Raw genomic sequence first — 224,400 nt, forward strand, 5'->3', positions numbered from 1 at the left:
AGGCTTGATGCCTGCACGGGGCGCGGCTAATCCCCGCGCTCCCGACCCAGTGCCCCTGTGGCGGAATTGGTAGACGCGCTCGACTCAAAATCGAGTTTCTTTGAAGTGCCGGTTCGAGTCCGGCCAGGGGTACCAAACTAAATCCTTGCGTATCGCAGGATAAACTGGGATTTCGGCGGTCGGATGATCGGGGTTCCTTCCTACCATGCAATCGCCGCAATGGGCATTACCATCGCGATGTTTATTGCCTTCGCCCGTGGGCGCATGTCGGTCGAGATCATCTCGCTGATGACGATTGCCGTGATTGCGGTTGGACTGTATTTCTTCCCGCTCCCGGACACCCAGCCGACCGACGGGCTGAGCCTCGCCTTCTCAGGTTTCGGTCATTACGCGCTGATCACCATCTGCGCGCTCATGATCATGGGGCGGGGGCTGGTGGTTACCGGCGCGCTCGATCCCGCAGCGCGGTTCCTGGAGCGCTTGTTCAAGATCAACCTCCAGCTCGGGCTGCTGTTCTCGCTGGTGGTTACCTTCCTCCTGTCGATGGGGGTCAACAACACGCCGGTGCTGGTGCTGCTGATGCCGATTTTCGTGCATCTCGCGATGCGCGGCGCAATGGCGGCCTCCAAAACGCTGATCCCGCTCAACGCCGCTTCGCTGATGGGCGGCATGGCGACCACCATAGGCACCTCGACCAATATCCTCGTGGTTTCGATCGCGGTGGACTTGGGGATGCCCGAGATGGGCGTCTTCCACTTCACCCCAATCGTGCTGGTCGCATCGCTGGTCGCGCTGCCGTTTGTCTGGATCGTCATGCCACGTCTGCTCGGCGACAACCGCATTGAGGCGGTCCACGCCCAGCGGCTGTTCGAGACGCGGCTGCGCGTCACCGAAAATTCGATCCTTAACGGGCGCGAGCTGTCGGACCTGGGATCGCGCCTGCCGTCGGGGATCGAGTTCCACGAGGTGCCCGTGGGCCTGCTGCGCCCGCAGCACCGCCTGCGCATGACCGGCACGCATGAAGCGATCGAGGAAGCCATGGCGACCTTGCGCGGCGATGCGGCGCCCAGCTGGGTGATCGACCGAATCCGTCGCCGCTCGGGTGAGACCGGCACCGACATCGCGGTCGGCGAGATGATCGTGACGGCGGATTCGCGCCTGATCGGGCGGACGCTGCCCAGTTCGGGCATTGCCGATCTCTATGGCGTCGCGGTGATCGGGACGCATCGCCCCGAACGGCTCGTGGGCGAGAAGGAACAGTTTTCCGAAGGCGGCGACCTGCGCTTCGCCGAAGGCGATGTGCTGCTGGTGATGGGCCTGCCCGACGACATGCAGCATTTCGCCCGCGCCGACAGCCTGTTGCAGCTCGAAGGCATGCGCGAACTGCCGCGCCGGTCGAAGGCCACGCTGTCCGCTGTGATCATGGGTGGCTCGATTGCGCTCGCTTCGGTCGGGCTGATTCCGATCGCGATTGCCTCGCTCGCGGGCGCCATCCTGATGTTCGTGACCGGCTGCGTGAAGTTCGACCGGGTCGGCCGCGGGCTCTCGGGCAGCGTCATCGTGCTGGTCGCAGCCAGCATCGCGCTTGGCCGGATCATCCTCGACAGCGGCGCGGCCGACTGGATCGGGACGGTGATGGCAGTGGGGCTGGACTATCTCTCCCCCGCTGCCGCGCTGGCGGCGATCATGCTGGCGATGACCTTCCTCACCAATTTCGCGTCCAATGCCACCGCCGCCACCGTCGGCACACCGATTGCCTTCGCCATCGCCAGCAAGCTGGACCTGCCGCCCGAACCGCTGGTGCTCGCCGTGCTGTTCGGCTGCAACCTGTGTTACGCGACCCCCATCGCCTACCAGACCAACATGCTGATCATGGCCGAGGGGTCGTACGAGTTCAAAGACTACGTCCGGACCGGGGTCCCGCTGGTGCTGATCATGGTCACCATGCTCTCGCTCGCGCTGGTGGTAACCTACGGGCTGTAGGCTTTCCTACGGCAGCCGGGTCTGCAAGACAGGCATTCCGGAAAACCGCGGCGATACAGCGGCGGCGAATTCTGCCCATGGACCCCGTTCCATGTGTTCCATCGTGTAGGGAGACCAGAACCCATGTCCAAATTCGTTCCAACCAGCCTTGCCGCACTCGCAATGGTGCTGGCTGCGCCTGCTCAGGCCAATGATCTGCGCAGCGATCTGGCCGAAGACATGCCAGGCCTCATGGAGCTCTACCGCGATCTCCATGCGAACCCCGAACTGAGTTTCGAAGAGCATGAGACCGCAGCCAAGCTGGCCAAGCGAATGCGCGATCTGGGCTTTGAAGTGACCGAAGGGGTCGGCCGGACCGGGGTTGTTTCGGTGATGGCCAATGGCGAAGGACCAACCGTTCTGCTGCGCGCGGACATGGACGGGCTGCCGGTGGTCGAACAGACCGGCCTGCCTTACGCGTCGAAAGTGACTGCTACCCCCGCCAGCGGGGTCACCACCGGGGTCATGCATGCCTGCGGGCACGATACGCACATGGCGGGCTTCATCGGTGCGGCGCAGCTGCTGGTCGAGCACAAAGACACATGGCAGGGCACGCTGGTCATGGTGCTGCAGCCGGCCGAAGAAATCGGCCTGGGTGCGCTCGCGATGATCGAGGACGGGCTCTACACCCGCTTCCCCAAGCCCGATTACGCGTTGGCGTTCCATGATGCCGCAGCGCCTGCGCCCGCAGGCACCATCGGCTATACGCCGGGCTATGCGCTGGCCAATGTCGACAGCGTCGATATCACGGTGAAAGGCGTCGGCGGCCATGGCGCCTATCCGCACACCACGCGCGATCCCATCGTCCTGGCGAGCGCGATCGTAATGAAGCTGCAGACCGTGGTCAGCCGCAATTCCTCACCGCTCGATCCGGCGGTGATCACCGTGGGCAGCTTCCATTCGGGCGCCAAGCACAACATCATCAGCGATGAAGCCAAACTGCAGCTCACTGTGCGCAGCTATTCGGACGAAAGCCGCCAGTTGCTGCTCGACGGGATCCGGCGCGTGGCGCGCGGCGAGGCGATCACCGCGGGCCTGTCCGAAGAACTGATGCCGACTGTGACGGTCGAGGATCCCTATACCCCCTCGACCTTCAACGATCCCGACTTCAGCGAGAGCATCGCTACCGGGTTCAAGCAGCGCTTCGGCGAGAACCGGGTGATGCAATGGCCAGCGGTTATGGGGGGCGAGGATTTCAGCCAGTTTCGCCGCGCTGCGCCCGAGGATATCAAGTCGATGATCTTCTGGATCAGCGGCACCCCGCAGCCGATGCTCGACGCGCTGAAGAACGACGGCACGTCGCTGCCTTCGCTTCATTCGCCCTTCTGGGCTCCCGATGCGGAAAAGGTGATTGCAACGGGGGCCGAGGCATTGGCCAGCAGTGCGATCGACCTGATGCCGCGCACCGGCAGCTAGGACAGCAGACAAAAATGTGGCCGCCGGAGCGTTGGGGACGCTCCGACGGCCTATTCTCCTCCCCAGGAGAACTTGGTGTGGGGTTTAACCGTCCGCCGGGACGTAAGTGCCGAGGCGGTGGTGCAGCGCGTTGATCTTCGCCAGTTCCTCGCGATCCTCGGTGGCCCGCGCATAATGCGTCAGCGCGGTGCGCAGCAGGCGGAAATCGGCGGTCGAGAACAGCGCCCTAGCGCGGCCCGGTTCGGTCTTCGGAGTGTCGTCTGTCATGGTCGTCATCCTTCCTCTCCTTAGGCGGCAGCGAACTGGTTCATGGTATTGTCCTTGCCGCCGGCCTTGAGAGCCGCTTCTCCGGCAAAGTAATCCTTGTGGTCGTCGCCCATGTCCGAGCCAGCCATGTTCTGGTGCTTCACGCAAGCGATACCCTGACGGATTTCTTCGCGCTGCACGTTCTTGACATAACCGAGCATCGCCTGCTCGCCGAAATATTCCTTGGCGAGGTTATCGGTGCTGAGCGCAGCCGTGTGATAGGTTGGCAGCGTGATCAGGTGATGGAAGATACCGGCGCGCTTTGCGGCATCGGCCTGGAAGGTGCGGATCTTCTCATCGGCTTCGGCGGCCAGTTCGGTGCCGTCGTAATCGATGCTCATCAGCCTGTCGCGATCGAAGGCGGAGACATCCTTGCCCGCTTCGGCCCAGGCGTCATAGACCTGCTGGCGGAAGTTGAGCGTCCAGTTGAAGCTGGGCGAGTTGTTGTAGACCAGCTTGGCATTGGGGATCACTTCGCGCACCTGATCGACCATGCCGGCAATCTGCTCGACGTGCGGCTTCTCGGTCTCGATCCACAAGAGGTCGGCACCCGCTTCCAGCGCGGTGATGCAGTCGAGCACGCAGCGGTCTTCGCCGGTTCCCGGACGGAACTGGTAAAGGTTGCTGGGCAGGCGCTTGGGCGCCAGCAGCTTGCCGTCGCGGCTGATGAAGACCTGGCCGTTCTTGATGTCGGCTGCATCGACTTCGTCGCAGTCGAGGAAGCTGTTGTATCGGTCGCCCAGATCGCCGGGTTCCGTCGAATAGGCGATCGACTTGGTCAGGCCGGCGCCGAGGCTATCGGTGCGGGCCACGATGATGCCTTCGGGAACGCCGAGTTCAAGGAAGGCATAGCGGATCGCGCGGATCTTCTGGTGGAACTCCTCATGCGGCACGGTGACCTTGCCATCCTGGTGGCCGCACTGCTTTTCGTCCGACACCTGGTTTTCGATCTGCAGCGCGCAGGCGCCGGCTTCGATCATCTTCTTGGCCAGCAGGTAGGTCGCTTCGGCATTGCCGAAGCCGGCATCGATGTCGGCAATGATCGGAACGACATGCGTTTCGTGCTCGTCGATTTCCTTTATCAGGCGCTGCGTATTGACCGCGTCATTGGCTTCCTTCGCCGCGTCCAGTTCGCGGAACAGGCCGCCCAGTTCGCGGGCATCCGCCTGGTTGAGGAAGGTGTAGAGTTCCTCGATCAGGTTGGCGACGCTGGTCTTCTCGTGCATCGACTGATCGGGCAGCGGACCGAATTCGCTGCGCAGCGCGGCGACCATCCAGCCCGAGAGGTAGAGGTAACGGCGCTTGGTATTGCCGAAATGCTTCTTGATCGAGATCATCTTCTGCTGCGCGATGAAGCCGTGCCACGTGCCCAGCGATTGCGTGTAGTTCGCTGGGTCACTGTCGTAGGCGTCCATGTCCTCGCGCATGATCTTCGCGGTGTAGCGTGCGATATCAAGACCGGTGCGAAACCGGTTCTGGACGACCATGCGCGCAGCGCTTTCGGCATCGATGGCACCCCAGGGTGCGCCGTTGGCGGCGATGGTTTCGTTCAGTTCACTGATCCGGTCCGAATAGGCCATGCGGAATAATCCTTGTCGTATAAGAGGGTAATCGTTGGACCCTTGATGGCGGAGCGAGCCGCCGGACGACAGGATAATTGACAAGAAATCTTGTCTATCGCGGCTATTTTGCGCTATTGAGCGTGTAAAGTAGTCAAGAAAGTTACAAATGACTGACGAGGCACTCTTTGCCGGACCGGCCATCCGCCGCTTGCGCAAGCGGGAGGGGCTGACCCAGGCGGCCACCGCCGCGCGGCTCGATATTTCGCCGAGCTATCTCAATCTGATCGAGCGCAACCAGCGGCCGGTCAGTGCGCGGGTGATGATGCAGTTGGTCGAACAGTTCGACTTCGATCCGCGTTCGCTGCGCGAAGACGAGGCGATCGGCGGGATCGACGGGCTGGCGAGGCGCTTTGCCGACGAACGCTTTGCCGACCTCGGGATCGATCGCGAGGAAATGCAGGAATTCCTCGCGCTGGCCCCGCAAGCAGCAGCGGCCTTTGCACGGCTCTACGACAAGGTGGCCCCGGCGGGTGGCGCGAGCGATGACCCACTCTCCGCCTCGCGGCGCGAAATCGAGCGATGGCGCAACCATTTTGCCGATCTCGACATTGCCGCGGAAGAACTGGCCGACGACATGCGCCTTTCGCGCGGCGACATCGGCCTCGCGCTGACCGAGCGCTTACGCGAGCGGCACCAGCTGTCGGTGCGGATCCTCCCACGCGATGTGCTGCCCGACAGCCTGCGCCGGCTCGACCTCCATGCGCGGCAGGTCCAGCTCTCAGAGATGCTCAGCATTCCTTCGCGCAACTTCCAGCTCGCGCTCCAACTTGCCCAGCTCGAATTCGCCGACGGGATCGGCGCGGTCGCCAAAGGGGCGCGGTTCGATGACGAGGTTGCGCGCGCATTGTTCGCCCGCCATCTGAATGGCTATGTCGCTGCGGCGCTACTGATGCCCTACGGCCGGTTCCTGCGCGCCTGCGAGGCCACCGGGTACGACCTTCCCGTGCTCGAACGCCGTTTCGGGGTCAGCTTCGAACAGCTCGCGCATCGGCTCACCACCCTCCAGCGTGTCGGTCAGCGCGGCCTGCCGTTCTTCATGGTCCGGCTCGACCGGGCGGGGCAGTTCTCGAAGACCTTTACCGGGGCGAGCACGGCACTGTTCGTCGAATCCGGTGCCAGTTGCCCGCTGTGGCACGCCCATCGCGCCTTCGACCGCGCAGGCGACCTGCAAGTGCAGTTCGTCGCGCTCGACAATTCGGGCGACCGTGACGGCGGGTGGCTGACCATGGCGCGAACGGTCGAAGGCAGTGGGGCCCCCGGAGAAGCCCAGTTCGTGGTGGCGGTGGGTATCGAAGCGGTCCTGGCTGCCGATCTCGCGCAATCGCGGGGCATATCGCTGCGGCCGGACGATGCCCAGCCGATCGGTCCCGGGTGTGCCAGGTGCCACCGTGCCGGGTGTAGCCAGCGTTCACTGCCCCCGGCAGGTCGCAAGCTTGCCTTCGATACGGTTCGCCGCGGCGTAACGCCGTTCGAATTCGCGCCCGATTAGCCGCCATCCGCCTACCCCCGGGGAACCGCGGGCGGATTTGCAGCGTTTTCGGCTCATTACAGTCGCAGGGGCACACTATCATGACCGAAGAACGAATTACCGAAACCACCGATGCAGCGGGCAATACCCATACGACGCATACGGTCGTTTCGGACGGGGAAGGCCGCCGGGGCGGTACCAATTGGGTGCTGGTCCTCCTGGTGCTTGGCGTCGCCATCGTGGGCTTCCTCTTCATCAGCCAGATGAACAGCGCCGAAGTGGCCAAGGACGATGCCATTGCGGGCGCTGCCAATGAAGTCGGCCAGGCCGCCAGTCAGGTGGGCGAAGCCGCCCAGAATACAGGCGAGGCGGTCGAGGAAGCCGTCACCAACTAGATTGTATTGACGATAACGAAAGGGCGGGGAGCTTGCGGGTTCCTCGCCCTTTTGCGTGAGAGTGTAAAATTTACCGACGGTTCATCCCTGTCTGCTAGTCAAGGTTTCCGACACCAGCAATTCGCGAGCCGGACCGAATGATCCGCCTGTTCAAGCACTACATCTCCTACAATGTCGTGCTGCTCTCCCTGATCGATCTCATGCTGCTTTCGCTCGCGGGCGAGGCGGCGTGGCGACTGCGCGTTTGGCAGATCGGGATCAGTGATGGCCAGTTCTCGGATCGCGTATTGGAGATCGGCGGCTTTGCCGGGGTGATCTGGCTGGCGATGATCGCGGTCGGGGCCTATGGCCCCGAGGCCTTGCGCTCGATGCGCTTCGCTACCGCGCGGCTGCTGGTCGCGGTCAGCCTCGGCGTACTGGCGATATCGCTCATGAATTTCTTCCTGCCCGGATCGGCGTTGTGGCGTTCGGTCCTGCTCTACGCGATGGGCATTGCGATTGTCGTGCTCATCGCCAACCGGATCCTCGGCAGCAGGATGCTGGGCGTGGAGACATTCCGCCGGACCGTCCTGGTGCTTGGCGCGGGCGCGCGGGCGGAGCGGCTTGAACGGCTTTCGCGCCGCCCCGAGAGCGGCTTCGCCGTCGGTGCTTTCGTGGCGATGGGGGAATCGGAGCCGACTCTTGAGACCGCCGTACCGCGCGAATCGATTGCCGACCTTGGTCGCTTCGTCGAGCGGGTTGGGGCTACCGAAGTGGTCCTCGCGCTGCAGGAGCGGCGCAATTCGCTGCCGCTCAAGGACCTCCTGAGAGTCAAGACCAAGGGCGTTATGGTCAGCGATTTCTCGAGCTTTCTCGAGCGCGAATTGGGCCGTGTCGATCTCGACACGCTCAACCCCAGCTGGCTGATTTTCTCCGACGGTTTCTCCTCCGGTCGCCGGCTGTCGAGCATCGGCAAACGCCTGTTCGACATCCTCGTCAGTCTGGTGATCCTCATCGTTGGAATACCGCTGGTGGCGATCTTCGCCATATTGGTGAAATTGGAAAGCAAGGGACCCGCCTTCTTCCGGCAGACCCGGGTCGGGCTTTACGGTCAGGAGTTCACGCTGGTCAAACTGCGCTCGATGCGCACCGATGCCGAGGCTAACGGAGCGAAGTGGGCGGACAAGGACGATCCGCGCATCACCCGTGTGGGCCGCCTGATCCGCACCGTGCGCATCGACGAATTGCCGCAGGTGTGGAGCGTACTGAAGGGGGAGATGAGCTTCGTTGGCCCACGGCCCGAAGTGCCCGCTTTCGTGGTCGAGCTCGAGAAGGAACTGCCCTTCTATGCCGAGCGCCACATGGTCAAACCCGGGATCACCGGTTGGGCACAGATCAATTATCCCTATGGCGCCAGCGTCGAGGATTCACGTCAGAAACTCGAATACGACCTGTATTATGCCAAGAACTACACACCCTTCCTCGACATCATCATCCTGCTGCAGACCGCACGGGTGATCATCTGGTCTGAGGGAGCGCGCTGATGGGCTGGATCGCAAGCTTTTCCTATATCGGCTATTCGCTGGGCGCGGTGATCTGCGCGCTGGCGGCGATCTGGATCGGACGCAAGGGCGACGCGCTGCGTGCCGACCGTACGCCTGCGGTCGTCGCGCTGGCGCTGACTGCGAACTGGTGCTTCGCCGCTGCCAGTTTCGAGCCTGGTCGACCGATTGTTGAACTGACCGAGATCGCGCGCAATCTCGCGTGGCTGTTCATGCTGTTCCGCCTGTTCGGTAATGACGGACGCGACGAGACGCTTCGGCTGGTCCGCCCGGCGGTTTTTGCACTCGGCTTTGTCGAAGTCCTTCAATTCGTCCTGTTGCTGATCGCGAGGCGTTATGCGGTAACGCCCGAACTGAGCGCGCTGACTTTCGAAACCGCGGCGCTGTTCCGCATAATGGTCTCGGTGGGCGCGCTGGTGCTGTTGCACAATCTCTATGCCGGCGCTGCCGCTTCATCGCGCCAGATCCTGCGCTGGAACGCGGCTGCACTGGCCGGGATGTGGGCGTTCGATCTCAATTACTTTACGATCGGCTACATCACCGGCGCGTTGCCGGGTGAACTCGCCGCGCTGCGCGGGGTGGCTGCCGCCTTGGTGGCCGTGCCGTTCGCGCTGGGCTTCAATAGCCGGTCGCCCGATCTGGAGTTCCGTCCGTCGCGAGCGGTGACCTTCCGCTTCCTCTCGTTGCTGGTGATCGGGATCTATTTCGGCCTGATGCTGGGGCTCGCCCGCTGGCTCGATATGCTCACAGGCGATCTCGCGCGGATGACGCAGGTCGGCCTGATCATCACCGCCAGCGCTTTGGCGCTCATCTGGCTTCCTTCGGATCGGCTGCGCGGATGGCTGCGGGTCACTGCGATCAAGCACCTGTTCAAGCACCGCTACGACTATCGCAATGAGTGGATCCGTTTCACCGATACGATCGGCACCACCGGCTTTGACAACATCAGCCTGCAGGAACGCACCGTGAAGGCGCTGGCCGATATCACCGATAGTCCCTCGGGCGTCCTGCTCGTACCCGACGAAGATGGCTCTTTCGAACTCGCCGCGAACTGGCGTTGGTCGAATGTCGAGATTCCGGCCCGCGCAGCCCCGGCCTCGCTTGGCGTTATTCTCGAAAGCAGCGAGTTGATCATCGCGTTTGACGAAGTGCGCGACGGTGTGGACCATCGCGGAGAGCAGGCCGCGGTTCCCGACTGGATGCGTAACGACCAGCGTGCCTGGGCGGCGGTTCCGCTGCTACACTTTGATCGCCTCGTCGGCTTGGTTATCCTGTCGCGCCCACTGATCGAGCGCCGGCTCGACTGGGAGGATTTCGATCTGCTGTCGGTCGTCGGTCGCCAGCTTGCCAGCTACCTCGCGGAACAGGCTGGACAGGCTGCGCTGCTCGAAGCGGGGCGCTTCGACGAATTCAATCGCCGCATGGCCTTCGTGATGCACGACATCAAGAACCTGTCGAGCCAGATGTCGCTGCTGCTGCGCAATGCGGAGAAGCATGCCGACAAGCCCGAATTCCGCAAGGACATGCTCGTGACGCTGCGCAGCAGTGCAGACAAGCTCAACACGCTGCTCGCGCGCCTCGGACGCTATGGTCCGCCGGGAACCGAGAAGCCGCGCCAGTTCGATCTTGCCGACACGGCGCGGCAGGCGGTCGAACGGCTGGGCAAGGTCCACCCGGTAGCGGTGCTCCGCACCGAGCCGGTCGCGGTCGAGGGCAATCCCGACGCGCTCGATCAGGCGCTGGTGCATCTCATCCAGAACGCGATCGATGCGAGCGATGCGAACAGTTCGGTCATGCTTGAGGTCTATAGCGATGGGGTTTCGGGCAAGGCGACGGTGATCGACAATGGGCGTGGCATGTCGCCGCAGTTCCTGCGCAACGGCCTGTTCAAACCGTTCGTCTCCTCGAAGCCCGGAGGCTTCGGCATCGGTGCGTTCGAGGCACGTGAATTGATCCGTTCGATGGGCGGGCGGCTGGATGTCGAATCGCGCGAAGGGCTGGGAACGCGGTTTACCATCAGCCTGCCGCTCAAATCGGCGGCATCCATTATTGGTCGAAGCCAGTCGGCAGAGGGGAATGAGGTCGCATAATGGGGGAAACCAAACCCAAACTGCTCATCGTCGAGGATGACGAAGGTCTGCAGGCGCAGCTCAAATGGGCCTATGACGACTTCGATGTCGTGATCGCCGGGACGCGCGCGGAGGCGCTGACTGCCTTGCGTGCGGAGGAACCCGCGGTGGTCACGCTCGACCTTGGCCTGCCGCCCGATCCCGACGGCACCAGCGAGGGTTTTGCCGTGCTCGAAGCGATCATGGCGATGAAGCCCGACACGAAGGTAATCGTCGCGTCAGGCCACGGTGCCCGCGCGAGTGCGCTGCGCGCGGTGGAGCAGGGCGCCTATGATTTCTACCAGAAGCCGCTCGACATCGACACGCTTGGACTGATCGTCCAGCGCGCATACCGGCTGCATCAGATCGAGAATGAGAACCGCCGTCTCGCCGAAAAGGTCGGCGAAGACCGGACTGTGCTCGGCTCGATGGTCACCGCTGCCCCGGAAATGGCCAAGGTCGCGCGGACGATAGAACGGGTCGCGCCGACCAATGTTTCGGTCATGCTGCTCGGGGCAAGCGGGACGGGCAAGGAATTGCTGGCCCGCGGCGTCCACGAATCGAGCAACCGCCGCGAGGGTGCCTTCGTCGCAATCAATTGCGCGGCGATTCCCGAAAACCTGCTCGAGAGCGAATTGTTCGGGCATGAACGCGGCGCCTTCACCGGCGCGGTCAAGATGACCGAGGGCAAGATCGAACTGGCCGACGGGGGCACGCTGTTCCTCGACGAGGTCGGCGACATTCCGCTGCCCTTGCAGGTGAAGCTGCTACGGTTCCTGCAGGAACGCACGATCGAGCGGATCGGCGGGCGCAAGCAGATCCCCGTCGACACGCGGATTGTCTGCGCCACGCACCAGGATCTCGAATCGATGATCGGCGCGGGCACGTTCCGCGAAGACCTGTTCTACCGGCTTGCGGAAATTGTCGTGAAGGTGCCGACGCTGGCGGAACGCCCGGGCGATGCAGTGCTGCTTGCGAAGCATTTCGTCACGCGTTTTGCCAAGGAGATGAACCCGCAGGTGAAGGGCTTTGCGCCCGATGCGCTGGCGGCGATCGATGGCTGGAGCTGGCCGGGCAATGTGCGCGAGCTCGAAAACCGTATCAAACGCGCGGTTATCATGGCTGACGGCAAGCTGGTGTCTGCCGAAGACCTGGACCTGACGCAGGATGCTGAGGGCGGCGGCGATATCGCCCTCAACCTCAAGGCGGCGCGCGAACAGGCGGATCGGCGGATGATCCGACAGGCGCTCGCCCGCAGCGAAGGCAATATCTCGAATACCGCCAAGCTTCTCGGGATCAGTCGACCGACCTTGTACGATCTACTCAAGCAATATGATCTTCAGGCGTGATCTCGGACTGATCGTAGCACTCGCATTTGCCCTTGCGACGCTGGGGGGATGTGATGAGGCAGCGTCGGACCGACCCCCCTTGGAGGAGGCGCGGTTCCAGCTGGCGCGGGGTGATGCCCTCGCGGCGCAGGTCCAGCTCGAACAGGCGCTCGCGACAGGCACTCCGCGCGCGGAGCTTGCCGCGCTGTTCGGCGAAAGCGCGCTTCTGACGGGTGACCTGGGCGTTGCGCGTGAGTGGCTCGGCCCGGGCGAATTTTCGGAAGACAGCAGCGCCGCTGGCTTCCAATTGCTGGGCCGTCTCGAAATGGCGGAAGGCAATCTACCCGCCGCCGGCGCCGCTTTCGACCGATCCTATCGGGTCGAACCGGACAATGCCGGGCTGTGGGTCGACATCGGGCGTCTGCGGTATCGCGGGGGCGAGCAATTCGAGGCCATCGCCGCAGCCGAACGGGCATTGCGGATTGATCCGAATGATGCCGAAGCGCTGCGCTTTCGCGGGCAACTCGCGCGCGATGCGCAGGGGCTTGAGGCGGGTGCCGAATTGCTCGGCAGGGCACTCGAACGCCAGCCGCAGAATACTGAATTGAGGGTCGAATACGCGGCCACGCTCGGCGATGCCGGCCGTGCGCGCGACGCGTTAAGGGTCCTGCGTGCCGAGGGTGGGCGCGCGGCCTCCACTCCGCGCGGCATGTTCGTCCAGGCGGTGATCGCTGCGCGGGGTGGAGATTTTCGATCGGCTCGCGACTTGCTCGCGCGATCGGGACTGGCGAGCGACAATGTCGCCTCTGCCCGTCTGCTGTCGGGGCTTATCGCGCTCAACGATGGGAATTACGCGAGCGCGGCGCTCACGTTCGCTCGCCTTCACCGGCGCCAGCCCGACAATCGCCGGGTCGGGGATTTGCTCGCCTATGCACTCTCCCGCAGCGGCGGTGAACGCGAGTTGGTGCATCGCTTCGCTGCGCCCGCGTCGAGTGGCGCGGGGTCGATCTACCTGCGCATGCTGGTAGGCAGGGCATACGAGGCGCTTGGCGAGCGGGAACGTGCAGCAAAATTTCTCGATCTGGCGGCATTTGGTCCGTCCGAGCTTGCGGTCCTGCCCGGCCTCACGCCGCGCGCGTCGCTTGCCGTCTCCCCTGACATGGGCGGGTTGGAGATACGCGATTACGTTCGCCATGCGATTGCTAGCGAAGACGCCGTGGCGGCCGTCGGCAGGGCCCGCAGTTTCGCGCAACGCTTTCCCGGCTCGGGCGATGCGCAGGCCATTCTCGGCGATGCAGAATTCGCTAGCGGCGACAAAGCTGCTGCGCGCGCGGCCTATGCACGATCGGCGCTGGTGCGGCGGTCATGGCCGCTGACATTGCGGCTCGCAGCGGCGCAGGAGGACGCCGCCGAGACCCGCCGTCTGCTCGAGAGCTATGTGCGCGACAATCCCATGAATGCAGAGGCCGCGGCGCTTCTCGCGGATGCTTTCGCGGCCGCAGGGGATTGGGAGCGCGCTGCGCAATTGCTCGATCATGCCATGGCTCTCGGAATGGCGCGCGTTCCGTGGGTTCTCGCTGCGCGCAGCATCGCTGCTGGGGAGCTCGATGATAGCGACGGGGCGCTCGATTACGCGCTCGCGGCGCATGAACTGCAGCCGATGAACCCGCTGGCGATTGCCGCCTTGATCGATGCGCTGCCCGAAAGCGAGGAGGCGGCAAGAAGCGAGCTTGAAACGAAACTGCGTTCCGTGTCGGCGAGCACGCGCTGAGGAACTCGACAAGCTTGCACGGTAGAGGCAAGGGCCGCGCATGACGCTCCGAACCGTTTTTGCCGATCCCATGGTGCGGATGCTGGTCGCCGCCATCCTGCTTGCCGCCCTCCTGCCCGCCACCGGTAGCGCGCGAGGCGTGGCGCAGGCAGTGGCCAATGCAGCGATTTTCATCCTGTTCCTGCTCAACGGCATGCGCATCGCGCGGCGCGATATCGCTGCTGGCATTGCTAATTGGCGGTTCCTGCTGCCGCTGGTGCTGTGGGTGTTCGGCGCGATGGCGCTGATCGGTGCCGCGCTGGCCGCATTGGGTCAGGGCTGGCTCGCCCCCTCGGTGGCGCTCGGTTTCCTCTACCTAGGGACGCTGCCTTCGACCGTGCAATCGGCCACGTCCTATACCTCGCTGGCGAAAGGCAATGTGGCGCTATCCGTAGTCGGGGCAGCGCTGCTCAATATCCTTGGCGTCTTCGTCACGGTGCCGATCTTCCTCGCGCTGGGCGGCAGCGGCAGCGGTGCCGTGGGCATGGACGTGATCGGCAAGATCATGTTGCTGTTGATCCTGCCCTTCGCAATCGGCCAGGCGCTGCAGGGGTTCACGGGCGCCTTCATCGCGGCGCATAAGCCCAAGATCGCTTGGGTCGACCGGATTGCTATTGCAGCGGCAATCTATGTCGCTTTCTCGGGCGCGGTCGAGCAGGGCATCTGGACCCGGGTCGATGGGCTGGACTGGCTAGTGATCGCGGCGCTGGTGGCGGCGTTCCTTGTCGCGGGAAATCTGGGCGCGTGGCTGGCGGGCGGCGCGCTGCGCCTCAAACGCCCCGATCGCATTGCCTTCCTTTTCGCTGGCGCGCAAAAGAGCGCGGCGGTCGGCGCCCCCTTGGCCACGATCCTGTTTTCGTCCGAAGAGGCCGGGTTCATTGTTATCGCGCTATTGCTCTACCACTTCTTCCAATTGGTAGTGGCAGCGCCGATTGCTAATCGGCTGGCGCAGCATCCCCCTGCGGATGACGCCGGTTGTAGCGCACCGACCACCAGAGGCTGAGCCCGATCAGGATCGCGCCGATCAGGCCGGTGATCGTTTCAGGGATATGCACCTTGGCCGAGCCTAGCATGATCCCGCCGAGCACGATGATCGCCCAGAAAGCCCCGTGTTCGAGGAAGCGATAGGCCGCCAGCGTGCCCTTGCGGACGAGGTGGATCGTCATCGAGCGGACGAACATCGCACCGATCGACAGGCCCAGCGCGATTACGATCATGTTGTTGGATAGCGCGAAAGCCCCGATGACCCCGTCGAAGCTGAAGCTGGCATCGAGCACGTTGAGATAGAGAAAGCCGCCCAGTCCGCTGCGCACGACCGCGCCCTGGAGCTTGGCTGCCTCTTCCTTCAGCTCGAGGATGGCATTGATGCCCTCCACGGCAATGAAGGTGACTAGCCCGAGGATGCCGGCAACAAGGAATGTCAGCGCCTCGTCGGGCGCGAGCGTGGTCGAGATGCCCCACAGCACCAGCAGCAGGAGCGCGATCTCGGCCGCGGGCAGCGCGGCGAACTTGGCGAGCTTGCGTTCGACAACCGAAATCCAGTGAACCTCCTTGTCGAGATCGAAAAAGAATTTCAGCCCGACCATCGCGAGGAAGGCGCCGCCGAAGCCGGCAATGCCGACATGGGCGGAGGACACGATCCGCTCATATTCGCGCGGATCGTTGAGCGAGAGATTGATCGTCTCGACCGGGCCGAGCCCCGCCGCGATGGCGACGATCGCCAGTGGGAATACGATCCGCATGCCAAACACGGCAAAGGCGATGCCCCAGGTCAGGAAGCGGCGCTGCCAGACCTCGTCCATTTCCTTGAGCACCGAGGCATTGACCACCGCATTGTCGAAGCTGAGCGATATCTCCAGCACCGACAGGACCGCGACGATCCACAGCAGCGATAGCGTTCCGGTAACCGAAGCCGTGCTGACCCAGCCGTACCAGACGGCGAGGCCAAGACAGAAAAGCGTGAAAACGAACGAGAATCCGTAGAAGCGCCAAAGCGTTGCCATGTGTAGAAAGGTCCTGGGTTCAGCGCTTGGGCTGGTAGGTCTGGTCTTCGGTGGGGAAGCTGCGCGCGCGCACTTCCTCGGCATATTGCACCACGGTCTGTTCGATGACCCCGGCGATATCGGCATATTTCTTCACGAAGCGCGGGACGCGATCGAACATGCCGAGCATGTCCTCGGTCACCAGCACCTGTCCGTCGCATTGCGCCGAAGCGCCGATCCCGATGGTCGGGCAGGCGACCGCCTGCGTCGCTTCGATCGCGATCGGTTCGAGCACGCCTTCGAGTACGATGGCGAAGGCCCCGGCCTCGTCCAATGCCTTGGCATCGCCGACGATCTTCTCCGCTTCGGCATCGCTGCGTCCGCGCGCGGCATAGCCGCCCAGCACATTGACCGCCTGCGGGGTCAACCCGACATGGCCCATCACGGGGATGCCGCGCTGGTTGAGGAAGGATACCGTCTCGGCCATCGGCTCACCGCCTTCGAGCTTCACCGCGGCGGCGCCCGATTGCTTGAGCAGGAAGGTCGCGCTCTCGAACGCCTGCTGCGGCGATTGTTCGTAGGAGCCGAAGGGCATATCGACCACGACCACCGAGTGGTAGCTGCCGCGCACCACGGCGGCGGCATGGTTGGCCATCATGTCGAGCGTTACGGGAATCGTCGTGGGCAGACCATAAATTACCTGCGCCAGCGAATCTCCCACTAGCAGGATGTCGCAATGCGCGTCGAGCAACTGCGCCTGCCGCGCAGTATAGGCGGTCAGCATCACCAGCGGTTCGCGCGTCTCGCCCGCGGTCTTGTGCGCGCGGATTTTGGGCACGGTCAGCCGTTTCATCGGCTGCGGTGTGGGGTTGGCGCGGCTGGTGCTCGTATCAAGCTGGAAAGTCGTCGACATGAGCGCCTCACTAGCAAGCGCGTGGACGATGGCAAAGCGAAGCTTGGCATCCCGCAGGATTGCGTGTTTAAGGACGCGCTTGTGACGCGCGTGCAGGGATCGCCGCGGTTGGAGAGGAACAATCTGAACATGGTCGCTACCACGACTTCGACGGGCGAGGGCTGGTCCTCGCGCAAGGCGTTTATCCTCGCGGCGGTCGGGGCCGCCGTGGGGCTTGGCAATATCTGGCGTTTCCCGACGCTGGCGGGTGAGAGCGGGGGCGGGGCCTTCGTGATCGTCTATATCGCCTGCGTATTCCTGCTCGGCCTGCCGCTGGTGCTGTCGGAAATCTTCATCGGCCGCGTGGGGCAGACCGATGCGGTCGGTTCGATCCGCCGCGTGGCAACGCAATCGCATGCCGCGCCGGGGTGGTCGATCGTCGGTGCGATCGGGGCGCTGGCGGCTTTCCTCATCGTAGCGTTCTATTCGGTCGTCGCTGGCTGGGTGCTCTATTACGCAGGCGTGATGGGGGCCGATCTCGGACAGGCGATCATGGCGGGCGACCCGTTCCGCGGCGCGCTGGCAGGCGAAAGCCGGGAGCAGATCCAGCAACGGCTGGGCGATATGTTCGCCAGCCCGGGTCTGCTGCTCGGCATGCACTTGCTCTTCATGGGACTAACGCTCTTCATCGTCGCGCGCGGAGTCAGCTCGGGGATCGAGAAGGCCGCGACCTATCTCATGCCGGTGTTCTTCGTGCTGCTGTTCGGCCTCGTCGTCTATGGCGCGATCGAAGGCGATATCGGCGATGCGGCGGCGTTCCTGTTTACCCCCGACTGGTCGAAGCTCACCCCGCAGGTGATCAACTCGGCACTGGGCCAAGCGCTGTTTTCGCTGTCGCTCGGGGTGGCGGGGCTGATCACCTATGGCTCCTACATCAAGGAAGGCAGCGGGCTCGGCCCCACCGCCGCAGTGATTGCAGTGGCGGATACCTGTGTCGCTTTGCTTGCCGGCCTGATGATCTTCCCGATCGTCTTTGCGGTCGGGCTCGATCCGGCGGCCGGGCCGACGCTGGTGTTCCAGACGCTGCCCTTCGCATTCCAGACCATGCCGGGCGGGGCGCTGTTCGGCTTCCTGTTCTTCGTGCTGATCCTGGTTGCGGCGGTCACCAGCTCGATCTCGCTGCTCGAAGTGCCGACCGCCTACGGAATTGGCGAGCGCGGCTGGAGCCGGCCCAAATCCGCGCTGATCTTCGGTGCGGGGTCGTTCCTGATCGGGATTGCCTGCCTGCTCGGCTACAATGTCTGGTCCGATGTCCGGCCGCTGGGTTTCTGGAGCCTGTTCGCGGAAACCGATATCCTGGACACGGTCGACGGGTTCACCGGCAAGGTCATGCTGCCCGTCGGCGCGCTGCTGACCTCGATCTTCATCGGGTGGAAAGCGGACGAAACGCTGCTGCGCACCACCACCGGCCTGTCGCCCTGGGCCTTCGGACTGTGGCGCTTCCTGATCGCCTGGCTGTGTCCGATTGCGGTTGCGGTTATCCTGGTGACCGGCTTGTTCCCGAGCGTGCTCGGCAATTGATACGACAAGGGCCGCTCCGGTGAGGAACGGCCCTTGGTATTCGCTTGGGGGTTGGGGTCGGCCTAGATGTCGACCTTGTCCGCATGCTGTTTCTCGGCTTCTTCATGCACGGTCATGCCGAGCGCCATCTTGGCGGTGTTGAGCAGGCCGAGGTCGCCATTCCAGATTTCGGCATCGCCGAGGTCCATGCGCAGGAAGGCGATGTCGGGATCGTTCTTGCCGCCATCGTACCAGGCCTCGACGAAATTGTTCCAGAACTGGTCGAAGCGTTCCTGGCTGGTTTCGCGCGTCAGCGTACCGTCGAAGCGGGCGAACAGTTCGTGGCCCTTGCTTTCGAAGGTTGCGGTGGCGCGACCGAGCTTGACGAAATCGCTCTTGGTATGGGTGAAGAACCAGATCGAGCTGTTGGCATCCTTATCGAGCTGCGGGCTCATCGGCACCGCGGTCGCGCTTTGTCCGTCGAGCTGAAGGAACAGGAAGGGCGAGTCGGCCAATGCCTTCCAGAATTTGGTCTTGAGTTCGTCGGGGTTTCCTGCGGCGTGTTTCATGGTGTCTCCTTCAAAGGGTGTTGCCTGACCAATGGATGAGGCGGCGGTTCGGTCCCGTTCTGCGACGACGGGAGAACCCGCTGCGCCGAATTGCGAATCGATCCGATATGGAACATAGTAGGAACACACGAGTCGTTCCCCTATGTCCCAGCCCGATCTTGCCTCCCTGCCGCTCATGGCCTTCGAAGACGTCGCCGCGCTATCCGCGCGGCGCAGTGCGCGCTGGCGTCTGGGCCTGGCGGCAAGCCGGGGGCTGGCACTACACAATGAAGTGTTTGCTTCCTCGCGCGAGGGGGCAGGGGCGGGTGCCGCGCTGGCGCTGGCGCTCGACGACTGGCGCACTTTGCCGCGCGGCGATGGCTGCGAGGCGCAGGACCGGCGCAGCGTGCTGTGGGTTCAGACGCGCGAAGCGGCGCGGCGTGCAGGGCGGCCCTATCGCGCCGGACTGCCAGAAATGTTGCAGGGACGGGTGATCCATGTGCTCGCCGAAAAATGCGAGGACGCGCTCTTCGCACTTGAGGAGGGGCTGCGCTGCCGCGACCTCGCCTTCGTGGTGGGCGAGATCGCGGGCAATCCCAAGGCGCTCGACTTTACGGCCTCGCGCCGCCTGACGCTGGCGGGGGAAAAGCATGGCGTACCGCTGTTCCTCGTCCGGATCGATGCGGCGCGCGACCTGTCCTCGGCAAGGATGCGGTGGGAGGTCACCTCTGCTCCTTCCGCCGCGCCGCACTGGAATGCGCAGGCTCCCGGCCCGCCGCGCTGGCAGGCCGAACTGTTCCGCGCCCGCGCGCATGCACCGGGCGAATGGTTGTTGGCCGAAGAGCAGGGCGATCTTACCGCGAGCACGGCCCGCAGTGCAGATGACGCAATGCTTGGCAATTGGACGGCGGGATTGCGCCAGCGGCATCCGCTGCTCAGGGCGTGAGTACGCCGCAGAAGGGTGGCTCCTGCACCCGCCGCATCCTGTCGATCTGGCTCCCTGCGCTGGCGATGGATCGCTGGCGGATGGTGACGGGCGAGCAGGCTGAGGCGTTCGCCGCCCGGCCACTGGTGCTGGTCGCCGATACCGCGCATGGACCACGGATCGAAGCGGTCAATCGCGCCGCTGCCGAGGCTGGGGCGCGAGCGGAAATGATGCTCGCCGATGCGCGCACGCTGTGCCCTGAAATCGCCACCGCGCCGAGCGATCCGGCGGGCGATCTCGCCTTTCTCGAGACCTTGGCGATCTGGGCGCAGCGCTGGGGGCCATGGTCAGCGCTCGACCCGCCCGACGGGCTGCTGGTCGATGTGACTGCGGTGGCGCATCTCTTCGGCGGGGAAAGCCTGTTGCTCGCCGATGTGCAGCAGGCCTTTGCCCAGCGGCAGCTGACGGTTCGCACGGCGATTGCGCCAACTGCCGGGGCCGCCTGGGCGCTGGCGCATCATGGCCGTGACGGCGCTATCGTCGAGGGAGACGAAGCGATCGAACGCGCTTTGTCCGATCTGCCCGTGGCTGCCCTGCGGCTCGACCAGGATGTGGTGACCGTGTTGCGCCGGCTGGGGCTCAAGCGGCTAGGCGAGATCGCGACTTTGGGACGCGATGCGATCCAGCGACGTTTCCGCAACCGCAAGTCGCCTGCCGCCAATCCGCTGGTTCGGCTCGACCAGCTCCTCGGCCGCGTCCCCGAACCGCTGCTGCCCGTGGTTCCGCAACAGGTGCCGCTGGTCCAGCGCCGCTTGCTCGAACCGATCCGCCATCGCCAGTTGCTCGACCAGGTGGTGCAGGATCTGGCGCAGGACATGGCGCGCGTGTTGGAGGGGCAGGGGCAGGGTGCCCGGCGTCTGGAGCTCGGTCTGTGGCGAGTCGATGGCGAAGTGGTCGTCCGCCGTCTGGAAATGGCTGCCGCCACCCGCGATCCGGCGCATATCGTGCGGCTGTTTGCCGCCCGCCTCGACGATGTGGACGCGGGTTTCGGGATCGAGATGCTGCGCCTGCGCGCCAGCTGGGCCGAACCGCTCGCGCTCGAACAGGGCGATATCGAAAGTGCGGCGGAAACCCAGGGTACCAGCCTTGCCGCCTGTATCGACCGGCTGACCGTAAGACTCGGAGCCAAGGCCGTCAGCCGTCCGGTGCCTTTTGCCAGCCATATCCCCGAGCGTGCCCAGCGCTGGCAGCCGCCGCTCGAACCCGAAGCCGCCGCGCAGGGGCAGCTCGCCTTTCACACGCGGCCGCTCAAACTGCTCGACAACCCCGAAAAGATCGCGGTGCTCTACGCCACGCCCGACGGCTATCCGCAGCGCTTCCGCTGGCGCGGGCAGGTGCACGAGGTCGCGCGGGTCGAGGGGCCCGAACGCATCGCGCCCGAATGGTGGCGTGAACGCGGGGCTGCGCGGCTGCGCGACTACTACCGCATCGAGGATGGGCAGGGGCGCCGCTACTGGATCTACCGCATGGGGATTATCGGTGACGGGCGCGGGGGGCCGCCCGACTGGTACCTGCAGGGATTATGCGCCTGAATCTGCGGCGATACATCATTCGACATTGCAGGATGGTGTATGGAACATATAATGAACATATGGCCATGCAATCGATCCTCCAGAAGCTGGAAATCCTCGCCGATGCGGCGAAATACGATGCCTCCTGCGCATCCTCGGGCACGGCCAAACGCACCAGCATGGGCGGCAAGGGAATCGGTTCGACCGAGGGGATGGGCATCTGTCACGCCTATGCACCCGATGGCCGCTGTATCTCGCTGCTCAAGATCCTGCTGACCAATCACTGCGTGTTCGACTGCCATTACTGCGTCAACCGGAAGAGCTCGAATGTGGCACGCGCACGGTTCACACCGCAGGAAGTGGTCGATCTCACGCTGTCCTTCTACCGGCGCAATTATATCGAGGGGCTGTTCCTGTCCTCGGGCATCGTGAAGAACTCGAACCACACGATGGAACAGCTGGTAGAAGTCGCCCGTATCCTGCGGGAAAAACACGATTTTTGCGGGTATATCCATCTCAAGACCATTCCCGAGGCAGATGCCGAGATCGTCCACCAGGCGGGGCTCTATGCGGACCGTGTATCGATCAATGTCGAACTGCCGACCGACAGCGGCCTCACCCGGCTCGCCCCCGACAAGGATGCGCGGCAGATCGAAGGCGCGATGGGCAAGGTCAAGAGCGACATAAGCGAACTGAAAGACGCCAGAAAGCGCTTCAAGCATGCGCCCCGGTTCGCTCCCGCGGGTCAGTCGACGCAGATGATCGTCGGCGCCGATGCCGCGACCGATGCTGACATCGTCGGCAAGGCCAGCCGGCTGTATGACAATTTCCGCCTGCGCCGCGTTTATTACAGCGCCTTCTCGCCAATCCCCGATGCCAGTGCGGTGTTGCCGCTGAAGCGCCCGCCGCTGATCCGCGAGCACCGGCTCTACCAGTCCGACTGGCTGATGCGGTTCTACGGCTACAAGCCGGCCGAGGTGATGCAGGCGACCGAGGCGGACGGGAACCTGCCGCTCGATATCGATCCCAAGCTCGCCTGGGCATTGAAGTTCCGCGAGCAGTTCCCGGTCGACGTCAACCGCGCCACCAAGGAACAATTGCTGCGTGTACCCGGGCTTGGCGTGAAGGCGGTGGGCAAGATTCTCGCCAGTCGCCGCCATCGCAATCTGCGGCTCGACGATGTGGCGCGGCTGACGCTGTCGGTCAGCAAGGTGCGGCCCTTTATCTGCACCGTCGACTGGCGCCCCATCATGCTGACTGATCGCGCCGACCTGCGCAGCCTGCTGGCGCCCAAGACCGAGCAGCTCGAGCTGTTCACCGCATGACCGCGCTCCAGCACGTCAAGCTTGGTACCTATCATGTGGTCCATTTGCCCGAACCGGACGATTTCGAGTTCTGGCGCGAGCGGGCGCGTACACTGGTGCAGTGCGATGTCCCGCCCGACCGCATCGCCTGGGTCGAGCCGGGCGGCAATGGCGATCTGTTCGCCGCCGCTTCGTTTCCCGGGGGTGACCGGCGCATGCCGGTTCCGTCCGGCGATGCCGCTCCGGTGCGCGCGAGCAAGCGTTTCGTGACGCTGGCGCGCAATGCCATCCTCCATTCCGACCCCGAACGGTTCGCGCTGCTCTATCGGCTGCTGTGGCGGTTGCAGGCGAACGGGCGGATCATGGAGGACAAGGCCGATCCCGATGTCCGCCGGGTGGAGGAACTGGCCAAGAACGTCCGCCGCGACAGCCACAAGATGCACGCCTTCGTCCGTTTCCGCCTGGTGGAGGACGAGAACGAGGACGAGGAAGCGGGCGAGCATTACGTCGCCTGGTTCGAACCCGATCACCATATCCTGCGCGCCAATGCGGGTTTCTTCATGCGGCGCTTTGCGAATATGCGCTGGTCTATCCTGACTCCGCGCGGCTCGCTCCACTGGGACGGGACGACCATGTCCGAAGGCCCGCCCGCCGAGCGGTCCGATGCGCCGCAGGGCGATCCGACGGAGGATCTGTGGCGCAGCTATTACGCCTCGATCTTTAATCCCGCGCGGCTGAAGATCGGCGCGATGCTCAAGGAAATGCCCAAGAAATACTGGAAAAACATGCCAGAGGCCGCGCTCATCCCCGAGCTGGTGGCGGGCGCGCAGAACCGCGAGGCGCAGATGGTCGACAAGGGCAAGTCGCTGTTCGCGGACGGGCTGGAGGACCGGCCCGATACGCTGGCGGCGATCGACAAGGCGATCCATGCCTGCCGCAAATGCCCGATCGGCCAACTCGACAACCATGCGGTGATGGGCGAAGGGCCGGACGATGCTGCGCTCATGATCGTCGGCGAACAGCCGGGCGACCAGGAGGATCTGGCGGGCCGTCCTTTCGTCGGTCCCGCCGGGCAATTGCTCGACGTGCATCTCGAGAAGGCCGGGATCGAGCGCAAGCGCGCCTATGTCACCAATACGGTGAAGCACTTCAAATATGTCCAGCGCGGCAAGCGGCGGTTGCACCAGAACCCCGGCGCGAAAGAGATCGACACCTGCCGCTGGTGGATCGAGAGCGAGCGCGCGATCGTGCAGCCCAAGCTGGTGCTGGCCATGGGTGCCAGCGCGGCGCGTGGGATGCTGGGCAAGACGGTCAGCATCACGAAGGTGCGGGGCAGCCCGATCATGCTCGAGGATGGCAGCGAGCTGTGGGTCACCGCGCATCCTTCCTACCTGCTGCGGCTCGATGGGCCGGCGCGAGAGGAACAGGCGCGCCTGTTCGATGCCGACCTTGCCGCGGTGCGCACACGGTTGGCGCAGCTTACGGCCCCATGAAACACGCAATTTCCCTCGTCACCCCCGCGAAGGCGGGGGTCCAGCCAAGCTTTCGCCAAGTGGCGAGGGTGGATGGATCCCTGCCTTCGCAGGAATGACGGCAGCCCGAGGCTCGCCGGCCATGCCCGAAAACGATCTCCAGATTCCCAAGCGAACGATCGAGCTTGATCCGGCGAGCATCGAGGCGCCGCCGCGCTCTCCCTTTGTCGAGCTCGGTCTTGTCTCCTGCTTCAGTTTCCTGCGCGGCGCGTCGGATGCGGTCGATCTGGTGCTGCAGGCGCGCGCGCTGGGGTATGATGCGCTCGGGATTGCCGATGCCAATACGATGGCGGGTGTGGTGCGTATCCATATCGAGGCAAAAACGCTTAAGTTGAAGCCGCTTATCGGCTGCAGGATAGAATCGGTCGAAGGTCTCACCTTCCTTGCCTATCCCCGCAATCGCGGCGCCTATGGGCGGTTGTGCCGCTTGGTTTCGGCGGGGCGAATGCAGACGCTCGACGGCGAATGGCAGGCCAAGGGGGCGTGCGACATCAGCCTCGCGATGCTGGCCGAGCATGCCGAGGATGTGCAGCTGATCCTGCTTCCGCCGCGCGATCTCGACGCCGAGTTCACGATCGCGGTCGAAAACAATGTTCTCCCCTTCCGTCATCCGGAAGCCCGGGGTGACGGGGAAAGCGTGGCGGTGGCGGGAACGCTGGCGGACATCCTCCCCCATCTCGCGGGCCAGCTTCCCACGCTTCGCCATCTCGCTGCCAGCTTCCTCTATACCGACAGCGATATCGCGCGGATCGAGCGGCTCGATGCGCTGGCGAAGGCGCACGGTCTCTCCATCCTCGCCACCAATGACGTGCATTACGCGACGCCCGACAAGCGCCCGCTGCAGGATGTGATGACTGCGATCCGGCACAAGACCACCGTCGCTGCGGCGGGCCACCTGCTGCATGGCAATGGCGAACGTTACCTCAAGCCGCCCGCCACCATGTGCAAGCTGTTCGAACGCTGGCCGCATGCCATCGCCGCAACGCGCGAAGTGGCCGATGCCTGCACTTTCAGCCTCGACGAGCTGGCGTATGAATATCCCGAGGAGATTTACCCCGACGGGCAGGCGCCGCAGCAATTCCTCGTTGGCGAGACGTGGAAAGGGGCCAGCTGGCGTTATCCCAGCGGTGTCCCCGATAGCGTGCGCCAGACGCTGGAGCGTGAGCTGGCGCTGATCGGCAAGCTCGACCTCGCGCGCTACTTTCTCACCATCAAGGATATCGTCGATTATGCGCGCGGGGTCGATCCGCCGATCTTGTGCCAGGGGCGCGGCAGCGCGGCCAATTCGGCGGTCTGCTATTGTCTCGGCATCACCAGCGTCGATCCGGCCAAGCACGCGCTGTTGTTCGACCGCTTCATTTCCGAAGAGCGCAAGGAGCCGCCCGATATCGACGTCGATTTCGAGCATGAGCGGCGCGAGGAGGTGATCCAGTATATCTATCGCAAATACGGCCGCCACCGCGCGGGCCTGTGCGCTACGGTGATCCACTATCGCCCGCGCATGGCGATCCGCGAGGTGGGCAAGGCGATGGGCCTGACCGAGGATGTCACCGCCGCGCTCGCCAAGACCGTATGGGGTGGATGGGGCCGCGAGATCAGCGAGAAACATGCTGCCGAAACGGGCATGGATGTGCGCGATCCGCACTTGCGCCGGGTTCTCAAGCTGACCGAGCAAATGATTGGTATGCCGCGCCATTTGTCGCAGCATGTCGGCGGGTTCATCCTCACTGAAAGTGCGCTGACCGAAACCGTGCCGATCGGCAATGGCGCGATGCCCGAACGCAGTTTCATCGAATGGGACAAGGACGATATCGAGGCGCTCGGCATCCTCAAGGTCGATGTCCTCGCGCTGGGCATGCTGACTTGCATCCGCAAATGCCTCGACCTGCTCGACGACCATCACAACCGCCCGCTGAACCTCGCCAGCATTCCGCGCGAGGATCCGGAAACCTACGCCATGCTGCGCAAGGGGGATTCGCTCGGCGTGTTCCAGGTCGAAAGCCGCGCGCAGATGAACATGCTGCCGCGGCTGCGCCCGCGCGAATTCTATGATCTGGTCATCCAGGTTGCCATCGTGCGCCCGGGGCCGATCCAGGGCGACATGGTCCACCCCTATCTCAAGCGCCGCCGCGGGGCGGAACAGGTGATCATCCCCGCGCCGGCGCCCGAACATGGCCCGCCTGACGAATTGTCGAGCATCCTCGAACGCACGCTGGGGGTGCCGATCTTCCAGGAACAGGCGATGAAGATCGCGCTCGATGCGGCGCAGTTTTCCTCCAAGGAAGCCAACCGGCTGCGCAAGGCGATGGCGACCTTCCGCAGCCGCGGGATGGTCGATGAATTGCAGGACATGATGGTCGAGCGCATGGTCGAGCGCGGCTATGATCGCGACTTCGCGCAGCGCTGCTTCAACCAGATCCGCGGCTTTGGCGAATACGGCTTTCCCGAAAGCCATGCGGCCAGCTTCGCGCATCTCGTCTATGTCTCGAGCTGGCTCAAATGCCACTTCCCCGCCGCCTTTGGCTGCGCGCTGCTCAATTCTCAGCCAATGGGCTTCTATGCTCCCGCGCAGATTGTACGCGACGCGCGCGAGCATGGCGTCACCGTGCTGCCTGCCGACGTCAATCTGTCGCAATGGGACTGCACGCTGGAAGACATTGGCGGCGAGGCACCCGCGACCGACCGAGAACGGGGGCGGGGCAGGCAGGACAAGACCATCGCGCTCCGCCTCGGCCTGCGGCAGGTGGATGGCTTGCCCGAAGCCGTGGCGGCGCGGCTGATTGCCGAGCGCGAGGAGGGTGGCCACTATGCCGATGTCGCCGCGCTCAAGGACCGCGCGCGGATCGGCCCGGCCCATATCGAGCGATTGGCAAGCGGGGACTGCTTCGGTTCGATGCAGCTTTCGCGCAGGCAGGCGTTGTGGGATGCGCGCAGCATCGTCGGCGGGCCGGACCTGCCGCTGTTTGCCGCTGCTGCGGCGCGCGAGGAGGGGGCCGAGGCCGTGCGTACGCAGCTTCCCGCAATGCCGCTGAGCGAGGAAGTGGTGGCCGATTACCAGACCACGCGGCTCAGCCTGAAGGCGCATCCGATGGCATTCCTGCGCGCCAGCCTCGCCGAGCGCGGTTTCGTACGCGCCAGCGACCTGCGTAACCGCAAGTTCCGCAGCATGGTCCATGTCGCGGGCGTGGTGCTGATCCGCCAGCGACCGGGCAGCGCCAAGGGCGTATGCTTCATCACGCTGGAGGACGAGACCGGGGTCGTTAATCTGGTCGTCTGGCCCGATCTCAAGGAAAAACAACGCCGCGTGGTGATGGGCAGCCGCCTGATGGAGGTGCGCGGCCGCGTCGAATATGACGACGAGGTGATCCATGTGATCGCGCATCACATGGAAGATGCAACGCACCAGCTCTACCGGCTTTCCGACGACATGCTCAATGCCCCGGTCGCCCGTGCCGATCATGTCACCACGCCGCTGCCTGCCAAGTTCAACCCGCGCGACAATCTCAAAGAAGGCGGGGACGATCCCTACCAACCCGTCGAACCATGGGAGGAACCCCCGCCGGGCAATCGCGAATGCGGATGGTTCGGGCCGAATTCGGGCGGGCATCCCCGCAATGCGCGGATCATTCCCCCAAGCCGCGACTTCCACTAGGCGCGCTGCATGATTGATGCCGAAAAGCTCGCCGCCTTCGCGCTGGTGACCGCGACCACCAGCCTGGTGCCAGGGCAATCGATGCTGTTCGTCATGGGACAGGCGGTCTGGCGCGGTGCGCGGTCGGGTTGGGCGGCGCTGCTGGGCATGCAGATCGGCTATCTGATGTGGTGGGTGCTGGTCGCGTTCGGGCTCGGCACGCTGGCGGCAGCCTATCCGCTTGCCTTCCGGGCACTGGCCTTTGCGGGAATTGCCTATCTCGCCTGGCTCGGCATTACGGCGATCCGGCACTCCTTCCACGCGGGGGAGGGACCGGCGCCGACTGCCCGGCCACCCTCGCGTCACGCCTTTCGCGACGGCATCCTCATCGCCATCGGCAATCCAAAGTCGCTGATCTACATGCTCGCGATTATCCCGCCCTTCGTCGATGCCGCATCGCCGATCGGGCCGCAGATCATCCTTCTCGCCATTCTCGCCCTCGTGATCGACCTGCCGGTCGGGGCACTCTACATCGGCGCCGGGCAACGGCTCGCCCTCCTGATGGCACGCGCTGCGACGCGCCGCTGGATCGATCGCGGCATTGGAACGGTTTTCCTCCTGATAGCGGCCATCGTGCTGGCCGAACTGCTGGGGACGAATTTGTGACACGGATGATTTCACGAAAGATCGGACGCTTTGCCGGCGACCGCCGCGTGGCGCTGCTGCTGATCGCGGTGGGACTACTGCTGAGCGGGCGGGTCTGGCTCGCCGAACATCCCGAGCACGATCCCTGGGCGCCGCTCGACCTGCGCGATCCGGTGGGCTGGGCGACCGAGAGCAAGCTGCTCGCGCTGCGAGAGGATGCGTCCGCATGCCGTGCGGTTCTCGAACGCAGCGCCATTGCGCATGACGTGCTTGAACCCGCAGGCGAAGGCGCGTGTCGGCGCGAAGACCGTACGCGGCTCACCGACTATCCGCTCAGTCCCAATACGCCGCCGGTCACCTGTCCTGCGTCGATCGCGCTGCTGTTATGGGAGCGTGACGTCCTCGAGCCCGCTGCGCAGGACATATTTGGTTCGGGAATCGCGCGGATAGAGCATCTTGGCGCCTATTCCTGCCGCCGTCTCTACGGCCGCGATTCGGGGGCGTGGAGCGAGCACGCGACTGCCAACGCCATCGATATCGCGGGCTTCGTCCTCGTCGATGGGACGCGGATCAGCGTGCTGCGGGACTGGGCAGGCGAGGGCGACAAGGCGCGGTTCCTGCGCGCAGTTCGCGATGGCGCCTGCGACGGTTTCGCGACAGTGCTGTCTCCCGATTACAATGCCGCGCATGCGGACCATTTCCATCTCGACATGAGCCCGCGCTGGCGCGGGGTCTGCCGCTAGGTCAGGCTTCGAGCGAATAGCCCGCGCTGCGCACCGTGCGCACGGGGTCCTTGGCCCCTTCGATCTCGATCGCCTTGCGCAGGCGACGGATATGGACATCGACCGTGCGCAGCTCGATCTCGCTCTCCGTGCCCCAGACCCCGTCGAGCAACTGCCCGCGGCTGAACACGCGGCCCGGGCTCTCCATGAAGAATTTGAGCAGGCGGTATTCGGTGGGACCAAGTTGCAGAGTGCGACCGCGGCGCGTCACCTTATGCGCCACCGGGTCGAGCATGATGTCGCCCACCTCGATGCTCTCGCCCGCTAGTGCAGGACGAATCCGGCGCATGACCGCGGCCACGCGCGCGAGCAATTCGCGCGGGGAGAAGGGCTTGGTGAGGTAATCGTCGGCGCCCGTATCGAGGCCGCGCACACGGTCGTCTTCCGCCTCGCGCGCGGTCAGCATTATGATCGGAACGTGAGCGGTTTCCTTGTCGCGGCGCAAGCGGCGACAGACCTCGATCCCGCTGGTCCCCTCGATCATCCAGTCGAGAATGACGAGATCGGGGACATCTTCGGTGGCGAGCAGTAGCGCTTCATCGCCATCGGCGGTCGTGCGGACCTGATAGCCCTCGTTGGAGAAACGGTACTCAAGCAGTTCTGAGAGGGCGGGATCGTCCTCTACCAGGAGCAGTTTGGCGGCGTGCAAATTCTTGCCTTTCCGGGAAAACTCAATCTCGGACACCGCTTTATGACCTTCGCACTACGGTTTTGTGTCAACCGTCCTCGTCGAGAGGATAGTTTCCGGTAGCCGCAAAGTGAACCATTTCGGCCACATTGGTTGCGTGGTCGCCGATACGTTCGAGATTGCGCGCCACGAACAGCATTTGCGCCGCGCTCGAAATGGTCGAGGGGTTCTCGACCATGTGGCTGACGAGGTTGCGGAAGATCGAATTGTAGAAGGCATCGACCTTCTCGTCGGCGGCGATCACTTCGCGCGCCAGTTCGGCATCGCGCGCGGCATAGGCAGTCAGCACATCGTGGACCATTTCGGCGGCCACTTCGGCCATGGCGGGGAGCAGCGTCAGCGGTTCGAACTGCTTGCGATTGCCGCCGATTTCCTTGCTCGCCTTGGCGATGTTCTTCGAATAGTCGCCGATCCGCTCGACCACGCCGGCGATCTTGAGTGCGGCGATCACTTCGCGCAGATCGTCGGCCATTGGCGCGCGCAAGGCGATGATGCGCACGGAGAGCTTGTCGATCTCGCTCTCGAGCGCGTCGATCTTCTTGTCGCCCTTGACGACCTTGTCGGCCAATTCGTCGTCGCCCTTGACGAGCGCCTCGAGCGACTGGGCGATCGCGGCTTCTGCCAGCCCGCCCATTTCGGCGATCAGCCCGCGCAGACGGGTAATGTCCTCGTCGAAGGCCTTAACGGTATGTTCTTGCATCGGATTCATGGTTTTATCCGTAACGCCCCGTGATGTAATCCTGGGTCCGCTGCTCATGCGGGTTGGTGAAAATGTCTGAAGTGCGGCCATACTCTACCATTTTCCCGAGATGGAAAAAGGCGGTACGTTGGCTGACCCGGGCAGCCTGCTGCATGGAGTGCGTGACGATTACGATGGCGTAACGACCGTTGAGCTCGGCAATCAGTTCCTCGATCTTCGCGGTGGCGATCGGATCGAGTGCGGAGCAGGGTTCGTCCATCAGGATGACCTCAGGGTCGACCGCGATGGCGCGCGCGATGCACAGGCGTTGCTGCTGGCCGCCCGACAGCGCGGTGCCGCTATCCAGCAACCGGTCCTTGACCTCTTCCCACAGCCCGGCGCGCTTGAGCGATTTCTCGACGATCGCGTCCAATTCGTCCTTGCCCTCGGCAAGACCGTGGATCTTCGGGCCGTAAGCGATGTTGTCATAGATCGACTTGGGGAAGGGGTTGGGTTTCTGGAACACCATCCCGACGCGGGCGCGCAACTGGACGACATCCATGCCCGAGGAATAGATGTCTTCGCCGTCGAGCTCGATGCACCCTTCGACACGCGCCGAAGGAATGGTGTCGTTCATACGGTTGAGCGTGCGCAGGAAGGTGGATTTGCCACACCCGGACGGACCGATGAAGGCGGTCACATATTCGGTCGGGATGTCGATCGAGACTTCGTCGATCGCCTTTTTGTCGCCGTAGAATACGGAGACGGCGTCGGCGCTCATCTTGGCTTCGGTCTTCTCGAGGTTGTCGTGGACTACGGTCACCAGGTTTTCTCGAATTTGTTACGCAGGTAAATGGCGAGCCCGTTCATCACGAGCAGGAACAGCAATAGCACGATGATCGCCGCGCTGGTGCGTTCCACGAAGCCGCGGTCGATTTCGTCCGACCACAGGAAGATCTGCATCGGCAGCACGGTGGCGGGCGACGTAAACCCATCGGGCGGAGTGGCGACGAAGGCGCGCATGCCGATCATCAGCAGCGGCGCGGTTTCGCCCAGCGCGCGCGCCATGCCGATAATCGTCCCGGTCAGGATGCCGGGCAGGGCGAGCGGCAGGACGTGGTGGAACACGACCTGTACGGGCGATGCGCCGATGGCGAGCGCGCCATCGCGAATGCTCGGCGGGACCGCCTTGATCGCATTGCGCCCTGCGATAACGATGACGGGCATGGTCATCAGCGCGAGCGTCATACCGCCGATCAACGGGGCGGAGCGCAGATTGGGGAACAGGGTCAGGAACACCGCGAGCCCAAGCAGGCCGAAAATGATCGACGGAACCGCCGCAAGATTGTTGATCGACAGTTCGATCAGGTCGGTCCAGCGGTTCTTGGGGGCGTATTCTTCGAGATACAGCGCCGCGAGCACACCGATGGGGAAAGCGAGCAGCAGGGTGACGACCATCGTCAGCAGCGAGCCCTTGAGCGCGCCCCAGATGCCCGCCTGCTGTGGATTGGTGGCATCCGACCGGCCAAGGAAACCCGGATCGAAATTCTTCGCCAGTCGCCCGTCTTCATAGAGACCGGCGGCAAGCGCCTGCATCTCTTGAGAGCCTTCGCCTTCATAACCCGATGCGAGATCGGCCGAGGCGGGCAGCCAGAAGCTTTCGCTGCGCTGGAGCAGCGCGGGGTCGGCAATCACGGCCGCGGCAACATCGCGCCATGCCTGCGCGCCAAGCTCGCTCGCAGCGTCCTCGCCCAGTTGCTCCGCGGCGAAATATTGCACGACATCGCGCAAACCCTGCGCCTCGAGCGAAGCCAGCGCCCCCGACTGCGCCATCGTGTCGGGATTGGCGGCGATGCCGGCCTGGGTGAAGTCGATCGGAACTTCCATCTCGACCCGCTGGAAGCCGCCGATACCGTTGAAGGTCATGGTGCCAAGCAGGAAGACCAGCACTGCAATCGAGAACACGATCGCTCCGAGGCCGAGCGCGCGGAAGCGCTTCTCGGAGGCGTAGCGTTTTTTCAGCCGCGCTTCGAATGCGGGCGTGCGCGTGGGGGCGATGCGCTCACTCATAAGCTTCGCGATACCTTTTGACGACGCGCAGGGCGACGAAGTTCAGACCCAGCGTCACCATGAACAGGACGAAGCCGAGGGCGAAAGCGCTGAGTGTGGCCGGATGGTCGAAACTGCCTTCGCCGGTCAGCATGGCGACGATCTGGACGGTCACCGTAGTCATCGATTCAAGCGGATTGGCGGACAGGTTGGCGGCGGTCGATGCCGCCATTACCACGATCATCGTTTCGCCGATGGCGCGGCTGATCGCCAGCATGACCCCGGCAACGATACCGGGCAGCGCGGCGGGAATCATCACCCGCTTGATGGTTTCGGATCGGGTCGCGCCCATGGCGAGGCTGCCATCGCGCATCGCGCCGGGCACGGCGGCGATTGAATCGTCGGCCATCGAGGACACGAAGGGAATGATCATCACGCCCATGACGAGGCCCGCGGCCAGCGCGCTTTCGCTTGAGGGGTTCGATACCCCCAGGCTCATTGCGAGGTCGCGGATCGCGGGGGCAATCGTTAGCGCCGCGAAATAGCCATAGACCACCGTCGGCACACCCGCGAGGATCTCCAGCGCCGGCTTTACCCAGCGGCGCAGCGACGGGTTGGCATATTGCGTGAGGTAGATCGCGCTCATCAGCCCCAGCGGAATGGCGACGATCATGGCGATGATCGCGCCGATGAACAGCGTGCCCCAGAACAGCGGGACCGCGCCGTAACGGCTGCCATCCGGATTGTCCGGATTGGCCATCGGGTCGGGGCCCCAATGCGTGCCGAAGAGGAAATCGATGGGGGAGACCATGCCGAAGAAACGCACCGTCTCGAACACGAGGCTGGCGAGGATGCCGATGGTCGTCAGGATCGCAACCAGCGAGGCGCCCAGCAGGATCGCCATGACGATGCGTTCGACCTTGCTGCGCGCCGCGAAATCGGGCCGCAGCCGGAGGAAGGCGTACGTGCCGGCAACGAAGGCGATCAGCAGCGCCACGACGATGCCGATCGTGTTGTAGTAGAACAGCGCTTCGCGATAGGGTTCGACGAGGCCGGAAGCCTGCGGATTGAACACTGCCGAGGCAGCCCCGCTTGCGACCGCACGCGCTTCGTTGAGCATGGTCTGGCGCTGGAACCCGAAGACGGGCAGTTCGGCCGCCGCCGGGCTGGCCAGCACCTGCTGGGTTACGAGACCCGGAGCGATTGCGCTCCACAGCGCGATGAATGCAACCATGGGCAGGATGACCCACAGCGCGACATACCACGCGTGATAGATCGGCAGGCTGGGCAAGCGTCCATCCGCACTGTCGCGCCGGAACGCCCACGCGCGGGCACGGGCCGCCAGCCATCCGGCGAGCCCGAGCCCGAGGGCCAGGAGGAGCAAGATAGCTGGCGACATGGGTTGCTTTCAGACCTTACTTGAGCTGCGCGCCGTCGAGCGTGGTGTACTCGGTGGCTGCCTTCAGGTTGGTCGCCATAACGTCCTCAGGCGACGCGACAAGGCCGATCTTGGCCAGTTCCCCGTCCTTGGACCACATCTTGGTCCACTCGAGCAGGTATTCCCGCAGGCCCGGGATCGCATCGAGATGCGCCTTCTTCGCGTAGACATAGAGCGGACGCGCACCGGGGTAGTCGAAATTGGCGATGTTCTCGTAGGTCGGCGCGACGCCGTTCATGTCGAGCCCCTGCACCTTGTCGGCATTTTCCTCGAGATAGCTGTAGCCGAAGATGCCGACGGCGTTGGGATTGCCCTCGATCTTCTGGACGATGAGATTGTCCTGCTCGCCCTGATCGACATAGGCGCCGTCGGAGCGCACTTCGGTACACAGCTGCGCATGGCGATCCTTGTCGCTGTCCTTCAGCGCTTTCATTTCGGCATTGGTGTCGCAGCCAGCTTCGAGCACCAGTTCCTTGAGCGCATCGCGCGTGCCCGACGTGCTCGGCGGGCCGTAAACGAGAATGGGCTGGTCGGGGAGCGAGGGATCGACATCCGACCAGGTCTGGTTGGTCTGTTCGCCGCCATAGGGCGAAGCGGCGATCGCTTCATAGACCTGCTTGGGGGTCAGGCTCATGGTGATCCCGCCCTTGGCCGACGCGAAGGCAATCCCGTCGAGCCCGACCTGGATTTCGATGATGTCGGTCACGCCATTGGCCTGGCAGTCGGCGAATTCGCCAGCCTTCATGCGGCGCGAAGCATGCGTCATGTCGGGGGTGTCCGCTCCGAGGCCCGCGCAAAACAGCTTCATCCCGCCGCCAGTTCCGGTCGATTCGATGATCGGCGAGCGGAAATCGGGCTGCGCGCGCACGAAGGCTTCGGATACGGCCTTGGCGAAGGGGAACACCGTCGAGGAGCCAACCGCGCGGATCGAATCGCGCGATCCGCCGTCGCCTCCATTGGCGCCGCAAGCGGTGAGTGCGACAGCCGATGCTGCGGCGAAGATGATGGATTTGGTCTTGCTCATGGATAGCCCCTTGTATGTCTAGCTAGCGGCGCAAAAGCGCCCCAATGTTACATGGTTGCGACAATATTTTGACCAGTGGTCCGCAGAGCGGAAATAAACCCGTTTCCCGCCCGGTCAGAAATCGATTTGCGCACGTACTCCGAAAGCATCGACGCCATAGGAAGTGTCACCATTTGCAGCGGGCAGGGTGGCGTCTTCGTACTGCAGGCGGCCGTAATTGACCAATAGCGCGGTATAGTCGGTCGGTTTCCAGATCAGCGAGGCGAGATAGCCCGCCTGGCGTCCACCAAGGATCCCGGCGTCATTGAGGTCGAGATGATCGTAGCGAAGCGTAAACTGGAGCGATCCGAAGCCGCCTTCGCCAACCGCGCGCTGCGGTTTGGTGCGATCGAACTTGCCGTTTTTATATCCGCGCGAATCGTCGGTCAGGAACACACCCGCCTCGGCATAGCCGCCAAAGAAGGTCGGATCGCTTGCCAGTGCGGGCATATCGACCGTCTGCCAGTATCCTTCGGCTGCCACGTGGAAGCGCCCGGCGATCGCGGCAGCTTCGAGCCCGAGGCCGGTTTCGCTGGTGGCCGCCATGCTGCCGGTGTCGATGAAGCGCTGCGAAGTGAAGTGAACCAGCGGGCGCTGGCGGTAGCGCAGCTGCGCAGCGGGATCATCGAGGTCGTTGTAATGCACCGACCCGGCGAAATGCAGCTGCGCATCACCGGTCTTCGGCATGAAGACGAGCCGCGCGTCGGCCCCGCGGTTCTTGCTGTCGGTATCCTCGATATTGTCGGTAAAGACGCCCGCCTGGGCGAGGAAATCGCCGCGCGCGTAAGTGATCGAGGCACCGAGGCGGCGCTCGAAACCGAATGCATCGGTAAAGGCAGCGCGTTCGATGAAGGTCGTGTGGAGGCTGCTGGTCAGCTCCTCGAGCGACTGGAAGGTGTTGTGCTGGCCAATGCTTACTTCGAGCGGGCCATCTTCGTAGGAAAGGATGGCGTCGGCGACGGATATTTCATTGCCCGCAAAATCGACTTCGAACTTGTAGCCGAAACCGCCCGGCATATCGCCCGAAGCGCCCAGCCGCGCGCGGCGCACTTCATTGCCGAAACCGTCGGCAGCGCCGGTCGAAGCAGGGGCCGAGGTAAAGCCGGCATCGAACATCAGCCGACCGCGGGGCTTGAAGCTCCAGCCGTCCGACTTGCCCAGTGCGGCCACCGGAGCGTCTGCTGCCGCTTGAGCGGGCGCTGCGACTGCCGGGGCAGCGCGGGTCGCTTCCAGTTCGTTTTCGAGCTGGTCGATGCGGGCATTCATCGCTGCAAGCTGCAAGCGCAACGCCGCCAGTTCTTCGGCAGCGTTCTGCGCAAGCAGCGGGGTTGGCATGGCGCAGCCCAGCGCAAGGGTAACCAGACAAAGGCGTGTGCGGGTGGGCATCAATCGATTCTCTTGTAAAGAGGATTACGGATCGACGACGCCACTATGACCACGATGTTTCAGATATATGACATCCGGCGTGCGCCGCCCATCCACCGTACAGCTGCCGAGCCGGCCACCACGTCCCGCGATCAGCTTTCCTTGTCCTCTTTCTCCAGCGGCAGGATGACTGTCACGCGGGTGCCTTCGCCCAGCGTGCTTTCGATATCGAGTCGCCCGCGATGGCGTTCGACGATATGTTTGACGATCGCCAGGCCGAGACCTGTCCCGCCCGAGGCGCGGCTGCGTCCGGGATCGGTGCGGTAGAACCGCCGGGTCAGATGCGGGATGTGTTCGGGCGCGATCCCGTCGCCACGATCGGTTACGGTCAGCCGCAGCCGGTTCTGGCCCTTGGGATGCAGCCGGACGGTAACGGGCTGGCCCGGCTTCCCGTATTTGAACGCATTGTCGACCAGATTGCGGACCAGCTGTTCGAGCTGCTGCTGGTCGCCCCGGATAATGAATTCGCCCGCCGATTCGAAATCGAGCAAATCGCTGCGATCGCCGCTGGCCGCGTCATGCGCGGCGCGTTCGGCAAGCTTGGAGAATTCCAGAGTGCGATCGGGCAGATCGTGCTTTTCCGCCTCGATCCGCGAGAGCGACATGAGGTCGCTGACGAGGTCCTGCAGCCGCTTCCCCTCGCGCTGGATGATAGCGAGGAACTTGTCGGCCATTTTCGGATCGAGATTGTCGACATCCTCGCGCAGCGTTTCGACATAACCGATGATCGCGGCCAGCGGCGTGCGCAGCTCATGGCTGGCATTGGCAACGAAATCGGTGTGCGCGCGGGCGATGTCGGCTTCGGCGGTCTTGTTGACGAATTCGATCACCGCCAGCTCGCCCGGCAGCGTCTTGCGGTTGATCCGCCAGATATCGGTCCGTCGGTTGAGGCCGCGCACCACCGCGCCGCCTTCGGCATTGCGCGCCAACAGGCGGATCGCTTCGGGCTGGCGCAGCGCCATGCGGACATCCTGCCCGACGATATGCCCGCCCAGCAGTTTGCGCGCGGATAGATTGGCAATGATCACCCGGTCGCGTTCGGTGATGACCACGGGAGTTTCCGAATGCTCGAACAGATCGGCCATGTTGTCGCGGGTGAAGGATGGTCCAGCGGGGGCCAGCTTGACCTCGGGCGGGCGCGCAGCGACGAGATAGAGCGAGCCGATCCACACGATGAAGATCAGACCGGCATAGACAAGACTGGTACCGAGCGTTGCGAGGATGATGCAGGCGAGCAGCGCCAGCACGAATCCGGACCAGGGAAAACTACGCTCGCTCATTGCTTCGCGGCTTAGCGGGGCGCGGTTCGCCGCGCCACCTGCTTTTCCCGATGATGTGGTGAGATGGTGACCCGTACGGGAATCGAACCCGTGTTTCAGCCGTGAAAGGGCCGCGTCCTAACCGCTAGACGAACGGGCCACAGATGTGGCGCTTGCAAGGAATTGCAGATGCAACACCCCACCGTGGTGACCCGTACGGGAATCGAACCCGTGTTTCAGCCGTGAAAGGGCCGCGTCCTAACCGCTAGACGAACGGGCCACGCCCGCATGGCGGGTCGGTGGCGTGGCGGGCCAATTAGGCGTGGGGGTGCGGGTCGTCAACCCTCCAATGCACGCATTTCGGTCAATCGGCCCAGGCGGCGTCCTCGAGGTGCAGTTCGGCCTGCGGACGGCTACCCCAATCGTCGATCTTCACCCGGCCTGCCAGCCACAGCCGGCGCCCGCGCGAACCGTGCAGCAACGCCTGGCCCATGTCGCTGTCGGCAGCGCGGAAAGCGATGCCCTTGAAGCTCTTGCCGTCGTCACCTGCGGCGATCAGACGCACGTGATCGGTGCCCACGATATCGCATTTGACGAGACGCACCGGTCCCACCGCCACGCGCGGTCCGGGCCAGCCCACGCCGTAGGGGCCGGCCTCGTCGAGCGAATTGACCAGTTCGGAGGTCAGCCCGCCCGGCGACACTGCAAGGTCGAGCGCCATCTCGCGACTGGCGGAGGCGCGTGCAACCTGACCTTCCAGCGTGCGATCAAGCCATTCGGCAAGCGCATCGACCTTGTCGGCGCTCACCGTCAGACCGGCAGCCATCGCATGGCCCCCACCGGCCACCAGCAGCCCTTCGTCACGCGCGCGGATGATCGCCGCACCCAGGTCGACGCCGGAAATCGAGCGGCCCGAGCCCTTGCCGGTCTCGCCATCGAGCGCGATGACCAGCGCGGGCTTGCCGGTCTTTTCCTTGATCCGCCCGGCAACGATCCCGATCACACCCGGGTGCCAGCCTTCGCCCGCAACCAGATGGACCGCGCGGTTATGCTGGGCAGCCAGCTGCTGTTCGGCCGCTTCCTGGACCTCGGCCTCGATCAGACGGCGTTCTTCGTTGAGCGCGGAAAGCTGCGCGGCGATGGTCCGCGCCTCTTCGGGGTCTCGGGTGGTCAGCAGGCGGACGCCAAGCGTCGATTCACCGACGCGTCCGCCGGCATTGATCCGCGGCCCCAGCGCGAAGCCCAGGTCCGAACAAGCGGGCGAGCGTTTCAATCGACTCGCATCGATCAGCGCCGCCATGCCGATATTGTCGCGCCGCGCCATGACCTTGAGCCCTTGCGCAACGAAAGCGCGGTTGAGCCCGTGCAGCGCCGCGACATCGGCAACCGTTCCCAGCGCGACCACATCGAGCAGCGCGAGCAGGTCGGGTTCCTTGCGATCGGCGAAGAAACCGCGCTGGCGCAGCGTACGGACCAGCGCGATCGCCAGCAGGAACGCGACGCCGACTGCGGCGAGATGGCCATGCGAAGCGGCCTCGTCCTCCTCGTCGAGCCGGTTGGGATTGACCAGCGCGACCGTCTGCGGAAGATCGGGGCTGCATTTGTGGTGGTCGACCACGATCACGTCGATCCCCGCTGCATGCGCCATACCCAGCGCTTCATGCGCCATCGCGCCGCAATCGACCGTGACGATTAGGCTGGAGCCCGCCTGGCCCAGCTTGACCAGCGCTTCGCCCGAGGGGCCATAGCCTTCGAGCAGGCGGTCGGGGATGTAATAGCCCGCCTCGACGCCCAATTCGCGCAAGAGGCGGATCAGCAGCGCGGAACTGGTCGCGCCATCGACGTCGTAATCGCCATAGATGGTGATCGTCTCACCCGCGATGACCGCTTGCGCAATCCGGTCGGCAGCAACGTCCATATCGCGAAACAGCGACGGATCGGGCAGGAAATTGCGCAGGGTGGGTTGGCGGTGCCGTTCGATATCTGCGGCTTCCACGCCGCGCGACAGCAGCAGCTGGCGGACGATATCGTCGCCCAGTGTCGGCTTGGCGCCAAGCTCCATATTGCCGCCGCGCCAGCGCCATGCGCGGCCGGTGAGCGACGACGATACGCCGAAAACGTGTGAAAGGGCCTGTGATGCCATAGCCCGGCAATAGCCCCTGCTTGTGGGCAGCGGAAGTTCCGGTGATTGACAATCGACAGGCGCGGGTGATGCTCCGGTTATGACCACCGGCCCCCTCCTCATCATCTGGCACAGCCGCACCGGCACCAGCGAGCAATTGGCCGCAGCTGCATTCAAAGGGGCGGGCGAGGAGGCGGGCGAGGGCAGCCGGCTGCTGCGGGCCTGCGACACCACGCCGGACGATCTGCTCGCCGCGGGGGGCTATCTGTTCTGTTGCCCGGAGAATCTCGCCAGCATGAGCGGCGAGATGAAGGAGATGTTCGACCGCTGCTATTATCCCGTCCTTGGGCGCATCGAGGGGCGCCCTTATGCCACGGTGATCGCGGCGGGGTCGGATGGAGAGGGCGCGCAGCGGCAGCTCGACCGGATCGCAAAAGGCTGGCGGCTGAAGCGCGTTACCGATCCGTGGATCGTCATGACCGACGCGCAGGAGCCCGAGGAGATCCTCGCTCCGAAAACCGTGAGCGACAGCGAGCGTGCGCGCGCGGCCGAACTCGGCGCGGCCCTGGCGGAGGGTATCGCGCAGGGCATCTTCTAGAACTCGCACCACATCCGAGCAGTCGGGCTGCGAAGACTCGACGGAGTATCCGATAGCCGCCAAGACCACCCTGCGGGCAGAAGGGCGGCGATTTCAGTGACAGTGGATGCGCAAAGCGGCGAACAGGGCGGGGGCACCCGGCCCGGCCTGCTGCTGATGTTCGACCGTGGCCAGCGGCCCGACCGCGCGGCTGTGGCCGCAGCGCTGGCGACGATTCCGCGCGCCGTGGTCAGCCATGATCCCGCACAGACCGATACGGCCCATCATGTCGCCGATCCGCAGCAGCGGGCCACGGCGGGGGAGCACTGGCTCGAGCTTCTCGCGGACGGGCTGACATTCGACCTGTTGGGACTCTCCCCCGGTCCAGCATTGGCTGCACCCGAGGTCGCCTACCGGTACAATTGCGAGATCGACTGCCTGCTCGACAGCGAGGCGATTGCGCTCTTTCCCGGTCCGCATATCGCGCAAGGCGCGCATACCTTGCCGATCATCCGCACGCTGCTCGGCCTTGGAGCAGCGCTGACCGACGCGCTCGAGGGCGTACAAACGGTTTGCTGGCCGGTGGCGCGCACCGCCATTGCACCGCGGTTCTTCGCGCGAACGGTCGATGCTTGGCGCGCCGGGGGACCGTTTCCCGCGCTCGGAATGCTCGGGTTCGACTTCGACGAACTGGGTGGGTTGCACAGCGAAGGCCTGCGGTTCTTCATCGGCTGTGAACTCGCGATCGATCCTGCGGTATGTCGTGATCGGCTCGCCGCCACGCGTCTGGCAGTCCGCATCGTCCAGGAATTGGTTGGCTACCAGCTACCCGACGGGCCTCAGGAGTTTCCAGCCGAGGGCGGGGAAATATTCACGCTTGAACCCGATCTGCCGGTGGGGCTCGTCAGGGTCCGGCCAGCCTAGGCGCGATGTGGGCGAGGGCGCGCGATACACTTCCTCGCATACGCGCCATCGCCTGCCGTTCTGCGCGGTCAACCGGCGGGGGTCGCCGCAGCACGATCCGGCGCTCCAACGGCATCACCTGCTGCCCTGCCAGTTGCTCGGGAAAGAGTGCTTCGCTCCGCTGATCGAGACGCTGGGCAAGGACCGGATCGGGTTCGACGGCTTCCGCCGCAACGGCCTGCTACTGCCTGCGCGCGAGGAGGCGGTGCGGCGACTTGCGCTGCCGCTGCATCGCGGGCCGCATCGCGATTACAACGCGATGGTCATTGAGCGTGTCGGGCGGATCGAGCGGCGCTGGTCGCGTCAGGCACTGGCCGATCCGCGGGGCGCAGCGGATACCGCACTGATGCGATTCTCGTTGCTCCAGCGCGCACTGCGTCGGCGCCTGCTCGATGAACGCCAGCCGCTGCGGCTCAACCGCAGGGACCCGATAGGCAAGGGATTGGATTTCGCCGACCTCGACGCGATGGCCGAGACCCTGTGGGGCGCGACCGCGCCCTAGGCAGTCGCGCGCGCCAGAGCTTCTTTCGCTGCGGTATATTCGCGTTCGAGCCGCGCCACGGTGTCCTCGACCGGTGCGCTGGCGGTGACCGTACCGATGCCCTGGCCCGAGCCCCACACATCCTTCCACGCCTTGGCCTTGGTGTTGCCGCCGCTGCCGAAGTTCATCTTGGTCGGGTCGCTCACCGGTAGATCGTCGGGGTCGAGCCCGGCGCTCTCGATGCTCGAGCGCAGGTAATTGCCATGCACCCCGGTGAACAGGTTGGTGTAGACGATGCCATCGGCGCCGCCTTCGACAATGGCTTCCTTATAGCCTTCGTCGGCATTGGCCTCGGTGGTCGCGATCCATGGCGAGCCGATATAGGCGAAGTCGGCCCCCAGAGCCTGTGCGGCGAGGATCGAGCGGCCATGCGCGATCGAACCCGAAAGCGCGACGAGCCCGTCGAACCATTCGCGGATCTCCTGCATCAGCGCGAAGGGGCTGAGCACGCCGGCATGTCCGCCGGCACCCGCCGCCACGGGGATCAGGCCCGTCGCGCCCTTTTCGATCGCCTTGTGCGCGAAGCGGTTGTTGATCACGTCATGCATGGTGATTCCGCCCCAGCCGCTGACCGCGTTGAACACTTCCTCGCGCGCACCGAGCGAGGTGATGACCATCGGCACCTGCCATTTGGCGCAGGTCTGCATGTCGGCATCCAGCCGGTCGTTGGATTTGTGGACGATCTGGTTGACCGCATAGGGCGCAGCCGGGCGATCGGGATTGTCGCGATTATGCGCCGCCAGCTCCTCGGTGATCTGGTGCAGCCATTCGTCGACCTGGCTTTGCGGGCGCGCATTCAGCGCGGGGAAGCTGCCGACAATGCCCGCCTTGCATTGCGCGATGACCAGTTCCGGCCCGGAGACGATGAACAGCGGCGATCCGATAACGGGGATGCGCAGTTTGTCGAAGGGGGCAGGCAGGGTCATGGCAGGCGGGCTCCTCGCTGGTGTCGTGAGACGTGGGCGTATGGCGCGTTCCCGCGCTTGTCGAGGGTGACGTTACGTCAACGTCAAGTGGTCGGAAGGACGTGCTCGATATCGTAGATGCGCGCTGCAGTGCCGGCGAACAGCGCGTGCTTCTCTGCCGCGCTATGCCCCGTGGCCAACCGCTTGAACGTGTTCCACAGCACCGGATAGCTCGCGCCCCAGCGGTCGACAGGATAGTTCGATTCGAACATCGCCCGGTCCGCGCCGAAGGCTTCGATGCAGGTCTCGATATAGGGCCGCCACAGTCCCGCGAGATGCTCCGAACCGTGCCCCTTGTCCGGGCCGGTATCGGGGAGGCCGCAGAACGCCATCGCCAGTCCCCCCAGCTTGACTGCTACATTGGGGCATTCGGCAATCGCCTGGATCGACCGGCGCCAGCCGTCGAACCGCTCGTGCAAGGTGCCGTGATAGCAGGCGATATTGAGCGGCGTGCCGCAATGGTCGAGCACGATCTGTTGGTCGGGAAAGGCCTTGGCGAGCGCGAGGACATCGCCGAGCTGCGGTTCCAGCAGCCAGGCATCGAAGGTCAGCCCGTATTCGGAATAGGCCGCCATCCCGGCGCGAAAGGCATCCGAGGCGTAGAGCCCCTCGGGGGCATGGAACGGCGGACCGAGCACAGCGGGATCGGCGTCCCACGCGGCGCTGTGACGGATCCCTTTGAAGCGGCCGTTGCCCGCTGGAACCAGAGCCTCGACCACTGGTTTGACCGCATCGCCCAATGTAAGATCGGCATGACCGACAATCGCCGCGCAGGGGCGGTAATCGCCATAAAGACCGCTTGCCCCCTGCGCCGCCACGCCATTGACGAACTCGACCTCGCCAACGGGTTTCATCGCCTCGTCGCGCCCGGCATCGTAGAAGGCGCCGCATTCCATGAACACGGTGCCCACGACATTGTGGCCCGAATGCGTGTCTGCGTGCAACGCGTCGAAGGTGTAATAGGCCGCCCCCGCGATCGCCTCGATGAAATCGTGCCGCGGTTCGGGAAAGGCGGGCACCAGCGCGCGCAGGTCCCACAGATGGTGGTGCGGATCGATGATCGGCAGCTCGGGTTCGAGGATCTCTTCGGTCATCGGCGGCTCTCTCCCCTTCGCTGCCGTTTAGGTATCGTTCGGCACCCGTTCCGAGGCCTGCGACGATGGAACACACGGACCGCGGTCATGACAAGCAAAATTGCCGTGCGCCGCACCAGTTGCAGCGCGCGGATGGCCGCGGCAGGATGGTACGGGCGTTTCCGGACGCAATCCTTTCCAACCGTTAACCTTACCGGGCTATCGCTGCCGTATGGGACGAGCAGTATCTCCGACGCACCCGGTGTGGCAGATCGCTCTTTACGGCGCGATTTTCTTCGTCGTGACCTCTTCCACGATCTTCTGGACGCGGTTTGCCGGCGGGCTGGCGCTGGTCTGGCCCGGCACTGCGATTGCAGCAGTGCTGTTCCTCTCTCTTCCAAATTCACGCCACCTCTTGGCGGCAACGGTGCTGGTCGTGCTGAGCACGCTGGCGACAAGCCTGTTCGGCTTCGGGCAGAAATGGGCTTTCCCGCTCGGGCTGATCAATATTTTCGAGGCCTGGTTCATCGCACGGCTGCTGCTGCACTTCCGGCCACAGCGCGATTATCTGGACCGGGAAAGCGGTATCGTCTGGCTGGGCCTGCTTGCGGGACTGGTCGGGCCACTCCCGTCATCGGTGGTGGGCGGAATCGTCGTATCGCAGATTGTCGGCGGCGAATGGCAGGACCATGCGTTCTCGTGGGCGGTTTCGCACGGCCTTGGGACCCTGCTGGTCATGCCGCTAGTGTTGTTGTTGGGGTCCGCGAGCCGCTCCGGACCGCGGGTGTTGGTGGAGAGGCGGGCGCGGACGGCGTCATTCGTCGGAATGGTGGTGCTGACGATCGCCATTTCGCTGGTCGCCTTCCTCCAATCGACATTGCCTTTGCTATTCCTGCCGATCGTCCCGCTGGTGCTCGCCAGCTTCCGGTTCGGGCGGCTCGGAGCATCCGTCGCGGTGCTGATCATCTCGATGACCGCCGCCGGATCGCTCGGGATGGACGCGGGCATCCTTGCCGAATTGGCCATGCCATTGTGGCAGAAGGCACTGTTCCTGCAATTCTACCTCGCAGGGTTGCTGCTGATCTCTTTCCCGCTTGCGGTGGCACTCAACCAGCGTGAACGGGTCATGCAGGAACTGGTCGATCGCGAAGCGATGCTGCGGCTCATCGCGGACCATTCGGACGATGCGCTGCTGCAACTCGACCGGCATGGGACGATCCGCTTCGCATCGCCGTCGTCGCAGCGCCTGAGCGGTCTCAATGAGGTTATGGATCTGCATCTGGCGGTGTTTTTCAGCGATACCGATCAAGAGATCGTGTCCGCTGCGCTTGCCGCTGCCGCTCGGCATCCGGGCCGGACGGAGATTTTCGAGCGGTCCGTCGTGCGCGGCGGCCAGACCTTCTGGCTTGAAGCGAAGCTGCGTGCGGTCGAATCTTCCACGCAACAACCCTCGGCATTCGTCGTCACCATTCGCGACGTAACAGAGCGTAAGCTGGAGGAGCTTCAGGCCTCGCTGGAAGCCCGAACCGATGCGCTGACCGGATTGCCCAATCGCAGGGCCTTCCTCGATGTCCTCGACGGCCATCTCGAGAGCGCCCACGAACATCCCTTCGCGCTCGCCCTGATCGATCTCGACCACTTCAAGCGCGTCAATGACACCTATGGCCATACAGTGGGCGATGCGGCGCTGAAGCAGGTCGCGGAGATCATGCGCGATGCTGCCACCGGAGACTGCTTCTTCGCCCGGGTGGGCGGGGAAGAGTTCGGGATGATTGCGACCGGCCCGGCATTGGAGACCGTATCAGAGGTCTGCGAACGCCTGCGGCTCGCGATCCAGCGTCATGTCATGACCGATGGCGACGGCGGCACCTTCTCGATCACCGCCAGCGTCGGCATCGCCCGGATCACGGAGCGATGCAGTTCGACCATAGCCCTCCAGGCAGCCGACGGGCCGCTTTATTCGGCCAAGGCCTCGGGACGCAATTGCCTCCGCCACGCGCAGGACATTGACCGTTTCGGATCCCGCAAAGAGCCGGTCAGGAAATTACCGCTGACCGTGGTCAGCTAGGCGTCTTCGACCGCTGAATTCGCGGCACTCAGGACTGCCCTGACGCTGGCGGTCGCCACGTCTTCGTCGATCCCGCAACCCCAAACCGTCAGACCCGAGGCATCGCGGCATTCGAGATAGGCGGCAGCGCGGCTGTCGCGTCCGGTGGTCAGCGCGTGCTCGGTATAGTCGACCACTTCCAGTTGCAGACCGAAGGCATCCTCGATCGTCGTCAGTACCGAGGAAATCAGGCCGTTGCCCCGGCCGGAGACCGTCTGTTCCTGCCCCGCAACCGCGATCGTCCCCGTGAACAGCCGCGTACCGTCGGTCCCGCGGCGTTCCTCGTAATCGACCAACTGGAAGTGCTTGTCACTTGTCTGGACGTGATAGGCGGCCTTGAACGCGTCCCAGATGTCGGCAGCATTGAGTTCGCGACCCACCCGATCGGCCATGCGCTGGACGTGGGGGCCGAAATCGGCCTGCATCTTCTTGGGCAGCTTGAGACCCTGGTCCTGTTCGAGCACCCAGGCGAAGCCGCCCTTGCCGGACTGCGAATTGACCCGGATCACCGCTTCGTAGCTGCGTCCGAGATCGGCGGGATCGATCGGCAAGTAGGGCACGCGCCAATGCGGGTCGTTCTGCGTTTCAAGCGCGCCGAACCCCTTGCGGATCGCGTCTTGGTGGCTGCCCGAAAAGGCCGTGTAGACCAGTTCGCCGCCGTAGGGATGGCGCTGGTGGACGGGCAGTTCGTTGCAATATTCGACTGTCTCGATCACGCGGTCGATATCGGAGAAGTCGAGCCCCGGATCGACGCCCTGTGTGTACATGTTGAGCGCCATCGTCACGAGGCAGCAATTGCCCGTGCGCTCGCCATTGCCGAACAGGCAGCCTTCGACGCGGTCGGCGCCTGCCATCAGCGCCAGTTCGGCCGCCGCCACGCCCGTACCGCGATCGTTATGCGTGTGCAGGCTGATCACCGCGCTGTCGCGATTGGGCAGGTTGCGGATGAAATACTCGACCTGGTCGGCGTAGATGTTGGGCGTCGCTGCCTCGACCGTAGCGGGCAGGTTGAGGATGATCGGATGGTCTGGCGTCGGAGCGAGCACATCCATCACCGCGGTGCAGACCTCGAGACTGAAATCGAGTTCGGCGGTGGAGAAGGTTTCCGGGCTGTACTGGAAATGCCAGTCGGTATCGGGCTGCTTGCCCGCTTCGTCGCGCATGATCTTGGCGCCAAGGACCGCGATGTCGCGGACCTGGTCCTTGGTCATGCCGAAGACCACTTCACGCCACGCCGGGCTGACTGCATTGTAGAGATGGACGATTGCCTGCTTCGCGCCGGTCAGGCTGGCGAAGCTGGTGCGGATCAAATCCTCGCGGCTTTGTGTCAGGACCTGCACGAACACATCGTCGGGAATACGGTCCGATTGCACGAGGCCGGAGATAAAATCGAATTCGGTCGCGCCCGCGCTGGGGAAACCGACCTCGATCTCGCGCACCCCGATCTCGACCAGCAGGTCGAAGAAGCGGTTCTTCTTATGCGCATCCATCGGATCGACGATCGCCTGGTTGCCATCGCGCAGATCGGTGCTGAGCCAGCGCGGCGGCGCGGTGACGGTGCGCGTCGGCCACTGCCGGTCGGCGAGCGGGACCTGCGGAAAGGGCGAATATTTGCTGCTCGGGTCGCGGAGCATGGGCATGGGATTTACTCGGCTGTAGCGTAACTGTCTGGGTGAAATTCGGTCCCTTGGGCGCTCAGCGTACCCGGGGAAGCACGCCAGCTATCACGCCCAAGGGCGGGTAAGTCGCAGGGTCAGGCCGAGTGCAATGCGCATGGCGATTGCTATGCGAAAGCCAGACAGGGTTGTAAAGCAAAACAGTCTTGGGCATCGCAAGAAATTATATTTCACGCTGCGCAGGAGAGAGCATGGCCGAGGGGCATTCGCTGAACGAAACTTTGGGGCTGATACGGGTCGTATCGACCGACGCGGAGGGCCACGCGAGCCTGGAGTACGAGGCGAAGCGCGAGCAATGCCATTCGGGCGGCGTGGTACAGGGCGGCTTCATCAGTGGATGGATCGATGCGGCGATGGCGCATGCGGCCATGGCGAAGAACGGGCCGGGCATCGTACCGATGACACTGGAGCTCAAGGTCAGCTATTTCGCCCCGACGAGGCCCGGGCTGGTCGTGGCCGAAGCGTGGGTCGAGCGGCATGGCAAGCGCACGAGCTTCTACGAAGGGCATCTCAAGGATGCGGAAGGAACCGTGCTGGCCAAAGCGACGAGCACGATCCTGCTGGCGGATATGAGCCGGGTGGTGGCCGCTTCGAAGAAAGCGACGGGCGAGCAGGCATGACCGCGATCCGCCCGTTCGAACTTGCCATTCCCGAAGACCAGCTGGTGGCGCTTGCTGACCGGCTCGACCGCACCCGCTGGCCCGAAGAAGAACCGGTTGACGGCTGGTCGCAGGGCACACGGCTTGCAGCGCTCAAGGAACTGGTGGCTCATTGGCGGATCGAATACGACTGGCGGCGCTGCGAGGCGCGTCTCAACTCGCTTGGCCAGTTTGTCACCGAGATCGACGGGCTCGATATCCACTTCCTCCACAAGCGCTCGTCGCGCGAGGATGCGCTGCCGCTGATCATCACGCATGGCTGGCCGGGTTCGGTGGTCGAATTCCTCGGCGTGATCGACGAATTGGTCGAGCCTTCGGATCCGGCGGTGCCCGCCTTCCACGTCGTTGCGCCATCGCTGCCGGGTTACGGTTTTTCCGGCAAGCCGGGGCAGACGGGCTGGGGGGTCGAGCGTATCGCGCGCGCCTGGACGGAGCTGATGCAACGGCTCGGTTACGGGCACTGGGTGGCGCAAGGGGGCGATTGGGGTGCTGCGGTGACCACCGCCATCGGCCAGCTTGCGCCCGACGGGTGCCGCGGCATCCATCTCAACATGCCCATCGGTCGTCCCGGATCCGACGATATGCAGAGCAAGGACCCAAAGGTGCTCAAGGCGCTGCAGCGCCTGGGGTTCTACCAGCAATGGGATTCGGGTTATTCGAAGCAGCAGAGCACGCGTCCGCAAACGATCGGCTATTCGCTGGTCGATTCCCCGGTCGGCCTCGCTGCGTGGATCCTCGAGAAAATCTATTTCTGGACCGACAATGACGGTTCGCCGTGGGATGTCCTGTCGATGGACCAGGTGATCGACGACATCATGCTCTATTGGCTACCCGCGACCGGCGCGTCGGCGGCGCGGCTGTATTGGGAGAGCTTCGGTAGTTTCGGTGAAGGTATCGTCGCGATCCCGGCAGGTGCCAGCGCGTTTCCCGGAGAGATACTCCCCGCACCGCGGGAATGGACGGAGCGCACGCTGACCAAGCTGGTCTATTGGAACGAGGTCGAGCGCGGCGGGCACTTCGCCGCATGGGAGCAGCCCGAGCTGTTCGTGCAGGAATTGCGCGCCTGCTTCGCGAAAATGACCTAGGTTCTGAACTCTGTCATTGCGAGGAGCCGAAGGCGACGCGGCAATCCAGCCATCTCGTCACTGGATTGCTTCGCTGCGCTCGCAATGACTGGGTGAGTGCTTACCGCCAGCGCAGCCGATCGACGGTCAGCTGGTCGATCAATGTCACGCCCATCAGCCGCATGCCGCGTTCGATTTCTTCCTTGAGGATACCGATCGCGCGTTCGACGCCCTGCTGTCCTGCGGCGGCAAGCGCATAGAGATAGAGCCGTCCACCCGAGGCCGCAGTGGCGCCCGCTGCGAGGCCCTTAAGTGCATGCGTCCCACGCCGGACGCCGCCATCGAGAACGATCTCGATCTCGCCGCCCACCGCATCGACGATCTCGCGCAGTTGGTCGAAGGGTGCGCGGCTGCCATCGAGCTGGCGGCCGCCATGGTTGGAAATCCAGATCGCATCGGCGCCGATCGCGACTGCGCGGCGCGCGTCGGCGGCGCTCATCACGCCCTTCAGCGCGAAAGTCCCGCCCCAGTCCTGCCGGATACGCGCGGCGGTGTCCCAATCCATGTTCGTATCGAGCATGGTGTTGAAATAGTCCTGGATGCTGACCGATTTCCCGCTGCCTTCCTGCACATGCCCATCGAGATTGGGCAGGCGGAACTTCGGCCCGAACACATAATCGAGCGTCCAGCGCGGGCGCGTGGCGTAACTCCACAGCGAAGAAGCGCTGAAGCGGGGCGGGGTGGTGAAGCCCGACCGCAGGCACCGCTCGCGCTTGCCCGAAACGATCGTGTCGACTGTCAGCGCCAGCGCATCGAATTGTGCTTCGCGGCAGCGCTCGATCATCGAGGCGTTCAGCCCCTTGTCCTTGTGGACATAGAGCTGGAACAGCTTCGGGCCGCTGGTGAGCGCGGCAATTTCCTCGATCGAATGGGTCGCGAGGCTGGAGATGCCGAACCAGATGCCAAACTTCTCCGCGGCCCGCGCAACCGCTCGCTCGCCATCCCTGTGAAAGGCTCGCTGCAGCGCAGTCGGGCTGAGCATCAGTGGTAACGCGCTGCGGCGCCCCATGATCGTGCAACTGCTGTCGATTTCGCCGACTCCCCCCAGCACATCGGGGACGAGGTCGACCTCGTCGAAGGCGCTCGTGTTGCGCGTCTTTGTGATCTCGTCATCGGCAGCACCGTCGATATAGTCGAACACCGGCCACGGCAGCCGTTGCCGCGCCAGGCGGCGGAAATCATCGATATTATGGCAGTCTGACAAGCGCATGCGGCGGACCGTGGCCGCTCGTCATGCGCTTGTCGAGAGCACTTTATTCGCGTTCGAAAGCCGCGCTGATCTCGAGGTCGACCATCGAGTCGACCAGCGGCGCGGCATAGCTGATGCCCCATGCCGTGCGGTCGATCTGCGCGCGGGCGTGGAAGCCGACGGTCTGCGCCTTGTTCATCGGGTTTTCGCCAGCCCCGGCAAATTCGACCAGCATGGTGACCGGACCGGTCTCGCCGTTCATCGTCAGCTGGCCGGTCGCGATGGCGGTGGTGTCGCTCGCGCGGCGGACCGAGGTGGAAACGAAGCGCGCCGCGTCGGGTTCGGGGCCGAAGAAGTCGGGTGCGCTGCCCTCCTTGCCCGGACGCAGCAGATGGTCGCGCAGCCCTTCGCTAGGCACCGAGACGCTGGTGATGGGTACGGTGATGTCGAACTCGGTCGCCTCGATATTGGCGGGGTCGAGCGTCATCGTACCTTCGATCTGGCCGAACAGCCCGAAGTAATCGTTGAAGCCGAAATGGCCGACCTGCCAGCTGACCAGCGTATGCGAGGCGTCGAGCGTATAGCTGCCGGCCTGGACCCGGCTGACATCGGGTGCGCCGGGAACCTGCGGCTGCTCCTGCGCAGAAATGGCGGTGACGGCGAGCGTTCCGCTGGCGGCGAGCGCGATGGTAAGGATCGATTTCGTCATGGTCGGCCTCCTGTTGATACTCAGTCCAGAATGATCGTCGGCAAACGCCCGTTCCCGCGCGCGCGGCGCCCGAGCTTGCGCTACGAGAGTGCGAGGCGCTGTTCGGCTGTGAGCCGCCGCGGCTTGGCGACCGGTTGCAAGGTCTTGGGGTCGAACAGCGGAGTGCGGCGGCGATCCCCCGATACGTAATCCTTTACCATGCGCACCAGAAAACGCCGCATCAGCGTGGCCATCGACAGTGGCTTCAGCCCCTCTGTCGAACCCGTGACATCCTCGAGAAACAGATGTCCAAGTGGTGGGCCAAGACGTTCACAGCCCGCTGCGTCGCAATTGGCGAGAACGGTCGTGAGGTAAGGTATCCGCCCGGTGGCATAGGTGTTGAACATCGGCGTGTCGCAACAGATCGCATACCAGCGCAGCGTCGGCTTGTCGGTCAGGTGCACACAGGCCAGACGCTCGCTACCCCGCTCGAATTCGAGCCGTGCGCAGCGCGACTGATAAAGCGCCGTGCCCCCGGCATCGTCGAGAATGCAGTCGGCGACGCCGAGAAAGACGGTGAGGGCCTGGCAATCCTTGCAATGGCAGACGACATGGTCGCCCTGATCGGGTGTCGCGCGGTGGATCGCTCCCGCGATCGTCCCGCAGGCGCATGCAAAGCTCAGTCGGTTGTCAGCATCCATCGGCGAGTCCCCTCGACGGATGCCGACACTAACGGTCAGTTCCGGTCTTTGTCGACCAGCTTGTTGGCACCGATCCAGGGCATCATCGCGCGCAGCTGGGCACCGGTCTGTTCGATCGGGTGCGCGGCGGCGGCCTTGCGACTGGCCTTGAGCTCGGGCTGGCCGGCCTGGTTGTCGAGCACGAAATCCTTCACGAACCGACCCGACTGGATGTCCTTCAGCACGCGCTTCATCTCGGCCTTGGTCTCGTCGGTGATGATCCGCGGACCGGTCTTGATGTCGCCATATTCGGCGGTGTTGGAGATCGAATAGCGCATATTGGCGATGCCGCCTTCATACAGCAGGTCGACGATAAGCTTGGTTTCGTGGAGGCATTCGAAATAGGCCATTTCGGGCGCATATCCGGCCTCGACCAGCGTTTCGAACCCGGCCTGGATCAGATGGGTGATCCCGCCGCACAGCACCGCCTGCTCGCCGAACAGATCGGTTTCGCATTCTTCCTTGAAGTCAGTTTCGATGATGCCCGACCGGCCACCGCCAACCGCGCTGGCATAGGACAGCGCGAGCTGCTTGGCGAAGCCATTGCCGCCCGACTGACTGCTTTCCTGGTGGATGGCGATGAGACAGGGAACGCCGCCGCCCTTGATGTATTCGCCGCGGACGGTGTGGCCTGGGCCCTTGGGCGCAATCATGATCACGTCGACATCGGCAGGCGCGTCGATCAGACCGAAATGGATGTTGAGGCCATGCGCGAAGGCGAGCGCCGAGCCGGGCTTCATCTGGCCTGCGACTTCATTAGCATAGATCGCCGCCTGGTGCTCGTCGGGCGCGAGGATCATTAGCACATCGGCCCATCCGGCGGCCTCAGCAACGGTCTTCACGGTGAAGCCTGCATCGGCGGCTTTCTTGGCGCTGGCCGAGCCTTCGCGCAGCGCCACGGCGATCTCGCCGACCCCGCTGTCGCGCAGGTTCTGGGCATGGGCATGGCCCTGGCTGCCATAGCCGACGATCGCGACCTTCTTGTCCTTGATCAGCTGCTGGTCGCAATCGGCGTCGTAATAAACTTGCATCTCAATCCCTCGTGTTGCCCCTGCGGTGACAGGGGCCCAGATAAACTCGCCCGCTGGCGATAGGTTGGATAGGCTCCTGCCTGCGCAGAAGCGACGAAATTCTCTCGGTCAGTCGGGCTGGGGCCCGCGCATCATGCCCACGATGCCCGAGCGACCGACCTCGACCAGGCCGAGCTCGCGCATCAGGACGATGAAGCTGTCGATCTTGTCGGGCGAGCCGGTCAGTTCGAACACGAAACTGCTGGTCGTGGTATCGACCACATTGGCGCGGAACAGTTCCGCGATCCGCAGTGCCTCGACCCGGTCGTCGCCCTTGCCGGCAACCTTGACCAGCGCCAGCTCGCGCTCGACATGCTCGCCGCTCTCGGTGAGATCGATGACCTTGTGGACGGGCACCAGCCGCTCGAGCTGTGCACGGATCTGATCGATCACCGGCTCGGGGCCGCGCGTCACGATGGTGATGCGGCTGATCGCGTGATCTACGGAGATATCGGCCACGGTCAGGCTGTCGATATTGTAGCCACGCGCGGTGAACATGCCGGTGATCTTGGCGAGAATACCCGGTTCGTTATCGACGATGACATTGAGGACGTGGCGCTCGTTCGCCTCCTGGGTGATCTTCATCGCGCGCGATCCTGCCACACGGGTTCGAACATCCGGCCATCGCCGTCATATTCGGCCAGGAACACGCGGCCCATGCGCACTGCCTCGAAATTCTCGGTCTGCCGCGTCAGGTCGAGCCGGTCGGACAATAGCGTCCAGTTCCCGTCGTCCTGTTTCTGCGCGACATCCATGCCGACGAAGCGGTGGCCATTGTCTTCAAGCCAGTCGAGCAGGCGTTCCGCATCCGCGCGTGAAAACCAGCTGCGGCGCTCGGCGCGCGTTTCGAAGCCCTGCGGAATTGTCGCCATCATGCCCATCACACCAATGCCTTCGCTTCGTCGTCCATCGTGCCGCCCACCTGGTCGCCATAGAGCAGCATTTCGGTATGTGCCGCACCGCTCGGGATCATCGGGAAGCAGTTCGCTTCCTTCGCCACCATGCAATCGACCATGACCGGCCCGTCATGCGCGAGCATCGCTTCGATCCCGGCGTCGAGCTGGCTTTCGTCCTCGATCCGGATGCCCTTCCAGCCGTAAGCTTCGGCCAGCTTTACGAAATCGGGCAGGCTGTCCGAATAGCTGTTCGAATAGCGGCTTTCATAGGTCAGTTCCTGCCACTGGCGGACCATGCCCATATACTCGTTGTTGAGGATGAAGACCTTGACCGGCAGGCGGTACTGGCTGGCGGTGCCGAGTTCCTGGATGTTCATCTGGATGCTGGCCTCGCCCGCGATGTCGATCACGAGGCTGTCGGGATTGCCCAATTGCGCGCCGATCGCGGCGGGCAGACCATAGCCCATCGTCCCCAGACCGCCGCTGGTGAGCCATTTGTTCGGCCCGAAGAACCGGAAATACTGCGCCGCCCACATCTGGTGCTGGCCGACTTCGGTTGTAATGATCGGATCGCGATCCTGCGTCAGCGCGAATAGCCGCTCGATACTCTTCTGCGGCATGATCAGATCGCTGCCGCGCTCGGGATAGGCAAGGCAGTCGCGCGCCTTCCAGCCGAGGATACGGGCGTTCCATTCGGACAGATCACGCGGTTTGCGCCCGCCCCAGGCTTCGAGCATCTGCTCGAGCACATGCGCGCAATCGCCGACTATGCCGAGATCGACGGGGACGATCTTATTGATGCTCGCACGGTCGATATCGATGTGGATCATCTTGGCTTCTGGTGCGAAGGCATCGAGCCGCCCGGTCACCCGGTCGTCGAAACGCGCTCCGATGGCAATGATCAGATCGGCGCGGTTCATCGCCATATTGGCTTCGTAGGTGCCGTGCATGCCCAGCATGCCGAGCCAGTCGGGATGGTCGGCAGGAAATGCGCCGAGGCCCATCAGCGTGCTGGTAACGGGCGCGCCGGTGGCATGCTGCAGGCGGCGCAACATTTCGGTCGCTTGCGGGCCGGCATTGATCACGCCGCCGCCGGTATAGAACACCGGGCGTTCTGCCGCAGCGAGCATGTCGATGGCTTCGGCGATCTCGTCCGCTGCGCCGACCATCCGCGGTTGATAGCGGTGCGAGGGGAGGGGGGTGTCGTCCTGTTCGTCCCAACTGGCCAAGGCTATCTGGACGTCCTTGGGAATGTCGACCACCACGGGGCCGGGACGGCCCGTGGTGGCAATGCGGAAGGCTTCCTCGATCGTCGCCTGCAGGCGCTCGGGGTCCTTCACGAGGTAATTGTGCTTGGTGCAGTGACGGGTGAGGCCGACCGTATCCGCTTCCTGGAACGCGTCGGTTCCGATCAGCGCCGTGGGGACCTGCCCGGTGATCACTACCAGCGGGATCGAATCCATATAGGCATCGGCAATACCGGTGACCGCATTGGTCGCACCCGGTCCGCTGGTGACAAGCACCACGCCGGGCTTGCCGGTCGAGCGGGCATAGCCTTCGGCGGCATGCGCCGCGCCAGCTTCGTGGCGCACGAGGATGTGACGGATGCCGTCATCGGCGAACAGTTCGTCATAGATCGGCAGTACTGCGCCGCCGGGATAGCCGAAGACGAATTCGACATCCTGCCGTTTGAGGCATTCAATCAGGATTGCAGCGCCGCTGCGCTCGGTATTCACACTAACCTCCGGCCCGTTTCCGGTGTTTACGAGACACAAATCGACCCGGCGCTGGGGTCTGTAGCGCCGGGCCGACAGGCTCCCAATAGGGACCTTGAATTGCGTGGTCAACCGCCATTATGAAAGAATGAAACAAAATTATCGGTCTCAACAATAGTTTTGTTATCCATGCGCGGCCAGGCCCGTGGTGGCTGGTTGCGGAACCACGTATATTGCCGCTTGGCATACTGGCGGGTCGCGGTCTGGCCAGCGGCGATAGCTTGAGCGCGCGATAGTTCGCCTTGGAGCATGCCTGTGATCTCGCGTACGCCGATCGCGCGCATCACTGGGAGGTCGGGATCGAGGCTGCGCGCAAGCATGGCTTCGACCTCGTCGATCGCGCCCGCGTCCAGCATGCGTTCGAACCGCAGGTCGCAGCGCGCATTCAACCAGTCGCGATCGGGCAGCAGGATGAGCGGATGCAGTGCGATCTCGTCGGCAATCCCGCCGGTCTTGTGCGCCTGCCAGTCCGTCAGCGTCCGACCGGTCGATCGCACCACTTCGAGCGCGCGGGTCGTGCGCGTCGCATCGGCGGGGGCGAGGCGGGTAGCAGCTTCGGGATCCTCGCTTTCAAGCGCGGCGCGCGCATTGGCTTGGGGCAAGGCGCGCACGGCCTCGCGAATTTCGGGGTCGATCTCCGGCACCGGCGCGATCCCTTCGAGCAGCGTGCGCAGATAAAGGCCGGTACCCCCGCACAGGATCGGGACATCCCCTGCGCCATGAACCTCGCCGATCGCCTGTTTCGCCGCCGCGGCCCAATCGGCAGCCGAGCACGCTTCTGCCCCGTCCCAGGTGCCGAACAATCGGTGCTCAATACCGCCTATCTCATCAATGGTCGGACGCGCGGAAAGGATCGTGAGGTCGCGATAGACCTGCTGGCTATCGGCATTGACAATGACCCCGCGCCTCCCGGCACGCGCCAGCCGCTGTGCCAGTTCGACCGCGAGATGGCTCTTGCCGCTCGCGGTCGGCCCTGCAATGAGCGCGACCGGCTTTTTCTCGGGAGGGTTCAAGGTGCTCATAGCGCGGCTGATAGCAGACATGGAGGAGGTGGAAACACGCCTCGATGCGGCAATGCAGGCTTGCGCTGCAGCGGATATGCCGGTGGCGATGGCGGGATTGCTCGATTTCTGTGGCGATGTGCTCCAGCTCTCGCTCCCGCATGGCGATTGTGCGCAGCTTACCGCAATCCTCGTCGAGCACTTCGGCGAATGCGACCTCCTTGTGGCGGATCATGAGATCGAGATCCCGCGGCTGTTCGTTTCCGACATGGATTCGACAATGATCGGCCAGGAATGCATCGACGAGCTCGCCGACTATGCCGGGATCAAGGAGCAGGTCGCGGCGATCACCGAGCGCGCGATGCAGGGTGAACTCGATTTCACCAGCGCGCTGAAAGAGCGGGTGGGGCTGCTGGAAGGCCTCGAGGAAAGCGCCATCAACCTTTGCCTACGCGAACGGATTCGCCCCGTCGAAGGTGCCCGCACGCTGGCCGCGACCTTGCGCAGCAAGGGCTGCCGGACCGTGCTGGTCACCGGCGGCTTCCATCATTTCGCCGATCCGGTGGCACAGGATCTCGGCTTCGAACGCGTGGTGGGCAATCGCCTTGGCGTGGCGGGTGGCAAGTTGACCGGCCTGCTTGCCGGACCGGTCAGCGATGCCTCGACCAAGCTGGCAACGCTGGAGGACGAGCGGACCGGACTCGGCGAGGGCGCGCGTGTGCTGGCAACCGGCGATGGCGCGAACGATATCCCCATGCTGGAAGCAGCCGACTACGGGATTGCCTATCGCGCCAAGCCCAAGGCGCGCGATGCCGCCAATGGCCGGATCGCCAGCGCCAGCCTGACCCCCATCCTCAAACTGTTCGGTATTCCCGAAAGCGAGTGGGTCGAGGAATTCAACCCGTCATAGGCGTGGCGAGCATTTCCAATTGTAGGGGGTCGGTTTCCGTTAAGGACCAATCCGATATGAACAGACCCATGACCACCAGCGCCTTTAATTCCGCCGATCTGGATGCCGCCCGCGACGGCACGCCGCTGCGGCACCCGCGCCGCCCCAAGGCTCGCTACCGGCCGCTTACGGCGGTGAAGCACTTCCGTCGGCTGCTCAAGGACAAGGAAAACACCGCTGAGGTCTTCAAGATCTACGACGCGCTTCCCTCCGCCAAATTCCTGCCCCGCGTTCGCGCGCTGACGCTGAGCCCGCATGGCGAGGCGTTGCGCGCAAGCGAACCCTTCCTGCCGTCGATCCTCGACGATCACGAGGCGCTGCGCCGCCTCCCCGGAGGTTCGGTCGCGCAGGCCTATTGCGATTTCATGGAGCGCGAAGGTCTCTCCGCTGCCGGGCTGGTCGAGGAATCGAACAAGACCGGCCGTCCCAGCTATGACGATCTGGTCCAGTGGTTCGGTTATCGCCAGCGCGATACGCACGATCTGATGCATGTGTTGACCGGCTATGGCCGCGATGCGCTGGGCGAACAGTGCGTGTTGCTGTTCACCCATGGCCAGGCACCGAGCCAGGGACACTTGCTGCTCGGCTATGCGGGTTCGTTCCATCTGAAGCAGCAGGTTAAAAGCGCGGCGCCGATCCTGAAGGCGGTACGCCAGGCCCATCGTACCGGCGCCGCCTGTCCCACACTCGTTGGCCTGTCGATCCGCGAGCTACTGACCAAGGACCTCGAAGAAGCGCGGGCCGAACTGAACATTCCCGAGCCGCATTGGTATCGGGAATGCCACCGCGTCTGGCGTGCGGAGGGGTTCGATCCCTACGATTTGTTAGCGCAGCAGTCCGAGCGTGAGATGGCGGCAGCGGCCTGAAATCACAGCCAGCTCGAAATCTGTTTCAGAGGTTTCTTGCTTAGCGCATGCGCGGGGACGGTGGCGCCTTCCTCGGGGTGTCCGACCACCACCACCATCAACGGCTTTTCATGATCGGGCCGACCGCAGAGCTTGCGCAGGAACCCCATGGGCGAGGGCGTGTGCGTTAGTGTGGCTAGCCCCGCTTCATTCAGCGTCGCAATCAGCATGCCGCAGGCGATTCCGACGCTTTCGTTGACGTAATAGTTCTGCGTGATGCCGTCCTCCTCGATCCCGCCCTTTCGCTGAGCGAAGACCACGATCAGCCAGGGGGCGGTTTCGAGAAAAGGCTTGTCCGCGTCGGTCCCGAGCGGGGCCAGCGCGTCGAGCCATTCGCCGCTCGCCTTGCCGGCATAGAAATTGCGTTCCTCGGTTTCAGCCGCGTCACGGATCGCGCGTTTCTTGTCGGGTGATGAGACGACTGCGAAATGCCAGGGCTGGTGGTTCGCGCCATTGGGCGCACTGCCGGCGGCCTCGATCGCGGCCTCGATAATTTCGCGGGGGACCGGCCGGTCCGAGAAATAACGACAGCTGCGACGCTGGCCAAGCCGGTCGCGCAGGGCCCGGGCGCGGGCGATGCGGTCCTCGTTGGGCAGGTCGGGAAGCGAATAGGGGACGGTGTCGTGGTCGCGCATGGGCCATGTTCTAGCCCAAACGGGGATCAGCGCAATTCCTTGCGGATGACCAGCTTGAGACCCGACCAGATGTCATCCACCGCGCAGACCTTGGTATCGACGAGGCCCAGCGGTATCGCAATTTCGCGGATAGTATCCTCGGTGATGTCGGTCTGCAGGTTCGCCGCCTGTTTGGGCCAGCTGACCCAGACATGCCCGTCGCGCGCCATGTGATCGCGCAGCGTCACCAGCTTTGCTTCCAGCTGCGTCCGTTCGGTAACGAAGATATGCGCAGCGTCCGGGCCTTCCTCCGGGCCGCGGACGAAGGTCAGCTCGAGCGCGTATTCACCGATATCGTCCTGGATATCTTCGGGCATCCCATCGAACCATACCCTTTGCTCGTCGCGCAGGCTGAGTTTTTTCGCCAGCGGCGTGTCGGAATAGCCTGCTGCCACGCCGTCAACCCTCCATCCAGTTGGAGAAGAAGCTCTGGTGCGCGGCTCGCATGTCGTCGACCGTGTTGCCGAACAGCGTGGTGCCGCCGGTCCTGCCGATCCGGCGGAAACCGATCGAGGCGGTTTCGTCGCTCTCGGTACCCTTGGCCAGCACCCGGTTGAGCGCCTCGGTATCGGGCACGGTGACCACATAGCGGCCCTGGTCCTCGCCGAACCACCATTGCGCCTGCGTGTAGTCCTGGTGCCATTCGACTTCGGCACCGATACCGCCAGCCATAGCCATTTCCGCCAGCGTGATCGCCAGTCCGCCATCGGACACGTCGTGCACGGCGCTGACCAGGCCATCGGCGATAAGCTGGCGCACGATCCGTCCTGCATTCTTCTCGACGGTAAGGTCGGTCGGCGGGGTACGGCCTTCGTCACGCCCGTGGATTTCGGACAGCCACAGCGACTTGCCCAGATGCGAGCGTTCGGGATCGGGGGTAGCCCAATGTTCGGCGCGGATCAGATAGATAGCTTCGCCTGCCGCCTTGAACGGCATGGTCATCATGGTCTCGTAATCGTCGATCAGCCCGACGCCGCCGATCGCCGGAGTGGGCAGGATCGCGCTGCCACCACCGGTCGCCTTGCTTTCATTGTAGAGCGAGACATTGCCCGACACGATCGGGAAGTCGAGCAACCGACAGGCCGCGCCCATACCTTCGAGCGCATGGACGAACTGGCTCATGATCTCGGGGCGCTGCGGGTTGGCGAAATTGAGGCAGTTGGTCACCGCGAGCGGCCGTGCGCCGACCGCGCACAGATTGCGGTAAGCCTCGGCAATCGCCTGCTTGCCGCCTTCATAGGGGTCAGCGTGGACATAGCGCGGTGTGCAATCGGTGGTGATGGCGAGCGCTTTTTTGGTCCCATGCACGCGGACCACCCCGGCGTCGCCCCCGGTTTGCAGCGTATCGGCACCCACCTGGCTGTCGTATTGTTCCGCGATCCAGCGGCGCGAGGACAGGTTGGGCGAAGCGAGCAGCTTCATCACATCGCCGCCGACATCGTCGGTGTCGGGCCGTTCGCGCATCGGCGCGATGCCTGCCCAGGCGGTGTAGTCGTCCTTGGAAAGATAGGGCCGGTCGTATTCGGGCGCGTCTGCCGCCAGCGGGCCGAGCGGAATGTCGCAGACCACTTCGCCATCGAATTCGAGCACCATGTGCTGCGTATCGGTCACTTCGCCGATGATCGCGAAATCGAGCTCCCACTTGTCGAAAATGGCCTGCGCCATGGCTTCCTTGCCGGGCTTCAGGACCATGAGCATCCGCTCCTGGCTTTCGCTCAGCATCATTTCGTAGGGGGTCATGCCGTCTTCGCGGCACGGCACCATATTCATATCGAGGCGGATGCCCGCCTTGCCGTTCGTGGCCATTTCAACGCTGGAAGAGGTCAGGCCCGCAGCGCCCATGTCCTGGATCGCGACGATCGCATCGGTCGCCATGAGTTCGAGGCAGGCCTCGATCAGCAGCTTTTCGGTGAAGGGATCCCCCACCTGCACGGTGGGGCGCTTGGCATCGGCGTCTTCCTCGAAATCGGCGCTGGCCATGGTCGCGCCGTGGATCCCGTCGCGGCCGGTCTTCGATCCGACATAGACGATCGGATTGCCCACGCCGGTGGCGGCAGAATAGAAGATCTTGTCTTGGTCGGCGACGCCCACGGTCATCGCGTTGACCAAGATGTTGCCGTCATAGGCGGAGTGGAAATTGGTCTCGCCGCAGACGGTCGGCACGCCGACGCAATTGCCATAGCCCCCGATGCCCGAGACGACGCCCTTGACCAGATGCTGCATCTTGGGATGGTCGGGCCGGCCAAATCGCAGGGCGTTGGCATTCGCCACGGGCCGCGCGCCCATGGTGAAGACATCGCGCAGGATCCCGCCGACGCCGGTCGCCGCGCCCTGATAGGGTTCGATATAGGAGGGGTGGTTGTGGCTCTCCATCTTGAAGATCGCCGCCTGACCGTCGCCGATGTCGATGACGCCGGCATTTTCGCCGGGGCCGCAGATCACCCAGGGTGCTTCGGTCGGGAGCTTCTTGAGATGCAGGCGCGAGCTCTTGTAGGAGCAGTGCTCTGACCACATGACCGAGAAGATGCCCAGCTCCACCAGATTGGGCTCGCGGCCCAGCGCGTGCAGGACGCGCTCGTATTCTGCGGGACTGAGGCCGTGCTGTTCGACGACTTCGGGGGTGATCGCGGATTCGACTATTGCCATGCGCGCGCGCTTAGCGCCGCACGCTGGCTACCGCCAGTCCCAGCTGGTTTTTATGCCACCGTGTCGATTGCACCCAGAAGGCCATGGCGGTCAGAATACCGTAGGAAAGGAAGACCGAAAAATACATGCCGACGCCCGCGTGTTCGGGTTGCGGGCCGAACCAGTTGATCGCCTGGAACAGCAACATTGCTGCGAGCAGGATCAGCGGCGGGATCGCCGGCCCCTTGGTGCGGCTGATGTAAAACCAGTAGGCAAGCAGGACGAGGCCGATCTCCAGCGGCATTTCGATACTTGGGGTGTTCCACAGACCAAGCCCGTATTTGTCCTCGCCCCCTGCAATAGTCAGGTCGGGGCGATGAACCAGCAGGTCGAGCAGCCAATGGCTAAGCACGACGATCGCGCCCCAGGCGGCTGCGACCACGCTGCGTAGGATGACCCCCACAATTAAGCCAAAGACCAGCGCCCAGCCAGCGGTCGCCAAAAGGCTGTGCGAATAGGGCGTGAAGACGAGATCAAGCGGGTTCATGGCTGTGATGCCGGGTACGATGCGCAGCTGCTCGACATCGAATATCGCGAAGGTGAAGAACGCCCAGTCGACCAGCTGGGCGGCGATGAACAGCACACCGAGCTTGGGCGCATCCTCGGCAACTCCGCGGGCCAGGAAAGCGGGAGCAAAATGGCCGATGAACATGGCTTAGCCGAACTTGTCGGCGGCGAAGGTGGCTGCGCTTGCCGCAACTGCCGTCGCGAACGCGCCCCAGATAATGTCGGCGATGGTGACGGTGGTCGACCAGTTCCGCAACGTGGCCTGGTTGGTTAGATCGTAGGTCGCATAACAGATCGCGCCGAGCAGGGCGCCATTGAACGCTGCGGATGCGATGCCGTTGGCAAGGCCCGGGCGCACCGCGAACCAGGCCACTGCAGCGACATAGGCAGCGTAGAATACCAGCGCGGGCGTCATGCGGAAACTGTCAGCCAGAAGATCGCCGAGTTTGGGGCGATAGAAATTGGGTCCGGCCCAGCTCAACCACACCGCATCCAATGCCCCGAACACCAACGCCACAGCGATGACAGCGACAATCCACGTCATATTGGCTCCCCCGTTTGGGTTTACTTGACCGCGCGCAGGCGGACCGTCAATGCTTGCCTGCGATGGCAGAGGAACAGTCACAGATTTCGGATTTGAGCTTCGAGCAGGCATTGCGCGAACTCGAGGGTGTGGTCCGCCGGCTCGAGAGCGGCGATGTGCCGCTGGACGAGAGCATCGATCTCTACGAGCGCGGTGAAAAGCTGCGCAAGGCGTGCCAGGCGCGGCTCGATGCGGCGCAGGCGCGGATCGAGAAGATCGTGGCGGGCGCCGATGGCAAACCGACGGGGACCGAACCCTTCGATGCAGGCGGCGCCGCGTGACAACAGTTACCGCTATGCCCAACCTGCTTGGCGAGGCGTTCGAGCGGGTGCAGGCCGATATCGACAGCGCGTTCGATGCGTTTCTTCCCGTCCCCGACGATACCCGCGCGCGGCTGGTGGAAGCGATGCGCTACGCCGCGATCGGCGGCGGCAAGCGGGTGCGCCCGTTATTGCTGGCCGCGACCGCCGACCTGTTCGGGGTTAACCGCAACGCCGCGATCAATGCTGGCTGTGCGGTCGAGGCAATCCATGCCTATTCGCTGATTCACGACGATCTGCCCTGCATGGATGATGACGAATTGCGGCACGGCAAGCCCACCGTGCATACCGCCTTCGACGAAGCGACCGCGGTGCTTGCGGGCGACTGCCTGCATGCGCTGGCTTTCGATATCCTGACCCAACCCGATACCAGCACCGATCCCTTCGTGCGCGCCGAGCTGGTCGCCACGCTCGCGCGAGCCAGCGGTCATGACGGTATGGCGGGGGGCCAGATGATGGACATCATGTCCGAAGAACAGGCTTACGATCTGCGTCAGATCACGCGCCTCCAGCAGCTCAAGACGGGCGCACTGCTCGCTGCCAGCGTCGAGATGGGGGCCGTACTCGGCCGTGTGCCACCTGAAGGACGGACGCATTTGCGCGCCTATGCCCGCGATATCGGCCTCGCTTTCCAGATTGCCGACGATCTGCTCGACGTCGAAGGCGACGAGAAACTGGCTGGAAAGGCGCTGCGCAAGGACGAAGTGCAGGGCAAGCAGACTTTCGTCACGCTGATGGGCGTCGAACAGGCGCGCGCACAGGCGACCATGCTGGTCGAACAGGCCGGACGGCACCTTGTCAACCATGGCAAGGATGCGCGGCTGCTGGTGGAGCTGGCGCGTTTCATCGTGAAGAGGGATCATTAATGGCCAAGCGTATCGGCATTTACCCGGGGACGTTCGATCCGATCACGCTCGGACATATGGATATCATCGAGCGTGGCGCGAAGCTGGTCGACGAGCTGATTATCGGTGTCACCACCAATATCGCCAAGTCGCCCATGTTCGATGATGACGAGCGCATCGCGATGGTCGAACGCGAGGTGGCGGGCATCAAGAGCCAGAGCATTCGGGTGGTCGGCTTCAACTCGCTGCTGATGGACTTCGCCCAGCAAATGGGTGCGGGCATCGTCATCCGCGGGATCCGCGGCGTGACCGATTTCGAATATGAATACCAGCTCACGGGCATGAACCGGCAGCTCAACGACCAGATCGAAACCGTCTTCTTGATGGCCGATGTCGAACTGCAGCCGATCGCCAGCCGCCTGGTGAAAGAAATTGCTTTCTATGGCGGACCGATCGGGAAGTTCGTGACCCCCGCCGTGCGCGCCGATGTCGAGGCGCGGGTACAGAAACTCGGCCCGCGCGGGGGCTGACGCGGCTATCCAAGCTATTCATTGAACCGACAGACGCCGGTCGCTAGACGATCCGCCATCCAGGACATTGCTACGGAATGACGATGCTCAAGACGCTTGCCATTGCTGCCACGCTGACGTTTGCCGCGGCGCCCTTTACCGCCCAGGCTCAGGACGCGGACGAAACGGTTGCCGCCGAAGCGGAAGCCGATACGCGCGTATTCACGCCGGTCAGTTTCGACGTTTCCGAAGATCGCGAAAACATCCTGCTGCTCGACCTGTCGAATGGCGAGCGCGTGTCGATCCGGCTCAAGCCCGACTGGGCGCCCAACCATGTCGAGCGGGTCAAGGCGCTGACTCGGCAGGGGTTTTATGACGGGATCATCTTCCACCGCGTGATCGACGGTTTCATGGCGCAGACGGGCGATCCGACCGGCACCGGTACCGGCGGTTCGGAATTGCCCGACATCGCAGAAGAATTCCACCGCATGCCGCATGTGCGCGGGAGCGTGTCGATGGCCCGTTCGGCGAGCCCCGACAGCGCCAACAGCCAGTTCTTCCTCGTCTTCTACCCGCGTTTCAACCTCGACCAGAATTACACCAATTTCGGCCGTGTCATCGCCAACATGGCGGCCGTCGACGCGATTGAACGCGGCGAGCCGCCCGCGAATCCCACGCGGATTCTCCAGGCCTCGATCGCGGCGGACAATAAGCCGGTCCCGGCAATGCCTGCGCCGCGCGTGCCGGATGCGGAGATTTCGGCCAGCGATCTGAACGCGCCGCTCGGCAACTGACTTTCCATCGCGCCGCACCCGGACTAGGGGCGGCGCGATGAAAGTCGACCTCTTCGATTTCGAACTCCCGCCTGAGCGGATCGCGTTGCGCCCGGCGCGTCCGCGCGATGCTGCGCGTATGCTCGTCGTCCGCGGCGATGGTCCCTTCGAGGACCGCGGCGTGCGCAACCTGCCGCACATGCTGCGCGCGGGCGACGTGCTGGTGTTCAACGATACGCGCGTGATCCCGGCACAGCTCGAAGGGCGGCGCGGTGAAGCCAAGATCGGTGCAACGCTGCACAAGCGGATCGACCTGCGCCGGTGGCAGGCGTTCGTGCGCAATGCCAAGCGGCTGCGGGTCGGCGATATCGCCGAATTCGGGGGCGGGGTAACCGCGCTCGCTGAAGAGCGGCTGCCCGATGGCAGCTTCGTGCTCGTCTTCGGTGGCGATGAGCCGGTAGAGGTCCTGCTCGAGCGGGCCGGGCGGATGCCGCTGCCGCCCTATATCGCGGGCAAGCGCCCCACCGACGCGCGCGACCGAGAAGACTACCAGACCATGTTTGCGCAGGAGGACGGCGCGGTCGCCGCCCCTACCGCCGCGCTGCATTTCACGCCCGAATTGATGGATGCGCTGGCTGAGGCAGGGGTTGGGACCGAAACACTCACGCTGCATGTCGGGGCGGGGACCTTCCTCCCGGTCAAGGCGGATGACACTGACGACCATGCGATGCATGCCGAATGGGGCCGGATCGAGCCTGCGGTAGCCGACCGGCTCAATGCGGTCCGCGAGGCAGGCGGCAGGGTCATCGCAGTCGGAACCACCAGCCTGCGCTTGCTCGAAAGCGCGGCGGGCGAAGATGACGTGATCCAGCCGTTTGCCGGCGATACGGCTATTTTCATCACACCGGGCTATCGGTTTCGCGCGATCGACGGGCTGATGACCAATTTCCATCTGCCCAAATCGACGTTGATGATGCTGGTAAGCGCGTTGATGGGGCGCGATCGGATGATGGCCGCCTACGAGCACGCCATCGCGCAGGAATACCGTTTTTACAGCTATGGTGATTCCTCGCTGCTGCTCCGCTGATTTAGGGGAACAGGCTGTCCGTATCGAGCAAGCGGTCGATCAGCGTATCGTCGGCGCAAATGCGCCCGTCGAGCATCAGCATCGCAACTCCATGCGCAATCGACCACGCCTGCAATGCGAGTGTTTCGGCGCGTTCGGGATCGCTGGTGAGTGTCTGTGTATGTGTGGTCAGGAGCGCGCGCGCCTGATCGGGTGTGTCGCGGTCGTCGACCGGATGACCCTGGGTGAACATCAGCCGGAAAAGCGCGGGATGCGCGAGCGCGAAACGGACATAGGTTCGCCCCGTCTCGGCAAAGCCCGCTGCACCGCCGCCCGCTTTCTCCGCCGCTTTCGCCTGCTCGCTTCCGAGTAGCGCGAGGCCCTCCTGCGCGAGCGCCTTGTCGAGCGCCTGTTTGTCGGGAAAGTGGCGATAGACCGCAGTCGCCGAAACCCCGACCTCGCGCGCCAGTTCGCGGAGCGAGGGTGCCTTGCCCTCGGCGCCTTCAAGGGCTTCCAGGCCGGCTGCGAGCAAGGCGTCGCGCAAATTGCCGTGATGGTAGCTGGCGGGCAATGTTGACACTGTTAGCATGACCTCTATGTTTACAACGTTCACTTTATCCGGAGCGAGTCGGTCATGGCAAGCGTCATCGAGAAAACCATCCGTAAAGCAGTCACTCCCGCGCTGCAGGCGGTTGCCAGCATCAACCGCGGGCGTTTGCCCGGTGCTGGGGAGAACCCCTTCCTGCACGGTATCCATACGCCGTTGAAAGAGGAATTCACGCTCGATCATCCAACGGTGACCGGCACCATACCCGCCGAACTCGATGGCCGCTATGTCCGGATCGGCCCCAACCCCTTCGGAGACGTCGGCAAGGGCCATCACTGGTTTTTGGGCGATGGCATGGTGCACGGCGTCCGGCTCAAGGACGGCCAGGCCGAATGGTATCGCAACCGCTTCATCCGGTCCGCCGAACTCGAAGGCAAGGGCGGTCCGGCGGCGGTGGGCGGCCCGCGCCGCGGTTTTGGTGATACGGTTAACACCAATGTCCTCGATATCGGCGGAACGATCATGGCGCTGGTCGAGGCCAACAGCTTCCCGGTCGAGCTCGACGGCAATCTCGACAGCGTCGCCTATTCCGATTTCGGCGGCCGACTGACCGGCTCCTTCACCGCGCATCCGCATCAATGCCCGACCACGGGTGAATTCCACGCGATCTGCTATGATGGCCCATCGCAGGATACGATCCGCCACGTAGCGATGGACCGGCGCGGCAAGGTGCTGCGCGAAACCGAGATCGCGGTGAAGCACGGCCCCTCGATCCACGACTGTGCGCTGACCGCAAACTTCGTAATCATTCTCGACCTGCCAGTGACTTTCTCGATGCAGGCGCTGATGGCGGGGCACAAATTCCCCTATCGCTGGAACCGCAATCACAAGGCGCGGGTCGGATTGCTGCCGCGCGGTGCCACCGGCGACGAGGTCGTGTGGCACGAGGTCGATCCCTGCTATGTTTTCCATGTCGGCAACAGTTTCGAAGACGAAACCGGCCAGGTAATCATCGATGTCTGCGCCTATGAAACCATTTTCGACGGCGAGATGCCGGGGCCCTATGGCAAGGCGCTCGGGCTTGAACGCTGGACGGTCGATGGGCAGGGCGGGAAAGTCATTCGCGAGACCACGGACGCGGCGGGCCAGGAATTTCCCCGGCCGGACAAGCGCTATTTCACCAAGCCCCATCGCTATCTCTGGTCGATGGGCATGCCCGAAGACGGGGACCTCGAATTTGTCGCACCGATGCCGCTCTATCGCCACGATCTTGCCACTGGCGAACGGGTGCAACATGTTTTCGGGGACGGGCGGATTCCCGGCGAATTCGTCTTCGTCCCGCGCGCGGTCGACGCGCCCGAAGGTGATGGCTGGGTCATGGGCTATGTGATCGACCGCAACCAGGGCACCAGCGCACTCGAGATCCTCGACGCGATGAGCCTTTCCCCGATCGCGACGGTCCATATCCCGCACCTCATCCCACCGGGCTTCCACGGCAACTGGATCGCCGCTAGCTAGGAGCCTGTGGATCCGATTCTCGAACTCAGCGGCCTGTCGAAGGTCTATCCCGGCGGGCTGAAAGCGCTCGACGATGTCGATCTTACCGTCAGCAGGGGCGAGATTTTCGCGCTGCTCGGTCCCAATGGGGCGGGCAAGACCACGCTGATCGGTGCGGTCTGCGGGTTGGTGCGGCCCAGTTCGGGCACGATCCACGCCTTTGGCTACGACCTCGCCAGCGACTGGCGCCGGGCGCGCAGCCGTATCGGTCTGGTGCCGCAGGAACTCAGCACCGACATGTTCGAACCCGTCGAACGCGCGGTCAGCTATTCGCGCGGGCTGTTCGGTCTTGCACCCGACCGCGAGCGGATCGAGGAAATCCTGCGCAGCCTGAGCCTGTGGGACAAGCGCGACGAGCGCATCATGGCGTTGTCGGGCGGAATGAAACGCCGCGTGCTGATTGCCAAGGCGCTGGCGCATGAGCCCGATTTGCTGTTCCTCGATGAACCCACCGCGGGCGTCGATGTCGAATTGCGCAAGAGCATGTGGGCGATCATCGACGATATGCGCAGCCGCGGCGTGACGATCATCCTCACCACGCATTATATCGAGGAAGCCGAGATGATGGCCGACCGCGTGGGGATCATCAATCGTGGGAAGTTGCTGATGGTCGACGAGAAGGATGCCATGATGGCCCGGCTCGGCCGCACCGAGGCGCATATCGCGCTGGCCCAGCCGCTGACCGTACTCCCGCCCGCCATCGCGCGCTTCCCGGTCGAGCTGGAGGAGGGCGGTATGTCGCTCTGCTATCGCGGCGGCGACGGAACCGGCAAGGGCAAGGCCGAGGTCGCGGACCTCACCAAGGCACTGATCGCAGCGGGGATCGACTACACCGGCATCGAAACGCGCGAGAGCAGCCTCGAGGACATTTTCGTCTCGCTGCTGGGCGAGGGGGAGGCGGCATGATCTCCTGGCGTTCGACCTGGTCGATCTACACGCGCGAACTGATGCGCTTCCTGCGCACCGCGTTCCAATCGGTGCTTGCACCCGTGCTGACCACTTCGCTCTATTTCATCGTCTTCGGCGCGGCGATCGGCGGGCGCATGCCCGATCTTGGCGGGGTGGAATATGGCGCCTTCATCATCCCCGGCCTGCTGATGCTCACACTGCTGGGCGAAACCACCAGCAATTCCAGTTTCGGCATCTACATGCCGCGCTTCACCGGCACGATCTACGAACTGCTCAGCGCGCCGGTGGGCGTTGCCGAGACGCTGATCGGCTTCGTGGGCGCCGCGATGACCAAGAGCTTGCTGCTCGCCGCGATCATCCTGATAACCGCGCGGCTGTTCGTCGATTATTCGATCGCGCACCCCTTGCTTGCGGTGTGCTACATCATGCTGGTCGCCGCGGCCTTCAGCCTGTTCGGCTTCATCCTCGGCATCTGGGCGGACAATTTCGAAAAGCTCGGCATCATCCCGATGCTGTTCCTGACCCCACTGACCTTTCTCGGTGGGACCTTCTATTCGATCGATATGCTGCCCGAACCGTGGGATACGATCGCGCTGGCCAATCCGATCGTCTATCTGGTCAGCGGATTGCGCTGGACCTTCTACGGATCGAGCGATGTCGACATCTGGATCAGCTTCGGCATCACGCTCGGCTTCCTCGCAGCCTGCGTCGCGGTGATCGCCTATATCTTCAAGACCGGATGGCGCCTGCGCGCCTGATTGGCGCAGCGATTGCAGACTGGCGAGCGACGAAACAAGCCGCTAGGCGGGCACTATGCGTTTCATTCCGTTCCTTTTTCCGGTCACGGTCGCATTCATGGCTGTTCCAGCGCAGGCGGAACTTCCCGAGGGTGCACGTGCGATGATCGATGCCGCGATTGCCACCGGCGATGAACGTAAGGTTGCCACTGTGCTCGACCTCGCCCGCCGCACCTGGCCGGCGGAAAAACGCGAGATTAAAGCGATCTCGACCGAGTGGAAAAGCACGGTGGCAGCGCGAAAGGCGGAGCAGGCGCAAGCCGAGGAACAAGCCATCCGCGAGGCCGGACTGTTCGAACGATGGAGTGGCGAAGCCGAACTTGGCGCTTTCCAGTCGAGTGGGAATACCGACTCGATTGGCGTGCTGGCTGCGCTCAAGCTTGATCGCAAGGGGATCGACTGGACCCATGCTATCCACCTGCGCGCCGACTATCGACGCCAGAACGGATCGACCAGTCGCGAACAATTCCTCGCCTCTTATGAGCCGCGCTGGCAGTTCGACGACAACGTTTTTGCCTATGGTCTGGCGCAATATCAGCGCGACCGGATCCAGGGCTTCTCCGCCCGCTATTCGGTCTCGGGTGGCTTCGGTTATCGGGTGGTAAATAACGACCGGCTCGAATTATCGGTCAAGGCCGGCCCGGCTTATCGCGTGACCGATTTTACTGATGGCACCAGCGCAAGCCGGCTCGCAGGACTGGTCGGCCTCGATTTCGATTGGCAAATGCTCGACCGGCTCAAACTGACGCAGGACGTCGAGGCACTGGCTGAGACCGGGGGCGAGGCGACCGTAATCTTCGATAGTGCGAATACCACCGTCAACCTTGTGACGGGGCTCGATTTCCGCATCAGCGACCGGCTGCGCTCGCGGCTTTCCTACAAGATCGAATATGACAGCAATCCCCCGGACGGCACCGTCGGGACCGATACGCAGACCCGCGCCACGCTGATCTACGGTTTTTGACCATGAGCAAACGCTTCGAATTCTCCATCCACGCCACCGATGGCGCCGCGCGCACTGGCACCATTGCCATGCGGCGCGGAGACATCCGCACGCCTGCATTCATGCCGGTCGGCACGGCGGCGACGGTCAAGGCGATGAAGCCCGAGACCGTCCGCAAGACGGGTGCGGACATCATCCTTGGCAACACCTATCACCTGATGCTGCGTCCGGGGGCCGAACGGGTCGCGCGGTTGGGCGGTCTGCATAAGTTCATGAATTGGCAGCGCCCGATCCTGACCGACAGCGGCGGTTATCAGGTGATGAGCCTGTCCGAGCTGCGCAAGCTGACCGAGCAGGGCGTCGAGTTTCGTAGCCATATTGATGGCTCGAAGCACATGCTCACGCCCGAGCGCAGCATGGAAATCCAGCGTCTGCTGGGCAGCGATATCGTGATGGCGTTCGACGAATGTCCGCGTGCCGACCGCCCGCGGGACGAGATCGCGGAAAGCATGGAAATGTCGATGCGCTGGGCAAAGCGCAGCCGCGACGGCTTTGACGCGGGCGGCGAGCATGCCGAGCGATCGGCGCTGTTCGGGATCCAGCAAGGTGCGCTCGACGAGGATCTGCGCCGCATCAGCGCGGACAAGCTGGCCGATATCGGCTTCGACGGATACGCCATTGGCGGGCTCGCGGTGGGCGAGGGGCAGGAAGCGATGTTCGCCACGCTCGATTATGCGCCGGGTCAGTTGCCGGCGGATCGCCCGCGCTACCTGATGGGCGTGGGCAAACCCGACGATCTGGTCGGCGCGGTCGAGCGCGGGGTCGACATGTTCGATTGCGTTCTGCCCAGCCGCTCGGGCCGCAACGGCCAGGCCTTTACCTGGAACGGGCCGATCAATCTGCGCAATGCCCGCTTTGCTGAGGATCAGGAGCCGCTCGACAGCCGCTGCGCCTGCGACACCTGCGGCACTTATACGCGCGCCTATCTGCACCATCTGGTCAAGTCTCAGGAAATCCTCGGCGCGATGTTGATGACCGAGCACAACATTGCGTTCTACCAGCAGCTTATGCAGGCGATGCGCGATGCGATCGGGGAAGGGCGGTTCGCGCAGTTCGCTCGTGATTTCCGCCGCGACTACTTGCGTTGAGGCGCGCGGGCGATAGGCTCCCCGGATGACGGATAATCCCCAGCCGGTCGTCGCGCCCGTGAAATGGGGCCTGCCCTATGCGGAGGACCACATGCAGCCGGTAATCCAACGCGAGCAAAGCTATATCCTCGCCTTCGCTGTGCTGACGATTATCGCCTGGCAGACCGAGATCGGGACGCTGGCGCTCATGCCGTTTACACTCCTGGCAACCTGGTTCCACGAGATGGCGCACGGGCTGACAGCCATGCTGCTCGGCGCCGAGTTCGAGCGTCTGGTGATCTTTGCCAATGGCTCGGGATTTGCCGAATATTCCGGGAGCATGTGGGGCATCGGGCAGGCCATCGTCGCAGCGGCGGGCTTGCTGGGCCCGAGTATTGCGGGATGCCTGATGATCATCGCCTCGCGTTCGCGGCTGGCCACCCGCTGGGTACTGCTTGGCCTTGCGGCCGCGTTGGCGGTAACGACGCTGGTCTGGGTACGCTCTATTACCGGTTGGATCGTGCTGCCGCTATTCGCCGTCGCGGCAAGTTACGTCGCGCTGCGCGGCAATGCGAAATGGCAACGCATATCGGTCGAGTTCCTCGGCGTGCAGGGCGCGGTGAGCGTGTACCAGGACCTTGGCTATCTGTTCAGCCCTGGTGGCCAGCTTGGCGGGAAAGCGGCCCTGTCCGACACCGGCCGCATCGCCGATGCCCTGCTCCTGCCTTATTGGTTCTGGGGCGGAGTGATCACTGCGGTGATCGTGGCGATGGTATGGAAATCACTGCAGATCGCCAGCCGCTATTGATGCAAAGCGCTCACGGTCCGGATGTGCGTCGAGCAGCAATATGTTCATGCTGGGCCTTCCTCTTGATGCCGCGGGCGAGTGTTGCACCAATCCTTGTCCGGCGAAAGGACAAGAAAACCCCCTTCAAGCATGGGGTGAGCCCAAGGCGGTTGTCCATTTGGATAGGCGGCCATCGGGCCGCAATCAGGCCTTCTCTGAGGTTGCATTGATGCCTCTGGTTGTTAGGCTTCGACGCATTATTACTTGAGGGGTCGTATTCATGAACAAGTTACTCGCGGGTGTCGCCGCCATTTCTTTTTGCGCGGCTGCCACGCCGCTCTCCGCAGAGACTGCTGAAGAAGACGCTACTGCCTTTGGCGCGCGGCAATCGGTGATCCATGCCAGCCTGTCGCCTTCGGGTGACAAGCTTGCCTATGTCGCCAGCGTCGGCGCGGGCGGCGAAGCGCTTTACACGGTCGACCTTGCTGCGGGCACGCCGCCGCAACGCGCGCTTGCCGCACTCGATGGCCTGAGCGATCTGGCCTATTGCAACTGGATCACCGAACAGCGCCTTGTTTGCCAGACGATTGTATCGCGCGAGGACGAGTCGATCGGGCGCTACATCTCGGCAACCCGCATGATTGCGGTGAATTCCGATGGCAGCGAACCAAACGTTATCGAGGGCGCCCGCTCGCTGCGGGCTCTGAGCCATACCTATTACGGCGGCGGGATCGTCTCGCTCAATGCCGAGAGCGACGACAGTTCGATCCTAGTTAGCCGGTTATATGGCAAGGAAAGCTCGCTCAACACACGCCTTGCCAATCAGAAGGACGGTCTTGGCGTCGTTTCGCACGATGTCGATACGGGGAGAGAAAAGCGTGTCGAAGCGCCGGACAAGGACGCTTTCGGATATATCGCGGACAGTAACGGCGTCGTTCGGATAAAAGGCACCGGTAACGCGACAGCGCGCGGTTACTCGAAGGATACGCTGGCCTACTTTTACCGCGAGCAAGGGTCACAGCGCTGGCAGCCGCTTTCTCGGGCGGAGATCGACAGCCAGACCGTTGATGGATTTGAACCGCATGCCGTCGATGCAGCCGGTAATGTGGTGTATGGCTTCGATTACGGCGACCGGGGTTTTACCAACCTCTATTCGATCGCGCTTGATGGCAGCCTGGCGAAGTCGCTGGTGCTTTCCGCCGAGGGTGCCGATGTCGACGATCTGATAACGATAGGCCGCCGTCAGCGCGTGATCGGTGCCAGTTTCGCGACCGAGAAGCGCTTGGTCAAATATTTCGACCCCGGACTGCGCGATCTGGCTGTTGCGCTGGGCAATGCACTTCCCGGCCAGCCGATTGTGAATTTCGTCGGCGCGAGCGAGGACGAGCGCAAGCTGCTGATTGTTACGGGGTCGGATGTCGATCCGGGCATGCTGTATCGCTTCAACCGCGATACCAACGAGCTGAGCCCGTTGCTGCCCGTGCGTGAGATGACCGAGGGGCGCCAACTGGCCGAGATGAAGCCGGTAACCTTTCCTGCCGCCGACGGAACCGTGATCCCCGGCTACCTCACACTGCCGACCGGGTCGGACGGAAAGAACATACCCGCCATCGTCATGCCGCACGGCGGCCCTTCCGCCCGAGACGAATGGGGCTTCGACTGGCTGGTCCAGTTCTTTGCCGCACGAGGCTACGCGGTGCTGCAGCCCAACTTCCGCGGCTCGACAGGCTACGGCAAGGCTTGGTTCGGCAAGAACGGCGTCAAGGCATGGCGTACCGCCATTGGCGATGTAAACGATGCCGGTCGCTGGCTGGTCTCGCAGGGGATCGCGAATTCGGAAAAGCTAGCAATCGTCGGGTGGTCCTATGGCGGCTATGCAGCGTTGCAATCGCAGGTCGTGGATCCCGAGCTATACAAGGCTGTGGTCGCGGTCGCGCCGGTCACCGATTGGCGGCAGCTGATCGAGGAGGAGAGAATGTCCTCCAATTTCCGCCTCGTTCAGAAATTCGTCGGCGATGGACCGCATCTCGAACAGGGCAGCCCGATGCGCAACGCTCAGTCCTTCGCCGCACCTGTCTTCCTCGTCCATGGCACGGCCGACAACAACGTCGACGTCGAGCAGTCGCGCGATATGGAAGCGGCACTAAGGCGAGCGGGCAAATCCGTCGAATATCTCGAATTCGAGGGCCTGGAACACTCGCTCCGCGATGGTGCATCGCGCAAGGACATGCTGATGCGGATCGACGCGTTCCTCTCCACCAACCTCGGCTCCTGAGCCTAGGCATACCAACCACAAAGAAAAGGGCGGCCCCGCGAGGGACCGCCCTTTTTCTGTGTCGCTGCCGGTGAGGCTTAGCGCGAGTAGAATTCGACCACGAGGTTCGGTTCCATCGTCACCGGATAAGGCACTTCGTCGAGCTTGGGCACGCGGGTGAAGGTCACCTTGTCGTTGCCGTCGGGAGCGACGTAGTCGGGGATGTCGCGCTCGGGCAGGCTCTGCGCTTCGATGACCAGCGCCATTTCCTGCGCCTTCTTGCCGAGTGCCACAACGTCGCCGACCTTGACGCGGGCCGAGGCGATGTTGGTCTTCACGCCGTTGAGCAGGATGTGGCCATGGCTCACGATCTGGCGGGCGGCGAAGATGGTGGGCGCGAACTTGGCGCGATACACGACCATGTCGAGACGCTGTTCGAGCAGGCCGACGAGGTTCTGGCCCGTGTCGCCCTTCATCGCCGACGCTTCCTTGTAGGTGCGCTTGAACTGCTTCTCGGTGACGTCACCGTAATAGCCCTTGAGCTTCTGCTTGGCGCGCAGCTGCAGGCCGAAGTCGCTCATCTTGCTCTTGCGGCGCTGACCGTGCTGGCCGGGACCGTAGGAACGCTTGTTGACCGGGCTGTTCGGGCGACCCCAGATGTTTTCGCCCATCCGGCGGTCGAGCTTGTACTTGGCGCTGGTGCGCTTCGTCATAAATATTCTCCAATTTGCTGGGCCATCCCATCGACGGCCATCAAACCCGGCATCACACCGCCGAACCGGGGGTTCGACGCGGCTTCCGCTTCACCGGGGTGCGGAGCCAATTTGCGAAGGCGCGCTCTTATCAAGATCGGGCTGCGCGTCAAGCCGTAACATAGGCGCTCGACAAGCCGGAGCAAGCGAGGCAGTGCGCTGCGCCATGACCCAGGATTACAAATTGCCCGACGACTGCAGCGATATGCGCGATGTCCGGCGCGGCGTCGATGCGACCGACCGCGAATTGATGGATCTGCTCGAGCGGCGTTTCGGCTACATGCGTGCGGCGGCGCGGATCAAATCCGAGCGCAACGCCGTGCGCGACGAAGCGCGCAAAGCCGAGGTGATCGGCAATGCGCGCTCCGATGCGGTTCGTCGCAATCTTCCGGCAGATCCGCTCGGGCAGATATGGGAAGATTTGGTCGAAACCTCAATCGCTTACGAGCTGGTCGAGTGGGACCGGCTCCGCGAAGGAAATTAGCCAGACGTACGGGTGTTGCCGGTTCCGCTGCGATCCTGGTTTTCACGCGCGGCAGCCGTAGCCGCGTCGCGCTCGATCTTCCAGGCAGCGTTGGTCTTGCAGACCCTCTTGCCGCCCAGACGCGAACCCACCGGCGGGGGCTGCCGCTTGCAGACGATCGTTGCTGCATCCTTGGCGGCTGCGCTGTCCTCGTCCGCGGTTACGCCCTTCTCGCCATTTGCCACTGCCGAGGCGGGAAGCAGAAAGAGCGCCGCGGCGCCGGCAGCAATGGTCAGATACTTGGTGTTCACGTTTTTCTCCTGTGGAACAGCCCGAACGATGGGCCATCGGAAGCAATCCGCGCCGGTTCGCCCCAAGCGCGCGGCACGGATCGCCAAATGATAGCGCAGCCTATCGAGCGCGATGGGGATTGTCAGGGATTATTTCTGATGAGTCCGCGCGTTTCGACATCGTTCGCCGTCTCGCGTGTCGTCCGTTCCCATTCTTCCCACTGGTAGACCGGCAGGCACACTTCCCGACCCGGGATGCGTGTCCCGACCTTGGGGGCCATATTGCGGCAAACAATGGTTTCGTCGTTGCGCTCTACCGTGCCTTCTTCGGCCGCGTCGCTGAGAGCGACCTTCGCAGCCGTTTCACGGTCTTCGGCATCGTTCTGAGCATTCGCAGCGGTAGCGAAGAATAGGGTGCCTGCGAAAAGCGCTACAGTGGCTGTATTTTTCATGGTTCGTCCTCTCACCATACCAACCCCTTAAAAAGCAAAGGAAGGGAACATTACCACAATATTGGAAAATCGGGAAATTAGAACGATCTAGTCTCTGGGTGGGCGCGCCAAGGAAGACAAAACCCCGCGCAAAGTGCGGACTTCGAGGTGGTTCCAGCCCGGCTTGGTAAGTACACCGCGCAGCGTCCGGCGCGATGCTTCGGCGCGCGACTCGGGGAGGAAATAGCCCTTGGGTGCCAGCATGCCTTCGAGATGGGCGACCAGACCGTCGAGATCTTCCTGCGGGGCGGGGGGCAGGAGGTCTTCCTGCGTGGGCTGGACCAGATGCTTGTGCTTGGACCATTCATAGGCGCACAGGATCACCGCCTGCGCGAGATTGAGTGAACCGAATTCGGGATTGATGGGCACCGTCAGGATCGCGCGGGCGAGCGCTACATCCTCTGTTTCCAGGCCCGAGCGTTCGGGCCCGAACAGGATGGCGCTGCGACCCTGCGCCGCGGCAATTTCCTGGCTGGCTTGCTCGGGGGTGACGACAGGCTTGGTGACACCGCGCTTGCGCACCGTGGTGGCATAGACATGCGCGCAATCGGCCACGGCTTCAGCAGTGGTGGCAAACACCTGCGCCCGATTGAGCACGTCATCTGCACCTGCCGCGGCAGGTCCCGCTGCGGGGTTGGGCCAGCCATCGCGCGGTTCGACCAGCCGCATCTCGGTCAGCCCGAAATTGAGCATTGCGCGCGCCGCTTTGCCGATATTTTCGCCCAGTTGCGGGCGCACCAGGACAATTACGGGTTTGCGCATATCAGCTTCGCTCATTGGCGGCCGCTTCCTGCACAGTGCTGGCGAATTCCTCGAAATCGCGCGCTTCGCTGAAGTCGCGGTAGACCGAGGCAAAGCGGATATAGGCGACGCTGTCCAAGCCGCGCAGTCCGTCCATCACCATTTCGCCGATACGCTGCGAAGCGATCTCCGCCTCGCCGGCGGTTTCGACCTGGCGCTGGATCCCGCTGACAAGCTGGTCGATGCGTTCCTGCGGGACATCACGCTTGCGGCAGGCGAGCGCGATCGACTGTTCGAGCTTGGTGCGGTCGAAGGGTTGGCGGCGGTCACCCGATTTGAGCACGGTGACCTCGCGTAGCTGGACGCGTTCGAACGTGGTGAAGCGGGCGCCGCAGCTGGAACACTGGCGGCGACGCCTGATCGAGGTGGAATCCTCGGTCGGACGACTGTCCTTTACCTGGCTGTCGTCATGCGCGCAGAATGGGCAGCGCATTTACGGTCGGAGACGCTTGTAGAGCATGAAACCGGCGCCTGCGACGAGACCGATCGGCCAGGTCACCACCGGGAGCAGCCCGCCCGCGAGCGCGCCGACGGCCGCGCCGGTCAGAACCGGTTTGGTCGAGGGATGATCGAGACCCTTGGTGGCCATGTCCTTCACCTCGTCCTTGGCGTCGGCAAGAAGCTCGTGATCCTGGTGCTTGGGTTCCTGCTCATCCATCGCTTGTCTCCTCAGCGTCCCGGATAGACGGGGAAGGCGGCGCACAGTTCGGCAACCTTGCCGCGCACCTGCTCTTCGACCTGGCCGTCGCCCTCGGGGCCATTGCGCGACATCCCATCTACCACTTCACAGATCAGCGCGCCAATGGTTCTGAACTCGTCGGGCCCGAACCCGCGCGTGGTGCCTGCCGGCGTGCCAAGGCGGATGCCGCTGGTCACGAACGGGCTGCGCGTGTCGTATGGGATGCCGTTCTTGTTACAGGTCAGCCAGGCGCGGTCGAGCCCGGCTTCGGCGGCCTTGCCGGTCACGTCCTTGGCAGTCAGATCGACCAGCATGGAGTGGTTGTCGGTCCCGCCCGAGACAACGCGCAAGCCGTTGGCCTCGATGCCTTCGGCCAGGGCGCGGGCGTTGTCGACGACGCGCTGCGCATAGTCCTTGAAGTCGGGCCGGAGCGCCTCGCCGAAGGCCACTGCCTTGGCGGCGACCACATGCATCAGCGGGCCGCCCTGCATGCCCGGGAAAACCGCCATGTTGAACGGCTTGGTCAGGCTCTCGTCGTTCCACAGGATCACGCCGGAACGTGGGCCGCGTAGCGACTTGTGCGTGGTCGTGGTCACGACATGCGCATGCGGGAAGGGATTGGGGTGGGCGCCGCCTGCGATGAGGCCAGAGATGTGGCTCATGTCGACCATCAGATAAGCGCCGACTTCATCCGCAACCTTGCGAAAAGCGGCCCAGTCCCACACGCGCGAATAGGCGGTGCCGCCGGCGATGATGAGCTTGGGCTTGTTGGCCCTGGCGATCGCCATGACCTCATCCATGTCGATCAGCTCGTCATGCTGGCGCACGCCATAGCTGACCGGATTGAACCACTTGCCGCTCATATTGACCGGCGAGCCATGCGTGAGGTGACCGCCCGAGTTGAGGTCGAGCCCCATGAAAGTGTCGCCCGGCTGCAGCAGCGCGAGGAACACCGCCTGGTTCATCTGGCTGCCCGAATTGGGCTGGACGTTGGCGAACTCGCACCCGAACAATTGCTTCGCGCGGTCGATTGCCAGCGTTTCGATGACATCGGCAAAATCGCAGCCGCCGTAATAGCGTTTGCCGGGATAGCCCTCGGCATATTTGTTGGTGAACACGCTACCCGTGGCTTCGAGAACCGCGGTGGAGGCGATATTCTCGCTGGCGATCAGCTCGATCTTGTCCTGCTGGCGGGCCAGCTCGTTGCGGATCGCAGCATGGATTTCGGGATCTGCCTCGGCCAGCGTGTCGTGCCAAAAGCGGTCCATCGGGTCGCGCGCGGTGTCTTGTGCCTGGGTTGCCATTGATCAGATGTCCGGGTTGGAAAGCTTGTCGACGCGGCGCTGGTGGCGGCCGCCGGCGAAGGGGGTTTCGAGAAAGGCGGAAAGGCACGCCTTGGCCATATCGCTGCCCGTCAGGCGCGCACCCATGGCGATGCAGTTCGCATCATTGTGTTCGCGGGCGAGCGTGGCGGAAAGCGGTTCGCCCACCAGCGCGCAGCGCATGGCGGGGTTGCGGTTGACGCTCATCGAAATGCCGATTCCGCTGCCGCACAGCGCGACGCCGCGCTCCGCTGTGCCGTCGACGACGACATTGGCCAGCTTGTAGCCGAAGTCGGGATAATCGACGCTGTCGGAGGTCTCGGGGCCAAGGTCGGCGACCTCGTGGCCCTGTTCGATCAACCAGTCGCGCAGCTCGGTCTTGAGATCGAGCGCGGCGTGGTCGGATGCTATGGCAATACGCATGCGCGCCCCATAGTCGTTTCCGCCCCGGCTCGCCACCTCCTTATGGCGGGTTGCCCACGCCGGATTGATAGGGGTCAGTTGTCGATCGCGATATCGCGGATGTCGTCCAGCACGTAAGGCTTGGTCAGCGTGGTGACATGCGCCAGTTCTGCCGGGTGTTCGGCGTCGCCGTAGCCGCTGGCGAAGACGAACCGGATGTCCTTGCGTAAGAGCTCGAATGCGATGGGGTAGCTTTTCTTGCCATGCAGGTTGATGTCGAGAATGGCGAAATCGAACGCCCCGGCTTCGACCTGAGCGAGCCCTTCATCAAGCGATCCCACGGCGGCGACATCGGCGCCGTCCTCGAGGAGCATGTCTTCGAGCGCGAAAGCGATGATCGGTTCGTCCTCGACCACCAGGATACGTTTGCCGCTCAGGGGCATAAAATGCCTTTGAGCCGGCAATGCAGACCGGCCGGCAGATACTCTATTTCCGTGTGGCTCCCCGGCGTGCCGAGACCGCGCTTGATGAGCCGCGATCCGAATCCGGTCCTGCCCGGCGTGGCGACCGGGGGGCCTTCGCTTTCGCGCCAATCGAGAACCAGCAGCCTGCCGTCTGGGCTATCTTCGAGCGACCAGTGAATTTCGACCGAGCCATCCTCAGTCGAAAACGCGCCATACTTGACGGCATTGGTGCACAGTTCGTGGATGACCATCGACAAGGCGACTGCGGGCTGCGGTTCGAGACGGATATCGGGTCCCTCGAGCGTATAGCGCGACTGCCGGGTCCCCGCGGTCGTCTCGAGCGCGCCCCGGACGATCGTTCTCAGATCTGCCGATTCCCACCGTCGTTCGGTCAATAGGCTGTGCGCGCTGGCCAAAGCTGCCAGCCGTTCGACGAAAATATCGAGCTGCGGATTTTGCTTGTCACTTTTGAACGATTGCTGCGCCAGGCCCTGAACGACAGCCAGCGTGTTTTTCACGCGGTGGTTGAGTTCGTTGATCAGGATCCGCTGGCTTTCTTCCGCGGCAACCTCTTCGGTGACATCATACCCCTGGACCAGCACGCCCTCGAAGCGATCCGGTCCGCGAATGGGCTGGAAAATGAATTCGAGATGCCGTTCGCGCAATTCATTGTCATCGCTGTTCTTCAGCAAGACCTTTTCGCGGCGTCCAAAATAGGGTTCGCCAGTGTTCATGACCCTGTCGAGCACGTCGACGAAGCCCTGTTCGGCGATTTCGGGCAGCGCCTCCGCCACACTCTTGCCTTCCAGTTCGCGCTCTCCAATCAGGCGGCGATAGGCGGCATTCGACATGACGAAGCGATGTTCTGATCCTGCCAATACGGCCACGAAACCGGGTGCCTGCTCGAGCAGGGCGTGTAACCGGTCCAGTTCCTTCGACGCGCCGCGCCACCGCTCTTCGACGGCTTCGGCCCGGCGGACGACGTCCGCGGTATCGCGCTGTTCGATCGCCGTGATCTGGATGGGATGCTGAAGAATGAATTCGACGGCCCCGCTATCGTCGATGATCGGGACCTGGGTCGTGCTCCAGATATGCGCATCCATACCGCCCGAGGCGTTGGGAATATCGTATTTGATATGCGCAATCTCGTCCGGCTCGCCCGTCTCGAGCACCCGCTCGAAAGAGGTCTGGAGCTGCTGATGGCTCTCACCTTCGCTTGGAAATGCGTCGAATACATGGCGGCCCACGATGTCGTCGCGTTCGCGGTCCATGAGCTTGAGATAGGTATTGTTGGCCCATCGGATAATCAGATCGTGATCAAGCAGCAGATAGGGGTTCGGCGAGTGCGCGAGCACACGTCCGAAGTTGATAGCCTTATCCGACGTCGATGATTCCTGAGCGCCGGCCGATTTCGTGACCGGGACCCCTCGTATTTCTCCCCGCATGGCGCCTTAAAGCATTGGGCGTCAAACGGTTCCCGGCAATTCAAAAGAATTTGGCGGTTGAGGTGAAAGGCATGCGCAACCGCGGGTTGCGCATGCGCTTACTGATCGAGGAAAGAACGCATCTTGCGGCTGCGGCTCGGGTGCTTGAGCTTGCGCAGAGCCTTGGCCTCGATCTGACGGATACGTTCGCGCGTCACACTGAACTGCTGGCCGACTTCTTCCAGCGTATGATCGGTGTTCATGCCGATGCCGAAACGCATGCGCAGCACGCGTTCTTCACGCGGGGTGAGGCTGGCCAGCACGCGGGTAACGGTTTCTTTGAGGTTGGCCTGGATCGCAGCATCCACGGGGATGATTGCGTTCTTGTCTTCGATGAAATCGCCGAGATGCGAATCCTCCTCGTCGCCGATCGGCGTTTCGAGGCTGATCGGTTCCTTGGCGATCTTCATCACCTTGCGCACCTTTTCGAGCGGCATCGAGAGTTTCTCGGCCATCTCTTCGGGCGTCGGTTCGCGGCCCTGATCGTGCAGGAACTGGCGGCTGCAGCGCACCAGCTTGTTGATTGTCTCGATCATGTGGACCGGGATGCGGATCGTACGCGCCTGGTCGGCGATCGAACGGGTAATCGCCTGCCGGATCCACCAGGTGGCATAGGTGCTGAACTTGTAGCCCCGGCGGTATTCGAATTTGTCGACCGCCTTCATCAGACCGATGTTGCCTTCCTGGATGAGGTCGAGGAATTGCAGGCCGCGGTTGGTGTATTTTTTGGCGATCGAGATCACCAGGCGCAGGTTCGCCTCGACCATTTCCTTCTTGGCGATACGCGCTTCGCGTTCGCCCTTCTGGACCATGTTCACGATCCGGCGGAATTCCTCCAGCGCCATGCCGGTCTGGCTGGCGATGTCCGAAATCTCGGCGCGGATACGTTCGACTGCATCGCCTTCCTTTTCGGCGAAGGCAGCCCACTTCTTGTCCTTCTTGGCACGTTCCTTGAGCCAGCTATCGTCGAGCTCGTTGCCGATATAGGCATCGAGGAAGTCGAGCCGCTTGACCTTGTGACGCTCGGCGAGGCGCAGCATCTGGCCGCCCAGCGCGGTCAGACGGCGGTTGAAGGCGTAGAGGTTGTCGACCAGGAATTCGATCTTGGTCGCGTGGAACTGGACGCTTTCGACTTCGGCGGTGAGCTGCTCGGACAGCGCTTCGTATTTCTTTTCCTTGGCGCGGGTGAAGACCTCGCCCTTGGCCATCAGGTCGACGCGCTCCTTCTGGAGCTTTTCGAACTTGCCGAACAAATCGGCGATGCGCGCGAAACGTTCGATGGCATCCGGCTTGAGCGCGGCTTCCATCTGAGCAAGGGACATGGTGTTGTCCTCTTCCTCTTCGTCGTCGCTCTTGGACGAACCTTCCTCGCCCTCTTCGCCTTCCTCTTCGGAATCCTCGTCCTCATCGTCGTCGCGAATCGTCGGGCCGGCGGTTTCCTCGGAAATCTCGCCGTCGTCGTCTTCGTCCTCGCCCGCTTCCATCTTCTCGGGCGGGGGTTCCTTCGACAGCATGGCATCGAGATCGAGGATCTCGCGCAGCTGCATTTCCTCGGCGTTGAGCGCTTCGGACCACTGGATGATGGCGTGGAAGGTGATCGGGCTCTGGCACAGGCCCATGATCATCATGTCGCGGCCGGCTTCGATGCGCTTGGCGATCGCGATTTCGCCTTCGCGGCTGAGCAGTTCGACCGCGCCCATTTCGCGCAGGTACATGCGGACCGGGTCATCGGTCCGTTCGCCGGTGGCGAGCTTGCGCGTGGCAGCAGGCTTGTTGGCCGCCGCCTTGGTGTCCTTCTTGGCACCCGCCGCGATTTCCTCGACTTCGGAATCTTCCTCGGCCGCGGCTTCGGCTTCCTCGTCGCTTTCGACGATCTGCACACCCATGTCGGACAGGGCGGACTGGATATCCTCGATCTGGTCCGAACTCATCTCGCCCTGCGGCAGCGCATCGTTGAGCTCGTCATAAGTGACGTAACCCTTGCGCTTCGCCTTGGCGATCAGCTTCTTGATCGAGGCTTCGTTGAGGTCGATCAGGGGAGCGTCGCCATCGTCCGTGGTCTTCGACTTGGTGGCCATAAAGATTTCTAATCCAGTCTAAAACTTCCGGCGGGCCGCGTTCCCGCCAAGATCATGTGTCCGATTCGCCGTCTGCTGCAGCTTTCCTACGTCCAAAACGCTTCAAACGCTCGTTCAGGGCCAGCAATCGCTCGCGCAATCGGCCCTGATCGGCGATGGAGCCTTCCGGATCGCGTTCAAAGCGCGCTGTAGCCTCCGCCAGGGCGGATTCCAGCGCTGGTCTTTCGACCAGGAGCGACACGGCCTCGGCCAGATCCTCGCGCGCATCACCCGGGTCGATGCCTTCATCGAGGAAGGCGAATAAGGTTTTTGCCGGTGGGGCGGGAAGGCCTCGTTCGAGCGATATGGTCGATTGCGTGGACAAATCAAGCGTCTCGGCAGCTTCAAGCAGCGAATCGAGCGCGGGACCGACATTTTGGTCACGTCGCGCAAGGTCCGAAAGCGCGTCCTCGTGGCGCAGGATCTGGTCGGGAAACTTGACCAGTCCCGCGATGACCGCGCGGGTCAGGGAATCGCGCGCGCCGCCCGCCATTGCCCGGGTCAGGCTGTCGCGGGCCTCGGGCGAGAGGCTGGGCGCGGGCGGCTTGAAGCCGCCCTTCTGCCATTCGCTACGCGGACGAAATTCGCGCGGCGGGCGCGGCGGGAAGGCATAGGCGGAGAACCGCTCGAGCAGCTCGCGTTTGTACAGTGCACGGATGTCGGGGTGCTGGATGCTGTCGACGTGATCGAGCAGCCGCGCCTTGAGCCCGGCCTTGTCCTCGGGGGAATTGAGCGGGGAAGCGGCCTTCTCGAAGTCCCACAGAGTATCCAGCAGGCTGGCGGGTTGGGCGAGCAATTGCTCGATCGCGCCCACACCCTGGTCGCGGATGACATCGTCCGGGTCCATCCCGGTGGGCAGACGCACGATTACCAGCGAATGCGCGGGGCGCAGCATGGGCAGGGCGCGCGAAATGGCGCGCATCGCCGCGCGCTGCCCCGCCTTGTCGCCATCGAAGCACAGGATCGGCCGTTCGACCTGGCGCCACAGCAGCTCGATCTGGTTTTCGGTCAGCGCGGTCCCCAGCGGGGCGACCGCCTCGCGAATGCCCGCATTGGCAAGCGCAATGGCGTCCATATAGCCTTCGACCACGATCATCCGCCCGCTCTGCCGCGCAGCGGGGGCGGCGCGGTGGAGATTGTAAAGCGTGCGGCCCTTGTCGAACAGCGGCGTATCGGGGCTGTTGAGATATTTGGGCGCGTTGGGATTGGCCTCGCTGTCGAGGATCCGGCCACCGAAGGCGATCACCCGCCCGCGCGTATCGTGGATCGGCAGCATCAACCGGCTGCGGAAGCGGTCGTAGGGCTCCTTGTCCTCGACCATGATCCGCATGCCCGCTTCGATCAGCATGGGCTCCTCGAACCGGCCGAGCGCGCGCTTGAGCGCCTGCCGGTCCTCGGGGGCATAGCCGAAACCGAATTCGCGCACCGTCGCTTCTGAGAACCCGCGCCGTCCCAGATAGCTGCGCGCCTGCACCCCGTCCGCGCCGCGCAGATTGCTTTCGAACCAGTCTTGCGCGGCAGCGGTCACATCGTGGAGGCTGGCGCGCTGTTCGGCACGGCGGGCAGCCTGCGGATCGGGGACGGGGACCTCCATCCCGGCTTCCGCGGCCAGTTCCTTCACCGCATCCATGAACGGCAGGCCGCGCTGGTCGGTGAGCCAGCGGATCGCGTCGCCATGCGCTTCGCAGCCGAAGCAATGGTAGAAGCCCTTCTCGTCATTGACGTAGAAGCTCGGCGTCTTCTCGTTATGGAACGGGCAGCAGGCCTTGAATTCGCGTCCCGCCTTGGTCAGCCGCAGGGTACGACCGACCACCGCGGACAGCGAGGTCCGCATGCGCAATTCGTCTAACCATTGGGGTGACAGGGCCATAAGGTCGCAGACCTTATCGCCGGTATGCGGCCACCGCTAGCGCGCGGCGGAACCCTCCACAGGCTTATTCTCCGGCGGAAACGGGCCGGTGGTCGCAACCTGCTGGCCGTCGAGTTCGAACTGATAGGCTTCTGCGGGACCCTGCGGCGCGGTGGTTGATTGCCACCACAGCGTTACCGTACCGCCCGGCTGCCAGCCCGAGCCGCGCACCACGCGCCAGATCAGGCTGCCATTGTCATTGGTGATCGATATCGCATCGGGATCGCCCAGCGCGGCTTCGGCCTCTGCGGTCGAATAGCCGACGGCCTGGTTGAACCCGGTTGCAGCGCGAAGGGTGCGGAACAGCGTGGGCGGGGTTTCGCGCAGGTCGGAAGCGTCGGCGACCGGATCTTCGGCCGCAACTTCGGCGTCCACCAACGTGATCGCATGGACGTAAGTGTACACGGTGCCCGCAGGCATTTCGCCGGGTTCGCACACAGGCGTCCCCGCGGGGCAGGCGACATAGCTGACCAGCGTGCCGATCTGGCGATTGCCAGCGCTGAGCACGGTTTCGACCTCGGGTCCCTGCGGCCCGACGATCTTTGCGCCGAGCGTCGACAGATCGAGATCCGCCCCGACCAGCGTGCGCGGGGCGGCGATGGTCGGTGTGGGGGAGGGCGCGGGGGCGGGCTCGCTGTTCCCGCAGCCGGCCAAGGCCAAACACCCGATAGTGGCCGCGAGCGTCGTGGTGCGGATCATGCGATTACCCTTCCGCGCCCGATACGGCGGGTGCGTTGCAGGCGTTGGGCGCATCAGGAGCATCTGCGGGATAGGGACCGCTGCCCGTTGCCTGCGCATAATTGGCGTCGATCGCATAGGCGGCCGCCGGACCTGCGGGCGCCACGGTCGATTGCCACCAGAAGGTCAGCGGTTCGGCCTGTTCCCACTGGTCGCCGCCATCACCGGCGCTGACGGTCCACACCAGCGCGCCATCGTCGCAGGTGATGACGACATCGGCCTTCGCCCCGATCGCGGCCATCGCCTCGTCCTTCGAATAGCCTGCCGCGCCGGTGAACCCGGTCGCCGGGCGGGTCATGCGAAACGCGGTCGCGCGTTCGACATCGGACGAATCATTGCCTTCGCCGCTGCCGGTCCCGGCCTCATTGTCCTCGCCCGGATAGACGACATGGACGTAGGTATAGATCGTGCCTTCGGGCGCGGTCGCGGGATCGCATTCGGTCATGCCCGCAGGACAGGCGACGAAGCTGCGCAGGTCGGCGAAATTGCCTTCGGCGTTCGACAGCGCGCTGGTCACTTCGGGGCCCTGCGGCCCGACGATCTTCGCGCCAAGATCGAGATCGAGGAATTCGCCCGCCTCGATATTGCGCGCGAGCGCCGCGGCCGCGCCATCGCTCTCCGCGGTTTCCAGATCGGTGGGCGGTTCGTCGGCGGAGCCGCAGGCGGCGAGCGCCAGCGAAAGGGGGAGGGCGAATACGATCTTGTTCATGATAGGGCTTCTTTCACCAGTCCACTGGCCTTGCTCATATCCAGAGTAGCGCCGTGGCGGCCTTTGAGTTCCCCCATCACGCGGCCCATGTCCTTCATGCCATCGGCACCAAGGTCGGTCTTGATCTGCGCGATCGCGGCGCGGGTTTCGTCCTCGCTCATCTGCTGCGGCAGGAATTCCTCGATCACCGCCAGTTCGGCCTTTTCCTTGTCGGCGAGTTCCTGGCGGCCGCCGTCTTCGTACATCTCGATCGATTCTCGGCGCTGCTTGGCCATCTTGAGCAGCACGTCGGTGATCATTGCGTCATCGTCGGGCTTGGTGTCCGCCATGCGCAATTCGATGTCGCGGTCCTTGATCTTCGCGCCGATCAGGCGGAGCGCGGCGGTGCGGTCCTTGTCCTTGGCCTTCATCGAGGTAACGGTTTCGGACTGGATTTTCTCGCGGAGCATGACGCCTCCTTGCACTAAGCTGTGGATGGTTCATACGACCTGTAGAACAAGCTGCCACAAAGCCAAGCGTTGCGCTTGACGGAAAGGCTGTGCGTCTCTAGCCGCTGAGGCTTAGCAACATCGCTGGAAAACTTTTACCCGGAGCGCCCATGGCCCTGTCCGCATCTTCGCACGCGCAACCCTCAGGCGCGACGGGAGTCCTCGTGCTGGGCGACGGTACCGTCATCTGGGGCAAGGGCTTCGGTGCCACCGGCAACGCGGTGGGTGAAGTCTGCTTCAATACGGCGATGACCGGCTATCAGGAAGTGATGACCGATCCGTCCTACGACAGCCAGATCGTTACCTTCACCTTCCCGCATATCGGCAATGTCGGCGCGAACGAGGAAGACCACGAAAGCCGCGGCCTCGGCGCGGTGGGCTGCGTGGTGCGGCAGGAAGTGACCCCGCATTCGAACTTCCGCGCGCGAGATCAATTTATCGAATGGATGAAGGATCACGGCAAGATCGGCCTGTCGGGCGTCGACACGCGCGCGCTGACCCGCCGGATCCGCATGGCCGGCGCGCCCAATGCGGTGATCGCGCACAGCCCGCGCGGCGAATTCGACCTTCCGGCACTGAAGGCGCAGGCCGCCGAATGGAGCGGGCTCGAAGGTCTCGACCTCGTCCCCGGCGTCACCCGCGACGGCAATGAAGACTGGACCGGCGGCCACTGGCAGCTCGGCTTCGGCTATGGCGAAGCCAAGGCCACCAAGCCGCATGTCGTCGCGATCGATTACGGCGCGAAGGACAATATCTTCCGCAATTTGGTGCAGGCAGGGGCGAAGGTCACCGTGGTGCCGGCGCGCGTCACGCTCGACGAAGTGCTCGCGCTGCAGCCCGACGGGGTGTTCCTCTCGAACGGTCCGGGCGACCCGGCGGCGACGGGCGAATATGCCGTGCCGGTGATCGAGGGGCTGCTCGAACGCGACATCCCGCTGTTCGGTATCTGCCTCGGCCACCAGATGCTCGGCCTCGCTGCGGGCGCGAAGACTGCCAAGATGTTCCAGGGCCACCGCGGCGCCAACCACCCCGTCCAGCGTGTGGGCGAGGGCTGGGGCGACAGCACCGGGCTGGTCGAGATCACCAGCATGAACCACGGCTTCGCGGTCGATGGCGAGACCCTGCCCGAGGGCGTGGAGCAGACCCACGTGTCGCTGTTCGACGGCACCAATTGCGGGATCGCGATCTCAGGCAAAAGGGCGTTCGGCGTGCAATACCACCCCGAGGCGAGCCCCGGCCCGCAGGACAGCTTCTACCTGTTCGAGAAATTCGTGGGGATGCTGGGGTGAGCGAGTTCGATCGAGGCGATTACCGACGCGCTTTGCTTGGTGAACTCGCCTATCTGCCTGACGATGACGAATTGCACGAATGGCGTGGCTTAAATGATGTTCTCGTTGGCGTGAATCGTTGGCGCGAAACGCCCGCTGAAGAAATTGATGGACCTGCCGAGATTGAAGTGGCGGTCGAAATTCTCGATGACGCTTATAAGGCTGGTCTGATTGAATTCAGGGGTTCCAACTCTGCACGTAACGCCGAGATGATGATCACGCACCAAGGAATCTTGGAAACCAATTTTTCTGCCTACATTGATCCGGATGATGACGGTCATGTGGACCACCAATCAGAACTCGACGATCTGCAGAAGAAAATCGATAGCACTAGTTGGACTGGCTTGGCTGTTGCGGCTTCCCCCGCGAAAATAGCCATAATCCGAGAGAAATCGGAGGCGCTCTACCAAGCGATCATGCAATCGGACGCCGATTTGGAAACCCGCACAAACGCATGCAAGCGAGTGCAGGCTGTTATCCTCCTCCTAGAAGCGCCGAATTCACCTTGGCCAGAGATCGTATCGCTACTGAACCATCCGTCAGTTACCGCATTTCTAGCGACTATGAATCTCCTCCAATTTATACTCGGAATGGCGAACTAATGCCCAAACGTACTGACATCTCCTCGATCCTCGTCATCGGCGCTGGTCCGATCATCATCGGCCAGGCCTGCGAGTTCGATTATTCCGGCACGCAGGCGATCAAGGCGCTGAAGGAAGAGGGTTACCGGGTCATCCTGGTCAACTCCAACCCCGCCACGATCATGACCGATCCGGAAATGGCCGACGCGACCTATGTCGAACCGATCACGCCCGAGATCGTCGCCAAGATCATTGCCAAGGAACGCCCCGACGCGGTGCTGCCGACGATGGGCGGGCAGACCGCGCTCAACTGCGCGCTGGCTTTGTTCAACGACGGCACTTTCGAGAAATACGGCGTCCAGATGATCGGCGCCGATGCCGATGCGATTGACAAGGCCGAGAACCGCCAGCGCTTCCGCGAGGCGATGGACAAGATTGGGCTCGAAAGCGCGCGCAGCGGCGTCGCGAATACGGTGGACGAGGCGCTGGCAGTGCTCGAACGCACCGGCCTGCCGTCGATCATCCGCCCCAGCTTTACACTCGGCGGCACCGGCGGCGGGATCGCCTATAACAAGCCCGAGTTCGAGCGGATCGTCCGCGAAGGCCTCGAAGCCTCGCCCACCACCGAAGTCCTGATCGAGGAATCGCTCCTCGGGTGGAAGGAATTCGAGATGGAGGTGGTGCGCGACCGCAAGGACAATTGCATCATCATCTGCTCGATCGAGAATGTCGATCCGATGGGCGTACATACCGGCGACAGCATCACTGTGGCGCCTGCGCTGACGCTGACCGACAAGGAATACCAGATCATGCGCACCGCCAGCATCAACGTGCTGCGCGAGATCGGGGTGGAGACGGGCGGGTCGAACGTCCAGTTCGCGGTCAATCCCGACGACGGCCGCCTGATTGTGATCGAGATGAACCCGCGCGTGTCGCGCTCCTCCGCTTTGGCATCGAAGGCCACCGGTTTCCCGATCGCGCGCGTCGCCGCCAAGCTGGCAGTGGGCTACACGCTCGACGAGATCCAGAACGAGATCACCGGCGCGACGCCGGCCAGTTTCGAGCCGACCATCGACTATGTTGTGACCAAGATCCCGCGCTTCGCGTTCGAGAAGTTCAAGGGCGCCAAGAACGAGCTGTCGACCGCTATGAAATCGGTCGGCGAGGTCATGGCGATCGGCCGCTGTTTCGCCGAATCGATGCAGAAGGCGCTGCGCGGTCTCGAAACCGATCTCGACGGGTTCAACCGGGTGACCGAGCTGGAAGGCGTGTCGCGCGACAAGATCGTCGCCTCGCTCAGCCAGCGCACCCCCGAACGCATCCTCAAGATCGCGCAGGCCTTCCGCGAAGGGCTGAGTGTCGAGGATATCCAGCCGATCACCGGGTTCGACCCGTGGTTCCTGCGCCAGATCGAAGCGATCATCTACGAAGAGAACATGATCGCGCATAACGGCCTTCCCAATACCGAGGTCGAAATGCGGCGCCTCAAGGCGATGGGTTTTTCGGACAAGCGGCTTGCCACGCTGGCGGTGCGTTCGGTCGGCGTCGCGGGCGGGCTGGGCGAAACGCAGGCCAAGCGGTCGGGCCTGCTGCACGATGCGCTGCGCGCGATGGCCGGCGCGACGAGCGAGCAGGAAGTGCGCAATCTGCGCCGCAAGCTCGGCGTCTATCCGGTGTACAAGCGGATCGACAGCTGTGCCGCCGAATTCGAGGCGATCACGCCCTATATGTATTCGACCTACGAGGCGCCCAGCTTTGGCGAGGCCGAGGACGAGGCGGATCCCTCCGACCGCAGGAAGATCGTCATCCTCGGCGGTGGGCCCAACCGTATCGGGCAGGGCATCGAGTTCGACTATTGCTGCGTTCACGCCTGTTTCGCGCTGGCCGAGGCCGGGTTCGAAACGATCATGGTCAATTGCAATCCCGAAACCGTCTCGACCGATTACGACACCTCCGACCGGCTCTATTTCGAACCGCTGACCGAGGAAGACGTGCTCGAGATCATGCGCGTCGAAATGTCGAAGGGCGAAGTGGTCGGCGTCATCGTCCAGTTCGGCGGGCAGACCCCGCTCAAGCTGGCTGCCGCGCTCGAACGCGAAGGCATTCCGATCCTCGGCACCAGCCCCGATGCGATCGACCTGGCCGAAGACCGCGAACGGTTCGCCAAGCTGGTCAGCAAGCTCAAGCTGATGCAGCCACTGAACGGCATCGCCAAGAGCCGCGACGAGGCTGCCGCAGTGGCGGCGCGGATCGGCTATCCGGTGCTGCTGCGCCCCAGCTACGTGCTCGGCGGGCGCGCGATGGAGATCGTCGACAGCGAAGCGCAGCTCGATGACTACATCGCTACGGCGGTCAATGTCAGCGGCGACAGCCCGGTGCTGGTCGACCAGTATCTGCGCGATGCGGTGGAATGCGATGTCGATGTCGTTTCCGATGGCACCGAAGTGCGGATTGCGGGCGTGATGCAGCATATCGAGGAGGCCGGCGTCCATTCGGGCGACAGTGCCTGCACGCTGCCGCCCTACAACTTGCCGCAGGACATCATCGCCGAGATGGAGCGCCAGGCAACCGAACTGGCCGTCGCGCTGGAAGTGCGCGGGCTGATGAACGTCCAGTTCGCAGTCAAGGAAGGCGAGGTCTATCTGATCGAGGTCAATCCGCGCGCCAGCCGCACGGTGCCCTTCGTCGCCAAGGCCATCGGCCGCCCCATCGCCAAGGTCGCCGCGCGCGTGATGGCGGGAGAGCCGCTCAGCGCGTTCGAACCTTTCGATCTCAACCCCAACCATATGGCGGTGAAGGAAGCGGTGTTCCCGTTTGCCCGGTTCCCCGGCGCAGATCCCGCGCTGTCGCCCGAAATGAAATCGACCGGCGAGGTGATGGGTATCGATCGCGGGTTCGCCGCGGCCTTTCTCAAGTCGCAGCTGGGTGTGGGGATGACCCCGCCGCAGGAAGGCACGCTGTTCGTTTCGGTCAAGGATACCGACAAGCCGCTGATCCTGCCGGCGGTGAAGACGCTGCTCGACAAGGGCTTCCGCGTCATCGCCACCGGCGGCACGCAGCAGTATCTGACCCAGCAGGGTCTGGCGGTCGAACCGGTCAACAAGGTGGCCGAAGGGCGCCCGCATATCGTCGATGCGATCATCGACGGCGCGGTGCAGCTGATCTTCAACACCACCGAGGGTTGGCAGTCGCTGCTCGACAGCAAATCGATCCGCGAAGCGGCGCTGGAAAAGAAGCTGCCCTACTACACCACGGCCGCCGCTTCGCTGGCCGTTGCGCAGGCAATCGCAGAGGTTTCGCCGGACCAGCTTGAAGTACGTTCGTTGCAAGACTATTATAGCTGACGAAAAACACGCTCCCCCTCCCGACATTCGAACCGCTTGTGTTCCGCAATCCGGCGGACCGGGTTCGAATTGTCCCCGGGGGCTAGCCGGAACAGGAAGGATAAGAGCCCTATGGAAAAAGTGCCGATGCTGGCCGAGGGCTACGAACAGCTCACGGCGGAACTCAAGGTCCTGCGTGCCGAGCGTCCCCTGATCGTCGATGCGATCGAGGAAGCACGTGCGCATGGCGACCTCTCGGAAAATGCCGAATACCACGCGGCCAAGGAACGCCAGGGCCATGTGGAAACGCAGATCGCCGACCTTGAGGACAAGGTTACCCGCGCGCAGATCATCGATCCCACCACGCTGTCGGGCGACAAGGTGATCTTCGGGGCAACGGTCACGCTGCTCGACGAAAACGACAAGCCGGTGCGTTACCAGATCGTGGGTCAGACCGAAGCCGATGCTGCGAAGGGCCGGATCAGCTACAATTCGCCTATCGGGCGCGCGTTGATCGGCAAACAGCTCGAGGAAGAGGTCGAAGTGACCGTTCCCTCGGGTGACAAGTTCTACCTGATCGACAAGATCGAATTCATCTGATCGGCGGGGCCCCGCTGATGCGGGGCCTCACGACAGCGGCTTTTCCATTCCCCAATTGTGGATCGGGACCTCCCGGTCCCCATGCGCGAGGGTGAATTCGCGCTTCTGCGCTGCGACGAACCCGGCTCGCTCGAAAGCGGGGCGGGCAAGATCGCTGGCCTCGCTGTAGAGGCGCCCCATCCCGTGCTCGCGCGCATAGGTCGTCGCGGTTGCCAGCAACTGCGTGGCGAGCCCGCGCCGTGTGTGGTCGGGATGGTTGTAGAGATGGTCGATATGCCCGTCTTGTTCGAGCAGGACATAGGCGACCGGCCGGTCCTCGACATCGGCCGCGACGAAAATCACATCGCCAGCGGCAACCCGCTCCCGATACCGCTGGGCACCGGGATGGCGCGCGGCCCACGCAGCAACCTGCGCAGGCGAATAGGCGTGCGGCCCGATATCTGTGATCGCCGAGATGAGGATTGCAGCCAGCACCTCGGCATCATCGTCGCGATACGGCCTGATTACATAGGCCATCGCGAAATTACGCGCTGGGATCGAGCAGCTTGTGCAGGTGGACGATCACGTATTTCATCTCGGCATCGTCGACGGTGCGCTGCGCGTTGGCCCGCCAGGCGTCGACTGCAGCGTCATTGCTGCTGAACACGCCGGCGACGTGGATGCTCTCGGGATCGGCAAAGGTCACGCTGCGCGGATCGGTCACCCGGCCACCCATCACCAGGTAGAGCGTCTGCTTGCTCTCGGTTTCTTCCATGGAATCGTCTTTCTCGAAGGGGAGGGAGAGGAATGGCTGCGGCACATAGCGAAAGCGGCGCGACAGGCAAGCCCGTCGCGCCGCTACGGCATCCTTGCGATGCTTTGGCTTAGTGCTTGATGCCGGTCCGCAGCGCCCGATAGGCGCGGCTGCCCTTGCGCCCGGCCTTGCGGCTCGAGCTACGCAGCGCATCGCCGGCGACGTCGAGCTTGTAGGATGCATCGCGGCGAAGACCGCGTGCGGTCGTGGCGGCGCTGTCGCTCAGATCTTCGAGCCGGTCTCCGGCGAACTGCGCGCCGTCGGCCATGCCGTCGATCATCCGCGCGCCATAGGCGAGTGCGGCATCGGCGGTGATTGCCGCAATAGTGCCGCCGCGACGACCGAGCCGGCGGCCGGGGCGCGTCATCGCACCGATCGCCAGACCGGCGACGAGCACGCCGCCAATGACGGCGAAAGGGTGCTTCTTGGTGAATTCGACTGCGCTGTCGGCAGCATCCTTGGCCTGATCGGCCAGGCTACGCGCTTCGTTGCGCTTCTCACCCGCTTCGATCCGGTCGCGCAATTGCTCGCGCTTCTGCTCGTCGCTCAACTTGCTATCGGCGCTGATCGGTGTGACGTTGTTCTCGGCTGCATCGGCCATGGTAAATCTCCGGAATTTGCGTTCGTAAAGCCAACGGATCGGGCGGGCCTAACGTTCCGATTCTCCATCATATTCGTCACGTTCGTCGTCCGTCTCGCGATCGAAGCCGAGCACGTCGAGGATCGGATTGCGTGCGAACCAGACGACGATGGCTGCGACCAGCGCGGCGAGCGCGCCGCGATTGTCTTCGGCGACATCGATCGCCTCTTCGTAAAGCTCGGCCGCACCTTCGCGGACCCGGTCGAACGCACGCTCGCCAAGGCTCTTGTGAGAAAAATCGGATTTGAGATGCTCGATATCCGCCTCGACGAGGGCGCGGGCAGATTGGCGCAGATACTTGTCTTCGAGCATGCGCGTGCGACGGTCACTCATTCGCCATCCCCATCGTCGAAGGCCTCGCGAATATCATCGAGCCGTCCTTTAAGAAAGCGCAGCATGATAATCCCGGCGATGATCAGCGCTAGCGTGACTACCGCGGTCGCAGCCCATGGGCCGATGACCGGTGCCAGTGCGATCACTATTCCGACCGTCGCTGCGATCAGGGCCAGGTGGAACACGCCGAATGCGCCCAAGGCGAACGCAATGGCACCCTTGGTCCGGTTCCCGATATAGCCGGCGCGGCTTTTCTGAAACCGCAGCTCGGCCTCGGCATAGCTCTTGCCGTCCTCGAATAGTGCCAGGACATCATCGGTCAGCGAAAATGGCTGAGCTTCCTCGCCCTCCGGTTCGGAAGTCTCGTGTTCGTCGGGCAAATCGAACGGGCCGGAAAATTCCTCGGCCCGTTCAGTGTCATCGTCGCGCATGCAGTCCCCCGTAACCGGTCGCTTAGCGCGAACCGCGGAATAGGCGCGAAAGCATGAAGCCGACAACGGCGGCGATGCCGATTGCCTTGCCCGGGCTCTTGCGGACGAATTCGCGGCCGTCTTCGACGAGATCGTCGACGCTTTTCTCGTCGAGCTTGCTGGCATAGCCGTCGAGCGACTTCGAAGCGGTGCGAGCATAATCGCCGTATTTCGCGCCGAGCTTGTCGTCGACCTGATAGGCGTTCTCGTCGACCAGCTTGCTCAGCGAACGCAGGCCTTCGCCCGCCTTCACCTTGCCTTCGGTCGCCAGTTCGCGGCCCTTGACCTTGGCATCTTCGCCATAGGTGCGCGCTTCGGCGACCCAATCGTCACCCTTGCCCTTGGCCTGCTCGCGATACGCGGTGGCCCGGTCCTTGCCTTCGGCCTTGAGCGCGGCGGCGCCAGCCTTGGCTTCCTCGAGCGCGGCGTTGAAGCGCGACTTGGCTTCGGTGCGATTGTCAGAAGTGTTTGCGGGGGTTGCAGTATTGGTCACTGATGCGGTCTCCTTCGCTGCGCCCTGCTTCGCCGCAGGTTTGCGCGGCGTGCTGGCGGTGGCGGATTTCTTGGCTGCGGGTTTCTTTGTGGCAGGACTTTTGCGCTTCTTGGGTGCGCCGCCTGCGGTGGTTTCTGCCATGATGCTGGTCCTTGCCCTCACTTGGTTGTCGTCCGGCGTTTCCGCCTTCAATGTTGCAACGCAACTTGCACACCAATGTTCCGACGAATAAGGCGCTGCTGACTCCCCATCTGGGGGTGTTATAGCCGATTGCAACACCTTTTCCCGGAGCGCCAGCACCATGACCGCGATCATCGATATCCACGCCCGCGAAATTCTCGATTCGCGGGGTAATCCCACGGTCGAAGTCGATGTGCTGCTTGACGATGGCAGCTTTGGCCGTGCCGCGGTGCCGAGCGGCGCCTCGACCGGAGCGCATGAAGCTGTCGAGCTCCGCGATGGCGATGCCGGCCGTTATATCGGCAAGGGCGTGATCAAAGCAATAAACGCGGTAAATACCGAAATTCGCGACATGCTGGTCGGCGCATTCGATGCCGAGGACCAACGCGATATCGACTTGTCGATGATCGCACTCGACGGCACCCCCAACAAGGGCCGCATCGGCGCCAATGCGATCCTCGGGACCAGCATGGCGGTGGCCAAGGCCGCGGCGAATGCGCGCGGCCTGCCGCTATACAGCTATATCGGCGGCGTTTCGGCGCATGTCCTGCCGGTGCCGATGATGAACATCATCAATGGCGGCGAACATGCCGACAACCCGATCGATATCCAGGAATTCATGGTCATGCCGATCGGTGCCGACAGCCTGGCTGAAGCGGTCCGGTGGGGCGCGGAAGTGTTCCACACGCTCAAGAAAAAGCTGCATGAGAAGGGCTTGGCGACCGCAGTTGGCGACGAGGGCGGCTTCGCCCCCGATCTTGCCAGCACGCGCGACGCGCTCGATTTCATCATGGCCTCGGTCGAACAGGCGGGTTTCAAACCGGGCGAAGACATCGCACTGGCGCTCGATTGTGCTTCGACCGAATTCTTCAAGAACGGCAAATACGAAATCTCGGGCGAGAAGCTCTCGCTCTCGGGTGAAGAAATGGCCGAATATCTCGACAAGCTATGCCGCAATTATCCGATCCGCTCGATCGAAGACGGTATGGCCGAGGATGATTTCGCCGGTTGGAAAGCGCTCACCGACCGCATTGGCAACACCGTCCAGCTGGTGGGCGACGATCTGTTCGTGACCAACCCCGAGCGGTTGCGCGATGGAATCGGACAGGGGCTGGCCAATTCGCTGCTGGTGAAGGTGAACCAGATCGGCACGCTGTCCGAGACGCTCGATGCGGTGAGTATCGCCAACCGTGCAGGCTATACCGCAGTCATGTCGCATCGTTCGGGCGAAACCGAAGATGCGACGATTGCCGACCTCGCGGTGGCGACCAATTGCGGGCAGATCAAGACCGGCAGCCTCGCCCGGTCGGACCGGCTGGCGAAGTACAACCAGCTCATCCGGATCGAGGAAGAGCTGGCCGACAGCGCGATCTATGCCGGGCGCGAATGCTTCGGCCGGATCGGCGCGTGATATTCCGGGAGTAGGGAGTTTCGGCCAACCTAAACTCCCCACACAGCGGTATTGGAGCCTAGGCTCGGTTCTTCGGATGGAACCAGTATTGCCACACGCCCCAGGCGTTTATCAGCAGGAGGATGCCGTTCATCGCCGCGAGCGGGATCGCGTCCTCGGTCAGCCCAATGTAGATCCATAGCGCGGAAACCACGCAGAACAGCACGAACCCCCAGGCGGTGGCGCGGCGACCCATGTCGAAAGCGATCATCGATGCGGCGAGGACGGTGCCGATCGAAGTGATCCATTCGAGGGCACCATTCATGATTGTCTCTCTTGCATGATTGTCAGGACGCATAAGGGCAGCTAGCGTTCCGCAAAATTGCTCTTTGTGGGAGGGGGGCTTTGGGAAAATTTCCGGCGCATCCGGACGAGGTCAGCGCTGCGTGGCTTGGCGCGCAGCTAAACGCGCGTGTCGACACCGTACGCTGGGAGCCGATCGGCACCGGGCAGGTGGGCGACAGCGTGCGCTTCTTCTTGACGGGGGAGGGCGTACCACCAACGCTTGCAGGCAAGTTCCCGGCAGAGGACGCCAGCAGCCGCGGCACCGCCGCGCTGTTCGGGCTCTATCGCAAGGAAGTCGAGTTTTACCGCCACGCCGCGCCGCTACTCGATGTGCGCGTGCCGGAGGTCTATTTCACCGATGTTGACGAGACGGGCGGCGCCTTTATCCTCCTGTGCGAGGACATGGGGCCAGCCCGGCAGGGCGACCAGATCGCGGGGTGCGGGATTGAGGATGCGCGCGCCGCCATCCGGCAGGCAGCCGCGATACATGCCCCCAGTTGGGGCCGCCGCGAACTGCTCGATGCCGAATGGATCGCCCCGCGTGCGGACCTGCGCCAGCAGCTCGGCGTGATGTATCCGCAGGCGCAGGCGGTCTTTCGCGAGCGTTACGGCGAAATGCTCGAGCCCGAATTCATGTTGATCTGTGAACAATTGCGCGAAGCGAGCGCGGCCTGGTTCGAGCGCGACGATCCCCCGCAATGCCTTGTCCATGGCGATTTCCGCCTCGACAACATGCTGTTCGATATTCGCGACGGAAGCGAGCCGATTGCGATCCTCGACTGGCAGACGGTGGCCGCAGGCAGGCCGATGACCGATGTCGGCTATTTCATGGGCTGCGGTATCGGGGCGTCATTATGGCGCGATCACGAACGCGAATTGCTCGACCTGTGGCGCGCGGAGATGCGCGTCGGCGGGATCGACCTGACCCATGAGGAAATCGAGCACGATTACCGGCTCGGCATCCTCCATGGCGTGTCGACCGCCGTGTTCAGCGCGGCCTTTGTTGAGCGGACCGATCGCGGCGATGCGAATTTCCTGTCGATGGCGCGCGGGGCCTGTTCGCTGGCGCTCGAGCGCGATAGTATCCAGATATTGAAGGAGGTGACCTAGTGGTTCTGAGCCGCGGAGACGATTATCCGATCCACCAGACGCCGGAGCCGGTTGCCTTTGCGGGCACCGACCGCAATTTTTACGACCGCTATTTCTTCAACGGCTATGCGCCCGATGGCAGCGGCTTTTTCGCCGTCGCGCTGGGCGTGTATCCGCATCTCGATATCATCGACGCCCATTTCAACGTCGTCCGTGACGGGGTGCAGTACTGCGTCCACGCCAGCGCCGAGCTGGGCATGGAGCGGATGGCGATGGCCGCCGGGCCGATCTCGGTCGAGATCATCGAGGCGCTCAACATCCTGCGCATCCGCCTCGAACCATTCGAGGGCATGGCCGCCGACATCACCTTCACCGGCAGCGCCTTCCCGATCGAGGAACCGCGCTTCACGCACCGGATCGGGCCCCGCGCCTTCATGGACTACACCCGCATGACGCAGAACGGCGGTTATGAGGGCTGGATCGAAATCGACGGTGCCAAGCAGGATCTGGCTGCCGGAACCAGGGGGACGCGCGATCGCAGCTGGGGTGTGCGCCCGATTGGCGCGCGCGATCCGCAGCCGATGCCGGGCGCCCCGCTGCCGGGCTTCTTCTGGCAATGGACCCCGATCAATTTCCCCGGCGGCAGTCTGTTCTTCCATGTCAATAACGACGCCCACGGCAATGCCTGGAACACGCGCGCAGCATGGGCGGGCGAGGGCGCTTCACTCGATGACATTACCGAAGGGCATGGCAGCATGCGCACGCGGCTCGAACAGGGCACCCGCTGGCCATCGGGCGGCACGCTGTCACTTGCGCTACGCGGTGCGCCCGAACAGGTGACTTTCGAGCCGCTTGGACGGTTCCAGATGCGCGGGCTGGGCTATACCGATCCCAATTGGGGCCATGGCATGTACCATGGCCCGCTCAAGGTCGTGCGCGAGGATATCGAACTCGACGAGATCGACCCGCTGGCGCCCGAGAACCTGCATGTTCAGGTCCCAGTCCGCGTGCTCGGCAGCGATGGGTCCGAAGGTATCGGCGTGTTCGAACAGCTGATTATCGGCCCCTTCGCGCCACTCAGGCTCAAGGAGTTCCTCGACGGCGCGAGTTAGCCCGCGAACCGGCCCTGCAGGTCGAGCAGCGCCATCGCCGCCTTGGCCGCTTCGCCGCCCTTGTCGTTCTGGGCCGGGTCCGCGCGGACCAGCGCCTGCGCCTCGTTCTCGACCGTCAGGATACCATTGCCGATGGCCACGCCGTCCATCGTCAGCGCCATGATCCCGCGCGCGCTTTCGCCGGCGACGATCTCGAAGTGATAGGTTTCGCCGCGGATCACCACGCCGATCCCGACATAGCCGTCAAAGCGGCCGCTTTCCGAGGCGAGGGCGATCGCGCCGGGGACTTCGAGTGCACCGGGGACCGTGAGCACTTCCACCTCATGCCCGGCAGCTTCGAGCGCGGCGCGTGCGCCTGCTACCAGCATGTCATTGAGGTGGTCGTAGAAACGGGCTTCGACGATCAGGAAACGGGCCATGCGGGTCACTCCGGAATGGGTTTGTGGTCAACGATATTGAGGCCGTAGCCCTCGATCGCCACGACATTGGGTTGCGAATTACTCAGCAGGATCATGTCCTCGATGCCCAGATCGGCGAGGATCTGCGACCCGATACCGACATTGCGCTGCGCATCGTTCTCGCTGTAGCCGCTGTTCGAAGCGGGGCGTCCGGTAATCAGCACGATCACGCCTGCGCCGTGTTCGCCCACCGCCTGCATCGCGCGTTGCAGCGTGCGCTTGCGCGGGCCGGGTTTGCCGAGCAGGTCGTCGAAGATCGAGATCGGATGGACACGGGCGAGGGTGGGCTGCTCCTCGACCACATGGCCCTTCTGCAGGACATAGCTTTCGCTGCCGTCGACCGTGTTGCGATAGGTCAGCAGACGCCAGTCGCCGCCATAGTCGGAATCGAAGCTGTCCTCGGCGACGCGCTCGACCAAATGGTCGTGACGCATGCGATATTCGATCAGGTCGCGGATTGTGCCGATTTTCATATCGTGCCGCCGTGCAAATCCGATCAGATCATCGAGCCGCGACATGGTGCCGTCCTCGTTCATGATCTCGCAGATCACGCCCGAGGGGTTGAGCCCGGCAAGGCGCGAGATATCGACCGCCGCTTCGGTATGGCCGGCGCGGACCAGCACGCCGCCATCGCGCGCTGCCAGCGGGAAGACATGACCCGGGGTAACGATATCGTCGGGCCCGCGGGTCGAATCGATCGCGACCGAAACGGTGCGCGCACGGTCGGCCGCGCTGATCCCCGTGGTGACGCCGTCCTTCGCCTCGATCGAGGTGGTGAAGGCAGTCTGCATGCTCTCGCGATTGTCGCGGCTCATCGGTTCGAGACCAAGCGCCTCGACGCGCTTGCGGTCGAGCGACAGGCAGATCAGGCCACGGCCATGCGTGGCCATGAAGTTGATCGCGCTGGGTGTCGCCATCTGCGCCGGAATGATCAGGTCGCCTTCGTTCTCGCGGTCCTCGTCATCGACGAGGATATACATCCGGCCATTGCGCGCTTCGTCGATGATTTCCTCGGCGCCGACAATGACCGGGGTCTCGTCATTGGCCTCGAGGAACGCCTCGAGCTTGGCCAGCGTATCGGCAGTCGGGTTCCAGCTATCCTCGCCGCACTCGCGCAAGGTATTGGCATGGAGCCCGGCAGCGCGGGCAAGGCCAGCGCGGGTCATGAGACCCTGCGAAACGAGCGTGCGAACTTTTTCGATCGTGTTCATGCTCGGCGGACTATCACAGTATAATGTGACTGCCAATCCCGCTTATCACATTGGGTGTGACGCACGCGCAATTAACCACGCACGTACCAGCGCCAACGATTAGAATGGGAGGAAAGTGGTGGACGCACTAGGGTTCGAACCTAGGACCCGCTGATTAAGAGTCAGCTGCTCTACCAACTGAGCTATGCGTCCACACTGCGGCGTACCGCGGCCTCGTGGAAGAGGCGTTCCCGACTCGGGAGGCGCCCATATAGCGGGCTTTCTCGCGATGAAAAGCCCCCAATGGCAAATTAGGCGACGCGGCGCTGGCGCAGGCGGTCCGATCCGGCTTCGCGAAGCTCTAACGTAGCGCCAAACGGGTCGGACAAATCGTCGCCCACCGCAATCAGGCGGCCGAATTCCAGCGACCGAACAGCGGCGAATGAATGATGCAAGGGTATGCCGGTAATCTCTGGAAGATCCCAGATCGTAATCTTGACGCCGCGTTTGTTGGCGCGGGCAACCTCAAGCAGTACCTTGTCGCAAGTATCAAGATCGCTCCGCTGCACACGCTGGCCCGGATCGTACTTGGTTCGATTCCCGCTCGAAAGTCGGTGGTTCATAGAGGTCATCGTCAACAGCGTCCCAACTGCGCCAGCGACTAACCCCCCGGTCCGCCAACAATCGTCTTGCTGTTCAGTAGTATCGATCGGTGGTAAACGCAGTCCCTCAACGGGGGGACAGTAAAACTAGCTAGAGTACCCATGCCCCATCCCACGAAAGATATTGTCAAGATGGAGGATTGCGAGGCAATCCTTGAATACGTTTACACAGCCTGTCTAGAACAAGGTGCTACCTGGTTCAGCTATCACTTCACGCCGGTTTTCGAATCGCAAACCTCGCGAAACACTTTTATCTGGACGCGGGATTTCCCCGTCGAATATCAGAAACGTTACATTAGCGACGATTTCCGCGGACGCGACCCGATCCCTCAATTGGTTTTCGAACACGGTCCGGTGCTAACCTGGACGGAAGCGCGCACACGCGGAAAGGCGATGGTGGATGTCACGGTCTATCTCGACGATCTGGAGAAGCTCGGGGTCGACAATTGGGTGGCTTTCGCGCTGTTCGGCCCGCGCAATCGCGATGGCTTTGCGACGATGCGGTTTGCCGAGGATCCCGACGGCTTCCCTAAGCAGCGCTTACAGCAAATCCACTCGCTGATCCTCTCCGCGCATCTGCAGATCTGCAAAGTCATGGACGAGGGCCGGGCATCGGTCGCTTTGTCGGAGCGCGAACGCGAAGTTGTCGAATGGATGGGACGGGGCAAGTCGTCGGGCGATATCGCCGCGATCCTCGCGATCTCGCCCGAGACGGTGCGCACCTATACGCGCCGGGTCTACGACAAGCTGCAAACCAACGACCGCGTGACCGCGACCGTGCGCGCGCTCAAGCTGGGATTGATCGAACTCTAGCGAATCAGGCCGGTCCGCGGGGCCTTGCGGTTCCAGCGATGGACCATCATCAACGACCCGATGCAGATCATGTTGGTGAGCATCGAACTGCCGCCATGGCTCATGAAGGGCAGCGGGATGCCAACCACCGGGGCCAGGCCCATGACCATCATCAGATTGATCGCAACATAGAAGAAGATCGTCGCGGTCATCCCGAGCGCCACGAGCTTGCCGAACCGGTCCGTGCTCGCGCGCGACACCGCCAGGCCCCAGCCGAAAATCATCGCGAAAGCGCCGAGCACGACCAGCCCGCCGATAAAGCCCCATTCCTCGGCCATGGTGGCGAAGATGAAGTCGGTGTGCGGCTCGGGTAGATAGTGCAGGTGGCTTTGCGAGCCCTCGTTGAAGCCCTTGCCGGAAAAGCCCCCCGATCCGATCGCGATTTTGGATTGGGTGATGTGGTAGCCATCCCCCAAGGGGTCGCTGGCCGGGTCGAGGAAAGTGAACACCCGCTTCTGCTGATAGGGTTGCAGGCCGAAGAAAAAAGCTACCGGGGCAAGGACGGCGGCAGCCACTCCCGCTCCGACGAACCAGCGCAGCGGCAGGCCTGCGGAAAACATGATGACCGCACCGCCGAACATGATCGCCAGCGAGGTGCCGAGATCGGGCTGCAACAGCACCAGCGCCACCGGGGCGAGGATCAGCGCCCCCGGCGCGATCAGGGCGCGCACGGTGGGCACCATGCCGACCGGCAAAGTCGCGTAATAGCGCGCGAGGACCAGCACGATGGCAGGCTTCATCAACTCCGACGGCTGCAATTGCATGAAGCCGAGGTCGAGCCAGCGCTGGCTGCCGCCGCCGACGAAGCCGATCGCCTCCACCGCGACCAGCATCAGCAGCACCACCCCATAGATCGGGATGGCGAACAGCATCACCAGATCGCGTGAGAACCGGCTGAGTACGAAGGCCATGACAAGGAAAACGCCGAAGCGGATGACATGCGAGGACGCATAGGGATCCCAATTCCCGCCTGCGGCGGAATACAGCACCAGCGCGCCGAAGCCGATGAGCACGAACAGCGGGAACAGCATCTGCCATGGCTGGCGCGCGATGGGGGCGGGGACGAGGCCGGTCATTCAGGCGTGTCTGTGGCATCCGGCACCGGGGCGCTCCGGGCGGAGGTCGGATCGGCCGAGGCCGACGCTTGCGACACTTCTTCGGGCGAGCGCGTGTCGACCCGCGAAGGACTGGCTTCCTCGGCAATGCTCTCTGGTTGGCGAGCGGCCACGCGCGCTTCGGCTTCGACCTGGTCGAAGATATCCTCGTCGCGCGAGGGCGCGGGGGGCACGGTCTCGCCCTGCGCTGCGGCATAGGCGCGATATTTCGCATTCAGCCGCTGCTGCGCATTGCCGCCCCATTGCTCTTCGAGCGGGCGCAGCGCGTCCATGCCCTTGGCCGGATCGAACAGGAAGGTCATCACATCGCGCGCGATCGGATAGGCCGCGCCCGACCCGCCGCCATGTTCGATGACCACCGCGCCGGCATATTTCGGTTTGTCGAACGGGGCGAAGAATACGAACAGCCCGTGATCGCGATACTTCCACGGACCGGTCTTGCCGTTGGAGACGCTGAGCGAGACGACCTGCGCGGTGCCCGTTTTGCCCGCCATCTTGATGTCGTCGAACGGCAGTCGCGCACGGCCCGCGGTGCCGGGGCCGTTGACCACATCGCTCATCGCCTGGCGGACGTAACCGATTTCTTCGGGACTGAAATCGAAATGCTCGAACCGGGGTTTGTCGCCCCCCAGTTGCAGCCGCGGCATGACTTTGTACCCGGTCGCCATGCGTGCGCTCATCACTGCCAGCTGGAGCGGATTGGTCAGATAATAGCCCTGGCCAATCGAGGAATTGACCGTGTCATAAGGTTGCCATGCGCTGTCGTGCCGCCGCTGCTTCCACTCGGGCGAGGGCACGGTGCCGTAGAACTGGCTGGTGACGGGGAGCGGGAATTCCTCGCCCAGGCCCATCTTGTGCGCCCATTCGGCGACCTTGGCAAAGCCGACCTGCTGGGCGAAATGGTAGAAATAGCTGTCGCAGCTCTGGTAGATCGCCTTGGCCATGTCGACACGGCCATGATTGCTCCAGCAATTGAAGAAACGATTGCCGATCCGCCGCCCGCCGCCGCACATGATCGCTTCATCCGGCTTGATGCCCGCATCGAGGAACGCCATGCAGTGCATTGGCTTGATCGTCGATCCGGGGGGGTAGAGGCCCTTCAGCACCTTGTTGCGCAGCGGTACGCGCTCGTCATCGCGCAGCATACCGTATTCGACGCGCCCGATCCCTTGCGAAAAGCTGTTAGGGTCGAAACTGGGCATCGAAGCCATGCACAGCACGTCGCCCGTCTCGCAATCCATCACCACTGCCGATCCGCTTTCGAGCCCGATCCGGCGTGCGGCGTAATCCTGCAGCGGACCGTCGATCGTCAGCCGGACGGGATCGCCCTGGACGTCCTCGCGCGTTTCGAGATCGCGGACGATACGTCCCGATGCAGTGACTTCGACCCGCCGCGCGCCCGGGACACCGCGCAGATCGAGTTCGAACTGGCGTTCCAGCGCATCCTTGCCGATCTTGTACCCCGGCGTGATCAGCAGCGGATTGCGATCCTGCTCCTCGTACTCTTCCGCATTCGCAGGTCCGACGTAGCCGAGCAGGTGGCCGACCGTCGGCCCGGTCGGATAGAAGCGCGAGAAGCCGCGCTGGGGGACCACTCCGGGCAGGTCGGGCAGCCGCACGCTGACGGCGGCAAATTCGTCATAGCTGATGCCCGAGGCGATCTCGACGGGCTGGTAGCCGGGGCCGTCGTCGATCCGCTTGCGGATATCTGCCGCCTGGTTCTCGTCGAGCTTGAGGATGTTCGTAAGGGCAAGCAGCGTGGCATCGGGATCGGGCGTACGTTCGGGGATGATATCGACGCGGAAGTCCGCGCGGTTCGATGCCAGAGGCGCCCCGTTGCGGTCGAGGATCCAGCCGCGCCTTGGCGGGATCAGCGACAAATTGACCCGGTTGCTCTCGCTTTCGAGCTCGTATTTCTCGTTCTCGGCGATGGCGATATAGCCCATCCGCGCGGCCAGCAGCACCCCGAGACCGCCCATCGCGGTGCCGATGACGAAGGTCCGCCGGTCGAAGGCATTCTCGAGCGTCGACTGGGTGACGACTTCGCGCGGCCGTGCCCGCTTGCGCAACCGCATCAGCGTGCCCTCCAGCGCTTGAGACGGGTACGGTCGAGGACCGCGACCAGCCGCGCTGCGATGGGGAAGAAGAGAATGGTGAGCACGAGTTGCGGAACCAGAGCCATGAGCGAATGGAAGGTCGGTTGGCCGCCGGAAAACAGCCACCCGGCGACCAGATACCCGAGTATCAATATACCCGCAGTGAACCAGTCCTGCCAGAAGGCCCGCCACGGCAGGCGCGCCTCGATCAGCTCGATGCCGAGCATGATCAGCGACCATGTCAGGATCGCGAAGCCGAAGGGTTGCCCGCTGTAGAGATCGTCGATCAAGCCCAGCGGAATGCCCGCCCATACGGGCATCAATCCGGGCCGCACCAGCCGCCATGCGAGCAGCATGAGCAGGCCGAACGGCGGCATGGTGGGAAGGCCGGCAGCGATCGGGAAGATCGGCAGGAGCGACCCGAGGACAATCGAAATCCACGGCACGCTATTGGCGAGCAGTGGCGAGTGCGAGCGGTTGATCCGGCTGCCATAGGCATCGCTACGCGCCCGCGGGTCGTTACGCTCCATCAGTCGGTCAGCTCGCGCTCGATCGGGGTGGCCGCGCCCGATGCCGCGTCGGGTTCGTAGATCGGCTCGACGCTGACGTAATCGGTGGCGGCGGGATCGCTGACGATGCGCGCCAGCCCGCCGTCATCGGTGGTCTCTGTCAGGATGGCGACCGCGATGCCGGGGGGGTAGTACCCGCCCGCGCCGCTGGTGACGAAGACATCGCCGGGGCTCAGCGGATTGATCCCGAGATTGATCAGCTTGATGCGCAGCAGGCCATCGCCGCGTCCTTCGGCAAAGGCCACGACCTCGTCCTTGGCGCGGCGCACCGGGAGGATGCTTTCGGTATCGGTCAGCAGCAGCACCCGCGCACTGTCACCGCCGACTTCGAGGATGCGTCCGACCACGCCCCGCGGCGAGCGGACAGGCATGCCGATTGCCACCCCGTCGTTCGACCCCGCGCCAAGATAGGCGAAGCGGCGGGTACTCGAGGCGGAGGACCCTACCAGCCGCGCGACGGCGACAGGTTCGATCTCCTTGTCGCGGAGATCGAGCAGGCCCTTCAAACGCCGGTTTTCCTGTTTCACCGCATCGGCTTCGGCCAGGCGGATGCGCGCAATTTCCATCTCTCGCTTGAGGTCGGCATTCTTGGAACCCGCGCGGTAATAGCCGCTGACCGTTTCCCAGAAGCCCTTGCTACCTGTCCGAACGGTGGCGGCGGTCTCGGCCGCGGGTGAGACACCGGTCTGCGCCGCCCCGCGCAGCCCGCCGAACAGCTGGGGCTGGAAGAACGACAGGGTGAGCAGGATGGCGCCGATAAGCGCGCCAGCGCCCGCGATCAGATAGCCGGTGAAGAGGTTGTATTGCGCCCTGCGAGAAAACCCCGAGCGCCGTGAGCCTGTCGGCGCCATTCCCCTGCCTTTCTTAAGCCGTCATCAGGACGCCGCGATAGATCGGGTCCTCCATTGCGCGACCCGTGCCGAGAGCGACGCAGGACAGCGGATCTTCCGCGATGGTCACCGGCAGGCCGGTTTCTTCGCGCAGATATTCGTCCAGCCCGCCGATCAGCGCGCCGCCGCCGGTGAGCACGATGCCCTGGTCGACGATGTCGGCGGCCAGTTCGGGCGCGGTGTTTTCCAGCGCGATGCGCACGCCTTCGACGATGGCCCCGATCGGTTCGGACAAGGCTTCGGCGAGATGCCCCTGATTGATCGTGATTTCCTTGGGCACGCCGTTGACGAGGTCGCGGCCCTTCAGGGTGATGCTTTCGCCCACACCGTCTTCAGGCGGGCGAGCGACACCGAAATCCTTCTTGATCCGTTCGGCGGTGCTGTCGCCGATCAGCAGGTTATGGTGTCGGCGGACGTAGGACACGATCGCTTCGTCCATCTTGTCGCCGCCGGTACGGACCGAGGTGGTATAGGCGAGGCCGCGCAGCGACAGCACGGCGACTTCGGTGGTGCCGCCGCCAATATCGACGACCATGCTGCCCACAGGCTCTGTCACCGGCATGTCGGCACCGATCGCCGCTGCCATGGGTTCCAGGATCAAATATACCTGGCTGGCGCCCGCATTCGAGGCCGCATCGCGGATCGCGCGGCGCTCGACCGAGGTCGAACCCGACGGTACGCAGATGGTGATCTCCGGATAGCGCATCAGGCTCTTGCGCCCGTTCACCTTGCGGATGAAGTGCTTGATCATCTCCTCGGCCACGTCGAGATCGGCGATCACACCGTCGCGCAGCGGGCGGATGGCTTCGATGCTGTCGGGCGTCTTGCCCATCATCATCTTGGCGTCGTCGCCCACGGCCTTGACGCGTTTCATGCCGTTGATCGTTTCGAGTGCCACCACGCTCGGCTCGTTCAGGACAATGCCCTGATCCTGCACGTAAACCAGCGTGTTGGCGGTCCCGAGATCGATCGCCATATTCTGCACGCCGAATTTGAAGAGATTGTTCCAGAAGCCCATGTTTATTCGATTTTCCATGTTGTCGCGTGGTCCGGCGAGAGGGATGCGACCCGCTCGCACCTCTCCGGGCGGAAATGGTGGCGGTGCCTTAGCGAGAATACGAATGGAATGCCAAAAATTTCCGCTATGGCTGCGGGGGATAGCTGAACACGCTGTCTCGGATTCGTGACGCTTCACCGCTACAACCGCGCGACCATGCCGCAAATCCGTCGCCTGCCCGAGAATCTGGTCAACCGCATCGCCGCCGGCGAGGTGGTCGAGCGGCCCTCTTCGGCGCTCAAGGAACTGGTCGAAAACGCGATCGACGCGGGCGCTACGCGGATCGCGGTCAAGCTGGTCGAAGGCGGGCTGACGAGCGTCGAGGTGACCGACGATGGCTGCGGGATGACACCCGAAGAGATGGCGCTGGCGCTGGAACGCCATGCGACGTCCAAACTGCCCGACGAGGCGATCGAACAGGTCGCGACACTGGGCTTTCGCGGCGAGGCACTACCGAGCATCGCCAGCGTCGCGCGCTTCACGATCGAGAGCCGACCGGCCGGGGCGGAACAAGGCTGGAAGCGGGTGGTCGATCACGGGGAAATTGCTGCCGAAGGTCCCGCCGCGCTCCCGCCGGGTACGCGGGTGCGGGTCGAAAACCTGTTCGGCAAGATCCCCGCACGGCGCAAGTTCCTGCGCACTGCGCGCAGCGAATATGCCGCGTGCAAGGATGTCGTCCTGCGGCTCGCGATGGCGCGTCCCGATGTGGCGATCACGCTCGATCATGGCGACCGGCGGATCTTCGGCCTGCAAGGGGGGGAGGGGCTGGCCAATCGCGTTGCGCAGCTGATCGCGCGCGAGCTCAAGGACAATGGCGTGCTGCTCGACATGGAACGCGGCGCGATGCGGCTGACCGGGATCGCGGGCCTGCCGACCTACAATCGCGGTGTCGCAGACCACCAGTATCTGTTCGTCAACGGCCGTCCGGTGAAGGACCGGCTGCTGACCGGTGCAGTGCGCGGGGCCTATGCCGACATGCTCGCGCGCGATCGCCACGCGGTACTCGCGCTGTTTCTCGAACTGCCGTGCGAGGATGTCGATGTGAACGTCCACCCGGCGAAGACCGAGGTGCGCTTTCGCGATGCGCAGGGCGTGCGCGGCTTCATCGTTTCCGGCCTGCGTCAGGCACTGGCAACCGGCGACAAGCGCAGCGCGCAAAGTCCCGATGCGGGTGCCATGTCGCGCTGGCAGCAGGAACCGGCGCGCGAAGAGCCATCACCCGCGCTGCGCTCGATCTTCGAAGGACGCGACTGGTCGGCACCGCAGCACCGCGTCGCCGAACCCGGCGGCACTTGGCGCGCGGCCGAGGGCGACATCATGGCCGAACCGCGCGGGCGGGCCGAGGAAGCGGCCCCGGTTGCCGAAACCGCGCAGGACTATCCGCTGGGAATTGCGCGCGGCCAGGTCGCCAATACTTATATCGTCGCCGAGGCGCAGGACGGGCTGGTGCTGGTCGACCAGCATGCCGCGCATGAACGCCTCGTTCTGGAACGTTTACGCGGGGCGGGGGCGGAAGAGGCGGTCGCGCGCAGCCAGGCGCTGCTGATCCCCGAAGTGGTCGAACTCGACGAAACCAGCTGCGACCGGCTCGAAGAGGCGGCTCCCAAGCTCGCCGAACACGGCCTCGCGCTCGAACGTTTCGGCCCCTCCGCCATGCTGGTGCGCAGCCTGCCGCATGCGATCGCGCGGACGGACCCGGAAAAGCTGCTGCGCAATATCGATGATGATCTCGCGCTCAATGGTGAGGCGCTGCTGCTGGGTGAAAAGCTCGACCTCGTTCTGGCGACGATGGCCTGCCACGGCTCGGTCCGCGCGGGACGCGTGCTGCGCGTCGACGAAATGAACGCGCTGCTCCGCGAAATGGAGCGCACCCCGCGTTCAGGCCAGTGCAACCACGGCCGCCCGACATGGGTTAAACTGTCGATGGAAGACGTCGAGAAACTGTTTGGCAGACATTAGAGAGACTTAGGTGTTTGATTTTATTGGGCCAAGTTTCACAGATTTTTGATGTTTGACCCAAGAAATAGATAGCTCATTGCCCGTTGCGCGAGAGATGTCGTTTTGGGCTAAAGGGTGCTCGAAGCTTGGGGAAGTTGCATTGAAGCCAGTCGAGGAAGGACTTACCGAAGGCGAACGAATAATCGCTGAGCTTGCGCGCTCTGGGGGCGATGTAGCAAGAATTTTGAACCCGCTGACAATCGATGACTGTGCTGTCGTTGGAATTGTGGTTCAGACTACCGCTCAAGGCTTCTTCGCGGCACAGCAGCTTATCGAATTCGTCGAACAAAGAGAGCGGGAAAATATTAGGCCTTGGAAAGAAGCTCCGAGGGATAATCAAGCCTTCCAATTGCTAATCGACTACATACCCGCCTTAGGGCTGAGTGAAGATGATGCTGCAATTTTGATGGATGCTATCTCCAAGATTCAATGGATGGAAAAAATCCGTCACCACGTCGCCCATGCGGCGTTGAGGCGTCACCCGAAGGTTGATGCGTTGATTGGACTGTCACTTCGACGGAGAGAGAATTTTCGCAAAGGCAGCATCGAACCACGCTACGGCGAAGTGATGACCGTTTACATATCTATTCCCGAGGTCAAAAGTAAGTTCACTGAGGCGCAAGAGGCAGTGAATACGATGACAACGCTCTTCGCAAGAATTGCAGAAAAGCCATGAACCTCATGTTTTATGGGGTAGACTTTGGTCAAACTGTCGATGAACGACGTCGAGAAACTGTTCGGGAGGCATTGATGCGCAAGACTGTTCCGCTGTTTGCGGTGGCGCTGGCCGCCTGTTCCAGCGAACCGACCGAGGAGGAGCGCGCGGCAGCGGTCGCCGAGGTCGAGGCGCATCAGACTCCGCCGCCGCAACCGCTGGTGCTCGATCCGATCCGGTATCGCGAGATCGAACAGTACGATCTGTACGGGGCGGGCTGCAGCTTCGCGTCCGAGGGCGGGGGTCTTGCGGCGACCGCGCTCGCAATGGCGGAGACCGGGCATTTCCTCCACAATGGCGAACTGGTCACGCTGGCCGCGGACAAGGGCAGCGCCGAACTCCCTTATCTGGCGCGCCGCGAGTATGACGGAACCGGGTTTTCGATGACGCTCGATCTCGATGAGGAGACGGGCAAGCAGGTCGGCGAGGAAGTCAGCGATTTTCCCGCCACGCTGACCATCCGCGATGCGCATGAGAGTGTGGTCTATCGCAAGACCGGCATCGCACAATGCGGCGTCTGAACTAGTCCGTCCCTTCCGGGTTGCGTGTGCGGATCAGCCCGTTCGAGACCATTTCCATCACCGGCTCGTCATTCTGGTTGAAGACGGTGAGATGGCTTTTGAAGATGCCCATTTCCGGGCGCGAGGCGCTGCGGCGCTTCTCGATCACTTCGCTTTCACACCGGAGCGTGTCGCCCGGATAGACCGGCTTCTTCCAGCGTAGCTTGTCGACGCCCGGCGAACCCAGCCCCGCCTGCTTGTGCTTGGTCAAATTCTCGACCAGCATCGACATGGTCATCGCACAGGTGTGCCAGCCACTGGCGGAGATACGCCCGAAATGGGTCTGCGCCGCGGCTTCGTCATCGAGGTGGAACGGCTGCGGATCGTATTTCGAGGCGAAGTCGATCACCTCTTCACGCGTGACCTCGTAACGGCCGAAGGCCTGCTTGTGCCCGATGGCGATGTCTTCGTAGAACTGCATTGCAAAATGAAATGCATCAAAGTGCGGGATGAAGCAACATCCAAATCCCCATGCCGATCATCGCGAGGTTCTCGGTCAGCGATACGAAGCCGAGCGGGACATTCCCGCTGCCGCCGACACAGGCGCATTTGATGCTGCGTTGCTGGACGTAGACCGCATAGAAAACGCTGACCGCGCCGATCGTGCCGATGGTCAGTGCGACCGGAATCGACAGCCAGGGCAGTTGTCGTCCAGCCATCAGCACCGCAGCGCCGGCCTCGAGGAAGGGATAGGCATAGGCGTAGGGTACCCAGCGCTGGCCGAGCAGGTCGTAGCCCACGAACATGGTCGAGAACTGTTCGACATCCTGCAGCTTGAGCATGGCGAGCATCGCCATCGAAAAGGCGACGAACCATTCGGCGGTGCGCAGGGTGAATGCGGCTTCATAAACGAACAGGCTGAGCGCGATCGCCAGCGCTGCGCCGACGGCAAACACGGCGATAACGGGCGTGTAACTGGTGTCGCCGGCGCCTGGATCATCGTGCCCGAAATGCTCGCGCAGCTCGCTGTAGCCGCCGATGCGTTCGTTACCGATAAAGGCCTGCGGCGTCGTTGCGACGCCGTGCTGTGCCTTGAACGCGTCGGTCTGTTCGCGGGTGGTCAGCCAATGGTCCTCGACCGCAAAGCCCTCGCGCTCGAGTAGCCATTTGGACTTCGTGCCATAGGGACAGACATGCTTGTCCATCACCATTCGGTAGAGCCGCGCGGTCTTGGTCCCGCGTGGAACTGCGTTCACCCCGCTCATGCGCGAAAGCGGGGCACGCGTCCTTCGGCGCCCAGATCAGGGATGATGCGATAGCGGGCGAGCACGAGGCTGAAGAGGCCGAATGCGAGCAGGCCGACCGCGACGAGCGTGAAGACGATGCCTTCGCCCGCAAGGCTGGCGACCGCATCGCCCAGCGTCTTGATCTGGTCCGAACCGCCACTCATGAAGCCTGCCTTGAACAGCGACCAGCCAATAACGAGGAAGACCACCGCGCGTGCCAGATAGCCGGCACCGCCGATCCAGCGGGTCTGCGAAGGCGCGCGGGGGCTGATCCGGTTCATGAAGCTGCCGGTAAGGCCCTTCTTGGCCTGGAATGCCGCGGTTGCGAAAAAGGCGATGCCCAACACGCCGAGCACGACGCCACCGAACTCGATAGCAAGCACGCCCGAGGCCGCTTCTTGCGCGCCGCCGCCATTGTCGTTGCCCGTGGTGGCGAATTTGTACGCCGAATAGGCCAGCGCAAGGTGGCCGATCGCGCTCCCCGCATGGCCAATCCGTGTGGCCCAACCGGTTTTGTCGGTGCCGTGGTGTTCGACGTCGAGGAATGTCGAGGCGAAACGGAAGAGGGCATAGGCGAGCAGGCCGACGACCATGAGCCACAGGATGGCGGTGCCGAGCGGGAAATCCTGGATGGCTTGAAAGATGCCATTGGTGCCTTTGCCGATACGGCCCGCGCTGGTCAGCGCTATCAGCCCGAGCACCGAATAGAGAATTGCCCGGCTGAAATAGCCGACGCGCACCAGCGTGCTGAACTTTTCCGATTTATCGACCACGAATGTCTCCCCGTTGAGCTTTGCATGGCAACGGGGTGGGGGCGTGCTCGTTCCGCGCGGCGCCTAATTTTGCGCGGCGAGCGCATCCGCGACATCGGCCAGATCGCCATCCGCACGCACCGCCTGCGGCAGGCCGATCAGGTGTCGCAGCAAGGGCGTAATCGCGGTGTTCTGGAAAGTCTCGACCGTCACGCCGCTGCGAAAGGCAGGGCCATTGGCGATAAACAAAGATGCCATCTCGGGGGCGAAGGGGTCGTAGCCGTGGTTGCCCCCGCTCCACGTCGCGTCGGAAGCGCGTGCAGTGATCGTCCAGCCGGTATCGGGCAGGCAGAAATAGGGCGGGATACGCGGGTGCGTGCCGTACTGGTAGCGCGCGGGGATATCGCCCTTGTGCCAGCATTCCATATGCTCGTGTTCGCGCAGCAGCGCCGCTTCGAGTGCTGCTGTGTTCCCCTCGGTAGCTTCGAATGTCGCATAGGCTCCGCCTTCGACGGCGCGGTAGAGTGACGCATCGACGATCTCGTCCAGCACGATCATCCTGTCCGATCCGGTCGGGGCCATCCCGTGGTCCGACACGAGCACGAGATTGGCGGGCTGGCCCAGCTTCTCGAGCCCCGCGAGCAAATCGGCGATATGGCTGTCGACGTCGCGCAGCGCCTCGTCGACTTCCTCGCCGACCGGCCCGCCTCCGTGTCCCGCACCGTCGACCGTATCGAAATAGAGCGTCACGAATTCAGGACGGATGTCCGCCGGGCGGCGCAGCCAGTCGAGCACAGAATTGACCCGCTGCGTGTTGGTGACCTGCATGCTGAATGCCTGCCAGTCGCTCGCCATCGTTCCATCCGGTACCGGGCCATACCCTTCGGCCGTCCCGCCCCAGGCGACCGCCGAGCCGGGCCAGAACATCGCCGCGCTGCGGATACCCGCTTCCTCGGCCTCGACCCACACCGGTTTGGCCTCGTTCCACCAATAGGGATCGACCGTGGACATGGTGAAAGCTTCTTCAGGCCGCGTCTTGTCTTCCATGCGGTTGGCAATGATGCCGTGGTGATCGGGCACCAGCCCGGTCACCAGCGTCCAGTGATTGGGGAAGGTCTTGGTCGGGAAGGACGGCCGCATCGCTGCGCTCGCACCTTCGCTGGCCAGCCGTGACAGCGTCGGGGTCAGCCCGCGTCCGAGATAGTCCGGATGGAACCCGTCGATCGACACCAGGATTGTCACCGGTTCGCGTTGTTCTGCCACTGCCGTGCTGGCAACTGGCGCATCGGTATAACCGGCGCATCCGCCGAGAACGCTGGTTAAGCCAAGGGCGAGGGCGGCGGCAATCCGGTTCATAGAGGCGACCTCAGACGTTGAACTTGAACAGCAGGACGTCCCCGTCCTGTACGAGATATTCCTTGCCTTCCTGGCGCAGCTTGCCCGCTTCGCGCGCACCGCTTTCGCCGCCAAGCGCAAGGTAATCATCGTAAGCAATTGTTTCAGCGCGAATAAACCCGCGCTCGAAATCGGTATGGATCTCGCCTGCTGCCTGCGGTGCCTTGGCCCCGGTGGGGAAAGTCCAGGCGCGCGTTTCCTTCGGGCCGGCAGTGAAGAAGGTCTGCAGGCCCAGCAGCTTGTAGCCTGCACGGATCACGCGGCTCAGCCCTGATTCCTCGAGCCCGAGTTCGGCGAGGAATTCGGTGCGGTCTTCGGCAGGCATAGCGACCAGTTCGGCTTCGATCGCTGCCGAAACCACGACGGCCTCGGCGCCCTCGGCCTTGGCCTTGGCGAAAACCAGTTCGGACAGCGCATTGCCGCTGGCAGCGTCCTCTTCGGCGACATTGCAGACATAGAGCACCGGTTTGGCGGTCAGCAGCTGTGCCTGCTGGAAGACGCGGGCCTCTTCATCGTCCTTGGGTTCGGTCAGCCGTGCGGGCTTGCCGTCCTTGAGCAGTTCGAGCGCCTGGCCCAGCACGCTGGCCATCAGCTTGGCTTCCTTGTCACCGCTGGTGGCGCGCTTGGCGGCAGCGGGAACGCGCTTCTCGAGGCTTTCGAGGTCGGACAGCAGCAGTTCGGTTTCGACCACTTCGGCATCGGCCAGCGGATCGACCTTGTTGGCTACGTGCTGGATGTCGTCATCCTCGAAGCAGCGCAGCACGTGCACGATTGCATCGACTTCGCGGATATTGCCGAGAAACTGGTTACCCAGCCCTTCGCCCTGGCTGGCGCCTTTGACCAGTCCGGCGATATCCACGAAGGCCAGCTGCGTCGGCAGGATCTTGGCCGACTTGGCGATCGCGGCAATCTTGTCGAGACGCTCGTCCGGCACCGCGACCTGGCCGACATTCGGCTCGATCGTGCAGAACGGATAGTTCGCGGCCTGCGCGGCCTGCGTCTCAGTCAATGCGTTGAACAGGGTGGACTTGCCGACATTCGGCAGGCCGACGATCCCGCAGCGGAAACCCATCGTAAACTCCGGTATATGTGTGTGGCGCGCGCCTTAGCCGCGCCGCACACGAATAGCCAGAGCGTCAGACGTTGTGCACCGCCTTGATCAGCGGGCCATATCCGCTTTCACCCAGCCAGCCGACCTGCGTCTTGGCGCTGACCTCGTTGATCGCGACTTGCGGGATACTCCCGGCGCTGACAGGCAGGCGGACAGGGCGGGTGGCCGGGGCCATGCCGAGGACCCTTGCCATCGCGTGCGGAATGTCCATCGGATCGGCGCTGCGACCCGAACCGTCCTCCTCGCCCATACGCGCGACAACCTGCGGATATCCGCCGAGATGGGCCTCATCGGCGCGGTCTCTCAGCTCTTGCGAGTAGCGATTGCGATTGACCCAGACCTTGGTCGGATAGCCGCCCGGTTCGATTATCGTGACGCCGACATTGTGCGGCACCAGCTCGTAGGCGAGCTGTTCGAACATCGCCTCGACCGCGAATTTGGTCGCCGAGTAATGACCCGCATAGGGGACGATGACGCGGCCCAGCTGGCTCGACACGGCAAAGATATGTCCCTGCTTGCGCGCGCGCATCCCGGGCAGCACCGCGCGGGCGAGGCGCTGGTAGCCAAGGACATTGGTATCGAAGGCGAGCCTGGTCGCTTCCATGTCCTGGACCTCGACGGGGCCGGTGATGCCGATCCCGGCATTGTTGACCAGCACGTCGAGTCCGCGGCCGATTTCGCGCTCGGCGCTGGCGACGGCATCGGCCACTTCGTGGTCGAGCAATACGTCGAGCCGTATCACGCGGATATCGAGCGCTTCGTCGCGCGCCAGCTGCATCAGTTCCTCGGCCTCGGGCCGCGGCGTGTTGCGCATGGTCGCAAATACGGTTGCTCCGGCCCGGGCGAAATGTTCGGCGGCGAGGCGCCCGAAGCCGGAGGAGCACCCGGTGATAAGTATTGCCTTGCCGGTCAGGTCGGGCGTGGGACGCAGCTGGTCGTCCTGCGCCCGGACGGCAGTAGCGGCAAGCGCCCCGGTGGCGGCGGCCCCGGCAAGCAGGGTGCGGCGAGTCAAATCAGGCATGGCAGTCTCCCTTCCGCGGAAGCATGCCGTCAAATGCCCCTATTGGCCAGCGGTTCGAAGGCCGCCGCGCCGGATCGAAGCTAGCCGCCCCGCTTGCGCTTCTTGCGCCGGTAGAGCGCCACTGCAGCACCGTAGCCCGCGATACCGGTCCCCATCATCGCCAACGCGCCCGGTTCGGGTACCGCGGTTCCGCCGCTGCCGCTTCCGCCACCCGAATCGCTGGGCGGGCGGGTCATCGCCGCCGCGGAAGTGGCCGTGACCAGCAGGCTGGCGGTGAGAAGTGCTGTCTGAAACAAGCGCATGAATGATCCCCGAATTATTCGCATGCCGCGATAATGGCGCATTCGAACTTTTCGAACCGTATTTGCATGCTTGTCTCCGACCGGGACATTTCGACTGCCGCCGGTTCAGTCCTGCAGGCGCAGCGCGATATCGTTCATGAAGCGGGCGTCGTCGCCCTGGGCCAGCCATTCGGCTTCGGCCGCCATCGCCGCCAGCATATCGGCCAGCGGGTCCATTTCAACCTTGGCGTAATTGCCCAGCACATGGCCGTGGACGCGTTCCTTGGCGCCGGGATGGCCGATGCCGATGCGCACACGGCGGAAGTCCGGGCCGAGGTGCTGGTTGATCGACCGCAGGCCATTATGCCCCGCGAGCCCGCCGCCCATACGCACCTTGACCTTGAACGGTGCCAGATCGAGCTCGTCGTGGAAGACCGTCAGCGCGTCGGGTTCGAGCTTGTAGAAGCGCAGCGCCTCGCTCACCGCGCGGCCGCTTTCGTTCATGAAGGTCGCGGGCTTGAGCAGCAGCACCTTGTGCGTGCCGATCCGGCCTTCCTGGGCCCAGCCGGAAAACTTCTTCTGGACCGGGCCGAAATCGTACATCGCCGCGATGACGTCGACCGCCATGAAGCCGACATTGTGCCGGTTCATCGCATATTTCGGTCCGGGATTTCCAAGGCCTGTCCAGATCTGCATGCGGGGTCCTCTAGCGATGGTGGGGCCAAACGCAAAACGCCGGCCCCTCGCGGGACCGGCGCTTCGTTGCGGTGAGGGAAGAAGCGATTACTCGCTCTTGTCTTCCTGTTCCTGTGCAGCGTCCTCGTCGACACCCTGTTCGGTGGCGGGGACATCCTGCGGATCGGTTTCGCCGTCGTCCTGCGTGGTATCGCCTTCGGCCTTCTTGAGCGCCGAGGGAGCAACCAGCGTCGCGATGGTGAAGTCACGATCGGTGATCGCGCTTTCGCTACCCGCGGGCAGCTTCACTTCGCTGATGTGGATCGAATCGCCGACTTCCTTGCCGGTGACGTCGATTTCGATCTCGCCCGGGATCTTGTCGTTTTCGCAGACCAGTTCGAGCTCGTGACGGACAACGTTCAGAACGCCGCCCTTCTTGAGGCCGGGGCTGTCTTCCTCGTTGAGGAATACCACCGGAACCGAGACTTCGATCTTGCCGCCCTTTGCAAGGCGCAGGAAATCGACATGCTCGGGGCGGTCGGTGACGGGGTGCAGAGCGACGTCCTTGGGGAGCGTACGCAGCTTCTTGCCGTCCACTTCGAGCTCGACGATCGAGTTCATGAAGTGGCCGGTGTCGAGCTGCTTGATCAGCTCCTTTTCTTCCACGTGAATCATCGTGGGTTCTTCCTTGCCGCCGTAGATCACGGCGGGGACACGGCCTTCACGGCGCAGTTGACGGGAGGCTCCCTTGCCAGCCCGTTCGCGCGCCTCGGCCGGCAGGGTCAGAGCGTCGCTCATGTCACTTACCTTTCGAATACATTTGGGTTACTCGGTCCACCACGCCTCCAGGGTGACCATGGTGCCGAAGGACGCGCGCATAGCAGGGCGGGGGCGAAAGGCAAGCAAGAACGCCCGATGGGCGCGCGCCTATTCGACCCGGCGGATGGTGAAACCGCGTGCTTCGAGCATGGTCGGCAGGCCGTCCGCACCCAGCAAATGGCCCGCGCCGACTGCAATCAGCGGCTTGTCACGCGCCGACAGCAGGTTCTCGATCTGCGCTGCCCAATCGGCATTGCGATCACGCAGCAGCGCCTGCACCAGTTCCGGATCGGCGAGGATGCCGCGCCTTGTGAGCCGGGTGAGCTGTTCGGTATCGCCTTCGAGCCAGGCGGTGGCGAGTTTGGATATCTCGCCGTCATGCGCGCGCGATTCCTCCAGTACCGCATTGAGCAGGTCGCGCTGTTCGCTCTCGGGGAGCGTGTCGAAGATCGCCAGTTGCTTGCGCGCGCCTTCGAGTTCGACCACCTCGCGCTTGTCGAATACCGCCAGGAGCGCCCGATCGGCACCATTCTCCGACTTGGAGGATTGCGCCACCTGCGCCAGCGCCAGCGCGGCGGCCCAGCTTTCCATCGGGTCGAAATAGCCGCGGCGGACCTTGGCCTTGACCAGCAGCGCTTCGAATTCGTCGCGCAGGTTCGGATCGATCCGCTGTGCAAGTGGTCCTGCAGGGCGATCAAAGGCCATTTCCTCGAACAGCGTCGACAGCTCGTCGCCATTTTCGAGGTTTGCAACCTCGACCACCAGCATGTCCGCTTCGCCCAGCACGGCGTCGAGCTGGGGCGAGCGCCACTTGGCGCCGTCGGGCAGCGCATGGATGGTCCCGAACAGCCAGCCCTCGACCGCGCCCTTGCTATCGGCGATTTCCCACAGCGCGGGATAGGGGCCTTCGGACTTCGCCGGATCGGCTTGCTGCTTCCCGCAAGCTGCGAGCAGCAGCACGAGCGCCATACATAGCGAAGGAAGAAAACGCAGGGTCACGCCTCCTCCCTGCATGGTTTGCGAACCGTGGCAAGCCGGGAATTGCCCGTGCCCGGTCGCGGGACGATTACTGGATGCGCGTCACGGTGAGCCCGCGTCCGGTGAGGTAATCCTGCACGCTGCCGCGCCCGGCGAGATGGCCCGCGCCGACCGCTACGAAGACGGTGCCGGGTTCGGCCAGGCGGCTATCGATCCAGTCGGCCCAGCGCTCATTGCGGTCATAGAGCAGCGCATACGCCAGCACCGGGTCGGTCAGGCCATCGTTCATCAACGTGGCAAGACCATCGGCATCGCCTTCGAGCCATTCCGCGACCATGTCGTCCATCATCGGTACGACCTGGTCGATATTGTCCGCCGAGACCATCAGGAAGGCGATCTGCGATTCGACCGGCAGCGTGTCGAACAATTTGATCTGCCATTCGAGCGTTTCGAGCGCGCCGCGCGCAACATCGGCGGGGGCCAGCTCTTCGAGCTTCGCCTCGACGCCGCTTTCGGCGGTATAACCGGCCTGCAGCAGCGGGACGACGGCCAGCGTCATCCCGGCAAACCATGGCTCGAAGCGGTCGAAGGCCGCGGGCGGCATGTCCAGCTTGGTGAGCGCGAGTTCATAGCTCGTCAGGTCGGGTTCGGAGAGCATGTCGCGCAGCGACTCGTCGGCAGGCAGCACTGCACTGGCCATCACCATCTGCTGCGCGGCGGGATCCTGCGCCGCATTGCTGGGAATTTCGGTGACGAGTTCCTGCGAGGCGGCGAGCGCGTTCTCGATCGGTCCCTTGTACCATTCGACGCTTTCGGGAAGCGCATGGACGGTGCCGAACAGGTAGATCGTGGTATCGGCATCGGCGACCTGCCACAGGCCAGGGCCCGCAGCTACGGGTGCTTCGGCGGCAACCGGAGCGGCCGCAACGTCGGCTTCGGGCAGCGCGGCGCAGCCCTGCAGCGCCAGGCCGAGCGGGGCGAGGCAAGCGAGTGCCGGACGGATCGAGATGCGGTTCATGCGATGTGATTCCCTGTCGTTGGAGGCCCCGATACCGAGCATTGCGGCCAATTGCCAAGTCGCCGGTGGATATAGCGGTGCAAGGCGCGCTGCGCTGCGGCATTGACCCTGTTTCACGCTTGCGCCATTGCCCCGCGCCATGGACCGCAATCCGCAAAATTCCTTCCAGGACATGATCCTCGCGCTGCACGATTTCTGGAGCGCGCAGGGCTGCCTCATCCTGCAACCCTACGACATGCGCATGGGCGCAGGCACCTTCCACACCGCGACGACGCTGCGCGCGCTCGGGCCCGAGCCGTGGAACGCCGCCTTCGTCCAGCCCTGCCGCCGTCCGACCGACGGGCGCTATGGCGAGAACCCCAACCGGCTGCAGCATTATTACCAGTACCAGGTGATCCTGAAGCCGAGCCCGCCCGACATCCAGGATCTCTATCTCAAGAGCCTCGAAGTGATCGGGATCGACCCGCTCAAGCACGATATCCGCTTCGTCGAGGACGACTGGGAAAGCCCGACGCTGGGCGCCTGGGGGCTGGGCTGGGAAGTCTGGTGCGACGGGATGGAAGTCACCCAGTTCACCTATTTCCAGCAAATGGGCGGTTTCGACTGCAAGCCGGTGGCGGGCGAACTGACCTACGGGCTGGAGCGTCTGGCGATGTATATCCAGGGCGTCGACAGCGTCTACGATCTCGCCTTCAACGATCGCGGCGTGAGCTATGGCGACGTCTTCCTCGAGAACGAGAAGCAGATGTCGAAGTGGAACTTCGAGGTCGCCGAGACCGATGCGCTGTTCGACCTGTTCAACAAGGCCGAGGCCGAGTGCCAAAACGCGCTCGCCAATGATGTCCCGATCGCCGCCTACGAACAGGCGGTCGAAGCCAGCCATATCTTCAACCTGTTGCAGGCGCGCGGCGTGATCAGCGTGCAGGAACGCGCCAGCTACATGGGCCGTGTCCGCGATCTCGCGCGCGGGTCATGCGAAGCGCATATGGCCAAGGAAGCGCCCGCCTGGGCCGAGAAATATCCGGAGTGGTCGAAATGATCCGTTTACCCGCTCCCGTCGCTCCTGCGCGAGCAGGAGCCTATCTGCCGCCTGAGAAGCTTGCCAACGCGCTTATCTGGGCCCCAGCCTGCGCAGGGGTGACGGAGGTAGCGAATGTCTGATTTCCTCCTTGAACTGCGCAGCGAAGAAATCCCCGCCCGCATGCAGGCCGGCGCGCGCGCCGAACTCGAAAAGCTCTTCCGCCGCGAACTGGACGCCGCCGGTGTCCAGACGGGCGAGGTCACCGTATGGTCGACCCCGCGCCGGCTTGCGCTCATCGCGCGCGAGCTTCCGCTGGCGACCGAGGCCGTCAGCGAAGAACTGAAAGGTCCGCCCCTTGGCGCGCCCGATCAGGCGATCGACGGTTTCTGCCGTAAGGCCGGGGTCGACAAGGGCGATCTCGAAATTCGCGAGGTCAAGGGCCGCGAAACCTATTTCGCGGTGAAGAACGTACCCGGCCGCGCGACAGCGGACCTGTTCGCCGAAGCGGTTCCTGCGATCGTCCGCGACTTCTCATGGCCCAAGTCGATGCGCTGGGGCGATGCCTCGATCAGCACCGAATCCTTACGCTGGGTGCGCCCGCTGTCGGGCATCGTCGCGCTGCTGGGCGACGAAGTGGTCGACTGCGAAGTGCACGGCGTCACCAGCGGTGCGGTCACGCTGGGCCACCGCTTCCACCACTCGGGCGACATCACGATCGGCAATGCCGACGACTACGCGATGAAGCTGCGCGCGGGGCATGTCATCGTCGACCATGAAGAACGGCAGGACCTGATCCGCTCGGGCGCCGCCAAGGTCGCCAGCGAAGCCGGTCTCAAGCTGGTCGAGGACGAAGGTCTGGTGGTCGAGAACGCAGGCCTGACCGAATGGCCCGTCCCGCTGCTCGGCCGGTTCGAGGAGGATTTCCTCGAGGTTCCGCCCGAGACGATCCAGCTCACCGCACGCGTCAACCAGAAGTATTTCGTTTGCGAAGACGCGCAGGGAGAACTCGCCAACGCCTTCATCTGCACCGCCAATATCGAGGCGGAGGATGGTGGCGCGCGCGTGGTCGACGGCAACCGCAAGGTCCTCGCCGCGCGCCTGTCCGACGCGCGCTTCTTCTGGGACGTCGACCGCAAGAAGACGCTCGCCGAACACGCCAAGGGGCTGGAGCGGATCACCTTCCATGAGAAGCTGGGCACGGTGGCCGACAAGGTCGAGCGCGTGGCCAAGCTCGCGCGCTGGCTGGTCGAAGAGGGTATCGTCATGCCCCACATCCGTCATTCCCGCGAAGGCGGGAATCCAGATAACGGCAGTGGTGCGGACAGCTCAGGTCAGCTGGACCCCCGCCTGCGCGGGGGTGACGTCTTGAGCCGGGAAGAACTCGCCGACATGGCCGAACAGGCGGCGCGGCTCGCCAAGGCCGATCTCGTCACCGAAATGGTCGGCGAGTTTCCCGAACTGCAGGGCCTGATGGGCGGCTATTACGCTCGCGCCGAGGGCCTGGCCGATGCCGTCGCCGACGCGATCCGCGATCACTACAAGCCGGTGGGGCAGGGCGATGACGTGCCCAACGCGCCGGTTACGATAGCGGTGAGTTTGGCAGATAAGATGGATACGATAGCCGGTTTCTTCATGCGGTTGATGAAGCCTACTGGCTCGAAAGATCCCTTCGGTCTTCGGCGCGCCGCACTGGGAATTCTGGCGATCGTTACTGACAATCAGTTGAGAGGTGCGCTCATCGAATGGTTGGGTAAAGCGCGTCAAAATTACCAAGATCAGGGTATCAACGACCATCCCGGCACCGGAGATGGAGAGAGTGTTCGAGATTCAATCAAAGCAGCGATCTCGATTCTAGATGGCCGATACGTTAGCGACGTCCGAGATTTTATCGCGGATCGCCTCAAGGTACAGCAACGCGAAGCAGGCGTCCGCCACGACCTGATCGATGCGGTCTTTGCGCTCGGCGGCGAGGATGACCTTGTCCGCCTGCTTGCCCGTGTCCACGCACTCCAGTCCTTCATGGACACTGAAGACGGCGCCAACCTCCTGGCGGGCTACAAGCGCGCCGCCAATATCCTCAAGAAGGAAGACTGGCACGGCGCCGAGGGCGAGATCGCGCGGACGGGCGAGGAAGACCCGCTCGCGCTGGTCGACGATCCCGATATGAAAGCGGTCATCGCGGCCAAGATGGAGCAGCGTCACGCGAAAGAGCTTTCCTACGCGCCCGAGCCTGCCGAAAAGGCGCTGATGGACGCATTGGCGAAATCGGAACCGGCTGCGGCGCGGGCCATTGAAGACGAAGACTTCGCGGGCGCGATGGCGGCGCTGGCCAGCCTGCGCGCGCCGATCGATCGCTTCTTCGAAGAAGTGACGGTAAACGCCGATGAAGAAAACAAGCGAGCACACCGGCTCGACCTGCTTGCAGCGTTCCGTGCTGCAGTGCACAAAGTAGCCGACTTCTCTCGTATCGAGGGTTGAACTTTTCGATCTCAGGACCGTGTTCCATGTGGTCCACGGCTCAGACAACCAGAGGTTAGTATGAACGACACGGTCTTCACCTTCGGCGGAAACGCGCCGCATACGAATGCAAGGCAGAAGGACAAGACCGTGACCGGCGGCAAGGGCGCCAACCTCGCCGAAATGGCGAGCATCGGCCTGCCGGTCCCCCCGGGCTTCACCATCGCAACCGAGGAATGCCTCAGCTACCTTGCCGGCGGCAGCGACTTCAACGCCAAGCTGCGCAATGATGTCGCCGCTGCGTTGAACCATGTCGAGAAGACGGTGGGCAAGGGCTTCGGCGATGCCGCCGACCCGCTGCTGGTCTCGGTCCGCTCTGGCGCCGCGGTGTCGATGCCCGGCATGATGGATACCGTGCTCAACCTCGGCCTCAATGACGATACGGTCGCGGGGCTGGCGAACACTTCGGGCGATGAACGCTTCGCCTGGGACAGCTACCGTCGCTTCATCCAGATGTATGGCGATGTCGTGCTCGGCGTCGATCACGGGCTGTTCGAGGAAGCGCTCGAAATCGCCAAGGAAGACCAGGGCTATTACGCCGATACCGAGCTGAGCGCCGAAGAATGGAAGGTGCTGGTCGCCGAATACAAGGCGATCGTCGAGCGCGAGCTGGGCTCGCCGTTCCCGCAGGACCCGGTCGAGCAGCTGTGGGGTGCGATCAGCGCTGTGTTCGACAGCTGGGATACCGAGCGCGCCAAGATCTACCGCCGCCTCAACGACATTCCGCATGACATGGGCACCGCGGTCAATGTGCAGGCGATGGTGTTCGGTAATATGGGCGATACCAGCGCCACCGGCGTCGCCTTTACCCGCGATCCCTCGACCGGCGAAAAGGCCTATTACGGCGAATGGCTGGTCAATGCGCAGGGCGAGGATGTGGTCGCGGGCATCCGTACGCCGCAATACCTCACCAAGGCACGGCGCGAGCTGGCCGGGGCGGACAAGCCGAGCATGGAAGAAGCCATGCCCGAAGCCTTCGCCGAACTGGCACGCGTGTTCGACCTGCTCGAAAACCACTATGCCGATATGCAGGATATCGAGTTCACAGTGCAGCAAGGCACGCTGTGGCTGCTGCAGACTCGCAACGGCAAGCGCACTGCCAAGGCGGCGCTCAAGATGGCGGTCGACATGGTCGGCGAAGGGCTGATCGACGAGCGGACCGCGATCCTGCGCGTCGATCCGATGGCGCTCGACCAGCTGCTCCACCCCACGCTCGATCCCGAAGCGCCGCGCGACGTGCTGACCACGGGCCTGCCTGCCTCGCCGGGTGCCGCCAGCGGCAAGATCGTGCTCGATGCCGATACCGCCGAACTGTGGGCCGGACGCGGCGAGAAGGTCGTGCTGGTGCGCGTCGAGACGAGTCCCGAGGACATTCACGGCATGCACGCCGCCACCGGCATCCTCACCGCGCGCGGCGGGATGACCAGCCACGCCGCGGTGGTTGCGCGCGGCATGGGACGCCCCTGCGTCTCGGGCGCATCGCAGGTGTCGATCGCGCGCGAGGGCCGCACGCTGACCATCGGTGACCGCGAGCTCAAGGAAGGCGATGTCATCACCATCGACGGCGCCAATGGACAGGTCATGGCCGGCCAGGTTGCGACGATCGAGCCCGAGCTGGCGGGCGATTTCGGCGTTCTGATGGAATGGGCCGACAAGCACCGCCGCATGCGCGTGCGCACCAATGCCGAGACCGAGACCGAATGCCGCATGGCGCGCCAATTCGGTGCCGAGGGCATCGGGCTGTGCCGGACCGAGCACATGTTCTTCGACGCCAGCCGCATCAGCGCGGTGCGCGAAATGATCCTCGCCGATAGCGAGGCCGGCCGCCGCGCCGCGCTCGACAAACTGCTGCCCGAACAGCGCAGCGACTTCGTGACCATCTTCCAAGTCATGGCGGGGCTGCCGTGCACGATCCGCCTGCTCGACCCGCCGCTCCACGAATTCCTGCCGCATGGCGATGCCGAGTTCGAAGACCTCGCGCGCGCTACCGGCGTCGATATCGAAAAGCTGCGCCGCCGCGCCGGTGAATTGCATGAATTCAACCCCATGCTGGGTCATCGCGGTTGCCGCCTGGGGATCACCTATCCCGAAATCTACGAAATGCAGGCGCGCGCCATCTTCGAGGCCGCATGCCAGGTCGCCGCGGACAGCGGCGAAGCGCCGGTGCCCGAGATCATGATCCCGCTGGTCGCCACCCGCCGTGAGCTTGAACTCCTCAAGGACGTGGTCGACCGCGTGGCGCAGGAAGTCTTTACGGCGACCGGGACCACGCTGGAATACCTCGTCGGCACGATGATCGAACTGCCGCGCGCTGCGCTGATGGCGGGCGAGATCGCCGAGGTCGGTGAATTCTTCAGCTTCGGCACCAATGACCTGACGCAGACCACGCTGGGCGTGAGCCGGGACGATGCGGGCCGCTTCCTGACCACTTATGTGGACAAGGGCATTTTCGCGCGCGATCCCTTCGTCAGCCTCGATATCGACGGGGTCGGCCAGCTGGTCGAACTCGCTGCCGAACGCGGCCGTGCGACGCGCGACGGGCTCAAGCTGGGCATCTGCGGCGAACACGGCGGCGACCCGGCCAGCATCGCCTTCTGCGAGAAGACCGGGCTCGATTATGTCAGCGCCTCGCCCTACCGCGTGCCGATCGCGCGTCTGGCAGCGGCACAGGCGAGCCTGCGTTAGTCAGTCTTTCCAGCCCGTCAGGGTCAGGATCTCGAAGCTTTCGAGCACACGACCCTTGTCGTTGGCTGCCTTGCGGAAAGCCTGTTCGGCTCGTTCCAGCGCGGCCTTGCCCAGCGGGGGCGAGGCGCTCGCCAACGTTCCGCCAAGGCCCTGGTCGCGAAGATCGGATACCAGGCGTTTGAGCGTGCCGAAGGAAACGGTCAGCGAGCGGCTGTCGACCACCTGCCGCTTGAACAGCGCGCGTTGCAGCAGCGCCGAAGCGGCCTGGTTGTCGACCAGCGGATGCATCCGCGCCGCCGGCCGGTCGGGCTCCGCGGCGAGCATGGCGCGGCGCAGATGCGGCAGGCTGCCCGCACCAACGATGCTGGCGATGAGCATGCCATCCTCGCCCAGCGCATTGCGCAGATGGAGCAGCGCGCCCGGCAGGTCGTTGACCCGGTCGAGCGAGGCCAGGCTGACGATGAGATCGTAGGGCGCACCAGTGACGGGTTGCTCCTCGTCGAGCGTGGCGACATCGAGCTCCTCGACCTCGGACCCCGCACCGCGCAGCGATAGGGCCAGCGTGCCGGTCCAGTCGCCGATCACCAGCACGCGTTTGGGCGCGAGACGGATGAATTCAAGCCGGTCGAGCACGTCCTCGACCATGTCGTCGAGGATATAGCGGGCCGCATCGCGGTGGGCCTGCCGCACCCGGGCGCGGCGCAGACCGGCAATGCGGCGCTGGCGGGAAAAGATGCGGGGCGGTGCCTGGCTAGCCATCGCGCATCGCCCTGCCGCGCTTGCCAGCCTCGCGCAAGCGGCGCAGCATGCGAAGATGTCGACAAGCCGCCTCCTTGCCGAAAGCTTCGCCCCGATGCTGGATTTCATCTATCCGCCGCGCTGTCCGGCCTGCGGGGGCGGGGTGGGCGAACAGGGCGGTCTGTGCAGCGCCTGCTGGAGCGATCTCGTCATCCCCTCCGAGCCCTGCTGTGTCGCCTGCCAACGGCCTTTTGGCGACCACGGCCCAGAGGAGGGGGCGATCTGCGCGCCATGTCTCGCCGATCCTCCCGCGCATGACGGGATCGCGGCGGGGACGCTCTATACCGATACCTCGCGCAAGCTGGTGCTGGCCTTCAAGCACGGTCGCCGCATCGCGCTGGCGCCGCTGCTGGCAAAGCTGATCGCGGCGCGGCTCCCCGTTGCCGATCGCGGAGGGGTGATCGTGCCGGTGCCGCTGCATCGGAGCCGCCTGTGGCAGCGCGGGTATAACCAGGCGGCGCTGCTCGGGCGGCAATTGCAGAAGATGGGTCACGGCACGATGTGCGTCGATGCGCTGATGCGAACCAAGCCAACGCCCGCGCTGGGCGGTCTCGGCAAGCGCGCACGGGCCCGTACGCTGCAAGGCGCGATCGCATTGCGCAGCAGCCGGAAAGCCAGGATCGAAGATACCGATGTCATACTGATCGACGATGTGCTCACCAGTGGCGCGACCAGCACGGCTTGCGTCAAGGCGCTGAAGCGGGGCGGGGCAACGAGCGTCACCATTGCCTGCTTCTCGCGTGTGCTCGACGAGGCACTTTCCCACTAGGCAACAAACGAAACGCCCGGGACCTTGCGATCCCGGGCGCCACGTGACGAATATAACCGGACCTGCCTTGCGGCGCGGGTGCAGCCCCCCAGCATGCACCTTGGGTCCATCCCTCATCGTTACCGGATGCGCCGCGTAAACCCTCTATCGCGGCTGCGAATCCGTTTGACCCCCTGAACCTGGCGCTCTGTTGGCACCGCTGCTCCGGTGGGCAGGCCTCACTTTCGCCTGCGCGGCTGTTTGTTCCCGAAACTGCGCCATCATCAAACAGGCATTTGCAAGAATGTCGGATTTTGGGTCGACTTTGTGGTTATCGTGCAACAAAAGCGCCGCCAGAATGGAATTTGAAAGGTGTCGCAGTGGCTGATCAGACCGAGCGCGAGGCAGGAACGCGGTTCATGCCCAAGTTCGACGACAAGGGATTGTTGAGCGCGGTGGTGGTGGATCATGCCAGTCGCGCGGTGCTGATGGTGGGCTTCATGGATGCCGAAGCGCTGGCCGCCACGCGCGCCACGGGGCTCGCGCATTTCCATTCGCGGTCGCGCGGCCGGCTCTGGCAGAAGGGCGAAAGTTCGGGCCACGTCCTTGAGGTCGAGGATATCCTGGTCGATTGCGATCAGGACGCGCTCGTGCTGTCCTGCCGCCCCGCGGGTCCGACCTGTCACACGGGCGCCCGGAGCTGCTTTTACCGGCGACTCGACGGCGATGTTCTCCAACCCGTCAAGACTTGACGCTTACGTAAACGTGGGCGTATGGGTGGGCGCATGACACAGCCGCTGCCCAAGGACTTCCGTGCCGAGAATGGCGATCGCCGCCATGCCGGCGCCCATATCGAACGGCCGGACGAACTGGGCCGCGAACAATATTCGATCTCCGACCTCACCAGCGAATTCGGCTGCACCGCCCGCGCGCTACGGTTCTACGAGGACGAAGGGCTGATCGCGCCTTCGCGCATCGGTCTCACGCGGATTTATTCCAAGCGCGATCGCGCAAGGCTCGCATGGATCATGCGCGCCAAGAACGTGGGCTTTTCGCTCACCGAAATTCGCGAAATGATCGATCTTTACGATCTCGGTGACGGCCGCGTCGAACAGCGGCGCGTCACGGTCGAAAAATGCAAGACGCATGTCGCCAAGCTGAAGGAACAGCGTGACGATATCGACAGTTCGATCACCGAACTCACCGAATTCATCGAGCATATAGAAACGCTTGATGTCGATCTCGACTGATTTGCTTCCCCGGCGAGATAACCGACAGACCCCAGACCCAAGGACTTACTGATGCCCCGCTATTCCGCGCCTACCCGCGATACTCGCTTCATCATCAACGAGATGCTCGATCTTGCGAGCTACGGGGACCTGCCCGGTTTCGAAATGGCGAGCCCCGATGTCACCGATGCAGTCATCAACGAGGGCGGCAAGTTCTGCGCCGAAGTGCTCGCGCCGCTCAACCAGTCGGGCGATCAGGAAGGCTGCACTCGCCACGACGATGGTTCGGTGACCACGCCCAAGGGGTTCAAGGAGGCCTTCGACCAGTTCCGTGAAGCGGGCTGGGGCACGCTGTCGCAGCCGGAAGAATTCGGCGGGCAGGCCATGCCGCATGTCCTCGGCTTTGCATTCGAGGAATTTGTCTCGGGCGCGAACCAGGCATTCGGCATGTATCCCGGCCTGACCAATGGCGCGGTTTCGGCGCTGCTCGCCAAGGGCAGCCAGGAGCAGAAGGAGAAGTATCTTCCCAAGATGATCTCCAACGAATGGACCGGCACCATGAACCTGACCGAACCGCATTGCGGCACCGATCTGGGCATGATCCGGACCAAGGCCGAACCGCAGGGCGACGGCAGCTTCGCGATCACCGGGACCAAGATATTCATCTCCGCCGGCGAGCACGACATGGCGGACAATATCATCCACCTCGTGTTGGCCAAGACGCCGGGCGCGCCCGACAGCACCAAGGGTATCTCGCTGTTCGTCGTGCCCAAGTTCATCGTCAATGAAGACGGCACGCCGGGCGATCGCAATGGGGTCGCCTGCGGTTCGATCGAACACAAGATGGGCATTCACGGCAACGCGACCTGTGTGCTCAATTACGATGGTGCCAAGGGCTGGCTCGTCGGCGAGGAGAACAAGGGTCTCGCCGCGATGTTCATCATGATGAACGCCGCGCGCCTCGGGGTCGGTATCCAGGGCCTGTCGCAGGCCGAAGCCGCTTATCAGAACGCGGTGGCTTATGCGCTCGACCGCCGCCAGGGCCGCGCGCTGACCGGCCCGGCCGAGCCCGAGGAACAGGCCGACCCGATCTTCGTCCATCCCGACGTGCGCCGCATGCTGATGGACGCCAAGGCCTTTACCGAAGGCATGCGGGCCCTGTGCCTGTGGGGGGCGCTCCAGGTCGATCTGAGCCACAAGGCCGCGACCGAGGAAGAACGCGAACAGGCCGACATGCTGATTGGCCTGCTGACCCCGGTTATCAAGGGGTATGGCACCGACAAGGGCTATGAAGTCGCCACCAACATGCAGCAGGTCTTCGGCGGCCATGGCTATATCGAGGAATGGGGCATGAGCCAGTTCGTCCGCGACGCGCGTATCGCCCAAATCTACGAAGGCACCAACGGCGTGCAGGCGATGGATCTGTGCGGCCGCAAGCTGGCACAAAAGGGCGGCGCGGCGATCCAGGCCTTCTTCAAGGTGGTGGGCGACGATATCGGCGCCGCCAAGGGCGACGATGATCTTGGCCCGCTCGCCGAAGCGCTCGAAAAGGCGCTTGGCCAGCAGCAGGCGGCAACCATGTGGTTCATGAATAATGCCATGCAGAACCCCAACCACCTCGGCGCGGGCGCGCACCACTACATGCACATGATGGGCATCGTGACGCTGGGCTGGATGTGGCTGCGGATGGCCAAGGTCGCGCAGGCTGCGCTGGCTGCAGGCACCGAAGACAAGGCGTTCTACGAAGCCAAGCTCGCCACCGCGCGCTATTACATGGATCGTTACCTGCCCGATGCCGGCGCGCTGCGCCGCAAGCTCGAAGCGGGCAGCGACAGCACCATGGCGCTGGGCGAAGAGGCTTTCGCCACCGCCGCCTGATCGCTTTGCAGAAAACGAAGAGGCCCGGAACCGGGCGTCCGGGCCTTTTTGCTATCCGCCGAGCACCTCGTCGAAAAGGCTGTGCATCGCCGCCCAGCTCTGCCGGTCGGCACTCGCATCAGAGGCGGGATTAACCGCCCCGTTGGGCCGGTGCGCGGCAGTGAAGCCATGCTCGACCCCCGCATAGCTGTGGAAGTGCCAGTCAGCCTTCACCGCGTCCATTTCCTCCCAGAACGCGGTCACCTGGCTACGCGGCACAAGCGCGTCGGCATCGCCGTGGCAGACGAGGATACGCGGTGTCATCGGCTTATCGGCGGGCAGGGCGGTTTCAAGCAAACCATGAAAGCTGACGACTGCTGCGAGGTCTTGCCCGTCGCGCGCCATTTCCAGCACGGCCATCCCGCCGAGGCAAAAGCCGATGGCGAGATGCGGGAGGTCGGGCTCCAGCTTGCGCAGGAGGTCGAGCGTGGCGCGCAGCCGCTGGCGCATGGCTACCGGATCGCTGCGCAACCGGCGCATTGCAGCAAAGGAAGCATCACCGTCTGCGGGTGTCTCCGGCCCATAGAAGTCGCCGACGAGGACCGCGTAGCCGGCTTCGACGAGCTCTGCGGCCTTGGCCTCGACGACCGCCGTCGAGTTCATGAAGGTCGGATAGATCGCCACTGCGGCGCGGGGCTTGCCTGCGGGCCGCGCGTGGAGACCGGTCAGGGCGATCGCGCCATCACGATATCCAACCTGCTCCAGCGCCATCACTCGGGCAGGAAGTCGGGCACCGAAAGATACCGCTCGCCGGTATCGTAATTGAAGCCGAGCACGCGCGAATTCGCGGGCATGTCGGCCAGCTTCTGCTTGATCGCAGCGAGCGTGGCCCCGCTCGAAATTCCCACGAGCAAGCCTTCCTTGGCCGCGCATTGGCGCGCCATTTCCTTCGCGTCTTCGGGAGCGACCTGGATCGCACCATCGATTGCCTGCGTGTGCAGGTTCTGCGGCACGAAGCCCGCGCCGATGCCCTGGATCGGGTGCGGGCCGGGCTGGCCGCCGCTGATGACCGGCGAACCCTGCGGTTCGACTGCATAGGCCTTCATCGCGCTCCAGCTCTGCTTGAGCACTTCGGCGCAGCCGGTCAGGTGGCCGCCGGTGCCGACCCCGGTGATCAGTGCGTCGATCGGGCTATCGGCGAAATCGTCGAGGATTTCCTTGGCCGTCGTGCGCGCGTGGACCTTCCAGTTGCTTTCATTGTCGAACTGGCTGGGCATCCAGGCGCCCTCGGTCTGCTCGACCAGCTCCTGCGCGCGTTCGATCGCGCCGTTCATGCCCTTTTCCTTGGGCGTCAGGTCGAAGCTGGCGCCATAGGCGAGCATCAGCCGGCGGCGTTCGACGCTCATGCTTTCGGGCATGACCAACACCAGCTTGTAGCCCTTGACCGCGGCAGTCATCGCCAGGCCGATCCCGGTGTTGCCGCTGGTGGGTTCGACGATGGTGCCGCCGGGCTTGAGCTTGCCCGCTGCCTCCGCATCCTCGATCATCGCAAGCCCGATGCGGTCCTTGATCGAACCGCCCGGATTGGCGCGCTCGTTCTTCACCCAGACCTCATGATCGGGGAACAGGCGTGAGAGGCGGATGTGGGCGGTATCGCCGATCGTGGCGAGGACGGAGTCGGCTTTCATGGCATCTGCTCCTGCAATTTCTCTTCGGGGGGAGTGTCTAACAATTCGTCAGGCGGGTCAAAGGTCCGCGTTGTTCGCAGGACGGGAAAAATCCGCGCCCATACGGCAACGGTAACGATCGCGCCCGCCCCGCCGCCGACCACCGCCAGCGTGGGACCGACAAGGTAGGCGAGGCTGCCGGAGAAGAAATCGCCGAACTCGTTCGAGGCGCTAATCGTCAACAGGCTGACCGATGACACCCGTCCGCGCTTGTCGTCGGGCGTGTGCAGCTGGATCAGCGACTGGCGGATGTAGACGCTGAACATGTCCGCTGCCCCGATGATGAAAAGCATCGCCAGGCTGAGCGGCATCCAGCGCGAGAGGCCGAACACCATCGTGGCGATGCCGAAGATCGCCACTGCCCAGAGCATTTTGGGGCCGACATTGTTCTTGAGCGGGCGGAAGCTGAACCACAGCGCGGTAAGCGCGGCACCGACCGCGGGCGCCATGGCGAGTTGCGCCAGGCCGGTTTCGCCGACCTCGAGGATATCGCGGGCATAGACGGGGAACAGCGCGGTCGCCCCCGCCAGGAACACCGCGAACAGGTCGAGCGTGATCGCGCCAAGCACCATCTTGTTGCGCACGACGTAGCGCAGCCCCTCGACCATCTGGTGAATGGGGCGCTTGTTGGCCGCGCGCGGGGGCTGCGGTACCTTGCCGATGAAAGACAGCGTGACCAACGATGCGGCGAACAGACCGCAGGCTACGAAATAGGGCAGCGCAGGCAGGATCGCATAGGTATAGCCGCCGATCGCGGGCCCTACGATCATGCCCACCTGCCAGGCGATGCTGGATAGGGCGATGGCGTTCGGCAGGATCGCCTTGGGCACGAGATTGGGCGCGAGTGCTGATAGTGCCGGGCCGTTGAACGACCGGACTACACCCAGCACGATTGCGACCCCGAACAGCGCGGACAGCGTCAGGCTTCCGCTCGAGGTGAGCCAGGCCAGTGCGCCCGCACAGCCAAGCTGTGCAATTACCGTCAGCCGCGCCAGGTTGCGCCGGTCGAAATGGTCCGCGGCCCAGCCCGAGAAGGGCGTCAGCAGGAACAGCGGCACGAATTGCATCAGCCCGATCAGCGCCAACTGGCCCGATGCGGCGGCGATCCCCAGCCCGCTGTCGCGCGCGATGTTATAGGTCTGCCAACCGATAATCAGCATCATCGCATATTGCGCCAGCGTCATCGACAGGCGGCTGAACCAATAGGCGCGGAAATTCGCTATCCGGAGCGGCGAACTGTCGGGGGAGGGTGCGGCTATTTCACTCACCCCCGGACGCATGGCAGGCCCGCCTTCGGTTGTGAAGACGGGCCTGCTTGTTGTTATAATAGAAGCTGTTGCGGCTTAGCGCAGCTTGCGCAGCCGCGGGTTGGGCTGCAGCGTATCGATCATGGCAAGAAAGTCGTCGACGCGGATGATGCGTTCGAACTGGAAACCCGCGCGGTTGTCGCGGGTCCAGATGCAATAGGCTTCGATCCGGCCGATAACCGGCAGGCGCACGATTACGCGTTCGCCGCGGCCGATGCCATCGCCATTGTCGACCATGAAGCCGTTGGCAGAGATATTCGCGATATGCAGCCGCACGTCGCCCTTGCCGAAATGCTCGGCAATAACGGGATGATCGACAGGGTGGCGGGTCATGCGCCGCTGATCGGTGACGCTCAGTTGTGCTCCGGCAGACATGCTGGCGATCCCTTTGCGGTTGGGGTTGGGGGGGGTGGGGGTATCGGACATCAAAGCTTCTTATGGCGGCAAAAGCCTGCCAATTGGTAAACCGGCCCGGTGCTTTGACGGTAAAAAAGGGCGCTTCGTCGCTGGTTAACAGCGAATGACCGCGTGCTTCTTCTTGCCCAGGCTGAGCTTGGCTTCGGCGCCCGCCGCAACGCTCACCAGAAAGCCCGGATCGGTGACCGTTTCGCCATCGAGCTTGACCGCACCTTCGGCCAGTTTGCGCTTGGCTTCGCCGTTGGAAGCGGTGAATCCGAGTGCCGTCAGCACGGCCCCGATGCGCATGCCATCGGCACCCACCTCAAGCGTCGGAAGGTCCGCTCCGGCACCCCCGCCGGCGAAGGTTTCCGCAGCCGTCTGCGCAGCCAGGTTGGCCGCCTCTTCACCCCGAACGAGTGTGGTTACCTGATTGGCAAGAACTGTCTTCGCCTGGTTGATGTCGGACCCGCCGAGCGCTTCGAGCCGGGCGATCTCATCCAGCGGCAGATCGGTGAATAGCCGCAGGAACCGCCCGACATCGCGATCATCGACATTGCGCCAGTACTGCCAGAAATCGTAATTCGGCAGCTGCGCCTCGTTGAGCCATACCGCGCCCGCCGCGGTCTTGCCCATCTTGCCGCCATCGGCGGTCGTCAGCAGCGGCGTCGTCAGGCCGAACAGTTCGCTGCCGTCCATCCGGCGGCCCAGCTCCATCCCATTGACGATATTGCCCCACTGGTCGCTGCCACCCATCTGCAGCCGCACGCCCATTTCCTGCGCCAGATGGCGGAAGTCGTAGCCCTGCAGGATCATGTAGTTGAATTCGAGGAAGGTCATCGGCTGCTCGCGTTCGAGCCGCAAGCGCACCGAGTCGAAGGTCAGCATCCGGTTGACGGTGAAATGCGTGCCGACCTTCTGCAGCATCTCGATATAGCCAAGCCCGCTCAGCCAGTCGTGATTGTTGACCATCACCGCATCGGTGGGCCCGTCGCCAAAAACGAGCAGGCGTTCGAACACCGTCCGGATCCCGGCGATATTCTCGTCGATCGCCGCATCGGTCAGCATCTTGCGGCTTTCGTCGCGCCCGGTGGGGTCGCCGATCCGCGTCGTCCCGCCGCCCATCAGGACGATCGGCTTGTGCCCCGCCTGCTGCAACCGCCGCAGCATCATGATCTGTACGAGGCTGCCGATGTGGAGCGAAGGCGCGGTGGCGTCGAAGCCGATATAGCCCGGCACGATCTGCTTCGCGGCAAGCGCATCGAGACCCTCGGCGTCGGTGACCTGGTGGATGTAGCCGCGCTCGTCGAGCACGCGCAGAAGATCGGAGGTGTAGTTGCTCATGACGAAGCGCGCGCTAGCAGGTAAGGGGCGGCATGGAAACGTATCGATTGCAGCCCCATCCGGGGCATCCGCCGCGCGCGGTTTCCGGGGTCGAAGCCCGCGTCATCGGGCGCGATAAGAACTGGCTGCGCCTGCGCTGGCGGGTCGAGGGCAGCGGCGCGTTGGTGGTGCCCAAATTCGCGGGCAAGGGGCGCGCGGACGGCCTGTGGCAGACCACCTGTTTCGAGCTGTTCCTGCGCCCCGATGGCGACACCGCCTATTGCGAATTCAACCTCTCGCCATCCGAACGCTGGAACGCCTACGACTTCGCCGCGCGCCGCGAAGGGATGGCGCAGCGCCCCATGACGCGCGAACCGGTATGCACCATGCGCATGGGTAGCAGTTTCGCGATCTTCGATGCCGCCTTGCCAGCTGCGGGTTTGCCGGACACAGATTGCCCGATGGGTCTCACCTGTGTGATCGAGGAAGCCGGGGGGCGCAAAAGCTTCTGGGCGCTGGAACACGGCGGCGAACAGCCGGATTTCCACGATCCGGCTTGCTTCACCGCGCGGCTTGCGGCACCGAGCGGCGCATGAAATTCGGCATCGATCGTCTCATCACCGAAGAGGGGTTGCGCGCTCCGCTCGAAGGACAACGCGTGGCGCTGGTCGCGCATCCGGCTTCGGTTACCGCCAGCCTCGACCATTCGCTCGACGCGCTGATCGGCCGCGGTATCAGCGTCTCGTCCGCCTTCGGGCCGCAGCACGGGCTGAAGGGCGACAAGCAGGACAATATGGTCGAGACCGCCGACGAGACCGATCCGCAATACGGCATCCCGATCTTCAGCCTCTATGGCGAAGTGCGGCGCCCGACGGGGCAGATGATGTCGACGGCCGACGTATTCCTGTTCGACCTCCAGGACCTTGGCTGCCGCATCTACACCTTCGTCACCACGCTGCTCTACCTGCTGGAAGAGGCGGCCAAGGCGGGCAAGAGCGTGTGGGTGCTCGACCGGCCCAATCCCGCGGGCGGGCCGGTGGAAGGCACATTGTTGCAACCCGGCCAGGAGAGCTTCGTCGGCGCGGGCCCGATGGTCATGCGCCACGGCCTCACCATGGGCGAAATGGCGCGCTGGTTCGTCGCGCATTACAAGCTCGACGTCGATCTCCAGGTGATCGAGATGAGCGATTGGAAGCCGGGCAAGGCCCCCGGTTACGGCTGGTCCGACGAACGCGTGTGGATCAATCCCAGCCCCAATGCCGCCAGCCTCAACATGGCGCGTGCCTATGCGGGCACGGTGATGCTCGAAGGGACCACGCTGAGCGAGGGCAGGGGGACCACCCGCCCGCTCGAAGTGCTGTTCGGCGCGCCCGATGTCGACGCCAAGGCAGTGCTCGCCGAAATGCACGAACTCGCGCCCGTATGGATGCGCGGCTGCGCAATCCGCGAATGCTGGTTCGAACCGACCTTCCACAAACATGTCGGCACGCTGTGCAACGGCCTGATGATCCATGCCGAAGGCAAGTTCTACGATCATTACGCGTTCCAGCCATGGCGCCTGCAGGCGCTGGCGTTCAAGGCGATCCGCAAGCTCTACCCCGACTATCCGCTGTGGCGCGATTTCCCCTATGAATACGAGCTCGACCGGCTGGCGATCGACGTCATCAACGGCGGCCCGGCCTTGCGCGAGTGGGTCGACGACAGCGAAGCCGTGCCCGACGATCTCGACGAACTGGCCGGCGCAGACGAAACTGCCTGGCGCGAAACCATTGCGCCGCACCTGATCTACAGCTGATGGCCGACACGGTCGACGCGCTCGCTCGCAAGGCGGCCGCGCTGTATCGCTCGGCGCGCTATGACGATGCGCGCGAAGCCTACCGCGACCTGCTCGCACTTCATCCGAATCGAGCCGATGACTGGGTGAATTTCGGCCTGTTGCTCAAGCGGCAAGGTGCCTTTCGCGAAGCGCTCGCCGCCTATGACAACGCCTTGCAACACCAGGTAACCGGGCCCGAAGAGGTCCATCTCAATCGTGCGGTCGTTCTCGCCGATGACCTCGCTGATCCCGCCTCAGCGCATGCGGCGCTCGAAGCGGCGCTCGCGATCCGGCCCCACTATGTCCCGGCCTTGCTCAATCTCGGCAATCTTCACGAGGACGCGGGTGACCGCGATCGGGCGCGTACGGTTTACGCACGGGCGCTGGAGCTCGAACCCGGAAGCGCGCTTGCGCTGATGCGTCTTGCCGAAGTGACCGTGTTCGATGACCCCGGACACCCGCTTATCGAGCGGCTCCGTGGCGCAATCGCCCGCATCGATCTTGGTCCGCTGGAGCGGGCCGACCTGGGGTACGCGCTGGGGCGTGCGCTTGATCAGTGCGCGCGTTACGACGAGGCGTTCGCCGCCTATCGCACCGCCAATCAAGGCAGCCGGGCGCTCGCGGCGAATCCCTACGATCCACAAGGGGCGCAGGCCTTCATCGACCGTTTGATAGCGGCCTTTCCCGACGCGGCGGAGAAGGAAGCGGGAGCGGACCTGGCGCCCGTTTTCATCTGCGGCATGTTCCGTTCGGGTTCGACGCTAGTGGAGCGCGTTCTGGCCTCACACAGCCGAGTGATCGCGGGCGGCGAATTGCCGTTACTGCCGCATATCGTGCGCGAGCAGTTGCAGCCCTATCCCGAATCGCTGGTTGGCCGTGATGCTGCTTTCTACGCCAGCTTGCGGCAGCGCTATCTGAAGGGTCTGGACGAGATGGAATTGCCCATCGCTGGTCTGACCGACAAGCGACCCGACAATTTCCTCCATGTCGGCCTGATCAAACGCATTTTCCCCAATGCCAGGATCGTGCTCACCCGGCGCAATCCGCTCGACAATTGCCTGTCGATCTACTTCGCGCATCTCGATCCAACGCTCACCTATGCCGCCTCGCTCGAAAGCGCTGCGCATTGGTATGAGCAATATGAGAGGCTGGCCGACCATTGGATGGGGCTCTACCCCGATGACATCCATATCGCGGATTACGATGCGATAGTCGCCGATCCCGAGGCCGAGATCGCCGGACTTCTCTCGTTCCTCGATCTGGAGTGGGAGGATGCCTGCCTGACGCCCCACCGGGGCACCGACCAGGTCCGCACCGCAAGCGCGTGGCAGGTGCGCGAACCGCTCTACACGAGATCGTGCAACCGCTGGCGAAACTATGCAGCCCATCTCGAAAGTCTGGTTGCCACTTTCGGAGAGCCGGGCCGCGCTTGACGTTCGTGTCCCACTGGGTGACAGTTGTTCACCTGATCAACGTGGGACTGACTATGCCGGTGATGCAGCCTCCGAGGATGTCCCCCGCACAAGCCGATATCCGGCTGGCTCGGGACCAGTATGATTTTCCCGCGCTCATCGCCAAGGGCGATCATCATTATACCCGCGGCGAACTGCGTGCCGCGGGATCGTTCTACGGAATGGCGGTTTCGGTTGCCCAGAGCGGGCGTCCGGCGGACGGGCGGGAAGCGGCGCGCGCGGCGCAGGCAATGCAGGAAATACAGCAGCAATTCGTCCGGCATCTCGTCGGTTCGCTGGCCGAGGCCGGACATAAGCAGCAGGACTGGCACCCGCGCTTCGCAAATTCGTTGGCGATGATGGTAGGCGCAGCCGAGCGCGCGCCTGACCAACGGTCCTATCCGTCGATGCCGAACGTCTATTACTACCCCGGCCTGCCGCACGTCGAATTCGCCGATACGCATCAGTTCGAATGGCGCGAGGCGGTCGAAGAGCGCACCGAGGACATTGCCGAGGAAGCGCGCGAACTGCTGGCCGGATCGGGCACGTTCAAGCCCTATGTCGAGGCCGAGGCCGACCGGCCGCAGGGGGATATGCATGGGATGCTCGGCAATGACGATTGGAGTTCGCTCGATCTGATCGAAAAGGGCGAGCCGGTTGCCGAGCATATCGCCCATGCCCCCGTGGCCTACCGGACGATCACCCAGGAAGTGCCTGTTTGCACGATCCCCAATCGCGCACCCACGCTGCTGCTCTCGCTGCTCAAGGCGGGCAAGAGAATCCCACCACATCACGGCATGCTCAACCCGCGCTATATCTGCCACCTGCCGTTGATCGTCCCCGGCAATGGCGCCTTGCGTCTGGGGTCGCAAAAGCGCGAATGGCGGAAGGGGGAACTCATCGCTTTCGACGATACGATCGAGCATGAGGCGTGGAATAACTCGGGCGAAGACCGGCTTGTACTGCTGTTCGATGTCTGGCGTCCCGAACTCGAGCCCATCGAACACGCGCAGATTGCTGCACTGTTTGCCGCCGTGGATAGCGCGGGCTAAGCCGAAAAGTCCCCAACCGTCTGTTCGATTTTCGACCAATGGTCTTGACGAAGTACGCCAAGAAAGGGAGCTTGGCCCAAAGTGACGGGCATACCCGCGCTTCGGGAGAGGTTTGAATGGCGACTGCGGCAGTACGGCAAACGGGCGGATCGGTCAGGGTGACCCTATGGATCCTGCTGGTTGTCTATATTTTCAATTTCATCGACCGGCAGATCGTCAATATCCTTGCCGAGCCGATCCGTATCGAGCTGGGGTTGAGCGATACCCAGATCGGCTTGATGACGGGTCTGGCCTTCGCCTTGTTCTATACTGTCCTCGGCTTGCCGATCGCGCGCTTTTCGGACCGCTCCACGACCAATCGGCCGTGGCTGATCGGCGGCGCGCTGGCGATCTGGTCGGCGATGACCGCGCTCTGCGGCCTGGCGCAGAACTTCGTCCAGCTCCTGCTTGCGCGGATCGGCGTGGGGGTGGGGGAAGCCGGCTGCACCCCGCCCGCGCATTCGCTGATCGCGGATATGGTGGAACCCGCCAAACGCTCCTCCGCGCTTGCCTTCTACGCGCTCGGCATTCCCATAGGCACATTGCTGGGGATGCTGATCGGCGGGCTGCTGGCCGATTCGGTGGGCTGGCGGAATGCCTTCCTGATCGTGGGCCTGCCGGGGCTGGCGCTCGCAATGATTGTCATCATGTTTTTGAAAGACCCGCGCCGCACCGGCATGATGCAGGGCGGCGCGCAGCAATCGACCGAACAGATGCCGATGAAAACCGCGCTCAAGGCGATGTTCAGCTCGCGCGCATTCGTCCTGCTGGTGGCGGCAGGGTCGGCGGCAGCCTTCCTCGCCTATGGCAAGGTGACCTGGATCACGATCTTCTTCCAGCGCACCCACGGGCTGACCCCGGGTGAAACCGGACTGTGGTTCGGCCTGGTCAATGGCGGAGCGGGGATCGCCGGAACGGTTTTGGGCGGCTATATCGCCGATCGCTGGGGTTCCAAGAACCGCCGCCACGTGCTCACGGCACCGGCGGTGGGGATGGTCATCACCATTCCCTTCGCGTTGTTTGCTTTCATGAGCGACAACTGGCTGGTGGCGTTGTTCCTGCTGATCGTGCCCACAGTCTGCAATTCGCTCTATTACGGCCCGACCTATTCGAGCGTGCAGGGACTGGTGCCGCTGCGCGCCCGCGCGATTGCAGCTGCCGTCCTGCTGTTCTTCCAGAACCTCATCGGGCTGGGCCTCGGGCCGCTGTTTTTCGGGATGATGTCCGACCTGCTGCAACCCGCCTATGGCGAAGAGAGCGTCCGCTACGTGCTCTACGGCGCGACGTTCCTCGGGCTGCTGCCGGCGTTCTTCTTCTGGCGCTGTTCGCTACGCCTCAACGAGGAACTCGATCAGAAGGACTAGATGGGCCGGGCCGCCTGGCCCGGTACCGCCGAGAACAAACGACCCCGGGCGTAAGCAACGCCCGGGGTTTTCTCAGGCCCCGGTCTTGCGGCTCAATTCGCGCATCGCGTCGTCGAGCCCGTCGAGCGTCAGCGGATACATGCGGTCGTTGACCAGCTGCTTCATCACCTTGGTCGACTGCGAATAGGACCACTGCTTTTCGGGCACGGGGTTGAGCCAGACGGTCGCGGGATAGGTATTGGTCACCCGCTGCATCCAGGTCGCCCCGGCTTCCTCGTTCATATGCTCGACGCTGCCGCCCGGATGGGTGATCTCGTAGGGGCTCATCGCGGCATCGCCAACGAACACGATCTTGTAATCGTGCCCGTATTTGTGGAGCACGTCCCAGGTCTTGGTGCGTTCCTGCCAGCGGCGGCGGTTGTCCTTCCACACGCCTTCATACAGGCAGTTGTGGAAGTAGAAGAATTCGAGGTTCTTGAACTCCGCGGTCGCCGCGCTGAACAGTTCCTCGGTGACCTTGATGAAGGGGTCCATCGAGCCACCGACATCGAGGAACAGCAGCAGCTTGACCGCATTGTGTCGCTCGGGCCGCATACGGATATCGAGCCAGCCCTGCTTGGCCGTACCATCGATCGTCGCATCGAGGTCGAGCTCGTCGGCAGCGCCTTCGCGCGCAAACCGGCGTAGACGGCGCAGCGCCATCTTGATGTTGCGCGTGCCCAGTTCCTTGGTGTTGTCCAGATTCTTGAACTCGCGCTTGTCCCACACCTTCACTGCGCGCTTGTGCTTGCTTTCGCCGCCAATCCGGACGCCTTCGGGATTGTAGCCCGAATTGCCGAACGGCGAGGTGCCCCCGGTGCCGATCCACTTGTTACCGCCCTGGTGACGCTTTTCCTGTTCCTCGAGCCGCTTCTTCAGCGTCTCCATGATCTCGTCCCAGTCCCCCAGGCTCTTGATCTTTTCCATCTCCTCTTCGGAGAGGAATTTCTCGGCCACCGACTTCAGCCAGTCCTCCGGAATCTCGACCGGGTTCTGGCCGTAATCGGTCAGTATGCCCTTGAAGACTTTCTGGAATACCTGGTCGAACCGGTCGAGCAGGCCTTCGTCTTTCACGAAGGTCGCCCGGCTGAGGTAATAGAACGCCTCGGGAGACTGTTCGATCACGTCACGGTCGAGCGCCTCGATCAGCGTGAGGTGTTCCTTGAAGCTTGCGGAAATGCCCGCAGAGCGAAGCTCGTCGACGAAATTGAAGAACATGGGTGGGAGCCTAGCGCGTGCCTTTGCGCCGCACCAGTTACTTATCGCGCGTATTTTTTAACTGCCCACTAACCAACCCGGCGTAAGCTACGCAGAACACGACCAAAAAGGGGGTCACACAGGCAATGGAACTCAGCGCGATCGATGCCAGGGGGGCGTCGGCTCTGGACCAGATACCGGCAGCTTGCGGCAAAGTAACCGTGGGCTGTTCGGACGTGGCGGGGATTGTCCAGGGCGTTATCGATTCCTTTGGTCATCTGCGCAGCGAATATGTCGAGCTGCAGGGCACGGTCACCGCGCTCGATGAAGACCAGCGCAAGGTCCTGGAGGCAAGCGACGAAGCCCGGCTGCTGTCCGAACGCGCGATCGAGCGGCTGAACGACGGGTCGATGCTGATCAGCAATTCGCTGAACGAAATCGGCAACCTCCTGAGCCTCGTCGAAACGCTGTCGCAGCACGTCACCGGTTTCGCTGCGGCGATGGACCAGGTGCGCCGGTCGAGCCAGGAAATCGACCAGATTGCCGAGACCACCAATATTCTCGCGCTCAATGCCACGATCGAGGCGATGCGTGCGGGCGAACAGGGCCGCACCTTTGCGGTCGTCGCCAATGAGGTGAAGACGCTCGCCAGCGAAACACGCAAGGCGACCGAGGAAATCGGCCGCACCATCGACACGCTCGGCAATGAAGCCGAGCAGGTGATCGAGAAGATCGAAAGCGGCGCCGAGGCAAGCGTCCATGCCAAGGATTCGGTCGGCTCGATCGAGGACACAATGCGCAGCGTGACCGAGCTGTTGACCGAGGTCGACGGCCAGCAGGATCTGATTGCGCGCAATACCGCCAAGATTTCGGACCATGTCCACCGCGTGCAGGACGTGCTCGGCGATTTCGACGGGGCTGTAAGCGATAACGAGAACAAGCTCGCGACCGCGCATGATCGCATGGAAGGGCTCGAACTGATCGCCAGCGACATGTTCGACAAGCTGGTCAAGGCCGGCCTCTCCCCGCAGGACAGCGTCATGGTCGAGAAGGCGCAGGGTCACGCCGCACAGGTCGTCGCTGCGGCGGAAGCCGCGATTGCCGCGGGCGAGCTCACGATGGAGCAATTGTTCGACCGCGACTACCGTGAGGTACCGGGCACCAACCCGCAGCTATACCGCACCGGGTTGAGCGATTGGGCCGATGCCAATTGGCGCCCGATCAACGACGATGTCAGCAGCGAAGGCCGCCCGGTGATCATGTGTTCGCAATCGGACACCAACGGGTTCCTCCCTACGCATGTCAGCGAACATTCGCGCCCGCCGACCGGCGATCTGGCGCACGATACGCAGCACTGCCGCAACGGCCGGATAATGCTCTACGCGATCGACAAGACCGCCAAGACGCAGACCGAGCCCTATATGATGGCGGTCTATCGCCAGGAAGGCGACGGGCGTAACTACCTCGTGGTGCGCAATGTCTATGTGCCGCTGGTCATCAACGGCCGCCGCTGGGGCGATTTCGAACTGGCCTACAGCCTGGATTGATCCGCAGGCGGATAACGAAAAAGGGCGCGAACCGGATGTGGTTCGCGCCCCTTTTCGTTGTTCTTTTAAAGGAAGAGCGTCAGCTCTGCCTGCGTGCCATGAAGGCGAGGCGTTCGAACATCATCACGTCCTGCTCGTTCTTGAGCAATGCGCCGTGCAGCGGCGGGATCGCGGCATTGGGATTGGCATCCTGCAGCACGTCGATCGGCATGTCCTCGTTGAGCAGCAGCTTGAGCCAGTCGAGCAGTTCGCTGGTCGATGGCTTCTTCTTGAGGCCCGGCACGTCGCGGATTTCGTAGAAGATTTCCATCGCCTTGGTGACGAGGGTCTTCTGGATACCGGGGAAGTGCACCTCGATGATCTCGCGCATCGTCTCGGTGTCGGGGAACTTGATGTAGTGGAAGAAGCAGCGGCGCAGGAACGCGTCGGGCAGTTCCTTCTCGTTGTTCGAGGTGATGACCACGATCGGGCGTTCCTTCGCCTCGATCCGCTCATGCGTTTCGTAGACGTCGAAGCTCATGCGATCGAGTTCCTGCAACAGATCGTTGGGAAACTCGATATCGGCCTTGTCGATCTCGTCGATCAGCAGCACGGGCAACTGTTCGGCGGTGAACGCCTCCCACAATTTGCCGCGCCGGATATAGTTCGAGATGTCGTGGACGCGCTCGTCGCCCAGCTGGCCGTCGCGCAGGCGGGCGACCGCGTCGTATTCGTAGAGACCCTGCTGCGCCTTGGTGGTCGACTTGACGTTCCACTCGATCAGCGGCGCGTCGAGCGCCTTGGAAATCTCGTGCGCCAGAACCGTCTTGCCCGTGCCCGGTTCGCCCTTGACCAGCAGCGGACGCCGCAGCGTCACCGCTGCGTTGACCGCGACCTTCAGGTCCTCGGTGGCGATATAGGCTTGCGTGCCTTCAAAACGGGTCGGTTCTGTCATCGGTTTTCCCTTGCAACTTTACGTTAGCGTTAGGGACCGGGCACCGCTCGTGCAAGGGGGCGTTATGGCTTCAGACGCGAGGAAGAATTCATGCCAACCGAAAAGATCACTATTGCCACCGATGCCGGCCACGAACTGACGGGCTCGCTCGAACTGCCCACCGGGCTGGTACGCGGGGCTGCGCTGTTCGCGCATTGCTTCACCTGCACCAAGCAGAGCCGCGCGGCGGTCAGCGTGGCGCGGGCGCTTGCACACGAAGGTATCGCCTGTCTGCGCTTCGACTTCACCGGACTGGGCGGGAGTGATGGCGAATTCGGCCGCGCCGGCTTCGCCACCGATGTCGCCGATCTGGTCGCGGCGGCGGAAGAGCTGCTGGTACGTTTCGCGCAGCCGATTCTGCTGGTCGGGCACAGCCTTGGCGGTGCGGCGGTGCTGGCGGCGGCGGATGACCTGGGCTTCGACAAGGTCGCCGCGATCGCCACTATCGGCGCGCCCAGCGATGTACCGCATGTGCTCCAGCGGATCGATGGCGATCTCGAGGCGATCCGCAAGGAAGGCGAGGGCGAGGTCACGATCGGTGGCCGCGATTTCGCGCTCAGCCGCGATTTTCTCGAGCGGGTCGAGAATATCGACCTGCTCGAAGAGGTCGGGCGGCTCAAACGCCCGCTGCTGTTCCTCCATTCCCCCACCGATGCGATCGTCGGGATCGAGAACGCCAGTGCGCTGTTCGGCGCAGCCAAACATCCCAAGAGCTTCGTCAGCTTGGAAGGCGCGGACCACCTGCTGCTCGACGAGGCCGATGCGCGCTTTGCCGCCGGCATGATCGCTTCATGGGCGAGCCGCTACCTCCCGCTGCGCAACGACTGGCCGATGCCCGACAAGGGCGTGGTGGTGAAGACCGGCCATGGCAAGTTCGGCACCGAGGTTCATACCAAGACCCATCGCTTCATCGCCGACGAGCCCAAGAGCTATGGCGGCGACGACAGTGGGCCGACGCCTTACGATCTGCTCAATGCCGCGCTGGGCACCTGCACCGCGATGACGATGAAGATGTATGCCGATGGCAAGGGCTGGCCGCTCGAAGGGGCGACGGTCGAGGTAACGCATGAACGCAAGCATCAGGACGAGTGCGACCATGTCGAGGCGATGCAGGAGGGGCGGCCGATGCAGGCGCTGATCCGCCATATCGAACTGTATGGCGATAAGCTCACCGACGACCAGCGGAGCCGGATCATCGCCATCGCCGACAAGTGCCCGGTGCATCGGACACTCGAAAGCGATCTCCACGTGCATACCACGGGGAGTTAGGCGGGGCAGTCGTCCTGCTGCGCGGCGTAGGATGCGTGGGTGATACGGTATCCCGTGCGACCATCGCGCGGCGGCACGGTTTCGCGCCACGGGGTGGCTTCGCCGTTCAGTACCGCTGCCAGATCAGCCCGGCCGACGCAGGTATCGAACACGTCCCCATGCCGCAGCCCGCCTTCGGCTACCGCGGCCGAGGTGTCCACCATACTCAATCCCGGTAGGTCCGGACCGAGGTGGCAATTGCCGTCGCGGCCCAGGCTGCGCTCCGCATAATCAACTGAATAGCTACAATCCGAGCTGCCGAGCCGGCTGTATCCGTGGAGCGAACGTGAGGTTCGCAGCGCGAGGTCCTCCTGTGAGGAATAGATCGTCACCGAGCGGCCGCCCTTCAGCAGCTCGGTGATCGAACCATTATCGCGCAGGACCTGGTGACGGTCGATATCGGGCGACACGAGGATCAGCCGGTGGACATGCGCGGCCTTGTCGGGCTTGGCGAGGTTGAGCCGCCGGATCGCCCCGACCAGCGCGCGCCCGCCCATGCTGTGCGCCACCAGCGTGATATTGTCGCTTTTCTCGACCAAGGTCAGCAGTAATTGGTCGATATAGCCCTGCGACCAAGCGATGCTCGAGGCATCGTAGAGATAGCTGAGATAGCGTTTGCGAGAGGGCCACACCACCGACACGGTCGGGACCGAATAGGCATTGAGGTTGCGCAGGGTGACCGTGCGGTCGAGCGCATCGTCGAAATCGCTGCGGTAGCCGTGGATGTAGAGCAATAGGCGGCCCTCGTTCCCGGGCTGCTCTATCTGGTCGGTCAGTGCCGCCAGCCATTGATCTTCGGCCAGCAGCTTGGCGCGGTGTGCGTCCCAAGGTTCTTCGCCTTGGCCGGTCGGTGCGACGAAGCCGTAGGACAGCTCGTCCGAACGGAAGATGGCGAAATCGAGCGAATCCTTGCGGCAGTCCGCCATGTTGCTGGCCATGAAGAAGACATCGTTTGGCGCGACATCATCCGGCGCGCCGAACTGGCCCCGGCAATCGCTCGCCAGCAGCGACAGGCTGGGCGAGGGGAGGCTGCACGCGCCGAGCACGCCGGCTGCCGCGGTCAGCAATCCCAAGCTGAGCTTGTTCATCGGCTGTCTCCCGCGGCGCAAGGGGACACTACAACCCAACCGCTATCGATCAAAGGCCTGCGGCAAAGCCGTCAGGCGTCGATCATCTCGCGGTCCATATCGCCGGCGTTGTTCTGGATGAAGTTGAAACGGTGTTCGGGGTTGCGGCCCATCAGCTGGTCGACCAGTTCCTTGACCTTCGCGCGGTCCTCGAACTCGGGGGGGAGCGTGATCCGGATGAGGCTGCGCGTGGCCGGGTTCATCGTGGTCTCGCGCAGCTGCGCGGGGTTCATCTCGCCCAGGCCCTTGAAGCGTCCGACATCGACCTTCTTACCCTTGAACACGGTGGCTTCCAGCTCGGCGCGATGCGCGTCGTCGCGGGCATAGCGGCTCTCCTTGCCCGCGGTCAGGCGGTAGAGCGGCGGCTGCGCGAGGTAGAGATGCCCGCCGCGCACCACCTCGGTCATCTCCTGGAAGAAGAACGTCATCAGCAGCGTCGCGATATGCGCGCCGTCGACATCGGCATCGGTCATGATGATGATGCGGTCGTAGCGCAGGTTTTCCGGGTCGCAATCCTTGCGCGTGCCGCAGCCCATCGCGAGCGTAAGGTCGGCGATCTCGCTATTCGCGCGAATCTTGTCGGCGGTTGCACTGGCGACATTGAGGATCTTGCCGCGGATCGGCAGGATCGCCTGGCTCTTGCGCGCGCGCGCCTGCTTGGCGCTGCCACCTGCCGAATCGCCTTCGACAATGAACAGTTCGGTCTCCGCCTCGCCTTCGCCCGAGCAATCGGTGAGCTTGCCCGGCAAGCGCAGCTTCTTGGCATTGGTCGCGGTCTTGCGCTTGATCTCGCGTTCCTGCTTCCTACGCAGGCGCTCGTCCATCCGCTCCATCACTTGGCCTAGCAGTGCCTTGCCGCGGTCCATATTGTCGGCGAGGAAATGGTCGAAATGGTCGCGCACCGCGTTCTCGACGAGCCGCGCGGCTTCGGGCGAGGTCAGCCGGTCCTTGGTCTGCGACTGGAACTGCGGATCGCGGATGAAGACGCTGAGCATGACCTCCGCGCCGACCATGACATCGTCGGCGGTCAGCTCCTTGGCCTTCTTCACCCCCGTCAGTTCGGCGAAGGCGCGCAGCCCCTTGGTCAGCGCGGCGCGCAGGCCCTGTTCGTGCGTGCCGCCATCGGGCGTGGGCACGGTGTTGCAATACCAGCTGGTCGAGCCGTCCGAATAGAGCGGCCAGGCAATCGCCCATTCGACGCGGCCCGCCTCATCGGGAAAGTCCTGGCTGCCGGCAAAGGGTTCGGCGGTGACGCATTCGCGCGACCCGATCTGCTCGGCCAGATGATCGGCGAGACCGCCGGGGAATTTGAACACCGCTTCGGCGGGGACGTCATCGCTCGCGAGGCTGTCCGCGCATTTCCAGCGGATTTCGACTCCCGCGAAGAGATAGGCTTTCGACCGCGCCAGCTTGAACAGGCGCTTGGGGCTGAACTGGCGGTCGCCGAAAATCTCGATGTCGGGGACGAAGCTGACCGTCGTGCCGCGGCGATTGGGCGTCGGCCCGAGTTGTTCGAGCGGCCCGAGCGTCTGCCCCTTGGCAAAACTCTGCGCGAACAGCTGCTTGTCGCGCGCCACTTCGACCCGCGTATCGCTCGACAGCGCGTTCACCACCGAAATGCCGACGCCGTGCAGGCCCCCGCTGGTGGCGTAGGCCTTGCCCGAGAACTTGCCGCCCGAATGCAGCGTGGACAGGATCACTTCGAGCGTCGACTTGCCCGGAAACTTGGGATGCTCGTCCACCGGCATGCCGCGCCCATTGTCGGCGATGGTGATGCGATTGCCTTCCTCGAGCCGCACCTCGATCCGCGTTGCATGGCCCGCGACCGCCTCGTCCATCGAGTTGTCGAGCACTTCGGCAACAAGATGATGGAGCGCGCGGTCGTCGGTCCCGCCGATATACATGCCGGGGCGGCGCCGCACCGGCTCGAGGCCTTCGAGGACCTCGATCGAGGAAGCGTCATAGTCGCCGCTGGAGGTCGGCGTGTTTTCGAACAGATCGTCGGACATGCACCCGCTATATCGTGCGGTTTCGCGCCGCTACAAGCGCGCCGGCAAGGTTATCCGCCCCGCTCAGAAGCGGCTCGGGGCATTCTCCACCACGACAACCGCGCCATCGCGCACCTCGCGCACCTCGAATGCGCGTTCGACCAGCCCGCTGCGGTCGAAGCGGAAGGCCCCGTCGAGGCCGAGGAAGCCGTCTTCGCTGCGCAATGCGCCGGCGGGGAAATCGCGCCCCGGACGCCAGTCGCGCGCCACGCGCAGGGTCAGCAGTACCGCGTCGTAACCCAGCGTCGCAATGCGATAGGGCTGGCTGCCGAAGCGCGCTTCATAGCTGTCGGTAAAGCGCTTGTAGCGATCGTCCGACACAGCGGAGAACCACGCGCCCGACAGTGCCGATGCCCGCGTGACCGAACCTTCGCCGCTCCACAATTCGGTGCCCAGCAGCCGGGTGGTCATGCCGCCGCCCGGGTTGAGCACGCCAGCGGCCTGTGCCGCCAGTCGCGCGCCATCGGCAACGAGCACGGTGTCATAGCCGCCATGCGCTTTCAGCCGTTCCGCCGCGCTGACGATCGAGGTGTTGCCGCGGGCGAAGCGTTCGGTCCACACGACCGCACCGCCATAGGCCGCCACCGCGCGCCGCACCGCGTCTTCGGCGCGCGCGCCATATTCCCCGTCGGGGGCGATGATGGCGAAATTCTGCGCGCCCTGGGTGCGGGCATACTGGACCGTGCGCGTGATCGATTGTTCGGGGATATGACCCATGATGAACACATCGGGGCCGGCGGCGCCGGTGTCGTTCGAGAAGGAAATTACCGGCACATCCGCCGCACGCGCCGGGGCGGTGACCGAGGGGATGTTCGATCCGAGCAACGGGCCGAGGATCAGCTTGTTGCCTTCCGCGATCGCCTGCCGCGCCGCGGCTTCGGGGCCCTTGGCCGTGTCATAGGTGGTGATGCGCAGATTGCCGGCATTGGTGTCGAGCAGTGCCATGGTCGTGGCATTGGCGATCGACTGGCCGACCGGGCCGTTGCGGCCCGACATCGGGACCAGCAGCGCGATCCGGTGCCGCGTCTCGTCGGTCGGCAGGCTCTGTGTTGGTTCGGCCGAAGGCGTCGGTGTCACCGGCCCAGCGCGTTCGGGGGCCTTGGGGATGACCGAGCAGGCCCCCAGCAGGGCTGCCAGCCCGAGGGTTACCATTGCCCGACGGTCGAAAGTCCAGCGCTTCATCTTGCCGCGTCCCTCAATATTGGTTCATGGGGGAAGGGTGACTGATGCGACCCCTTCCGAAGAGTCCCTTACACCGGGGCTCTATATCGTCGCCACCCCGATCGGCAACCTTGGGGATATCACGCTGCGCGCGGCCGATGTGTTGCGCCGCTGCGACGGGATCGCCTGCGAGGATACGCGGGTCACCGGCAAGCTGCTCAAGCATCTCGGCATCTCCAAGCCGATGTGGCGCTACGACGATCACAGCGAGCATCGCGACCGTACCCGGTTGGTCGAGTCCATGCACGATCGGGCAGTGGCGCTGGTCAGCGATGCGGGCACCCCGATGGTCTCCGACCCCGGCTATCGGCTGGTCAACGATTGCCGGGCAGAGGGCATTCCCGTCACCGCGCTGCCCGGGGCCTGCGCGGCGGTGACCGGGCTGGCGCTGTCGGGCCTGCCCAATGACCGTTTCCTGTTTGCCGGCTTCCTGCCCAGCAAGGACAAGGCGCGCCGCGAAACGCTCGAGGAACTGGCCGGGGTCGATAGCACGCTGATATTCTACGAAACCGCACCGCGACTGGCCAAATCGCTGGCGGCGATCGAGGAGGCTCTCCCCGAACGCGAAGTGGCGGTGGCGCGCGAATTGACCAAGCTGCACGAAGAAATGCGCCGCGGCCTGCCCGCGGGCGTGCGGGCCTATTTCGATGCCAATCCCCCACGCGGCGAAATCGTTCTGCTGGTTGGCCCGCCGCCCGAAAGCGTTGCGAGCGAGGAAGAGGCGGAGATCATGCTGGTCGCCGCTCTGCGCACGATGAAGGCCTCGCAGGCTGCGGGGCAGGTCGCCAAGGCCACCGGGATGGACCGCAAGGCGCTATATGCGCGGGCCATGGCGCTGCGCTCTGCATGACCCGCCAGCTGGCCGAGAAAAGCGGCCGCGAGGGCGAAACACGCGCAGCAGTGTGGTTGCGCGCCAAGGGCTGGCAAGTGCTCGACCGGCGGGTCAAGACACCCGCGGGCGAGATCGACCTGATCGCGAAGCGGGGCGGAGTGGTCGCCTTCGTCGAAGTGAAATGGCGCCGCAAACGCGCCGATCTCGACCATGCAATAGACGAATATCGGCTTTCGCGTGTCGCTGCGGCGGTCGAAGCGGTAGCGCATCGCTATGCCGAAAATGGCGAGGATATCCGCATCGACGTGATCCTGCTTGCACCGGGCAGCTTCCCTCGCCACATCCCCAATGCCTGGCAGCCGTAACCTTCGCTTCTTCCCGCTGCTCGCCTGACTACGAGGAATAGGAATGACCCTACGCGTCGCCGTCCAGATGGACCCGCTCGAGAATATCAATATTGCGGGCGACAGCTCCTTCGCGCTGATGTTGTCGGCGCAGGCGCGCGGGTTCGAGGTGTGGCATTACGATGTCGCGACGCTCGCCTATGAAAGCGACGGCACCCCGCATGGCCGCATCACCGCGCATGCAGCGCCGGTCACGGTCCAGCGGGTCGAGGGCGACCATTTCCACGCCGGGGATCGCCGCCGGATCGATCTGGCGCGCGATATCGATGTGGTGCTGATGCGGCAGGATCCGCCCTTCCACCTTGGCTATATCAGTTCTGCCCTGCTGCTCGACCGGCTCAAGGGCACCACGCTGGTGGCCAATGATCCGCGCGAAGTGGTCAATGCGCCCGAAAAGATGTTTGTCCTCGATTACGCGCAATACATGCCGCCGACACTGGTCGCGCGGCATCTCGACGATCTGCGCGAATTCCAGAAGCAGCACGGCTCGGTCGTCGTCAAACCGCTGCACGGAAATGGCGGCAAGGCGATTTTCCGGATCGACGAAAAAGGGACCAACCTGTCCGCGCTGTCGGAAGTGTTCGACCAGACCTGGCCCGAACCGCATATGGTCCAGCCCTTCCTCCCCGAAGTGAGCGAGGGGGACAAGCGCATCGTCTTGGTCGATGGTGAATTTACCGGGGCGATCAATCGCTTCCCGGGCGAAGGTGAGTTCCGTTCGAACCTCGCGCAGGGCGGCCATGCCGAAGCCACCACGCTGACCGAGCGCGAAGAGGAAATCTGCGCCGCGATGGGTCCGGAGCTGAAACGCCGCGGGCTGGTGTTCGTCGGTATCGACGTGATCGGCGGCAAGTGGCTGACCGAAATCAACGTGACCTCGCCGACGGGCATCGTCGCGATCGACAAGTTCAACGGAACCGACACCGCCGGGCTGATCTGGGATGCGATCAAGCGCCGCCACGCGGAACTCTAGGACCGGATCGCCGGGCCGCTGGTTAGGGTCCCATGCACGAACTCATTATCCGCGCGATCGAGCAAGGCGGCCTGATCGGTATTTTCCTGCTGATGGCGCTGGAAAACATCTTTCCGCCGATCCCGTCCGAAGTGATCATGGGGCTGGGCGGAGTCGCGGTTTCGCGCGGCACAATCGACTTCTGGCCGCTGATGATCGTCGGCACGATCGGTTCGACGGCGGGTAATTGCGTCTGGTATTGGCTGGGTGATCACTGGGGCCGGACCCGGCTCGAACCATTCGTCGATCGCTGGGCGCGGTGGCTGACGATGGAATGGGAAGACGTCCAGCGCGCGCAGGGGTTCTTCCAGCGGCACGGCCCCTGGGTCGTGTTCGTATTCCGCTTCACCCCCGTCTTTCGCACCATGATCTCGCTCCCCGCAGGGCTGGCGCACATGGGGCTATGGCGGTTCCTCGGCTTCACCTTCGCCGGAGCGTTCATCTGGAACCTGTTGCTGGTCGAAAGCGGCCGACGCTTGGCGGTGTGGCTCGCCGAATCGCAGGAGGTCCTTGGCTGGATTACGCTTGGCTTGCTGGGGCTGACGCTGGCCGGCTATTTGTGGCGGGTCGTCACCTGGAAACCGCGCGCCGAACGTTAGTCCCGCTCGCGCGGATGCGCGTTGCGATAGGTTTCGAGCAAGCTGGCCGCATCGACCTTGGTATAGATCTGCGTCGAGCCGAGGCTGGCATGGCCAAGCAATTCCTGCAGGCTGCGCAGATCGGCACCCGCGCCCAGCAAATGCGTGGCGAAGCTGTGCCGCAGCGCATGCGGTGTCGCGCTGTCGGGTAGGCCCATTGCCTTGCGTGCCCGCGCGGTGGTGCGCTGGACTACGCCCTGCGCAAGCGGTCCACCCTTGGCGCCGCGAAACAGCGGCTCGGGCGCGGGCAGGGGCCAGGGACAGCGCTTGGCATAATCCGCCACCGCTTCGCGGACGATGGGGAGGAGGGGAACGACCCGCTGCTTGCCGCCCTTGCCGGTCACGGTCAGCCGTTCGCCTAGCGGCAGCGCGGATGCGGTCAGCGACAGCGCCTCGGCAATCCGCATACCCGCGCCATAGAGCAGCAGCAGCACCGCGCGGTCGCGGGCGCCGATCCAGTCGTCGCTCGCAAGCGATTCCACCGTATCCGCCAGTCCCATGGCATCATCGGGAGTGACCGGGCGCGGGAGACCTTTCTTGATCCGCGGCCCGCGCAGGCGCGGGGGATCGGATATGGCGTGCCCCGCCTGCGTCCGCGCAAAGGCGATGAACCCCTTGAGCGCGGAGAGTTCGCGCGCGGTCGAGGCGTTCGACAGGCCGTCGGTGCGGCGTGACGCCAGATGGCTGCGCAGCGTGGCGGTCGTTACCTCGGCAACATCGTCCCACGCCGCCATGTCCAGTCCGGTAAGCAGCCGCTCGGCCGCCTTGCCATAGGCGCGGACCGTATGGGGCGAACGCCGGAGCCCGAGCGCCAGATGATCATGCCACGCTTCGAGCAGTTCCGCCCGGCTCATGAGGCGACGAGGTCGGCCTGGACCAGCTCGCCCAGCAGCGCGTCGAGCAGCGGCATCCCCTGCGGTGTGACGCCGATCCATGTCCCATCGGTACGGACCAGACCGAGGTCGCGGTAAAGCGCAAGCTTGGCAGGGTCGATTAAAGCGGCAGTCGGGACATTGAAGCGGCGGGCAAGGGCGGCCAGATCGACCCCCTCGGCCAGACGCAGACCCATCAGCAGCGCCTCGCTCACCTGTTCGCTCCGGCCGAGCGGGCGTGCTTCGGCGATCCCGTGACCCGCCTCGGCCACCGCGGCAATATAGTTCTCGGGCTTGCGGTGCCGGGTCGTGGCCACATCGCCGCGTCGTCCATGTGCGCCCGGGCCGATCCCGATATAGTCCTGGTAGCGCCAGTAGGTGAGATTGTGCCGACTTTCCTCGCCGGGGCGAGCATGGTTGCTGATCTCGTAGGCGGGTAGGCCAGCGGCCACGGTCATGTCGCGGGTCAGCGCGAAAAGGTCGGCGGCATTGTCATCGTCGAGCGGCTCGAACATCCCGCGGCGGACATCGGTGGCGAAACGCGTCGCGGGTTCGATGGTCAGCTGGTAAAGCGACATGTGATCGGTGCCGAGCGCCAGTGCCTCGCCCAGCTCGGTCTGCCAATCCGCCGCGCTCTGGCCGGGCCGGGCATAGATCAGGTCGAGCGACACGCGCTGAAAGTGGCTCTGTGCCAGCTCGAGCGCCTTCAGGGCCTCCTCGACCCCGTGCATCCGACCGAGAAAACGCAACGCTTCATCGCGCAGACTTTGCACGCCGAGCGACACGCGGTTGACCCCGACCATCGCCAGATCGGCGAATTTCGCGGCTTCGACGCTGCTCGGATTGGCTTCCAGCGTGATCTCGATCGCCGGATCGAAACCCCACAGCCGCTCCGCCTCCAATAGCAGGTCCGCCACCAGCGAGGGCGGCATCAGAGACGGAGTTCCCCCGCCAAAAAAGACACTTGCAAGCGGTTCCTGAGGCCCGGCTTCAGCAAATTCGTGCCGCATATCCGCCAGCAGCGCCGATTTCCATTCCGCCATATCGGCGGTTTTGCGGACGTGGCTGTTGAAATCGCAATAGGGGCATTTGGCGATGCAATAGGGCCAATGGATGTAGAGTGCGCGGGCCAAAAGTGCCTTCAATCATTCTTAACTATATCGGCTGAAGAGCCGGACCCATGAATGGGCCGAAGAACTGGATCGCGCCGTTGATAGGCGCGGTAGCTATACTCTCTGCCACGGGGACTGCCGTGGCCGCAAGCGGATCGTCGCCGTGGCGTTCCTCGGCCAAGACCGTACCCGCATCGCGTTCGATCCACGGTCGCGGCACTTCCGACGTTCATCTGGCCGCGCGCATCTTGCGCACGCATAATGACGAGCGCCTGCGTCTGCGTCTCAAGCCGCTCAAGTGGAACACCCATCTCGAACGCGAGGCGCAGGACTGGGCGCGTCACCTTTCGCGCACGGGCATGCTCCAGCACGCCAGCCAGAAGGGCCGCAACCAGACGGGCGAGAACCTCTGGATGGGCACCGCTGGACATTGGCCGGTCGAAACGATGGTCGGCATGTTCATCGAAGAGAAGAAGCATTACCGCCACGCACACTTCCCCGACATCTCGAAAACGGGGAACTGGGCCGACGTCGGGCATTACTCGCAGGTGGTCTGGCGCGACACGCAGGAAGTGGGCTGCGCGGTTGCCACCGCAGCAGGCAATGACGTGCTGGTCTGCCGCTATTGGCCCGCCGGGAATGTCTGGGGCCAGAAAGCCTACTGAACTTCTAGCCGAACTGTTCGGCGACCAGCTTGGAAAACGCATCGGCCCGGTGGCTGATCGCGTGTTTTTCCGCCGGATCGATTTCGGCGAAGGTCTGTTCGCTGCCTTGCGGGACGAACACCGGGTCATAACCGAAACCCAGTTTACCGCGTGGGGGCCAGGTGAGGGCACCCGCCGCGATGCCTTCATAGACCGCGTGTTCGCCATCGGGCCATGCCAGCGCCAGCACACAGTGGAACGCACAGGACCGGTCCACATCCTTGCCCCGTTCCTGCAACAGCCCTTCGACCTTGCCCATCGCCATGTACCAGTCGCGGCCCGGATCGCCTTCGAACCACTGTCGTTCGGCCCAGTCGGCGGTGTACACGCCCGGCCGCCCGTCGAGTGCATCGACCGACAGACCGCTATCGTCAGCCAGCGCGACGATGCCCGACGCCTCCGCCGCAGCCCGCGCCTTGATCAGCGCATTCTGGACAAAGGTGGTCCCCGTTTCGGCCGGTTCGGGGAGCCCCAGCGAACCGGCCGAGATGCATTTCATTCCATGCGGCTCGAGCAGGGCGGAAATCTCTTTGAGCTTGCCCGCATTATGCGTGGCAATCACGAGCGAGCCCGAACCGAGCCGACGGGTCATTTGCGGGTGGCCTCGTCCTGCGCCTTGAAGATCTGCGCGCAGCCCATCTGGGCGAGCCGCAGCAGGCGAAGGAACGCTTCCTCGTCATACGGTGCGCCTTCGGCAGTGGCCTGCGCCTCGGCGATCTTGCCGCCTTCGATCAGGACGAAATTGGCATCGGCATCGGCATTGCTGTCCTCGGGATAGTCGAGGTCGAGCACGGGCGTGCCCTTGTAGACCCCGCAGGAAACCGCCGCCACTTTCGCAGTGATCGGGTCCTGCGTGATGTCGCCCGACTTGAGCAGCGCGTCGACTGCGAGACGAAGCGCCACCCAAGCCCCCGAAATCGCGGCCGTGCGCGTGCCGCCATCGGCCTGGATCACATCGCAGTCGAGCGTGATCTGCCGCTCGCCCAGCTTCTTGTGATCGACCACCGCACGCAAGCTTCGCCCGATAAGTCGCTGGATTTCCTGCGTTCGCCCGCTCTGCTTGCCCTTGGCGGCCTCGCGCTGGCCACGGGTGTGCGTGGCGCGCGGGAGCATCGAATATTCGCCGGTGACCCAGCCTTCGCCCTTGCCGCGCAGCCACGGCGGGATGCGTTCTTCGACGCTGGCGGTGCACAGCACGCGGGTTTCGCCGAAGCTGATCAGGCAGCTGCCTTCGGCGTGCTTGGTGTAACCTGTTTCGATAGTGATGGCGCGCATTTCATCGGACGCCCGGCCGGAAGGTCGCATGGGGTTCTCCATTGCAGTCGAATCTCGCGAGTGCCTGTGGCGCAAGCCCCTTGAGGCCGCAAGGGGAGTGGTTAGATAGGGAGGATGAATTCCCCGCCGCTCAACGATCTGTCCGACCGCGCCCGCGAGATCTTCCGCCTCGTGGTGGAAGGCTATCTCGACAGTGGCTCGCCGGTGGGATCGAAGGCGCTGGCGGGCGGCGGGCAGGTCAATCTTTCCCCCGCTTCGATCCGCAACGTGCTGGCCGATCTTGAGGCACGCGGGCTGCTGGCGGCGCCGCATACCAGCGCGGGTCGGATGCCGACCGATACCGGCTTGCGGCTGTTCGTCGATGCGATGATGCAGGTGGCCGAACCGACGCGCGAGGAACGCGACGCGATCGAGCAGAGGCTGGGCGAACCCGGACCGATCGAACGCGCGCTCGAGGAAACCAGCGCGCTGCTGTCCGACCTTTCGGGAGCGGCGGGCATGGTCATGGTCCCGACGCGCGAACCCCGCCTCGCGCAAGTGTCGCTGACCGCACTCGATACGCACCGCGTGCTGGCAGTGCTGGTCGGGGAAGATGGCCAGATAGAAAACCGCATCATCACGCTCCCCGCAGAAGCGCTCGGTACCTCGCTCGAACAAGCCAGCAATTACCTCACCGCACGCAGTTCCGGTCGCACCCTGGCCGAAGCGGCCGGCACGGTCGAAGCGGAGATCGCCAGCGGGAAGTCCGCGCTCGATGAGGCCAGCAGCGATCTGGTGCGGCGCGGGCTCGCGACATGGAGCGAGGATGCGGCCAAGCGCCCGGTCATGATCGTCCGCGGGCAGGCCAACCTGCTTGACGAAGCCGCACTGGGCGATATCGAACGCGTGCGGTCGCTGCTCGACGATCTCGAAAGCAAGCAGTCGGTCGCCAGCCTGCTCGAGCGTGCCCGCCGCGCCGAAGCCATGCGGATATTCATTGGCGCGGAGAACCGGCTGTTCTCGCTCTCGGGTTCGTCGGTCATCGCCTCGCCCTATCGCGATCGCGAGGGCAGGGTGGTCGGCGTACTGGGGGTGATCGGCCCGACTCGGTTGAATTACGCGCGGGTCGTCCCCATGGTTGATTTCACCGCCCGATCCTTGGGCAAACGCATAGGCTGACAGGGTTATTACGTGACCGACGAAAACAAGAACGAACCGCAGGCGCAAGCGGTCGACGAAGAAGTAGCGCGCGAGATGGAAGGCGTCCCCGAGCACCTGCGCGGCGATGGCGACGACGATAGCGACGAAAGCTCGCTCGACGACGCGCTTGGCAAGCTCAAGGGCGATCTCGAAACCGCAATGCAGGACGTGCTCTACGCGCGCGCAGAGACGCAGAACGTGCGTCGCCGCCTGGAAAAGGACGTGCAGGACGCGCGCAATTACGCCGCGACCAATTTCGCGCGCGATATCCTCAGCGTCGCGGACAATCTGGCGCGCGCACTCGACCATGTGCCCGACGAATTGCGTGAGCACGAAAAGGCCAAGAACTTCATTTCGGGCATCGAAGCCACCCAGCGCGAGCTGGAGAAGGTGTTCGCCGGCAATGGCATCACGCGCATTGCCGCCAAGGGCATGCCGCTCGATCCCAACCAGCACCAGGCGATGATGGAAGTCCCCAGCGACGAAGTCGAACCGGGCACCATCGTGCAGGAAATGCAGGCCGGCTACATGATCAAGGACCGCCTGTTGCGCCCGGCCATGGTCGGCGTGGCGAAAAAGCCGGACTGATCGTTCGGCCACGGGGAGACACGATGAGGACTGCCATTCACGGAGCGGCGGTTCTCGTCGCAACCGCCCTTTCGGTTCCGCTGGCGGCGCAGGATAGCGCCGACGATCGCCTCGCGGCGGTCGCGGATAGCTATTACGATTATCAGCTCGAGCAATACGGGCTGACCGAAAGCGCCAATGGCAGCACCGAGCGCGGTGCCAGCCTGTGGTCGGTCACGCCTGAAGCGCAGCGCGCCCGCGCGGCACGATATGCGGCGTACCTTGCAGAACTGGAGGCGATCGATCGGTCCGCGCTAGGGGCCAAGGGGCGGACCAACGCGCTAGTGCTGCGCACTTTGCTCGAGGCCGAAATCGGCGATGCGCGCTTTGCCGAATGGGAAATGCCCTTCGACAGCGACAGCAATTTCTGGTCCTACCTGACCCCGCGCGGCGGCTTCACCACGGCCGAAGAATATCACAACTACATTGGCCGGATGCGCGATATCCCGCGTTATTTCGCCGAGCAGACCGCCAATGCGCGGGCCGGTCTGGCGCGCGGGTTCTCGGTTCCGCGGGTGACGCTGGAAGGACGCGATGTGTCGATCGCATCCTATGTCGTCGACGATCCCGAGCAGAGCCCCTTCTGGACGCCTTTCGCCGACATGCCGCGCAGCATTCCCGCGGACGAGCAGGAGCGGCTGCGCGAAGCCGGGCGCAGGGCGATCGCGGAGCAGGTAACGCCCGCCTATGCCCAATGGCTCGCCTTCTTCCGCGAGGAATATCTGCCCAACACGCGCACGACCCTTGGCGCGAGCGAGTTCCCCGATGGCGCTGCCTATTATGCGCAGCAGATCCGCCAATATACGACGCTGGACCTTACCGCCGAGCAGATCCACCGGATCGGCCTCGACGAAGTCGCGCGGATCACTGCCGAAATGGAGCAGGTGAAAGACGAGGCAGCCTTCGACGGCACGCTCGCCGAATTCGTCACCTTCCTGCGCACCGATCCGCAATTCGTGGCGCGCAGCGGCGATGAGCTGATGGGAGTCAGCTCCTATGTCGCCAAGCGCGTCGATGGAAAACTTGCCGATTATTTCGGCTTCCTGCCGCGCCACCGCTTCACCATCCGCCCGGTCGATCCGGCGATCGCGCCGTTCTACACTGCAGGGCGCGGCGGGCTCGATGCGTGCCAGATGAACACTTACGATCTGCCGTCGCGGCCGCTCTACAACATCCCCGCGCTGACGCTGCACGAATGCGCGCCCGGACACAGTTTCCAGGGAGCGGTGGCGCTGGAGCAGGAGGAAGCTCCGCGGTTCCGCCGCCAGACCTACTTCTCCGGCTTCGGCGAGGGGTGGGGGCTCTATGTCGAATATCTCGGCGAAGAGATGGGCATCTACCGCACGCCCTATGAAAAGTTCGGGCGGCTGTCCTACGAGATGTGGCGCGCGGCGCGGTTGGTGATCGACACCGGCATCCACCAATATGGCTGGAGCCGCGAACAGGCGGTCGCTTACCTGTCGAGCCATACCGCCCTGTCGGACCGCGAGGTCGGTACCGAGATCGATCGCTATATAAGCTGGCCGGGCCAGGCGCTGGCCTACAAGCTCGGCGAGATGACCATCCGCCGCGTCCGCGCAAAGGCCGAAAAGGAACTCGATGAAGACTTCGACATCCGCAAGTTCCACGATGTCGTTCTTGCGCTCGGTTCGGTGCCGCTGCCGGCGCTCGAGGCGCGGATCGACGCCTTTATTGCTGATGGCGGGCAGGGTCTTCCGGGAGTGACCTACGACTGAGGAACGGCGAGGCCGCTCGTCCGTATGTGATCCTACAGGGACGCAAACGGAGAGATACCATGAACACCAAGCTGTTACTCGCACCCGCGCTACTCGCCTCGAGCCTCGGTCTGGGCGCCTGCGCGCAGAATTACGCGGTCGAGGGCGCAGCTGCCGGCGCCGCTGCCGGTGCCGGGCTGAGCGCATTGCTGGGCGAAGACCTCGAAACCTATGCGCTAGCCGGTGCCGCGATCGGCGGTGTGATCGGTTATGTCAGCGACAAGGACGACGATTGCGACGGCTATTACGGCGATGGCCGCTATGTCGACGACGACTGCCGCGATGACGATCGCTATGCCCGCTACTGGCGCTGACCGCCTGACTGGATGAACATCTGACCGAACGAATAAGGGCCGTCCCGCATGGGGCGGCCCTTTTCGTATTGGGTGCCCGCAGGGCCTAGCGCCCGGCGCCCGGAAATCGCACGAGCAATTCGTAGGCCGACGCATCCGCAACGCCCGCGACCCTCACGCCATTACGCAGCCAAAAGGCGTGCTTCACGATCTCGGCCTGCTGCTCGATACCATAGCGTTCGAGCTGCCAGCCCGGCTTGAGCGCATAATCATAGCGCGCCCATGGCATCCGCCGGGTGAGCAGGTACCAGTCGCCCTTTGTTTGGACTTGCCAGACATGCACCAATTCGTGGATCAGCAACCCCTGGCGCAGCACATGCGTGGTGGAGAAATCTTCGCAATAGGCGTCGCCGCGAGGGTGGAAATGCAGATGTCCGCGCGGGGCCATGGTGATCCGGCGGGGCTGGAAGGGAAACCACTTCCGCCGCCGGATCGTCACCTTGGCATAATCGATCGCGTGCCCGAAAACCGAGCGAGCGAGGGCGATCTCGCCCGCCGTCAGCGGACGTTCCCCTCCCGCGGGGCAGGATGGCGCGACCGCTTCGTCATGGGCTGCGACCCCCAGCCTGTCGCGCGCATCACTCAGCGTTCGTCACCCGCGCCGCGGATTTCCACCGGGAAGCTCTTCTGCTTGCCGCCAACCACGGTCAGCGTCATCTCGGTTGTGTCGCCCGCCGCGATTGCCGGATCGAGATCGAACACCATGACGTGGTAGCCGCCGGGCTCGAAGGTCTCTTCATCGCCCGCATTCACCAGCACCTGGCCGACGCTGTCCATCATCATCTCGCCATCCATCTGCATCGACGCGTGCAGTTCTGCACGGCCGGCGCCTTCGACATCGGCGCGGCGGATCGCATAATTGCGCTCGCCCGTATTGGCGACGGTGAAATAGATCGCGCCCGGATTGCCCGACACCGCCGGCAGCATCAGCCGCGCGTCGCTCAGTTCCAGTGCGATCTCGTCGACCGCGGGTGCCGCCGCTTCGTCGGCGCCGCCCGAACAGCTTGCCAGTGTAACCGTAGCCAATGCCAGTGCTGCTGGCGCGAAATGCGTGAATTTCATGGATTTGATCCCCTCTTGGTCCTGCGCAAAAACTAGCGCGCGCTCTCCCTTGTGCCAAGAAAAACCGCACCTATATCACGCGGGTAACACACCACCGGATAGAGCCGCCAACCGGTTCCGCCAGCTTTGGGGAACCCAAAGTGCGGTGTCCAACGACTTGAAACAGATGGGGAAACCATGAGCAAAGTTATCGGTATCGACCTCGGCACCACCAACAGCTGTGTCGCCTTGATGGACGGCGGCAAGCCCAAGGTCATTGAGAATTCGGAAGGCGCGCGGACCACACCCTCGATCGTCGCCTTCACCAAGGACAGCGAACGTCTGATCGGTCAGCCGGCCAAGCGCCAGGCAGTCACCAATCCGGACAACACGCTGTTCGCGATCAAACGCCTGATCGGTCGCCGGTTCGACGACCCGCTGACCAAGAAGGACATGGGCCTGGTTCCCTACGACATCGTCAAGGGCAAGAATGGCGATGCGTGGGTCGAAGCCGGCGGCGAAGACTATTCGCCCAGCCAGGTGTCGGCCTTCATCCTGCAGAAGATGAAGGAAACCGCCGAAAGCTATCTTGGCGAAACCGTCACCCAGGCGGTCATTACCGTTCCCGCATATTTCAACGACGCGCAGCGCCAGGCGACCAAGGACGCCGGCCAGATCGCGGGTCTCGAAGTGCTGCGTATCATCAACGAACCGACCGCCGCGGCGCTGGCCTATGGCATGGACAAGGAAGACGGCAAGACCATCGCCGTTTACGACCTTGGCGGCGGTACCTTCGACGTTTCGGTCCTCGAAATCGGTGACGGCGTGTTCGAAGTGAAGTCGACCAATGGCGACACCTTCCTGGGCGGCGAAGATTTCGACAGCACGATCGTCGAATATCTCGCGGACGAGTTCAAGAAGAAGGAGAACATGGATCTCCGGACCGACAAGCTCGCGCTGCAGCGCCTCAAGGAAGCCGCCGAAAAGGCCAAGATCGAACTGTCGAGCTCGGCCTCGACCGAAGTCAACCTGCCCTTCATCACCGCGCGTATGGAAGGCGGCAGCTCGACCCCGCTGCACCTGGTCGAAACGCTCAGCCGCTCGAAGCTCGAACAGCTTGTCGGCGATCTGATCAAGCGCACGCTCGAACCGTGCAAGAAGGCGCTGAGCGATGCCGGTGTCTCGAAGGACGAGATCGACGAAGTGATCCTCGTCGGCGGCATGACCCGCATGCCCAAGGTGCGCGAAGTCGTCGAAGAATTCTTCGGTTCGAAGCCGCACACCGGCGTGAACCCCGATGAAGTCGTTGCCATGGGTGCCGCAATCCAGGCCGGCGTGCTGCAGGGCGACGTCAAGGACGTGCTGCTGCTTGACGTGACCCCGCTGTCGCTGGGGATCGAAACGCTGGGCGGCATCATGACCAAGATGATCGATCGCAACACGACGATCCCGACCAAGAAGACGCAGACCTATTCGACCGCCGAGGACAATCAGAACGCGGTGACGATCCGGGTTTTCCAGGGCGAACGCGAAATGGCCGCGGACAACAAGATGCTCGGCCAGTTCGACCTGGTCGGTATCCCGGCTGCCCCGCGCGGCGTGCCGCAGATCGAGGTCACCTTTGACATCGACGCCAACGGCATCGTCAACGTCAGTGCCAAGGACAAGGGCACCGGCAAGGAACAGCAGATCCGCATCCAGGCATCGGGCGGCCTGTCCGATGACGACATCGACCAGATGGTCCAGGATGCCGAGAAGTTCGCCGACGAGGACAAGAAGCGCCGCGAAGGCGCCGAGGCCCGCAACCAGGCCGACAGCCTCGTCCACGCCACCGAGAAGCAGCTCGAAGAGCATGGCGACAAGATCGACGCTTCGCTGAAGAGCGAAGTCGAAGAGAAGGTCGGCGCGCTCAAGACCGCGCTCGAAGGCGATGACGCTGCCGACATCAACGCCAAGGCCCAGGATCTGTCGCAAAGCGCGATGAAGATGGGCCAGTCGATCTACGAGCAGGAGCAGGCGAATGCCGCCGACGCGCCTGCCGGAGATGCCGAGGCAGCGGATAGCGCGGCCGAGGACGACGTGGTCGACGCCGAATTCTCCGAAGTCGACGAAGACGCGAAGAACTGATCGGACGATGAAAAACCAGTCGCCACCGGTGCCCCGGCGCACCGGTGGCGATTAGTCATTGGGAAGCCATGTCGACTACCGAAACCGAATTATACGAATTGCTCGGAGTGAGCCGCGATGCCGACGGGGCGACGATCAAGTCGGCCTATCGCAAGCTCGCGATGAAGCATCACCCCGATCGCAACCCTGGCTGCACCGAGAGCGAAGGCAAGTTCAAGGCGCTCAGTGCCGCCTATGAAGTGCTCAAGGACCCGCAGAAGCGCGCTGCCTACGACCGCTTCGGCCATGCCGCCTTCCAGCAGGGCGGACCCGGTGGCGGCCACCCCGGCGCCGATTTCGGCGATATCGGGGACATTTTCGAAACCATCTTCGGCAGCGCCTTTGGCGGCGGCGGTGGGCGCGCACGTCCGCGCCGCGGTGCCGATCTGCGCTACGATATGCAGATCGACCTCGAGGAAGCCTTCCACGGCAAATCGACCGAAATCGAGATTGAAGTCTCGCAGAATTGCGAAACCTGTCACGGCACCGGGGCAACGCCCGGAACGCAAGCGCGCACCTGCAATTTGTGCCACGGGAGCGGCCATGTCCGCGCCAAGCAGGGGTTCTTCGTCGTCGAACGCCCGTGCCCCAATTGCCACGGCAGCGGCCAGGTCATCAGCTCGCCCTGTCGCGATTGTCGTGGCGAGGGCCGCGTCGACAAGGTCCAGTCGCTCGAAGTGGAAATCCCACCCGGTGTCGATACCGGGACCCGCATCCGTTTGTCGGGCAAAGGCGAGGCCGGACCACGCGGCGCGCCTCCGGGCGATCTCTATATTTTCCTCCATGTGAAGCCGCATGAAATCTTCCAGCGCGAGGGCACCACGCTCGCCACGCGCGTACCGATCAGCTTCACTGCGGCTGCACTTGGCGGGTCGATCGATATTCCCAACCTCGATGGCGAGGATGTGACGATCGAAATTCCGGCCGGTATCCAGTCGGGCAAGCAATTACGCCATCGCGGTGCGGGCATGCCCGTGCTGCAAGGCCGCGGGCGCGGTGATTTGGTGGTCGAGATCGCAGTGGAAACACCGACCAAGCTCAGCAAAGAACAGCGCGCGCTGCTCGAACAGTTCCGCGAGCTGGAGACCGGCGACGAATGTCCCGAAAGCCGCGGCTTCTTCAACAAGCTCAAGGATGTGATCGGCGGGTGATTGCCAAGTAGGGCCGCGCTGGCGATAAGCGCGATCCATGCTGCCTTCGCTGACGATCATCGACGATTTCCTGTCCGACCCTTGGGCTGCGCGCCGCGCTGCGCTGGCGCTCGACTATGCACAGCCGGGAACGGGCGGAAATTATCCGGGCCGCGATTCAACCAGTGCACTCCCGATGGACGGCATCAACGCCTCGGTCTCGCGGCATCTCGGCCTCGCGCTCATGGGAGCGGACAGCACCGAGCACGGCCACTGCCGGATGACGCTGAAAGCGGACAAGGGTCGCAGCGGGGTGCATATCGATCCCGCATTCTATTCGGGCATCCTCTACCTCTCGCGCCCCGAAGATTGCGCCAGGCCGGGGGCGGGCGGGACCGACTTCTTCCGCCACAAACGGACCGGTCTCGAACGCGTGCCCGCCAATGCCGCCGAACTCGCAGCGTCGGGATATGACGATCTCGACACGCTGATCGGCGATGTCGTCAACAAGGATACTACACAACCGGGCAAATGGGAGCGCGTGATGCGCGTTCCAATGCGCTTCAACCGGCTCGTGCTTTTTTCACCCTGGCAGTTCCACAATTCCGCGCCTGGCTTCGGCGCCGATACCGAAAGCGCGCGGCTGGTGATGTTGCTCTTCTTCGGCCGGGCCCAGGACTAGGGCATCCGCTCGACAAGCTCGGCGCGGATTTCGTCGATCAGGCGCTGCGTACACCGCTGCGCCATTTGCTCCTCGTCGAGGATCGCGTGGAAGGCCTCCCGCTTGAAGTGGCGGCAGGTCTCGGCGGAAAAGGGCTTCTCCAATGTCGAGCAGACCAGGTCGATCATGCGCTCCGCCCCATGCAGGCGCCCCCACAGATAATCGTTCTCGCGATAGGCGCGGCTGAAGAAGGCACCGAAATTGTAGAACTCGACCCCGCGCAGCGTGGCCGGCGTTCCGCCTTCGCGGATGCTGCGCGCATCGTCGGGGCTGATCCGATCGACCTTGACCGGGTCGAATTCGGTAAGTCCCTCGTTGCGCAGCAGCGGCAGTGTCGCGACATCGTAAAACGGAAAGCCGAGATAGCTCAGCAGCATCCGGCGGCGCAGGTTCTTGGGCATCTGCTCAAGCGCTGCGGCGAGCATTTCCTCGGCGCGATCGTCGAGGCCGGGCAGCAGGCGCTTCGCCTCGATCATGTCAAGCAGCGCTCCGGGCTCGCGCATCACGCCCTCGGCCACCGGCACGAAATCCGTGCCCAGAGCGGCAACGCCTTCGCGTTCGAAATAGAGCGCGAGAACCTGGTAAACCGTGTCACGCCCCTGTTCGAGCGCTTCGTCGGAAATGTCGGGATCGGCCTCCCAGTCGCGCGCAAGCCGCCGCGCGAGCAGTCGCAGCCGGCGGATGCGGAAGCCGATATCGTGTTCGCGGAAGAAGGCGATCGCTTCGGGCGATGCACCGCCCGAGGGCGCCGCCAGCGTGTTCAGCCCGCGCCGGATCAACTCCTCGCGCAGCACCGCTTCGATCGGGGCGGGATCGTCGAACCCCAGCTTGGGCGCAGCGGCCAACGCCAACCGCGCGAGGCGGCTGACGATGCCGGTGAACTTCGCCTGCGCGTACGCATGGAAGGCATAGCCAGCACGTTCTGCCGCGGCCTGCTGTGCCTTTTGCCGCCACGCCTTGAGCCGGGCCGGGGTAGGCCGGTCGAGAAACAGGGTACGCCCGAACAGGCGATCGACCGCGACATCAACTTCGGGGCGCAGCGCAGAGACCATGCGACTGAGCCGTTCCGCCTCGCGGCTTTGTTCTTCGAGCTGTTCCAGATTGTCGCGGATCGGCTGTTCGCGCGGCAGCGTAGAAAGCGACCCGAAGATCGCGGAGAAGAAGCCGACCGGTTCGCGCTTGCTCGCATCGTCGCCATAGCGGTCGGGGCGCGGATCGACATAGAGGAAACGGCGGTCGACTTCGCGTTGCGCGGGGCGTTCCTGCAAGGCGGCGATGGCCCCGGCGAAAGGCTTGTTGACCAGCACCGACCCGTCGATAAGCGACACGTTATCAATTGTTTCCCGCGCAACATGGACCGGCATGATCCGTTCGAGAAACGCTTCCCGTTCCGGCCACCTGCGCTCGGTGAGGTCGGACAATTGGTCAATTTCCTCGATCCGCAGCGGCGGGAAGGCGCCCGGGAAGCTGGCTGTTGCGCGGGCGGCGAACACCAGCTCGAGCGGATTGGCGATATCGATTCCGCCGGCCATCGGCGTGCGCGTCCGGAAGGAGATCGGCATCCGGTGCTCGGTATCCTCGACCACCGGCGGGCTGTGCAGCCGCAGCAGTTCGAGATAGCCATGGAAATCGGTCGCGGTAACATAAAGGTCGAGCGGATGACCGGGCGGCAGCAGCGGCGCTTCCACCGGACTGGCCGCCATGGCCGAAAAGGCGCGTTCGAGCATGCGCGAGAAGCCGAGCCCCGAGAACGGCGGTTCAAACCACCGGCCGCGAATCAGGTGCGAAACCTTGCGCTCGACCTCGGCCTGCGTTTCGGGGGCCACCGCATCGGCCAGATTGCTGCCGGGTCGGCTGAGCAGCCAGGTGGCAAAGGGCTGTGCCCACATCTTCGAAAACCGCCATTTGAGCCGCGCCGCCGGGTCGACCAGTTCGTCGACATCGGCCAGTTCGAGCCACAGGTCGGTCAGCGGTTCGAGCGACTGGCCCGAATGGACCGCCTGCGCGAGGAACACGGCGTTGATCCCGCCCGCGCTCGCCCCGCTCATGATATCGGGCAGCACGCGCAAGCGCAGGTCATGTTCGTCGGCAATCCGTTCGAGCAGCGCGCGATAGACCGCTTCCACACCGCTGCGAGCGGGCCCGTTAGCGTGGAAATCACGACTGGCGCGGGCAAGCTGCCACAGCTCGCGCGTCACGCCATGCATATAGATGGCCAAGCTCACCCCGCCGTAGCAGACCAGCGCTATCCGCAATTCCTTTTGACGCATCGCCGTCCTCATGACGGGATAAACCGACAAAGGCAATTGCGTTCGCGAAATGTTCCAGTTAGCAAGCGCGCATGGCGAAACCCAAGAAACGCTATGTCTGCCAAGCCTGTGGCGGCGTGTCCCATCGTTGGCAGGGCCAGTGTCCCGATTGCGCAGAATGGAACACGCTGGCGGAGGATGCTCCGGCGACGGTGTTCTCGATGAAGCACGATCTGTCGAGCGGGGGGCGCGCAGTCGAATTCGTCGAACTCGACAAGCCCGGCGTGCTGCCTACGCGGCAGCCTACCGGCCTCGCCGAATTCGACCGGGCGCTGGGTGGCGGGCTGGTCCCGGGATCGGCGATCCTGCTGGGCGGCGATCCGGGCATCGGCAAATCCACGCTGCTGCTACAGGCAGCCGCAAAGATCGCGCGCGAAGGGCACGGTGTCGTTTATGTCAGCGGCGAGGAAGCCGCCGGGCAAATCCGCATGCGCGCCGCGCGGCTCGGCCTGTCGGACGCGCCGGTCAAGCTCGCCGCCGCGACCGGGGTGCGCGATATCCTGACCACGCTGGGTTCGATGGACGCGCCCAAACTGCTGGTGATCGATTCGATCCAGACGATGCATTCGGACACGATCGAGGGCGCGCCCGGCACGGTCAGCCAGGTGCGCGGCTGCGCTTTCGAACTGATCCGCTATGCCAAGGAAAACGGGGTCGGGCTGGTGCTGGTCGGGCATGTGACCAAGGACGGCAGCATCGCCGGTCCGCGCGTGCTCGAACACATGGTCGATGTGGTGATGAGCTTCGAGGGCGAACGCAGCCACCAGTACCGCATCCTGCGCGCGCTCAAGAACCGCTTCGGCGCGGTCGACGAGATCGGCGTCTTCGCGATGGCGGGGGAAGGGTTGGAAGAAGTCGACAACCCTTCGATGCTGTTCCTTTCGGGCCGCGACGAGCCGATGGCCGGCAGCGCGGTGTTCCCCGCGATCGAGGGTACGCGCCCGGTGCTGGTGGAAATCCAGGCGCTGATCGTCCGGCTACAGTCGGGCGCGACACCGCGCCGCGCGGTCGTCGGATGGGACAGCGGCCGGCTTGCCATGCTGCTCGCCGTGCTCGAATCGCGCTGCGGGCTCAATTTCTCTTCGGCGGAGGTCTATCTCAATGTCGCGGGCGGTTATCGCCTGTCCGATCCCGCAGCCGACCTCGCGGTGGCCGCGGCGCTGGTCAGCGCGATGGCCGACAAGCCGCTGCCGCCGCGCAGCGTGTGGCTGGGTGAAGTTTCGCTCGCCGGGGAAATCCGCCCGGTCGCGCATGGCGGGCTGCGCCTGCGCGAAGCCGCCAAGCTCGGCTTCGACCGCGGCTTCGGACCCGCCGATGTGAAGGGCGGGTCGGAGGCGCTGACCTATGACGGCTTGGGACAATTGGCCAATCTCGTTGACCGGATAATCGGGAATTCATAAGTCCCGGTTCATGGAAAAGAAATGACGGGTTTCGATTACATTGTCCTGCTGATCGTCGGCATCGCAGCCGTGGGCGGTTTCCTGCGCGGGTTCTTGCAGGAAGTGCTCTCGCTCGCCGCGTGGGTGCTGGCCGCTTTTGCGATCCGCTTCCTACATACGCCGCTGACGGCGGCGCTGCAGGATCACATCGGCCCGCACATCACCACCTCGCTGCTGTCGTTTACGCTGCTGCTGTTGATCCCCTATGCCGCGATGAAGGTCATCGCCAACAATGTCGGGACCGCTTCGCGCGGCTCGGTGCTGGGCCCGGTCGACCGTGTCCTCGGCTTCGGTTTCGGCGCGCTCAAGGGCATGGTCATCGTAGTGATCGCCTTTTCGCTGCTGGTGCTCGGCTATGACACGGTGTGGGGCTTCAAGGGACGGCCCAACTGGATCACCACTGCGCGCAGCTACGAACTGGTCGATGCCAGCTCGCGCGCGCTGGTCGAAGTCCTGGCCGACCGCCGCGCCATCCTGCGTGAACAGGACACCGCGCCCGAGTGATGGCTACCCCCCGCGCGCCCGCGCTCTATTCGCCCGAGCTGCTTGCACTGGCTGTGGAACTGGCCGATTATCCCTATGACAATGCGGCCATTGCCTGCGGCACCGCCCGCTCGCGCAGCTGTGGGAGCGTGATCGATCTGTCGTCCAGCCAGGATGACCGGCTCGAAACCATCGGGCTCAAGGTCACAGCCTGCGCGGTCGGCCAGGCCTCCACGGCGATTTTCGCGCGCGAGGCCCGCGGCATGGATACGGCGGCAGTTGCGCGGACCCTGCAATCGCTGACCGAATGGCTCGAGGGCGAGGCACCCAGCTCGATCCTGCCGCAGCTCGCGCTGCTCGAGCCCGCCCGTCCGCATCGGGGGCGTCACGACGCGATTCTCTTGCCGTGGAGAGCCGCGCTGGACGCGCTTTCCAAGGCCCCCGACCCCCGCTAGACCCGCGTTCACGCCGAAAACAATCGCGAGGGAGGGAGCGCGACATGCCCGAGGGTGCCGTCACACCGCACAGGGAGCCGTCCGAAAAGGAAATCCGCCTGGTCATCGCCGCGAGCAGCGCGGGGACGATCTTCGAATGGTACGATTTCTTCATCTACGGCACGCTCGCCGCGCTGATCGGCGCAGCCTTCTTCCCGAGCGATAACGAGACGCTGGAAATCCTGCTGGTCTGGGCGGGTTTCGCAGTCGGTTTCGGCTTTCGCCCGCTTGGCGCGATCCTGTTCGGCTTCCTCGGCGACCGGTTGGGGCGCAAATACACCTTCCTCGTCACCGTGACGCTGATGGGGATTGCCACTGCGGGTGTCGGCCTGATCCCGAGCGCAGCAAGCATCGGTATCGCCGCGCCCCTGATCGTGCTCGGCCTGCGCATCCTGCAGGGCCTTGCACTGGGCGGCGAATATGGCGGCGCGGCGATCTATGTCGCCGAGCATGCTCCGCCCGAAAAGCGCGGTTTCTACACCAGCTTCATCCAGGCCAGTGTGGTCGGCGGGTTCGTGCTGTCGATCGCGGTGGTAATCGCCTGCCGCGCGCTGATCCCAGCAGACGATTTCGCGGCATGGGGCTGGCGCATTCCTTTCCTCCTGTCGATCGTGCTGCTGTTCATCTCGCTCTGGATGCGGCTCAAGCTGTCCGAAAGCCCGGTGTTCCAGGCGATGAAGGCCGCGGGGGAAACCTCGGCCAATCCGTTCAAGGAAAGCATGACCTATCCGGGCAATCCCAAGCGCATTTTCGTCGCGCTGTTCGGCATCACCGGTGTGCTAACGACGATCTGGTACACCGCGTTCTTTTCGGGTCTGTCCTTCCTGCGCGGCCCCATGCGGGTGGACGAAGGCGTGGTCGAATGGATGCTGCTGATCGCGGGGACCCTCTCGATGGGGTTCTACGTCGTGGTCGGCAAATGGTCCGACAAGGTCGGACGCAAGAAGCCGATCATCATTGGCGCAATCGCCGCGCTGGCGCTGCTGTTCCCGGTATTCTGGGGGATTGGCGCGCTGGCGAATCCGGGCCTGCAGGACAGCGCGCGGGCTGCCCCTGTCACGATCAGCGGCGCCGCGTGTGAATATGATCCCTTTGCCGAAGTCCAGGCCAGCGCCTGCGGCCGCGCGCTGCAGGATCTGACCGCGCTTGGCGTACCCTATGCCATTACCGAAGGCGCGGGCACCGAACTGGCGATCGGCAGCGCGACCTACGGCTACGAGGCATTGCCCGATGACACCCGCCGCGCGATCATCCAGAGCTGGCTCGAAACCAATGGCTATTCGTTCGAACGCCAGACCCCGCCGCTCGCCAGCATCCTTGGCATCATCGGCCTGCTGCTGGTGCTCGGCCTGTTGTCGGCGCTGACTTATGGCTCGGTTGCGGCGCTTTTGTCGGAGATGTTCCCCGCGCGCATCCGCTACAGCTCGATGTCGATCCCCTATCATATCGGCGCAGGCTATCTCGGCGGGTTCCTGCCACTGATCGCGGGCTATATCGTGGCGATGACCGGCAATGCTTATTCGGGGCTATGGTACACTATGGCCGTGGTCGGCTTCGGCCTGGTCGTTGCCTGGTGGGGCCTGCCCGACGGGCCGCCGCGCGATTTCGAGGATAGCGGGCAGGATCCGCCCGCATCGCCCGTCCTTCCGTGAGCAGCCGATGACCACCCTCCCGCCGCCGACCCTGCGACTGCGTATCGATTGCGATGCCCTGGCGCATAACTGGCGCGCGCTCGACGCGCTTTCGGGCAGCGCGCGCGCCGGCGCGGCGGTCAAGGCCAATTGCTATGGGCTGGGCGTCGATGCCTGCGTGCCGGTGCTGCGCGATGCCGGGTGCCGCGATTTCTTCGTCGCGCATTGGAGCGAGGTTCCCGCCGTGCTGCGCCATGTACCGGCCGAGCAGGTCGCGGTGCTGCATGGCCCGATCGACGCCGAAGAAGCCGCCTATGCGCGGGCGGTCGGGGTAAGACCCGTTATCGACAGCCTGCACCAGGCGCGCCTGTGGATCGAGGGCGGGGGCGGTCCCTGCAATCTGATGATCGATACCGGCATCAACCGCCTCGGCATATCGCCCGCCGACCTGTCCGATCCCGCCATCCAGCAGCTCGAGATCGAAGTGCTGATGAGCCACCTCGCCTGCGCCGACGAGGACAGCGCGATGAATGCGCGCCAGCGGGAGGCTTTCCGCGACTGCCGTTCTGCCGTTCGCCACAAGGACGCCAGCCTCGCCAACAGCGCCGGTATCGCTCTGGGCAGTGACTATGCCTTCGATCTGACCCGCCCCGGCCTGTCGCTCTATGGCGGCATCCCGCGCAGCGAGCTTGCAGGCGATATCCGGCAGGTGGCCTATCCAGAAGCGCAGGTGATCCAGCTACGCCAAATCGATACGGGGGAAACGGTCGGCTATAACGCCACTTTTACCGCCCCCGCCGCCATGCGCGTCGGCGTGGTTTCGCTGGGATATGCCGATGGCATCCTGCGCAGTTGGGCAGGGGCGCATTTCACGCATGGCGAGCGCCAGCTACCGATCCTTGGCAAGGTGTCGATGGACATGATCGTCCTCGACCTGTCCGATGCCCCCGACGTGAGGGAGGGCGAGTGGATCACGCTGCCCTACAATCTCCCCGATGCTGCGCAGCAAACCACTCTTTCGCAATATGAATTGCTGACAATCCTGGGCCACCGCTTCGGCTAATCTGCGCGCTGTGTTGCGTTGCACTTTGTGCACGTGCTAAGGTTCTCGCATTGCACAATTGGGGAGCATGCGAGAATGGCCAAGCGGACCGCCGAGGGCGAACCGATCATCATCAAGAAGTACGCCAACCGGCGGCTCTACAACACCGATACGAGCAGCTACATCACGCTGGACGATCTGGCGAAGATGGTTCGCGAAAATATCGACTTCAACGTCCTCGATGCGAAGTCCGGCGACGATATCACGCATACCATCCTGACGCAGATCATCGTCGAGGAAGAAAGCCACGGCACGCACATGCTGCCGGTCAGCTTCCTGCGCGATCTGATCAGCATGTATGGCAATTCGATGCAGACGATGATGCCGAGCTATCTCGAAGCCAGCATGGCCAATTTGCACCGCAACCGCGAACAGATCCAGTCGGCCTTCGCCAGGGGCATCGAAGCCAATCCTCTCGCGAAAATGGCCGAGGCCAATTTCAAGATGATGCAGAATGCCGCCGAGGCGTTCATTCCTGCCGCGTCGAAGTCCCCCAAGTCCGAACAGTCCGACGATCTTGCCGAGATGCGCGCGCAGATGGCTGACATGCAGAAGAAGCTGGACGAAATGAGCAAATGACGGCATCGGCCCGCGCGCCGCTCCGACCAGCAATTACGGGATATTGACCATGGCCCAGATCCGCCATGCCTTGAACACGCGCCGCGACGATGATTTCGCTGCCTGGTATCAGGACGTTATCAGTTCCGCCGAAATGGCCGAGGAATCGGGCGTGCGCGGATGCATGGTGATCCGTCCCTGGGGCTTCGGCATATGGGAACGGATGCAACGCCTGCTCGACGACCGGATAAAGGCGACGGGTCACGAAAACGCCTATTTCCCGATCTTCATCCCGCTGTCGAATTTCGAGCGCGAGGCCGAGCATGTCGAAGGCTTCGCGAAGGAGATGGCAGTGGTCACGCATCACCGGCTGATCGCGGGCAAGGATGGCGGGCTGATCCCCGATCCCGAAGCCAAGCTGGAAGAGCCGCTGGTAGTCCGTCCGACGTCGGAAACGATCATCGGCGATGCCATGGCGCGCTGGATCCAGAGCTGGCGCGACCTGCCACTGAAGCTCAACCAGTGGGCCAATGTCGTGCGCTGGGAAATGCGCACGCGCATGTTCCTGCGGACCAGCGAATTCCTGTGGCAGGAAGGCCATACCGCGCATGCCGACGAGACCGAGGCGAAGGAGCACACGCTGCGCATGCTCGAAGTCTATCGCGCCTTTGCCGACGAGGATCTCGCGCTGGCGGTGATTTCCGGCGAGAAGCCCGAGAACGAGCGTTTCCCCGGCGCGGTCGAAACCTGGTCGATCGAGGCGATGATGCAGGACGGCAAGGCGCTGCAGGCGGGCACCAGCCACTATCTCGGCACCAATTTCGCGCAGGCGAGCGGAATCAAGTTCCAGAACCGTGAAGGCAGCGAGAGCCTGGCGCATACTACCAGCTGGGGCGTGTCGACGCGCATGGTCGGGGGCGTGATCATGACGCATGGCGACGACGATGGCCTGCGCCTGCCGCCCAAGATCGCGCCGCAGCAAGTGGTGATCCTGCCGATGCTGCGCGACAAGCCCGAAGACGAGGCGCTGATCGCCTATTGCGAGGAACTGCGTGCCAGCCTCGCCAGCCAATCGGTGCTGGGCGAGAAGCTGCGCGTACTGCTCGATACACGTCCGGGCAAGGCGGCGCAGAAGCGCTGGGATTATGTCCGTAAGGGCGCGCCGGTGATCGTCGAGGTGGGCGGACGCGACATGGACAATGGCGTCGTCAGCATGCTGCGCCGCGACCGGTTGTGGGATGCCGAAACCGGCAAGCCCGCCTTCGACAACCCGACGCGCGAAGCGGCAGGGGAGGCCATCCCCGCTATCCTCGCCGACATGCAAGCGGCACTGCTTGCCCAGGCTGCGGAGCGCCGCGATGCGAACATCACCCGCGGGGTCAGCGATTTCGCCGAGGTGGAAAAGCACTTCTCCGCATCGCGTTATCCCGGCTGGGTCGAGGTCCAGTGGTCCAAGCCCACTGGCGCGGCGCTGGAAAAGGTCGTCGAGCGGCTGAAGGAGCACAAGCTCACCATCCGCAACGTGCCCATGGACGCTGCACCGGTCGGCGGCGCGTGCATCTTCACCGGCGAACCCGCGGTCGAGCGCGTGATGCTGGCCAAGGCTTACTGACAGCCTTGGTCCGTCATCCCCGTGCAGGCGGGGATCCAGACAAGCGCTCAATCCGGACAACTCGCTTACGTGTGGTCCCTGCCGATGCAGGGCCACCGCGTGGTGAGTACGTGACACCGGGCCTTGCCATCCCCATATGGCGCGCATGACAAAACAGAACACAAACCGGCGGCATCAAGGGATGCCGTCGAAAGAACAGATACTCGAATTCATCCAGACCTCCGACACGCCTGCGGGCAAGCGCGAAATCGCCAAGGCCTTCGGCCTCAAGGGTCAGGAAAAGATCACGCTGAAAAAGCGTCTCAAGGACATGGCCGAGGAAGGCCTGATCGACGGCAAGCGCACTGCCTATCACCGCATGGGCGGGGTGCCCAAGGTGACCGTGCTCAAGGTCGTCGCGATCGAGGACGGCGAGGCGATTGCCGAACCCGAGAACTGGGCCCCCGACACCAAGGAAAAGCCCCCGCGGCTGGTGGTGCGCGAAACGACCAAGATGGCGGCGCTGAAGCGCGGCGACCGGATCCTTGCGCGCAATGAGGAAACCGATGACGGCTGGCGCGCGACGCCGATGAAGAAGCTGCCCGCGCGCACCGAAGGCATGATGGGCGTCGTCGAATTCGACGGCGCCGGCAAACCATGGCTCGCCCCCGTCGACAAGCGCGTGCGTGAAAGCGCGCCGATCGGCGATCTTGGTGAAGCCGAGAAAGGCGATCTGGTCCTCGCCGAACGGATGGGCAAATCCGCCCGCGCGAAGGTCAAGGTGGTCGAGGTAATCGGCGATCCGCTGGCGCCCAAGGCATTCAGCCTGATCGCCATCGCCAAGCACGGCATTCCGCATGTTTTCTCCAATGAAACCATCGCCGAGGCGGAGCGCGCGGTCGACCTCCCGCTCTCGCCCGAACACCGCGAGGATTTGCGCGATGTGCCGATCGTCGCGATCGATCCCGCCGATGCGCGCGACCATGACGATGCGATCTGGGCCGAACCCGACGGCAAGGGCGGCTACCGCGCGATTATCGCCATTGCCGACGTCAGCTATTACGTGCGTCCGGGCGGCGAACTGGACCGCGAGGCGCGCAAGCGCGGCAATTCGGTCTACTTCCCCGACCGCGTCGTACCCATGCTGCCCGAAGTGCTCAGCGCCGACGTTTGCAGCCTCAAGCAGGATGTCGATCGCGCGGCGATGGCCTGCCACATCCGGATCGACAAGGACGGCAACGTCAGCGACTGGCGCTTCACCCGCGCCATCGTCCGGCTGGCGAAGAACATCGCCTATGAAGATGCGCAGGCCGCGATCGATGGCGGCGATGCTCCCGAATACCTGCAGAACCTGTGGGGCGCGTGGAAGCTGCTGTTCAAGGCGCGGCAGGCACGCGATCCGCTCGATCTCGAGCTGCCCGAACGGCAGGTCCGCCTCAACGACGAGGGCGTGATCGAGGAAATAGCGATCCGCGAACGGCTCGATGCGCACCGCGTGGTCGAGGACTTCATGATCGCCGCCAATGTCGCCGCTGCCAAAGCGCTCGAGGCCAAGGCCGCGCCGGTGGTTTACCGCGTGCACGAACAGCCGAGCCGCGAGAAGCTGCTCGCCTTCCGCGAATATCTCGCCACCCAGGGCAAGAAGTTCGCGCTGGGGCAGGTGATCACGCCGGGGCTGTTCAACCGCATGCTCAAGGATATTTCGGAGCCGGCGGAAAAGGCGCTGATCATGGAAGCGGTGCTGCGCAGCCAGACGCAGGCCTTCTACGGTCCGCAGAACTCGGGGCACTTCGGCCTTTCGCTCGGCAGCTATGCGCATTTCACCTCGCCGATCCGGCGGTATGCCGACCTGCTGGTGCACCGTGCGCTGGTCGATGCCTACAAGCTCGAACAGCCCAAGCCGAAACTCGACCTGCCCGATGGCAGCGGCCTGTCCGACCGCGACAAGACCGCGCTGCACCAGATCACCGATGCCATCAGCCAGACCGAACGCCGCGCTATGGAAGCCGAGCGCGATACGATCGACCGCTATGTCGCGGCATGGCTCTCCGGGCGCGTGGGCGAAACCTTCGACACGCGCATCACCGGGGTGCAGGGCTTCGGTTTCTTCGCCACGATCGACAAGCTGGGCGGCGACGGACTGGTCCCGGTCAGCACGCTGGGGCGCGAATATTTCCGCTATGACGAGGGCGCGCGCAAGCTGATCGGCGAACGCACCGGCACCGAATATGCGGTGGGTGACCGGCTCAAGCTCAAGCTGGCCGAGGCCAATGCGCTGACCGGCGCGCTCAAGTTCGAAGTGCCCGAAAGCGATGGCGCGGGGATCGAGCCGCGCGGCAACCGGGGCCCCGAGAAAAAGCGGACGCACCAGAACAAGGGTCCGAAGAAGGGGCAGGGCGCTCCCCGCCAGTCGCATCCTGCGGGCAAGCGCGGGCGGCCGGGCAACATCCGCCACCAAGGCCGCAAGAAGAAGTAACGGAACAGGCCGGGGGGCCGGACATTGGGTTGGTAAAGGAGCTTTTATGACCCAACTTATTCCCGGCCAGCCCGTCCCCGATCTCGACCTGCCGCTCACCATCGATGCGCGTTTCGAACTGGCGACACAGAAACCCGACGTGTTCACCATGCTGGTGTTCTACCGCGGCAAGCATTGCCCGATCTGCAAGAAGTACCTCACCGAGCTGAGCGGCAAGCTCGATAAGTTCACCGACAAGGGCATCAATGTCTTCGCGATCTCGATGGACAGCCCCGAGCGCGCGGCGGTGAGCCATGAGGAATGGGACACGGGCGATGTCCCGCTGGCGCATTCGCTGAGCGAGGACAAGGCCCGCGAATGGGGCCTCTACATCAGCGAAAAACGCGAAGGCAGCGAAGAGCCCGACGTATTTTCCGAACCCGGGCTGTTCTTGGTCAAGCCCGATGGCACGCTGCATTTCGCCGTGGTCCAGAACGCGCCGTTCACGCGCCCCGATCTCGACGATTTGCTCAGCGGTATAAGCTTCACGCTGGACAAGGATTATCCGACGCGCGGCACGCTGACCTGATCGCTCAGGCGAGTCTGTCGATTTCTTCGCGGCTCAGCCCGCCGGGGACGAGGTAGAGCGGGCAGGGCAATTGTCCTGCATGCGCTGCGAAATGCGTCACCAGCGGGCCGGAGCCGCCTTCGGCATGCGTCGCCAATACCAGCGCGGCGATATTGCCGTGCTCGTCGATATATTTGCGGATAACATCGGCGGGTGAGCCCGGCCGCACCGCGATAGTGGGCATTTTGCCGCTTTCGGCAAAGATGTTGCCTGCGGCGGAATTGGCCATCACTTCGGCGCGCTCGCGTGCTTCCTGCTCGATCGTCGCCTGCACGCCGCCGAAGGCGTTGAAGGTCTGCTGCGGCACCAGCGCAAGGATATGCACCGATCCGCCGGTTTTTTGCGCGCGGAGCGACGCGAACCGCAAGGCCTGCTTGGCCTCCTCGGTCTCGTCCATCACGACAAGGTATGTGCGCATAATTGCTCCCGGATCCCTGCGCGCGGGTTACCCGTAAATTCGTATTCTGTGCAAGGACCTTGCAGCGCAAGGGCATCTTCGGCAGAGGTCGCGACACAACTCTCTCCCCAGCGAGGACGTAACGTCAGACCATGCCCACGCCGATCAAGATGCCCGCCCTGTCGCCCACCATGGAGGAAGGCACACTCGCCAAATGGCTGGTGAAGCCGGGAGACAAGGTCGAGGCCGGCGATATCATGGCCGAGATCGAAACCGACAAGGCGACGATGGAATTCGAAGCGGTCGATGAAGGCACGATTGCCTCGATTGCGGTCGAAGAAGGCGCCGAGGGCGTGAAGGTCGGCACGGTCATCGCCATGCTTGCCGAAGAGGGCGAGGATCTGGACGAAGCCGCTGCTGCTGCGCCTGCGGAGACGAAGAGCGAAGCGGAAAGCGAAACCGAACCCACTCCCGCTCAGCCTGAAGATAAAGACGTCGTCCCAGCGCAAGCTGGGACCGCCAACGGGCCCGCTCAACCGAAAGCGACCCCAGCTTCCGCTGGGGTGACGGGCAAGGATCGCATCATCGCCTCGCCGCTCGCGCGCCGGATCGCCGAACAGAAGGGCGTGGATCTTGCGGACGTGACCGGCTCCGGCCCGCGCGGCCGGATCATCAAGGCCGATGTCGAAGGGCTCGAAGCCGGGGCAGCTCCCGCCAAAGCCGAAGCGTCTGCGCCCGCGGCCAGCGCGCCGCCCAAGCCCGCGACGCTCGGCGGCGATCTCGATGCGCCCTATGAAGCGACCAAGCTCAACAATGTCCGCAAGGTCATCGCGCGCCGCCTGACCGAGGCCAAGCAGACGATCCCGCATATCTACCTCACCGTCGATGTCCGGCTCGATGCGCTGCTTGACCTGCGCAAGCAACTCAATGCCAGCCTCGAGGCGGACGGCGTGAAGCTGTCGGTCAACGATCTGCTGATCAAGGCGCTCGCCCGCGCGCTCCAGCGCGTTCCCGCCTGCAATGTCAGCTTCCAGGGTGACGAGCTTTACCAGTACGCCCGCGAGGATATCTCAGTCGCAGTCGCCGCGCCCTCGGGTCTGATCACCCCGATCATCCGCGACGCGGGCAAGAAAGGCCTCGCGCAGATCAGCACCGAGATGAAGGAGCTGGCAACCAAGGCGAAGGACAACAAGCTACAGCCGCAGGAATACCAGGGCGGCACCGCCAGCCTGTCCAATCTCGGCATGTTCGGCACCAAGCAGTTCGACGCGGTGATCAACCCGCCGCAGGCGATGATCCTCGCGGTCGGCGCAGGCGAACAGCGCCCGCATGTGATCGACGGCGCGTTGGGCGTCGCCACGGTGATGAGCGCCACCGGCAGCTTCGACCACCGCGCCATCGACGGTGCCGACGGCGCGCGACTGATGGAAGCCTTCCAGCAGCTGTGTGAAAACCCGATGGGCCTGGTGGTGTAGTTGGATGCATGAGGGACGCACCTTCTTGGCTGCTGTCGTGGCCGGGAGTGTAGCTGCGGGAGTCGCGCTTGCGGCTTTCAATGCAATTGATGCGGATCACGGAGCGGCAAATGCCGTATGGGACTTCATCAAGGAGAGCTTCGCGGCTTCATTTTTCGCGTTTCCATTCGTAGCCTTCGCAGGTGTGCTGATTGCTTTGCCAATAGCTCTATTGTTGAGACGGCTACGCATTACCTCGCTGTCGGCTTGGCTACTGGTTGGTTTCGTTTCGGGCGGAACTGTGGGCGCAGCCTTCTTGCCGGCATCCTTCTACCATGCACCATTTGGTTTTGTGACTTGTGCGGTGTCGGGTCTGGCCGCGGTCGCAGTCTGGTGGTTTCTTGCCGAGCAGCGTGTAACTAATGGTTCAGAAGAACATGACTGATCGCTCCCCCCTCATCCGGGTCACGGCCATGCCGACCGACCTCAATCCCTATGGCGGGGTATTCGGCGGGTGGCTGATGAGTCAGATGGCGCTCGGCGCCGGTTCGCTCGCAAGCCGCGAGGGGCAGGGCAAGGCGGTGGTCGTCTCGGCAACCGATTTCGCCTTTCCCGGTGCGATGCGGGTGGGTGACGAGCTGTCGGTCTATTGCGATATCGCCGCGACCGGTAACACCTCGCTCACCATCACCGCCGAAGCCATCGCCCGCGAGCGCAATGGCGAAGCCGAAACCAAGGTCGCGCAAGGCACGTTCAAATTCGTCCTGCTCGACGAAAACGACCGTCCGCGCGCGGTGGCGGAGCGGTGGGCTTGATAGGAATGTCGCAGCCCCCTCTCCCCGACCCTCTCCCGCAAGGGGAGAGGGGGATGGTGAACTCCTCTCCCCCTGCGGGAGAGGAAGGGGCCCGCCGCGCAGCGGTGGGAAGGAGAGGGGGCAAGCGCGACCTCCTTCCTCTCGCCAAACGAATGCGCCGCGCGCCGACCGAAGCGGAAACCCGCCTGTGGTCGATCCTCCGCGCTAGCAGAATGGATGGCGCCAAATTCAAGCGGCAGGAGCAGATCGGCGACTACATCGTCGACTTCGTGTGCTTTGCCGAGCGGCTGATCGTCGAAGCGGACGGGTCGCAGCATGTCGAGAACGCCGCGGATCAGGCGCGCGATTCCTGGCTCAAATCGCAAGGCTTTCGGATCCTGCGGTTCTGGAATGACGATATCCTGCGCGACACCGATGCGGTGGGCGACTCCATCCATGCTGCGCTTCGGCCCCCTCTCCCCAACCCCTCTCCCGCGAGGGGAGAGGGGCTGTGAGCGCTGTCCTACAGTGTGCCGTGCATGCGATACGCAGCCGCATGAACCGCATCCATTCCCCGTTCCGGACCGCCGTAAATCGCGCTCCCGCGCGCCACGGATTTTCTTCGCTTGGACTGTGTAACACCCGGTCCATGTCTGCGACCAAACGAGAGAATACAGAGACGAATCATGGCTGACACCAATTACGACGTCATCGTGCTCGGCAGCGGCCCGGGCGGCTATGTCGCTGCGATCCGCTGCGCGCAGCTGGGGCTCAAGACCGCCATCGTCGAGCGCGAACTGCTCGGCGGCATCTGCCTCAACTGGGGCTGCATCCCGACCAAGGCGCTGCTGCGCTCGGCGGAGATCCTGCATTATGCGCAGCACGCCAAGGATTACGGGCTCAAAATCGCGGGCGCGATCGAGGCCGATCTCGAAGCGGTGGTGAAGCGCAGCCGCGGGGTGGCGAAACAGCTCAACCAGGGCGTCACGCATCTGATGAAGAAGAACAAGATCGCGGTGCACATGGGCGAGGGCACGCTGACCGGCCCCACCAGCCTGACCGTGAAAGGCGAGAAGGGCGAGGAGAAGCTCACCGCCAAGCATGTGATCGTCGCCACCGGCGCACGCGCACGCGACCTGCCCTTCGCGCCTGCCGACGGCAAGCGCGTGTGGACCTATCGCCACGCGATGACGCCCAAGGAAATGCCGAAGAAGCTGCTGGTCATCGGCAGCGGCGCGATCGGGATCGAGTTCGCCAGCTTCTACAACGACATGGGCGTCGATGTGACCGTGGTCGAAATGCTCGACCGCGTGGTGCCGGTGGAGGACAAGGACGTCTCCGCCTTCCTCGAAAAGAGCCTCACCAAGCAGGGCATGACGATCATGACCGGCGCGGGTGTCGAGGACCTCAAGGTCACCGCCAAGGGCGTGAAGGCCAAGATCAAGGACAGCAAGGGCAAGGTCAGCGAGACCGAATTCAGCCATTGCATCACTGCGATCGGCATCGTCCCCAACACCGAAAATGTGGGGCTGGAAAAGCTGGCCGATATGGACCGCGGCTTCATCCAGATCGACGATTACGGGCGCACCAAGTCCAAGGGCCTGTGGGCCATCGGCGACTGCACGCCGGGCCCGTGGCTGGCGCATAAGGCAAGCCATGAAGGTGTCACCACCGCCGAGGCCATCGCCAAGGAGCTGGGCAATAAGGATGTCCACCCGCACCCGCTCGACCGCGCCAACATCCCGGGCTGCACCTATTGCCACCCGCAGATCGCCAGCGTCGGCCTGACCGAGGCCAAGGCGAAGGAGGCCGGCCATGAAGTCAAGGCGGGGACCTTCCCCTTCATCGGCAATGGCAAGGCGATCGCGCTGGGCGAGGCCGACGGCTTCGTGAAGACCGTGTTCGATGCCAAGACCGGCGAGCTGCTCGGCGCCCATATGGTCGGCGCCGAGGTGACCGAGATGATCCAGGGCTTCGTCGTCGGCAAGACGCTTGAAACGACCGAGGCCGAGCTGATGCAGACCATCTTCCCGCATCCGACGATCAGCGAATCGATGCATGAAAGCGTGCTTGCGAGCTATGGGCGCGCGCTCCATATCTGAAGCCTGACACGCGCCGACGCGCGAGGGGGATGACAGCGTGACCGGTTTCCTGATCCTCGCCTTCCTGATCCTGATCGCGGGGGTGCTCGCGGTGCCGCTCGCCACGCGGATCGGGCTGGGATCGGTGCTTGGCTACCTGCTCGCCGGCATGGCGATCTCGCCGCTGCTCGCCGCACTGTCGGTCGATGTCGAGGCGCTGCAGGTCTTCGCCGAATTCGGCGTGGTGATGATGCTGTTCATCATCGGACTGGAGATGGAGCCGCGGCGGCTGTGGGCCATGCGTGGCAAGCTCACCTGGCTGGGCGGCGGGCAAGTACTGCTGACCACGCTGGTGCTCACGGGGATCGCGCTGCTGGCAGACCAGCGCTGGCAGACCGCGCTGGCGATCGGCATGGTGCTGGCACTCAGTTCGACCGCGATCATCGTCCAGACGCTGACCGAGAAGGGGCTGCTCAAGACCGAGGGCGGCGAGGCGAGCTTCTCGGTGCTGCTGGTGCAGGACGTCGCGGTCATTCCCATCCTCGCGCTGGTACCGCTGCTCGCGCTGCCCGACCTCGCCGGTGCTGCAGGCGCACATGCGGGGGAGGGCGCGCATGGCGGGATCGACTTCACCGCGCATATGTCGGGCTGGCTGGCTGCAGCTACCCGGATCGGCGCGGTGGCCGGGGTCATCGCGATCGGCATCTTCGCGATCCGCCCGCTGTTCCGCTACATCGCTAAGGCGCAGCTGCGCGAACTGTTCACCGCCGCCGCGCTGGTCGTGGTGATCGGGATCGCGTTACTGATGTCGCTGGTGGGGCTCTCGCCCGCGCTCGGCGCCTTCATCGCGGGCGTCGTGCTTGCCACCAGCGAATACCGGCACGAGCTGGAAAGCGACATCAACCCGTTCAAGGGGCTGCTGCTCGGGCTGTTCTTCATCACCGTTGGCGCGGGGATCGACTTCACGCTGGCCAGCACAATCTGGGATTCGGTGGTATTCTGGGCCGCGGTGACAGTGGCAGCCAAGATGGCGGTGCTGCTGGTGGTCGGCTGGCTATACGGCCTGCGTCATCAGGCCCTCTGGCTGTTCTGTCTCAGCCTGCCGCAGGCCGGCGAATTCGCCTTCGTCCTGATCGCTTTCGCGGTTGCGAATGCCGTGTTCGAACCCGCCTTTGCCGACCAGCTCCTGCTGATCGTCGCGCTCACCATGCTGGTGACGCCGCTGCTGTTCATCCTCTACGACAAGCTCATCGCCCACGCCTACTGTGCCGGGCAGGCGGCGCGAGATGCCGATGCCATCGACGAGGAAAACCCGATCATCATCGCCGGACGCGGCCGCGTCGGCGGGATCATCGACCGGATGCTCGATGCGGCCGGACACCGCGCGACCGTGATCGACTACAACAGCGAACACCTCGAAGTGCTCAAGAAGTTCGGTGTCTCGACCTATTACGGCGATGCCACGCGGCCCGATTTGCTCGCCAGCGCGGGGATCGACCGCGCGCGCATCCTCGTCGTCGCGCTCGACGAACGCGAGCAGATCGACAAGCTGGTGCGCTATGCCTGCGCCAATTTCCCGCAATTGCACGTCGTCGCGCGCGCCAAGGACCGCGACCATGTCTACCATCTGTGGGCGATGGGCTGCCGCGATATCGTGCGCGAAACCTATGACGGCAGCCTGCGGATGGGCCGTTCGGTTTACGAGGCGCTGGGCCACGACCGCCAGTCCGCCACCGCCATGGTCGAAGCGTGGGAGGAAATGGATCGCACCTCGATGCGCGAGATCGCCGATATCTTCCGGCTCGACACGCCTTCCTACGAGAACCAGGAACTGCTCGCCAAGATCCGCGAGCTCAAGGCCGAGTGGGATCCCAAGCTGCGCGACGCGATGGACGAAATCGCCGCACGCGGACGCTAGGCGCAACTTGTCGGCATGCCGGGCGTTGAAGGGGAAAGGAGATCACCATGAGCACCCCCGAACGCGATACCCCGCAAGCCCAGGACGACGCGGCGCAGGATGCCGACGACAGCAAGACGATCAAGGATCACAAGGCGTTGCAGAACCAGTCTTCTGTCGATCCGGAGGACTATCCGAAGGGCGATCGAAAGGCGCAGTCGCTGGTCCGCAAACCGGGCGACAAGGACTGATCGGGGATCGTGGCGGAGAGGGTGGGATTCGAACCCACGAAGGGCTTGCACCCTTGCCGGTTTTCAAGACCGGTGCATTCAACCGCTCTGCCACCTCTCCGCGAGCGCGGCGCTAGCTAGTCAAATCGTCGCGCCTTGTCACGCATTTCCGGGAACAGGGACGGGTGGTTTCCCGTAAACGACGAATGACACTTGCCGTTCAGCTTCGCTCTGCGACAATCAGCGTATGATTTTCCGACGCTTGCTCGCTGCCCTCGGGGCCATCGCCCTTTCGCTCCCTGCCATCCCCGCCCAGGCACAGGAGGGGCTGAGCTTCGACGCCTACCTCCAGCTGCTGATGGCGCGCGCCCGGGCGGAAGGAGTAGGTGAAGCCACGCTCCAACGGATGACCTCGGGGCTTGCACCCAATTACCGGGTGATCGAACTCGACCGTGGCCAGCCTGGCGCACCCACGAGTACGGGCTATCCGCCGCTCGCGCCTTACATCGCCTCGCATGTCGATGCGGCGCGTATTCGCGGGGGCCGCGACGCCCGCGCAAGCTGGTCAGGATCGCTGCGCGCGATCGAGCGTGAATATGGCGTGCCCAGCGAGGTGCTGGTTGCGATCTGGGGGCATGAAACCGCCTATGGCGCGGTGAAGGGCGGGTTTGATCTGTCGCAGGCCCTGGCGACGCTCGCCTGGGAAGGGCGCCGCCGCGAGCTTTTCTCGAGCGAGTGGGTGGCGCTGATGAAGGTGGCCGACAAGGGATATTCGCGCGGCGAGCTCAAGGGTAGCTGGGCGGGCGCCTTCGGCAATCCGCAATTCCTGCCGTCGGTCTATCTGCGGCTCGCCGCCGATGGCAATGGCGATGGCCGCGCCGACATCATGAACAATGGGGCCGATGCGCTGGCCTCGATCGCGAACTACTTCCGCGATGCCGGGTGGCGCAGCGGCCAGCCCTGGGGCGTGCGCGCTTACCTGCCCTCTGGCTTCGATGTCGCCGCGCATCGCACGCGCATCGTTGCGCCGGTGTGTTCACGCGTCCACGAGAGGCACAGCGTCTACAAGACCGTGGCCGAATGGCGCGCATTGGGCGTCCAGCCTCAGCGCGCGCTCGACGAGAATACGCTCGTCACGCTGTTCCAGCCCGACGGTCCGGGAACACCGGCCTGGCTCTTAACCTCGAATTATCGGGTGATCCTCGAGTATAATTGCTCGAACTATTACGCGATGAGTGTAGGGCTGCTGGCCGATGAAATTGCCAATTAGGATATCTCTCGCCTCGGTCGCGGGTCTCGCGCTGCTCAGCCTCGGTGCCTGCGCAAGCACGGCGCAGACCGCTCCCGGTTCGACCGCGCGCTCGATCGCGAACGGACCAGCGGCGGATTATCCGGTGGTGGTGGGCGATCCGTTTACCGTGGACGGGGTCACCTACACCCCCGTCGACACGATGAATTACGACCAGGTCGGCTATGCCACCGTCGATGAACCCGGCGCTGCGGGTGTCACGGGCGCGCACCGCACTTTGCCGCTGCCCAGCTATGTCGAAGTCACTGCGCTCGATACGGGGCGCACCGTGCTCGTCCGGATCGAACGGCGCGGACCGATGACCAATGACCGCCTCGTTTCACTTTCCGAAGCGGCTTTGGCGCAGCTGCGCATTGGCGAAGGTGCGCCGGTGCGGATGCGCCGGGTCAATCCGCCCGAAGAACAACGCGCGCAGCTGCGCGCCGGGGGCGAAGCGCCGCCACGCATGGATACGCCTGCGGGCCTGCTCGAAGTGCTCAAGCGCCGCCTGCCCGAGCGCGGCTCGGCGCCGCTGGGCGATGTCCGGCAAGCGCAGGTCAGTGGCATCGCGCCGGTTCCCGGTGCTATCGCCACGCTCGACCCCGACGAGGAAGCTGCGGTGGCCCCGACCCAGGACGATCCCGACAGCCCGCCGGCTCCCGCCGAAGATACCGCGGTCACCCGCCCCGAACTACCGATGGCGGTCGAGGGCGGCCCAGCGCGTGCACCGCTGATGGTCCCGGTGACCGCGGATGGGACCTACACGGTGCAACTCGGGGCCTTTTCGGTCCGCGCCAATGCCGATCGGCTGGCGCGCGAGGTGCAGGGCTATGTCGAAACCAGCGGCAATCTCGCGCTTGTCCGGGTCGGCCCCTTCGCCACCCGTGGACAGGCGGAGCAGGCGCTCGCCAAGCTGCGCGAGCGCGGTTATAGCGACGCCGAGATACGTTCACTCGATTGATACGCCGCGGCTCTCGCCCGGCCGGGAGCACACTTGCGTAACTGCCTGAATTCGCTGGCTGTATTGGCAACAGTCCTCGTCGCTTCACCGCTCGGCGCACGAAGCGCGCCCGACCCGCGGATTCCCCCCGCAGAGAATGCGCCGATCGCCTACCTGCTCGACGCGTCGAGCGGGCAGATTCTCTACGCGCGCGATATCGACCGCCGCTTCATGCCCGCTTCGATCACCAAGGTCATGACGACCTTCCTCGCCTTCGAGTGGATGGAGGAGGGGCGGCTGTTCCCGCAGCAGGTCTATGGCGTCCGGCCCGACACCTTCCGCCAGTGGCACCGCAAGGGATCGACCATGTTCCTGCCTGCCGATGCGCGGGTAACGGTCGACGATTTACTTCACGGTGTGACCACCGTCTCGGCCAATGATGGTGCCGTGGTTCTGGCCGAAGGCGCTGCCGGGTCGGTCGAAGACTGGGTCGCCGCAATGAACGCCAAGGCGCGCGATATCGGCATGGCGGACAGCCATTTCGGTACTCCCAATGGCTGGATGGACGACGGCAAGACCTTCGTCACCGCGCGCGATCTCGGGGCGCTGGCGCAGGTCATGGTGACCCGCCATCCGACGAAATACCGCCATTTCGTCGGTGCGAAGGGCCTCAAGTACAACGGGATCGAGCAACGCAATCACGACCCCATCATCGGGGTGGTGCCGGGAGCGGACGGGATCAAGACCGGCTATACCAACCAGGCAGGGTTCGGCTTCCTCGGCTCCGCGCAGCGCGACGGCCGACGGCTGGTGATGGTCGTGGCGGGTAGCCCGGGCGGGCGGGAACGCAATGCCGCCTCGCGCCAGTTCATCGAATGGGGTTTCCAGCATTTCGACAGCCGTGTGCTGTTCACCACTGGTGCGCGCATCACCAGCGCCCGCGTGCAGCAGGGCGGGGCCGACGAAGTGGGGCTTTCCGCGGCAGGTCCGGTGCGGATCTCGGTCCCCATGGGTACCGAGCCCGAGGTTTCGCTGGCGCTGCGCTATGAAGGCCCGTTGCAGGCGCCGATCGCCAAGGGTGAGGAAGTCGCCGAGCTGATCGTCTCGATCGAGGGCATGCCCGACCACCGTGTCCCGCTTGTAGCCAGCGAGGAGGTGCTTGAGGCAACCATGCTTCAGCGCGTCTTCAATGCCATGCGGAGCTGGGTCGCGTGACCCGCGGGGCATTCATCGCCTTCGAGGGCGGGGAGGGCATGGGCAAGTCCACCCAGGCGCGCCTGCTTGCCGACCACCTGCGCGAACAGGGCCACGAGGTCGAACTGACGCGCGAACCGGGGGGTACGCCGGGAGCCGAAGCGATCCGCGCCTTGCTTCTGACGCCGCCGGGCGAGGGGTGGACGCTGGAGGCAGAAGCACTGCTGTTCGCCGCTGCGCGCGCCGATCATGTCGCGCGCCGGATCAAACCTGCGCTCGATGCGGGCGCCTGGGTGGTGTGTGACCGTTTCCTCGATTCAAGCCGCGCCTACCAGGGGATGGCCGGGGGGCTTGGGAACGCCAGTGTCACCGCGCTGCATGAAATCGGCAGCGCGGGCCTGGTCCCCGATCTGACGATCGTCATCGACGTCCCACCGGCAGATGTCGCAGCACGTCTCGCGCAGCGCGACGGCGCCACCAGCGACGCGATCGGCGGGCGCGCGGCCGATTATCACGCCTCGGTCAACGCCGCCTTCCTCGAGTTCGCACGCAGCGAGCCTGAACGCTTCGCGATCGTCGATGGCAATGGAACGGTCGAACAGGTCCACCAGCGCGTTCTCGGTGCCGCTATGCAGCACTTCGGGACCCCCTCCTAATGCTACTCGGTCACGAAACCGCCTGGCACGAATGGCGCGAAGCGCTTGGCGGCGAGCGGATGCATCATGCCTGGTTGCTCGCCGGTCGTCGGGGGCTAGGGAAAGCCAGCTTTGCGCTCGACGCAGCCCGAGCTCTGGTAGGCGCAGGCGAGAGTGGCCCAGCGCATCATCCCGATATCCACACGCTGACCTACGGACCCAAGGACGATAAGGAAGAGCGCAAGCGCGCCGACGGCAAGCCGTTCGAGCAGGCGCGCAGTATCCGGATCGCGCAAATTCGCGCCATGCAGACCCGTCTCAGCACGCGACCAACCTTGGGCGACCGCCGCGCGATCATCATCGATCCCGCCGACGACCTCGAGCGGAACGCGGCCAATGCGCTACTCAAGAGCCTGGAGGAACCACCGGTGGGTACATTCTTCCTGCTGGTCGCCCACAGTCCCGCGCGGCTGCTGCCGACGATCCGCTCGCGCTGCCGTGTGCTCCGCTTCCCGACGATCCCCGACAGCGACATGGATCGCCTGCTTGCCGATCTGGCGACCGATGCGGACGATTTGACCCGCGCGGCGGCCATCGCCGCGGCAGCCGGGTCTCCCGGCGCAGCGCTCCAGTTCGTCGACATGGAACTCGGCAAGGTCGCACAGGCGATGCGCAACATTCTCGACCGCGGCGATCCCGATTTCCAGCTACGCGGCACACTGGCGGGACTGATCGGCGCGCGGCCCGACCGCGACCGGATTCGCGCCGTTCTTGAACTGGCGCGCTCGGTCGTCGCGCAACGGCTCGACCCCGGCCTCGCCGATCCGCGCCCGGTGATCGATACGCATAGCGAGCTGGTCCGGCTCACCGGCGAACAGCCGACCTATAATTTCGACGCCGGATTGCTCGCGATGGAAATCGGCACCTTGCTCGCCAACGCCGCTACGGCTAGCGAGCGGGCCGATGGCTGAACCCTATTATCTGACGACCGCGATCCACTATCCCAATGGCAAGCCGCATATCGGCCATGCCTATGAGACGATCGCGGCCGATGTAATCGCCCGCTTCCAGCGCCTGCAGGGGCGCGAGGTACGCTTCCAGACCGGCACCGACGAGCACGGGCTCAAGATGGCGCAGAAAGCGCGCGACCTGGGGGTTACCCCCCGCGAATTGGCCGATGAAATGTCGGGATATTTCAGGGAGCTGTTCGACGTATTGAACATCTCCTATGATCGCTTTATCCGCACCACCGATGCCGATCACCACCGCGCGAGCCAGGCGATCTGGCAGGCGATGGAAGCCAAGGGCGATCTCTATCTCGATCGCTATGAGGGGTGGTACTCGATCCGCGACGAAGCCTATTACGACGAGAAGGAACTGGTCGAAGGCGAGGGCGGGCAAAAGCTGTCGCCGCAGGGCACGCCGGTTGAATGGACCGAGGAAGAAACCTGGTTCTTCCGCCTGTCGAATTATGCCGAGCCCTTGCTCGAACTGCTCGCCAAGCCCGGCTTCATCGAGCCCGCGAGCCGGCGCAATGAAATGATCGCCTTCGTCGAGCGCGGACTGCAGGATCTGTCCGTCAGCCGGACCAGCTTCGACTGGGGCGTGAAAGTCCCCGGCGACGATGCGCATGTGATGTATGTCTGGGTCGATGCGCTGACCAATTACATCACCGGGGTCGGCTATCCCGATGGCGGCGAGATGTGGGAGAAATTCTGGCCCGCCGACTTGCACCTGATCGGCAAGGACATCGTCCGGTTCCACACGATCTACTGGCCCGCCTTCCTGATGAGCGCCGATCTACCCTTGCCGAAGAAGGTGTTCGGGCACGGCTTCCTGCTCAACCGCGGCGTCAAGGAATCGAAATCGGCGGGCAATGTTACCGACCCGATGGAACTCGCCGAGACATTCGGCGTCGACGCGCTGCGGTACTTCCTGATGGCCGAGGTTACCTTCGGGCAGGATGGGAGCTATTCGGCAGAAGCGCTTGTAAACAAGGTGAATGCCGAACTCGCCAACAGCTTTGGGAACCTCGCGCAGCGCACGCTGTCGATGATCGTCAAGAATATGGACGGCAAGCTTGAAAGCTTCACCCCGGCAGCTGACGACAGGGCTCTGCTGGCCAAGGTCGGCGAAGCTTGCGCCGAAATCCTGCCGCGCGAATTCGAGCAGCTGGCGTTCTCGGTTGGGATCGAAGCCTGGCTCAAGGCGGTCTATGCCTGCAATGCCTATGTCGACGAACAGGCTCCCTGGGCGCTCAAGAAGACCGACCCTGAGCGGATGACGGCCGTGCTGCAGACGCTCTTCATCGCCATCCGCGATCTGGCGATCGCCATCCAGCCCGTGATCCCCGAGAAGGCCGGCGCTGTGCTCGACCAATTGGGCATTGCGGGTGACCGCCGGAACTACGCCGATCTTGCGAATGCGGAATGGTTCGAGAGTCTTGCCGCTACGGGCCATACGATCGACAAACCGACCCCCGTCTTCCCGCGGTTGGAGCTGGTGCAAGAGGAGGCGGCCTGATGCTTGTCGATAGCCATTGCCATCTCGAATACGAAGGCCTGGTCGAAGATCAATCCGAAGCGCTCGACCGGGCGCGGGGGGCAGGGGTGGAAGCCTTTCTCAACATTTCCACCAAGCGGGCCGAATGGGACCAGGTCGTCGGGACTGCGCAGGCGAAACCGGACGTCTTCGCCAGCGTGGGCATCCATCCGCATAATGCCGACGATCATCTCGACCTGACGCGCGCCGAATTGCTCGAGGCCACGCGCGATCCCAATGTTATCGGGATCGGGGAAACCGGGCTCGACTATTATTACGACCATTCCGACCGCGAAGCGCAGCAGCGGCTGTTCCGGCTGCATATTGACGTCGCGCGCGAAGTGCAGCTCCCCGTCATCATCCATACGCGCGATGCCGAGGCCGATACGCTGGCGATCCTCGAAGACGAGCTGGGGAAGGGCGCCTTCCCCGCGCTGATCCACTGCTTCACCGCCTCGGCCGAATTCGGTGAGCGTGTGCTCGACCTCGGATTGTCGGTTTCGATCTCGGGCATCGTGACCTTCAAGAATGCCAAGGACTTGCAGACCTTCGCCAAGGATATCCCGCAAGATCGGCTGCTGGTCGAAACCGACAGCCCGTTCCTCGCGCCCGTTCCGCACCGCGGCAGGCCGTGTGAGCCGGGCTTCGTCCGCGACACCGCGCAATTCCTTGCCGATCTGCGCGGGGAAAGCCTTGAGAGCCTGGCGGGCTATACGACACGTAACTTCTACGCGCTCTTCAGCAAGGCGGCCGCGTGAAGGTACTGATGCTTGGCTCGGGCACCTCCACCGGGGTGCCGCGGATTGGCAATGACTGGGGCGAGTGCGATCCCGCCGAACCGCGCAACCGGCGCTCGCGCGTTTCGGTGATCGTCGAAAACGACGCCGGCCAGAAGATCCTTGTCGACACCTCGACCGATCTGCGTGCGCAATTGCTCGGCAACAATATCGAGAAGGTCGATGCGGTCTTCTGGACGCATGACCATGCCGATCATTGCCACGGGATCGATGATCTGCGCGTCATGCGCTACGATCGCAGCAATCCCTTGCCGGGCTTCGCGAGCAGCGTGACCTGTGAACGCCTGCGGCGGCGGTTCGACTATGTCTTCGAAGGCCAGTTCGGTTATCCAACCATGGTATCGCTCAAAGATATCAAGGACGTTCAACTGGTTGCGGGCTTTTCTTTCGATCATGTCGAAATGCCGCACGGCCCGGTGACGAGTACGGGGTTCCGGTTCGATGCCGATGGAAAATCAATCGTTTATGCGACCGATTTCAGCGAGATAACGCCTGCCATGGTCCGATGCTTCTCGGGCGCCGATATCCTCGTGGTCGATTGTCTGCGCAGGCGTCCGCATCCAACGCATGCGCATCTCGACATGGCCATCGATTTGGCGCGCAAGGCTAAGGTCAAGCGGACCGTGTTGACGCATATGGACAAGAGCATGGATTACCGCAGCCTATGCGCGGACGTGCCGGACCATGTGACGGTCGGCTTCGACGGATTGGAGATGACCGCGTGAACGAACACCAGATTGTCTCGCTGATTTCGCTTACGGGCTTCCTGATCCTGGTTGCCGCCGGCTTTCGTGCGCGCGAGCTTGGCTGGAGGAAGGGCTTTTTCATGGCTGGTGCGTGGGCAGGCATATTCGCGGTGGTGATCCTGTTCATCGATCTCGCGCGCTAAAACCGCTCTTAATTTAACATAATATATATTATCACACCGGTATTCGCGTCGTGGATGCCGTCTGAGTAGCCCTTCCGAATGCTCCCCCTCGGCGGTAAGTCGTGATCATGTCCAAGCAAACCGACCGGCTCCTGGCAATCATGGCGCGCCTGCGCGATCCGCAAACCGGCTGCGAATGGGATACGGCGCAGAATTTCGCGACGATCGCGCCGTATACGATCGAGGAAGCGTACGAGGTCGCCGATGCGATCGAGCGTGACGATCTGAACGATCTGCGCGGCGAACTTGGCGATCTGTTGTTCCAGGTCGTCTTCCACGCGCGCATGGCCGAAGAAGCTGGCGCCTTTACCTATGACGATGTCGTGCGCGACATTGGCGACAAGATGGAAGCACGCCATCCGCATATCTTCGGCGATGAAGGCGGCGTCGTGGAAGAGAGCCGCTGGGAAGATATCAAGGCAGCCGAGCGCGACGCATCGGGTGCCACCAGCGCGATGGACGGCGTCGCCAAGGCGCTGCCCGCCCTGCTCCGTTCGCACAAGCTACAGAAACGCGCGGCGCGCGTCGGGTTCGAATGGCCCGATAGCGCGGGTCCGCTCGCAAAACTGAAAGAAGAACTGGCGGAACTCGACGAAGCCCAAACCGACGAGGAGCGCCTGCTCGAAGCCGGCGACGTCCTGTTCGTCGCGGTCAATATCGTGCGGCGCTACGGCGTCGATCCGGAACAGGCCCTGCGCGCCTCCAATGCCAAATTCGAACGCCGTTTCAAGGTAATGGAACAGCTATCCGAGAACGAAGGCGAAGACTTCGCCGCGCTCGACCTCGACCGACAGGAAGAATACTGGCAGCGCGCCAAGCGCGAAACCGGTTAGGCCAGCGCCTCGTACTGCCCCAGTTCCTTGGGGTTGAGCCGTACGGTGATCTGCCGCGAACCGCCGTCCTCGGTTTCGATGTCCTCGATCACTTCACCATGCGCGTGCAGCCATGCGATCCTGCGTCCATCGCCCGCCGGAACCTCGAAAGTCCGCAGCGCGGCGTTACGCGTCAGCATTTCGCCGAGGCGTTCAAGCAGCAGATCCACTCCCTCGCCCGTCAGCGCCGATGTCGCCACGATATCCTCGCCTGCATCGACCTGTTCGGCCAATTCATCGGCCAGGGCGGGCTCAAGCTGGTCCCATTTGTTCCACACTTCGAGGATCGGGATCGACGAGGCCTCCCCTTCCCCCTCGATCACATCGAGATCGCGCAGAATCTGCAACACCTGCGCCTTTTGCGCAGCGGTCGAGGGGTTCGAAATATCGCGTATGTGGCAGATGACGTCGGCCGAGGTGACTTCCTCCAGCGTCGCACGAAAAGCGGCCACTAGCTGTGTCGGGAGATCGGAGATGAAGCCCACCGTATCCGACAGGATCGCCTTCTCCACCCCCGGCAGGGTAATCGCGCGCATGGTCGGGTCGAGCGTGGCGAATAGCAGGTCTTCCGCCATCACCGCAGCCCCGGTCAGCCGGTTGAACAGCGTAGACTTGCCCGCATTGGTATAGCCGACCAGTGCCACCACCGGCCATGGCGCACGTTCGCGGCGTTCACGATGCAAGCCGCGCGTCTTGCGGACCTGTTCGAGCTCCTTGCGCAGCCGCCCCATCCGCTGGCGGATCATCCGGCGGTCGGCCTCGATCTGGGTCTCACCCGGACCGCCGAGGAAGCCGAACCCCCCGCGCTGCCGTTCAAGGTGGGTCCAGCTGCGCACGAGGCGGCTTTGCTGGTAATCGAGATGCGCGAGCTCGACCTGCAATCGGCCTTCGGCAGTCGCGGCGCGTTCGCCGAAGATTTCGAGAATCAGTCCGGTCCGGTCGATAACCTTGCGCGCGAGCTTTTCTTCCAGATTGCGCTGCTGGATCGGGCTCAAAGCGCCATCCACGACGACAAGCTCGGCCTCGTTCTGCTCGCAGGCGATACGGATATTGTCGACCTGGCCCGCGCCGAACAGTAGGTTCGGCCGCACTTCGCGCACCGGGAGCACGAAGCTGTCGGCAATGGCAATGCCGATCGCCAGCGCAAGCCCCTCGGCTTCGGCAAGCCGCGACTGCGCATCGAGGTCATAGGCCATCCCGCGGATGTCGGGGCACACCACCAGTGCCCGCGCCCCGCGCGAAACCTCGCCCATCAGGTCATCGTCGAAGCTCAGCTGTCGTCTTCTTCCCACTCCTCGGTCAGATCGACCGGGGTGGCTGGCTGGATTGTCGATACGGCGTGCTTATAGGCCAGCTGGACGTAGCCGTCGCGCTCGAGCAGCATGCAGAAAAGGTCGTATGCGGCGATCCGTCCCTGCAACATGACGCCATTGACCAGAAACATCGTCACTTGCGCTTCGGCCTGGCGCACCCGGCTGAGGAAGACATCCTGCAGCAGGCGCTGCTTGGCGGACGATCCCTGGCTGGCGAATTGCGTGGTATCGACCGGCTGCGCGGGCATTATCGTGCTGATCGCATGCTTGTAGACAAGCTGTGACTGGCCATCGCGGCGCAGCAGGATCGAGAAATTGTCGAACCACGTGACAATGCCCTGAAGCTTGACGCCCTTGACCAGGAACATGGTCACCGGAGCCTTGTTCTTGCGGAGCAGATTGAGGAAGGCGTCCTGCAAGTTCGCAGGGCGGCTTGCCGGGCCCGTTTCGGGCGATTTTGGACGCGGTCGTGCCGAAAGTGTTCGATCGCCGGACATGTACTTTTCCCGTTTTTGGCAGCCCTTGGAAGGGCCGCAATCTGGGCGCCCACCACGCCCGAGTGCATTCGCAAATGTTCGCGAACCCCGTTATTGTGGAAGACAATCCCAAGTAGCGCAACGGATTCCTTGTTTTGTCAGACAATGCGCAACTTTCGCGGGACGCGTCAGTTCTTCCGCTCGGGCCCCTTGCGCTCGACCATGCCCAGTAGCTTGAGTTTGCGGTGCAGCGCCGAGCGCTCCATCCCGATGAAGTTCGCGGTCTTCGAGATATTCCCGGAAAACCGACGGATCTGCACAGTCAGATACTCGCGTTCGAAATTCTCGCGCGCTTCGCGTAGCGGGGCGCCCATCATCGCCCCGACCCCGCCGCCACCACTGCCTTTGCCACCGAGTACTTCTTCGGGGAGCATGTCGACCTCGATCCGTTCGAGGCTGTCGCGCGGGGTCAGAATGATGGTGCGCTCGACCACATTGCGCAGCTGGCGCACATTTCCGGGCCAGTCATAGGCCTGGAGCGCGGCCATGGCCTCTTCGCTGATCGTCGGCGGCCGCAGGCCTTGCTCGGTCGCATAGCGGGCAAAGAAACTGTCGGCGAGCGCGGGGATGTCGTCGCGGCGTGCGGCGAGCGAGGGAACTTCGACCGGGACGACGTTTAGCCGGTAGAACAAGTCCTCGCGAAAGCGCTTCTCCTCCATCTCGCCGGCCAGATCGCGCGAGGTCGAAGAAACAACGCGAACGTCGACGCCGATCTGCCGGGTCCCGCCAACGCGAACGAAACTCTGCTCGGTCAGCACGCGCAGGATACGCGCCTGCGTCGACAGCGGCATGTCGGCCACTTCATCGAGATACAGCGTGCCGCCATCCGCGGTCTCCAGCAGTCCCGGACGGACGAGCTTGCCATCTGCTTCCTCGCCGAACAGTTCCTCTTCGAACCGCTCGGGCGTGATCCGCGCAGAGTTGACGATGACGAAAGCCTTGTCGGTTCGCGCGCTCCAGCTGTGCAACAGGCGCGCGGCAACTTCTTTCCCGGCACCGGCAGGACCCGTCACCAGAACCCGGCTCCCAGTACTGGCAACCCGCTTGAGCGTGGCGCGGACGGCGTTGATGACCGCCGAATTGCCGGTGAACTCGTCGCCCTGCCCCTGGTTTTCGCGCAGCCGCGTGTTCTCGCGGCGCAGGCGTTCGGTTTCGGTGGCACGCTCGACGAGATGCAGGAGACGCTCGGCTTCGAACGGCTTCTCGATAAAATCGACCGCGCCGCGGCTGACCGCGCTGACCGCAGTGTCGATATTACCGTGGCCCGAAAAGATGATGACCGGGAGGTCCGGCTCGCGCGCCTTGATCGCGTCGAGCACTTCGAGTCCGTCCATCGGGCTGCCGTGCAACCACACGTCGAGCAGGACGAGGCTCGGGCGCTTGTCATCGATCGCCTCGATCGCCGAGGTGCTGTCGCCAGCGGTGCGGCATTCATAGCCCTCGTCGCTCAGCACTCCCGCAACCAGTTCGCGGATGTCGCGTTCGTCGTCGACGATGAGAATATCCAGCGCCATGCGTCCCTATCCTTCTTTTTTCATGCTTGTCTGCGCGTCGCCATCGAGGGCGAGCGGATCGCGCGCGAACCGCATGGTCACGCGCGTGCCCCCGGTTTCGACCGAGGTGAATGTCATTTCGCCGCCGTGTTCCTCGACGATCTTGTTGACGATCGCGAGCCCGAGGCCGGTGCCCTTCTCGCGCGTCGTCACATAGGGCTCGAGGATGTTCACGCGGTCCTGCGGCAGGCCGATGCCATTGTCCTGGATCGAAACCGTCACCGCCTCGTCGCCGGGCTCGACCTCGACCGTGATCTTCCCGCGGTAATCGACATCGGCAGTGTGCGCCTTCGCCTCGATCGCCTCATAGGCGTTCTTGAGCGTATTTGTCAGCGCCTGTCCCAATTGATGCCGGTCACACTGGATCCGCACCGGCGCGGCTTCGGTGGTGTGGAAGCGGTAATCCACATTCTGATGCGCGACTTCCTGCAGGAACAGCGACTGGCGGATAAGGTCGATCGCATCCTCGGTGCGGAAGGTCGGCTTGGGCAGCCGCGCGAAGCTGGAGAACTCGTCGACCATCTTCCGCAGGTCGCCGACCTGCCGCACGATGGTATTGGTAAGCTCGTCGAACAGCTCGCCATCGATTTCGATCTGCTTGCGATAGCGGCGCTTGAGGCGTTCGGTCGCGAGCTGGATCGGCGTGAGCGGGTTCTTGATCTCATGCGCAATTCGCCGCGCGACATCCGACCAGGCGGCCTGCCGCTGGTCGAGCAATTGGCGGGTGATGTCCTCGAAGGTGATCACATGACCATCGCTTTCGGGACCGATCTTGACCGCCAACGTGAGCAGTTCGCCGTTGCGGCTGTGCGAGATGACCCCTCGCGAGAGCCCCGCACGGACCATCGCACCGATCTGCGGGGCAAGATCGTCGAGAGTCTCGGGCAGGTGTCCTCCCGCAGCCTCGTTGCCGAGCATCGCTTGCGCGCCGGCATTCATCAACAGCACGTTGAGATCGGCATCGACGGAAATGATGCCTGCACTGACCGATTCCAGCACCGCCTCGATGAAGCTGCGCCGCTCTTCGAGCTCGGTATTGGCTGACAGCAGCGCGTCGGTCTGCTTTTCGAGCTGCGCGGTCATGCGGTTGAAAGCGCGGTTGAGCAGGCCGATCTCGTCCGCGCCGGTGCGTCCTTCGACGCGCAGTGCGAAATTGCCCGCCCCCACCTTGTGCGCCGCCGCCACCAGATCGGTCAGCGGCTCGACCTGGCGATCGGCAAAGCGCAGCGCAAACCATACCGCCAGGCCGACCAACGCGAGCGAAACGAAGAACAGCGCCAGATTGAACCGCAACTGCAGGGCGCGCGCCCGTTTGGTCAGTTCGTCGTAAGCGGTCGAGATCGAGCGCGCGGATTGCCAGCTACGGAACGAGCCCGCTTCCGCATTGCGCGCTGTATAGAGATAGATCCCGGCAGCGCGATCGATCGGCGCGACCGCTTCGATCCGCTCGGCGCTGCCGCGCACCGCCACCTGTTCGCCGCTCGACAACCGCTCCAGCGAGTTCTGCGCGAAGGCGCGCGGATCGCTGGCCTCATTGAGGCCGTAGACGACCGCCGTACGCATCGAACCATCGGGCATCGCCTGCAGGATGGCGCTCTCGATCACGTCGCGCGGCTCGGCCTGATATTGATAGACGAGCGCGAAATTGGGATCGGTCACCTCGACCCGGCCAAGGATGGCGCGCATATCCATCGCCATCGAGATCGTTTCATTGCCGAGATCGAGCTGGTTCTCCTCGTAATATCCCTCGGCCAGTTGGTTGGCATTCTCCATCAGGCCGCGCGAATTGTCCGAGAACCAAAAATCCACCCCGGACTGGAACAGGAAAGCAGCGAAGCCCGCGACCAGCAGCGTCGGCACAGCCGCAATCAGCGAGAAGAAGAACACCAGCCTGACATGCAACCGCGCCGTGCTTCCGGCCGCACGCTTCAGCGCCACGCGCCGGCCCGCCAGCACCAGCAGTGCCATGGCGGGAATAAGCGTGCCGATAAGCAGGCCTGCGACCTGGCGCGATGGCAGCAATGCGCCATCGGGCGGCGCATTGGTGAACGTGGCCCAGGTGCTGGCCACCATGATCAGGAAGGCGATCGCTGCAGTGACCTCGATATAGCCGAAGAGATTCTGCCGCCGCGAGGTAACCACGAACCTGCGCCACCAGCGCGGTATCTGCCGCCGTGTTTGTGCTATAGCCGTCGTCATCGTGGCGGACATACAACGGCACTGTTGCAAAGTTGCAAGGACAAATTCGATCAGTTGTGGACGGCAGCGGATGGATGTCGACGTTATCGCCTACGGGTGAAGGTTTCCGGCGCGATGTCGAGTTCTGAAAGTCGCTTGCGCAAGGTGTTGCGATTGATGCCCAAAAGGCGCGCCGCGCGAAGCTGATTGCCCTCGGTCCGTTCGAGCGCCAGTTCGAACAGCGGCTTCTCGAACGCAGCAAGCGCAGCATGATACACCGCGCCGTCTGCCGGGCGGGTCATGTCGACCCATGCTTCGACGGCGGCCTCGAAACCGTGCTTGGCGCCATTGTCCTCATCGGTCCGGGCCGTCGGGAGCACGTCTTCAACCGCCGCGCGGTCGATCGTGTCGTCGCGCGCCATCAGCGCGAGCCGGAACGCCGCATTGCGCAATTCGCGGACATTGCCGCGCCATGCCCGTCCCTTGAGCGCTTCGATCCCATCGACACTCGCCTGCCGAAGCGGAAGCCCCTCCCCCGCCGCCTGGCCGAGGAAGTGGCGTACAAGGGCCCCGATGTCTTCCGGGCGTTCGCGCAGCGGCGGCAAATGGATCGGGACGACGTTGAGCCGATAATAGAGGTCTTCGCGAAACCGCCCGTCGGCAATCATCGGAGCAAGGTCCCGATTGGTCGCTGCGACGATACGCACATCCACGCCGATCTCCTGCCGACCGCCAACCCGCCGGATCCGCCCCGACTGGAGCGCGCGCAACAGGCGGGTCTGTGCCTCGGCGGGCATATCGCCGATCTCGTCGAGAAACAGCGTCCCGCCATTGGCCTGTTCGAACTTGCCGATCTGCTGGCTCACTGCGCCGGTAAAAGCCCCGCGTTCGTGGCCGAACAGCTCGCTTTCGAGCAGATCGTGCGGGATCGCCGCCATGTTGACCGCAACGAAGGGCCCGGTCTTGCGCGAGCCCAACTGGTGGATTGCCTCGGCGACCAGTTCCTTGCCCGTCCCGCTTTCGCCGGTAATCAGCACGGTAAGATCGTTGCGCAGGACGCGGGTAATCATACGGTAGACGCCCTGCATCGCAGGACTGCGCCCGATCAGCGGCAGCGCGCTGTCCTCGGCCTCCTCCTCCCGCTCGCTCGACGGACGACTGGCGACCGCCTGGGCCACGGCCTGCGTCAGTTCGTCGAGGTCGAACGGCTTGGGGAAATATTCGAATGCATCGCTATCGCTTGCGCGCACCGCCGTATCGAGCGTGTTCTGCGCCGACAGCACGATGACCGGCATCGCTGGGGCCAGCTTGCGCACGGTGTCGATCGACGCGAGCCCGTCGCCATCTTCCAGCATCACATCGGTGAGCATCACGTCGAACCGGTTGTCGGTCAGCAAGGCATCGCGCCGCGCTATGCTTTCGCAGGCGGTAACATCGAAGCCTTCCTCGCGCAGCGCCTCGGTGATGACCGTGGCGATACCCTTGTCGTCCTCGACCAGCAGAACAGTATGCGCCATCGTTCTCCCTAGCCCGCTACTGGCAGGTTGATGCGGAAATGGGTTTGGCCCGCCCGCTCGTCGCGCGCATGCGAGATGCGCCCGCCCATATCGCGGAGTAGCTTGCGAACAAGCGCGAGCCCAAGCCCTTGCCCATGCGGCTTGCTCGACACAAAAGGCTCGAACACGTGATCGCGCAGCGCCGGGTCGATCCCCGGACCGCTATCGGTCACCGTGATCTCGATTGGAAGGCGAGTCGCCTTGCCCAGCCGGATCGTGTTGAATACCAGGCCGCTAACGAACCGCGTTCGCACGCTGACACGGGGGTTTTCCATACCCGCGCTCGCGTCGCAGGCGTTAGCGATCAAATTGATCAGCACCTGTTCTAGCGCGCCCTGATCGGCAGCGACAGGTGGCAGTGAGGGATCGAATTCCTCGACCAGTTCGCATTGCGCGCTGCGCCCGGTGCGTACCGTGGCCATGGCGTTGCGGATCGCCTCGTGCAGGTTGCACGGCCCGGTGATCTCTACCGGTTTCGCGCCGAGCTGCTGCATCCGGTCGATCAACTGGGCGATACGGTCCACTTCGGCGGAAATCATCTGCGCCAGCGGTTTGTCCTTGCTGGCGATCCGCCGGGCCAGGAGCTGGCTCGCCCCGCGGATGGCCGACAGCGGGTTCTTGATCTCATGCGCAAGGACCGCAGGCGCCCGCAATTCCACGCGTTCGTTCTCGTCCTCGTCATTGGCTGGCTGTCCCGCATCGGAAAGCGTAATTACCCGCCATCCGGTTTCGCCATGCATGGGAGAGCTGCTGATGTTGACGCGCCGGTCTCCGACGGCAGTCGTTATGGTAACGCCGCGCGCGATGACCTGCGCATCGGCGGTCGATAGCCTTTCGCTCAAGCGTTCGTCAGACATCCCGATGACGTCCCATAAGCGCTTCTCGCATAGCTTGTGCGCGCTGCGGCCCAGCATCTCCTCCGCTGCGTGGTTGGCTTCCACAATATTGTCATCCTCGTCGAGCAGCAGGACCGCGAAGATCAGCGCGGCGAGCTGGGCGCGCGCATCGGGTGCGCCGGCGGATGTGCTCACGCGGCGCGGCGCCGGAGGAACGGTGCGTAGAAGCCCTCGATTTCCTCGAGCACCTTGCGCGGATCGTCGATGAAGTTGACGAAATTGCGGAACTCGGCCGAGCCATGCATGCCCTTGGTATACCAGCCGAGGTGCTTGCGCGCGATCTTGGTGCCGACACCCTCGCCATAATGATCGAGCATCGCCTGGTAGTGTTCGACAAGCACGTTGTACTGCTCGTCGAACGAGGGGGTCTCGAGCACTTCGCCAGTGCGCCACCAGTGCATGATCTGACCCAGCAACCACGGTTTGCCGTAAGCCCCGCGCCCGATCATGATCCCGTCGGCGCCCGATTGTTCGAGCGCCGCTGCGGCATCGGCGATCGTGCAGATATCGCCATTGGCAATGACCGGGATCGAAACCGCGTCCTTCACCTTGCGGATGAAGGCCCAGTCGGCGTGGCCCTTGTACATCTGGTTGCGCGTGCGGCCGTGGACAGTGATCATCTTGACCCCGAGATCCTCGGCAATGCGCGCAAGTTCGGGGGCGTTGAGATCGGCATGATCCCAGCCCATCCGCATTTTGACGGTCACCGGCACGTCGACCGCCTTGACCGTCTCTTCCATCAGCGTGGTCGCCAATGGCACTTCCCGCATCAGCGCCGAACCGGCAAGCTGGCCGACGACCTTGCGCACCGGGCAACCGAAATTGATATCGATGATGGCCGCGCCGTTATCCTGCTGGAGCTTGGCCGCGTCCCCCATACTCACCGGGTCGCAGCCAACCAGTTGCATCGACACCGGCTCCTCGGTCGCATCCCATGCGGCCTTCTGGATGCTCTGGCGCGTTTCGCGAATGGCCGCCTCGCTCGCGATCATTTCGGTAACGTTGAGGCCCGATCCATAGCGCCGCACCAAACGGCGGAAAGGCAGGTCGGTCACGCCGGTCATCGGCGCGAGTACGACCGGCGTGTCGATTGACACGTCGCCGACGAGGATTGGCTGCGGCGGCGCCGGAGGAAGGGGATGCTGGGTCATGCCGGGGTTCGTTGCCTAAATATTGGGCAGGCACATAGTGCGTTGCAGCGCAAACGGCAAGCCGCTAGCGCGCTGCGTTCGTATGCAGGATCCAGCTCCCCTCCCCGGTTTCGCCGCGATCGTCGTCGCGGCCGGCCAAGGCCTGCGCGCGGGACAGCCCCTGCCCAAGCAATTTGCGATCTGGCGCGGCAAGCCGGTGCTGCGGCACTCGGTCGAAAGCCTGCTTTCTGCGGGTGCCGGCCCCCTGGTTATCGCGGTGCCCGAGAATGCCGAGCAAGCGGCGCATGCGGCCCTGGCCGGGCTTGAGGGATATCGACTCGTCGCAGGCGGCGAGACGCGTCAGCAATCGGTCGTCTGCGCGCTGCGAGCCATGGGTGCGGCCGAACGCGTGCTTATCCACGACGCAGCGCGACCCGATCTCCCGCGTACCGTCATCGAACGCCTGCTCGCTGCTCTCGATGATCATGCGGGAGCGATCCCCGTACTCCCGGTGGTCGACAGCCTGTCACTCGACGAAGCCGGCATGATGAGCGGGACCGCCCCGCGCGAGCAATTGCGCCGGGTGCAGACACCGCAGGCGTTTCGCTTTGCAGCGATCGTCGCCGCGCACAACGCTTGGCAGTCCGAAGCCGCTGCCGGCGATGATGCGCAGGTCCTGCGCGCGGCTGGCGGCGAAGTCGCGCATGTGACGGGTGACGAACGTCTGGCCAAATTGACTTTCGGGGAGGATTTCATGACCCAATTGCCGCCCATACGGACCGGGATGGGATACGACGTCCACCGTCTTGCCGCAGGCGAGGAGCTCTGGCTCGGCGGTATCCGCATCGAGCATGACAAGGGGTTGGCGGGGCACAGCGATGCCGATGTCGGCCTCCATGCCATCGTTGATGCGTTGCTCGGGGCGATCGGCAATGGCGACATCGGCAGCCATTTCCCGCCCAGCGATCCGCAGTGGAAGGGTGCCAGCAGCGACCGGTTCCTGACCCACGCCGCGCAGCTTGTCGGCGAAGCAGGATATGGGATCGGCAATATCGACCTGACGATCATCTGCGAGGCACCCAAGATCGGTCCACACCGCGAAGCCATGCGGACCCGGATCGCCGAGCTGCTTGGCGTTGACATCGCGGCGATATCGGTAAAGGCCACCACCACCGAACGGCTGGGGTTTACCGGACGCGGTGAAGGGATCGCGGCGCAGGCCGTAGCAACGATAATCAGGGAGTAACGGGTGAGCAAATCGAACTACGGCAGGATCGCTGCCGGAGCAGTGGCAACCATCGGGCTACTGCATGCGCAAGCGGCGATGGCGCAGCAGTGCATCGCGCCCGAGGATCTGACCGATGCCGGTATTTATGCGGTTCCGGTGATCGCCGAAGGCTTCGCGGCATCCTGCACGCCCTATCTCGAATCGGACGGGTTCTTCGCGTCGCGCGGGGACGAGTTCGTGGCACCTTATACCGCGATGCAGACCGAAAGCTGGCCCGGAACCCTGCGCGTATTCATGAACTTCGCCACACGCGGGCAAGAGGACGGGACCGCAAGCGAGCGATCGGAAGTGTTCGGAAGCCTGCCGCCCGAAGCGCTGCGTTCGTTCGTGGATGCTTTCCTCGCACAGAAAATCGGCGAGGAGATCAAACCCGACGACTGCGCGAAGATCGAGCGCGCGATGGAATTGCTCGCCCCGCTCCCGCCCGAGAATTTCGGCGGCTTGCTGGCCTTCTTTCTGGATGTCTCCAAGGTCCGGGATCCGCAGGTATGCGACCCCGACCGGCCATGACTACCGCCCTTCTCCCGCCGGATATCGAAGAACTCGCACGCAAAGTGGTCGAAGCCAATTCCGCCGCGGGTCGGCAGGTCGCCGTGGCCGAAAGCTGCACCGGCGGCCTGGTCGCCGCGGCGCTGACCGAGATCCCGGGTTCGTCTGCCATGTTCGATCGCGGCTTCGTCACCTATTCGAACGAAGCGAAGATGGAATCGCTTGGCGTCCCGCTCGAGATCATCGAAACCTTCGGCGCGGTGTCGATCGCCTGCGCCTGGGCGATGGCCAAGGGCGCGCTGGAAAAGAGCAAGGCCGATGTCGCGGTGGCGATCAGCGGCGTTGCCGGCCCCGGTGGCGGCACCGATCTCAAGCCTGTGGGTACGGTCGTCTTTGCACGCGTGGTGCGGGGCGACGAGGGCGAACCCGAGGGTGAGCTCAAGCTTTTCGAACCGACCTCGCGCGCCGATATCCGCCGCGCTGCGACGATCTGCGCGCTCGAGCTGTTGGTGCCCTAAAGGTTGGCAGCCGCGTTTTCCCGGCCATAGAGCGCATCGGCGCGGTCTTCGAAGGCCTGCACCATCTTGCGGAAAGCACGGTCGAAATACTGGCCTGCCAGCGCCTCGAACACGGCGTTGCGAAAGGTAAAGTCGACACAGAAATCGACCTCGCACCCGCCGTCTTCGGTAGGCGTGAAGGTCCAGTTGTTGTCGAGATCCTTGAGCGGCCCGTCGACGTAGAACACTTCGAGATGTTCGGGCCGCTGTTTGACGACGCGCGAGGTGAACTTCTCGCGGATCGCCTTGAACCCGACCAGCATGTCGGCAGTCATCTCGGTTGCGCTGTCGCTGCGCACGCGGGTCGCGACGACCCATGGCAGGAACTCGCCATAGCTGCCGACATCGGCCACAAGGTCGAACATCTGCTCCTGGCTGTAAGGCAGCCGCCGTTTCTCACGGATGCCGGGCATCAGGCGCCCTGCTTGGCTAGCTTTGCTTCGCGCGCTGCGCGCATTTCGGCAAAATCGTCACCGGCATGGTAGCTCGACCGGGTGAGCGGGCTCGAGGCGACCTGCAGGAACCCCTTGGCGCGCGCGATCGAACCATAGGCAGCGAACTGCTTGGGGGTAACGAAATCCTCGACCGTGGCATGCTTGGGCGTCGGCTGGAGATATTGGCCCATGGTGATGAAATCGATGCCCGCACTGCGCATGTCGTCCATCACCTGATGCACTTCGAGCCGGCCCTCGCCAAGACCCAGCATGATGCCCGACTTGGTGAAGATCAGCGGATTATTCGCCTTTGCCTCTTCGAGCAGGCGCAGCGAAGCGTAGTAGCGCGCACCCGGGCGGATCGTGGGATAGAGCCGCGGGACGGTTTCCAGATTGTGGTTGAACACATCGGGCCCGGCTTCGCAGATCTCGGCGATCGACTCCTTCATCCGCCCCTTGAAGTCGGGCGTGAGGATTTCGATCGTCGTATTCGGCGTTTCGCGGCGCAGCGCGTTGATGACCTTTACGAACTGGCCCGCGCCGCGATCGGGCAGATCGTCGCGGTCGACGCTGGTGATGACGATATGCTCGAGCCCCATCGCCGCCGCCGCCGTAGCCGTATGCTCGGGCTCCAGCGGATCGACTGGCATCGGCATACCCGTCTTGATGTTGCAGAACCGGCAGGCGCGCGTGCAGGTATCGCCAAGGATCATTACCGTGGCGTGCTTCTTGGTCCAGCATTCGCCGATGTTCGGGCAAGCCGCTTCCTCGCACACGGTATGCAGGTTGAGTTCGCGCATCAGCTTGCGCGTTTCCTGATATCCCTTGCTGACAGGCGCCTTGACCCTGATCCAGTCGGGCTTGCGTTGCATCTTGGGGCGTTCGCCCTCGGGCTGGGGTGCGGAGGAGAGGTCGTTCATGTCACGGCCCATCTAGGCCCCCTCCCCGCGCACGGCAACCCATCGCCAATCGCACCGGCACTTGCGTCGCACCACTTTTCGGGGCAGCGGAGCGGGCATGAAGACATTCGCCGATATGATCGAAGGGTATGGCCGCTTCCGCGAAGGCGACTGGCAGCGTCAGCACGATCGCTGGGAGCAGCTCAGGGGCGGCCAGTCGCCGCAGGTCATGGTCATCGCCTGTTCGGACAGCCGGGTCGATCCGGCGCAGATCTTCGACGTCGATCCGGGCGAGATTTTCGTCGTCCGCAATGTCGCGGCACTGGTTCCGCCGTTCGAAACCACCCCCGGACGTCACGGCGTATCGGCCGCGCTCGAATTCGCGGTCCAGTTCCTCAAGGTGCGCGAAGTGGTCGTCATGGGCCACGGCATGTGCGGCGGCTGCAAGGCCGCGCTGACGCAGGATTTGCATGGCAATGAACTCGGCGAAGGCGGGTTCGTCGCGCATTGGATCGACATGCTCGATGCGGTGCGCGGCCCGATCGCCGCCGCGCAGGGCACCAGCGGACGCGGCGCCGAGCGCGCGATGGAACTGGCCGCGGTCAAGGTTAGCCTGGAGAACCTGCGCACCTTCCCCTGCGTCCGGGAGAAGGAAGCCGACGGATCGCTCGCCGTGCGCGGCGCCTATTTCGCGATTTCGGATGGCATCCTTCACCTGCTCGACGAGACCAGCGGGGAGTTCTTGCCGGCCTCGTGACTTGCGCCGCGCGAGTCCTGCGGTCATGGAGCGGGCATGTCGGAATTCGAACAGCGCAACATCGCCCTTCTCATCGATTCGGATAACGCGAGCCCATCGGGGATCGACCCGGTCCTGACCGTCCTCGCCGAGCTCGGCCAGGTCAATATCCGCCGGGCCTATGGCAATTGGCGCAAGACCAGCCTCAAGGGCTGGATCGACCTGATGCATCGCTATGGCATCGAACCGCAGCAGCAGTTCGACATAACCAAGGGCAAGAACGCCACAGACATGAAGATGACCATCGATGCGATGGACCTGCTTTATCGCGGGCGCGTCCACGGCTTCGGCATCATGAGTTCGGACAGCGATTTCATGCCGCTGGCGATGCGGATCCGGCAGGAAGGCCTGCCCGTCTACGGTTTCGGCGGTGCCAAGACACCCGACGCGTTCCGCCAGGCCTGCACCCGCTTCATCGATGTCAACGCGCTGATCAAGGCGGAGAAGGACAGCCGCAAGGAAGGCGGACCGAGCAAGGAATCGAATGTCCTCGACAAGGAACTGCTCGATCTCCTGTTCGATGCCTATGCAGCCAGCAAGCGCGACGACAAGGGTTACGCCAATTTGTCCGAAGTCGGTCAGCGCGCGGGCAATCGGTCGAGCTTCGACACCCGCAATTACGGCTTTGCCCGCCTCACCGATCTGATCGAGACGATCCCCAATTTTTCGGTCGAACGCCGCGCCAACGGCCAGAGCTTCGTCAAGCGGTTGCGTTGACGAAAAAAGGGGCGCGAACCGCAGTCCGCGCCCTTCCTATTAGATTCGAGCTAAACGCTCTTACATCGTGCCTGCAGCCTGCTGCGCGGTGTAGATCGCCCAAAGATTGGCGATCGGCTTGCGCGCGCCTTCGACCTTGTTGAAGGTCGCTTCGGCCTCGGCAAATTTGCCCTGGTCGAACTGGGCGATCCCAAGGCGGGTCATGATCATCGCCGTATTGGCACCCGGAACGGTCAGCGCCTTCGTGTAGAAGGTTTCCGCATCCGCCGGGCGTTCTTGGCTGAGCAACGTGTCACCGGCCGCGAGGACGGTATTGATCGTAGCGCCCGCCTTGTTCGCATCGGCCATCAGCCCATCCATGTCGGCCCGGTCGGCTGCCGCGCGTTCGGCGGCCTGGCGGCGGGTATCGGTTACATAGGGATCGGTCTGGTCGAGCATACCGTTGGCGTAGCCCTCGTCGATCACCGAAACGACTTCGGCGGGAAGACGGCGATAATCGGCCGCATCGACATATTCGAGGTAGAGCTTGCCGTCGCGCAGCACACCAACCCGCTGGCCAAGACGCAGAAGGTCGAGGATTTCGGGGTTCTCATAGCCACCGGTATTCAGCAGGATGGCGACCGCATCGCCCCAGCTGTCCTCACCCGGGTACTGGGTGACGTACCACGCCGAATACTTGTTGGCTTCCGCATTGAGGTTGTTGTTGTATGCCTGCGCGAGACCGCGTTTCAGCCATGCTTCATCGATTGTTTCACCAGCCGCAACCCTGGCGTTGATGAGGTCGCTCAGATATGTAAGCCCCTGCTGCGCCTGATCTTCCGCGAAGTAGCTTTCCGCAACGAAGATCAGCGGATCGTTGTCGGTATAGCCCGCGTCTGCCGAGGCCTGGAAGTAGGGCCGAGCCTTACCATAGTCGTTCGCCGCATAGGCGAGCTGCCCGGCAACGAAATTGAACTGGCCGATGTTTTCTTCGGGCACATTGCCGCTCTGCAGCATCAGTTCCATGCCCTGCAAAGCGACCACCTGGTCCTGCTGCTTGGCAGCGTTCGCATAGATGAAGCTACCCGCCGCATAGCGGTCGTCATTGTTTTCGGTCGCTGCTATGAGGCCCGGAAAGCCAGCCTTGAGCGCGGGATAATCGAGCGGTTCGGTGGCCGCGATAACTTCGAGCGGCTGGTAGGTTGCGATGAATGTCTTCGAATATTTCGGCTTCGGCTTCTTCTGCGCGAATGCTGGTGTTTCAATAGCCGCGGTGCCGATGACACCGCCGGTTGCCAGAGCGATGGCCAGAGCGAAGGTCGAAGCTGCGCCGTTCTTGCGGGCGAGACGAGTGAAAATCATGTGGTAAACTCCCAAGAGTGAAAAGGGGGCTGAGCGCGCCGGGCGCCGATATGAAAAGGTCTGGGCGGGACATGCCGCGTGCGGGCGCTCATTGCAAATTCTTCTACCGGAACGGGGCTGAACACGCATTGAATGCGCCTTCGCCCCGTGGTTCATGGTTACTATTCGCGACTGCACCACCCATATGTGGAAAAAGCGCGCGAAACCGGGCTTTGGTTCCCGCTCGCGAGTGGCGCTAGGGCGCCCTTTCGCCTAGGCTCCAAACCATCAGAACATAAGCATTTCGCAGTACGGAAACACATCTTGTCCGACGATACCGATCTTCTCGATAATCCCGCTCCCGGCGGTGAAGAATACGCGCGCATCGACATCGTCGATGAAATGAAAACCAGCTATCTCGATTACGCGATGAGCGTGATCGTGAGCCGGGCGCTCCCTGATGTGCGTGACGGGCTCAAGCCAGTCCACCGGCGCATTCTCTTCGCCAGCCAGGAAGGCGGCTTCGTCGCCGGGCGCCCCTATCGCAAGAGCGCCAAGATCGTCGGCGACGTGATGGGTAACTATCACCCGCATGGCGATTCCGCGATCTACGATGCGCTGGCGCGCATGACGCAGGACTGGTCGCTGCGGGTCCCGCTGATCGACGGTCAGGGCAATTTCGGCTCGATGGATCCCGATCCGCCTGCCAGCATGCGCTATACCGAAGCGCGGCTGGCGCGGGTTGCCAACTCGCTGCTCGACGATCTCGACAAGGACACGGTCGACTTCTCCGACAATTACGACGGCTCGCGCCGCGAACCCACGGTGCTCCCGGCGCGTTTCCCGAACCTGCTGGTCAACGGCGCGGGCGGCATCGCGGTCGGCATGGCGACCAATATCCCGCCACATAATCTGGGCGAAGTGATCGACGGCTGTCTCGCCTTTATCGAGAATCCCGCGATTACCTCCGAAGAACTGTTCGAGATCATTCCGGGACCGGATTTCCCCACTTCCCCGCTTATCCTCGGCAAATCCGGCGCGCGCTCGGCCTATACCACCGGGCGTGGGTCGATCCTCCAGCGTGCCCGCCACGAGATCGAGACCAAGGGCAACCGCCAGTCGATCGTGCTGACGTCGATCCCCTATCAGGTCGGCAAGAACGCATTGGTCGAGAAGATCGCCGAAGCCGCGAAGGAAAAGCGGATCGAAGGCGTCTCCGACATCCGGGACGAATCGAGCCGTGAAGGCGTGCGGATGGTCGTCGACCTCAAGCGCGATGCTTCCCCCGAAGTCGTGCTTAACCAGATCTGGCGCTATACCCCGGCGCAGGCGAGCTTCCCCGCCAATATGCTGGCCATCCGCGGCGGCCGCCCCGAAGTGCTGACGCTGCGCGACTTTATCCAGGCCTTCATCACCTTCCGCGAAGAGGTCATCACCCGGCGGACCAAGTTCGAACTGAACAAGGCCCGCGAACGCGCGCACATCTTACTCGGCCTGGTCGTTGCCGTGTCCAACCTCGACGAGGTTGTGGCAATGATCCGCAGTTCGCCCAATCCGGCAGAGGCACGCGCCAAGCTGCTCGTCAAGGAATGGCCGATCGGCGATATCGCGCAATATATCGCGCTTGTCGAAGCGATCGAGCCGACCGACGAACAATCGGGCGGGACCTATCGCCTGTCCGAACGGCAGGTCAAAGCCATCCTCGATCTGCGGCTGCATCGCCTTACCGCGCTGGGCCGTGACGAGATCGGCGACGAACTCAAGGAACTCAGCCTCGCGATCGAGGAATATCTCTCGATCCTCGCCGATCGCGTAAAGCTTTACGACGTTCTGCGCGAGGAACTTGAAGAGATCCGCAACACCTATGCCACACCTCGCATCAGCGAAATCGCGCCTGCGTGGGACGGGATCGAGGACGAAGACCTGATCGAGCGTGAGGAGATGGTGGTTACCGTCACCCATGGCGGGTACATCAAGCGCACCCCGCTCGATGCCTTCCGCGCCCAGGCGCGCGGCGGCAAGGGCCGCAGCGGAATGGCCACCAAGGAAGAAGACGCGGTCGTCGAAATGTTCGTCACTTCGACGCATAACCCCGTGCTTTTCTTCACCAATACTGGCCGGGTCTATCGCATGAAGGTGTGGAAGCTGCCCGAAGGCGGACCGCAGACCAAGGGCCGCCCGATGGTCAACCTGTTGCCACTCGGCGACGAGGAACGCGTTACCAACGTTCTTCCTCTGCCCGAAGACGAAAGCGAATGGAGCACGCTCAACATCGTTTTCGCCACCGAACAGGGCATGGTGCGGCGCAATTCGATGGATGCCTTCACCAACGTGCCCAGCAATGGCAAATACGCCATGGGCTTTGTCGAAGGCAGCGGTGACCGGCTCATCGGCGTGCGGTTGCTCAAGAAAGACCAGGAAATCTTCCTTGCGTCGGATGCTGGCAAGGCGATCCGTTTCTCGGCTACCGATGCGCGCGAGACCAAGAGCCGGACCGGGATCGGCGTACGCGGCATGAAGCTCAAGGATGGCCAGAAGGTCGTCTCGATGGCGGTGCTCGAAACCGGCGAACGCGATACCGATGTGCGCGATGCCTATCTCCGCGCCGCCGACTGGAAGAACAACGAGAACACCCCGACGCTCGACGAGGCGAAGGTTGCCGAGATGGCCGAGGCGGAGGAATTCATCCTGACGCTGACCGCCAATGGCTATGGCAAGATCTCGACCGCGTACGAATATCGCACCACCGGGCGCGGCGGTCAGGGGCTGACCAATATCGGCGAACCGACGAGCAATCCGGATCGCAATGGTCCGGTCGTCGCCAGCTTCCCCGTACGCCACGGCATGCAGTTGATGCTGGTGACCGACCGGGCGAAACTGATCCGCCTGCCGCTGCAGTTCCGCCACATGCTCGAAGACGGCTTCGAGACGCATGAAGGCTATTCGATCTCGGGACGCGGATCTTCGGGCGTGCGTATCTTCAATGTCGCCAAGGGTGAACAAATCGTCGGCGCCGCGCGCATCGACGAGACCGAGGAACCCGAGAACGAGGCGGAAGAGGCGGTGGCGGACGAAATCGCCGACCGCGGCGGGCTCGACAAGACCGAGCCTTACACCACTGTGCATTCGGACAAGAACATCGACGAGGAACCGGGCGGCTAGTCGCACGCCCCTCTGTCGATCAACCTTCCAGCCCGCGTCCGGCCCAGCGCCGTGCGCGGGCTGTTTGCTTCGACCTGTCAGCCTATTGCGCTGTCATGATCCTTGCGGAGCGTCTGGACCACACCGACCGCTATAAGGAACTGGGCCCCGTAATAGAGCGGCCAGATCAGCCAGCCGGTGACCGGATCGGGTAGCACGGCGGCCTCGCGGGCGAAGATCAGCAAGTCGCTGACGACGAACATGACTGCGCCCAGGCCCACCCGATAACGCGGAAAGCGGCTGGTCCATGCCGCCGCTGCCATCGCGCCGACAATGGCCGAATAGCCCGTCGCAACCAGCCAGTTCTCGATGGGGTAGGTCATCAGCGCTGCGATCAGCGGCGTCAGCACCAGCAGGCTCAGCCCCGCAAGCGCCTGGCTCGGACTGGCCTTGCCGCGCCGGTTGCGCAGATAGAGCATGATCGCGATGGCATGCCCGATCGCGAACAGTGCGCCGCCGATCAGGAAGCTGGTTTCCAGCGCGATGTCGCCCATCGCACCAAACGCCAGGGCCGCCGCAATCAGCGCCCCGTCGGACCCGCGCCCGCGAAAGGCGGCATAGACGGCGAGGAAAGCGACCCCCGCCCCCTTCCACAGCATCAACCAGATGCCGCCGATCGGCGCGTCGCTCACGAAGAAATAGCTGATCCCGGCGATCAGGCTGATGAGTAACCAGGGGCGATGATCGACGAGGGCACGGTGCGGCATGGCGCGACGCTAGGCCTTGTCGAACCGCCCATGCAAGCATTAGGGCGCGCGCGATGACCCATGATATCCACATAATCGGCGGCGGCCTCGCGGGGAGCGAAGCTGCATGGCAGCTCGCACGCCGCGGCTACCGCGTCCGCCTGTCCGAAATGCGCGGCAGCGGCGAGATGACGCCCGCCCACCAGACCGACGGCCTCGCCGAACTCGTGTGCTCGAACAGCTTCCGCTCGGACGATGATACCAAGAACGCCGTCGGCCTGTTGCATCACGAAATGCGCCGGCTCGACAGCTTGGTCATGCGCGCAGGCGAAATGGCGCGCGTGCCCGCAGGCTCGGCCATGGCGGTCGACCGCGATGTCTTTTCTGCCGAGGTGCAGCGCACGCTGGAGGAGCATCCCAACGTCACCGTTGTGCGCGAGCGGGTCGACGCGCTGCCCGCTTCGGGGCCGACGATCGTCGCCACCGGGCCGCTGACCGCGCAGTCGCTGGCTGAAAGCATCGTCGGCGCCACCGGGCAGGACCGTCTGGCGTTCTTCGATGCGATCGCGCCGATCATCCATCGCGATAGCGTCGATATGGACATCTGCTGGATCCAGTCGCGCTGGAACAAGCGCACCGAGGCCTCGAACGAGGAGGGCGATTACATCAATTGCCCGATGACCAAGGACCAGTACCTCGCGTTCCACCAGGGCTTGATCGATGGCGAGAAGACCGAGTTTCGCGAATGGGAAGCGGACACGCCCTACTTCGATGGCTGTATGCCGATTGAGGTGATGGCCGCGCGCGGGGTCGATACGCTGCGCTTCGGTCCGATGAAGCCGGTCGGGCTGGATAACCCCCGCGATACTACGCCCGAATTCCCGCAGGGCCGCTGGCCGCACGCGGTGGTCCAGCTGCGGCAGGACAACAAGCTGGGCACACTGTGGAACATGGTCGGTTTTCAGACCAAGCTCAAATATGGCGCGCAGATCGAACTGTTCCGCACGATCCCGGGGCTCGCCAACGCCGAGTTCGCGCGGCTTGGCGGGCTACACCGCAACACCTTTATCAACTCCCCGCTCGTGCTCGACGGGCAATTGCGCCTCAAGGGCGGCGAACACATCCGCTTTGCCGGCCAGATCACCGGCTGCGAAGGCTATGTCGAAAGTTCGGCAGTCGGGCTGATGGCCGGGCTGATGGCGGCCGCAGAGCTGGCAGGCCGGGACTGGACCGCGCCGCCGCGGACCACTGCGTTCGGCGCGCTGCTCGCCCACATCACCGGCGATGCCCAGGTCGACACCTTCCAGCCGATGAATGTCAATTTCGGCCTGTTCCCGCCGCTGCACGATGTCGGCAAGAAGGTGCGCAAGGAAGCCTATACCTCGCGCGCTAAGGAAGACTTCGGCACGTGGGTCGCGGATAGCGAAGCGGTACCCGCCTAGCAGGCGCAGCGGCGTGTCTTCTTCGGCTTCGGCGCGGTTGTGGCAAACTCGCCCGGGGTCAGTTGATTGTCGGCATCGGCATCCGCGCCTTCGAACTTGTCGACGGTGGCGACCGCCCATTCCTCGAAGTCGAGGAGGTTGTTGCCATCGGTATCGAGCTTGCGGAACCCGGCGGTCCGGCTCGACAGCATTTCGGTCCGCGTGATCCGCCAGTCGCGATTGCGGTCATAGCGGAAGAAGCGGCGCTGTTCCTTGGTCAAATCGGTGGATTCAGGCGGTGCGGGTCCCACCAGATCGCCGGGATCGGAAGCGGGGACCTCGGGTAGCGGTTCGGGAGTCTCCACCGGCTGCGGCGGCGGTGCCCCGCGTTCGACCTGTGCCCTGCCCTGCCACCAGAACGCGCCCAGCCCGACAAGGGCCAGCGCCACCAGGGCTCCGAGGACCATCCGGCTCATGGAAACGCACCTCCTTCGACCGTTGGCCTTTGACTAGCGCCCAACCATGCCCAACCGCAAGGCCACCAATGGGCTGAAACGATCGCCCAGCATCGCAGCGCCGCCGCTGCGCAGCGATCGCCGTGCCAACCCGCCGATCACGGCGAGCGGTCGCATGGTGCGGGGTAGCTGGAGCGACTGGCGAGCATGGGACACGCCCTGTTCGAGCGCATGGGACCGCTCACCCTCCGCCTGCGCATGAATGGCGAGATCGGCGAAAGCCCACAGCTTGCCTGCCCGCTCCGCCTCGGGCGCATGGTCCGGGTGCGAAAGCAGGTGGACCAGCCCGCTCGCCAGTTCTCCCCGCCCCTCGACGAAGCGCATCATATCCGCTTCGGCAAGCGGTCGGTCACCAAGCAGCGCTTCCCAGCCATCGACCAGCGCCAGCAACGCCGCCTCGCGGCCATGCCAGCGCTGTCCGATCAGATCGAGCAGCGGGTCGCCGCGTGGCCGATCATCGATCGGTTTGCCCAATTGGTCACGCCACCAGGCGAGCCGGACCTGACCGAGCAGGGGCTCGCTCGCCCCCAGCACCATCCGCCCGATCCGCCCGTCGAGAGCCAGCGCGGCAAGCCACGGATCGCGATTCGTGCCGGTGCTGGCGAATGCGATCCGCGAAACCTCCGGCAGTTCTTCCTGCAGATCGTCCATTCCGGAGGAGCCGCTGCTCACGTCAGTCGCGATAGCAGACCTTCTTCACCGCCTGCACGATGCGCGGCGTGTCGATCAGCGCCAGTTTCTCGAGATTGGCCGCATAGGGCAGTGGAACGTCCTCGTCGCACACGCGGGTGACCGGCGCATCGAGATGGTCGAAGCCCTCTTCCATGCAGATCGCGATCACTTCGGATGCGATCGAACAGGTCGGCCAGCCTTCTTCGGCAATGACCAGTCGATTGGTCTTCGCCAGCGAGGCGAGCACCGTCTCCTTGTCGAGCGGGCGGAGCGTGCGCAGGTCGATGACCTCGGCGTCGATACCCTCCTCGGCGAGTTCCTCAGCCGCTTCAAGCGCGAGGCCGACGGCAATCGAATAGGCGACGATGGTGACATCCGCCCCTTCGCGCATGATCCGCGCCTTGCCGATCGGCAGGACGTAATCGTCGAGATCAGGGACGTCGAAGCTGCGCCCGTAGACCAGCTCGTTCTCGAGGAAGACCACCGGGTCCTCGCAGCGGATCGCGGCCTTCATCAGGCCCTTGGCATCGGCGGCATCGTAGGGTGCGATGACGATCAGGCCGGGGACGCTGGCGTACCACGGGCCGAAGTTCTGACTGTGCTGCGCGCCGACCCGGCTGGCCGCGCCATTGGGGCCGCGGAAGACCACCGGGCAGCGCATCTGGCCGCCCGACATGTAATTGGTCTTGGCCGCCGAGTTGATGATGTGATCGATCGCCTGCATGGCGAAGTTGAAGGTCATGAACTCGACGATCGGGCGCAAACCGCCCATCGCCGCGCCCGTCCCGATACCGGCAAAACCATATTCGGTAATCGGCGTATCGATCACGCGCTTGGGGCCGAATTCATCAAGTAGGCCCTGGGTGACCTTATAGGCACCCTGGTACTCGGCGACTTCCTCGCCCATCACGAAGACGCGCTCGTCCGAACGCATTTCCTCGGCCATGCCGTCGCGCAGTGCTTCGCGCACCGTCGTGGAGGTGAAGCCGGTTCCCTCGGGCACGTCGGGGTCCTTTACATCGGTCTTGCGCGCGGGCTTGGTGATCTCCGCCTCGCTCGGCTCGCGGCCGACATCCTTGCCTTCACCCGGCGTATCGTCGACCGGCGCGCTGGAGGCGGGCGCTTCGATATCGGACGCGTCCTCCCCTTCGACGGCGAGCATGGCGATAACCGTGCCGACCTTCACGCCTTCGGTGCCTTCTTCGATCAGGATCTTGCCGAGCGTGCCTTCATCGACCGCTTCGAATTCCATCGTCGCCTTGTCGGTTTCGATCTCGGCAATGATGTCGCCGGCGACGATTTCGTCACCTTCGGCCTTGAGCCATTTGGCCAGCGTGCCTTCTTCCATCGTGGGTGACAGTGCGGGCATTTTGAGTTCGATCGCCATCGCTCAATACTCCCCGACCAGGACATCGGTGTAGAGTTCGCCCGCTTCGGGTTCGGGAGAGCTTTCGGCAAAATCGGCGGCCTGGGTCACAGTCTTGCGAATATCCTTGTCGATCGCCTTGAGCTCGTCCTCGGTCGAACCATTTTCGAGCAGCAGCTTCTTGATCGCCTCGATCGGGTCCTTGTGCTCACGCACGTCCTGCACTTCCTCGCGCGTGCGATATTTCGCCGGGTCCGACATCGAATGCCCGCGATAGCGATAGGTATTGCATTCCATCAGCACCGGGCCCTTGCCCTCGCGCACATGCTGGAAGGCGATCTCGGCTGCCTGCCGCACTTCGAGCACGTCCATGCCGTTCACTTCCATTCCGGGAATGCGGAAGGCAGTGCCGCGGCGATGGAACTCGGTCTCGGCCGAGCTGCGCCCGACCGCAGTGCCCATGGCGTACTGGTTGTTCTCGACCACGAAGACGATCGGCAGTTTCCACAGCGCCGCCATGTTCATGGTTTCGTAGACCTGGCCCTGGTTGGCCGCACCATCGCCGAAATAGGCGAGGCACAGGCCGCCATCGGCATTGTACTGATGCGCAAGCGCCAACCCGCCGCCCAGCGCCACCTGGGCGCCGACGATGCCGTGGCCGCCGTAGAATTTGTGCTCGGTCGAGAACATGTGCATCGACCCGCCCTTGCCCTTGGAAATGCCCGCTTCGCGGCCGGTCAGTTCGGCCATGATGACCTTGGGGTCGAGGCCGTAGGCGAGCATGTGCCCGTGGTCGCGATAGCCGGTAATGACGCTGTCCTTGTCGCCGTCGAGCGCGGACTGGAGACCGATCGCAACCGCTTCCTGGCCAATATAGAGATGGCAGAACCCGCCGATCAGGCCGAGGCCATAAAGCTGGCCGGCGCGCTCCTCGAAGCGGCGGATCAGCAGCATCTGCTCGTAGAAGTGGAGCATCTGCTCCTTGCTCGCGTCGAAGCGCTTCTTCTCCTCGAGCGACTCCTGCAGCGAATGGAGGATGAAGTCGGTGTCCTCTGCGGGCGACTTCGTAGCGGTCTTCTTGCTCCGGGGGGCTTTTGCCAAGACTTCGGATCCTTGTTCTTCCGGGGAGGAATATCGTTGCGCCTATAGGCACAGGCAAGCGACCCGCGCAACGGGGCAGCGCGTATGCATACGTAGCCCTTACGGAATGCAAGCGTTTCCGCTCGCTTAGTCGTCGAGCTTGATCACGACTTCATCAGGGTGGACGACGTTGAGCTGGCTGCGCAGCAATTCGCCCACCATGTCCGGATCGGCATGATCGGGATGCAGCAGCGCAACACGATTCTCAAGTGCCGTGCGCTCCGCCTGCAGGGTCGCCAGCTGGGCTTCCCGCTTGTCGAGCAGGCGCAGGTTTTCGCTCCACGCCAGCAGTCCTGAAGGACCGGCGATCGCGAGGCCGCCCATGACCAGCAGCGCTGCCAGCGCAGCATGCTGCGTGACCTTCGCCCTCTGAATCGCTGCCATGGAGCTCATACGTCGCATAATTTCACAGAATCACAGTTAACCGCCGCGCGCAAGGCAATTCGCGTGAGCGCGAACCGCTCGTCGCACATGCAGAACTGCGCGTGGCGGACACCGGCACGTTCCTTGACTTCATCAGCCTGGAGGCGTAACTAGTTTCTATTGAAACCAACCGCAAATGCAGAGGATTGCAATGCCCGATCTCTTCGAAAACCCAATCGGCCTCGACGGCTTCGAATTCGTCGAATTCTGCGCACCTGAAAAGGGCGTTGTGGAACCGGTTTTCAAAGCGATGGGCTTCACCCACGTCGCATCGCATCGCTCGAAGGACGTCGATCTCTGGCGTCAGGGGCAGATCAACCTGATCCTCAATTACGAACCGCGTAGCGCGGCATGGTTCTTTGCCCGCGAGCATGGCCCCTCGGCCTGTGGGATGGGTTTCCGCGTCCGCGATGCGAAGAAGGCCTATGACGAACTGCTGGCGCGCGGCGCAGAGCCGGTCGCGGTCGAGACCGGCGCGATGGAACTGCGTATCCCTGCAATCCGCGGGATCGGCGGGGCAATCGTCTATCTGATCGACCGTTATGAAGACGAGAATGGCGAGGGGCTGTCGATCTACGACATCGACTTCGACTATCTCGAAGGTGTCGATCATCACCCGGTCGGTGCGGGCTTCAACGTGATCGATCACCTGACGCACAACGTCTACAACGGCCGCATGAAATATTGGGCGGATTATTACGAGACGCTGTTCAACTTCCGCGAAATCCGCTTCTTCGACATCAAGGGCGAATATACCGGCCTGACCTCGAAGGCGCTGACCGCGCCCGATGGCAAGATCCGTATCCCGCTCAACGAGGAAGGCGAAGGC

Annotated in this window: 217 protein-coding genes and 5 tRNA genes (2 of these 222 running past the window's edge); 111 read left to right on the top strand and 111 right to left on the bottom strand. The window is 63.8% G+C overall.

Features of this window, described 5'->3' with window-relative positions:
* The 4 genes from N6L26_RS03575 to N6L26_RS03590 form a co-directional block, all read left to right on the top strand.
* Positions 1–8, top strand: the 3' end of a protein-coding gene (locus tag N6L26_RS03575) for an inositol monophosphatase family protein (protein ID WP_263606678.1). 814 nt of this gene lie to the left of the window's left edge; 8 of the gene's 822 nt are visible here — the last part of the coding sequence; the start codon falls outside the window, past its left edge; its stop codon occupies positions 6–8.
* A 43-nt stretch (positions 9–51) separates the two neighbouring features.
* A tRNA-Leu gene (locus tag N6L26_RS03580) sits at positions 52–135 on the top strand.
* Positions 136–219: 84 nt separating this feature from the next.
* Positions 220–1,983 carry an SLC13 family permease gene (locus N6L26_RS03585; RefSeq protein ID WP_318173616.1) on the top strand — a complete coding sequence of 588 codons (1,764 nt, stop codon included), beginning with the start codon at positions 220–222 and terminating at the stop codon, positions 1,981–1,983.
* Positions 1,984–2,106: 123 nt separating this feature from the next.
* Positions 2,107–3,438: an amidohydrolase gene (locus N6L26_RS03590; RefSeq protein ID WP_263606680.1), complete on the top strand. Its 1,332-nt coding sequence runs from the start codon at positions 2,107–2,109 to the stop codon at positions 3,436–3,438.
* An 84-nt stretch (positions 3,439–3,522) separates the two neighbouring features.
* Here the strand turns inward: N6L26_RS03590 and N6L26_RS03595 are convergent, their stop codons facing one another.
* Both N6L26_RS03595 and N6L26_RS03600 read right to left on the bottom strand, forming a co-directional pair.
* The gene (locus N6L26_RS03595; protein ID WP_253522912.1) at positions 3,523–3,705 is read right to left on the bottom strand and encodes a hypothetical protein; all 183 of its coding nucleotides are present in this window, start codon (positions 3,703–3,705) and stop codon (positions 3,523–3,525) included.
* 20 nt (positions 3,706–3,725) lie between these two features.
* Entirely contained in the window at positions 3,726–5,324 is a 1,599-nt protein-coding gene (locus N6L26_RS03600) for an isocitrate lyase (protein ID WP_263606681.1), read from the bottom strand.
* A 148-nt stretch (positions 5,325–5,472) separates the two neighbouring features.
* Here N6L26_RS03600 and N6L26_RS03605 point away from each other — a divergent pair, with 148 nt between their 5' ends.
* From N6L26_RS03605 to N6L26_RS03635, 7 genes are all read left to right on the top strand, one after another.
* A complete protein-coding gene (locus N6L26_RS03605) occupies positions 5,473–6,855 on the top strand; it encodes a helix-turn-helix domain-containing protein (protein WP_263606682.1) in 1,383 nt (460 codons plus the stop codon).
* 80 nt (positions 6,856–6,935) lie between these two features.
* A complete protein-coding gene (locus tag N6L26_RS03610; protein WP_263606683.1) occupies positions 6,936–7,229 on the top strand; it encodes a hypothetical protein in 294 nt (97 codons plus the stop codon).
* A 137-nt stretch (positions 7,230–7,366) separates the two neighbouring features.
* Positions 7,367–8,752, top strand: a complete 1,386-nt coding sequence (locus N6L26_RS03615; RefSeq protein ID WP_263606684.1) for a TIGR03013 family XrtA/PEP-CTERM system glycosyltransferase — start codon at positions 7,367–7,369, stop codon at positions 8,750–8,752.
* Positions 8,752–10,860, top strand: a complete 2,109-nt coding sequence (gene prsK, locus N6L26_RS03620) for an XrtA/PEP-CTERM system histidine kinase PrsK (protein WP_263606685.1) — start codon at positions 8,752–8,754, stop codon at positions 10,858–10,860. Before N6L26_RS03615 ends, prsK begins: the two co-directional genes overlap by 1 nt.
* Positions 10,860–12,227, top strand: coding sequence for a PEP-CTERM-box response regulator transcription factor (prsR, locus tag N6L26_RS03625; protein WP_263606686.1), 1,368 nt, complete (start codon positions 10,860–10,862; stop codon positions 12,225–12,227). The genes prsK and prsR overlap by 1 nt, the downstream gene beginning before the upstream one ends.
* 79 nt (positions 12,228–12,306) lie before the next feature.
* Positions 12,307–13,977, top strand: coding sequence for a tetratricopeptide repeat protein (locus tag N6L26_RS03630; protein WP_263606687.1), 1,671 nt, complete (start codon positions 12,307–12,309; stop codon positions 13,975–13,977).
* A gap of 40 nt (positions 13,978–14,017) precedes the next feature.
* On the top strand, positions 14,018–15,019 hold the full coding sequence (locus tag N6L26_RS03635) for a bile acid:sodium symporter family protein (RefSeq protein ID WP_263606688.1): 1,002 nt from the start codon (positions 14,018–14,020) through the stop codon (positions 15,017–15,019).
* Here the strand turns inward: N6L26_RS03635 and N6L26_RS03640 are convergent.
* Positions 14,952–16,019, bottom strand: a complete 1,068-nt coding sequence (locus N6L26_RS03640) for a DUF475 domain-containing protein (protein WP_263606689.1) — start codon at positions 16,017–16,019, stop codon at positions 14,952–14,954. The two genes, N6L26_RS03635 and N6L26_RS03640, sit on opposite strands and share 68 nt — an antisense overlap.
* 19 nt (positions 16,020–16,038) lie before the next feature.
* Positions 16,039–16,911 carry a 3-methyl-2-oxobutanoate hydroxymethyltransferase gene (gene panB, locus N6L26_RS03645; protein ID WP_263606690.1) on the bottom strand — a complete coding sequence of 291 codons (873 nt, stop codon included), beginning with the start codon at positions 16,909–16,911 and terminating at the stop codon, positions 16,039–16,041.
* A 129-nt stretch (positions 16,912–17,040) separates the two neighbouring features.
* Here panB and N6L26_RS03650 point away from each other — a divergent pair, with 129 nt between their 5' ends.
* A complete protein-coding gene (locus tag N6L26_RS03650; protein ID WP_263606691.1) occupies positions 17,041–18,471 on the top strand; it encodes a sodium-dependent transporter in 1,431 nt (476 codons plus the stop codon).
* A 62-nt stretch (positions 18,472–18,533) separates the two neighbouring features.
* Here N6L26_RS03650 and N6L26_RS03655 read toward each other — a convergent pair whose 3' ends face one another.
* The gene (locus N6L26_RS03655) at positions 18,534–19,019 is read right to left on the bottom strand and encodes a pyridoxamine 5'-phosphate oxidase family protein (RefSeq protein WP_263606692.1); all 486 of its coding nucleotides are present in this window, start codon (positions 19,017–19,019) and stop codon (positions 18,534–18,536) included.
* Positions 19,020–19,161: 142 nt separating this feature from the next.
* On the opposite strand from N6L26_RS03655, the gene N6L26_RS03660 reads away from it, so the two are divergent.
* The 7 genes from N6L26_RS03660 (at position 19,162) to N6L26_RS03690 (ending at position 29,349) form a co-directional block, all read left to right on the top strand.
* Positions 19,162–19,944, top strand: coding sequence for a hypothetical protein (locus N6L26_RS03660; RefSeq protein ID WP_263606693.1), 783 nt, complete (start codon positions 19,162–19,164; stop codon positions 19,942–19,944).
* A gap of 65 nt (positions 19,945–20,009) precedes the next feature.
* Positions 20,010–21,515 (top strand): DNA polymerase Y family protein, encoded by a 1,506-nt coding sequence (locus tag N6L26_RS03665; RefSeq protein WP_263607244.1) that lies wholly within the window; start codon positions 20,010–20,012, stop codon positions 21,513–21,515.
* 59 nt (positions 21,516–21,574) lie between these two features.
* On the top strand, positions 21,575–22,819 hold the full coding sequence (locus tag N6L26_RS03670; RefSeq protein WP_263606694.1) for a putative DNA modification/repair radical SAM protein: 1,245 nt from the start codon (positions 21,575–21,577) through the stop codon (positions 22,817–22,819).
* Positions 22,816–24,291 (top strand): UdgX family uracil-DNA binding protein, encoded by a 1,476-nt coding sequence (locus N6L26_RS03675; RefSeq protein ID WP_263606695.1) that lies wholly within the window; start codon positions 22,816–22,818, stop codon positions 24,289–24,291. Before N6L26_RS03670 ends, N6L26_RS03675 begins: the two co-directional genes overlap by 4 nt.
* Positions 24,292–24,412: 121 nt before the next feature.
* Positions 24,413–27,982 (top strand): error-prone DNA polymerase, encoded by a 3,570-nt coding sequence (locus tag N6L26_RS03680; RefSeq protein ID WP_263606696.1) that lies wholly within the window; start codon positions 24,413–24,415, stop codon positions 27,980–27,982.
* 9 nt (positions 27,983–27,991) lie between these two features.
* Positions 27,992–28,627, top strand: coding sequence for a LysE family translocator (locus N6L26_RS03685; protein WP_263606697.1), 636 nt, complete (start codon positions 27,992–27,994; stop codon positions 28,625–28,627).
* 5 nt (positions 28,628–28,632) lie between these two features.
* Positions 28,633–29,349, top strand: a complete 717-nt coding sequence (locus tag N6L26_RS03690; protein ID WP_263606698.1) for an extensin family protein — start codon at positions 28,633–28,635, stop codon at positions 29,347–29,349.
* Between the two features lies 1 nt (position 29,350).
* Here the strand turns inward: N6L26_RS03690 and phoB are convergent, their stop codons facing one another.
* The 11 genes from phoB to recJ all read right to left on the bottom strand — a co-directional run bounded on the left by phoB (position 29,351) and on the right by recJ (position 40,132).
* On the bottom strand, positions 29,351–30,037 hold the full coding sequence (phoB, locus tag N6L26_RS03695; protein ID WP_263606699.1) for a phosphate regulon transcriptional regulator PhoB: 687 nt from the start codon (positions 30,035–30,037) through the stop codon (positions 29,351–29,353).
* Between the two features lie 67 nt (positions 30,038–30,104).
* A complete protein-coding gene (gene phoU / locus N6L26_RS03700; RefSeq protein ID WP_253516140.1) occupies positions 30,105–30,776 on the bottom strand; it encodes a phosphate signaling complex protein PhoU in 672 nt (223 codons plus the stop codon).
* A 13-nt stretch (positions 30,777–30,789) separates the two neighbouring features.
* A complete protein-coding gene (pstB, locus tag N6L26_RS03705) occupies positions 30,790–31,536 on the bottom strand; it encodes a phosphate ABC transporter ATP-binding protein PstB (RefSeq protein ID WP_263607245.1) in 747 nt (248 codons plus the stop codon).
* A gap of 38 nt (positions 31,537–31,574) precedes the next feature.
* Positions 31,575–32,825, bottom strand: coding sequence for a phosphate ABC transporter permease PstA (gene pstA, locus N6L26_RS03710; protein WP_263606700.1), 1,251 nt, complete (start codon positions 32,823–32,825; stop codon positions 31,575–31,577).
* Complete coding sequence (gene pstC / locus N6L26_RS03715; RefSeq protein ID WP_263606701.1) at positions 32,818–34,203, bottom strand: phosphate ABC transporter permease subunit PstC; 1,386 nt, start codon at positions 34,201–34,203, stop codon at positions 32,818–32,820. Before pstC ends, pstA begins: the two co-directional genes overlap by 8 nt.
* A 16-nt stretch (positions 34,204–34,219) precedes the next feature.
* Positions 34,220–35,266: a substrate-binding domain-containing protein gene (locus N6L26_RS03720; RefSeq protein WP_263606702.1), complete on the bottom strand. Its 1,047-nt coding sequence runs from the start codon at positions 35,264–35,266 to the stop codon at positions 34,220–34,222.
* A 114-nt stretch (positions 35,267–35,380) separates the two neighbouring features.
* Positions 35,381–36,691: an OprO/OprP family phosphate-selective porin gene (locus tag N6L26_RS03725; RefSeq protein WP_263606703.1), complete on the bottom strand. Its 1,311-nt coding sequence runs from the start codon at positions 36,689–36,691 to the stop codon at positions 35,381–35,383.
* Positions 36,692–36,822: 131 nt separating this feature from the next.
* Positions 36,823–38,010 (bottom strand): ATP-binding protein, encoded by a 1,188-nt coding sequence (locus N6L26_RS03730; RefSeq protein WP_263606704.1) that lies wholly within the window; start codon positions 38,008–38,010, stop codon positions 36,823–36,825.
* A 64-nt stretch (positions 38,011–38,074) separates the two neighbouring features.
* Positions 38,075–38,149 (bottom strand) — tRNA-Glu (locus N6L26_RS03735).
* 45 nt (positions 38,150–38,194) lie between these two features.
* A tRNA-Glu gene (locus N6L26_RS03740) sits at positions 38,195–38,269 on the bottom strand.
* An 84-nt stretch (positions 38,270–38,353) separates the two neighbouring features.
* Positions 38,354–40,132 (bottom strand): single-stranded-DNA-specific exonuclease RecJ, encoded by a 1,779-nt coding sequence (recJ, locus tag N6L26_RS03745; protein ID WP_263606705.1) that lies wholly within the window; start codon positions 40,130–40,132, stop codon positions 38,354–38,356.
* Between the two features lie 79 nt (positions 40,133–40,211).
* On the opposite strand from recJ, the gene N6L26_RS03750 reads away from it, so the two are divergent.
* The 3 genes from N6L26_RS03750 to N6L26_RS03760 all read left to right on the top strand — a co-directional run bounded on the left by N6L26_RS03750 (position 40,212) and on the right by N6L26_RS03760 (position 42,153).
* Positions 40,212–40,709 (top strand): flavodoxin family protein, encoded by a 498-nt coding sequence (locus N6L26_RS03750; RefSeq protein ID WP_263606706.1) that lies wholly within the window; start codon positions 40,212–40,214, stop codon positions 40,707–40,709.
* 96 nt (positions 40,710–40,805) lie between these two features.
* Entirely contained in the window at positions 40,806–41,612 is an 807-nt protein-coding gene (locus N6L26_RS03755) for a hypothetical protein (RefSeq protein ID WP_263606707.1), read from the top strand.
* 7 nt (positions 41,613–41,619) lie between these two features.
* Positions 41,620–42,153: an AHH domain-containing protein gene (locus N6L26_RS03760; RefSeq protein ID WP_263606708.1), complete on the top strand. Its 534-nt coding sequence runs from the start codon at positions 41,620–41,622 to the stop codon at positions 42,151–42,153.
* Here the strand turns inward: N6L26_RS03760 and N6L26_RS03765 are convergent.
* Together N6L26_RS03765 and N6L26_RS03770 are read right to left on the bottom strand one after the other, a co-directional pair.
* Complete coding sequence (locus tag N6L26_RS03765) at positions 42,150–43,118, bottom strand: NAD(P)H-dependent flavin oxidoreductase (RefSeq protein ID WP_263606709.1); 969 nt, start codon at positions 43,116–43,118, stop codon at positions 42,150–42,152. The two genes, N6L26_RS03760 and N6L26_RS03765, sit on opposite strands and share 4 nt — an antisense overlap.
* An 83-nt stretch (positions 43,119–43,201) precedes the next feature.
* Complete coding sequence (locus tag N6L26_RS03770; RefSeq protein ID WP_263606710.1) at positions 43,202–44,251, bottom strand: amidohydrolase family protein; 1,050 nt, start codon at positions 44,249–44,251, stop codon at positions 43,202–43,204.
* A 100-nt stretch (positions 44,252–44,351) separates the two neighbouring features.
* Between N6L26_RS03770 and N6L26_RS03775 the strand changes: the two genes are divergently transcribed.
* The gene (locus tag N6L26_RS03775) at positions 44,352–46,298 is read left to right on the top strand and encodes a sensor domain-containing diguanylate cyclase (RefSeq protein WP_263606711.1); all 1,947 of its coding nucleotides are present in this window, start codon (positions 44,352–44,354) and stop codon (positions 46,296–46,298) included.
* Here N6L26_RS03775 and leuA read toward each other — a convergent pair.
* Complete coding sequence (gene leuA / locus N6L26_RS03780) at positions 46,295–47,977, bottom strand: 2-isopropylmalate synthase (RefSeq protein WP_263606712.1); 1,683 nt, start codon at positions 47,975–47,977, stop codon at positions 46,295–46,297. The genes N6L26_RS03775 and leuA overlap by 4 nt on opposite strands.
* Positions 47,978–48,204: 227 nt before the next feature.
* Here leuA and N6L26_RS03785 point away from each other — a divergent pair, with 227 nt between their 5' ends.
* Complete coding sequence (locus tag N6L26_RS03785; RefSeq protein WP_263606713.1) at positions 48,205–48,633, top strand: PaaI family thioesterase; 429 nt, start codon at positions 48,205–48,207, stop codon at positions 48,631–48,633.
* Positions 48,630–49,757, top strand: a complete 1,128-nt coding sequence (locus N6L26_RS03790; protein WP_263606714.1) for an epoxide hydrolase family protein — start codon at positions 48,630–48,632, stop codon at positions 49,755–49,757. Before N6L26_RS03785 ends, N6L26_RS03790 begins: the two co-directional genes overlap by 4 nt.
* A gap of 100 nt (positions 49,758–49,857) precedes the next feature.
* On the opposite strand, the gene N6L26_RS03795 is transcribed toward N6L26_RS03790, so the two are convergent.
* The 8 genes from N6L26_RS03795 to miaA form a co-directional block, all read right to left on the bottom strand.
* Complete coding sequence (locus N6L26_RS03795) at positions 49,858–51,006, bottom strand: alpha-hydroxy acid oxidase (RefSeq protein ID WP_263606715.1); 1,149 nt, start codon at positions 51,004–51,006, stop codon at positions 49,858–49,860.
* A 43-nt stretch (positions 51,007–51,049) separates the two neighbouring features.
* Positions 51,050–51,694 carry a YceI family protein gene (locus N6L26_RS03800; protein ID WP_263606716.1) on the bottom strand — a complete coding sequence of 215 codons (645 nt, stop codon included), beginning with the start codon at positions 51,692–51,694 and terminating at the stop codon, positions 51,050–51,052.
* Between the two features lie 80 nt (positions 51,695–51,774).
* Positions 51,775–52,374 (bottom strand): DUF6151 family protein, encoded by a 600-nt coding sequence (locus tag N6L26_RS03805; protein WP_263606717.1) that lies wholly within the window; start codon positions 52,372–52,374, stop codon positions 51,775–51,777.
* A gap of 35 nt (positions 52,375–52,409) precedes the next feature.
* Positions 52,410–53,444: a ketol-acid reductoisomerase gene (gene ilvC / locus N6L26_RS03810; protein WP_263606718.1), complete on the bottom strand. Its 1,035-nt coding sequence runs from the start codon at positions 53,442–53,444 to the stop codon at positions 52,410–52,412.
* Between the two features lie 108 nt (positions 53,445–53,552).
* Positions 53,553–54,068: an acetolactate synthase small subunit gene (ilvN, locus tag N6L26_RS03815; RefSeq protein WP_263606719.1), complete on the bottom strand. Its 516-nt coding sequence runs from the start codon at positions 54,066–54,068 to the stop codon at positions 53,553–53,555.
* Entirely contained in the window at positions 54,065–54,358 is a 294-nt protein-coding gene (locus N6L26_RS03820) for a hypothetical protein (protein WP_263606720.1), read from the bottom strand. The genes ilvN and N6L26_RS03820 overlap by 4 nt, the downstream gene beginning before the upstream one ends.
* A gap of 5 nt (positions 54,359–54,363) precedes the next feature.
* Complete coding sequence (gene ilvB, locus N6L26_RS03825) at positions 54,364–56,115, bottom strand: biosynthetic-type acetolactate synthase large subunit (RefSeq protein ID WP_263606721.1); 1,752 nt, start codon at positions 56,113–56,115, stop codon at positions 54,364–54,366.
* Positions 56,116–56,222: 107 nt separating this feature from the next.
* Positions 56,223–57,176 (bottom strand): tRNA (adenosine(37)-N6)-dimethylallyltransferase MiaA, encoded by a 954-nt coding sequence (gene miaA / locus N6L26_RS03830; protein WP_263606722.1) that lies wholly within the window; start codon positions 57,174–57,176, stop codon positions 56,223–56,225.
* A gap of 19 nt (positions 57,177–57,195) precedes the next feature.
* Between miaA and serB the strand changes: the two genes are divergently transcribed.
* Positions 57,196–58,065 carry a phosphoserine phosphatase SerB gene (serB, locus tag N6L26_RS03835; RefSeq protein ID WP_263606723.1) on the top strand — a complete coding sequence of 290 codons (870 nt, stop codon included), beginning with the start codon at positions 57,196–57,198 and terminating at the stop codon, positions 58,063–58,065.
* Between the two features lie 56 nt (positions 58,066–58,121).
* Positions 58,122–58,970, top strand: a complete 849-nt coding sequence (locus N6L26_RS03840; protein WP_263606724.1) for a Coq4 family protein — start codon at positions 58,122–58,124, stop codon at positions 58,968–58,970.
* Positions 58,971–58,972: 2 nt separating this feature from the next.
* Here the strand turns inward: N6L26_RS03840 and N6L26_RS03845 are convergent, their stop codons facing one another.
* From N6L26_RS03845 to N6L26_RS03865, 5 genes are read right to left on the bottom strand one after another with little or no spacing between them, the layout of a single operon-like run.
* Complete coding sequence (locus N6L26_RS03845) at positions 58,973–59,644, bottom strand: nitroreductase family protein (RefSeq protein WP_263606725.1); 672 nt, start codon at positions 59,642–59,644, stop codon at positions 58,973–58,975.
* A gap of 26 nt (positions 59,645–59,670) precedes the next feature.
* Positions 59,671–60,078, bottom strand: coding sequence for a DUF3052 domain-containing protein (locus N6L26_RS03850; protein WP_263606726.1), 408 nt, complete (start codon positions 60,076–60,078; stop codon positions 59,671–59,673).
* A 4-nt stretch (positions 60,079–60,082) separates the two neighbouring features.
* Positions 60,083–62,329, bottom strand: a complete 2,247-nt coding sequence (purL, locus tag N6L26_RS03855) for a phosphoribosylformylglycinamidine synthase subunit PurL (RefSeq protein ID WP_263606727.1) — start codon at positions 62,327–62,329, stop codon at positions 60,083–60,085.
* 10 nt (positions 62,330–62,339) lie between these two features.
* On the bottom strand, positions 62,340–63,020 hold the full coding sequence (locus tag N6L26_RS03860; RefSeq protein ID WP_263606728.1) for a hypothetical protein: 681 nt from the start codon (positions 63,018–63,020) through the stop codon (positions 62,340–62,342).
* 3 nt (positions 63,021–63,023) lie between these two features.
* A complete protein-coding gene (locus N6L26_RS03865; RefSeq protein WP_263606729.1) occupies positions 63,024–63,419 on the bottom strand; it encodes a DUF2177 family protein in 396 nt (131 codons plus the stop codon).
* Between the two features lie 62 nt (positions 63,420–63,481).
* Between N6L26_RS03865 and N6L26_RS03870 the strand changes: the two genes are divergently transcribed.
* The 5 genes from N6L26_RS03870 (at position 63,482) to queA (ending at position 66,992) form a co-directional block, all read left to right on the top strand.
* Complete coding sequence (locus N6L26_RS03870) at positions 63,482–63,739, top strand: exodeoxyribonuclease VII small subunit (RefSeq protein ID WP_263606730.1); 258 nt, start codon at positions 63,482–63,484, stop codon at positions 63,737–63,739.
* Between the two features lie 14 nt (positions 63,740–63,753).
* Entirely contained in the window at positions 63,754–64,644 is an 891-nt protein-coding gene (locus tag N6L26_RS03875; protein WP_263607246.1) for a polyprenyl synthetase family protein, read from the top strand.
* Positions 64,644–65,153 (top strand): pantetheine-phosphate adenylyltransferase, encoded by a 510-nt coding sequence (gene coaD, locus N6L26_RS03880; RefSeq protein WP_253516010.1) that lies wholly within the window; start codon positions 64,644–64,646, stop codon positions 65,151–65,153. Before N6L26_RS03875 ends, coaD begins: the two co-directional genes overlap by 1 nt.
* A 77-nt stretch (positions 65,154–65,230) precedes the next feature.
* Complete coding sequence (locus N6L26_RS03885) at positions 65,231–65,926, top strand: peptidylprolyl isomerase (RefSeq protein WP_412071340.1); 696 nt, start codon at positions 65,231–65,233, stop codon at positions 65,924–65,926.
* A 37-nt stretch (positions 65,927–65,963) separates the two neighbouring features.
* Positions 65,964–66,992, top strand: a complete 1,029-nt coding sequence (gene queA, locus N6L26_RS03890) for a tRNA preQ1(34) S-adenosylmethionine ribosyltransferase-isomerase QueA (protein WP_263606731.1) — start codon at positions 65,964–65,966, stop codon at positions 66,990–66,992.
* A 1-nt stretch (position 66,993) separates the two neighbouring features.
* Here queA and N6L26_RS03895 read toward each other — a convergent pair whose 3' ends face one another.
* The gene (locus tag N6L26_RS03895; protein WP_263606732.1) at positions 66,994–67,560 is read right to left on the bottom strand and encodes a TetR/AcrR family transcriptional regulator; all 567 of its coding nucleotides are present in this window, start codon (positions 67,558–67,560) and stop codon (positions 66,994–66,996) included.
* Between the two features lie 45 nt (positions 67,561–67,605).
* Here N6L26_RS03895 and N6L26_RS03900 point away from each other — a divergent pair, with 45 nt between their 5' ends.
* From N6L26_RS03900 to N6L26_RS03930, 7 genes are all read left to right on the top strand, one after another.
* Positions 67,606–69,036, top strand: a complete 1,431-nt coding sequence (locus N6L26_RS03900) for a carotenoid oxygenase family protein (protein ID WP_318173617.1) — start codon at positions 67,606–67,608, stop codon at positions 69,034–69,036.
* 6 nt (positions 69,037–69,042) lie between these two features.
* Positions 69,043–69,981: an ABC transporter ATP-binding protein gene (locus N6L26_RS03905; RefSeq protein WP_263606733.1), complete on the top strand. Its 939-nt coding sequence runs from the start codon at positions 69,043–69,045 to the stop codon at positions 69,979–69,981.
* The gene (locus N6L26_RS03910) at positions 69,978–70,742 is read left to right on the top strand and encodes an ABC transporter permease (protein WP_263606734.1); all 765 of its coding nucleotides are present in this window, start codon (positions 69,978–69,980) and stop codon (positions 70,740–70,742) included. Before N6L26_RS03905 ends, N6L26_RS03910 begins: the two co-directional genes overlap by 4 nt.
* A gap of 55 nt (positions 70,743–70,797) precedes the next feature.
* Positions 70,798–71,745 carry a YdiY family protein gene (locus N6L26_RS03915; RefSeq protein ID WP_263606735.1) on the top strand — a complete coding sequence of 316 codons (948 nt, stop codon included), beginning with the start codon at positions 70,798–70,800 and terminating at the stop codon, positions 71,743–71,745.
* Between the two features lie 2 nt (positions 71,746–71,747).
* Complete coding sequence (tgt, locus tag N6L26_RS03920) at positions 71,748–72,872, top strand: tRNA guanosine(34) transglycosylase Tgt (RefSeq protein ID WP_263606736.1); 1,125 nt, start codon at positions 71,748–71,750, stop codon at positions 72,870–72,872.
* Between the two features lie 25 nt (positions 72,873–72,897).
* Positions 72,898–73,659 carry a M50 family metallopeptidase gene (locus tag N6L26_RS03925; RefSeq protein WP_263606737.1) on the top strand — a complete coding sequence of 254 codons (762 nt, stop codon included), beginning with the start codon at positions 72,898–72,900 and terminating at the stop codon, positions 73,657–73,659.
* A gap of 259 nt (positions 73,660–73,918) precedes the next feature.
* The gene (locus N6L26_RS03930) at positions 73,919–75,913 is read left to right on the top strand and encodes an alpha/beta hydrolase family protein (RefSeq protein ID WP_263606738.1); all 1,995 of its coding nucleotides are present in this window, start codon (positions 73,919–73,921) and stop codon (positions 75,911–75,913) included.
* A gap of 77 nt (positions 75,914–75,990) precedes the next feature.
* Here the strand turns inward: N6L26_RS03930 and rpsD are convergent, their stop codons facing one another.
* Positions 75,991–76,605, bottom strand: coding sequence for a 30S ribosomal protein S4 (rpsD, locus tag N6L26_RS03935; protein ID WP_253515954.1), 615 nt, complete (start codon positions 76,603–76,605; stop codon positions 75,991–75,993).
* Between the two features lie 205 nt (positions 76,606–76,810).
* On the opposite strand from rpsD, the gene N6L26_RS03940 reads away from it, so the two are divergent.
* Positions 76,811–77,128, top strand: a complete 318-nt coding sequence (locus N6L26_RS03940) for a chorismate mutase (protein WP_263606739.1) — start codon at positions 76,811–76,813, stop codon at positions 77,126–77,128.
* Here N6L26_RS03940 and N6L26_RS03945 read toward each other — a convergent pair.
* The 14 genes from N6L26_RS03945 to N6L26_RS04010 all read right to left on the bottom strand — a co-directional run bounded on the left by N6L26_RS03945 (position 77,125) and on the right by N6L26_RS04010 (position 88,962).
* Positions 77,125–77,418, bottom strand: coding sequence for a hypothetical protein (locus N6L26_RS03945; RefSeq protein ID WP_263606740.1), 294 nt, complete (start codon positions 77,416–77,418; stop codon positions 77,125–77,127). The genes N6L26_RS03940 and N6L26_RS03945 overlap by 4 nt on opposite strands.
* Positions 77,419–77,540: 122 nt before the next feature.
* Complete coding sequence (locus N6L26_RS03950; RefSeq protein WP_263606741.1) at positions 77,541–77,849, bottom strand: hypothetical protein; 309 nt, start codon at positions 77,847–77,849, stop codon at positions 77,541–77,543.
* 87 nt (positions 77,850–77,936) lie between these two features.
* A complete protein-coding gene (locus N6L26_RS03955; RefSeq protein WP_263606742.1) occupies positions 77,937–78,665 on the bottom strand; it encodes an RNA methyltransferase in 729 nt (242 codons plus the stop codon).
* Positions 78,652–79,122 carry a transcriptional regulator NrdR gene (gene nrdR, locus N6L26_RS03960; RefSeq protein ID WP_253515924.1) on the bottom strand — a complete coding sequence of 157 codons (471 nt, stop codon included), beginning with the start codon at positions 79,120–79,122 and terminating at the stop codon, positions 78,652–78,654. Before nrdR ends, N6L26_RS03955 begins: the two co-directional genes overlap by 14 nt.
* A complete protein-coding gene (locus tag N6L26_RS03965; RefSeq protein WP_263606743.1) occupies positions 79,123–79,347 on the bottom strand; it encodes a hypothetical protein in 225 nt (74 codons plus the stop codon).
* 11 nt (positions 79,348–79,358) lie between these two features.
* A complete protein-coding gene (gene glyA, locus N6L26_RS03970) occupies positions 79,359–80,672 on the bottom strand; it encodes a serine hydroxymethyltransferase (RefSeq protein WP_318173618.1) in 1,314 nt (437 codons plus the stop codon).
* Positions 80,673–80,675: 3 nt separating this feature from the next.
* Positions 80,676–81,113 (bottom strand): ribose 5-phosphate isomerase B, encoded by a 438-nt coding sequence (gene rpiB, locus N6L26_RS03975; RefSeq protein WP_263606744.1) that lies wholly within the window; start codon positions 81,111–81,113, stop codon positions 80,676–80,678.
* A 74-nt stretch (positions 81,114–81,187) separates the two neighbouring features.
* A complete protein-coding gene (locus N6L26_RS03980; RefSeq protein WP_263606745.1) occupies positions 81,188–81,535 on the bottom strand; it encodes a response regulator in 348 nt (115 codons plus the stop codon).
* Positions 81,526–82,911: a sensor histidine kinase gene (locus tag N6L26_RS03985; RefSeq protein WP_263606746.1), complete on the bottom strand. Its 1,386-nt coding sequence runs from the start codon at positions 82,909–82,911 to the stop codon at positions 81,526–81,528. The genes N6L26_RS03980 and N6L26_RS03985 overlap by 10 nt, the downstream gene beginning before the upstream one ends.
* Positions 82,912–83,099: 188 nt before the next feature.
* Positions 83,100–85,118 carry an RNA polymerase sigma factor RpoD gene (rpoD, locus tag N6L26_RS03990; RefSeq protein WP_263606747.1) on the bottom strand — a complete coding sequence of 673 codons (2,019 nt, stop codon included), beginning with the start codon at positions 85,116–85,118 and terminating at the stop codon, positions 83,100–83,102.
* Between the two features lie 52 nt (positions 85,119–85,170).
* Entirely contained in the window at positions 85,171–87,027 is a 1,857-nt protein-coding gene (dnaG, locus tag N6L26_RS03995; protein ID WP_263606748.1) for a DNA primase, read from the bottom strand.
* A gap of 36 nt (positions 87,028–87,063) precedes the next feature.
* Entirely contained in the window at positions 87,064–87,765 is a 702-nt protein-coding gene (locus N6L26_RS04000; RefSeq protein WP_263606749.1) for a hypothetical protein, read from the bottom strand.
* Positions 87,766–87,769: 4 nt separating this feature from the next.
* Positions 87,770–88,513 (bottom strand): hypothetical protein, encoded by a 744-nt coding sequence (locus N6L26_RS04005; protein WP_263606750.1) that lies wholly within the window; start codon positions 88,511–88,513, stop codon positions 87,770–87,772.
* Positions 88,510–88,962: a GatB/YqeY domain-containing protein gene (locus N6L26_RS04010; RefSeq protein ID WP_263606751.1), complete on the bottom strand. Its 453-nt coding sequence runs from the start codon at positions 88,960–88,962 to the stop codon at positions 88,510–88,512. The genes N6L26_RS04005 and N6L26_RS04010 overlap by 4 nt, the downstream gene beginning before the upstream one ends.
* Positions 88,963–89,111: 149 nt before the next feature.
* Between N6L26_RS04010 and carA the strand changes: the two genes are divergently transcribed.
* The 4 genes from carA (at position 89,112) to greA (ending at position 94,833) form a co-directional block, all read left to right on the top strand.
* A complete protein-coding gene (gene carA / locus N6L26_RS04015; RefSeq protein WP_263606752.1) occupies positions 89,112–90,290 on the top strand; it encodes a glutamine-hydrolyzing carbamoyl-phosphate synthase small subunit in 1,179 nt (392 codons plus the stop codon).
* The gene (locus N6L26_RS04020; RefSeq protein ID WP_263606753.1) at positions 90,287–90,931 is read left to right on the top strand and encodes a hypothetical protein; all 645 of its coding nucleotides are present in this window, start codon (positions 90,287–90,289) and stop codon (positions 90,929–90,931) included. The genes carA and N6L26_RS04020 overlap by 4 nt, the downstream gene beginning before the upstream one ends.
* Positions 90,931–94,254: a carbamoyl-phosphate synthase large subunit gene (carB, locus tag N6L26_RS04025; RefSeq protein ID WP_263606754.1), complete on the top strand. Its 3,324-nt coding sequence runs from the start codon at positions 90,931–90,933 to the stop codon at positions 94,252–94,254. Before N6L26_RS04020 ends, carB begins: the two co-directional genes overlap by 1 nt.
* Positions 94,255–94,365: 111 nt before the next feature.
* Positions 94,366–94,833 (top strand): transcription elongation factor GreA, encoded by a 468-nt coding sequence (greA, locus tag N6L26_RS04030; protein ID WP_263606755.1) that lies wholly within the window; start codon positions 94,366–94,368, stop codon positions 94,831–94,833.
* Positions 94,834–94,860: 27 nt separating this feature from the next.
* Here the strand turns inward: greA and N6L26_RS04035 are convergent, their stop codons facing one another.
* The 6 genes from N6L26_RS04035 to N6L26_RS04060 all read right to left on the bottom strand — a co-directional run bounded on the left by N6L26_RS04035 (position 94,861) and on the right by N6L26_RS04060 (position 97,703).
* Positions 94,861–95,349 carry a GNAT family N-acetyltransferase gene (locus tag N6L26_RS04035; RefSeq protein WP_263606756.1) on the bottom strand — a complete coding sequence of 163 codons (489 nt, stop codon included), beginning with the start codon at positions 95,347–95,349 and terminating at the stop codon, positions 94,861–94,863.
* A 7-nt stretch (positions 95,350–95,356) separates the two neighbouring features.
* The gene (locus tag N6L26_RS04040; protein WP_263606757.1) at positions 95,357–95,587 is read right to left on the bottom strand and encodes a DUF4170 domain-containing protein; all 231 of its coding nucleotides are present in this window, start codon (positions 95,585–95,587) and stop codon (positions 95,357–95,359) included.
* A 109-nt stretch (positions 95,588–95,696) separates the two neighbouring features.
* Entirely contained in the window at positions 95,697–96,227 is a 531-nt protein-coding gene (locus N6L26_RS04045) for a hypothetical protein (protein WP_263606758.1), read from the bottom strand.
* Positions 96,228–96,275: 48 nt separating this feature from the next.
* Positions 96,276–96,599 (bottom strand): hypothetical protein, encoded by a 324-nt coding sequence (locus N6L26_RS04050; protein WP_263606759.1) that lies wholly within the window; start codon positions 96,597–96,599, stop codon positions 96,276–96,278.
* Positions 96,596–97,030: a phage holin family protein gene (locus N6L26_RS04055; protein ID WP_263606760.1), complete on the bottom strand. Its 435-nt coding sequence runs from the start codon at positions 97,028–97,030 to the stop codon at positions 96,596–96,598. Before N6L26_RS04055 ends, N6L26_RS04050 begins: the two co-directional genes overlap by 4 nt.
* A gap of 22 nt (positions 97,031–97,052) precedes the next feature.
* The gene (locus tag N6L26_RS04060; RefSeq protein ID WP_263606761.1) at positions 97,053–97,703 is read right to left on the bottom strand and encodes a hypothetical protein; all 651 of its coding nucleotides are present in this window, start codon (positions 97,701–97,703) and stop codon (positions 97,053–97,055) included.
* 160 nt (positions 97,704–97,863) lie between these two features.
* Here N6L26_RS04060 and eno point away from each other — a divergent pair, with 160 nt between their 5' ends.
* Positions 97,864–99,153, top strand: coding sequence for a phosphopyruvate hydratase (gene eno / locus N6L26_RS04065; protein WP_263606762.1), 1,290 nt, complete (start codon positions 97,864–97,866; stop codon positions 99,151–99,153).
* Positions 99,154–99,211: 58 nt separating this feature from the next.
* Here eno and N6L26_RS04070 read toward each other — a convergent pair whose 3' ends face one another.
* The gene (locus tag N6L26_RS04070) at positions 99,212–99,457 is read right to left on the bottom strand and encodes a hypothetical protein (protein WP_263606763.1); all 246 of its coding nucleotides are present in this window, start codon (positions 99,455–99,457) and stop codon (positions 99,212–99,214) included.
* Positions 99,458–99,537: 80 nt separating this feature from the next.
* On the opposite strand from N6L26_RS04070, the gene N6L26_RS04075 reads away from it, so the two are divergent.
* A complete protein-coding gene (locus N6L26_RS04075) occupies positions 99,538–100,587 on the top strand; it encodes a phosphotransferase family protein (RefSeq protein ID WP_263606764.1) in 1,050 nt (349 codons plus the stop codon).
* Positions 100,587–101,678, top strand: a complete 1,092-nt coding sequence (locus N6L26_RS04080; protein ID WP_263606765.1) for a hypothetical protein — start codon at positions 100,587–100,589, stop codon at positions 101,676–101,678. Before N6L26_RS04075 ends, N6L26_RS04080 begins: the two co-directional genes overlap by 1 nt.
* Here N6L26_RS04080 and ribH read toward each other — a convergent pair.
* From ribH to N6L26_RS04100, 4 genes are all read right to left on the bottom strand, one after another.
* On the bottom strand, positions 101,675–102,097 hold the full coding sequence (gene ribH, locus N6L26_RS04085; RefSeq protein ID WP_263606766.1) for a 6,7-dimethyl-8-ribityllumazine synthase: 423 nt from the start codon (positions 102,095–102,097) through the stop codon (positions 101,675–101,677). The two genes, N6L26_RS04080 and ribH, sit on opposite strands and share 4 nt — an antisense overlap.
* A gap of 5 nt (positions 102,098–102,102) precedes the next feature.
* Positions 102,103–103,347, bottom strand: coding sequence for a 3,4-dihydroxy-2-butanone-4-phosphate synthase (gene ribB / locus N6L26_RS04090; RefSeq protein ID WP_263606767.1), 1,245 nt, complete (start codon positions 103,345–103,347; stop codon positions 102,103–102,105).
* Positions 103,348–103,463: 116 nt separating this feature from the next.
* Positions 103,464–103,539, bottom strand: a tRNA-Lys gene (locus N6L26_RS04095).
* 98 nt (positions 103,540–103,637) lie between these two features.
* Positions 103,638–103,964, bottom strand: a complete 327-nt coding sequence (locus N6L26_RS04100) for a hypothetical protein (RefSeq protein WP_263606768.1) — start codon at positions 103,962–103,964, stop codon at positions 103,638–103,640.
* Positions 103,965–104,120: 156 nt separating this feature from the next.
* Here N6L26_RS04100 and N6L26_RS13255 point away from each other — a divergent pair, with 156 nt between their 5' ends.
* Entirely contained in the window at positions 104,121–104,801 is a 681-nt protein-coding gene (locus tag N6L26_RS13255; RefSeq protein ID WP_318173625.1) for a helix-turn-helix transcriptional regulator, read from the top strand.
* Here N6L26_RS13255 and rodA read toward each other — a convergent pair.
* From rodA to N6L26_RS04135, 5 genes are read right to left on the bottom strand one after another with little or no spacing between them, the layout of a single operon-like run.
* Entirely contained in the window at positions 104,798–105,916 is a 1,119-nt protein-coding gene (gene rodA / locus N6L26_RS04115; RefSeq protein ID WP_263606769.1) for a rod shape-determining protein RodA, read from the bottom strand. The two genes, N6L26_RS13255 and rodA, sit on opposite strands and share 4 nt — an antisense overlap.
* Positions 105,913–108,030, bottom strand: a complete 2,118-nt coding sequence (gene mrdA, locus N6L26_RS04120; protein ID WP_263606770.1) for a penicillin-binding protein 2 — start codon at positions 108,028–108,030, stop codon at positions 105,913–105,915. The genes rodA and mrdA overlap by 4 nt, the downstream gene beginning before the upstream one ends.
* Positions 108,030–108,581: a rod shape-determining protein MreD gene (locus tag N6L26_RS04125; protein WP_263606771.1), complete on the bottom strand. Its 552-nt coding sequence runs from the start codon at positions 108,579–108,581 to the stop codon at positions 108,030–108,032. Before N6L26_RS04125 ends, mrdA begins: the two co-directional genes overlap by 1 nt.
* The gene (gene mreC, locus N6L26_RS04130) at positions 108,581–109,471 is read right to left on the bottom strand and encodes a rod shape-determining protein MreC (RefSeq protein ID WP_263606772.1); all 891 of its coding nucleotides are present in this window, start codon (positions 109,469–109,471) and stop codon (positions 108,581–108,583) included. The genes N6L26_RS04125 and mreC overlap by 1 nt, the downstream gene beginning before the upstream one ends.
* Before the next feature lie 13 nt (positions 109,472–109,484).
* Positions 109,485–110,528, bottom strand: coding sequence for a rod shape-determining protein (locus N6L26_RS04135; RefSeq protein ID WP_253515794.1), 1,044 nt, complete (start codon positions 110,526–110,528; stop codon positions 109,485–109,487).
* A 195-nt stretch (positions 110,529–110,723) separates the two neighbouring features.
* Here N6L26_RS04135 and mutL point away from each other — a divergent pair, with 195 nt between their 5' ends.
* The 3 genes from mutL to N6L26_RS04150 all read left to right on the top strand — a co-directional run bounded on the left by mutL (position 110,724) and on the right by N6L26_RS04150 (position 113,801).
* Complete coding sequence (mutL, locus tag N6L26_RS04140) at positions 110,724–112,526, top strand: DNA mismatch repair endonuclease MutL (protein ID WP_263607249.1); 1,803 nt, start codon at positions 110,724–110,726, stop codon at positions 112,524–112,526.
* Positions 112,527–112,665: 139 nt separating this feature from the next.
* Positions 112,666–113,241, top strand: coding sequence for a hypothetical protein (locus tag N6L26_RS04145; protein WP_263606773.1), 576 nt, complete (start codon positions 112,666–112,668; stop codon positions 113,239–113,241).
* A 74-nt stretch (positions 113,242–113,315) separates the two neighbouring features.
* Positions 113,316–113,801 (top strand): hypothetical protein, encoded by a 486-nt coding sequence (locus N6L26_RS04150; protein WP_263606774.1) that lies wholly within the window; start codon positions 113,316–113,318, stop codon positions 113,799–113,801.
* 1 nt (position 113,802) lies between these two features.
* On the opposite strand, the gene N6L26_RS04155 is transcribed toward N6L26_RS04150, so the two are convergent.
* From N6L26_RS04155 to N6L26_RS04205, 11 genes are all read right to left on the bottom strand, one after another.
* Positions 113,803–114,261 carry a MaoC family dehydratase gene (locus N6L26_RS04155; protein WP_263606775.1) on the bottom strand — a complete coding sequence of 153 codons (459 nt, stop codon included), beginning with the start codon at positions 114,259–114,261 and terminating at the stop codon, positions 113,803–113,805.
* 16 nt (positions 114,262–114,277) lie between these two features.
* Positions 114,278–115,045, bottom strand: a complete 768-nt coding sequence (locus N6L26_RS04160; protein WP_263606776.1) for a glutaredoxin — start codon at positions 115,043–115,045, stop codon at positions 114,278–114,280.
* The gene (locus tag N6L26_RS04165; protein WP_263606777.1) at positions 115,042–115,839 is read right to left on the bottom strand and encodes a DUF1206 domain-containing protein; all 798 of its coding nucleotides are present in this window, start codon (positions 115,837–115,839) and stop codon (positions 115,042–115,044) included. The genes N6L26_RS04160 and N6L26_RS04165 overlap by 4 nt, the downstream gene beginning before the upstream one ends.
* Positions 115,840–115,902: 63 nt before the next feature.
* Positions 115,903–117,174 (bottom strand): ectonucleotide pyrophosphatase/phosphodiesterase, encoded by a 1,272-nt coding sequence (locus N6L26_RS04170; protein WP_263606778.1) that lies wholly within the window; start codon positions 117,172–117,174, stop codon positions 115,903–115,905.
* A 10-nt stretch (positions 117,175–117,184) separates the two neighbouring features.
* Positions 117,185–118,285 (bottom strand): redox-regulated ATPase YchF, encoded by a 1,101-nt coding sequence (gene ychF, locus N6L26_RS04175; RefSeq protein ID WP_263606779.1) that lies wholly within the window; start codon positions 118,283–118,285, stop codon positions 117,185–117,187.
* A 64-nt stretch (positions 118,286–118,349) separates the two neighbouring features.
* Entirely contained in the window at positions 118,350–119,345 is a 996-nt protein-coding gene (locus tag N6L26_RS04180) for an SDR family oxidoreductase (protein WP_263606780.1), read from the bottom strand.
* A gap of 80 nt (positions 119,346–119,425) precedes the next feature.
* Positions 119,426–119,647 (bottom strand): PEP-CTERM sorting domain-containing protein, encoded by a 222-nt coding sequence (locus N6L26_RS04185; RefSeq protein ID WP_263606781.1) that lies wholly within the window; start codon positions 119,645–119,647, stop codon positions 119,426–119,428.
* A gap of 105 nt (positions 119,648–119,752) precedes the next feature.
* A complete protein-coding gene (pth, locus tag N6L26_RS04190) occupies positions 119,753–120,322 on the bottom strand; it encodes an aminoacyl-tRNA hydrolase (protein ID WP_263606782.1) in 570 nt (189 codons plus the stop codon).
* A gap of 87 nt (positions 120,323–120,409) precedes the next feature.
* The gene (locus N6L26_RS04195; protein WP_263606783.1) at positions 120,410–121,099 is read right to left on the bottom strand and encodes a 50S ribosomal protein L25/general stress protein Ctc; all 690 of its coding nucleotides are present in this window, start codon (positions 121,097–121,099) and stop codon (positions 120,410–120,412) included.
* Between the two features lie 129 nt (positions 121,100–121,228).
* Positions 121,229–122,119 carry a TraB/GumN family protein gene (locus N6L26_RS04200; protein ID WP_263606784.1) on the bottom strand — a complete coding sequence of 297 codons (891 nt, stop codon included), beginning with the start codon at positions 122,117–122,119 and terminating at the stop codon, positions 121,229–121,231.
* 67 nt (positions 122,120–122,186) lie between these two features.
* Positions 122,187–123,116, bottom strand: coding sequence for a TraB/GumN family protein (locus N6L26_RS04205; RefSeq protein WP_263606785.1), 930 nt, complete (start codon positions 123,114–123,116; stop codon positions 122,187–122,189).
* Between the two features lie 139 nt (positions 123,117–123,255).
* Here N6L26_RS04205 and N6L26_RS04210 point away from each other — a divergent pair, with 139 nt between their 5' ends.
* From N6L26_RS04210 to ppdK, 3 genes are all read left to right on the top strand, one after another.
* Positions 123,256–124,155, top strand: a complete 900-nt coding sequence (locus N6L26_RS04210) for a glycine--tRNA ligase subunit alpha (protein ID WP_263606786.1) — start codon at positions 123,256–123,258, stop codon at positions 124,153–124,155.
* Positions 124,156–124,269: 114 nt separating this feature from the next.
* Positions 124,270–126,615: a glycine--tRNA ligase subunit beta gene (glyS, locus tag N6L26_RS04215; RefSeq protein ID WP_263606787.1), complete on the top strand. Its 2,346-nt coding sequence runs from the start codon at positions 124,270–124,272 to the stop codon at positions 126,613–126,615.
* Between the two features lie 60 nt (positions 126,616–126,675).
* Positions 126,676–129,339, top strand: coding sequence for a pyruvate, phosphate dikinase (ppdK, locus tag N6L26_RS04220; protein WP_263606788.1), 2,664 nt, complete (start codon positions 126,676–126,678; stop codon positions 129,337–129,339).
* On the opposite strand, the gene N6L26_RS04225 is transcribed toward ppdK, so the two are convergent.
* Positions 129,340–130,098, bottom strand: a complete 759-nt coding sequence (locus N6L26_RS04225; protein WP_263606789.1) for a class I SAM-dependent methyltransferase — start codon at positions 130,096–130,098, stop codon at positions 129,340–129,342.
* On the opposite strand from N6L26_RS04225, the gene N6L26_RS04230 reads away from it, so the two are divergent.
* The 4 genes from N6L26_RS04230 (at position 130,073) to N6L26_RS04245 (ending at position 133,992) form a co-directional block, all read left to right on the top strand.
* Positions 130,073–130,906: a ComF family protein gene (locus N6L26_RS04230; RefSeq protein WP_318173619.1), complete on the top strand. Its 834-nt coding sequence runs from the start codon at positions 130,073–130,075 to the stop codon at positions 130,904–130,906. The genes N6L26_RS04225 and N6L26_RS04230 overlap by 26 nt on opposite strands.
* Positions 130,907–131,304: 398 nt before the next feature.
* Positions 131,305–131,637, top strand: coding sequence for a phosphoribosyl-AMP cyclohydrolase (hisI, locus tag N6L26_RS04235; RefSeq protein ID WP_412071350.1), 333 nt, complete (start codon positions 131,305–131,307; stop codon positions 131,635–131,637).
* A gap of 33 nt (positions 131,638–131,670) precedes the next feature.
* Positions 131,671–132,135, top strand: a complete 465-nt coding sequence (locus N6L26_RS04240) for a MerR family transcriptional regulator (protein WP_263606791.1) — start codon at positions 131,671–131,673, stop codon at positions 132,133–132,135.
* A gap of 51 nt (positions 132,136–132,186) precedes the next feature.
* Positions 132,187–133,992: an acyl-CoA dehydrogenase C-terminal domain-containing protein gene (locus N6L26_RS04245; RefSeq protein WP_263606792.1), complete on the top strand. Its 1,806-nt coding sequence runs from the start codon at positions 132,187–132,189 to the stop codon at positions 133,990–133,992.
* A 51-nt stretch (positions 133,993–134,043) separates the two neighbouring features.
* Here N6L26_RS04245 and N6L26_RS04250 read toward each other — a convergent pair whose 3' ends face one another.
* The 5 genes from N6L26_RS04250 to tyrS all read right to left on the bottom strand — a co-directional run bounded on the left by N6L26_RS04250 (position 134,044) and on the right by tyrS (position 138,745).
* Positions 134,044–134,742 carry a dienelactone hydrolase family protein gene (locus N6L26_RS04250; RefSeq protein ID WP_263606793.1) on the bottom strand — a complete coding sequence of 233 codons (699 nt, stop codon included), beginning with the start codon at positions 134,740–134,742 and terminating at the stop codon, positions 134,044–134,046.
* Complete coding sequence (cysK, locus tag N6L26_RS04255) at positions 134,742–135,659, bottom strand: cysteine synthase A (RefSeq protein ID WP_263606794.1); 918 nt, start codon at positions 135,657–135,659, stop codon at positions 134,742–134,744. The genes N6L26_RS04250 and cysK overlap by 1 nt, the downstream gene beginning before the upstream one ends.
* Positions 135,656–136,957, bottom strand: coding sequence for an MFS transporter (locus tag N6L26_RS04260; protein WP_263607251.1), 1,302 nt, complete (start codon positions 136,955–136,957; stop codon positions 135,656–135,658). The genes cysK and N6L26_RS04260 overlap by 4 nt, the downstream gene beginning before the upstream one ends.
* 84 nt (positions 136,958–137,041) lie before the next feature.
* Positions 137,042–137,380 carry a PilZ domain-containing protein gene (locus N6L26_RS04265; RefSeq protein WP_253522889.1) on the bottom strand — a complete coding sequence of 113 codons (339 nt, stop codon included), beginning with the start codon at positions 137,378–137,380 and terminating at the stop codon, positions 137,042–137,044.
* A gap of 135 nt (positions 137,381–137,515) precedes the next feature.
* Positions 137,516–138,745 carry a tyrosine--tRNA ligase gene (gene tyrS, locus N6L26_RS04270; RefSeq protein WP_263606795.1) on the bottom strand — a complete coding sequence of 410 codons (1,230 nt, stop codon included), beginning with the start codon at positions 138,743–138,745 and terminating at the stop codon, positions 137,516–137,518.
* A gap of 32 nt (positions 138,746–138,777) precedes the next feature.
* Between tyrS and N6L26_RS04275 the strand changes: the two genes are divergently transcribed.
* The 5 genes from N6L26_RS04275 to N6L26_RS04295 all read left to right on the top strand — a co-directional run bounded on the left by N6L26_RS04275 (position 138,778) and on the right by N6L26_RS04295 (position 144,446).
* Complete coding sequence (locus N6L26_RS04275) at positions 138,778–139,320, top strand: DOMON-like domain-containing protein (RefSeq protein ID WP_263606796.1); 543 nt, start codon at positions 138,778–138,780, stop codon at positions 139,318–139,320.
* Complete coding sequence (locus N6L26_RS04280) at positions 139,317–140,519, top strand: DUF1343 domain-containing protein (protein WP_263606797.1); 1,203 nt, start codon at positions 139,317–139,319, stop codon at positions 140,517–140,519. The genes N6L26_RS04275 and N6L26_RS04280 overlap by 4 nt, the downstream gene beginning before the upstream one ends.
* Positions 140,519–141,973 (top strand): tetratricopeptide repeat-containing sulfotransferase family protein, encoded by a 1,455-nt coding sequence (locus N6L26_RS04285; protein ID WP_263606798.1) that lies wholly within the window; start codon positions 140,519–140,521, stop codon positions 141,971–141,973. The genes N6L26_RS04280 and N6L26_RS04285 overlap by 1 nt, the downstream gene beginning before the upstream one ends.
* A 77-nt stretch (positions 141,974–142,050) precedes the next feature.
* On the top strand, positions 142,051–143,043 hold the full coding sequence (locus tag N6L26_RS04290; protein WP_263606799.1) for an aspartyl/asparaginyl beta-hydroxylase domain-containing protein: 993 nt from the start codon (positions 142,051–142,053) through the stop codon (positions 143,041–143,043).
* A 116-nt stretch (positions 143,044–143,159) separates the two neighbouring features.
* The gene (locus tag N6L26_RS04295; protein ID WP_263606800.1) at positions 143,160–144,446 is read left to right on the top strand and encodes a spinster family MFS transporter; all 1,287 of its coding nucleotides are present in this window, start codon (positions 143,160–143,162) and stop codon (positions 144,444–144,446) included.
* A gap of 72 nt (positions 144,447–144,518) precedes the next feature.
* On the opposite strand, the gene N6L26_RS04300 is transcribed toward N6L26_RS04295, so the two are convergent.
* Positions 144,519–145,703, bottom strand: coding sequence for a vWA domain-containing protein (locus N6L26_RS04300; protein WP_263606801.1), 1,185 nt, complete (start codon positions 145,701–145,703; stop codon positions 144,519–144,521).
* A 125-nt stretch (positions 145,704–145,828) separates the two neighbouring features.
* On the opposite strand from N6L26_RS04300, the gene N6L26_RS04305 reads away from it, so the two are divergent.
* On the top strand, positions 145,829–147,229 hold the full coding sequence (locus tag N6L26_RS04305; protein WP_263606802.1) for a methyl-accepting chemotaxis protein: 1,401 nt from the start codon (positions 145,829–145,831) through the stop codon (positions 147,227–147,229).
* 79 nt (positions 147,230–147,308) lie between these two features.
* On the opposite strand, the gene N6L26_RS04310 is transcribed toward N6L26_RS04305, so the two are convergent.
* Positions 147,309–148,163: an AAA family ATPase gene (locus N6L26_RS04310; protein WP_263606803.1), complete on the bottom strand. Its 855-nt coding sequence runs from the start codon at positions 148,161–148,163 to the stop codon at positions 147,309–147,311.
* Between the two features lie 90 nt (positions 148,164–148,253).
* Between N6L26_RS04310 and N6L26_RS04315 the strand changes: the two genes are divergently transcribed.
* The gene (locus tag N6L26_RS04315) at positions 148,254–149,471 is read left to right on the top strand and encodes a bifunctional alpha/beta hydrolase/OsmC family protein (RefSeq protein WP_263606804.1); all 1,218 of its coding nucleotides are present in this window, start codon (positions 148,254–148,256) and stop codon (positions 149,469–149,471) included.
* On the opposite strand, the gene N6L26_RS04320 is transcribed toward N6L26_RS04315, so the two are convergent.
* The 3 genes from N6L26_RS04320 to N6L26_RS04330 form a co-directional block, all read right to left on the bottom strand.
* Positions 149,468–150,598, bottom strand: a complete 1,131-nt coding sequence (locus tag N6L26_RS04320; RefSeq protein ID WP_263606805.1) for an alpha/beta hydrolase — start codon at positions 150,596–150,598, stop codon at positions 149,468–149,470. The genes N6L26_RS04315 and N6L26_RS04320 overlap by 4 nt on opposite strands.
* A 71-nt stretch (positions 150,599–150,669) precedes the next feature.
* The gene (parE, locus tag N6L26_RS04325) at positions 150,670–152,646 is read right to left on the bottom strand and encodes a DNA topoisomerase IV subunit B (protein WP_263606806.1); all 1,977 of its coding nucleotides are present in this window, start codon (positions 152,644–152,646) and stop codon (positions 150,670–150,672) included.
* Positions 152,647–152,709: 63 nt separating this feature from the next.
* A complete protein-coding gene (locus N6L26_RS04330) occupies positions 152,710–153,867 on the bottom strand; it encodes a penicillin-binding protein activator (RefSeq protein WP_263606807.1) in 1,158 nt (385 codons plus the stop codon).
* Between the two features lie 37 nt (positions 153,868–153,904).
* Here N6L26_RS04330 and rsmI point away from each other — a divergent pair, with 37 nt between their 5' ends.
* Genes rsmI through N6L26_RS04350 form a run of 4 tightly spaced genes read left to right on the top strand, consistent with a single transcriptional unit; the run spans position 153,905 to position 156,753 of the window.
* Positions 153,905–154,756 (top strand): 16S rRNA (cytidine(1402)-2'-O)-methyltransferase, encoded by an 852-nt coding sequence (rsmI, locus tag N6L26_RS04335; protein WP_263606808.1) that lies wholly within the window; start codon positions 153,905–153,907, stop codon positions 154,754–154,756.
* Positions 154,753–155,103 (top strand): YraN family protein, encoded by a 351-nt coding sequence (locus N6L26_RS04340; RefSeq protein WP_263606809.1) that lies wholly within the window; start codon positions 154,753–154,755, stop codon positions 155,101–155,103. Before rsmI ends, N6L26_RS04340 begins: the two co-directional genes overlap by 4 nt.
* Positions 155,104–155,146: 43 nt before the next feature.
* Positions 155,147–156,115 carry a glutathione synthase gene (gene gshB, locus N6L26_RS04345; protein WP_263606810.1) on the top strand — a complete coding sequence of 323 codons (969 nt, stop codon included), beginning with the start codon at positions 155,147–155,149 and terminating at the stop codon, positions 156,113–156,115.
* A 32-nt stretch (positions 156,116–156,147) separates the two neighbouring features.
* Positions 156,148–156,753, top strand: coding sequence for a DedA family protein (locus N6L26_RS04350; RefSeq protein ID WP_263606811.1), 606 nt, complete (start codon positions 156,148–156,150; stop codon positions 156,751–156,753).
* Here N6L26_RS04350 and N6L26_RS04355 read toward each other — a convergent pair.
* Complete coding sequence (locus N6L26_RS04355) at positions 156,750–157,646, bottom strand: tyrosine recombinase XerC (RefSeq protein WP_263606812.1); 897 nt, start codon at positions 157,644–157,646, stop codon at positions 156,750–156,752. The two genes, N6L26_RS04350 and N6L26_RS04355, sit on opposite strands and share 4 nt — an antisense overlap.
* On the bottom strand, positions 157,643–158,797 hold the full coding sequence (hemW, locus tag N6L26_RS04360; protein WP_263606813.1) for a radical SAM family heme chaperone HemW: 1,155 nt from the start codon (positions 158,795–158,797) through the stop codon (positions 157,643–157,645). The genes N6L26_RS04355 and hemW overlap by 4 nt, the downstream gene beginning before the upstream one ends.
* 47 nt (positions 158,798–158,844) lie before the next feature.
* Here hemW and N6L26_RS04365 point away from each other — a divergent pair, with 47 nt between their 5' ends.
* Positions 158,845–159,441, top strand: a complete 597-nt coding sequence (locus N6L26_RS04365) for a CAP domain-containing protein (protein WP_263606814.1) — start codon at positions 158,845–158,847, stop codon at positions 159,439–159,441.
* A gap of 4 nt (positions 159,442–159,445) precedes the next feature.
* Here the strand turns inward: N6L26_RS04365 and rdgB are convergent, their stop codons facing one another.
* Entirely contained in the window at positions 159,446–160,072 is a 627-nt protein-coding gene (gene rdgB, locus N6L26_RS04370; protein WP_263606815.1) for an RdgB/HAM1 family non-canonical purine NTP pyrophosphatase, read from the bottom strand.
* Positions 160,069–160,785 carry a ribonuclease PH gene (gene rph, locus N6L26_RS04375; RefSeq protein ID WP_263606816.1) on the bottom strand — a complete coding sequence of 239 codons (717 nt, stop codon included), beginning with the start codon at positions 160,783–160,785 and terminating at the stop codon, positions 160,069–160,071. The genes rdgB and rph overlap by 4 nt, the downstream gene beginning before the upstream one ends.
* Positions 160,786–160,869: 84 nt before the next feature.
* Between rph and hrcA the strand changes: the two genes are divergently transcribed.
* Genes hrcA through N6L26_RS04395 form a run of 4 tightly spaced genes read left to right on the top strand, consistent with a single transcriptional unit; the run spans position 160,870 to position 164,650 of the window.
* Positions 160,870–161,913: a heat-inducible transcriptional repressor HrcA gene (gene hrcA, locus N6L26_RS04380; protein ID WP_263606817.1), complete on the top strand. Its 1,044-nt coding sequence runs from the start codon at positions 160,870–160,872 to the stop codon at positions 161,911–161,913.
* Positions 161,914–161,925: 12 nt separating this feature from the next.
* Positions 161,926–162,522 carry a nucleotide exchange factor GrpE gene (grpE, locus tag N6L26_RS04385; protein WP_263606818.1) on the top strand — a complete coding sequence of 199 codons (597 nt, stop codon included), beginning with the start codon at positions 161,926–161,928 and terminating at the stop codon, positions 162,520–162,522.
* 23 nt (positions 162,523–162,545) lie between these two features.
* Positions 162,546–164,297, top strand: a complete 1,752-nt coding sequence (locus tag N6L26_RS04390; RefSeq protein ID WP_263606819.1) for a DUF885 domain-containing protein — start codon at positions 162,546–162,548, stop codon at positions 164,295–164,297.
* Positions 164,298–164,356: 59 nt separating this feature from the next.
* Complete coding sequence (locus tag N6L26_RS04395; protein WP_050600536.1) at positions 164,357–164,650, top strand: YMGG-like glycine zipper-containing protein; 294 nt, start codon at positions 164,357–164,359, stop codon at positions 164,648–164,650.
* 85 nt (positions 164,651–164,735) lie between these two features.
* Here the strand turns inward: N6L26_RS04395 and N6L26_RS04400 are convergent, their stop codons facing one another.
* Together N6L26_RS04400 and N6L26_RS04405 are read right to left on the bottom strand one after the other, a co-directional pair.
* Positions 164,736–165,254 carry a vgr related protein gene (locus N6L26_RS04400; RefSeq protein ID WP_263607252.1) on the bottom strand — a complete coding sequence of 173 codons (519 nt, stop codon included), beginning with the start codon at positions 165,252–165,254 and terminating at the stop codon, positions 164,736–164,738.
* 17 nt (positions 165,255–165,271) lie between these two features.
* Positions 165,272–165,751, bottom strand: coding sequence for a copper chaperone PCu(A)C (locus tag N6L26_RS04405; protein ID WP_263606820.1), 480 nt, complete (start codon positions 165,749–165,751; stop codon positions 165,272–165,274).
* Between the two features lie 177 nt (positions 165,752–165,928).
* On the opposite strand from N6L26_RS04405, the gene dnaK reads away from it, so the two are divergent.
* The 3 genes from dnaK (at position 165,929) to N6L26_RS04420 (ending at position 169,708) form a co-directional block, all read left to right on the top strand.
* Positions 165,929–167,857 carry a molecular chaperone DnaK gene (dnaK, locus tag N6L26_RS04410; protein WP_263606821.1) on the top strand — a complete coding sequence of 643 codons (1,929 nt, stop codon included), beginning with the start codon at positions 165,929–165,931 and terminating at the stop codon, positions 167,855–167,857.
* Positions 167,858–167,925: 68 nt separating this feature from the next.
* Positions 167,926–169,047, top strand: a complete 1,122-nt coding sequence (dnaJ, locus tag N6L26_RS04415) for a molecular chaperone DnaJ (RefSeq protein WP_263606822.1) — start codon at positions 167,926–167,928, stop codon at positions 169,045–169,047.
* A gap of 37 nt (positions 169,048–169,084) precedes the next feature.
* A complete protein-coding gene (locus N6L26_RS04420) occupies positions 169,085–169,708 on the top strand; it encodes a DUF6445 family protein (protein ID WP_263606823.1) in 624 nt (207 codons plus the stop codon).
* On the opposite strand, the gene N6L26_RS04425 is transcribed toward N6L26_RS04420, so the two are convergent.
* Positions 169,705–172,017 carry a patatin-like protein gene (locus N6L26_RS04425; protein WP_263606824.1) on the bottom strand — a complete coding sequence of 771 codons (2,313 nt, stop codon included), beginning with the start codon at positions 172,015–172,017 and terminating at the stop codon, positions 169,705–169,707. The two genes, N6L26_RS04420 and N6L26_RS04425, sit on opposite strands and share 4 nt — an antisense overlap.
* Before the next feature lie 71 nt (positions 172,018–172,088).
* On the opposite strand from N6L26_RS04425, the gene radA reads away from it, so the two are divergent.
* The 9 genes from radA (at position 172,089) to N6L26_RS04470 (ending at position 182,398) form a co-directional block, all read left to right on the top strand.
* Positions 172,089–173,456 carry a DNA repair protein RadA gene (radA, locus tag N6L26_RS04430; RefSeq protein ID WP_263606825.1) on the top strand — a complete coding sequence of 456 codons (1,368 nt, stop codon included), beginning with the start codon at positions 172,089–172,091 and terminating at the stop codon, positions 173,454–173,456.
* 21 nt (positions 173,457–173,477) lie between these two features.
* Positions 173,478–173,999: a CvpA family protein gene (locus N6L26_RS04435; protein ID WP_263606826.1), complete on the top strand. Its 522-nt coding sequence runs from the start codon at positions 173,478–173,480 to the stop codon at positions 173,997–173,999.
* Entirely contained in the window at positions 173,999–174,433 is a 435-nt protein-coding gene (locus N6L26_RS04440) for an iron-sulfur cluster assembly scaffold protein (RefSeq protein ID WP_263606827.1), read from the top strand. Before N6L26_RS04435 ends, N6L26_RS04440 begins: the two co-directional genes overlap by 1 nt.
* Before the next feature lie 44 nt (positions 174,434–174,477).
* On the top strand, positions 174,478–176,124 hold the full coding sequence (locus N6L26_RS04445; protein WP_263606828.1) for an MFS transporter: 1,647 nt from the start codon (positions 174,478–174,480) through the stop codon (positions 176,122–176,124).
* A 7-nt stretch (positions 176,125–176,131) separates the two neighbouring features.
* The gene (locus tag N6L26_RS04450; protein WP_263606829.1) at positions 176,132–177,166 is read left to right on the top strand and encodes an alanine racemase; all 1,035 of its coding nucleotides are present in this window, start codon (positions 176,132–176,134) and stop codon (positions 177,164–177,166) included.
* A 75-nt stretch (positions 177,167–177,241) separates the two neighbouring features.
* Positions 177,242–177,784, top strand: coding sequence for a polyhydroxyalkanoate synthesis repressor PhaR (phaR, locus tag N6L26_RS04455; protein ID WP_263606830.1), 543 nt, complete (start codon positions 177,242–177,244; stop codon positions 177,782–177,784).
* Positions 177,785–177,833: 49 nt separating this feature from the next.
* The gene (gene proS / locus N6L26_RS04460) at positions 177,834–179,375 is read left to right on the top strand and encodes a proline--tRNA ligase (RefSeq protein WP_263606831.1); all 1,542 of its coding nucleotides are present in this window, start codon (positions 177,834–177,836) and stop codon (positions 179,373–179,375) included.
* 181 nt (positions 179,376–179,556) lie between these two features.
* On the top strand, positions 179,557–181,830 hold the full coding sequence (rnr, locus tag N6L26_RS04465; protein ID WP_263606832.1) for a ribonuclease R: 2,274 nt from the start codon (positions 179,557–179,559) through the stop codon (positions 181,828–181,830).
* Between the two features lie 46 nt (positions 181,831–181,876).
* Positions 181,877–182,398 carry a peroxiredoxin-like family protein gene (locus N6L26_RS04470; protein WP_263606833.1) on the top strand — a complete coding sequence of 174 codons (522 nt, stop codon included), beginning with the start codon at positions 181,877–181,879 and terminating at the stop codon, positions 182,396–182,398.
* A 4-nt stretch (positions 182,399–182,402) separates the two neighbouring features.
* Here N6L26_RS04470 and N6L26_RS04475 read toward each other — a convergent pair whose 3' ends face one another.
* Entirely contained in the window at positions 182,403–182,855 is a 453-nt protein-coding gene (locus tag N6L26_RS04475; RefSeq protein WP_263606834.1) for a universal stress protein, read from the bottom strand.
* A gap of 131 nt (positions 182,856–182,986) precedes the next feature.
* Between N6L26_RS04475 and N6L26_RS04480 the strand changes: the two genes are divergently transcribed.
* The 7 genes from N6L26_RS04480 to N6L26_RS04510 all read left to right on the top strand — a co-directional run bounded on the left by N6L26_RS04480 (position 182,987) and on the right by N6L26_RS04510 (position 189,311).
* Positions 182,987–184,309, top strand: coding sequence for a pyruvate dehydrogenase complex dihydrolipoamide acetyltransferase (locus N6L26_RS04480; RefSeq protein WP_263606835.1), 1,323 nt, complete (start codon positions 182,987–182,989; stop codon positions 184,307–184,309).
* Between the two features lie 25 nt (positions 184,310–184,334).
* Positions 184,335–184,733, top strand: a complete 399-nt coding sequence (locus N6L26_RS04485; protein ID WP_263606836.1) for a hypothetical protein — start codon at positions 184,335–184,337, stop codon at positions 184,731–184,733.
* Complete coding sequence (locus N6L26_RS04490; RefSeq protein WP_263606837.1) at positions 184,726–185,103, top strand: acyl-CoA thioesterase; 378 nt, start codon at positions 184,726–184,728, stop codon at positions 185,101–185,103. Before N6L26_RS04485 ends, N6L26_RS04490 begins: the two co-directional genes overlap by 8 nt.
* 53 nt (positions 185,104–185,156) lie before the next feature.
* The gene (locus N6L26_RS04495) at positions 185,157–185,597 is read left to right on the top strand and encodes an endonuclease domain-containing protein (RefSeq protein WP_263606838.1); all 441 of its coding nucleotides are present in this window, start codon (positions 185,157–185,159) and stop codon (positions 185,595–185,597) included.
* 171 nt (positions 185,598–185,768) lie between these two features.
* Positions 185,769–187,184, top strand: coding sequence for a dihydrolipoyl dehydrogenase (gene lpdA, locus N6L26_RS04500; RefSeq protein WP_263606839.1), 1,416 nt, complete (start codon positions 185,769–185,771; stop codon positions 187,182–187,184).
* A gap of 37 nt (positions 187,185–187,221) precedes the next feature.
* Complete coding sequence (locus tag N6L26_RS04505; protein ID WP_263606840.1) at positions 187,222–189,081, top strand: cation:proton antiporter; 1,860 nt, start codon at positions 187,222–187,224, stop codon at positions 189,079–189,081.
* Positions 189,082–189,128: 47 nt separating this feature from the next.
* Positions 189,129–189,311 carry a hypothetical protein gene (locus N6L26_RS04510; RefSeq protein WP_263606841.1) on the top strand — a complete coding sequence of 61 codons (183 nt, stop codon included), beginning with the start codon at positions 189,129–189,131 and terminating at the stop codon, positions 189,309–189,311.
* Positions 189,312–189,321: 10 nt separating this feature from the next.
* Here the strand turns inward: N6L26_RS04510 and N6L26_RS04515 are convergent.
* Positions 189,322–189,411: transfer RNA gene (locus N6L26_RS04515), tRNA-Ser, on the bottom strand.
* A 126-nt stretch (positions 189,412–189,537) separates the two neighbouring features.
* On the opposite strand from N6L26_RS04515, the gene N6L26_RS04520 reads away from it, so the two are divergent.
* The 10 genes from N6L26_RS04520 (at position 189,538) to mazG (ending at position 198,446) form a co-directional block, all read left to right on the top strand.
* Entirely contained in the window at positions 189,538–190,560 is a 1,023-nt protein-coding gene (locus N6L26_RS04520) for a lytic transglycosylase domain-containing protein (protein WP_263606842.1), read from the top strand.
* Positions 190,544–191,539, top strand: a complete 996-nt coding sequence (locus N6L26_RS04525) for an SPOR domain-containing protein (protein ID WP_263606843.1) — start codon at positions 190,544–190,546, stop codon at positions 191,537–191,539. Before N6L26_RS04520 ends, N6L26_RS04525 begins: the two co-directional genes overlap by 17 nt.
* Positions 191,540–191,572: 33 nt before the next feature.
* Positions 191,573–192,733: a D-alanyl-D-alanine carboxypeptidase family protein gene (locus N6L26_RS04530; protein ID WP_263606844.1), complete on the top strand. Its 1,161-nt coding sequence runs from the start codon at positions 191,573–191,575 to the stop codon at positions 192,731–192,733.
* On the top strand, positions 192,730–193,368 hold the full coding sequence (gene tmk / locus N6L26_RS04535; protein ID WP_263606845.1) for a dTMP kinase: 639 nt from the start codon (positions 192,730–192,732) through the stop codon (positions 193,366–193,368). Before N6L26_RS04530 ends, tmk begins: the two co-directional genes overlap by 4 nt.
* Positions 193,368–194,318 (top strand): DNA polymerase III subunit delta', encoded by a 951-nt coding sequence (locus N6L26_RS04540; RefSeq protein WP_263606846.1) that lies wholly within the window; start codon positions 193,368–193,370, stop codon positions 194,316–194,318. The genes tmk and N6L26_RS04540 overlap by 1 nt, the downstream gene beginning before the upstream one ends.
* Positions 194,311–195,870 (top strand): methionine--tRNA ligase, encoded by a 1,560-nt coding sequence (metG, locus tag N6L26_RS04545; protein WP_263606847.1) that lies wholly within the window; start codon positions 194,311–194,313, stop codon positions 195,868–195,870. The genes N6L26_RS04540 and metG overlap by 8 nt, the downstream gene beginning before the upstream one ends.
* Positions 195,870–196,646, top strand: a complete 777-nt coding sequence (locus tag N6L26_RS04550) for a TatD family hydrolase (RefSeq protein WP_263606848.1) — start codon at positions 195,870–195,872, stop codon at positions 196,644–196,646. Before metG ends, N6L26_RS04550 begins: the two co-directional genes overlap by 1 nt.
* The gene (locus N6L26_RS04555; protein ID WP_263606849.1) at positions 196,643–197,410 is read left to right on the top strand and encodes an MBL fold metallo-hydrolase; all 768 of its coding nucleotides are present in this window, start codon (positions 196,643–196,645) and stop codon (positions 197,408–197,410) included. Before N6L26_RS04550 ends, N6L26_RS04555 begins: the two co-directional genes overlap by 4 nt.
* A complete protein-coding gene (locus N6L26_RS04560) occupies positions 197,407–197,574 on the top strand; it encodes a hypothetical protein (protein ID WP_263606850.1) in 168 nt (55 codons plus the stop codon). The genes N6L26_RS04555 and N6L26_RS04560 overlap by 4 nt, the downstream gene beginning before the upstream one ends.
* 107 nt (positions 197,575–197,681) lie before the next feature.
* Positions 197,682–198,446, top strand: coding sequence for a nucleoside triphosphate pyrophosphohydrolase (mazG, locus tag N6L26_RS04565; protein WP_263606851.1), 765 nt, complete (start codon positions 197,682–197,684; stop codon positions 198,444–198,446).
* Here mazG and hflX read toward each other — a convergent pair.
* From hflX to dusB, 7 genes are all read right to left on the bottom strand, one after another.
* Complete coding sequence (gene hflX / locus N6L26_RS04570) at positions 198,443–199,738, bottom strand: GTPase HflX (protein WP_263606852.1); 1,296 nt, start codon at positions 199,736–199,738, stop codon at positions 198,443–198,445. The genes mazG and hflX overlap by 4 nt on opposite strands.
* A 17-nt stretch (positions 199,739–199,755) precedes the next feature.
* Entirely contained in the window at positions 199,756–200,295 is a 540-nt protein-coding gene (gene hfq / locus N6L26_RS04575) for an RNA chaperone Hfq (protein ID WP_263606853.1), read from the bottom strand.
* Positions 200,296–200,462: 167 nt separating this feature from the next.
* On the bottom strand, positions 200,463–201,848 hold the full coding sequence (locus N6L26_RS04580) for a sigma-54-dependent transcriptional regulator (RefSeq protein ID WP_263606854.1): 1,386 nt from the start codon (positions 201,846–201,848) through the stop codon (positions 200,463–200,465).
* A gap of 6 nt (positions 201,849–201,854) precedes the next feature.
* Positions 201,855–204,086: an ATP-binding protein gene (locus N6L26_RS04585; RefSeq protein ID WP_263606855.1), complete on the bottom strand. Its 2,232-nt coding sequence runs from the start codon at positions 204,084–204,086 to the stop codon at positions 201,855–201,857.
* 83 nt (positions 204,087–204,169) lie between these two features.
* Positions 204,170–205,582, bottom strand: a complete 1,413-nt coding sequence (locus N6L26_RS04590; protein ID WP_263606856.1) for a sigma-54-dependent transcriptional regulator — start codon at positions 205,580–205,582, stop codon at positions 204,170–204,172.
* Positions 205,583–205,590: 8 nt separating this feature from the next.
* Positions 205,591–206,652, bottom strand: coding sequence for a two-component system sensor histidine kinase NtrB (locus N6L26_RS04595; RefSeq protein ID WP_263606857.1), 1,062 nt, complete (start codon positions 206,650–206,652; stop codon positions 205,591–205,593).
* Positions 206,649–207,668 carry a tRNA dihydrouridine synthase DusB gene (dusB, locus tag N6L26_RS04600; protein ID WP_263606858.1) on the bottom strand — a complete coding sequence of 340 codons (1,020 nt, stop codon included), beginning with the start codon at positions 207,666–207,668 and terminating at the stop codon, positions 206,649–206,651. The genes N6L26_RS04595 and dusB overlap by 4 nt, the downstream gene beginning before the upstream one ends.
* An 82-nt stretch (positions 207,669–207,750) precedes the next feature.
* On the opposite strand from dusB, the gene N6L26_RS04605 reads away from it, so the two are divergent.
* From N6L26_RS04605 to N6L26_RS04615, 3 genes are read left to right on the top strand one after another with little or no spacing between them, the layout of a single operon-like run.
* Positions 207,751–208,893 (top strand): bifunctional 2-C-methyl-D-erythritol 4-phosphate cytidylyltransferase/2-C-methyl-D-erythritol 2,4-cyclodiphosphate synthase, encoded by a 1,143-nt coding sequence (locus N6L26_RS04605; RefSeq protein ID WP_263606859.1) that lies wholly within the window; start codon positions 207,751–207,753, stop codon positions 208,891–208,893.
* A 3-nt stretch (positions 208,894–208,896) separates the two neighbouring features.
* Positions 208,897–209,445, top strand: a complete 549-nt coding sequence (locus tag N6L26_RS04610; RefSeq protein WP_263606860.1) for a hypothetical protein — start codon at positions 208,897–208,899, stop codon at positions 209,443–209,445.
* Positions 209,442–209,942 (top strand): CinA family protein, encoded by a 501-nt coding sequence (locus N6L26_RS04615; protein ID WP_263606861.1) that lies wholly within the window; start codon positions 209,442–209,444, stop codon positions 209,940–209,942. Before N6L26_RS04610 ends, N6L26_RS04615 begins: the two co-directional genes overlap by 4 nt.
* Here the strand turns inward: N6L26_RS04615 and N6L26_RS04620 are convergent.
* Positions 209,939–210,394, bottom strand: coding sequence for a type II toxin-antitoxin system RatA family toxin (locus N6L26_RS04620; RefSeq protein WP_263606862.1), 456 nt, complete (start codon positions 210,392–210,394; stop codon positions 209,939–209,941). The genes N6L26_RS04615 and N6L26_RS04620 overlap by 4 nt on opposite strands.
* Positions 210,394–211,335 carry a lipoyl synthase gene (gene lipA, locus N6L26_RS04625; RefSeq protein ID WP_263606863.1) on the bottom strand — a complete coding sequence of 314 codons (942 nt, stop codon included), beginning with the start codon at positions 211,333–211,335 and terminating at the stop codon, positions 210,394–210,396. The genes N6L26_RS04620 and lipA overlap by 1 nt, the downstream gene beginning before the upstream one ends.
* 97 nt (positions 211,336–211,432) lie before the next feature.
* Here lipA and N6L26_RS04630 point away from each other — a divergent pair, with 97 nt between their 5' ends.
* Both N6L26_RS04630 and N6L26_RS04635 read left to right on the top strand, forming a co-directional pair.
* Positions 211,433–212,071 carry a carbonic anhydrase gene (locus tag N6L26_RS04630; RefSeq protein ID WP_263606864.1) on the top strand — a complete coding sequence of 213 codons (639 nt, stop codon included), beginning with the start codon at positions 211,433–211,435 and terminating at the stop codon, positions 212,069–212,071.
* Between the two features lie 36 nt (positions 212,072–212,107).
* The gene (locus N6L26_RS04635) at positions 212,108–212,827 is read left to right on the top strand and encodes an NYN domain-containing protein (protein ID WP_263606865.1); all 720 of its coding nucleotides are present in this window, start codon (positions 212,108–212,110) and stop codon (positions 212,825–212,827) included.
* Between the two features lie 60 nt (positions 212,828–212,887).
* Here the strand turns inward: N6L26_RS04635 and N6L26_RS04640 are convergent, their stop codons facing one another.
* Positions 212,888–214,168, bottom strand: a complete 1,281-nt coding sequence (locus N6L26_RS04640; protein WP_263606866.1) for a tetratricopeptide repeat protein — start codon at positions 214,166–214,168, stop codon at positions 212,888–212,890.
* Between the two features lie 303 nt (positions 214,169–214,471).
* Here N6L26_RS04640 and gyrA point away from each other — a divergent pair, with 303 nt between their 5' ends.
* Entirely contained in the window at positions 214,472–217,309 is a 2,838-nt protein-coding gene (gyrA, locus tag N6L26_RS04645) for a DNA gyrase subunit A (RefSeq protein ID WP_263606867.1), read from the top strand.
* A gap of 77 nt (positions 217,310–217,386) precedes the next feature.
* On the opposite strand, the gene N6L26_RS04650 is transcribed toward gyrA, so the two are convergent.
* Positions 217,387–218,055, bottom strand: coding sequence for a lysoplasmalogenase (locus tag N6L26_RS04650; RefSeq protein ID WP_263606868.1), 669 nt, complete (start codon positions 218,053–218,055; stop codon positions 217,387–217,389).
* A 53-nt stretch (positions 218,056–218,108) separates the two neighbouring features.
* Between N6L26_RS04650 and trmFO the strand changes: the two genes are divergently transcribed.
* The gene (gene trmFO / locus N6L26_RS04655) at positions 218,109–219,476 is read left to right on the top strand and encodes a methylenetetrahydrofolate--tRNA-(uracil(54)-C(5))-methyltransferase (FADH(2)-oxidizing) TrmFO (protein WP_263606869.1); all 1,368 of its coding nucleotides are present in this window, start codon (positions 218,109–218,111) and stop codon (positions 219,474–219,476) included.
* Here the strand turns inward: trmFO and N6L26_RS04660 are convergent.
* The 5 genes from N6L26_RS04660 to N6L26_RS04680 all read right to left on the bottom strand — a co-directional run bounded on the left by N6L26_RS04660 (position 219,473) and on the right by N6L26_RS04680 (position 223,532).
* Positions 219,473–219,931, bottom strand: coding sequence for an EF-hand domain-containing protein (locus N6L26_RS04660; RefSeq protein WP_263606870.1), 459 nt, complete (start codon positions 219,929–219,931; stop codon positions 219,473–219,475). The genes trmFO and N6L26_RS04660 overlap by 4 nt on opposite strands.
* A gap of 33 nt (positions 219,932–219,964) precedes the next feature.
* Positions 219,965–220,621, bottom strand: coding sequence for a hypothetical protein (locus tag N6L26_RS04665; RefSeq protein WP_263606871.1), 657 nt, complete (start codon positions 220,619–220,621; stop codon positions 219,965–219,967).
* Positions 220,622–220,643: 22 nt separating this feature from the next.
* Positions 220,644–222,029: a pyruvate dehydrogenase complex E1 component subunit beta gene (locus N6L26_RS04670; protein ID WP_263606872.1), complete on the bottom strand. Its 1,386-nt coding sequence runs from the start codon at positions 222,027–222,029 to the stop codon at positions 220,644–220,646.
* 3 nt (positions 222,030–222,032) lie between these two features.
* Positions 222,033–223,109, bottom strand: coding sequence for a pyruvate dehydrogenase (acetyl-transferring) E1 component subunit alpha (gene pdhA, locus N6L26_RS04675; protein WP_263606873.1), 1,077 nt, complete (start codon positions 223,107–223,109; stop codon positions 222,033–222,035).
* A 126-nt stretch (positions 223,110–223,235) separates the two neighbouring features.
* A complete protein-coding gene (locus tag N6L26_RS04680; RefSeq protein ID WP_263606874.1) occupies positions 223,236–223,532 on the bottom strand; it encodes an FtsB family cell division protein in 297 nt (98 codons plus the stop codon).
* A gap of 190 nt (positions 223,533–223,722) precedes the next feature.
* On the opposite strand from N6L26_RS04680, the gene hppD reads away from it, so the two are divergent.
* A protein-coding gene (gene hppD, locus N6L26_RS04685) for a 4-hydroxyphenylpyruvate dioxygenase (RefSeq protein WP_263606875.1) crosses the window boundary here: on the top strand, positions 223,723–224,400 show its 5' portion. It continues 444 nt past the right edge of the window; only the first 678 of its 1,122 coding nucleotides appear in the window; its start codon is at positions 223,723–223,725; the stop codon falls past the right edge of the window.

The sequence above is a fragment of the Qipengyuania sp. SS22 genome, from assembly GCF_025736935.1.
Taxonomy (GTDB): Bacteria; Pseudomonadota; Alphaproteobacteria; order Sphingomonadales; family Sphingomonadaceae; genus Qipengyuania.

What these genes read in the sequence shown, in the direction of transcription:
- N6L26_RS03585 (WP_318173616.1), top strand. Translation starts at nt 220, where the DNA reads ATGGGCATTACCATCGCGATGTTTATTGCCTTCGCCCGTGGGCGCATG.
- N6L26_RS03590 (WP_263606680.1), top strand. Translation starts at nt 2,107, where the DNA reads ATGTCCAAATTCGTTCCAACCAGCCTTGCCGCACTCGCAATGGTGCTG.
- N6L26_RS03595 (WP_253522912.1), bottom strand. Translation starts at nt 3,705, where the DNA reads ATGACAGACGACACTCCGAAGACCGAACCGGGCCGCGCTAGGGCGCTG.
- N6L26_RS03600 (WP_263606681.1), bottom strand. Translation starts at nt 5,324, where the DNA reads ATGGCCTATTCGGACCGGATCAGTGAACTGAACGAAACCATCGCCGCC.
- N6L26_RS03605 (WP_263606682.1), top strand. Translation starts at nt 5,473, where the DNA reads ATGACTGACGAGGCACTCTTTGCCGGACCGGCCATCCGCCGCTTGCGC.
- N6L26_RS03610 (WP_263606683.1), top strand. Translation starts at nt 6,936, where the DNA reads ATGACCGAAGAACGAATTACCGAAACCACCGATGCAGCGGGCAATACC.
- N6L26_RS03615 (WP_263606684.1), top strand. Translation starts at nt 7,367, where the DNA reads ATGATCCGCCTGTTCAAGCACTACATCTCCTACAATGTCGTGCTGCTC.
- prsK (WP_263606685.1), top strand. Translation starts at nt 8,752, where the DNA reads ATGGGCTGGATCGCAAGCTTTTCCTATATCGGCTATTCGCTGGGCGCG.
- prsR (WP_263606686.1), top strand. Translation starts at nt 10,860, where the DNA reads ATGGGGGAAACCAAACCCAAACTGCTCATCGTCGAGGATGACGAAGGT.
- N6L26_RS03635 (WP_263606688.1), top strand. Translation starts at nt 14,018, where the DNA reads ATGACGCTCCGAACCGTTTTTGCCGATCCCATGGTGCGGATGCTGGTC.
- N6L26_RS03640 (WP_263606689.1), bottom strand. Translation starts at nt 16,019, where the DNA reads ATGGCAACGCTTTGGCGCTTCTACGGATTCTCGTTCGTTTTCACGCTT.
- panB (WP_263606690.1), bottom strand. Translation starts at nt 16,911, where the DNA reads ATGTCGACGACTTTCCAGCTTGATACGAGCACCAGCCGCGCCAACCCC.
- N6L26_RS03650 (WP_263606691.1), top strand. Translation starts at nt 17,041, where the DNA reads ATGGTCGCTACCACGACTTCGACGGGCGAGGGCTGGTCCTCGCGCAAG.
- N6L26_RS03655 (WP_263606692.1), bottom strand. Translation starts at nt 19,019, where the DNA reads ATGAAACACGCCGCAGGAAACCCCGACGAACTCAAGACCAAATTCTGG.
- N6L26_RS03660 (WP_263606693.1), top strand. Translation starts at nt 19,162, where the DNA reads ATGTCCCAGCCCGATCTTGCCTCCCTGCCGCTCATGGCCTTCGAAGAC.
- N6L26_RS03665 (WP_263607244.1), top strand. Translation starts at nt 20,010, where the DNA reads ATGGATCGCTGGCGGATGGTGACGGGCGAGCAGGCTGAGGCGTTCGCC.
- N6L26_RS03670 (WP_263606694.1), top strand. Translation starts at nt 21,575, where the DNA reads ATGGCCATGCAATCGATCCTCCAGAAGCTGGAAATCCTCGCCGATGCG.
- N6L26_RS03675 (WP_263606695.1), top strand. Translation starts at nt 22,816, where the DNA reads ATGACCGCGCTCCAGCACGTCAAGCTTGGTACCTATCATGTGGTCCAT.
- N6L26_RS03680 (WP_263606696.1), top strand. Translation starts at nt 24,413, where the DNA reads ATGCCCGAAAACGATCTCCAGATTCCCAAGCGAACGATCGAGCTTGAT.
- N6L26_RS03685 (WP_263606697.1), top strand. Translation starts at nt 27,992, where the DNA reads ATGATTGATGCCGAAAAGCTCGCCGCCTTCGCGCTGGTGACCGCGACC.
- N6L26_RS03690 (WP_263606698.1), top strand. Translation starts at nt 28,633, where the DNA reads ATGATTTCACGAAAGATCGGACGCTTTGCCGGCGACCGCCGCGTGGCG.
- phoU (WP_253516140.1), bottom strand. Translation starts at nt 30,776, where the DNA reads ATGCAAGAACATACCGTTAAGGCCTTCGACGAGGACATTACCCGTCTG.
- pstB (WP_263607245.1), bottom strand. Translation starts at nt 31,536, where the DNA reads ATGAGCGCCGACGCCGTCTCCGTATTCTACGGCGACAAAAAGGCGATC.
- pstA (WP_263606700.1), bottom strand. Translation starts at nt 32,825, where the DNA reads ATGAGTGAGCGCATCGCCCCCACGCGCACGCCCGCATTCGAAGCGCGG.
- pstC (WP_263606701.1), bottom strand. Translation starts at nt 34,203, where the DNA reads ATGTCGCCAGCTATCTTGCTCCTCCTGGCCCTCGGGCTCGGGCTCGCC.
- N6L26_RS03720 (WP_263606702.1), bottom strand. Translation starts at nt 35,266, where the DNA reads ATGAGCAAGACCAAATCCATCATCTTCGCCGCAGCATCGGCTGTCGCA.
- N6L26_RS03725 (WP_263606703.1), bottom strand. Translation starts at nt 36,691, where the DNA reads ATGCCCACCCGCACACGCCTTTGTCTGGTTACCCTTGCGCTGGGCTGC.
- N6L26_RS03730 (WP_263606704.1), bottom strand. Translation starts at nt 38,010, where the DNA reads ATGAGCGAGCGTAGTTTTCCCTGGTCCGGATTCGTGCTGGCGCTGCTC.
- recJ (WP_263606705.1), bottom strand. Translation starts at nt 40,132, where the DNA reads ATGGCATCACAGGCCCTTTCACACGTTTTCGGCGTATCGTCGTCGCTC.
- N6L26_RS03750 (WP_263606706.1), top strand. Translation starts at nt 40,212, where the DNA reads ATGACCACCGGCCCCCTCCTCATCATCTGGCACAGCCGCACCGGCACC.
- N6L26_RS03765 (WP_263606709.1), bottom strand. Translation starts at nt 43,118, where the DNA reads ATGACCCTGCCTGCCCCCTTCGACAAACTGCGCATCCCCGTTATCGGA.
- N6L26_RS03770 (WP_263606710.1), bottom strand. Translation starts at nt 44,251, where the DNA reads ATGACCGAAGAGATCCTCGAACCCGAGCTGCCGATCATCGATCCGCAC.
- leuA (WP_263606712.1), bottom strand. Translation starts at nt 47,977, where the DNA reads ATGCCCATGCTCCGCGACCCGAGCAGCAAATATTCGCCCTTTCCGCAG.
- N6L26_RS03785 (WP_263606713.1), top strand. Translation starts at nt 48,205, where the DNA reads ATGGCCGAGGGGCATTCGCTGAACGAAACTTTGGGGCTGATACGGGTC.
- N6L26_RS03790 (WP_263606714.1), top strand. Translation starts at nt 48,630, where the DNA reads ATGACCGCGATCCGCCCGTTCGAACTTGCCATTCCCGAAGACCAGCTG.
- N6L26_RS03795 (WP_263606715.1), bottom strand. Translation starts at nt 51,006, where the DNA reads ATGCGCTTGTCAGACTGCCATAATATCGATGATTTCCGCCGCCTGGCG.
- N6L26_RS03800 (WP_263606716.1), bottom strand. Translation starts at nt 51,694, where the DNA reads ATGACGAAATCGATCCTTACCATCGCGCTCGCCGCCAGCGGAACGCTC.
- N6L26_RS03805 (WP_263606717.1), bottom strand. Translation starts at nt 52,374, where the DNA reads ATGGATGCTGACAACCGACTGAGCTTTGCATGCGCCTGCGGGACGATC.
- ilvC (WP_263606718.1), bottom strand. Translation starts at nt 53,444, where the DNA reads ATGCAAGTTTATTACGACGCCGATTGCGACCAGCAGCTGATCAAGGAC.
- ilvN (WP_263606719.1), bottom strand. Translation starts at nt 54,068, where the DNA reads ATGAAGATCACCCAGGAGGCGAACGAGCGCCACGTCCTCAATGTCATC.
- N6L26_RS03820 (WP_263606720.1), bottom strand. Translation starts at nt 54,358, where the DNA reads ATGATGGCGACAATTCCGCAGGGCTTCGAAACGCGCGCCGAGCGCCGC.
- miaA (WP_263606722.1), bottom strand. Translation starts at nt 57,176, where the DNA reads ATGAGCACCTTGAACCCTCCCGAGAAAAAGCCGGTCGCGCTCATTGCA.
- serB (WP_263606723.1), top strand. Translation starts at nt 57,196, where the DNA reads ATGGAGGAGGTGGAAACACGCCTCGATGCGGCAATGCAGGCTTGCGCT.
- N6L26_RS03840 (WP_263606724.1), top strand. Translation starts at nt 58,122, where the DNA reads ATGAACAGACCCATGACCACCAGCGCCTTTAATTCCGCCGATCTGGAT.
- N6L26_RS03845 (WP_263606725.1), bottom strand. Translation starts at nt 59,644, where the DNA reads ATGCGCGACCACGACACCGTCCCCTATTCGCTTCCCGACCTGCCCAAC.
- purL (WP_263606727.1), bottom strand. Translation starts at nt 62,329, where the DNA reads ATGGCAATAGTCGAATCCGCGATCACCCCCGAAGTCGTCGAACAGCAC.
- N6L26_RS03860 (WP_263606728.1), bottom strand. Translation starts at nt 63,020, where the DNA reads ATGTTCATCGGCCATTTTGCTCCCGCTTTCCTGGCCCGCGGAGTTGCC.
- N6L26_RS03865 (WP_263606729.1), bottom strand. Translation starts at nt 63,419, where the DNA reads ATGACGTGGATTGTCGCTGTCATCGCTGTGGCGTTGGTGTTCGGGGCA.
- N6L26_RS03870 (WP_263606730.1), top strand. Translation starts at nt 63,482, where the DNA reads ATGGCAGAGGAACAGTCACAGATTTCGGATTTGAGCTTCGAGCAGGCA.
- N6L26_RS03875 (WP_263607246.1), top strand. Translation starts at nt 63,754, where the DNA reads ATGCCCAACCTGCTTGGCGAGGCGTTCGAGCGGGTGCAGGCCGATATC.
- coaD (WP_253516010.1), top strand. Translation starts at nt 64,644, where the DNA reads ATGGCCAAGCGTATCGGCATTTACCCGGGGACGTTCGATCCGATCACG.
- N6L26_RS03885 (WP_412071340.1), top strand. Translation starts at nt 65,231, where the DNA reads ATGACGATGCTCAAGACGCTTGCCATTGCTGCCACGCTGACGTTTGCC.
- queA (WP_263606731.1), top strand. Translation starts at nt 65,964, where the DNA reads ATGAAAGTCGACCTCTTCGATTTCGAACTCCCGCCTGAGCGGATCGCG.
- N6L26_RS03895 (WP_263606732.1), bottom strand. Translation starts at nt 67,560, where the DNA reads ATGCTAACAGTGTCAACATTGCCCGCCAGCTACCATCACGGCAATTTG.
- N6L26_RS03900 (WP_318173617.1), top strand. Translation starts at nt 67,606, where the DNA reads ATGGCAAGCGTCATCGAGAAAACCATCCGTAAAGCAGTCACTCCCGCG.
- N6L26_RS03910 (WP_263606734.1), top strand. Translation starts at nt 69,978, where the DNA reads ATGATCTCCTGGCGTTCGACCTGGTCGATCTACACGCGCGAACTGATG.
- N6L26_RS03915 (WP_263606735.1), top strand. Translation starts at nt 70,798, where the DNA reads ATGCGTTTCATTCCGTTCCTTTTTCCGGTCACGGTCGCATTCATGGCT.
- tgt (WP_263606736.1), top strand. Translation starts at nt 71,748, where the DNA reads ATGAGCAAACGCTTCGAATTCTCCATCCACGCCACCGATGGCGCCGCG.
- N6L26_RS03925 (WP_263606737.1), top strand. Translation starts at nt 72,898, where the DNA reads ATGACGGATAATCCCCAGCCGGTCGTCGCGCCCGTGAAATGGGGCCTG.
- N6L26_RS03930 (WP_263606738.1), top strand. Translation starts at nt 73,919, where the DNA reads ATGAACAAGTTACTCGCGGGTGTCGCCGCCATTTCTTTTTGCGCGGCT.
- rpsD (WP_253515954.1), bottom strand. Translation starts at nt 76,605, where the DNA reads ATGACGAAGCGCACCAGCGCCAAGTACAAGCTCGACCGCCGGATGGGC.
- N6L26_RS03940 (WP_263606739.1), top strand. Translation starts at nt 76,811, where the DNA reads ATGACCCAGGATTACAAATTGCCCGACGACTGCAGCGATATGCGCGAT.
- N6L26_RS03950 (WP_263606741.1), bottom strand. Translation starts at nt 77,849, where the DNA reads ATGAAAAATACAGCCACTGTAGCGCTTTTCGCAGGCACCCTATTCTTC.
- N6L26_RS03955 (WP_263606742.1), bottom strand. Translation starts at nt 78,665, where the DNA reads ATGAGCGAAGCTGATATGCGCAAACCCGTAATTGTCCTGGTGCGCCCG.
- nrdR (WP_253515924.1), bottom strand. Translation starts at nt 79,122, where the DNA reads ATGCGCTGCCCATTCTGCGCGCATGACGACAGCCAGGTAAAGGACAGT.
- N6L26_RS03965 (WP_263606743.1), bottom strand. Translation starts at nt 79,347, where the DNA reads ATGGATGAGCAGGAACCCAAGCACCAGGATCACGAGCTTCTTGCCGAC.
- glyA (WP_318173618.1), bottom strand. Translation starts at nt 80,672, where the DNA reads ATGGCAACCCAGGCACAAGACACCGCGCGCGACCCGATGGACCGCTTT.
- rpiB (WP_263606744.1), bottom strand. Translation starts at nt 81,113, where the DNA reads ATGCGTATTGCCATAGCATCCGACCACGCCGCGCTCGATCTCAAGACC.
- N6L26_RS03980 (WP_263606745.1), bottom strand. Translation starts at nt 81,535, where the DNA reads ATGCCCCTGAGCGGCAAACGTATCCTGGTGGTCGAGGACGAACCGATC.
- rpoD (WP_263606747.1), bottom strand. Translation starts at nt 85,118, where the DNA reads ATGGCCACCAAGTCGAAGACCACGGACGATGGCGACGCTCCCCTGATC.
- dnaG (WP_263606748.1), bottom strand. Translation starts at nt 87,027, where the DNA reads ATGGCCCTGTCACCCCAATGGTTAGACGAATTGCGCATGCGGACCTCG.
- N6L26_RS04000 (WP_263606749.1), bottom strand. Translation starts at nt 87,765, where the DNA reads ATGATCCGCACCACGACGCTCGCGGCCACTATCGGGTGTTTGGCCTTG.
- N6L26_RS04005 (WP_263606750.1), bottom strand. Translation starts at nt 88,513, where the DNA reads ATGAACAAGATCGTATTCGCCCTCCCCCTTTCGCTGGCGCTCGCCGCC.
- N6L26_RS04010 (WP_263606751.1), bottom strand. Translation starts at nt 88,962, where the DNA reads ATGCTCCGCGAGAAAATCCAGTCCGAAACCGTTACCTCGATGAAGGCC.
- carA (WP_263606752.1), top strand. Translation starts at nt 89,112, where the DNA reads ATGGCCCTGTCCGCATCTTCGCACGCGCAACCCTCAGGCGCGACGGGA.
- carB (WP_263606754.1), top strand. Translation starts at nt 90,931, where the DNA reads ATGCCCAAACGTACTGACATCTCCTCGATCCTCGTCATCGGCGCTGGT.
- greA (WP_263606755.1), top strand. Translation starts at nt 94,366, where the DNA reads ATGGAAAAAGTGCCGATGCTGGCCGAGGGCTACGAACAGCTCACGGCG.
- N6L26_RS04035 (WP_263606756.1), bottom strand. Translation starts at nt 95,349, where the DNA reads ATGGCCTATGTAATCAGGCCGTATCGCGACGATGATGCCGAGGTGCTG.
- N6L26_RS04040 (WP_263606757.1), bottom strand. Translation starts at nt 95,587, where the DNA reads ATGGAAGAAACCGAGAGCAAGCAGACGCTCTACCTGGTGATGGGTGGC.
- N6L26_RS04045 (WP_263606758.1), bottom strand. Translation starts at nt 96,227, where the DNA reads ATGGCCGATGCAGCCGAGAACAACGTCACACCGATCAGCGCCGATAGC.
- N6L26_RS04050 (WP_263606759.1), bottom strand. Translation starts at nt 96,599, where the DNA reads ATGAGTGACCGTCGCACGCGCATGCTCGAAGACAAGTATCTGCGCCAA.
- N6L26_RS04055 (WP_263606760.1), bottom strand. Translation starts at nt 97,030, where the DNA reads ATGCGCGACGATGACACTGAACGGGCCGAGGAATTTTCCGGCCCGTTC.
- N6L26_RS04060 (WP_263606761.1), bottom strand. Translation starts at nt 97,703, where the DNA reads ATGGCAGAAACCACCGCAGGCGGCGCACCCAAGAAGCGCAAAAGTCCT.
- eno (WP_263606762.1), top strand. Translation starts at nt 97,864, where the DNA reads ATGACCGCGATCATCGATATCCACGCCCGCGAAATTCTCGATTCGCGG.
- N6L26_RS04070 (WP_263606763.1), bottom strand. Translation starts at nt 99,457, where the DNA reads ATGAATGGTGCCCTCGAATGGATCACTTCGATCGGCACCGTCCTCGCC.
- ribH (WP_263606766.1), bottom strand. Translation starts at nt 102,097, where the DNA reads ATGGCCCGTTTCCTGATCGTCGAAGCCCGTTTCTACGACCACCTCAAT.
- ribB (WP_263606767.1), bottom strand. Translation starts at nt 103,347, where the DNA reads ATGAACACGATCGAAAAAGTTCGCACGCTCGTTTCGCAGGGTCTCATG.
- N6L26_RS13255 (WP_318173625.1), top strand. Translation starts at nt 104,121, where the DNA reads ATGGAGGATTGCGAGGCAATCCTTGAATACGTTTACACAGCCTGTCTA.
- rodA (WP_263606769.1), bottom strand. Translation starts at nt 105,916, where the DNA reads ATGACCGGCCTCGTCCCCGCCCCCATCGCGCGCCAGCCATGGCAGATG.
- mrdA (WP_263606770.1), bottom strand. Translation starts at nt 108,030, where the DNA reads ATGCGGTTGCGCAAGCGGGCACGGCCGCGCGAAGTCGTCACCCAGTCG.
- N6L26_RS04125 (WP_263606771.1), bottom strand. Translation starts at nt 108,581, where the DNA reads ATGGAGCGTAACGACCCGCGGGCGCGTAGCGATGCCTATGGCAGCCGG.
- mreC (WP_263606772.1), bottom strand. Translation starts at nt 109,471, where the DNA reads ATGGCGCCGACAGGCTCACGGCGCTCGGGGTTTTCTCGCAGGGCGCAA.
- N6L26_RS04135 (WP_253515794.1), bottom strand. Translation starts at nt 110,528, where the DNA reads ATGGGCTTCTGGAACAATCTCTTCAAATTCGGCGTGCAGAATATGGCG.
- mutL (WP_263607249.1), top strand. Translation starts at nt 110,724, where the DNA reads ATGCCGCAAATCCGTCGCCTGCCCGAGAATCTGGTCAACCGCATCGCC.
- N6L26_RS04150 (WP_263606774.1), top strand. Translation starts at nt 113,316, where the DNA reads ATGCGCAAGACTGTTCCGCTGTTTGCGGTGGCGCTGGCCGCCTGTTCC.
- N6L26_RS04155 (WP_263606775.1), bottom strand. Translation starts at nt 114,261, where the DNA reads ATGCAGTTCTACGAAGACATCGCCATCGGGCACAAGCAGGCCTTCGGC.
- N6L26_RS04160 (WP_263606776.1), bottom strand. Translation starts at nt 115,045, where the DNA reads ATGAGCGGGGTGAACGCAGTTCCACGCGGGACCAAGACCGCGCGGCTC.
- N6L26_RS04170 (WP_263606778.1), bottom strand. Translation starts at nt 117,174, where the DNA reads ATGAACCGGATTGCCGCCGCCCTCGCCCTTGGCTTAACCAGCGTTCTC.
- ychF (WP_263606779.1), bottom strand. Translation starts at nt 118,285, where the DNA reads ATGGGTTTCCGCTGCGGGATCGTCGGCCTGCCGAATGTCGGCAAGTCC.
- N6L26_RS04180 (WP_263606780.1), bottom strand. Translation starts at nt 119,345, where the DNA reads ATGCCTGATTTGACTCGCCGCACCCTGCTTGCCGGGGCCGCCGCCACC.
- N6L26_RS04185 (WP_263606781.1), bottom strand. Translation starts at nt 119,647, where the DNA reads ATGCGCTTGTTTCAGACAGCACTTCTCACCGCCAGCCTGCTGGTCACG.
- pth (WP_263606782.1), bottom strand. Translation starts at nt 120,322, where the DNA reads ATGCAGATCTGGACAGGCCTTGGAAATCCCGGACCGAAATATGCGATG.
- N6L26_RS04195 (WP_263606783.1), bottom strand. Translation starts at nt 121,099, where the DNA reads ATGAGCGACGCTCTGACCCTGCCGGCCGAGGCGCGCGAACGGGCTGGC.
- N6L26_RS04205 (WP_263606785.1), bottom strand. Translation starts at nt 123,116, where the DNA reads ATGAACCGCATCTCGATCCGTCCGGCACTCGCTTGCCTCGCCCCGCTC.
- N6L26_RS04210 (WP_263606786.1), top strand. Translation starts at nt 123,256, where the DNA reads ATGGACCGCAATCCGCAAAATTCCTTCCAGGACATGATCCTCGCGCTG.
- glyS (WP_263606787.1), top strand. Translation starts at nt 124,270, where the DNA reads ATGTCTGATTTCCTCCTTGAACTGCGCAGCGAAGAAATCCCCGCCCGC.
- ppdK (WP_263606788.1), top strand. Translation starts at nt 126,676, where the DNA reads ATGAACGACACGGTCTTCACCTTCGGCGGAAACGCGCCGCATACGAAT.
- N6L26_RS04230 (WP_318173619.1), top strand. Translation starts at nt 130,073, where the DNA reads ATGCGGGGCGGTGCCTGGCTAGCCATCGCGCATCGCCCTGCCGCGCTT.
- N6L26_RS04225 (WP_263606789.1), bottom strand. Translation starts at nt 130,098, where the DNA reads ATGGCTAGCCAGGCACCGCCCCGCATCTTTTCCCGCCAGCGCCGCATT.
- hisI (WP_412071350.1), top strand. Translation starts at nt 131,305, where the DNA reads ATGCCCAAGTTCGACGACAAGGGATTGTTGAGCGCGGTGGTGGTGGAT.
- N6L26_RS04240 (WP_263606791.1), top strand. Translation starts at nt 131,671, where the DNA reads ATGACACAGCCGCTGCCCAAGGACTTCCGTGCCGAGAATGGCGATCGC.
- N6L26_RS04245 (WP_263606792.1), top strand. Translation starts at nt 132,187, where the DNA reads ATGCCCCGCTATTCCGCGCCTACCCGCGATACTCGCTTCATCATCAAC.
- N6L26_RS04250 (WP_263606793.1), bottom strand. Translation starts at nt 134,742, where the DNA reads ATGGCGCTGGAGCAGGTTGGATATCGTGATGGCGCGATCGCCCTGACC.
- cysK (WP_263606794.1), bottom strand. Translation starts at nt 135,659, where the DNA reads ATGAAAGCCGACTCCGTCCTCGCCACGATCGGCGATACCGCCCACATC.
- N6L26_RS04265 (WP_253522889.1), bottom strand. Translation starts at nt 137,380, where the DNA reads ATGTCTGCCGGAGCACAACTGAGCGTCACCGATCAGCGGCGCATGACC.
- tyrS (WP_263606795.1), bottom strand. Translation starts at nt 138,745, where the DNA reads ATGAGCAACTACACCTCCGATCTTCTGCGCGTGCTCGACGAGCGCGGC.
- N6L26_RS04275 (WP_263606796.1), top strand. Translation starts at nt 138,778, where the DNA reads ATGGAAACGTATCGATTGCAGCCCCATCCGGGGCATCCGCCGCGCGCG.
- N6L26_RS04280 (WP_263606797.1), top strand. Translation starts at nt 139,317, where the DNA reads ATGAAATTCGGCATCGATCGTCTCATCACCGAAGAGGGGTTGCGCGCT.
- N6L26_RS04285 (WP_263606798.1), top strand. Translation starts at nt 140,519, where the DNA reads ATGGCCGACACGGTCGACGCGCTCGCTCGCAAGGCGGCCGCGCTGTAT.
- N6L26_RS04290 (WP_263606799.1), top strand. Translation starts at nt 142,051, where the DNA reads ATGTCCCCCGCACAAGCCGATATCCGGCTGGCTCGGGACCAGTATGAT.
- N6L26_RS04295 (WP_263606800.1), top strand. Translation starts at nt 143,160, where the DNA reads ATGGCGACTGCGGCAGTACGGCAAACGGGCGGATCGGTCAGGGTGACC.
- N6L26_RS04300 (WP_263606801.1), bottom strand. Translation starts at nt 145,703, where the DNA reads ATGTTCTTCAATTTCGTCGACGAGCTTCGCTCTGCGGGCATTTCCGCA.
- N6L26_RS04305 (WP_263606802.1), top strand. Translation starts at nt 145,829, where the DNA reads ATGGAACTCAGCGCGATCGATGCCAGGGGGGCGTCGGCTCTGGACCAG.
- N6L26_RS04310 (WP_263606803.1), bottom strand. Translation starts at nt 148,163, where the DNA reads ATGACAGAACCGACCCGTTTTGAAGGCACGCAAGCCTATATCGCCACC.
- N6L26_RS04315 (WP_263606804.1), top strand. Translation starts at nt 148,254, where the DNA reads ATGCCAACCGAAAAGATCACTATTGCCACCGATGCCGGCCACGAACTG.
- N6L26_RS04320 (WP_263606805.1), bottom strand. Translation starts at nt 150,598, where the DNA reads ATGAACAAGCTCAGCTTGGGATTGCTGACCGCGGCAGCCGGCGTGCTC.
- parE (WP_263606806.1), bottom strand. Translation starts at nt 152,646, where the DNA reads ATGTCCGACGATCTGTTCGAAAACACGCCGACCTCCAGCGGCGACTAT.
- N6L26_RS04330 (WP_263606807.1), bottom strand. Translation starts at nt 153,867, where the DNA reads ATGAAGCGCTGGACTTTCGACCGTCGGGCAATGGTAACCCTCGGGCTG.
- N6L26_RS04340 (WP_263606809.1), top strand. Translation starts at nt 154,753, where the DNA reads ATGACCCGCCAGCTGGCCGAGAAAAGCGGCCGCGAGGGCGAAACACGC.
- gshB (WP_263606810.1), top strand. Translation starts at nt 155,147, where the DNA reads ATGACCCTACGCGTCGCCGTCCAGATGGACCCGCTCGAGAATATCAAT.
- N6L26_RS04350 (WP_263606811.1), top strand. Translation starts at nt 156,148, where the DNA reads ATGCACGAACTCATTATCCGCGCGATCGAGCAAGGCGGCCTGATCGGT.
- N6L26_RS04355 (WP_263606812.1), bottom strand. Translation starts at nt 157,646, where the DNA reads ATGAGCCGGGCGGAACTGCTCGAAGCGTGGCATGATCATCTGGCGCTC.
- N6L26_RS04365 (WP_263606814.1), top strand. Translation starts at nt 158,845, where the DNA reads ATGAATGGGCCGAAGAACTGGATCGCGCCGTTGATAGGCGCGGTAGCT.
- rdgB (WP_263606815.1), bottom strand. Translation starts at nt 160,072, where the DNA reads ATGACCCGTCGGCTCGGTTCGGGCTCGCTCGTGATTGCCACGCATAAT.
- rph (WP_263606816.1), bottom strand. Translation starts at nt 160,785, where the DNA reads ATGCGACCTTCCGGCCGGGCGTCCGATGAAATGCGCGCCATCACTATC.
- hrcA (WP_263606817.1), top strand. Translation starts at nt 160,870, where the DNA reads ATGAATTCCCCGCCGCTCAACGATCTGTCCGACCGCGCCCGCGAGATC.
- N6L26_RS04390 (WP_263606819.1), top strand. Translation starts at nt 162,546, where the DNA reads ATGAGGACTGCCATTCACGGAGCGGCGGTTCTCGTCGCAACCGCCCTT.
- N6L26_RS04395 (WP_050600536.1), top strand. Translation starts at nt 164,357, where the DNA reads ATGAACACCAAGCTGTTACTCGCACCCGCGCTACTCGCCTCGAGCCTC.
- N6L26_RS04405 (WP_263606820.1), bottom strand. Translation starts at nt 165,751, where the DNA reads ATGAAATTCACGCATTTCGCGCCAGCAGCACTGGCATTGGCTACGGTT.
- dnaK (WP_263606821.1), top strand. Translation starts at nt 165,929, where the DNA reads ATGAGCAAAGTTATCGGTATCGACCTCGGCACCACCAACAGCTGTGTC.
- dnaJ (WP_263606822.1), top strand. Translation starts at nt 167,926, where the DNA reads ATGTCGACTACCGAAACCGAATTATACGAATTGCTCGGAGTGAGCCGC.
- N6L26_RS04420 (WP_263606823.1), top strand. Translation starts at nt 169,085, where the DNA reads ATGCTGCCTTCGCTGACGATCATCGACGATTTCCTGTCCGACCCTTGG.
- N6L26_RS04425 (WP_263606824.1), bottom strand. Translation starts at nt 172,017, where the DNA reads ATGCGTCAAAAGGAATTGCGGATAGCGCTGGTCTGCTACGGCGGGGTG.
- radA (WP_263606825.1), top strand. Translation starts at nt 172,089, where the DNA reads ATGGCGAAACCCAAGAAACGCTATGTCTGCCAAGCCTGTGGCGGCGTG.
- N6L26_RS04435 (WP_263606826.1), top strand. Translation starts at nt 173,478, where the DNA reads ATGACGGGTTTCGATTACATTGTCCTGCTGATCGTCGGCATCGCAGCC.
- N6L26_RS04440 (WP_263606827.1), top strand. Translation starts at nt 173,999, where the DNA reads ATGGCTACCCCCCGCGCGCCCGCGCTCTATTCGCCCGAGCTGCTTGCA.
- N6L26_RS04445 (WP_263606828.1), top strand. Translation starts at nt 174,478, where the DNA reads ATGCCCGAGGGTGCCGTCACACCGCACAGGGAGCCGTCCGAAAAGGAA.
- N6L26_RS04450 (WP_263606829.1), top strand. Translation starts at nt 176,132, where the DNA reads ATGACCACCCTCCCGCCGCCGACCCTGCGACTGCGTATCGATTGCGAT.
- phaR (WP_263606830.1), top strand. Translation starts at nt 177,242, where the DNA reads ATGGCCAAGCGGACCGCCGAGGGCGAACCGATCATCATCAAGAAGTAC.
- proS (WP_263606831.1), top strand. Translation starts at nt 177,834, where the DNA reads ATGGCCCAGATCCGCCATGCCTTGAACACGCGCCGCGACGATGATTTC.
- rnr (WP_263606832.1), top strand. Translation starts at nt 179,557, where the DNA reads ATGCCGTCGAAAGAACAGATACTCGAATTCATCCAGACCTCCGACACG.
- N6L26_RS04470 (WP_263606833.1), top strand. Translation starts at nt 181,877, where the DNA reads ATGACCCAACTTATTCCCGGCCAGCCCGTCCCCGATCTCGACCTGCCG.
- N6L26_RS04475 (WP_263606834.1), bottom strand. Translation starts at nt 182,855, where the DNA reads ATGCGCACATACCTTGTCGTGATGGACGAGACCGAGGAGGCCAAGCAG.
- N6L26_RS04480 (WP_263606835.1), top strand. Translation starts at nt 182,987, where the DNA reads ATGCCCACGCCGATCAAGATGCCCGCCCTGTCGCCCACCATGGAGGAA.
- N6L26_RS04490 (WP_263606837.1), top strand. Translation starts at nt 184,726, where the DNA reads ATGACTGATCGCTCCCCCCTCATCCGGGTCACGGCCATGCCGACCGAC.
- N6L26_RS04495 (WP_263606838.1), top strand. Translation starts at nt 185,157, where the DNA reads ATGGTGAACTCCTCTCCCCCTGCGGGAGAGGAAGGGGCCCGCCGCGCA.
- lpdA (WP_263606839.1), top strand. Translation starts at nt 185,769, where the DNA reads ATGGCTGACACCAATTACGACGTCATCGTGCTCGGCAGCGGCCCGGGC.
- N6L26_RS04510 (WP_263606841.1), top strand. Translation starts at nt 189,129, where the DNA reads ATGAGCACCCCCGAACGCGATACCCCGCAAGCCCAGGACGACGCGGCG.
- N6L26_RS04520 (WP_263606842.1), top strand. Translation starts at nt 189,538, where the DNA reads ATGATTTTCCGACGCTTGCTCGCTGCCCTCGGGGCCATCGCCCTTTCG.
- N6L26_RS04525 (WP_263606843.1), top strand. Translation starts at nt 190,544, where the DNA reads ATGAAATTGCCAATTAGGATATCTCTCGCCTCGGTCGCGGGTCTCGCG.
- N6L26_RS04540 (WP_263606846.1), top strand. Translation starts at nt 193,368, where the DNA reads ATGCTACTCGGTCACGAAACCGCCTGGCACGAATGGCGCGAAGCGCTT.
- metG (WP_263606847.1), top strand. Translation starts at nt 194,311, where the DNA reads ATGGCTGAACCCTATTATCTGACGACCGCGATCCACTATCCCAATGGC.
- N6L26_RS04550 (WP_263606848.1), top strand. Translation starts at nt 195,870, where the DNA reads ATGCTTGTCGATAGCCATTGCCATCTCGAATACGAAGGCCTGGTCGAA.
- mazG (WP_263606851.1), top strand. Translation starts at nt 197,682, where the DNA reads ATGTCCAAGCAAACCGACCGGCTCCTGGCAATCATGGCGCGCCTGCGC.
- hflX (WP_263606852.1), bottom strand. Translation starts at nt 199,738, where the DNA reads ATGGGCGAGGTTTCGCGCGGGGCGCGGGCACTGGTGGTGTGCCCCGAC.
- hfq (WP_263606853.1), bottom strand. Translation starts at nt 200,295, where the DNA reads ATGTCCGGCGATCGAACACTTTCGGCACGACCGCGTCCAAAATCGCCC.
- N6L26_RS04580 (WP_263606854.1), bottom strand. Translation starts at nt 201,848, where the DNA reads ATGGCGCTGGATATTCTCATCGTCGACGACGAACGCGACATCCGCGAA.
- N6L26_RS04585 (WP_263606855.1), bottom strand. Translation starts at nt 204,086, where the DNA reads ATGACGACGGCTATAGCACAAACACGGCGGCAGATACCGCGCTGGTGG.
- N6L26_RS04590 (WP_263606856.1), bottom strand. Translation starts at nt 205,582, where the DNA reads ATGGCGCATACTGTTCTGCTGGTCGAGGACGACAAGGGTATCGCCACG.
- dusB (WP_263606858.1), bottom strand. Translation starts at nt 207,668, where the DNA reads ATGACCCAGCATCCCCTTCCTCCGGCGCCGCCGCAGCCAATCCTCGTC.
- N6L26_RS04605 (WP_263606859.1), top strand. Translation starts at nt 207,751, where the DNA reads ATGCAGGATCCAGCTCCCCTCCCCGGTTTCGCCGCGATCGTCGTCGCG.
- N6L26_RS04615 (WP_263606861.1), top strand. Translation starts at nt 209,442, where the DNA reads ATGACTACCGCCCTTCTCCCGCCGGATATCGAAGAACTCGCACGCAAA.
- N6L26_RS04620 (WP_263606862.1), bottom strand. Translation starts at nt 210,394, where the DNA reads ATGCCCGGCATCCGTGAGAAACGGCGGCTGCCTTACAGCCAGGAGCAG.
- lipA (WP_263606863.1), bottom strand. Translation starts at nt 211,335, where the DNA reads ATGAACGACCTCTCCTCCGCACCCCAGCCCGAGGGCGAACGCCCCAAG.
- N6L26_RS04630 (WP_263606864.1), top strand. Translation starts at nt 211,433, where the DNA reads ATGAAGACATTCGCCGATATGATCGAAGGGTATGGCCGCTTCCGCGAA.
- N6L26_RS04635 (WP_263606865.1), top strand. Translation starts at nt 212,108, where the DNA reads ATGTCGGAATTCGAACAGCGCAACATCGCCCTTCTCATCGATTCGGAT.
- N6L26_RS04640 (WP_263606866.1), bottom strand. Translation starts at nt 214,168, where the DNA reads ATGATTTTCACTCGTCTCGCCCGCAAGAACGGCGCAGCTTCGACCTTC.
- N6L26_RS04650 (WP_263606868.1), bottom strand. Translation starts at nt 218,055, where the DNA reads ATGCCGCACCGTGCCCTCGTCGATCATCGCCCCTGGTTACTCATCAGC.
- trmFO (WP_263606869.1), top strand. Translation starts at nt 218,109, where the DNA reads ATGACCCATGATATCCACATAATCGGCGGCGGCCTCGCGGGGAGCGAA.
- N6L26_RS04660 (WP_263606870.1), bottom strand. Translation starts at nt 219,931, where the DNA reads ATGAGCCGGATGGTCCTCGGAGCCCTGGTGGCGCTGGCCCTTGTCGGG.
- N6L26_RS04665 (WP_263606871.1), bottom strand. Translation starts at nt 220,621, where the DNA reads ATGGACGATCTGCAGGAAGAACTGCCGGAGGTTTCGCGGATCGCATTC.
- N6L26_RS04670 (WP_263606872.1), bottom strand. Translation starts at nt 222,029, where the DNA reads ATGGCGATCGAACTCAAAATGCCCGCACTGTCACCCACGATGGAAGAA.
- N6L26_RS04680 (WP_263606874.1), bottom strand. Translation starts at nt 223,532, where the DNA reads ATGGCAGCGATTCAGAGGGCGAAGGTCACGCAGCATGCTGCGCTGGCA.